At 71.8% G+C, this 229,413-nt stretch carries 205 protein-coding genes, 2 tRNA genes and 2 riboswitches (1 of these 209 only partly in view); of the genes, 114 read left to right on the forward strand and 93 right to left on the reverse strand.

The genetic code is table 11. The features are described from left to right. From AA23TX_RS48040 to AA23TX_RS48050, 3 genes are all read left to right on the forward strand, one after another. On the forward strand, positions 1-1,150 hold the 3' portion of the coding sequence (locus tag AA23TX_RS48040; protein ID WP_155549716.1) for a cellulase family glycosylhydrolase. 371 nt of this gene lie to the left of the window's left edge; 1,150 of the gene's 1,521 nt are visible here — the last part of the coding sequence; the start codon falls outside the window, past its left edge; the stop codon is at positions 1,148-1,150. A 26-nt stretch (positions 1,151-1,176) separates the two neighbouring features. Next, the gene (locus AA23TX_RS48045) at positions 1,177-2,985 is read left to right on the forward strand and encodes a glycoside hydrolase family 6 protein (protein ID WP_155549717.1); all 1,809 of its coding nucleotides are present in this window, start codon (positions 1,177-1,179) and stop codon (positions 2,983-2,985) included. Positions 2,986-3,067: 82 nt separating this feature from the next. Beyond that, entirely contained in the window at positions 3,068-3,829 is a 762-nt protein-coding gene (locus tag AA23TX_RS48050) for a GH12 family glycosyl hydrolase domain-containing protein (protein WP_155549718.1), read from the forward strand. Here AA23TX_RS48050 and AA23TX_RS48055 read toward each other — a convergent pair. Both AA23TX_RS48055 and AA23TX_RS48060 read right to left on the reverse strand, forming a co-directional pair. Then, positions 3,826-4,350: a GNAT family N-acetyltransferase gene (locus tag AA23TX_RS48055; RefSeq protein WP_155549719.1), complete on the reverse strand. Its 525-nt coding sequence runs from the start codon at positions 4,348-4,350 to the stop codon at positions 3,826-3,828. The two genes, AA23TX_RS48050 and AA23TX_RS48055, sit on opposite strands and share 4 nt — an antisense overlap. A 120-nt stretch (positions 4,351-4,470) precedes the next feature. Continuing rightward, entirely contained in the window at positions 4,471-5,742 is a 1,272-nt protein-coding gene (locus AA23TX_RS48060; RefSeq protein WP_155549720.1) for an ABC transporter substrate-binding protein, read from the reverse strand. Between the two features lie 137 nt (positions 5,743-5,879). On the opposite strand from AA23TX_RS48060, the gene AA23TX_RS50665 reads away from it, so the two are divergent. Next, positions 5,880-7,145 (forward strand): LacI family DNA-binding transcriptional regulator, encoded by a 1,266-nt coding sequence (locus tag AA23TX_RS50665; protein ID WP_230863129.1) that lies wholly within the window; start codon positions 5,880-5,882, stop codon positions 7,143-7,145. Between the two features lie 24 nt (positions 7,146-7,169). Here the strand turns inward: AA23TX_RS50665 and AA23TX_RS48070 are convergent, their stop codons facing one another. After that, entirely contained in the window at positions 7,170-8,231 is a 1,062-nt protein-coding gene (locus tag AA23TX_RS48070) for a lytic polysaccharide monooxygenase auxiliary activity family 9 protein (protein WP_155549721.1), read from the reverse strand. A 166-nt stretch (positions 8,232-8,397) separates the two neighbouring features. Between AA23TX_RS48070 and AA23TX_RS48075 the strand changes: the two genes are divergently transcribed. Both AA23TX_RS48075 and mgrA read left to right on the forward strand, forming a co-directional pair. Beyond that, entirely contained in the window at positions 8,398-9,591 is a 1,194-nt protein-coding gene (locus AA23TX_RS48075; protein WP_155549722.1) for an AGE family epimerase/isomerase, read from the forward strand. Positions 9,592-9,626: 35 nt separating this feature from the next. After that, on the forward strand, positions 9,627-10,622 hold the full coding sequence (gene mgrA / locus AA23TX_RS48080) for an L-glyceraldehyde 3-phosphate reductase (protein ID WP_155549723.1): 996 nt from the start codon (positions 9,627-9,629) through the stop codon (positions 10,620-10,622). Here mgrA and AA23TX_RS48085 read toward each other — a convergent pair. Beyond that, positions 10,619-11,770 carry a cellulose-binding domain-containing protein gene (locus tag AA23TX_RS48085; RefSeq protein WP_155549724.1) on the reverse strand — a complete coding sequence of 384 codons (1,152 nt, stop codon included), beginning with the start codon at positions 11,768-11,770 and terminating at the stop codon, positions 10,619-10,621. The genes mgrA and AA23TX_RS48085 overlap by 4 nt on opposite strands. A 423-nt stretch (positions 11,771-12,193) precedes the next feature. On the opposite strand from AA23TX_RS48085, the gene AA23TX_RS48090 reads away from it, so the two are divergent. Further along, positions 12,194-13,684 (forward strand): cellulase family glycosylhydrolase, encoded by a 1,491-nt coding sequence (locus AA23TX_RS48090; RefSeq protein ID WP_155549725.1) that lies wholly within the window; start codon positions 12,194-12,196, stop codon positions 13,682-13,684. A 59-nt stretch (positions 13,685-13,743) separates the two neighbouring features. Here the strand turns inward: AA23TX_RS48090 and AA23TX_RS48095 are convergent, their stop codons facing one another. Next, the gene (locus AA23TX_RS48095; protein WP_196425955.1) at positions 13,744-16,449 is read right to left on the reverse strand and encodes a cellulose binding domain-containing protein; all 2,706 of its coding nucleotides are present in this window, start codon (positions 16,447-16,449) and stop codon (positions 13,744-13,746) included. Positions 16,450-16,736: 287 nt separating this feature from the next. On the opposite strand from AA23TX_RS48095, the gene AA23TX_RS48100 reads away from it, so the two are divergent. Together AA23TX_RS48100 and AA23TX_RS48105 are read left to right on the forward strand one after the other, a co-directional pair. Next, positions 16,737-18,122: a sugar porter family MFS transporter gene (locus AA23TX_RS48100; protein ID WP_196425956.1), complete on the forward strand. Its 1,386-nt coding sequence runs from the start codon at positions 16,737-16,739 to the stop codon at positions 18,120-18,122. A gap of 149 nt (positions 18,123-18,271) precedes the next feature. Continuing rightward, positions 18,272-19,480, forward strand: a complete 1,209-nt coding sequence (locus AA23TX_RS48105) for a GNAT family N-acetyltransferase (RefSeq protein WP_155549727.1) — start codon at positions 18,272-18,274, stop codon at positions 19,478-19,480. Positions 19,481-19,489: 9 nt separating this feature from the next. Here the strand turns inward: AA23TX_RS48105 and AA23TX_RS48110 are convergent, their stop codons facing one another. Then, the gene (locus tag AA23TX_RS48110; protein WP_155549728.1) at positions 19,490-20,350 is read right to left on the reverse strand and encodes a TIGR03619 family F420-dependent LLM class oxidoreductase; all 861 of its coding nucleotides are present in this window, start codon (positions 20,348-20,350) and stop codon (positions 19,490-19,492) included. Positions 20,351-20,646: 296 nt separating this feature from the next. Beyond that, positions 20,647-20,725, forward strand: a riboswitch (S-adenosyl-L-homocysteine riboswitch). 14 nt (positions 20,726-20,739) lie between these two features. Here AA23TX_RS48110 and metH point away from each other — a divergent pair. Next, complete coding sequence (gene metH, locus AA23TX_RS48115) at positions 20,740-24,393, forward strand: methionine synthase (RefSeq protein WP_230863130.1); 3,654 nt, start codon at positions 20,740-20,742, stop codon at positions 24,391-24,393. Here the strand turns inward: metH and AA23TX_RS48120 are convergent. Further along, positions 24,375-25,532, reverse strand: coding sequence for an FAD-dependent monooxygenase (locus AA23TX_RS48120; protein WP_155549729.1), 1,158 nt, complete (start codon positions 25,530-25,532; stop codon positions 24,375-24,377). The genes metH and AA23TX_RS48120 overlap by 19 nt on opposite strands. A 200-nt stretch (positions 25,533-25,732) precedes the next feature. On the opposite strand from AA23TX_RS48120, the gene AA23TX_RS48125 reads away from it, so the two are divergent. Next, positions 25,733-27,616 (forward strand): hypothetical protein, encoded by a 1,884-nt coding sequence (locus AA23TX_RS48125; RefSeq protein WP_155549730.1) that lies wholly within the window; start codon positions 25,733-25,735, stop codon positions 27,614-27,616. A 53-nt stretch (positions 27,617-27,669) separates the two neighbouring features. On the opposite strand, the gene AA23TX_RS48130 is transcribed toward AA23TX_RS48125, so the two are convergent. Further along, complete coding sequence (locus tag AA23TX_RS48130) at positions 27,670-29,076, reverse strand: PI-PLC domain-containing protein (protein WP_155549731.1); 1,407 nt, start codon at positions 29,074-29,076, stop codon at positions 27,670-27,672. Between the two features lie 131 nt (positions 29,077-29,207). On the opposite strand from AA23TX_RS48130, the gene AA23TX_RS48135 reads away from it, so the two are divergent. From AA23TX_RS48135 to AA23TX_RS48205, 15 genes are all read left to right on the forward strand, one after another. After that, positions 29,208-29,651 carry an LppU/SCO3897 family protein gene (locus AA23TX_RS48135; RefSeq protein ID WP_155549732.1) on the forward strand — a complete coding sequence of 148 codons (444 nt, stop codon included), beginning with the start codon at positions 29,208-29,210 and terminating at the stop codon, positions 29,649-29,651. Positions 29,652-29,655: 4 nt separating this feature from the next. After that, on the forward strand, positions 29,656-30,261 hold the full coding sequence (locus tag AA23TX_RS48140) for a hypothetical protein (protein ID WP_155549733.1): 606 nt from the start codon (positions 29,656-29,658) through the stop codon (positions 30,259-30,261). A 205-nt stretch (positions 30,262-30,466) separates the two neighbouring features. Further along, positions 30,467-33,037, forward strand: a complete 2,571-nt coding sequence (locus AA23TX_RS48145; RefSeq protein WP_230863131.1) for a helix-turn-helix transcriptional regulator — start codon at positions 30,467-30,469, stop codon at positions 33,035-33,037. Between the two features lie 130 nt (positions 33,038-33,167). Then, positions 33,168-34,295, forward strand: coding sequence for a putative sodium/potassium/calcium exchanger (locus AA23TX_RS48150; RefSeq protein WP_155549735.1), 1,128 nt, complete (start codon positions 33,168-33,170; stop codon positions 34,293-34,295). Between the two features lie 35 nt (positions 34,296-34,330). Beyond that, positions 34,331-36,184, forward strand: a complete 1,854-nt coding sequence (locus AA23TX_RS48155) for a dynamin family protein (protein WP_155549736.1) — start codon at positions 34,331-34,333, stop codon at positions 36,182-36,184. Further along, on the forward strand, positions 36,181-37,656 hold the full coding sequence (locus AA23TX_RS48160) for a dynamin family protein (protein ID WP_155549737.1): 1,476 nt from the start codon (positions 36,181-36,183) through the stop codon (positions 37,654-37,656). The genes AA23TX_RS48155 and AA23TX_RS48160 overlap by 4 nt, the downstream gene beginning before the upstream one ends. Next, on the forward strand, positions 37,653-38,900 hold the full coding sequence (locus AA23TX_RS48165; RefSeq protein WP_155549738.1) for a hypothetical protein: 1,248 nt from the start codon (positions 37,653-37,655) through the stop codon (positions 38,898-38,900). Before AA23TX_RS48160 ends, AA23TX_RS48165 begins: the two co-directional genes overlap by 4 nt. 1 nt (position 38,901) lies before the next feature. Beyond that, a complete protein-coding gene (locus AA23TX_RS48170; protein ID WP_155549739.1) occupies positions 38,902-40,479 on the forward strand; it encodes an Hsp70 family protein in 1,578 nt (525 codons plus the stop codon). 181 nt (positions 40,480-40,660) lie between these two features. After that, on the forward strand, positions 40,661-40,990 hold the full coding sequence (gene cutA, locus AA23TX_RS48175) for a divalent-cation tolerance protein CutA (protein WP_155549740.1): 330 nt from the start codon (positions 40,661-40,663) through the stop codon (positions 40,988-40,990). Positions 40,991-40,999: 9 nt separating this feature from the next. Further along, complete coding sequence (locus AA23TX_RS48180) at positions 41,000-41,698, forward strand: RraA family protein (protein WP_155549741.1); 699 nt, start codon at positions 41,000-41,002, stop codon at positions 41,696-41,698. A 43-nt stretch (positions 41,699-41,741) separates the two neighbouring features. Continuing rightward, a complete protein-coding gene (locus tag AA23TX_RS48185; protein ID WP_230863132.1) occupies positions 41,742-42,191 on the forward strand; it encodes a DUF6292 family protein in 450 nt (149 codons plus the stop codon). A 55-nt stretch (positions 42,192-42,246) separates the two neighbouring features. Continuing rightward, positions 42,247-42,894, forward strand: a complete 648-nt coding sequence (locus tag AA23TX_RS48190; protein WP_155549742.1) for a response regulator transcription factor — start codon at positions 42,247-42,249, stop codon at positions 42,892-42,894. Positions 42,895-42,965: 71 nt separating this feature from the next. Continuing rightward, positions 42,966-43,364: an ATP-binding protein gene (locus AA23TX_RS48195; RefSeq protein WP_155549743.1), complete on the forward strand. Its 399-nt coding sequence runs from the start codon at positions 42,966-42,968 to the stop codon at positions 43,362-43,364. A gap of 41 nt (positions 43,365-43,405) precedes the next feature. After that, positions 43,406-44,647, forward strand: coding sequence for a PAS domain S-box protein (locus tag AA23TX_RS48200; RefSeq protein ID WP_155549744.1), 1,242 nt, complete (start codon positions 43,406-43,408; stop codon positions 44,645-44,647). Beyond that, on the forward strand, positions 44,644-45,021 hold the full coding sequence (locus AA23TX_RS48205; protein ID WP_155549745.1) for a response regulator: 378 nt from the start codon (positions 44,644-44,646) through the stop codon (positions 45,019-45,021). Before AA23TX_RS48200 ends, AA23TX_RS48205 begins: the two co-directional genes overlap by 4 nt. A gap of 4 nt (positions 45,022-45,025) precedes the next feature. On the opposite strand, the gene AA23TX_RS48210 is transcribed toward AA23TX_RS48205, so the two are convergent. Together AA23TX_RS48210 and AA23TX_RS48215 are read right to left on the reverse strand one after the other, a co-directional pair. Next, positions 45,026-45,415 carry an STAS domain-containing protein gene (locus AA23TX_RS48210; RefSeq protein ID WP_155549746.1) on the reverse strand — a complete coding sequence of 130 codons (390 nt, stop codon included), beginning with the start codon at positions 45,413-45,415 and terminating at the stop codon, positions 45,026-45,028. 166 nt (positions 45,416-45,581) lie between these two features. Further along, positions 45,582-46,538 carry a GlxA family transcriptional regulator gene (locus tag AA23TX_RS48215; RefSeq protein ID WP_155549747.1) on the reverse strand — a complete coding sequence of 319 codons (957 nt, stop codon included), beginning with the start codon at positions 46,536-46,538 and terminating at the stop codon, positions 45,582-45,584. Between the two features lie 96 nt (positions 46,539-46,634). On the opposite strand from AA23TX_RS48215, the gene AA23TX_RS48220 reads away from it, so the two are divergent. The 3 genes from AA23TX_RS48220 (at position 46,635) to AA23TX_RS48230 (ending at position 49,916) form a co-directional block, all read left to right on the forward strand. Next, positions 46,635-46,931, forward strand: coding sequence for a putative quinol monooxygenase (locus AA23TX_RS48220; RefSeq protein WP_155549748.1), 297 nt, complete (start codon positions 46,635-46,637; stop codon positions 46,929-46,931). Positions 46,932-46,993: 62 nt separating this feature from the next. After that, the gene (locus AA23TX_RS48225; RefSeq protein ID WP_155549749.1) at positions 46,994-47,302 is read left to right on the forward strand and encodes a DUF4326 domain-containing protein; all 309 of its coding nucleotides are present in this window, start codon (positions 46,994-46,996) and stop codon (positions 47,300-47,302) included. Between the two features lie 130 nt (positions 47,303-47,432). Continuing rightward, positions 47,433-49,916 (forward strand): tetratricopeptide repeat protein, encoded by a 2,484-nt coding sequence (locus AA23TX_RS48230; RefSeq protein WP_230863133.1) that lies wholly within the window; start codon positions 47,433-47,435, stop codon positions 49,914-49,916. On the opposite strand, the gene AA23TX_RS48235 is transcribed toward AA23TX_RS48230, so the two are convergent. Then, the gene (locus AA23TX_RS48235; protein ID WP_230863134.1) at positions 49,913-51,358 is read right to left on the reverse strand and encodes a phenylacetate--CoA ligase family protein; all 1,446 of its coding nucleotides are present in this window, start codon (positions 51,356-51,358) and stop codon (positions 49,913-49,915) included. The two genes, AA23TX_RS48230 and AA23TX_RS48235, sit on opposite strands and share 4 nt — an antisense overlap. Positions 51,359-51,386: 28 nt before the next feature. Between AA23TX_RS48235 and AA23TX_RS48240 the strand changes: the two genes are divergently transcribed. Together AA23TX_RS48240 and AA23TX_RS48245 are read left to right on the forward strand one after the other, a co-directional pair. After that, the gene (locus tag AA23TX_RS48240) at positions 51,387-51,875 is read left to right on the forward strand and encodes a MarR family winged helix-turn-helix transcriptional regulator (protein ID WP_155549752.1); all 489 of its coding nucleotides are present in this window, start codon (positions 51,387-51,389) and stop codon (positions 51,873-51,875) included. A 1,508-nt stretch (positions 51,876-53,383) separates the two neighbouring features. Then, positions 53,384-53,677: a DUF1883 domain-containing protein gene (locus AA23TX_RS48245; protein ID WP_230863135.1), complete on the forward strand. Its 294-nt coding sequence runs from the start codon at positions 53,384-53,386 to the stop codon at positions 53,675-53,677. Here AA23TX_RS48245 and AA23TX_RS48250 read toward each other — a convergent pair. Continuing rightward, entirely contained in the window at positions 53,646-55,244 is a 1,599-nt protein-coding gene (locus tag AA23TX_RS48250; RefSeq protein WP_155549754.1) for an amidohydrolase, read from the reverse strand. The genes AA23TX_RS48245 and AA23TX_RS48250 overlap by 32 nt on opposite strands. 269 nt (positions 55,245-55,513) lie before the next feature. Here AA23TX_RS48250 and AA23TX_RS48255 point away from each other — a divergent pair, with 269 nt between their 5' ends. The 5 genes from AA23TX_RS48255 (at position 55,514) to AA23TX_RS48275 (ending at position 61,252) form a co-directional block, all read left to right on the forward strand. Further along, on the forward strand, positions 55,514-58,063 hold the full coding sequence (locus tag AA23TX_RS48255; protein WP_155549755.1) for a glutaminase domain-containing protein: 2,550 nt from the start codon (positions 55,514-55,516) through the stop codon (positions 58,061-58,063). 22 nt (positions 58,064-58,085) lie between these two features. Then, entirely contained in the window at positions 58,086-59,228 is a 1,143-nt protein-coding gene (locus AA23TX_RS48260) for a type III PLP-dependent enzyme (RefSeq protein ID WP_155549756.1), read from the forward strand. Then, positions 59,221-59,580 carry an adenosylmethionine decarboxylase gene (speD, locus tag AA23TX_RS48265; protein WP_155549757.1) on the forward strand — a complete coding sequence of 120 codons (360 nt, stop codon included), beginning with the start codon at positions 59,221-59,223 and terminating at the stop codon, positions 59,578-59,580. The genes AA23TX_RS48260 and speD overlap by 8 nt, the downstream gene beginning before the upstream one ends. Then, positions 59,580-60,443 (forward strand): spermidine synthase, encoded by an 864-nt coding sequence (locus AA23TX_RS48270; RefSeq protein WP_155549758.1) that lies wholly within the window; start codon positions 59,580-59,582, stop codon positions 60,441-60,443. The genes speD and AA23TX_RS48270 overlap by 1 nt, the downstream gene beginning before the upstream one ends. A 182-nt stretch (positions 60,444-60,625) precedes the next feature. Continuing rightward, positions 60,626-61,252: a DUF4360 domain-containing protein gene (locus AA23TX_RS48275; RefSeq protein ID WP_155549759.1), complete on the forward strand. Its 627-nt coding sequence runs from the start codon at positions 60,626-60,628 to the stop codon at positions 61,250-61,252. A gap of 61 nt (positions 61,253-61,313) precedes the next feature. Here the strand turns inward: AA23TX_RS48275 and AA23TX_RS48280 are convergent, their stop codons facing one another. The 3 genes from AA23TX_RS48280 to AA23TX_RS48285 form a co-directional block, all read right to left on the reverse strand. Further along, positions 61,314-61,622: a hypothetical protein gene (locus AA23TX_RS48280; protein WP_230863137.1), complete on the reverse strand. Its 309-nt coding sequence runs from the start codon at positions 61,620-61,622 to the stop codon at positions 61,314-61,316. Positions 61,623-61,764: 142 nt separating this feature from the next. Beyond that, on the reverse strand, positions 61,765-61,887 hold the full coding sequence (locus AA23TX_RS50895; protein ID WP_277875501.1) for a hypothetical protein: 123 nt from the start codon (positions 61,885-61,887) through the stop codon (positions 61,765-61,767). A gap of 109 nt (positions 61,888-61,996) precedes the next feature. Further along, on the reverse strand, positions 61,997-62,431 hold the full coding sequence (locus AA23TX_RS48285; protein ID WP_196425958.1) for a MarR family winged helix-turn-helix transcriptional regulator: 435 nt from the start codon (positions 62,429-62,431) through the stop codon (positions 61,997-61,999). Positions 62,432-62,505: 74 nt separating this feature from the next. Between AA23TX_RS48285 and AA23TX_RS48290 the strand changes: the two genes are divergently transcribed. Beyond that, positions 62,506-64,578, forward strand: coding sequence for an MMPL family transporter (locus AA23TX_RS48290; protein WP_155549761.1), 2,073 nt, complete (start codon positions 62,506-62,508; stop codon positions 64,576-64,578). Here the strand turns inward: AA23TX_RS48290 and AA23TX_RS48295 are convergent. After that, the gene (locus tag AA23TX_RS48295) at positions 64,559-64,936 is read right to left on the reverse strand and encodes a MerR family transcriptional regulator (RefSeq protein ID WP_155549762.1); all 378 of its coding nucleotides are present in this window, start codon (positions 64,934-64,936) and stop codon (positions 64,559-64,561) included. The genes AA23TX_RS48290 and AA23TX_RS48295 overlap by 20 nt on opposite strands. Positions 64,937-64,974: 38 nt before the next feature. On the opposite strand from AA23TX_RS48295, the gene AA23TX_RS48300 reads away from it, so the two are divergent. Further along, positions 64,975-65,727: an MBL fold metallo-hydrolase gene (locus AA23TX_RS48300; RefSeq protein WP_230863138.1), complete on the forward strand. Its 753-nt coding sequence runs from the start codon at positions 64,975-64,977 to the stop codon at positions 65,725-65,727. Positions 65,728-65,765: 38 nt separating this feature from the next. Here the strand turns inward: AA23TX_RS48300 and AA23TX_RS48305 are convergent, their stop codons facing one another. From AA23TX_RS48305 to AA23TX_RS48335, 7 genes are all read right to left on the reverse strand, one after another. Then, positions 65,766-66,119 (reverse strand): STAS domain-containing protein, encoded by a 354-nt coding sequence (locus tag AA23TX_RS48305; RefSeq protein WP_155549763.1) that lies wholly within the window; start codon positions 66,117-66,119, stop codon positions 65,766-65,768. After that, positions 66,116-67,186, reverse strand: coding sequence for a cobalamin B12-binding domain-containing protein (locus AA23TX_RS48310; protein ID WP_155549764.1), 1,071 nt, complete (start codon positions 67,184-67,186; stop codon positions 66,116-66,118). The genes AA23TX_RS48305 and AA23TX_RS48310 overlap by 4 nt, the downstream gene beginning before the upstream one ends. Beyond that, positions 67,183-68,811: a PP2C family protein-serine/threonine phosphatase gene (locus AA23TX_RS48315; protein WP_230863139.1), complete on the reverse strand. Its 1,629-nt coding sequence runs from the start codon at positions 68,809-68,811 to the stop codon at positions 67,183-67,185. Before AA23TX_RS48315 ends, AA23TX_RS48310 begins: the two co-directional genes overlap by 4 nt. After that, on the reverse strand, positions 68,804-69,199 hold the full coding sequence (locus AA23TX_RS48320; protein ID WP_155549766.1) for an ATP-binding protein: 396 nt from the start codon (positions 69,197-69,199) through the stop codon (positions 68,804-68,806). Before AA23TX_RS48320 ends, AA23TX_RS48315 begins: the two co-directional genes overlap by 8 nt. 89 nt (positions 69,200-69,288) lie before the next feature. Then, positions 69,289-69,675: an STAS domain-containing protein gene (locus AA23TX_RS48325; protein ID WP_155549767.1), complete on the reverse strand. Its 387-nt coding sequence runs from the start codon at positions 69,673-69,675 to the stop codon at positions 69,289-69,291. Between the two features lie 97 nt (positions 69,676-69,772). Beyond that, complete coding sequence (locus tag AA23TX_RS48330) at positions 69,773-70,945, reverse strand: VanZ family protein (RefSeq protein WP_155549768.1); 1,173 nt, start codon at positions 70,943-70,945, stop codon at positions 69,773-69,775. Positions 70,946-71,020: 75 nt separating this feature from the next. Continuing rightward, complete coding sequence (locus tag AA23TX_RS48335; protein WP_155549769.1) at positions 71,021-71,215, reverse strand: antitoxin; 195 nt, start codon at positions 71,213-71,215, stop codon at positions 71,021-71,023. Positions 71,216-71,597: 382 nt separating this feature from the next. On the opposite strand from AA23TX_RS48335, the gene AA23TX_RS48340 reads away from it, so the two are divergent. Together AA23TX_RS48340 and AA23TX_RS48345 are read left to right on the forward strand one after the other, a co-directional pair. Further along, the gene (locus AA23TX_RS48340; RefSeq protein WP_155549770.1) at positions 71,598-73,307 is read left to right on the forward strand and encodes a sulfatase-like hydrolase/transferase; all 1,710 of its coding nucleotides are present in this window, start codon (positions 71,598-71,600) and stop codon (positions 73,305-73,307) included. A 147-nt stretch (positions 73,308-73,454) separates the two neighbouring features. Beyond that, complete coding sequence (locus tag AA23TX_RS48345; protein WP_230863140.1) at positions 73,455-73,784, forward strand: hypothetical protein; 330 nt, start codon at positions 73,455-73,457, stop codon at positions 73,782-73,784. Positions 73,785-73,847: 63 nt separating this feature from the next. Here AA23TX_RS48345 and AA23TX_RS48350 read toward each other — a convergent pair whose 3' ends face one another. Then, positions 73,848-74,936 carry a mandelate racemase/muconate lactonizing enzyme family protein gene (locus tag AA23TX_RS48350; protein ID WP_155549771.1) on the reverse strand — a complete coding sequence of 363 codons (1,089 nt, stop codon included), beginning with the start codon at positions 74,934-74,936 and terminating at the stop codon, positions 73,848-73,850. A 381-nt stretch (positions 74,937-75,317) separates the two neighbouring features. Between AA23TX_RS48350 and AA23TX_RS48355 the strand changes: the two genes are divergently transcribed. Next, positions 75,318-76,439, forward strand: coding sequence for a S1 family peptidase (locus tag AA23TX_RS48355; RefSeq protein ID WP_155549772.1), 1,122 nt, complete (start codon positions 75,318-75,320; stop codon positions 76,437-76,439). Positions 76,440-76,539: 100 nt separating this feature from the next. After that, positions 76,540-77,082, forward strand: a complete 543-nt coding sequence (locus AA23TX_RS48360) for a dihydrofolate reductase family protein (RefSeq protein ID WP_155549773.1) — start codon at positions 76,540-76,542, stop codon at positions 77,080-77,082. Here the strand turns inward: AA23TX_RS48360 and AA23TX_RS48365 are convergent. The 3 genes from AA23TX_RS48365 to AA23TX_RS48375 all read right to left on the reverse strand — a co-directional run bounded on the left by AA23TX_RS48365 (position 77,079) and on the right by AA23TX_RS48375 (position 79,235). Further along, complete coding sequence (locus tag AA23TX_RS48365) at positions 77,079-77,669, reverse strand: TetR/AcrR family transcriptional regulator (protein WP_155549774.1); 591 nt, start codon at positions 77,667-77,669, stop codon at positions 77,079-77,081. The two genes, AA23TX_RS48360 and AA23TX_RS48365, sit on opposite strands and share 4 nt — an antisense overlap. A 4-nt stretch (positions 77,670-77,673) precedes the next feature. After that, positions 77,674-78,543 (reverse strand): alpha/beta fold hydrolase, encoded by an 870-nt coding sequence (locus AA23TX_RS48370; protein ID WP_155549775.1) that lies wholly within the window; start codon positions 78,541-78,543, stop codon positions 77,674-77,676. Between the two features lie 254 nt (positions 78,544-78,797). Continuing rightward, positions 78,798-79,235 carry a YybH family protein gene (locus AA23TX_RS48375; RefSeq protein ID WP_155549776.1) on the reverse strand — a complete coding sequence of 146 codons (438 nt, stop codon included), beginning with the start codon at positions 79,233-79,235 and terminating at the stop codon, positions 78,798-78,800. Positions 79,236-79,285: 50 nt separating this feature from the next. Between AA23TX_RS48375 and AA23TX_RS48380 the strand changes: the two genes are divergently transcribed. Together AA23TX_RS48380 and AA23TX_RS48385 are read left to right on the forward strand one after the other, a co-directional pair. Continuing rightward, a complete protein-coding gene (locus tag AA23TX_RS48380; protein ID WP_155549777.1) occupies positions 79,286-79,930 on the forward strand; it encodes a TetR/AcrR family transcriptional regulator in 645 nt (214 codons plus the stop codon). 37 nt (positions 79,931-79,967) lie between these two features. After that, positions 79,968-80,474: a VOC family protein gene (locus AA23TX_RS48385; protein ID WP_155549778.1), complete on the forward strand. Its 507-nt coding sequence runs from the start codon at positions 79,968-79,970 to the stop codon at positions 80,472-80,474. On the opposite strand, the gene AA23TX_RS48390 is transcribed toward AA23TX_RS48385, so the two are convergent. Next, the gene (locus AA23TX_RS48390) at positions 80,471-80,896 is read right to left on the reverse strand and encodes a DoxX family protein (RefSeq protein WP_155549779.1); all 426 of its coding nucleotides are present in this window, start codon (positions 80,894-80,896) and stop codon (positions 80,471-80,473) included. The genes AA23TX_RS48385 and AA23TX_RS48390 overlap by 4 nt on opposite strands. 427 nt (positions 80,897-81,323) lie before the next feature. Between AA23TX_RS48390 and AA23TX_RS48395 the strand changes: the two genes are divergently transcribed. The 8 genes from AA23TX_RS48395 to AA23TX_RS48430 all read left to right on the forward strand — a co-directional run bounded on the left by AA23TX_RS48395 (position 81,324) and on the right by AA23TX_RS48430 (position 87,876). Beyond that, positions 81,324-82,013, forward strand: coding sequence for a TetR/AcrR family transcriptional regulator (locus AA23TX_RS48395; RefSeq protein ID WP_155549780.1), 690 nt, complete (start codon positions 81,324-81,326; stop codon positions 82,011-82,013). Then, entirely contained in the window at positions 82,010-83,131 is a 1,122-nt protein-coding gene (locus tag AA23TX_RS48400) for an FAD-dependent oxidoreductase (RefSeq protein WP_155549781.1), read from the forward strand. Before AA23TX_RS48395 ends, AA23TX_RS48400 begins: the two co-directional genes overlap by 4 nt. Then, positions 83,128-83,826, forward strand: a complete 699-nt coding sequence (locus AA23TX_RS48405) for an alpha/beta fold hydrolase (protein ID WP_230863141.1) — start codon at positions 83,128-83,130, stop codon at positions 83,824-83,826. Before AA23TX_RS48400 ends, AA23TX_RS48405 begins: the two co-directional genes overlap by 4 nt. A gap of 24 nt (positions 83,827-83,850) precedes the next feature. Beyond that, a complete protein-coding gene (locus tag AA23TX_RS48410; protein ID WP_155549782.1) occupies positions 83,851-85,101 on the forward strand; it encodes a PucR family transcriptional regulator in 1,251 nt (416 codons plus the stop codon). An 85-nt stretch (positions 85,102-85,186) separates the two neighbouring features. Then, complete coding sequence (locus tag AA23TX_RS48415; protein WP_230863142.1) at positions 85,187-85,438, forward strand: hypothetical protein; 252 nt, start codon at positions 85,187-85,189, stop codon at positions 85,436-85,438. A gap of 31 nt (positions 85,439-85,469) precedes the next feature. After that, positions 85,470-86,102 (forward strand): NAD(P)H-dependent oxidoreductase, encoded by a 633-nt coding sequence (locus AA23TX_RS48420; RefSeq protein ID WP_155549783.1) that lies wholly within the window; start codon positions 85,470-85,472, stop codon positions 86,100-86,102. A gap of 93 nt (positions 86,103-86,195) precedes the next feature. Further along, positions 86,196-86,507 carry an uS12 family ribosomal protein gene (locus tag AA23TX_RS48425; protein ID WP_155549784.1) on the forward strand — a complete coding sequence of 104 codons (312 nt, stop codon included), beginning with the start codon at positions 86,196-86,198 and terminating at the stop codon, positions 86,505-86,507. Position 86,508: 1 nt separating this feature from the next. Further along, the gene (locus AA23TX_RS48430; protein WP_155549785.1) at positions 86,509-87,876 is read left to right on the forward strand and encodes a MiaB/RimO family radical SAM methylthiotransferase; all 1,368 of its coding nucleotides are present in this window, start codon (positions 86,509-86,511) and stop codon (positions 87,874-87,876) included. On the opposite strand, the gene bla is transcribed toward AA23TX_RS48430, so the two are convergent. Next, positions 87,860-88,792 carry a class A beta-lactamase gene (gene bla / locus AA23TX_RS48435; protein ID WP_155549786.1) on the reverse strand — a complete coding sequence of 311 codons (933 nt, stop codon included), beginning with the start codon at positions 88,790-88,792 and terminating at the stop codon, positions 87,860-87,862. The two genes, AA23TX_RS48430 and bla, sit on opposite strands and share 17 nt — an antisense overlap. A 109-nt stretch (positions 88,793-88,901) precedes the next feature. Between bla and AA23TX_RS48440 the strand changes: the two genes are divergently transcribed. Further along, complete coding sequence (locus AA23TX_RS48440; RefSeq protein WP_155549787.1) at positions 88,902-89,768, forward strand: LysR family transcriptional regulator; 867 nt, start codon at positions 88,902-88,904, stop codon at positions 89,766-89,768. Next, a complete protein-coding gene (locus AA23TX_RS48445) occupies positions 89,765-90,667 on the forward strand; it encodes a serine hydrolase (RefSeq protein ID WP_155549788.1) in 903 nt (300 codons plus the stop codon). The genes AA23TX_RS48440 and AA23TX_RS48445 overlap by 4 nt, the downstream gene beginning before the upstream one ends. Positions 90,668-90,864: 197 nt before the next feature. On the opposite strand, the gene AA23TX_RS48450 is transcribed toward AA23TX_RS48445, so the two are convergent. Then, the gene (locus AA23TX_RS48450; RefSeq protein WP_155549789.1) at positions 90,865-91,431 is read right to left on the reverse strand and encodes an isochorismatase family protein; all 567 of its coding nucleotides are present in this window, start codon (positions 91,429-91,431) and stop codon (positions 90,865-90,867) included. A gap of 55 nt (positions 91,432-91,486) precedes the next feature. Here AA23TX_RS48450 and AA23TX_RS48455 point away from each other — a divergent pair, with 55 nt between their 5' ends. Beyond that, complete coding sequence (locus tag AA23TX_RS48455) at positions 91,487-91,768, forward strand: hypothetical protein (RefSeq protein WP_155549790.1); 282 nt, start codon at positions 91,487-91,489, stop codon at positions 91,766-91,768. On the opposite strand, the gene AA23TX_RS48460 is transcribed toward AA23TX_RS48455, so the two are convergent. Beyond that, positions 91,765-91,977, reverse strand: coding sequence for a DUF2795 domain-containing protein (locus AA23TX_RS48460; protein WP_155549791.1), 213 nt, complete (start codon positions 91,975-91,977; stop codon positions 91,765-91,767). The two genes, AA23TX_RS48455 and AA23TX_RS48460, sit on opposite strands and share 4 nt — an antisense overlap. 34 nt (positions 91,978-92,011) lie before the next feature. Next, complete coding sequence (gene selD, locus AA23TX_RS48465) at positions 92,012-93,004, reverse strand: selenide, water dikinase SelD (protein ID WP_155549792.1); 993 nt, start codon at positions 93,002-93,004, stop codon at positions 92,012-92,014. A gap of 54 nt (positions 93,005-93,058) precedes the next feature. Here selD and AA23TX_RS48470 point away from each other — a divergent pair. The 6 genes from AA23TX_RS48470 to nrfD all read left to right on the forward strand — a co-directional run bounded on the left by AA23TX_RS48470 (position 93,059) and on the right by nrfD (position 101,211). Further along, a tRNA-Sec gene (locus AA23TX_RS48470) sits at positions 93,059-93,153 on the forward strand. Next, positions 93,153-94,436: an L-seryl-tRNA(Sec) selenium transferase gene (gene selA / locus AA23TX_RS48475; RefSeq protein WP_155549793.1), complete on the forward strand. Its 1,284-nt coding sequence runs from the start codon at positions 93,153-93,155 to the stop codon at positions 94,434-94,436. The genes AA23TX_RS48470 and selA overlap by 1 nt, the downstream gene beginning before the upstream one ends. Continuing rightward, positions 94,427-96,139, forward strand: coding sequence for a selenocysteine-specific translation elongation factor (selB, locus tag AA23TX_RS48480; RefSeq protein WP_155549794.1), 1,713 nt, complete (start codon positions 94,427-94,429; stop codon positions 96,137-96,139). Before selA ends, selB begins: the two co-directional genes overlap by 10 nt. 101 nt (positions 96,140-96,240) lie before the next feature. Further along, entirely contained in the window at positions 96,241-99,465 is a 3,225-nt protein-coding gene (fdh, locus tag AA23TX_RS48490) for a formate dehydrogenase (protein ID WP_230863143.1), read from the forward strand. Further along, positions 99,458-100,288 carry a 4Fe-4S dicluster domain-containing protein gene (locus AA23TX_RS48495; protein ID WP_155549797.1) on the forward strand — a complete coding sequence of 277 codons (831 nt, stop codon included), beginning with the start codon at positions 99,458-99,460 and terminating at the stop codon, positions 100,286-100,288. The genes fdh and AA23TX_RS48495 overlap by 8 nt, the downstream gene beginning before the upstream one ends. Further along, on the forward strand, positions 100,285-101,211 hold the full coding sequence (gene nrfD, locus AA23TX_RS48500) for an NrfD/PsrC family molybdoenzyme membrane anchor subunit (RefSeq protein WP_155549798.1): 927 nt from the start codon (positions 100,285-100,287) through the stop codon (positions 101,209-101,211). Before AA23TX_RS48495 ends, nrfD begins: the two co-directional genes overlap by 4 nt. Positions 101,212-101,266: 55 nt before the next feature. Here nrfD and AA23TX_RS48505 read toward each other — a convergent pair whose 3' ends face one another. The 9 genes from AA23TX_RS48505 to AA23TX_RS48545 all read right to left on the reverse strand — a co-directional run bounded on the left by AA23TX_RS48505 (position 101,267) and on the right by AA23TX_RS48545 (position 106,975). Next, the gene (locus AA23TX_RS48505; RefSeq protein ID WP_086675473.1) at positions 101,267-101,449 is read right to left on the reverse strand and encodes a CsbD family protein; all 183 of its coding nucleotides are present in this window, start codon (positions 101,447-101,449) and stop codon (positions 101,267-101,269) included. 96 nt (positions 101,450-101,545) lie between these two features. Then, positions 101,546-103,348 (reverse strand): complex I subunit 5 family protein, encoded by a 1,803-nt coding sequence (locus AA23TX_RS48510; protein ID WP_155549799.1) that lies wholly within the window; start codon positions 103,346-103,348, stop codon positions 101,546-101,548. 4 nt (positions 103,349-103,352) lie between these two features. After that, the gene (locus tag AA23TX_RS48515) at positions 103,353-103,706 is read right to left on the reverse strand and encodes a sodium:proton antiporter (RefSeq protein ID WP_155549800.1); all 354 of its coding nucleotides are present in this window, start codon (positions 103,704-103,706) and stop codon (positions 103,353-103,355) included. Continuing rightward, on the reverse strand, positions 103,703-104,437 hold the full coding sequence (locus AA23TX_RS48520) for an MnhB domain-containing protein (protein ID WP_155549801.1): 735 nt from the start codon (positions 104,435-104,437) through the stop codon (positions 103,703-103,705). Before AA23TX_RS48520 ends, AA23TX_RS48515 begins: the two co-directional genes overlap by 4 nt. Next, positions 104,434-104,670 carry a hydrogenase subunit MbhD domain-containing protein gene (locus tag AA23TX_RS48525; RefSeq protein WP_155549802.1) on the reverse strand — a complete coding sequence of 79 codons (237 nt, stop codon included), beginning with the start codon at positions 104,668-104,670 and terminating at the stop codon, positions 104,434-104,436. Before AA23TX_RS48525 ends, AA23TX_RS48520 begins: the two co-directional genes overlap by 4 nt. Then, entirely contained in the window at positions 104,667-104,966 is a 300-nt protein-coding gene (locus tag AA23TX_RS48530) for a monovalent cation/H(+) antiporter subunit G (RefSeq protein WP_155549803.1), read from the reverse strand. Before AA23TX_RS48530 ends, AA23TX_RS48525 begins: the two co-directional genes overlap by 4 nt. Continuing rightward, positions 104,963-105,217, reverse strand: a complete 255-nt coding sequence (locus tag AA23TX_RS48535) for a hypothetical protein (RefSeq protein ID WP_155549804.1) — start codon at positions 105,215-105,217, stop codon at positions 104,963-104,965. The genes AA23TX_RS48530 and AA23TX_RS48535 overlap by 4 nt, the downstream gene beginning before the upstream one ends. Then, the gene (locus AA23TX_RS48540) at positions 105,214-105,675 is read right to left on the reverse strand and encodes a Na+/H+ antiporter subunit E (RefSeq protein ID WP_196425959.1); all 462 of its coding nucleotides are present in this window, start codon (positions 105,673-105,675) and stop codon (positions 105,214-105,216) included. Before AA23TX_RS48540 ends, AA23TX_RS48535 begins: the two co-directional genes overlap by 4 nt. Before the next feature lie 40 nt (positions 105,676-105,715). Continuing rightward, positions 105,716-106,975, reverse strand: coding sequence for a cation:proton antiporter domain-containing protein (locus AA23TX_RS48545; RefSeq protein WP_155549806.1), 1,260 nt, complete (start codon positions 106,973-106,975; stop codon positions 105,716-105,718). Positions 106,976-107,158: 183 nt separating this feature from the next. On the opposite strand from AA23TX_RS48545, the gene AA23TX_RS48550 reads away from it, so the two are divergent. Further along, on the forward strand, positions 107,159-107,503 hold the full coding sequence (locus AA23TX_RS48550; RefSeq protein ID WP_155549807.1) for a hypothetical protein: 345 nt from the start codon (positions 107,159-107,161) through the stop codon (positions 107,501-107,503). 54 nt (positions 107,504-107,557) lie between these two features. Here the strand turns inward: AA23TX_RS48550 and AA23TX_RS48555 are convergent, their stop codons facing one another. Beyond that, complete coding sequence (locus AA23TX_RS48555; protein WP_155549808.1) at positions 107,558-111,205, reverse strand: family 78 glycoside hydrolase catalytic domain; 3,648 nt, start codon at positions 111,203-111,205, stop codon at positions 107,558-107,560. A gap of 334 nt (positions 111,206-111,539) precedes the next feature. Between AA23TX_RS48555 and AA23TX_RS48560 the strand changes: the two genes are divergently transcribed. Continuing rightward, positions 111,540-113,036, forward strand: a complete 1,497-nt coding sequence (locus AA23TX_RS48560) for an alpha-L-arabinofuranosidase B (protein ID WP_230863144.1) — start codon at positions 111,540-111,542, stop codon at positions 113,034-113,036. Here the strand turns inward: AA23TX_RS48560 and AA23TX_RS48565 are convergent. The 4 genes from AA23TX_RS48565 to AA23TX_RS48580 all read right to left on the reverse strand — a co-directional run bounded on the left by AA23TX_RS48565 (position 113,002) and on the right by AA23TX_RS48580 (position 116,519). Next, the gene (locus AA23TX_RS48565; RefSeq protein ID WP_155549809.1) at positions 113,002-114,312 is read right to left on the reverse strand and encodes a DJ-1/PfpI family protein; all 1,311 of its coding nucleotides are present in this window, start codon (positions 114,310-114,312) and stop codon (positions 113,002-113,004) included. The genes AA23TX_RS48560 and AA23TX_RS48565 overlap by 35 nt on opposite strands. Before the next feature lies 1 nt (position 114,313). Beyond that, positions 114,314-114,703 (reverse strand): hypothetical protein, encoded by a 390-nt coding sequence (locus AA23TX_RS48570; RefSeq protein WP_155549810.1) that lies wholly within the window; start codon positions 114,701-114,703, stop codon positions 114,314-114,316. A 92-nt stretch (positions 114,704-114,795) separates the two neighbouring features. Then, positions 114,796-115,440, reverse strand: a complete 645-nt coding sequence (locus AA23TX_RS48575; RefSeq protein WP_155549811.1) for a response regulator — start codon at positions 115,438-115,440, stop codon at positions 114,796-114,798. Next, on the reverse strand, positions 115,437-116,519 hold the full coding sequence (locus tag AA23TX_RS48580; RefSeq protein WP_155549812.1) for a sensor histidine kinase: 1,083 nt from the start codon (positions 116,517-116,519) through the stop codon (positions 115,437-115,439). The genes AA23TX_RS48575 and AA23TX_RS48580 overlap by 4 nt, the downstream gene beginning before the upstream one ends. A 115-nt stretch (positions 116,520-116,634) precedes the next feature. Between AA23TX_RS48580 and AA23TX_RS48585 the strand changes: the two genes are divergently transcribed. The 3 genes from AA23TX_RS48585 to AA23TX_RS48595 all read left to right on the forward strand — a co-directional run bounded on the left by AA23TX_RS48585 (position 116,635) and on the right by AA23TX_RS48595 (position 121,602). Then, positions 116,635-119,214, forward strand: coding sequence for a glycosyltransferase (locus tag AA23TX_RS48585; protein ID WP_155549813.1), 2,580 nt, complete (start codon positions 116,635-116,637; stop codon positions 119,212-119,214). Continuing rightward, complete coding sequence (locus AA23TX_RS48590) at positions 119,214-120,662, forward strand: radical SAM protein (protein ID WP_155549814.1); 1,449 nt, start codon at positions 119,214-119,216, stop codon at positions 120,660-120,662. Before AA23TX_RS48585 ends, AA23TX_RS48590 begins: the two co-directional genes overlap by 1 nt. Positions 120,663-120,753: 91 nt before the next feature. Further along, a complete protein-coding gene (locus AA23TX_RS48595; protein WP_155549815.1) occupies positions 120,754-121,602 on the forward strand; it encodes a GH25 family lysozyme in 849 nt (282 codons plus the stop codon). On the opposite strand, the gene AA23TX_RS48600 is transcribed toward AA23TX_RS48595, so the two are convergent. Beyond that, positions 121,599-121,874, reverse strand: coding sequence for a hypothetical protein (locus tag AA23TX_RS48600; RefSeq protein WP_155549816.1), 276 nt, complete (start codon positions 121,872-121,874; stop codon positions 121,599-121,601). The genes AA23TX_RS48595 and AA23TX_RS48600 overlap by 4 nt on opposite strands. A gap of 89 nt (positions 121,875-121,963) precedes the next feature. Between AA23TX_RS48600 and AA23TX_RS48605 the strand changes: the two genes are divergently transcribed. From AA23TX_RS48605 to AA23TX_RS48615, 3 genes are all read left to right on the forward strand, one after another. After that, positions 121,964-123,208: a GDSL-type esterase/lipase family protein gene (locus AA23TX_RS48605; protein WP_196425960.1), complete on the forward strand. Its 1,245-nt coding sequence runs from the start codon at positions 121,964-121,966 to the stop codon at positions 123,206-123,208. Positions 123,209-123,299: 91 nt separating this feature from the next. Then, a complete protein-coding gene (locus tag AA23TX_RS48610; protein WP_196425978.1) occupies positions 123,300-123,689 on the forward strand; it encodes a hypothetical protein in 390 nt (129 codons plus the stop codon). 26 nt (positions 123,690-123,715) lie between these two features. Beyond that, positions 123,716-124,075 (forward strand): ClpX C4-type zinc finger protein, encoded by a 360-nt coding sequence (locus tag AA23TX_RS48615; protein WP_155549819.1) that lies wholly within the window; start codon positions 123,716-123,718, stop codon positions 124,073-124,075. Here AA23TX_RS48615 and AA23TX_RS48620 read toward each other — a convergent pair. The 4 genes from AA23TX_RS48620 to AA23TX_RS48635 form a co-directional block, all read right to left on the reverse strand. After that, positions 124,065-124,868 carry an SAM-dependent methyltransferase gene (locus AA23TX_RS48620; protein WP_155549820.1) on the reverse strand — a complete coding sequence of 268 codons (804 nt, stop codon included), beginning with the start codon at positions 124,866-124,868 and terminating at the stop codon, positions 124,065-124,067. The genes AA23TX_RS48615 and AA23TX_RS48620 overlap by 11 nt on opposite strands. Positions 124,869-124,919: 51 nt before the next feature. Then, positions 124,920-126,002 carry a toll/interleukin-1 receptor domain-containing protein gene (locus tag AA23TX_RS48625; protein WP_155549821.1) on the reverse strand — a complete coding sequence of 361 codons (1,083 nt, stop codon included), beginning with the start codon at positions 126,000-126,002 and terminating at the stop codon, positions 124,920-124,922. A 111-nt stretch (positions 126,003-126,113) separates the two neighbouring features. Then, positions 126,114-128,108, reverse strand: a complete 1,995-nt coding sequence (locus tag AA23TX_RS48630) for a hypothetical protein (protein ID WP_230863145.1) — start codon at positions 128,106-128,108, stop codon at positions 126,114-126,116. A gap of 25 nt (positions 128,109-128,133) precedes the next feature. Continuing rightward, positions 128,134-129,375, reverse strand: coding sequence for an ATP-grasp domain-containing protein (locus tag AA23TX_RS48635; RefSeq protein ID WP_155549823.1), 1,242 nt, complete (start codon positions 129,373-129,375; stop codon positions 128,134-128,136). Positions 129,376-129,621: 246 nt separating this feature from the next. On the opposite strand from AA23TX_RS48635, the gene AA23TX_RS48640 reads away from it, so the two are divergent. Further along, complete coding sequence (locus tag AA23TX_RS48640) at positions 129,622-131,265, forward strand: hypothetical protein (protein WP_155549824.1); 1,644 nt, start codon at positions 129,622-129,624, stop codon at positions 131,263-131,265. A gap of 541 nt (positions 131,266-131,806) precedes the next feature. On the opposite strand, the gene AA23TX_RS48645 is transcribed toward AA23TX_RS48640, so the two are convergent. The 6 genes from AA23TX_RS48645 to AA23TX_RS48670 form a co-directional block, all read right to left on the reverse strand. After that, positions 131,807-132,934, reverse strand: a complete 1,128-nt coding sequence (locus tag AA23TX_RS48645) for an AbiTii domain-containing protein (RefSeq protein WP_155549825.1) — start codon at positions 132,932-132,934, stop codon at positions 131,807-131,809. 452 nt (positions 132,935-133,386) lie between these two features. Beyond that, a tRNA-Pro gene (locus tag AA23TX_RS48650) sits at positions 133,387-133,460 on the reverse strand. A 114-nt stretch (positions 133,461-133,574) separates the two neighbouring features. Then, entirely contained in the window at positions 133,575-134,747 is a 1,173-nt protein-coding gene (locus AA23TX_RS48655; protein ID WP_155549826.1) for an alginate lyase family protein, read from the reverse strand. Positions 134,748-134,942: 195 nt separating this feature from the next. Beyond that, positions 134,943-137,198 (reverse strand): glycosyl hydrolase family 18 protein, encoded by a 2,256-nt coding sequence (locus AA23TX_RS48660; protein WP_155549827.1) that lies wholly within the window; start codon positions 137,196-137,198, stop codon positions 134,943-134,945. 145 nt (positions 137,199-137,343) lie between these two features. Further along, positions 137,344-138,123, reverse strand: coding sequence for an enoyl-CoA hydratase/isomerase family protein (locus AA23TX_RS48665; protein WP_196425961.1), 780 nt, complete (start codon positions 138,121-138,123; stop codon positions 137,344-137,346). A 2-nt stretch (positions 138,124-138,125) separates the two neighbouring features. Further along, positions 138,126-139,037, reverse strand: coding sequence for a PaaX family transcriptional regulator (locus tag AA23TX_RS48670; protein WP_155549829.1), 912 nt, complete (start codon positions 139,035-139,037; stop codon positions 138,126-138,128). Between the two features lie 143 nt (positions 139,038-139,180). On the opposite strand from AA23TX_RS48670, the gene AA23TX_RS48675 reads away from it, so the two are divergent. Continuing rightward, positions 139,181-140,818, forward strand: a complete 1,638-nt coding sequence (locus AA23TX_RS48675) for an ABC-F family ATP-binding cassette domain-containing protein (RefSeq protein ID WP_155549830.1) — start codon at positions 139,181-139,183, stop codon at positions 140,816-140,818. 142 nt (positions 140,819-140,960) lie between these two features. Here the strand turns inward: AA23TX_RS48675 and AA23TX_RS48680 are convergent, their stop codons facing one another. The 5 genes from AA23TX_RS48680 to AA23TX_RS48700 form a co-directional block, all read right to left on the reverse strand. Beyond that, positions 140,961-141,782, reverse strand: a complete 822-nt coding sequence (locus AA23TX_RS48680; protein WP_155549831.1) for a carbohydrate ABC transporter permease — start codon at positions 141,780-141,782, stop codon at positions 140,961-140,963. Continuing rightward, entirely contained in the window at positions 141,779-142,639 is an 861-nt protein-coding gene (locus AA23TX_RS48685) for a carbohydrate ABC transporter permease (RefSeq protein ID WP_196425979.1), read from the reverse strand. Before AA23TX_RS48685 ends, AA23TX_RS48680 begins: the two co-directional genes overlap by 4 nt. 91 nt (positions 142,640-142,730) lie before the next feature. Continuing rightward, positions 142,731-144,002: an extracellular solute-binding protein gene (locus AA23TX_RS48690; RefSeq protein ID WP_155549832.1), complete on the reverse strand. Its 1,272-nt coding sequence runs from the start codon at positions 144,000-144,002 to the stop codon at positions 142,731-142,733. A gap of 112 nt (positions 144,003-144,114) precedes the next feature. Continuing rightward, positions 144,115-146,202 carry an alpha-galactosidase gene (locus AA23TX_RS48695; RefSeq protein ID WP_155549833.1) on the reverse strand — a complete coding sequence of 696 codons (2,088 nt, stop codon included), beginning with the start codon at positions 146,200-146,202 and terminating at the stop codon, positions 144,115-144,117. Positions 146,203-146,277: 75 nt separating this feature from the next. Then, entirely contained in the window at positions 146,278-147,222 is a 945-nt protein-coding gene (locus AA23TX_RS48700; RefSeq protein WP_155549834.1) for a methionyl-tRNA formyltransferase, read from the reverse strand. Positions 147,223-147,336: 114 nt separating this feature from the next. Here AA23TX_RS48700 and AA23TX_RS48705 point away from each other — a divergent pair, with 114 nt between their 5' ends. Continuing rightward, positions 147,337-148,635 (forward strand): lysine N(6)-hydroxylase/L-ornithine N(5)-oxygenase family protein, encoded by a 1,299-nt coding sequence (locus tag AA23TX_RS48705; RefSeq protein ID WP_155549835.1) that lies wholly within the window; start codon positions 147,337-147,339, stop codon positions 148,633-148,635. On the opposite strand, the gene AA23TX_RS48710 is transcribed toward AA23TX_RS48705, so the two are convergent. The 4 genes from AA23TX_RS48710 to AA23TX_RS48725 all read right to left on the reverse strand — a co-directional run bounded on the left by AA23TX_RS48710 (position 148,622) and on the right by AA23TX_RS48725 (position 152,144). Then, entirely contained in the window at positions 148,622-149,107 is a 486-nt protein-coding gene (locus AA23TX_RS48710) for a DinB family protein (RefSeq protein ID WP_155549944.1), read from the reverse strand. The two genes, AA23TX_RS48705 and AA23TX_RS48710, sit on opposite strands and share 14 nt — an antisense overlap. A 60-nt stretch (positions 149,108-149,167) precedes the next feature. After that, positions 149,168-149,971 (reverse strand): ABC transporter ATP-binding protein, encoded by an 804-nt coding sequence (locus tag AA23TX_RS48715; protein WP_155549836.1) that lies wholly within the window; start codon positions 149,969-149,971, stop codon positions 149,168-149,170. A gap of 4 nt (positions 149,972-149,975) precedes the next feature. Then, entirely contained in the window at positions 149,976-151,028 is a 1,053-nt protein-coding gene (locus tag AA23TX_RS48720) for a FecCD family ABC transporter permease (protein WP_155549837.1), read from the reverse strand. A 78-nt stretch (positions 151,029-151,106) separates the two neighbouring features. After that, the gene (locus AA23TX_RS48725) at positions 151,107-152,144 is read right to left on the reverse strand and encodes a FecCD family ABC transporter permease (protein ID WP_155549838.1); all 1,038 of its coding nucleotides are present in this window, start codon (positions 152,142-152,144) and stop codon (positions 151,107-151,109) included. A gap of 135 nt (positions 152,145-152,279) precedes the next feature. On the opposite strand from AA23TX_RS48725, the gene AA23TX_RS48730 reads away from it, so the two are divergent. From AA23TX_RS48730 to AA23TX_RS48745, 4 genes are all read left to right on the forward strand, one after another. Continuing rightward, positions 152,280-170,327, forward strand: a complete 18,048-nt coding sequence (locus AA23TX_RS48730; RefSeq protein ID WP_155549839.1) for a non-ribosomal peptide synthase/polyketide synthase — start codon at positions 152,280-152,282, stop codon at positions 170,325-170,327. A gap of 80 nt (positions 170,328-170,407) precedes the next feature. Beyond that, entirely contained in the window at positions 170,408-170,818 is a 411-nt protein-coding gene (gene panD / locus AA23TX_RS48735; protein WP_155549840.1) for an aspartate 1-decarboxylase, read from the forward strand. A 97-nt stretch (positions 170,819-170,915) separates the two neighbouring features. Then, complete coding sequence (locus tag AA23TX_RS48740) at positions 170,916-171,941, forward strand: ABC transporter substrate-binding protein (RefSeq protein ID WP_155549841.1); 1,026 nt, start codon at positions 170,916-170,918, stop codon at positions 171,939-171,941. Between the two features lie 11 nt (positions 171,942-171,952). Further along, positions 171,953-172,162 (forward strand): MbtH family protein, encoded by a 210-nt coding sequence (locus AA23TX_RS48745; protein WP_155549842.1) that lies wholly within the window; start codon positions 171,953-171,955, stop codon positions 172,160-172,162. 242 nt (positions 172,163-172,404) lie between these two features. Here AA23TX_RS48745 and AA23TX_RS48750 read toward each other — a convergent pair whose 3' ends face one another. Genes AA23TX_RS48750 through AA23TX_RS48760 form a run of 3 tightly spaced genes read right to left on the reverse strand, consistent with a single transcriptional unit; the run spans position 172,405 to position 176,738 of the window. Next, positions 172,405-174,156, reverse strand: a complete 1,752-nt coding sequence (locus AA23TX_RS48750; RefSeq protein WP_155549843.1) for an ABC transporter ATP-binding protein — start codon at positions 174,154-174,156, stop codon at positions 172,405-172,407. Then, positions 174,153-175,823, reverse strand: a complete 1,671-nt coding sequence (locus AA23TX_RS48755; protein WP_155549844.1) for an ABC transporter ATP-binding protein — start codon at positions 175,821-175,823, stop codon at positions 174,153-174,155. Before AA23TX_RS48755 ends, AA23TX_RS48750 begins: the two co-directional genes overlap by 4 nt. Before the next feature lie 54 nt (positions 175,824-175,877). After that, positions 175,878-176,738, reverse strand: a complete 861-nt coding sequence (locus AA23TX_RS48760; protein WP_196425962.1) for a DMT family protein — start codon at positions 176,736-176,738, stop codon at positions 175,878-175,880. A 44-nt stretch (positions 176,739-176,782) separates the two neighbouring features. Here AA23TX_RS48760 and AA23TX_RS48765 point away from each other — a divergent pair, with 44 nt between their 5' ends. Together AA23TX_RS48765 and srmL are read left to right on the forward strand one after the other, a co-directional pair. Beyond that, the gene (locus AA23TX_RS48765) at positions 176,783-177,295 is read left to right on the forward strand and encodes a DinB family protein (RefSeq protein ID WP_196425963.1); all 513 of its coding nucleotides are present in this window, start codon (positions 176,783-176,785) and stop codon (positions 177,293-177,295) included. Between the two features lie 260 nt (positions 177,296-177,555). Then, complete coding sequence (gene srmL, locus AA23TX_RS48770; RefSeq protein WP_196425964.1) at positions 177,556-178,668, forward strand: PheS-related mystery ligase SrmL; 1,113 nt, start codon at positions 177,556-177,558, stop codon at positions 178,666-178,668. Here srmL and AA23TX_RS48775 read toward each other — a convergent pair. Next, the gene (locus tag AA23TX_RS48775; RefSeq protein WP_155549846.1) at positions 178,624-179,193 is read right to left on the reverse strand and encodes a TetR/AcrR family transcriptional regulator; all 570 of its coding nucleotides are present in this window, start codon (positions 179,191-179,193) and stop codon (positions 178,624-178,626) included. The genes srmL and AA23TX_RS48775 overlap by 45 nt on opposite strands. Positions 179,194-179,241: 48 nt before the next feature. Between AA23TX_RS48775 and AA23TX_RS48780 the strand changes: the two genes are divergently transcribed. The 6 genes from AA23TX_RS48780 (at position 179,242) to AA23TX_RS48805 (ending at position 184,664) form a co-directional block, all read left to right on the forward strand. Next, positions 179,242-180,204 carry a zinc-binding dehydrogenase gene (locus tag AA23TX_RS48780; RefSeq protein WP_155549847.1) on the forward strand — a complete coding sequence of 321 codons (963 nt, stop codon included), beginning with the start codon at positions 179,242-179,244 and terminating at the stop codon, positions 180,202-180,204. A gap of 16 nt (positions 180,205-180,220) precedes the next feature. Continuing rightward, positions 180,221-180,931, forward strand: coding sequence for an MBL fold metallo-hydrolase (locus tag AA23TX_RS48785; protein WP_155549848.1), 711 nt, complete (start codon positions 180,221-180,223; stop codon positions 180,929-180,931). Between the two features lie 125 nt (positions 180,932-181,056). Beyond that, on the forward strand, positions 181,057-181,875 hold the full coding sequence (locus AA23TX_RS48790) for an ABC transporter permease (RefSeq protein WP_155549849.1): 819 nt from the start codon (positions 181,057-181,059) through the stop codon (positions 181,873-181,875). Continuing rightward, the gene (locus AA23TX_RS48795) at positions 181,860-182,561 is read left to right on the forward strand and encodes an ABC transporter ATP-binding protein (protein ID WP_155549850.1); all 702 of its coding nucleotides are present in this window, start codon (positions 181,860-181,862) and stop codon (positions 182,559-182,561) included. Before AA23TX_RS48790 ends, AA23TX_RS48795 begins: the two co-directional genes overlap by 16 nt. Further along, positions 182,548-183,564 (forward strand): ABC transporter substrate-binding protein, encoded by a 1,017-nt coding sequence (locus tag AA23TX_RS48800; protein ID WP_155549851.1) that lies wholly within the window; start codon positions 182,548-182,550, stop codon positions 183,562-183,564. Before AA23TX_RS48795 ends, AA23TX_RS48800 begins: the two co-directional genes overlap by 14 nt. Further along, positions 183,561-184,664, forward strand: a complete 1,104-nt coding sequence (locus tag AA23TX_RS48805) for an LLM class flavin-dependent oxidoreductase (protein ID WP_155549852.1) — start codon at positions 183,561-183,563, stop codon at positions 184,662-184,664. The genes AA23TX_RS48800 and AA23TX_RS48805 overlap by 4 nt, the downstream gene beginning before the upstream one ends. Here the strand turns inward: AA23TX_RS48805 and AA23TX_RS48810 are convergent. The 5 genes from AA23TX_RS48810 to AA23TX_RS48830 all read right to left on the reverse strand — a co-directional run bounded on the left by AA23TX_RS48810 (position 184,661) and on the right by AA23TX_RS48830 (position 189,461). Beyond that, complete coding sequence (locus AA23TX_RS48810; protein WP_155549853.1) at positions 184,661-185,263, reverse strand: class F sortase; 603 nt, start codon at positions 185,261-185,263, stop codon at positions 184,661-184,663. The genes AA23TX_RS48805 and AA23TX_RS48810 overlap by 4 nt on opposite strands. Then, complete coding sequence (locus AA23TX_RS48815) at positions 185,253-186,101, reverse strand: DUF4397 domain-containing protein (protein ID WP_155549854.1); 849 nt, start codon at positions 186,099-186,101, stop codon at positions 185,253-185,255. Before AA23TX_RS48815 ends, AA23TX_RS48810 begins: the two co-directional genes overlap by 11 nt. An 18-nt stretch (positions 186,102-186,119) precedes the next feature. After that, on the reverse strand, positions 186,120-187,937 hold the full coding sequence (locus AA23TX_RS48820) for a glycosyl transferase (protein WP_155549855.1): 1,818 nt from the start codon (positions 187,935-187,937) through the stop codon (positions 186,120-186,122). Positions 187,938-188,032: 95 nt separating this feature from the next. Then, entirely contained in the window at positions 188,033-188,818 is a 786-nt protein-coding gene (locus tag AA23TX_RS48825) for an IclR family transcriptional regulator (RefSeq protein ID WP_155549856.1), read from the reverse strand. A gap of 52 nt (positions 188,819-188,870) precedes the next feature. Next, the gene (locus AA23TX_RS48830; protein ID WP_155549857.1) at positions 188,871-189,461 is read right to left on the reverse strand and encodes a TetR/AcrR family transcriptional regulator; all 591 of its coding nucleotides are present in this window, start codon (positions 189,459-189,461) and stop codon (positions 188,871-188,873) included. Between the two features lie 87 nt (positions 189,462-189,548). On the opposite strand from AA23TX_RS48830, the gene AA23TX_RS48835 reads away from it, so the two are divergent. The 6 genes from AA23TX_RS48835 to AA23TX_RS48860 all read left to right on the forward strand — a co-directional run bounded on the left by AA23TX_RS48835 (position 189,549) and on the right by AA23TX_RS48860 (position 197,338). Next, positions 189,549-190,475, forward strand: a complete 927-nt coding sequence (locus AA23TX_RS48835) for an oxygenase MpaB family protein (protein ID WP_155549858.1) — start codon at positions 189,549-189,551, stop codon at positions 190,473-190,475. 9 nt (positions 190,476-190,484) lie between these two features. Continuing rightward, positions 190,485-191,510 (forward strand): LLM class F420-dependent oxidoreductase, encoded by a 1,026-nt coding sequence (locus AA23TX_RS48840; protein WP_155549859.1) that lies wholly within the window; start codon positions 190,485-190,487, stop codon positions 191,508-191,510. Between the two features lie 119 nt (positions 191,511-191,629). Continuing rightward, the gene (locus tag AA23TX_RS48845) at positions 191,630-193,624 is read left to right on the forward strand and encodes a neutral/alkaline ceramidase (RefSeq protein ID WP_155549860.1); all 1,995 of its coding nucleotides are present in this window, start codon (positions 191,630-191,632) and stop codon (positions 193,622-193,624) included. A 17-nt stretch (positions 193,625-193,641) separates the two neighbouring features. Then, on the forward strand, positions 193,642-194,589 hold the full coding sequence (locus AA23TX_RS48850; RefSeq protein WP_155549861.1) for a sphingomyelin phosphodiesterase: 948 nt from the start codon (positions 193,642-193,644) through the stop codon (positions 194,587-194,589). 33 nt (positions 194,590-194,622) lie between these two features. Beyond that, positions 194,623-195,936: an MFS transporter gene (locus AA23TX_RS48855; protein WP_155549862.1), complete on the forward strand. Its 1,314-nt coding sequence runs from the start codon at positions 194,623-194,625 to the stop codon at positions 195,934-195,936. Further along, a complete protein-coding gene (locus AA23TX_RS48860) occupies positions 195,923-197,338 on the forward strand; it encodes a pyridoxal phosphate-dependent decarboxylase family protein (protein WP_155549863.1) in 1,416 nt (471 codons plus the stop codon). The genes AA23TX_RS48855 and AA23TX_RS48860 overlap by 14 nt, the downstream gene beginning before the upstream one ends. Positions 197,339-197,342: 4 nt before the next feature. Here AA23TX_RS48860 and AA23TX_RS48865 read toward each other — a convergent pair whose 3' ends face one another. The 8 genes from AA23TX_RS48865 to mrf all read right to left on the reverse strand — a co-directional run bounded on the left by AA23TX_RS48865 (position 197,343) and on the right by mrf (position 203,332). After that, positions 197,343-197,615, reverse strand: coding sequence for a DUF6295 family protein (locus AA23TX_RS48865; RefSeq protein ID WP_155549864.1), 273 nt, complete (start codon positions 197,613-197,615; stop codon positions 197,343-197,345). Between the two features lie 12 nt (positions 197,616-197,627). Next, the gene (locus AA23TX_RS48870) at positions 197,628-198,368 is read right to left on the reverse strand and encodes a dienelactone hydrolase family protein (RefSeq protein WP_155549865.1); all 741 of its coding nucleotides are present in this window, start codon (positions 198,366-198,368) and stop codon (positions 197,628-197,630) included. Next, positions 198,365-200,056 carry an MFS transporter gene (locus AA23TX_RS48875; RefSeq protein ID WP_277875502.1) on the reverse strand — a complete coding sequence of 564 codons (1,692 nt, stop codon included), beginning with the start codon at positions 200,054-200,056 and terminating at the stop codon, positions 198,365-198,367. Before AA23TX_RS48875 ends, AA23TX_RS48870 begins: the two co-directional genes overlap by 4 nt. Next, a complete protein-coding gene (locus AA23TX_RS48880; protein ID WP_230863148.1) occupies positions 200,053-200,487 on the reverse strand; it encodes a MarR family winged helix-turn-helix transcriptional regulator in 435 nt (144 codons plus the stop codon). Before AA23TX_RS48880 ends, AA23TX_RS48875 begins: the two co-directional genes overlap by 4 nt. Before the next feature lie 130 nt (positions 200,488-200,617). Next, positions 200,618-201,673, reverse strand: a complete 1,056-nt coding sequence (locus AA23TX_RS48885; RefSeq protein ID WP_155549867.1) for a GTP-binding protein — start codon at positions 201,671-201,673, stop codon at positions 200,618-200,620. Beyond that, a complete protein-coding gene (gene rpmF / locus AA23TX_RS48890; protein WP_155549868.1) occupies positions 201,670-201,819 on the reverse strand; it encodes a 50S ribosomal protein L32 in 150 nt (49 codons plus the stop codon). Before rpmF ends, AA23TX_RS48885 begins: the two co-directional genes overlap by 4 nt. Continuing rightward, positions 201,819-202,073 (reverse strand): type B 50S ribosomal protein L31, encoded by a 255-nt coding sequence (locus AA23TX_RS48895; RefSeq protein ID WP_155549869.1) that lies wholly within the window; start codon positions 202,071-202,073, stop codon positions 201,819-201,821. Before AA23TX_RS48895 ends, rpmF begins: the two co-directional genes overlap by 1 nt. Continuing rightward, on the reverse strand, positions 202,070-203,332 hold the full coding sequence (gene mrf / locus AA23TX_RS48900) for a ribosome hibernation factor-recruiting GTPase MRF (RefSeq protein WP_155549870.1): 1,263 nt from the start codon (positions 203,330-203,332) through the stop codon (positions 202,070-202,072). Before mrf ends, AA23TX_RS48895 begins: the two co-directional genes overlap by 4 nt. Before the next feature lie 78 nt (positions 203,333-203,410). Here mrf and rpmB point away from each other — a divergent pair, with 78 nt between their 5' ends. The 5 genes from rpmB to cobA all read left to right on the forward strand — a co-directional run bounded on the left by rpmB (position 203,411) and on the right by cobA (position 205,808). Beyond that, positions 203,411-203,647 (forward strand): 50S ribosomal protein L28, encoded by a 237-nt coding sequence (gene rpmB, locus AA23TX_RS48905; protein WP_155549871.1) that lies wholly within the window; start codon positions 203,411-203,413, stop codon positions 203,645-203,647. Continuing rightward, positions 203,647-203,814, forward strand: a complete 168-nt coding sequence (rpmG, locus tag AA23TX_RS48910) for a 50S ribosomal protein L33 (protein ID WP_155549872.1) — start codon at positions 203,647-203,649, stop codon at positions 203,812-203,814. The genes rpmB and rpmG overlap by 1 nt, the downstream gene beginning before the upstream one ends. Continuing rightward, entirely contained in the window at positions 203,814-204,119 is a 306-nt protein-coding gene (gene rpsN / locus AA23TX_RS48915; RefSeq protein ID WP_155549873.1) for a 30S ribosomal protein S14, read from the forward strand. Before rpmG ends, rpsN begins: the two co-directional genes overlap by 1 nt. Further along, positions 204,116-204,370 carry a 30S ribosomal protein S18 gene (gene rpsR / locus AA23TX_RS48920; RefSeq protein ID WP_155549874.1) on the forward strand — a complete coding sequence of 85 codons (255 nt, stop codon included), beginning with the start codon at positions 204,116-204,118 and terminating at the stop codon, positions 204,368-204,370. The genes rpsN and rpsR overlap by 4 nt, the downstream gene beginning before the upstream one ends. A 211-nt stretch (positions 204,371-204,581) precedes the next feature. Beyond that, positions 204,582-205,808 carry a uroporphyrinogen-III C-methyltransferase gene (gene cobA, locus AA23TX_RS48925; RefSeq protein WP_155549875.1) on the forward strand — a complete coding sequence of 409 codons (1,227 nt, stop codon included), beginning with the start codon at positions 204,582-204,584 and terminating at the stop codon, positions 205,806-205,808. On the opposite strand, the gene AA23TX_RS48930 is transcribed toward cobA, so the two are convergent. Both AA23TX_RS48930 and AA23TX_RS48935 read right to left on the reverse strand, forming a co-directional pair. Then, entirely contained in the window at positions 205,759-206,337 is a 579-nt protein-coding gene (locus AA23TX_RS48930) for a DEAD/DEAH box helicase family protein (RefSeq protein ID WP_155549876.1), read from the reverse strand. The genes cobA and AA23TX_RS48930 overlap by 50 nt on opposite strands. Before the next feature lie 4 nt (positions 206,338-206,341). Continuing rightward, a complete protein-coding gene (locus AA23TX_RS48935) occupies positions 206,342-207,220 on the reverse strand; it encodes an alpha/beta fold hydrolase (RefSeq protein ID WP_196425965.1) in 879 nt (292 codons plus the stop codon). 135 nt (positions 207,221-207,355) lie between these two features. Here AA23TX_RS48935 and AA23TX_RS48940 point away from each other — a divergent pair, with 135 nt between their 5' ends. Next, positions 207,356-208,198 (forward strand): crotonase/enoyl-CoA hydratase family protein, encoded by an 843-nt coding sequence (locus tag AA23TX_RS48940; RefSeq protein WP_155549877.1) that lies wholly within the window; start codon positions 207,356-207,358, stop codon positions 208,196-208,198. Positions 208,199-208,211: 13 nt separating this feature from the next. After that, the gene (locus AA23TX_RS48945) at positions 208,212-209,915 is read left to right on the forward strand and encodes an AMP-binding protein (RefSeq protein WP_155549878.1); all 1,704 of its coding nucleotides are present in this window, start codon (positions 208,212-208,214) and stop codon (positions 209,913-209,915) included. 71 nt (positions 209,916-209,986) lie between these two features. Here the strand turns inward: AA23TX_RS48945 and AA23TX_RS48950 are convergent, their stop codons facing one another. Further along, entirely contained in the window at positions 209,987-210,388 is a 402-nt protein-coding gene (locus AA23TX_RS48950; RefSeq protein ID WP_155549879.1) for a hypothetical protein, read from the reverse strand. A gap of 34 nt (positions 210,389-210,422) precedes the next feature. Continuing rightward, on the reverse strand, positions 210,423-210,932 hold the full coding sequence (locus AA23TX_RS48955) for a hypothetical protein (protein WP_155549880.1): 510 nt from the start codon (positions 210,930-210,932) through the stop codon (positions 210,423-210,425). A 316-nt stretch (positions 210,933-211,248) separates the two neighbouring features. Between AA23TX_RS48955 and AA23TX_RS48960 the strand changes: the two genes are divergently transcribed. From AA23TX_RS48960 to trxA, 8 genes are all read left to right on the forward strand, one after another. Further along, positions 211,249-211,479, forward strand: a complete 231-nt coding sequence (locus AA23TX_RS48960) for a hypothetical protein (RefSeq protein ID WP_155549881.1) — start codon at positions 211,249-211,251, stop codon at positions 211,477-211,479. A gap of 13 nt (positions 211,480-211,492) precedes the next feature. Then, a complete protein-coding gene (gene clsA / locus AA23TX_RS48965) occupies positions 211,493-212,113 on the forward strand; it encodes a cardiolipin synthase ClsA (protein WP_155549882.1) in 621 nt (206 codons plus the stop codon). 102 nt (positions 212,114-212,215) lie between these two features. Then, on the forward strand, positions 212,216-212,602 hold the full coding sequence (gcvH, locus tag AA23TX_RS48970; RefSeq protein WP_155549883.1) for a glycine cleavage system protein GcvH: 387 nt from the start codon (positions 212,216-212,218) through the stop codon (positions 212,600-212,602). A 126-nt stretch (positions 212,603-212,728) separates the two neighbouring features. Beyond that, positions 212,729-213,199 carry a glycogen accumulation regulator GarA gene (garA, locus tag AA23TX_RS48975; RefSeq protein WP_086864865.1) on the forward strand — a complete coding sequence of 157 codons (471 nt, stop codon included), beginning with the start codon at positions 212,729-212,731 and terminating at the stop codon, positions 213,197-213,199. Continuing rightward, positions 213,196-213,942 carry a transcriptional regulator FtsR gene (ftsR, locus tag AA23TX_RS48980; RefSeq protein WP_196425966.1) on the forward strand — a complete coding sequence of 249 codons (747 nt, stop codon included), beginning with the start codon at positions 213,196-213,198 and terminating at the stop codon, positions 213,940-213,942. Before garA ends, ftsR begins: the two co-directional genes overlap by 4 nt. Before the next feature lie 216 nt (positions 213,943-214,158). Beyond that, on the forward strand, positions 214,159-214,632 hold the full coding sequence (locus AA23TX_RS48985; protein WP_009078856.1) for a bifunctional nuclease family protein: 474 nt from the start codon (positions 214,159-214,161) through the stop codon (positions 214,630-214,632). Positions 214,633-214,672: 40 nt separating this feature from the next. Continuing rightward, positions 214,673-215,068 carry a MerR family transcriptional regulator gene (locus AA23TX_RS48990; protein ID WP_155549884.1) on the forward strand — a complete coding sequence of 132 codons (396 nt, stop codon included), beginning with the start codon at positions 214,673-214,675 and terminating at the stop codon, positions 215,066-215,068. Between the two features lie 11 nt (positions 215,069-215,079). Then, positions 215,080-215,424, forward strand: a complete 345-nt coding sequence (gene trxA / locus AA23TX_RS48995; RefSeq protein ID WP_155549885.1) for a thioredoxin — start codon at positions 215,080-215,082, stop codon at positions 215,422-215,424. On the opposite strand, the gene AA23TX_RS49000 is transcribed toward trxA, so the two are convergent. Next, positions 215,405-216,037, reverse strand: a complete 633-nt coding sequence (locus AA23TX_RS49000) for a TetR/AcrR family transcriptional regulator (protein WP_155549886.1) — start codon at positions 216,035-216,037, stop codon at positions 215,405-215,407. The genes trxA and AA23TX_RS49000 overlap by 20 nt on opposite strands. Before the next feature lie 278 nt (positions 216,038-216,315). On the opposite strand from AA23TX_RS49000, the gene AA23TX_RS49005 reads away from it, so the two are divergent. Both AA23TX_RS49005 and gcvP read left to right on the forward strand, forming a co-directional pair. Continuing rightward, positions 216,316-216,894, forward strand: coding sequence for a MerR family transcriptional regulator (locus AA23TX_RS49005; protein WP_155549887.1), 579 nt, complete (start codon positions 216,316-216,318; stop codon positions 216,892-216,894). A 42-nt stretch (positions 216,895-216,936) separates the two neighbouring features. Beyond that, positions 216,937-217,035: riboswitch (glycine riboswitch) on the forward strand. A 294-nt stretch (positions 217,036-217,329) separates the two neighbouring features. Continuing rightward, the gene (gene gcvP, locus AA23TX_RS49010; RefSeq protein ID WP_196425981.1) at positions 217,330-220,209 is read left to right on the forward strand and encodes an aminomethyl-transferring glycine dehydrogenase; all 2,880 of its coding nucleotides are present in this window, start codon (positions 217,330-217,332) and stop codon (positions 220,207-220,209) included. 5 nt (positions 220,210-220,214) lie between these two features. On the opposite strand, the gene AA23TX_RS49015 is transcribed toward gcvP, so the two are convergent. Both AA23TX_RS49015 and AA23TX_RS49020 read right to left on the reverse strand, forming a co-directional pair. After that, a complete protein-coding gene (locus tag AA23TX_RS49015) occupies positions 220,215-220,952 on the reverse strand; it encodes a helix-turn-helix transcriptional regulator (RefSeq protein WP_155549889.1) in 738 nt (245 codons plus the stop codon). Positions 220,953-221,019: 67 nt separating this feature from the next. Beyond that, a complete protein-coding gene (locus tag AA23TX_RS49020) occupies positions 221,020-221,358 on the reverse strand; it encodes a hypothetical protein (protein ID WP_500676500.1) in 339 nt (112 codons plus the stop codon). On the opposite strand from AA23TX_RS49020, the gene AA23TX_RS49025 reads away from it, so the two are divergent. The 3 genes from AA23TX_RS49025 to AA23TX_RS49035 are packed head-to-tail and all read left to right on the forward strand — an operon-like array spanning position 221,273 to position 224,632. After that, on the forward strand, positions 221,273-221,464 hold the full coding sequence (locus tag AA23TX_RS49025) for a hypothetical protein (RefSeq protein WP_155549891.1): 192 nt from the start codon (positions 221,273-221,275) through the stop codon (positions 221,462-221,464). The genes AA23TX_RS49020 and AA23TX_RS49025 overlap by 86 nt on opposite strands. A gap of 49 nt (positions 221,465-221,513) precedes the next feature. After that, the gene (locus AA23TX_RS49030; protein ID WP_196425967.1) at positions 221,514-222,461 is read left to right on the forward strand and encodes an NAD-dependent epimerase/dehydratase family protein; all 948 of its coding nucleotides are present in this window, start codon (positions 221,514-221,516) and stop codon (positions 222,459-222,461) included. Next, positions 222,458-224,632 carry a glycosyltransferase family 2 protein gene (locus tag AA23TX_RS49035; protein ID WP_155549892.1) on the forward strand — a complete coding sequence of 725 codons (2,175 nt, stop codon included), beginning with the start codon at positions 222,458-222,460 and terminating at the stop codon, positions 224,630-224,632. Before AA23TX_RS49030 ends, AA23TX_RS49035 begins: the two co-directional genes overlap by 4 nt. On the opposite strand, the gene AA23TX_RS49040 is transcribed toward AA23TX_RS49035, so the two are convergent. Further along, on the reverse strand, positions 224,562-225,059 hold the full coding sequence (locus AA23TX_RS49040) for a GtrA family protein (RefSeq protein ID WP_155549893.1): 498 nt from the start codon (positions 225,057-225,059) through the stop codon (positions 224,562-224,564). The genes AA23TX_RS49035 and AA23TX_RS49040 overlap by 71 nt on opposite strands. A 138-nt stretch (positions 225,060-225,197) precedes the next feature. Here AA23TX_RS49040 and AA23TX_RS49045 point away from each other — a divergent pair, with 138 nt between their 5' ends. Then, positions 225,198-226,352 carry an NAD-dependent epimerase/dehydratase family protein gene (locus AA23TX_RS49045; RefSeq protein WP_155549894.1) on the forward strand — a complete coding sequence of 385 codons (1,155 nt, stop codon included), beginning with the start codon at positions 225,198-225,200 and terminating at the stop codon, positions 226,350-226,352. Between the two features lie 43 nt (positions 226,353-226,395). Here AA23TX_RS49045 and AA23TX_RS49050 read toward each other — a convergent pair whose 3' ends face one another. After that, a complete protein-coding gene (locus tag AA23TX_RS49050; protein WP_155549895.1) occupies positions 226,396-226,755 on the reverse strand; it encodes a nuclear transport factor 2 family protein in 360 nt (119 codons plus the stop codon). Positions 226,756-226,895: 140 nt separating this feature from the next. Here AA23TX_RS49050 and AA23TX_RS49055 point away from each other — a divergent pair, with 140 nt between their 5' ends. The 3 genes from AA23TX_RS49055 to AA23TX_RS49065 are packed head-to-tail and all read left to right on the forward strand — an operon-like array spanning position 226,896 to position 228,858. Continuing rightward, entirely contained in the window at positions 226,896-227,201 is a 306-nt protein-coding gene (locus AA23TX_RS49055) for a hypothetical protein (protein WP_155549896.1), read from the forward strand. 36 nt (positions 227,202-227,237) lie between these two features. Next, a complete protein-coding gene (locus tag AA23TX_RS49060; RefSeq protein WP_196425968.1) occupies positions 227,238-228,041 on the forward strand; it encodes a helix-turn-helix domain-containing protein in 804 nt (267 codons plus the stop codon). A 43-nt stretch (positions 228,042-228,084) separates the two neighbouring features. Continuing rightward, complete coding sequence (locus AA23TX_RS49065) at positions 228,085-228,858, forward strand: aldo/keto reductase (protein ID WP_155549897.1); 774 nt, start codon at positions 228,085-228,087, stop codon at positions 228,856-228,858. Here AA23TX_RS49065 and AA23TX_RS50670 read toward each other — a convergent pair. Further along, positions 228,855-229,385 (reverse strand): hypothetical protein, encoded by a 531-nt coding sequence (locus AA23TX_RS50670; protein WP_230863149.1) that lies wholly within the window; start codon positions 229,383-229,385, stop codon positions 228,855-228,857. The genes AA23TX_RS49065 and AA23TX_RS50670 overlap by 4 nt on opposite strands. Between the last annotated feature and the right edge of the window lie 28 nt (positions 229,386-229,413).

The following is a 229,413-nucleotide window of genomic DNA, read 5'->3' on the forward strand; positions in this document are numbered from 1 at the left end:
CCAGGTGCTCGACAAGATCATCGCGTATGCCGGGACCAAGGGGATGCGCGTCATCCTCGACCAGCACCGGCCGGACTCCGGCGCGCAGTCCCCGCTCTGGTACACCAGCGCGTATCCCGAGAGCCGCTGGCTGTCCGACTGGACGATGCTCGCGCAGCACTACAAGGGCAACACCACGGTGATCGGCGCCGACCTGCACAACGAGCCGCACTCGATCCAGGGTGGCGGCGGCGCGTGCTGGGGTTGCGGCGACACCGCGACCGACTGGCGCCTGGCCGCCGAACGCGGGGGCAACGCCGTCCTCGCGGCCAACCCGGACTGGCTGGTCATCGTCGAGGGCGTCGACTGCGTCAGCGGCACCGGCGACCCGCAGTGCGGCTGGTGGGGCGGCAACCTCTCCGGCGCGCGGCAGTTCCCGGTGCGACTGTCCAAACCGGACAAGCTCGTCTACTCGGCCCACGAGTACGCGACGTCGGTGTTCGCCCAGCCGTGGTTCTCCGACCCGTCGTTCCCGGCGAACCTGCCGGCGCTCTGGGACCACTTCTTCGGCTACCTGCAGAAGCAGAACATCGCGCCGGTGCTGCTCGGCGAGTTCGGCACCACCCTCGCCGACCCGCGCGACAAGACCTGGCTGCAGGAGCTGATGAAGTACGCCGGCACCGGCGCGACCGGGATGAGCTTCACGTACTGGTCGTGGAACCCCAACTCCGGTGACACCGGCGGCATCCTCAACGACGACTGGACGACGGTCAACCAGGCCAAGCAGGCGATCCTGCAGCCGTACCTGATCCCACCCGTGGGCTCGGGTGGCGGGACGACGGATCCGCCGCCCGCGGTGAGCTGCGCGGTCACCTACCACGTCGACAACGCCTGGCAGGGCGGGTTCGTCGCCTCCGTGACGCTCAAGAACACCGGCACCTCGCCGCTGAAGACCTGGGCGCTCGGCTGGACCGTGCCGTCGGGGACGCAGATCACCGGTGGCTGGGGCGCCACCGTCACCCAGTCCGGCCAGCAGGCGACGGCCAAGGCGCCCACCTGGGCGCCGGACCTGGCCGGCGGCGCTTCGACGTCGATCGGCTTCCAGGCGACCGGCGCCTCGACCGGTAACCCGAGCGGCTTCGCCATCGGTTCCACCCCCTGCAGCGCCTGACCCGACAACACGAAGGAGCACACTCGATGAAGAGTGAATTCTGGAACCCGAAGAGGAAGGTGCGGCTCGCCGCGGCTTCCTCGGTGACGGCCGCCGCGGTCGTCGCCGGGCTGCTGGTGGCGGGCGGCAGCCCGGCGGTCGCCGCCACCGGCTGCAAGGTCACCTACGCGACCAACCTGTACGAGCCCGGGTTCACCGCGAACATCACGGTGACCAACCTGGGTGACCCGATCACGTCCGGCTGGGACCTCCAGTGGGACTTCGGCGGCAACCAGCAGGTCCAGCAGGGCTGGAGCGCGACGTTCACCCAGACCGGCAAGCACGTCAGCGCGAAGAACCCGTCCTGGGGCGCCACGCTGGGGACGAACGCCACCGCGAGCCTCGGCTTCAACGGCCAGTACTCGGGGTCGAACGCCGCCCCGACGTCGTTCACGCTCAACGGCGTCGTCTGCGACGGCAGCACGGGCGGCCCGTCGACCACGCCCACGACGCCGACGACCCCCACCACCCCGACCACGCCCACCACCCCGACGACCACGACCACGCCGCAGCCCGGCACCCACGTCGACAACCCGTACGCGGGCTCGAAGGGGTACGTGAACCCGGACTGGTCGGCCGAGGTGTCCGCCGCGGCCGCGGCCAAGGGCGGCACGCTCGGCGCCCAGATGGCGAAGGTGGCCAACACCTCCACCGCCGTCTGGCTCGACCGGATCGCGGCGATCGAGGGCACCTCGAGTGCCCGCGGCCTGCGAGGGCACCTCGACGCCGCGCTGAGCCAGGTCAGCGGTGGCACGCCGGTGACGATCCAGATCGTCGTGTACGACCTGCCGAACCGCGACTGCGCGGCGCTGGCGTCCAACGGTGAGCTGCAGGCCGGCTCGAACGGCCTGGCCCGGTACAAGTCCGAGTACATCGACCCGATCGCCTCGATCCTCTCGGACGCGAAGTACGCGCCGCTGCGGGTCGTCGCGGTCGTCGAGCCGGACTCGCTGCCGAACCTGATCACCAACACCGCGACGGCCAAGTGCGCCGAAGCGCAGTCCACCGGCGCGTACACCCAGGGCATCCAGTACGCGCTGAACAAGCTGCACGCGATCTCCAACGTCTACAACTACCTGGACATCGCGCACTCGGCGTGGCTGGGCTGGGACAGCAACTTCCAGCCGTTCGTGAACCTGGTCAAGCAGACGCTGCAGGGCACGACGGCCGGGGTGAACAGCATCGACGGCTTCATCAGCGACACGGCGAACTACACCCCGCTGACCGAGCCGAACCTGCCCGACTCGAGCCTCAACGTCGGCGGCCAGCCGCTGCGGTCGGCGACGTTCTACCAGTGGAACCCGTACTTCGCGGAGGTGCCGTTCGCCACGGCGATGTACAACGCGTTCGTCTCCGCGGGCCTGCCGAGCGGCATCGGCATGCTGGTCGACACCTCCCGCAACGGCTGGGGCGGCTCGGCCCGGCCCAGCGGCGCCTCCGGATCCACTGTGGACGCCTACGTCAACTCGGGCCGGATCGACCGGCGGCTGCACCGCGGCAACTGGTGCAACCAGAGCGGTGCGGGGCTGGGCCTGCGGCCCACGGCCTCTCCCGCGGCGCACTTCGACGCCTACGTCTGGATCAAGCCGCCGGGTGAGTCCGACGGCGCGAGCTCGCAGATCCCGAACGACGAGGGCAAGGGCTTCGACCGGATGTGCGACCCGACCTACCACGGCAGCGACCAGGCCAACGGCGGCAACCTGACCGGCGCCCTGCCGAACTCGCCGCTGTCGGGCAAGTGGTTCCAGGCCCAGTTCGAAGAGCTGGTCCAGAACGCCTACCCGCCGGTTTCGTAAAAGGCTCCCGGGCCGGGCGGTGCCGCGCAGCCGCCGTCCGGCCCGGGTCTCCACCTGTCCCTTCGTAAGCAGAGGAGTTCGCATGAAGAACCGGCTACGAGCCACACTGGCGTCGTTCGGGGCCGCGAGCGTGCTGCTGTCCGGCGGCGTCGTGCTGACCGCCCCACCGGCCGCGGCCGACACGCAGCTGTGCGACAAGTACGGCTCGCTGCGCATCCAGAGCGGCAAGTACATCGTGCAGAACAACAACTGGGGCGACGACACGACCCAGTGCCTGTCGGTGTCCGCGAGCGGCTTCACGGTCACGACGGCGTCCCACAACCGTCCGACGAACGGGGCCCCGGGCAGCTACCCGTCCGTCTACGCCGGCTGCCACTACGGCAACTGCAGTTCCGGCAGCGGCCTGCCCCGCCAGGTCCGGTCGCTCGGCTCGTTGCGGTCCCATGTGGACTACACGACCGTCCAGGCGGGACAGTGGGACGCCGCCTACGACGTCTGGTACGACCCTTCGCCGAACCCGTCCGGGCAGAACACCGGCGCCGAGGTGATGATCTGGGGCAACCACCGGGGTGCCCCGCAGCCGGTCGGCAGCGTGATCGGCACCGCCCAGCTCGCCGGCGCGACGTGGACCGTCTGGTTCGGGAACATCGGCTGGAACGTGATTTCCTACGTCCGGAACTCCGGAACCGACAGCCTCGACGTGAACCTGTCCGACTTCACCAGGGACGGCGTGAACCGCGGCAAGATCAGCGACGCCTGGTACCTGACGAGCGTCCAGTTCGGGTTCGAGCCGTGGCAGGGCCAGACCGGGCTGGGCGTGCGCTCGTTCAGCGTGTCCGGCTAGAGGTCCTTGCGGAAGGACAGCCGGTCCAGGCCCGGCCCGTCGTAGTCGGGCTGGACCGGCAGTCCGCCGACCTCCTTCGGGCCCGCTTCGGTGACGAACCCCAGCCGGGTGTGGAAGGCGTGCGAACCCTTGTTCACCGGCGACGTGATGGCGCGGACGGTGCTGCGCCCGTGCGCGCGGCTGTAGGCGAAGAAGCGCTCGTACAGGGCGGCGCCGAGACCCTTGCCGCGCTCGGCGGGGTCGACGCCGACGAAGTGGATGTAGCTCTCGGCCGGCCGGGACGGCGAGAGGAACCCGATCAGGAACGCGACGATCCGGTCGTCCGCGGTCACCAGGAAGCTGCTGCCGGTGAAGTGCTGGAACATCAGCTTGGGCAGCAGGAGGGCCCGCTGGCGGGAGCCTTCGTCGCCGCCGAGCCCGCCCCACCACGTGTCGAGGACGGCGAGGACGGGCAGGTGGTCGTCCGGGCCGGGGTGCCGGACGCGGTGGCCCGCGAGCGGGGTGAGGTCGGGAGTCGTCATCGGGTCAGGGTGCCGGACCGGGGGAGTGGTGCGCGACCGCGTTTCGAACGGACACCGTGGCCGGTCCACTGTGTCCGGACCACAGACAGGAGACGCCGGGTGTCCACCCCTGGGAAAGTGTCACGGCACCACCTGGTGCACCCCGACGAGCACCTGCTGCCAGACGGCGGCCGGGTCGGCCCCCCGCTCGACCGCCTTGAGCGCGGGCGCGACGACCGTCTCCTGGATCTTGCCGTCGCCCGGGCCCTTGTACTGCGGCTTGCCGACCTTCCGGGCCTGGGCGACGAAGACCTGCCCGCTCAGCGCGCCGCCGAAGTAGCCGTTCATCTCGCTGAGCAGGTCGGGGGAGGTGAAGGCCTCGATCTGGCTGGGGAAGTTCCCGCTCGCCCGGAACGCGTGCAGCTGCTGCTCGGGCGCGGTCAGCCAGGCGGCGAGCGCGGCGGCCTCCTTCGGGTGCTCGCTCGCGGCCGGCACGGTCAGGTAGGAGCCGCCCCAGTTGCCGCCGCCGTCCGGGAACGCGTCGGTGATCGCCCATTTGCCGGCGTTGCCGAGCCCGGCCTGCTGCTCGATGACGCCGAGCATCCACGAAGGACAGACCTTCGTCGCGAAGGCGCCGACGCGCAGGCCGTTGTTGCCGTCGTCGGCGAAGGCGGTGAGCCCGGCCGACTGCCCCTGCTTCACGGCGGTGGTCACCTGGTCCCAGGCCTCCCGGAGCGCGGTGTTCGTCTCGAGCGTCGGGCGGTCTTCGCGGTCGAGGTAGCCGACCGGGAGCTGGTTGACCATGGCGTTGAAGTTCTGCGCCGCCGAGTCGAACCAGGCCTTCCCCTTGGAGCGCTTGACGTACTTCGCGCCGGCCTCGAAGTAGCTGTCCCAGGTCGCGAACATCGTCTTGACCGAACCGGGGTCGGTCGGCAGCCCGGCCGCCTCGAGGAGGTCCTTGCGGTAGCACATCGCGAGCGGGCCGATGTCCGTGCCGTAGCCGATCAGCTTGCCGTCCTTGCTGCGGCCCGCCTCGTACTTCCACTCCAGCCACCGGCCCGGTTTGACGTCGGGCGGGCCGATCTCGGCCAGGTCGGCGAACTTCGCGGCCTGGGCGAGGACGTCGGAGAGGTGGCCTTCCTCGACGGCCTGGACGTCCGCGAGGCCCTGCCCGCTCTGCAGCTTGCCCAGCAGGTCCTGGTGGTACGGGCCGCCCTGGTCGGTCTTGACCTGGCGGACGTCGATCCCGGGGTGGGTGAACCGGTACCCGGGGATCAGGTCGTCGTAGCCGAACTCGCCGAACGTCGCCAGGGTGAGCGTGATGCGCTCGGGCGTCGCCGGGCCGCAGCCGCCGGTGAGGACGAGCAGGACGACGGCGACGGCGAAGGCCAGCCGTCTTCGGATCAGCCTCATGCGTTGCCCCTCCGCAGATCACGCCCTCGTGATTGGGAGCGCTCCCGGACGGAGTGTTGTTTCCGGGGCCACCGGGTGTCAAGGTGCGCGACGGCGGGTGTCCGGGCGGACACGCTTGCGCACCGGGAAGGACGGCGATGAAGCGTCCGACGATCACCGACATCGCGCGCGAGGCGGGCGTGTCCAAGGGCGCGGTGTCCTACGCGCTGAACGGCCGCCCGGGTGTCTCGGAGGCGACCCGGCACCGGATCACGCGGATCGCGCGGGAGCTCGGGTGGTCCCCGAGCAGCACGGCGCGCGCCCTGTCCGGCGGCCGCGCCGGGGCGATCGGGCTGGTGCTCGACGGGCCGTCGGAGCTGGTCGTCCCGGCCCTGCTGGACGGGTTCTCCCAGGAGCTCCTGGTGCAGGTCGTGCCCGGCCGCGAGGCGGCGCTGGCGGTCCACCGCCGCTGGCGTGCCGAGCGCAAGGTGGACGGCGTGCTGCTCACCGGGCCGGGGTGCGCGGCGGAGCTGGTCCGGATCGGGCTGCCGGCGGTGGTGCTCGGCGGGCCGGGCGGCCTGCCTGGCGTGCCGTCGGTCCGCCTGGACGACACGGCGGGCGCGGCGGAGGCCCTGGAGTACCTGGCGGCCCTGGGACACCGGCACGTGGTCCGGATCGCGGGGGCGGCGGCGTTCTCGGAGGAGGGGGAGCGCGGGAGGGCCTTCACGACCGAGGCCCGCCGGCTGGGATTGACCGGCGGGGGGACCGCGGGTGCCGGTTCGGCGGGGACGCGGGGTTTCCCGGGTCCCCGGGGTGCCGGGCGGTCGAACGTGGGTGCGGTCGATCGCGACGGTCCGGTGACCGGCGGTTCGTGGGCCCCAGGCGGGCGTTTCGGTGCGGGTCTTGCTGCCGGTTCGGGGGATCGCGGTGGTCCGGGCCGGGCCGCCGCCGGCCGAGACCTCCCCGGCCCGGATCCGGCCGCCGGCACGGGAATCCGCCCGCCAGCCTCCCGAGACCGCCTGGACTCCTCCGGCGCCCGACCCACCCCGCCCTCGGGAAACCGGTCCCGCCGCCCCACCGTCCACATCGAACCCTCGCCGGACGCGCTCCGGCACATCCTGACCGCTCGTCCCCGGCCCACCGCCGTCCTCTGCGACACCGACTCGCTCGCCGTCGCCGCGCTTGCCGCCGCTCGGGAGCTCGGGCTCGAGGTGCCCCGGGATCTCTCCGTGGTCTCCTGGGACGACTCCGCCCTCTGCAGCCTCGTCCGTCCCGCTCTCTCCGCGATCCGGCGTCCGCTGGTGGAGCTCGGCGGGCTCGCCGCCTCCATGCTGCGGGACCTCATCGCCGGGCAGGACGTCGGTGACGTCTGGGCCTCGCGGCCGCGGCTGGTCACCCGCGGCAGCACCGGTCCCGCCCGCTGACGGGACCGGTGCCGCACCTTCGGATCAGGTGCCCTGGCAGGTCGGCGTCGGCTGAGCGGGGTTCGTCCCCGGCGCTTTCACCACCAGGCCGAACGTCGTCGAACCGTCGGGCGCCACCGCGCCGTTCCAGTCCGCGTTGCGGACCGACACCACCGAACCCGACTGGCTCAACGTCCCGTTCCAGACGCTGCCGATCGTCTGGCCCGCCGGCAGCGTCCAGCCCACCTGCCAGCCGCGGTAGGCGGCCGTGCCGTGGTTCATCACCGTCACCGTGGCCTGATAGCCACCGTTCCAGGCGTTCGTGACCTCGTACATCGCCATGCACGAGCCACCGCCCGACGGGGTGGTCGTCGGCGTCGTCGGCGTGGTCGTCGGGCTGCCCGGCTGGTGCACGCCCGTCACTTCGCCGTGCCCGCCGTCGAACGTCACGTCCGAGCAGCCGTAGAACGTCTCGGCGCTGTCGGAGCGCTTCCACACCGAATAGATGATGTGCCGCCCGGACTTGTTCGAGGGCAGCGCGCCGGTCCACTTGTACTGCCCGTCCACCGTGCCGACCTGGCCGGTCACCGGCGGGTGGTCGACGGTCAGGAACGGCTGGTCCTCAAGCGAGTCCCAGGTCAGCGGCTTCGACGGGTCCCAGCCGTCCTTCGTCACGTACGTGTAGAACCAGCCCGGGTGCGCGGCCCACGCGTTGTACGAGAAGTCGAACGTCGCCCCGGCGGTGAGGTGGGTCAGCGGCCAGTCGCCGACCTGGTCGAACCCGGCGTAGCCCGGGTTCCCGCCGGAGCACAGCTTCCCGTCCTCGATGAAGCCGCGCGTGCGGCCGGCGCCGTCGGATCGCAGCACGGCGAACCAGTTGTACAGCGAGTTGGCGCCGCTCGTGGCCACCGCGGACTGGCAGGCCGGGTTCTGCGGGATGATCTGGCCGGTCGAGCTGAGCCCGTCCTGCCAGCACAGGAACGTCCGGCTGCCCGGTTTCATCATGGCCCCGTGCGCTTCGGCCGTGCCGGTGTTCAGCAGGATGACCGTCAAGCTCGCCAGCAACACGGTGACGGCGGCGAGGATCGTACTTCGTCTCCTGGTCACGTCTGTCCCTTCGTCGGGTAGCGTGCGTCGAAGACTGGGAGCGCTCTCACGATCAGGATACGCGGTGGGGGTCGCTTCCGGAATCCCGCGGTGACGACCGGCGGTGCCGTGGCCTACCTTGGCGGAGGGAGCCGATCACCGGGCCGGCCGTGGAGAAGGGCAGAGAGTGGACAGTCCGTCATCGGTTCCCGCCTGGGTGCGCGCCGAACCCGCGCGGCTCCTCGGCTTCGCCGCCGACGCGGCCCACCCCGCCGGCGGCTTCGCCTGGCTCGACGACGCCGGGCGGCCGGTCCTCGACCGGCCCGTCGAAACCTGGATCACCTGCCGGATGACGCACGTCTTCGCGCTGGCCCAGCTCCAGGGCGCGGCGACCGCGGCGCAGGTCGCGCACGGCGTCGAAGCGCTGACCGGCGTCCTGCGCGACCCGGACCACGACGGCTGGTACGCGACGACAACGTTGTCAGAAAAGCGCGCCTACGAGCACGCCTTCGTCGTCCTGGCCGCGTCGAGCGCGGTCGCCGCCGGCGCCGAGGGCGCGGAACCGCTGCTCGCCGAAGCACTGGAAGTGGTCGAACGCCGCTTCTGGGAGCCGGGCGCGGGCCGCGTCGCCGACGTCTGGGACCGCGGCTGGACGCACCTGGAGGACTACCGCGGGGCCAACGCCAACATGCACACGGTCGAGGCGTTCCTGGCCGCGGCCGACGTCACCGGCGACCGGGTCTGGGCGACCCGCGCGCTGTCCATTGTGGACCACCTGGTGCACGGCGAAGCCCGCGCGCACGGCTGGCTGCTCCCGGAGCACTACGACGCGGGCTGGCACGTCGAGCTGGAGCACAACCGGGCCGAGCCCGCCCATCCCTTCCGGCCGTTCGGCGCCACCATCGGCCACCTCTTCGAGTGGGCGCGGCTGGCCGTGCACCTCAAGCGCGCGCTCGGGGCGGACGCGCCGGAGTGGCTGGTCCCGGACGCCGAGGCGCTGTTCGCGACGGCCGTCCGCCACGGCTGGGCCGTCGACGGCCGCCCGGGATTCGTCTACACCACCGACTTCGCCGGGACGCCGGTCGTGCGCACCCGCCTGCACTGGGTCGTGGCCGAGGCGATCGCCGCCGCGTGGACGCTCCACCAGGAGACCGGCGAAGCGGCCTACCTCGACCGGTTCCGCGAGTGGTGCGACCACGCCGAAGCCTGTTTCGTCGACCGCGAACTCGGTTCCTGGCACCACGAGCTGGACCCGGAGAACCGCCCCGCGGCGGCGGTCTGGGCGGGGAAACCGGACATCTACCACGCCTACCAGGCGACCCTCCTGCCCGCGTTGCCGGCCGCCGCGTCGTTCGCCGGCGCGTTGATCACCCACGGCTAGACTGCGCGCGAAACCCCACGCCGACGAGGAGAACCATGTCGCCTTACGCCGCCGCCGAAGACCGGTACGCGGGCATGCCGTACCGGCGGGCCGGGCGCAGCGGGCTGAAGCTGCCCGCGGTGTCGCTGGGCCTCTGGCACAACTTCGGGGACGACAAGCCCCTCGACGTCCAGCGCGCGGTGCTGCGCCGGGCGTTCGACCTCGGCGTGACGCACTTCGACCTGGCCAACAACTACGGCCCGCCGCCCGGCGCGGCGGAGGCGAACTTCGGCAGGCACTACGCCGCCGACTTCCGCCCGTACCGCGACGAGATCCTGGTGTCGTCCAAGGCCGGCTACCTGATGTGGGACGGCCCGTACGGCGAGTGGGGCTCGCGCAAGAGCGTCCTGGCCAGCCTGGACCAGAGCCTGGCCCGCACCGGCCTGGACCACTTCGACGTCTTCTACTCCCACCGCCCGGACCCGGAGACGCCGATCGAGGAGACCATGGGTGCCCTCGACACCGCGGTCCGGTCCGGGAAGGCGCTGTACGCGGGCATCTCCAACTACTCGCCGGAGCAGACCACGGCCGCGCTGGCCGCGTTGAAGGAGCTCGGCACGCCGCTGCTGATCCACCAGCCGTCCTACTCGATCCTGAACCGCTGGGTGGAGGACGGCCTGCTGGACACCCTGGACGAGCACGGCGTCGGCTCGATCGCGTACTCGCCGCTGAGCCAGGGCCTGCTGACCGACCGCTACCTCGACGGCGTCCCCGCCGACTCGCGGGCGGCCGGCGCCAGCCCGTTCCTCACGACGGACCGCCTCACCGAGGAGACCCTCGCGACGATCCGCGCGCTGAACGACGTCGCGAAGCGGCGCGGGCAGACGCTGGCCCAGCTGGCCATCGCCTGGGTGCTGCGCCGGGGCCGCGTGACCTCCGCGCTGATCGGGGCCAGCAGCGTCGCCCAGCTCGAGAACACCGTCGCGGCGACCGCGAACCTGGAGTTCTCCGACGACGAGCTGGCCGAGATCGACCAGATCGTCTCCGCCTAGCAGCCGATCCTGGTGCTGCCCACGGCCACGTCGTCGAACCAGAGCGTGTCGGCGTCGGAGCCGTAGCTCTCCCAGCCGAGCCGCAGGTCGGTCACCGCCGGGTGCCAGGTCCGGGCGAGCCACTGCTGGTCGACGTCGGGGGTGGGCACGCCGTCGACGACGAGCCCGGGCACCTCGGCCGACCCCAGCCACGTCCGCAGCTGCCCGGCGGCGCCGTCGATCTCGAACTCGAAGCAGGACCAGGTGCCGGTCGGCAGCGAGACGCTCTGGGCGACGCCGGCCGGGCTCTGCGCGGGCAGCGTCGCGTCGTCGGACTCGCGGTTCCACTGCAGGGCCCGGTTCTGCCCGCCCGCGCGCAGGTCCCGGCCGCCGTCCGCGGTGTCGCGCAGCGCCAGGAAGGTGACGTGCCCGGCCGGCAGCGGGGTCGTGTGGCGGACCCAGAACCGGCCGTACAGCACACCGGAGCCGGGCACGCTCGTCCCGAAGAACGCGTGGTTGCAGTAGTTGCCCCCGCCGGCCACCTTCACCGAGCGGGTGCCCGCGTGCGCGACCGCGGTGTCGACGGTGACCGTGCCGGTGCCCTGGCAGTTCGCCGCGCCGACGGTCCACCGGCCGGCCGGGACGCTGCCCGTCTGCTGTTCGAAGTCGTCGCAGAACGTCGCGGCCCCGCACCCGGCGGGCGGTGGCGCGGACGTGGTGGTCGTCGGCGTCGTAGGGGTCGTCGGTGTCGTCGTCGCCGGGGGAGCGGTGTCCCCGCACGCGACGCCGTTGAGCGCGAAGTCCGCGGGCTCGGCGTTGGTTCCGCTGAAGGTGCCCTGCAGGCCGAACGAGACGGTGCCGCCGGCGGGCAGCGCGGCGTTGTAGGGCAGGCTCTCCGCGGTGACCGCGGCACCGGACTGGCGGACGGTCGCGTTCCAGGCCGACGTCACGGACTGGTTCCCGGAGTAGTGCCAGGTGAGCGCCCACGAAGTGAGCGCGGTGGCGCCGTTCGTCACGGTGATCTCGGCGGTGAACCCGGTCTGCCACTGGTTGACGCGGTAGCCGACCTCGCACGCCGGTGTGGCGGCGGCCGGTCCGGCCGCGACGACCGCGGTGGTGCCGGCGGCCGCGAGGCAGAGTCCGGCGAGGGCGGCGGCGAACCTGTGCATCGGGGCCTCCCGGGGACGCGGACAGGGGCGCCGCGGCTCGCGCCACGGCGCCCCTGGGTGGTGGCCGCGTTCTGATGAGGCGACCTGGCATGGGAGCGCTTCCAGCCGCCGGAAAGGTAACCCCGGTGTGTCGTCGTTGTAAAGCGCGACCCGGACGCGAGCCGACCCGGTGGTCCGTTTTCCGGTGCGTCGGTCGTGGTCGAGGGCAACTGAACGCTCCTGAACGGCCGAAGCCGTTGGGAGGCAGGGCATCCCGTGGTCGCGCTGTGCCACCGGCCGGTGGGCCCCGACGCCGCCGTTGGAGTGGATTCCGGGAATTCCTGCCCAAGATCACGGCGGGGTTTACAGCGCCTCGGGCAGCCGGGTGCTGTCCAGCGCTGCTGGGAGCGCTCTCATGACTGTTCAGGATCAAGGGAGTGATCGATGCGTTCCGGACCAGCACTGCTCGGCGCCGTCAGCGCGCTCGCCGTCGTCGGCGCGACGACGGCGTTCACGCTCGGCACACCATCACCCGCTTCGGCGGCGACGGCCTGCGAGGTCGGCTACACGGTGAACGACTGGGGAAGCGGTTTCACCGCCAACCTCAGCCTGAAGAACCTCGGAACGGCGCCGCTGTCCGGATGGCGGATCAGCTACGCCTACACCGGGAACCAGCAGCTCCAGCAGGGCTGGAACGGCACGTGGACGCAGTCCGGCAAGACCGTCACGCTCACCCCGGCGACCTGGAACGGCACGATCGCCCCGAACGCGTCGGTCACCGCCGGCGCCAACTTCGGCTACAGCGGGGCCAACGCGGCACCGACGTCGTTCAGCGTGAACGGCGAACCGCGCGGCGGCACCCAGCCGCCGACCACCACACCGACCACCACCCCGACCACACCGTCCACGCCGCCGCCGAGCGGTGCGCCCCAGCTGCACGTCTCGGGCAACCGGCTGGCCGACGCCGCGGGCACCCCGGTGACCCTGCGCGGGGTGAACCGCTCGGGTGGCGAGTTCGCCTGCGTGCAGGGCAACGGCCTCTTCGACGGCCCGATGGACGCGGCGTCGGTCGCCGCGATCAAGAGCTGGCACGCGAACGTCGTGCGCGTGCCCTTCAACGAGGACTGCTGGCTGGGACTGTCCGACGTGGACCCGCGGTACGCCGGCGCCACCTACCGCGCGGCGATCAAGTCCTATGTGGACCTGCTGCACGAGAACGGCCTGGTCGCGATCCTCGACCTGCACTGGACGCACGGCGTCTACACGGGAAACTCCTCCGCGTGCAGCGACGTCAACGCCACCTGCCAGAAGCCGATGACCGACACCGAGCACTCGGTGGACCTGTGGACCTCGGTCGCGACCACGTTCAAGGGCGACAACGCGACGATCCTCGACCTGTTCAACGAGCCCTACCTCGACCGCGCGGTGTCCGGCTCGGCCCAGGCGTGGACGTGCTGGCGTGACGGCGGCTCCGCGTGCTCCGGCATCGGCTACCCGGTGGCGGGCATGCAGACGCTGGTGAACGCCGTGCGCGCGACCGGCGCCACCAACGTGATCATGCTCGGCGGTCTCGCCTACTCCAACGACCTCACCGGCTGGCTGCAGTACAAGCCGAACGACCCGGCCGGCAACCTGGCCGCGTCCTGGCACTCGTACAACTTCAACACCTGCAGCTCGTCGTCCTGCTGGGACAGCCAGCTCGCGCCGGTCGCCGCCGCGGTGCCGCTGGTGGCCGGGGAGATCGGCGAGAACGACTGCGCGAGCGGCTACGTCACCGGCCTGATGGACTGGCTCGACCGGCACCAGGCGTCCTACCTCGGCTGGACCTGGAACACCTGGAACTGCGGCACCGGCCCGGCCCTGATCTCGGCCTACGACGGCACGCCGACGGCGTTCGGCGCGGGCATCCGCGCCCACTTCCTCGCGGCCGGCTGACGGGACCGGGCGTGGGGGCGGGGCGGCGGATCCTTCCGCCGCCCCGTTCCCGTTCCCCGTCAGGACGTGGTGCAGGCCTTCCCGTTGAGGCTGATCGCGGCCGGCTTCGTATTGGTGCCGCCGGACGTCCCGGTGAAGCCGAACTCCGCGCTGCCGCCCGCGGGGATCGTCTTGTTCCACCCCGCGTCGACCGCCGACACCGCCACGCCGGCCTGCGTCACCTGCGCGTTCCAAGCCTGCGACACGCGCTGGCCGTCGGCGAACGACCAGGTGACCGTCCAGCCGTCCACCGGCGCGGCTCCGGTGTTCCCGACCTTCACCCCCGCCTGGAAACCGCCCTGCCACTGGTTCGTGACGGTGTAGGCCGCCGTGCACGACGAAGACGGCACCGGAGTGGTCGTAGTAGTGGTGGGCGGGGAAGAAGTCGTCGTCGTCGTGGGCGGCGGCTGGTCACCGGAAGACTCCCCGACGATCACACCCCGCCCGTTCGTCCCCACGTACACCCGCCCGAACACCCGCGGATCCCCGCTCAGCGCCGCCCCGATGTTGCCGTACTGGTGCTGATCGTCATTGACCCGCGTCCACGACACCCCCGCGTCATCCGACCGGAAGATCCCACGCACCCCACCGATCTTCGCGATGGTGTATAACGCCGAATACGTCCGGCCTGGAGCGGCCTTGCCGAACCCGATGTTGTCGGCCTCGGCGACCCCGCTCAGCTTCGTGAAAGACGCTCCGGAATCGGTCGAGTGCCAGAGGCCGTACGTCGTGCCGGAGCCGCCGGCCAGCCAGACGTCACCGGTCTTGCCCGGCATCGCCTTGAAGTGCACCGAAGCGCTGGGCAGCCCGGTCGCCGCGGTCGCGGTGAACGTCGCGCCGCCGTCGGTGCTGAGGTAGAACCGGCCGGCCGCGAACCCGTAGAACCGCTTGGGGTCCACGCGGTCGGCCTCGACCACCGCGCCCGCCGGGATGCCGGCCGACGCCGTCCACGACGAGCCGAAGCCCACCGAGTAGCTGACCGCGCTGCCGTCCGGGCTCCACACGAACCGGCTGCCGTCGGCGGCCGCGGCCACCGTCCCGCCGCTCGCGCCGCCGCCCGGTTCGGCGCCCTGGAACCAGTTCTTGCCGCCGTCGGTGGAGAAGGCGATCCGGTTGTCGTTCGGCCGGGCGCTCCGGTCGAGCGTGCCGGTGCGGACGATCGTCGCCGGGTCCAGCTCGGCGTAGTCCAGGCTGGTCGTCGTCGTGAAAACCGGCGAGGTGAACATGGTGGCCGGGACGGCGTCGAGGCTGTCGTGCCGGAACCCGCCGATGTCGCCGAGGCCGGAGATCAGCGGCGCGCCCGCGGGCGGGCTGATCAGGTCCAGGACCGCGGTCTCCTCGAGGCCGCCGACGTCGGGCTTGATCGTGATCTTCCCGCCGCTGTCCCACTTCGTCAGGTCGGAGGTGCCGTAGACGGTCGCGCCGGTGCCGTAGAGCAGGTGGTTCGAGTCGAACGGGTCGATCTCCACGGACTCGGTCATCCAGCCGAGCTTGGGCGAGGGCACCGGGGGAACGGCCTGGACGCCGAAGGTCAGCCACGGCACGGAGGAGATGTCCTGCGTGTAGCGCAGCGACCGGTCGGGGTAGCTCGTGAAGTCCCAGATCCGGGTCCAGGTGGTGCCACCGTCGGTGCTGCGGAAGAAGATGACGTCCGGCCACCACGACACCTGCGTCGCGACCATCAGCGTGTTCGGGTGCTGCCGGTCGATCGTCAGGCCGCTGTAGCCGAAATAGTCGTCGGTGCTGTCGGAGGCGATCGGGCTGATCCGCGTCCAGGCGCCGGTCTTCGTGGCGTACTTCCAGACGTCGCCCTTCGCGCCGTCGTACGGGCCGCCGGTGTCGCTGGTCGCGAGGTAGAGGTAGCCGCCGGTCGCGTCGAGGACGCCCTTGTGGGCCAGGAACCCGGTCGGCTGGCCCGCCAGCCGCGCCCACGTGGTGCCGCCGTCGGTGCTGCGGTAGACGGTGTTCGCCTTGTCCGCCACGCCGACGTAGATGGTCTGCGTGGTGCTGCCGCGGGTGCCGGTCGACGGGTCGAACGTCACCCACGTGACGCCTTCGTTGTCGCTGGAGTAGCCCGACGGGTCGCCCGGGTCGGGCGCGTAGTTGCCCGGGTTGGGGAAGGCGGTCACCTTCGCCCACGTGACGCCGGAGTCCGTGCTGCGCCAGAGCCCGTTGCCGCTCGGGGCGCCGAGGTAGAGGACGCTGTCGCGGTTCGGGTCGATCGCGAGCCGTTCGCCCATGCCGCGGCCGGGCATGTTGCCGCCGAGCTTGAACGGCAGCGCCGCGGCCTGCCAGGTGGCGCCGCGGTCGGCCGAGCGCAGGACCGCGCCGGTGTTCGGGTCCCAGCTGTTGGTGTACATGCCGGCCGCGGCGTAGACCCGGTTCGGGTCGACGGGGTCGGTGGCCAGGCTGACCACGCCGTTGTGGCCCCAGTCGGTCCAGCCGACCGAGTCCAGCAGCGGGATCCAGCGCCCGGTGGCGGCGTTGCGGCGGTACGCGCCGCCGATGTCGGTGCGGGCGTAGGCCAGGCCGGGCTCGGCCTGGTTGAAGACGATGCCGGGGACGAACCCGCCGCCGCCGATCTCCGCGTTGCGCCACGTGTACGGCGCGGGGGCGGCGGGGGACGCCGGCGCCGTGGCGACGGTGACCGCGATGGCGGCCGGCACGACGAAGGCGAGCGTGCCCGCCAGCAGTCGTCTCGGTGATCGGGAACGCGTGCTGCGCACGTCTGCCTCCACAGGTTGTCTCGACAATTCTGGGAGCGCTTCCAGGGCGACCGTAAACCAGGGATCATGCCTGGTCAAACGCTTCGACGATTTCACCGGAGTGGTCTGTCCACAGTGGATTGAATGCCTCAGGGGAAAGGGGGACGTTGTGCGCCAATCGGTGTCACATATGTGAACGTCGATCACGTTTCTGAATCGTTACCAACGACTGTCTTGCCCGGCTTTTTCCGGCGTGTGAGTGTGGTGGCCGCTGGCTGGACTGGACCTACGAAAGAGGCGACCCGGCAATGACGCAGACGGCCCCGGCGCGGCACATCAGCCGAACCACCTTGTACTTCTTCGGCGCGCTCGGCGGCATCTTGTTCGGCTACGACCTCGGCGTGATTTCCGGGGTGCTCCCGTTCATCGGGAAAGCCTGGTCGCTGACCGCCTGGGACAAGGGCGTGATCACCGCCAGCCTGTCGGTCGGTGCCATCGTGGGCGCGCTGTTCTCCAGCCGCATCAACGAAGCGCTCGGCAGGCGGCGCACCATCATGGTCGCCGCGGCGATCGTCATCGTGGGCACGCTGGCGGCGAGCTTCTCGCCGACGTTCGCGCTGCTCGTGATTTCGCGGCTGGTGATCGGCCTCGGCATCGGCCTTTCGTCGTCGACCGTGCCGACGTACTTGTCCGAACTGGCGCCCGCCCGGTTGCGGGGCGCGATGGGCGCGCTGAACCAGATCTTCATCGTGCTCGGCATCCTGATCGCGTTCCTGACCAGCTACTGGCTCGGGCCGATCTCCGCGTGGCGCTGGATGTTCGCCGGCGCGATCGTGCCCGCCGTGATCCTGCTCATCGGGCTGGCGTTCCTGCCGGAGACGCCGCGCTGGCTGCTCAAGAACGGTCAGGAGGAGGAAGCCCGGCGGGTCCTGGCGAGCGCGCACGGCAACACCGTGAACCTCGACGACGAGATCGCGACCATCCGCGAGGTCATCCAGATGGACACCGAGGCCAAGCCCCGGTTCCGTGACCTGTTCTCGGGCTTCGTCCGGCCGATGATGATCGTCGCCATCCTGCTCGCGGTGGGCCAGCAGTTCAGTGGCGTCAACGCGATCAACGCGTACTTCCCGACGATGCTGATCGGCCTCGGGTTCGCCACGCAGGCCGCGCTGCTGTCCGGCGTGCTGCTGGGTGTCACGAAGTTCCTGTTCACCGCGTGGGTCGTGTTCGTGGTGGACCGCTGGGGCCGCAAGCCGCTGCTGCTCATCGGCAACGTGATCATGGTGATCACGCTGGTGGCGGCCGGGCTCGTCGTGCTGAACGTCCACGACACCAGCACCCGCGGCATCCTGATGCTGGTCATGATGGTGCTGTACCTGGTCGGGTACGAGCTCGGCTGGGGCGCGGTCGTCTGGGTGATGATGGCCGAGGTGTTCCCGCTGAAGTACCGCGCGGCCGGCATGGGCGTCAGCAGCGTCGTCCTCTGGGCGGCGACCGGCATCGTGAGCGCGGTGTTCCCGCTCATCTCCGCCGCGGGCTCGCTCGGCATCGGCGGTTCGATGTTCCTGTTCGCCGGCATCAACGTGGTCCTCTTCGTGCTCACGAAGTGGCTCGTGCCGGAGACGAAGGGGCGCTCGCTGGAGCAGATCGAGCTCGACCTCCGGGCGCGGCAGGGGGTCGCGGCCAAGAGCTGACCCCGGGGGGTCGCCGCGGCGGGGCACGACGGTGACGTCGTCCCCGCCGCTTTGTTCCCTAAATCGCTTGCCCCGGCGGCGGGGCACCGCTGCACTGTGTCCGGGCACGACGAGCCCGGGCACGACGACGCCGGGAGGCCGCAGCACCGATGGAGATCCGCCTCACGACCCCGCAGGATCGCGACGTCTTCGTCGACACGCTCTTCGCCGCGTTCGGGCGCTTCCCGGAACCCCCGGGCGAGGGCGGCCGGGTCTGGTCGGCGCTGGAAATGGACCGCGCCCTGTTCGCCGTGACGCCGGACGGCCGGCGGGTCGGCACCGCGGCCGCGTACTCCTTCGAGCTGACCCTGCCCGGCGCGGTCCCCGCGCCGGCCGCCGGCGTGACCGCCGTCGGCGTGTTGCCGTCGCACCGGCGGCAGGGCGTGCTCACCGCGATGATGCGGCGCCACCTCGCCGACGTGCGGGCGCGCGGGGAGTTCCTCTCCGTGCTGCTGTGCAGCGAGGCCGTGATCTACCGCAGGTTCGGCTACGGGCCGGCGACCACCACGCACCGGCTGACGGTGCCGCGTCATCAGGCCGCCTTCGCCGTCCCGCGGGCCGAGGCCGCCCCGGTGCCCGGCTCGATCGAGGTGCTGCGGCGGGCCGAATGCGGCGGGATCCTGGAGGACGTCTACGACCGCTACCGCCGGGTCCGCCCGGGTGCGCTGTCGCGGCCGCACCACTGGTGGGAGCGCGGTGCGGGGCGGCCGCCGGTCGCCCCGGCGCCGCGGTACGTCGCCGTCCACCGCGATGCCGGCGGCGTCCCGGACGGCTACGCCACGTACCTGCTCGAAGGCACCGGCACCTTGACAGTCGACGAGACGATCGCGAGCGACGACGCGGTCGCCACGGCCCTGGCCCGGTTCCTGCTCGGCCACGACCTGGCCACGGAGGTGGTCTTCCGGCAGTGCCCGCCCGAGCACCCGCTGCGGTGGCAGCTCGCCGACGTCCGCGCCGCGCGGGCGAGCGACGAGACGGACTGGCTCTGGGTACGGCTGCTCGACGTCCCGCGGGCGCTGACCACGCGCGGCTGGGCGGCCGACGGCGAGCTCGTCCTGGACGTCGACGACCCGTTCCTCGGCGAGCGGGCGCGTCATCTGCTGACCGTGCGGGGCGGCGAGGCCGAGTGCGTCCCGACGGACCGGGAGCCCGACCTGTCCCTGGACGTGAGCGACCTGGGTTCGGTGTACCTCGGCGGGACGGCTCCGAGCACGCTGGTGCGGGCCGGGCACGTCCGGGCGCACCACCCGGCCGCGGCGGCCGCCGCCGACGCGCTCTTCCGCGCCGAGCGGCCGCCCCACTGCCTGCACTGGTTCTGAGCGGGATCCTCAGACGGCGGGGGAGACCGCCAGGCCGAGCTTGCCGGCCAGCCGGCCGATCCAGGCCTCGACCTCGTCCGGCTCGCGGTCCGGCAACCCGAAGATCGTCTCGGTGACCCCGAGGGAATCCAGGTGCGCCAGGCGATCCCGGTCGGGCCGTTCCCCGAGCGCGCAGATCCGCGGCGCCCCCGAGCGGCCCTCGGCGAGCCAGATCTCCTTCAGCAGAGCCACGTGCCCGTCGAGGTCGGAGTCGGCCGGGGTCGTGATCCAGCCGTCCGCGTGGCGGGCGATCCAGCGGAACGTCTTCTCCGTCGGGCCCGCGCCGAGCAGCACCGGGATGTGCGCCTGGATCGGCTTGGGCCACGCCCAGCTCGGGCCGAACGAGACGAACTCCCCGTCGTAGGAGGCTTCTTCGGAGGTCCACAGCGCGCTCATCGCTTCGAGGTACTCGCGCAGCGCGGTGCGGCGGCGGTTGCCCGGGACGCCGTGGTCGGTCAGCTCGTCGACGTTCCAGCCGAAGCCCGCCCCGAGCGTCACGCGGCCGCCGGAGAGGTGGTCGAGGCTCGCGATGGTCTTGGCGAGCGTGATCGGGTCGCTCTCCACCGGCAGGGCCACCGCTGTGGACAGCCGGATCCGCGTCGTCACCGCGGCCGCCGTCGCCAGCGCCACCCACGGGTCGAGCGTGCGGCTGTAGCGGTCGTCGGGCAGCGACGCGTCGCCCGTGCGCGGGTGCGGTGACTCGCGCTTGACCGGGATGTGGGTGTGCTCGGGCACGTAGAAGGTGGCGAACCCGGCGGCCTCCGCGGCGCGCGCCGCGGAAGCCGGGGTGATGCCTCGGTCGCTGGTGAACAGCACGATTCCGTAGTCCACGCGAGGAGCGTATTAGAACGTGTTTCAGTTTTCAAGGTCGGCCGCGAGTGCGAAAAGTGGCAACGTGGACGCGGAGAGTAACGTCGCGGCGCGATCGAACGATGATCGAGGCGACCCCGGTTGCGCAGGCGGGGAGCAGCGGCCCGGCCCGGGACGCGTCAAGGTGGGCCCGAGGCGACACGAGGCGGAGGCAGGGTGGACCTGGTAATCCATTGTGGACTCACGGTGTCCCAGTCAGTGGACGCACCGGCGGGGCGGGTTGGCGTGCGAATGCCCGTTTCCAGTACCGTGGACCACAGGTCGAGAGGCGCTGCAACGGACCGCCGGGTCCGCCACGCTCGACCGGGATCCACCGAACAAGGGCGCCTCCCGGATGAGGGAGGCTGCCGGTGAACCCGATCACCCCGCGAGAAACCCCCAGCGAGTCCGAGGCCACCGCGCGCCTGCGCGAGCTGCTCGGACAGCGGGTGGCGGTGCTCGACGGCGCGTGGGGAACCATGCTGCAGGGGGCCGGGCTGACCCCGGCCGACTACCGCGGCGACCGCTTCGGCGACCACACGCACGACGTCACCGGCGACCCCGACCTGCTGAACCTGACCCGCCCGGACGTCATCCTCGACGTCCACCGCCAGTACCTCGCGGCCGGCGCGGACATCACCACGACGAACACCTTCACCGCCACCAGCATCGGCCAGGCCGACTACGGGCTGCAGGACCACGTCCACGAGATGAACGTCCGCGGCGCGCAGCTCGCCCGCCAGGCCGCCGACGAGCTGGGCGGCAAGTTCGTCGCCGGGTCGATCGGCCCGCTGAACGTCACCCTCAGCCTCTCGCCCAAGGTCGACGACCCGGCGTACCGCGCCGTGACGTTCGAGCAGGTCAAGTCCGCGTACGCGGAGCAGATCCGCGGGCTCGCCGAAGGCGGCGTCGACCTGCTCATGATCGAGACGATCTTCGACACGCTCAACTGCAAGGCGGCCATCGCCGCGGCCCGCGACGTCGCGCCCCACCTGCCGTTGTGGATCTCGGTCACCATCGTCGACCTGAGCGGGCGGACGCTCTCGGGCCAGACCGTCGAGGCGTTCTGGAGCTCGATCGAGCACGCGAAGCCGCTGGTCGTCGGGGTCAACTGCTCGCTGGGCGCCGAGGAGATGCGCCCGCACGTCGAGGAGCTGTCGCGGATCGCGGGCACCTACGTCGCCTGTCACCCGAACGCCGGACTGCCGAACGCGTTCGGCGGCTACGACCAGACGCCGGACGAGACCGCCGGGCTGATCGGCGGGTTCGCCCGCGAAGGCCTGGTCAACCTGGTCGGCGGCTGCTGCGGCACCAGCCCGGCGCACATCGCGAAGATCGCCGCCGCGGCCAAGGGCGTCAAGCCCCGCGAGGTGCCCGAGCCGCGCACGCACACCCGCTTCAGCGGGCTCGAGCCGTTCGGCATCGGCGCCGACACCGGGTTCGTGATGATCGGCGAGCGCACCAACGTCACCGGCTCCAAGCGTTTCCGCCGGCTCATCGAGTCCGGCGATCACCAAGGCGCCGTCGACGTCGCGCTGGAGCAGGTCCGCGGCGGGGCCAACCTGCTCGACGTCAACATGGACGCCGACCTGCTCGAGTCCGAGGAGGCGATGACGACGTTCCTCAACCTCATCGCCACCGAGCCCGAGGTGGCCCGGATCCCGGTGATGGTCGACAGCTCCAAGTGGACCGTGCTCGAAGCCGGCCTGCGCTGCCTGCAGGGCAAGGGCGTCGTCAACTCGATCAGCCTCAAGGAGGGCGAGGAGCCGTTCCTCGCCCAGGCCCGCATCATCCGCAACTACGGCGCCGGCGTCGTCGTGATGGCCTTCGACGAGCAGGGCCAGGCCGACACCGCCGACCGCAAGGTGGAGATCTGCGGCCGCGCCTACGACCTGCTGACGCAGCAGGCGGGGTTCGCGGGCGAGGACATCATCTTCGACCCGAACGTCCTCGCCGTGGCCACCGGCATCTCCGAGCACAACGGCTACGCGAAGGCGTTCCTCGAAGCGCTGCCGCGGATCAAGGAGCGCTGTCCCGGCGCCCGGACCAGCGGCGGCATCTCGAACCTCTCGTTCTCCTTCCGCGGCAACGACGTCGTGCGCGAGGCCATGCACTCGGCGTTCCTCTTCCACGCCGTGCAGGTCGGCCTCGACATGGGCATCGTCAACGCCGGCCAGCTCGCGGTCTACCAGGACATCCCGGCCGATCTCCTCGAGCTGGTCGAGGACGTGCTCTTCGACCGCCGTGAAGACGCCACCGACCGGCTGGTCAGCTTCGCCGAGAACGTCAAGGGCAGCGGCACCAAGCGCGTCGTCGACCTCTCCTGGCGCGAAGGCACGGTCGGCGAACGGCTGTCGCACGCGCTGGTGCACGGCATCGTCGACTACATCGTCGAGGACACCGAAGAGGCGCGGCAGCAGCTGGCCCGGCCCCTCGAGGTGATCGAGGGCCCGCTGATGGACGGCATGAAGATCGTCGGCGACCTGTTCGGCTCCGGCAAGATGTTCCTGCCGCAGGTGGTCAAGAGCGCCCGCGTGATGAAGCGGTCCGTCGCCTACCTCGAACCCTTCATGGAGGAGGAGAAGGAGAAGGCGCGCCAGGAAGGCCGGCTGGAGTCGTCGGGCGGCCAGGGCAAGATCGTGCTCGCCACGGTGAAGGGCGACGTCCACGACATCGGCAAGAACATCGTCGGGGTCGTGCTCGGCTGCAACAACTACGAGGTGATCGACCTCGGGGTGATGGTGCCGGCCGCCAAGATCCTCGACACGGCGGTCACCGAGGGCGCCGACGCCGTCGGGCTGTCCGGGCTGATCACGCCGTCGCTGGACGAGATGGTGGCGGTCGCGACCGAGATGCAGCGGCGCGGGCTGAAGCTGCCGCTGCTGATCGGCGGCGCCACGACGTCCCGCCAGCACACCGCGGTCAAGATCGCGCCCGCCTACGACAACGCGACAGTGCACGTCCTCGACGCGTCACGGGTCGTCGGCGTGGTGTCCGACCTGCTCGACCCGGACCGCTCGATCGCGCTCGCCGAGAAGAACCGCGCCGACCAGGAAGTGCTGCGCGAGCAGCACGCGAACAAGCAGCGCCGCCCGATGCTGACCCTCGAGCAGGCCAGGGCGAACCCGGAGAAGGTGTCGTTCGACGGCCTGCCGACCCCGGCGTTCACCGGCCGCCGCGTCGTCGAGCCGAGCATCACCGAGCTGCGCGAGATGGTCGACTGGCAGTTCCTGTTCCTCGCCTGGGAGCTCAAGGGCAAGTACCCGGCCATCCTGGACGAGCCCGTCGCCCGTGAGCTGTTCGACGACGCGAACACGCTGCTCGACGAGATCATCGCGAACGGCAGCTTCCGCGCGAAGGGCGCGTACGCGTTCTGGCCGGCGCACAGCGAGGGTGACGACATCCTGCTCGACGGCGACTTCGCGCACGTCGGGTTCCCGATGCTGCGGCAGCAGACGTCGAAGCCGCTGGACCGCGCGAACCGCTGCCTGGCGGACTACATCGCGCCGGTGGGCGACCACCTCGGCGGCTTCGCGGTCGCCATCCACGGCGCCGACGACCTCGCCGCGAAGTACGAGGCCGAGCAGGACGACTACCGCGCGATCATGGTCAAGGCCCTGGCCGACCGGCTGGCCGAGGCGTTCGCGGAGTACATCCACCTCAAGGCGCGCCGCGACTGGTTCGAGCCCGACGCCGAACCGCTGCTGGAGGACCTGCACGCGGAGCGGTTCCGCGGCATCCGCCCGGCGCTCGGCTACCCGGCCAGCCCCGACCACAGCCAGAAGCGGGAGCTGTTCGAGCTGCTGGAGTCGGACGAGCTGGGGATGGCGCTGACCGAGTCGTTCGCGATGACGCCGGCGGCCGCCGTGTCCGGGCTGATCTTCGCGCACCCGGACTCGAAGTACTTCACCGTCGGCCGGCTCGGCCGCGACCAGATCGAGGACTACGCGCGGCGCAAGGGCGTCGAGATCGCCGAAGTCGAGCAGTGGCTGCGGCCGAACCTGGCCTACGAGCCCGAGGCGTAGTCCTTCAGCTCGATGTCCGTGGCGAAGTTGTCGGTCGCCTTGAGCATCAGGCGGAGCAGGAAGCGGGACTTGAACGTCCAGTCCCGCAGCTTGATCCGCAGCCGGGACGGCGGCGCGAGGAACGGGCCCGCGCTGCCGCGCTGCGAGACCTTGGCGTAGCCGCGCATCTGCTCCTCGTAGCGGGCGAAGGCGGCGCGGTGGTCGCCGTCGGCTTCGAGGAGTTCGCCGGCGAGCACGTACGCGCCGACGATCGCCAGGCCGGTGCCGAAACCGCCGAGGGTGTTGCCGTAGGCCGCGTCGCCGAGCAGGACGACGCGGCCGCGGGAGTAGCGGCCGATCGTCACGCGGGCGAGCGAGTCGAGGTAGAACTCCCGGGCCCGCGGGAGCTTCTCGATCAGCTCGGGCACCCGCCAGCCCGCGTCGCGGTAGGCCGCGGCCACCAGTTTCCGCTGGACTTCGGTGTCGGTGCGGTCGTACTCCAGCTCAGGTGAAGCGAAGACGAAGAACGCCGACGCCTTCGGCCCGCCGACCGCGGCCATCCGGCCCGGCTCGTTGTACATCACGGCATCGCCGTCGGCGACCTGCTCGCCCAGCTCGGCCAGGGCGTAGTAGTGGCCGAGGAAGCGGACGTGGTCGCGCTCCGGGCCGAAGGCCAGCCGCCGGACGTTCGAGTGGATGCCGTCGGCGCCGACGACGAGGTCGAACCGGCGCGGGGTGGCGTGGGCGAAGGTGACGTCGACGCCGTCCGCCGTCTCGGTCAGCGCCGTGATGGTGTCGCCGAAGAGGTACTCGCAGTGCGCGGCGGTGCGCTCGTACAGGAGGCCGGCCAGGTCGCCGCGGCGGATCTCGATGTCGCCGCCGGTGAACTCGCCGGGGATCACGGCCTGGGGCCGTCCCTCGGCGTCGATGATCGTCTGGTCGGTGCCGCCGGTCCGGCGGGCCAGGACGTCGTCGAGGATGCCCATGCGCTCCAGGACGGTCCGGTGGGTGGCGCCCTTGAAGTCGACGGCCTGGCCGCCCGGGCGCACCGACGGGGCGCGTTCGACGACGGTGACGGAACAGCCGTGGCGGGTCAGCCAGAGGGCGAGGGCGGGGCCGGCGATGCTGGCGCCGGAAATCAGGACGCTGAGATTTTTCACGTCACGGAGCTTCGCCGCGGGGGCTGACCGGTCCCTGGCGAAGCGCTGACGGCGGCCGTCAGCGACTGTCGCGAATGGACCGCACGCGGACCGTGACGGCGGAAAATTCCCGGCCGTGACCGGGACTTTCCCGCCGGTTTTCGCACGTTGACCCCGGCCGGTCGCGCGGGCACCATTTCCCGGGGGGAGAGGGGGCGGCGATGCTGGACAGCGGAACGCGACCGGCGGCCACCACACTCGGCGAGCTGCTGCGCAACGGGGAGCGCGCCCTCGAGGCCGACGGCGACCTGCGCGCCGGCCGGGAGTGGTTCGACCGGGCGTACCGGGCCGCGGAGGCCGACTGCGACGGGGCCGGGATGGCGCGCGCCGCGTTGGGCATGGGCGGGCTGTGGGTGCACGAACACCGGAGCGCGCCCGCGGCGGCGTTGCTGCAGGCGCGGCTGCGCAGTGCGTGGACCGCGGTCGACCCGGGGTCGTCGCTGGCCCTGCGGCTCAAGGCCCGGCTCGCGGGCGAGGCCGACTACGTGGCCGGGGAGAGCAACGAGATCCTCGCCGTGCTCGAGGAAGCCAAGCGAGCGGGCGACCCGGTCGCCTGGGCCGAGGCCGCGAGCCTGGCCCACCACTGCCTGCTCGGCCCCGACCACGGTGGCCAGCGCCGTGCGCTCGCCCACGAGCTGATCACCGAGGGCTTCCGCACCGGGCGGCGCAGCGACCTGCTGATGGGCCTGCTCTGGCGCACGGTCGACCTCTTCCTCGACGGCGACCCGCACGCGCAGCGCGGGCTCGCCGACCTGCGCGGCCAGCTGGCCGGCCGCGACCACCTCGCGGTCGGGTTCGTGCTCGACGCGATCGACGTCATGCTCAGCATCCGCGCCGGCCGGTTCGACGAGGCCGAAGCGCGCGCGGCCGCCTGTGCGCTGCGAGGCGAGCAGGCCGGCGACGCCGACGCGATCGGCTGGTACACCGCGCAGCTCGGCGCCATCCGGTGGTTCCAGGGCCGCGTGGCCGAGCTGCTGCCGGTGCTGCGGGAGACGGTGCACTCGCCGACGCTCAGCGCGGTGGACAACGCGTTCGTCGCCGGGCTGGCCGTCTCCGCCGCTTCGGCCGGAGACGAGCGCGAGGCGGCCGGGGCGCTGGCCCGGCTGAGCGGGCAGGATCTGGCGCTGCTGCCGCGGTCGAGCAGCTGGCTCGTGTCGATGTACGGGATCGTCGAGTCGGCTTACCTGCTCTCGGACGTCGAATCGGCGCGCGCCGCCTACGCGCTGCTCACGCCCTTCGCGCGGCTGCCGATGATGGGCAGCCTCGCCGTCGCCTGCTTCGGCTCGGTGCAGCACGCGCTGGGCGTGGCGATGCTGACCGCGGGTGAAACCGAACGCGCCGCGGAGCACTTCCGGGCGGCCGTGCGCGACAACCTCGCGCTGGCCCACTGGCCGGCCGTGGTGCTGTCCCGCGCCCGGCTCGCGCAGGCGCTGGGGCCCGGCTCGGCCGAAGCGGGGCGGGAGCTGGCCGCGGCGACGCGTGAAGCCGAGCCGCTCGGGATGGTGCTGCCCGTCTTCGCCGCCCGCGTCGCGGACCGCCGGGTCACGTGCCGGCGCCAGGGCAGCCACTGGCTCTTCGGCCTGGACGGGCGGTCCGTGCTGGTCGAGCACAGCGTCGGCATGGGCTACCTGGCGACGCTGCTGGACAACCCGGGGCACGAGTTGACCGCGGTCGAGCTGGCGCACGGGGTGGTCGCCGAGGTGACGTCCGCGCAGCCGACGCTCGACCGGACGGCGACCGCGCACTACCGGCGCTGGCTCGCGAACCTCGAGGCCGAGCTCGACGAGCACGAGGCCAACCACGACGCGGGCCGGGCGGAGAAGGTGCGCACCGAGCGCGACTGGCTGCTCGGCGAGCTGTCGGCCGCCGCCGGGCTCGCGGGCCGGGTCCGCGAGTTCGCGGGCGCGGAGGAGAAGGCGCGGATCGCGGTGGGCAAGGCGATCCGCCGCGCGCTGACCCGGATCGCGGCAGCGGACGCGGTGATCGGCGACGTCCTGCGCGACGGCGTCCACACCGGCACCCGCTGCTCCTACCACCCCACCTGACCCGTCGTGAGTGAGAAACAGTGTTCTAACCCTGTTTCCCACTCACGACCGGCTTACTCGACCGCGCCGTTCTGGGTCAGCAGGTTTTGGTACCAGGCGTCGTACGGGTGGTTGGACGCCGGGTAGCTCGCCAGTGGCGTCGTCGCGTCGCCCGCCGAGTCGAAGTCCCAGCCGCGGACCAGCTTGCCCGACTGGCGGGCCGAGGTGATGAACGCCGACTCCGTCGCGGTCGCGCCGTAGAACAACGCGCCCTCCTGCAGCTCCGCGCTGTCGCCCTTCTGGAACTCGTCGAACGCGACCTGCCGGTAGCGGATCCGGTCACCGGTGACGCTCGCGGTGTCCGCGCGCAGGGTGTTCGACGGCGTCGGGCCGTCCGCGCCGGTCCACACCTTCACGCGCCGGGTGCCGTTGGTGGCGGTGTCCTTGGCGAACCGCGCGTCGGACGTCTTGGCGTTGCCGGTCCACGCGACCGTCGTGGCCGACAGCGTGCCGGTCCACGTCCAGTTCTGGCTGCTGCTCTGGCTCTGGTGGATCTCCCGCAGGTGCGTCGCGTCGGTGAAGGCGACCGTCGGCTGGACGCCGTTGTCGTACTGGTGGCTGGCCTGCCAGGTGATCTCGCCGTCCGTGCCGAGCTTGCCGACGTGGTACCAGAGCGTGCTCGCGCCCTGCGACTGGTGGACCTCGACGAGGTCGCCGTTGTCGTTGAGCGCGACGGCCGGGGTCTGGCCGCTGTCGTACTTCCCGTGCCGCAGCCAGGTGACGCGGCCGTCGGCGCCGTAGGTCCCGGTCCAGTACCAGAGCGCGCCACCGCCGGAGTCGTGCACCTCGACGACCTGGCCACGGCCGTTGAGCGCGACGGCCGGGTGGTACCCGACGTCCCGCTTGTACTCGCTGCGGCTGCCGCCGTCGCCCGAGAGCAGCGGCAGCACGCGCCCGCGCAGCGCGTCCACGGTCGGCGAGCCGGCCGGGTAGTCCTGGGCGCGCAGCAGCCGGCTGCCGAAGACCGACTCCAGCTCCTGGTTGACCGCGACGAGGTTGCCCTCCGCGAAGTTCGCGTTGTCGGTCAGGTTGTCCTTGAGGTCGAGCATGACGACGATCGGCGCGGCCGTCGGGTGCGCCGCCGACCACGTGTTCACGGTGGCCAGCCAGTCCCGCAGGTTGTTCGACGCCGGGTTGCCGCCGCTGTGGTCGACGGCGTTGCCGGGCGAGTCGTGCCCGACGCCGTAGTCGTGGTTCGTGGCGTAGCCGTTGTCGTGGATGTCGTACTCGATGAACCGGACGCCGTGGTCGAGCTGGTAGGCGATCGAGTTCTTCGCGCCGTCGACGCTGCCCGAATAGCTGTTGTGCGTCGCGCGGAAGACCGACGAGGTGAACGGCGGGCTCGCGGCTTCGGCTGTTCCGCCGGTCAGCAGCGCGGCGGTGGTCAGAGCGGTGACGGCCAGAGCGGGCAGTCGGGTCATCCTCGGGTCCTCACGTCGGGAGCGGGGCGGTCCCCATCCTGGCCCGCGCGGTGGAACCGCGGGTGGAACGTCGTGGAACGCGAGTGGAACGCCTAGAAGGCGACAGAGGGACGTTCGAGGGAGGAAACGCCATGACCCAGACCGGTGGACCCCAATACCCCGACCCGACGCGGCCGGTGCCGCCGCAGGCCGGGATGCCGCAGGCCGGAATGCCCGGGCCGCCCCAGCCGCCCGCCGCGCCGAAGAAGTCGAAGCGGCGGCAGAAGATCGTGCTCACCGTGTTCCTGATCGTCGTCGCCGGGATCCTCGCGCTCGTCTGGGTGGCCACCCGGTCCAACGGCGAGAACGCCCAGGTCGGCAACTGTGTCACCGAAAGCGGCGAGAACTACGTGAAGATCGTCGACTGCGGCACGCCCGAGGCGACGCTCAAGGTCGTCGCGCGCGTCGAGGACAAGACCCAGATCGAAGCGCAGATCAGCGCGTGCACGCCGTACCCGGACGCCGACTCGGTGTTCTGGGAGGGCAAGGAAGGCGAGACCGGCGTCGTGCTCTGCCTGGCGAAGACCGGCAAGTAGCCCGATGGCGGGCGGGAAGTTCTCGTTCACCGGCTCCGGCGAGGTCCGCGTCTCCAGCGGCGGGCGCACGCTCGCCGCGGCGGGCGACGTGATCGTGATCGGTGACCGGGTCTTCCGGCTGGCCGAAGTGGACCGGGTCGCCTACCACGCGGCGGCCCGGCCGCACCAGGCCAGCTACGCGCTGGGCCTCGCCCGCGGCCCGGTGCGGAGCCGGTTCGTGTTCGACGCCTTCCGCCGCGGCAGCGAGCTCGAAGACGCGCGTGAGACGTGGCGGCGGCTGGTCGAGCTGGTCGAATCGGCGGCCTGCCCGCGGATCGCGCGGGCCGCGGTCGACGCGATCGCGGCGGGCGCCACCGCCCGGTTCGGCGGGGGTGGGCACCCGCGGATCGACGCGGACGCCGAGGGACTGCGCCGGCGGCGGTGGTTCGCGCCGAAGGTGCCGTGGGCCGGCGTGCTCGGCACCGACCTGCGCGCGGGTCAGGTGCGCGTGTGGACGGGCGGTCCGGAGCCGGAGCTGGTCGCCGCGATGGCCGGCTGGAACGCGGTGGTCCTGCCGCGCGTCATAGGAATGATGGTGGCCCAGGAAAAAGAATCACCGGAAAGTCGATGATAACGGTATTCCGGCAATGGCCGGTAAATGCTCACGGAAAGGGAGATCGACTGTCCGTTGTGTCGCATTCGCCCGACCGTTCATCGATTTATGCCAAATCGCCGCGCGGATTCGGTACTTGGCCGGGCTCCGCGTGTTCATTATCCGAGGAACGGTTGTGCGCGGGCACCGGAAAAGCCCGTGAGGGGTTGGGGAGGCAGTGGGTGTGGCGAACGACTGGCCGCTGGTCGGCCGCGAACAGGAGCTGGCGTTCGCGCGCCGTGCGCTGGCCGATCCGGAGGTCTGCGGCCTGCTGCTGACCGGGCGCGCCGGGGCCGGGAAGACCCGGCTGGCGAAGACCCTGCTGGCCGAGCTGGCCGGCGACGGGGCACGCACGCACTGGGTGCGCGCGATGTCTTCGGCGTCGACCATCCCGTTCGGCGCGTTCGCCCACCTGCTGCCCGGCAGCGCGGACGGCTCGGGGGACCGCGCGCACCGGCTCAACCAGGTCGCCGGTCACCTCACGCGCGGTGCGGAGGGGCGCCGGCTGATCCTGTGCGTCGACGACGCGCACCTGCTCGACGACCTGTCCGCCACGCTGGTGCACCAGCTGGCCGCGACCGCGTCGGCGTTCGTGCTCGTGATCGCGCCGCACGGCGTGAGCGTGCCGGACCCGGTCTTCGCGATGTGGAAGGACCGCGTCGCCGAGCGTCTGGACGTCGGCGAGCTGACCCGTCCGCAGACCACCGAGCTGATCACCGCGGCACTCGGCGGGCGGCTCGACGACGGCGCCGAGCACCGGCTGTGGGGCCTGACGCTGGGCAACCCGCTGTTCTTGCGGGAGCTCATCCAGGGTGGGCTCGACAGCGGCTCGTTGTCGGCCGAGGACGGCGTGTGGCGGTGGAGCGGCGCCCTGATGGCGACCCCGCGGCTGGTCGAGCTGATCGAAACCCGCACCGACCGGGTCGACGCCGACGAGCGGCGGCTGCTGGAACTGCTCGCCTTCGGGGAGCCGCTGGGCAGCGAGCCGCTGGTGCGCCTGGGTGCCGGGCGCGTCCTCGCCTCGATGGAGCAGGCCGGGCTGGTCGTTTCCGAACGGACCGGGCGGCGGCTGAACGTCCGCCTCGCGCACCCGCTCTACGCCGACGTGATCCGGCGCCGGACGTCGCCGCTGCGCCAGCGCGACACCTACCGGATCCTCGCGCAGACCCTGGATCTCACCGGCGCCCGGCGCGCCGAGGACAAGCCGCGGCTGGTGCGGTGGCGGCTGGCCGCCGGGCTCCAGACGGACCCGCAGCTGGTCCGGGCGGCGGCGGAGACGTTGCTGCGCAAGGACTTCCCGCAGGCCGAGCAGCTGGCCGCCGAAGCCGTCCGGATGGGCGGCGGCTTCGGCGCGAAGTTCCTGCTCGCCCAGGTCCGGGTGGCCGGCGGCCGGCACGCCGACGCCGACTCGCTGCTGGCCGAGCTGGCGGGTGAAACGGTGTCGGACGCGCAGCACGCCCGCGTCGCCGCGACCCGGGCCCGGAACCTGGCGTTCGGCCTCGACCGCTTCGAGGAGGCCGCCGGCGTCCTGGACACGGCCGAGACGGCGGTGTCCGGCGCTTCGGCCGCGGACGAGCTGGCGACGGCCCGGGCGGCCTTGCGGGCGGCGGCGGGTGCGTCACGCGAGGCGCTGGACCTGCTCGGGCCGGTGCTGGACCGCAACCGCCGCGGCGACGCGCTCCGGCTCGCGGCGCTGGTGGTCGCGGCCGGGGCACTGGCGTCGACCGGGCGGACGGAGGCGTGCCTCGGCGTCGTCGACGAGGGCCTGGAGATCGCGTCCCGGATTTCGGACGCTTTCGCGCCGGGGGCGCGGGTCCGGCTGGAGCACGCCCGGATCGTCGCGCTGTGCCGGGCCGGTCGCCTCGAGGAGGCCGAAGACCGGGCCGGGGACGACTACCGGGACGCGGTCCGCGACCGGTGGGGACCGGCGGTCGCGGGCGCGGCGGCGTCGCTCGGGACGGTCGCGCTCGCCTACGGCAACGTCCGCGGCGCGATCCGCTGGCTGCGGGAGGCCCTCGCCGCCGACGCGCACGACCAGCCGCACGAGTTCCGCCCCGCCGTCGCCGCGGCGCTGGTCCGGGCGACGGCGATGAGCGGCCGGGTGGCCGAGCCGCTCGGCGACTGGGACGGCGCGTGGGTGGCCGCGGCGCGGGGCGAACTGTCCCGGGCTCTGCAGCTGGGTGCCTCCGCTGCCTCGGCCGCCTCGGAAGACGGCAGGCTCGCGATCGCCGCCGAGATCCGCCACGACCTGGTCCGGTTCGGGGGCTCGCCCGGCGCGATCCCTTCCGCGGGCGGGATGGCAGAGCTGTACGCGGCGCACGCGTCGGCCGTTTCGGACGGTGCGGCGCTGGACGCGGTGGCGTCGTCGTTCGCCGACGCGGGTGCGCGGCTGCTGGCGGCGGAGGCTTCGGCCGAGGCGGCGCGGGTGTACCGCGTGGAGGGCAAGAACGGCAGCGCGGCGATGTCGGCCCAGCGCGCGCGGGCGTGGCTGGCGTCCTGTGAGGACGCTGCGACGCCGGCTCTTTCGTCGCTGGAGACACCGTTGGACCTGACGGTCCGGGAGCTGGAGATCGCCCGCTTGGTGGCGACGGGCTTGACGAGCCGCGCGGTAGCGGACCGGTTGGTGGTGTCGGTGCGCACGGTCGACAACGTGCTGCACGGGGTTTACGCGAAGCTGGGTATTTCCGGGCGCCGCGAGCTGGCTTCGGTGGTGGGCCCGCTGGTGTCGGGGAGTAGTCCCGGCGACGGCCCTTAGGTAGTCCGAGCGCTCGACGGCGGCAAAGCCGAGTAGGCCGCTACTCATGACCCGGGCGCCGATCGGCCCAAGACTGGATGACAACGGAGGGGCGAGGGCTTCACCGATCCGAATGTCAGGAGTGCACAAGATGACGACTTCATCCGGCAATCAGTTCAACGAGCAGGCTTCGGCCGGTGGCGGCGGGGACATCTTCCAGAACGAGCAGGGTTCGGGTGGTTCCGGGGGGAACCAGTTCAACGAGCAGGCCTCGACGGACGGTCGCGGTGGCGACATCTTCCAGAACCAGCAGGGTTCCGGCGGTCACGGTGGGAACCAGTTCAACGAGCAGGCCTCCTCGGGTGGTCGTGGGGACATCTTCCAGAACGAGCAGGGCTCGGGTGGCCACGGGGGCAATCAGTTCAACGAGCAGGCCTCCTCGGGTGGTCGTGGGGACATCTTCCAGAACGAGCAGGGCTCGGGTGGCCACGGGGGCAATCAGTTCAACGAGCAGGCCTCCTCGGGTGGTCGCGGCGACATCTTCCAGAACGAGCAAGGCTCCGGCCGCGGCGGCAACCAGTTCAACGAGCAGGCGTCCGCCGGCCACCACGGTGACGTGTTCCAGAACGAGCAGGGCTCGGGCGGGCACGGCGGCAACCAGTTCAACGAACAAGCCTCGACCGGCGGTCGCGGCGTGGGAGACATCTTCCAGAACGAGCAGGGCTCGGGCGGTCACGGTGGGAACCAGTTCAACGAGCAGGCTTCCACGGGCGGTCACGGGAGCATCTTCCAGAACGAGCAGGGCTCGGGCGGTCACGGTGGGAACCAGTTCAACGAGCAGGCTTCCACGGGCGGTCACGGGAGCATCTTCCAGAACGAGCAGGGCTCGGGCGGTCACGGTGGGAACCAGTTCAACGAGCAGGCTTCGACCGGTGGGCGTGGGGACATCTTCCAGAACGAGCAGGGCTCGGGCGGTCACGGTGGGAACCAGTTCAACGAGCAGGCTTCCACGGGCGGTCACGGGAGCATCTTCCAGAACGAGCAGGGTTCCGGCGGTCACGGTGGGAACCAGTTCAACGAGCAGGCTTCCACGGGCGGTCACGGCAACATCTTCCAGAACGAGCAGGGCTCGGCCGGTCACGGCGGAAACCAGTTCAACGAGCAGGCGTCCACCGAGCACCACGGCCACGAGAGCCACGAGCACGAGCACCACCACGCCGGCGGTCACCACCAGGACCACCACGACGAGCACCACCACCACGACGCCGACCACTACTGAGCCGGCGAAGAACAGTAAGGAATGAAGGAGCGGTCATGCAGGAGCCGAGTGGCGGGGGGCGCATCGCCCTCGACACCCTCGACCTCGCGGTCAAGGGGGCGACGGCCTACGGACGGGACGATCTCGTCCAGCGCCTCACCGACGCCCGGCGCCTGCTGTCCGAACCGGACGTCACCGTCTACGTCGTCGGGGAGTTCAAGCAGGGCAAGAGCTCGCTCGTCAACGCCCTGCTGACCGCGAAGATCTGCCCGGTCGACGACGACATCGCGACCGCGGTGCCGACCGTCGTCCGGTACGCGCCGGAGTCCGGGGCTCTGGCGACCTACGAACCGGCCGACCCGTCGTCGCCGCCGTGGACCGAGCGGATCTCCCTCGACGACCTTCCGACCCACGTGAGCGAAGCCGGGAACCCCGGCAACGTCCGCAAGCTCAAATCCGTCACGGCGTCGATCAGCCGCCAGCTGCTCTCCGGTGGGCTGGTGCTGGTCGACACCCCCGGCGTCGGCGGCCTCGGCTCGCTGCACAACGCCGTCACGGTCAGCTCGCTGCCGCGAGCGCACGCCGTTCTCTTCCTCTCCGACGCGTCCCAGGAACTCACCGGTGCCGAGCTGCGGTTCCTCCGCACCGTCAAGGAACTCTGCCCGAGCGTCTTCTTCGTCCTCACCAAGATCGACCTCTACCCGCAGTGGCGCCGGATCCTCGAGCTCAACGCCGGCCACCTCGAAGCGTGCGGGATCGCCATCGACACCGTCGCCGTCTCCTCGGAGCTGCGCACCGTCGCGGCGCGCTCGGCCGACCAGGAGCTGAACGTCGAATCCGGCTTCCCGCAGCTGGTCAAGCGGCTGCAGGGCGTGGTCGGCGACGCCGAACGGTCCGCGCTCAACGCCGTGGGCCTGCACGTCGGGTCCGCGGTCGGCCAGCTGCACGCCGCCCTGCGCGCCCGCCGCACCTCCCTCGCGCACCCGGAGCAGTCCGCCGCGCTCGTCGCGGAGCTGACCCGGGTCAACGACCGCGTCGACGCGCTGCGCAGCCAGTCCGCGAAGTGGCAGCAGCTGCTCTTCGACGGCTTCGCCGACATTTCGTCCGATGTGGACTACGACCTGCGCGCCCGCTCCCGCGGTGTGCTGCACGAGGCCGAAGAGGCCATCGAAGAAGGCGACCCCGCCAAGAACTGGGCCGAGTTCGAGAAATGGCTGCGCCAGCGGCTCGCGAACGAGACCCTCGAGAACTACGCGACCTTCATCAAGCAGGCCCGCGGCCTCGCCGCCCGCGTCGCCGAGCACTTCGAGCTCGCCGAGTCCCAGGCCGTGCTGCCGCGCGAAGTGCAGGCGCCGGTCCAGGTCGTCGAGGAGATCGACATCGACTCGTCGTTCACCGGCGTCAAGACCCGCGGCACCACCGGGATGGCCGCGTTCCAGAAGGCCTACAGCGGCTTCCTGATGTTCTCGATGCTCACGAAGATGGCCGCGCTGGCCATCCCCACCCCGTTCGGCGTCGCGGCCGGCCTGCTGATGGGCCGCTCCGGCTTCATGGACGAACGCAAGCGGCAGCTGGAAAAGCGCCGCGGCCTGGCCAAGACGGCCGTGCGCCGGTTCGTCGACGAGTTCAACCTCCAGGTCGGCAAGGACTCCCGTGACGCGATGCGGACCGTCCAAAGAGAACTCCGCGACGCCTACAGCGCCCGCGTCGAAGAGCTCCAGCGGTCCCTCACCGAAGCGCTGGCGAACGCGAAGAAGGCGGTCGTCGAGGACGACGCCGAGACGGGCGAGCTCAAGCGGCTGGAGGCCGACATCGAAGCCCTCGAAGTGCTCGGCCGGCGCGCCGACGAGCTCACCCTGCGCAGTGCACCCAAAGCCGTGCCCGCAGCCGTCCCGGCGGTGACGCGATGACCCCGCTCTACGTCCAGGTCCGCGGGTTCGTCGCCCGCGCGTGCGCCGGGTACGCCGGCACGCCGGCCGAGCCGCAGCTGCGGCAGATCGCCGGCCGGCTGGCCGAACCGCTGCGCGTCGCCATCGCCGGCCGCGTCAAGGCCGGCAAGTCCACCCTGCTCAACGCGCTCGTCGGCCAGGAGCTGGCGGCGACCGACGCGGGGGAGTGCACCCGCGTCGTCACCTGGTACCGCAACGGCCCGACCTACCGGATCATGCTGCACCCGGTCCGCGGGATGCCGCGCCAGCTGCCGTTCGGGCGGCTGTCCGGCACGCTCGGCCTCGAGCTCGGCATGGCGCCCGGCGACGTCGACCGGCTCGTCGTCGACTGGCCGTCGCCGGCCCTGCGGGCGATGACGCTGATCGACACGCCCGGGCTGGGTTCGGCGCGCTCGGAGGTCTCCGGACGCACCGAGGTCGCGCTGGTCCCCGAGGGTGACGGCGTCGGCACCGCGGACGCCGTGGTGTACCTGATGCGCCACGTCCACGGCGACGACGTCCGGTTCCTCGACGCCTTCCACGACGACCCGGCGCAGCGGCGCCCGGTGAACACGATCGGCGTGCTGTCCCGGGCCGACGAGGTCGGGCACGCCCGCGGCGACGCGCTCGACTCGGCGGCCAGGATCGCCGACCGCTACGCCCGCGACTCCCGCGTCCGGGGCCTGTGCCAGACCGTGGTCCCGGTGGCCGGCCTGCTGGCCAGCTCCGCCGCCTCGCTCAAGGAGTCCGAATACCGCGCGTTCCGCGTGCTGGCCGCCGCGCCGGAGGCGGAGGTCGCGAGGCTGCTGACGTCGGCCGACCGGCTCGCCCGCGCGGAGTCCGAAGTGGACGTCCCGGCGGCCGAGCGCGCGGAGCTGCTGGCCCGCTACGGACTGTTCGGCGTCCGGGTGGCGGTCGAGCTGACCCGCGGTGGCCTGGTGACCGGCGCGCGGGCGCTGTCCGGCGAGCTGCTGGCCCGCAGCGGCCTGCACCGGCTGCGGTCCCTGCTGACCACCCAGTTCGCCGCGCGGGCCGACGTGCTCAAGGCGCGCTCCGCGCTGCAGGCGGCCGAACTGGTGCTGCGCGCCTACCCGGACCGCACCGGCGGGCTGCTGCACGAGTGGGAGCGGATCGTCGCGGGGGCGCACGAGTTCGCCGAGATCCAGCTGATCGACTCGATCCGGCTCGGCGTCGTGCTCTTCACCACCGACGAGGCCCGCGACGCGGAACGGCTGCTCGGCGCGGCCGGGGTGGACGTGCCGAGCCGGCTGAACCTGCCGGGGGACGCGGGCCGCGCCGCGGTCCGGCAGGCGCTCGGCGCGCAGCTGCTGAGGTGGCAGCGGCGCGCCGAGCACCCCGCGTCCCCGCGCGACGTCCGCGACGCGGCCCGCGTGCTGGTGCGCACCTGCGAAGGAATCCTGCTCAGCGAAGCCCGGGCGGAGGTCTTGTCGTGACCGACTTGCCGAAGAAGATCAAGAAGGCGGCCGCGGCCGTCGCCGGCGCCGTCGCGTCCGAAGTGGCGGGCAACGCGCTCACGCCGGGGTCGCCCGCCGCGTCGGCGCCACCGCCCCAGCCGGAGCCGGCCGCCGCCGAGACCCCGCACGACGTCCCCGCCCACGAGTACGTGCCCGAGGTCGAGACCAGCACCGTCACCCGCGGCGAAGACGGTCACGTGGAAGCGCAGACCGGCACGGTCTGGCACCCGGAGACCACCGACGGCCTGCCGCTGAAGGAGCTGCCGACCGTCGAGGAGTTCGAGCAGATCGAAGTCCACGAGGACGAGTTCGGCAACTTCGTCATCGACGCGACCGAGCGGTTCGTGGTGCACAACAACGGCCGCGACGAGGTGTACACCGACCACCAGCACATCGTCGTGCCCGGGGACGGGACGCCGGGCGACACGGACATCGACATCGTCCAGGACGCCGACATCGTCGTCCACGAGAACCCGGACGGCACGATCACCGTGGAGCACCAGGGTTCGCTGACCTACGAGCTCACCCCGGACGCGCCGGGGCACGGCGACATCGAGGTGTTCCAGGAGGAGACGGTCGTCCTCGACGAGGCCGAGACCGGGCCGCCCGGGATCGACGTCGGGGTCACCGTGGACCAGCAGGCCAGTGCCGACGACCCGTTCGGCGAGCCGGCCGGGCCGACCATCCACCAGACCGAGGTGATCGCCGACAAGGGCCGCGGTGCCACGGTGACCGCGCAGGTCACCGCGCCGTCGCCGTCGCTGCCCGGGACGCCGTCGGCGCCGGTCGTGACGTTCAGCCGTCAGCCGTCCACAGTGGACACACCGGCGCCGCCGCCGGTCGCGGTCGAGACGACGACGACGTTCGCGGCGGCGTCGTCGCAGCTGGCCGAGCACCCGGTGGCGAAGCACAGTTTCGCCACCGACCCCGAGCCGAAGCACCACGACGCCGGTGAGGTCACGGGCACCCGGCCGCACCCCGCGGAGAAGGAGCACCCGTTCGAGCCGCCGCGCCACCACGAGCCGGAGCCCGACCACCGGCCGGAGCCGGACCACGCACCGGACGCGGATCACCCGCCGGACGATCCACCGCCGGAGCCGCACGACCTGCCCCCGGTGGAGCCACCCGGCCCGCCGTCGCACGAAGACCACCTCGAGGAACCCGGGCGGGTTCCGGACGAGCACCCGACTTTCGATCACGCGCACACCGCCGGCGGAGGCTGACATGGGCTACGGACTGGGCATCGACCTCGGCACGACCTTCACGGCCGCCGCCGTCGACAGCGCCGGCCACGTCGAGATGGTGTCGCTCGGCGACCGGACGGCGGCCATCCCGTCGGTGGTGCTGCTGCGGGCCGACGGCAGCGTGCTGGTCGGCGACGCCGCGAGCCGGCGCGCGGCCGTCGAGCCCGACCGCGTGGCGCGGGAGTTCAAGCGGCGCCTCGGCGACCCGACGCCGGTGCTGCTCGGCGGCGCGCCGCATTCGGTGGCGTCGCTGATGGCGCACCTGCTCGGGTACGTGGTGCGGACGGTAGCCGGGCAGCAGGGCGGCCGGCCGGACCGGATCACGCTCACGCACCCGGCGAACTGGGGGCCGTACAAGCGGGAGCTGTTCGAGCAGGTGCCGCGGCTGACCGGGATCGACCGCGTCGGCCTGATCACCGAGCCTGAAGCGGCGGCCGCGCACTACGCGTCCCAGGAACGGCTGGAGGACGGCGCCGTCGTCGCGGTGTACGACCTCGGCGGCGGCACGTTCGACGCGACCGTGCTCCGCAAGCGCGGCAACGGCTTCGAGATCCTCGGCAGCCCGGAGGGCATCGAGGGCCTCGGCGGCGTCGACTTCGACGAAGCGGTGTTCGGGCACGTCGACCGGGCGCTCGACGGGAAGCTGTCGCAGATCGACCCGGACGACGCCGGCGCGGTGGCGGCGGTCGTGCGGCTGCGCCAGGAGTGCGTGCTGGCGAAGGAAGCCCTGTCGGCCGACACCGAGACGGCCGTTCCGGTGCTGCTGCCGTCGGTGCAGACGGAGGTGCGCCTGACCCGCGGCGAGTTCGAGGAGATGATCCGGCCGTCGATCACCGCGACGATCGGTTCGCTGCACCGGGCGCTGCGCTCGGCGAACCTCCGGCCGGCCGACCTCGGGGCGGTGCTGCTGGTCGGCGGCTCGTCGCGGATCCCGCTGGTGTCCCAGCTGGTGTCGGCCGAGCTGGGCCGCCCGACGGCGGTCGACATCCACCCGAAGTACGGGGTCGCGCTCGGCGCCGCGGCGCTGGCGTCCGGCCGGTCCGGCCTGGTCCAGGCGACGCGCTCGCAGCCGTCGATCCGGCCGGTGCCCCCGCCGCCGGTCCCGGCCGTTCCCCGCGTGCCGCCCCCGCGCGAGGAGACGAAGACGATGGCGACGCCCGGGTTCGGCGCGGGTGCACCGCCGCCGTCGCTGGGCCGCGCGAAGGCCGAGGCGAGCCCGGGACGGCGGGCCTCGCGCCGCGGGGTCGTGGTGGGGCTGTGCGCGGTGGCGGTGGTGGCGATCGGCGGCGTGGCGGTGGCGGTGGCGAGCTCGGGCGGAAGCCCCTCGGGCGGCACCCCACCGGCGACGACCGCGGCGACCGACACGCCGACGCTGGTGACGGTGCCCTCCCCGGAGGCCCCGGAGACGACGCACGCGACGGTGGCGGCCCCGCACACGAACCCACCCGCGACGACCCGGCGCAAGACCCCGCCGAGAACGACCACGCCGACGAAGACGACCACCCCGACGACGACCACCACGCCGACGACCACGACGAGCACGAAGCCGACGCCGTGAGCTGACGGGGGAGAAGTTCCCGGCGGAAGGGGTACCGCCCGCCGGGTGAGGGGCCGGGCCGGCGCGTGCGGTTCGGGGGCCGGCCCGGTCGCCGGATCCAGGGCCGGCTCCCACCGAGGGGGTGGGAGCCGGCCCGCTCGGCCGCGGCTCGCCGCGACCGCGCCGCCGGTAGCCTCGCGGCATGGCGGCAGAGCACGTGATCGTGACGTCCACGACCGACTCCGAGACGGCGGCCGGGGAGCTGGCCGTGAAGCTCGTCGAAGAGCGGCTCGGGGCCTGCGCGCAGATCGTCGGGCCGGTGACCAGCGTCTACCGCTGGGAGGGCGCGGTGCGGACCGACCGGGAGTGGCGCGTCGAGATCAAGACCACCGCCGCCCGGGTGCCCGCGCTCACCGAGCGCATCAAGCAGCTGCACGGCTACGACCTGCCCGAGGTGATCGCGACGCCGATCGAAGGCGGCAGCGCGGACTACCTGACCTGGGTGACCACCGAAACCGGGAACGGTGGTTAGCTTCGAGGCATGGACCTCAGCACCCGCTTCGCCTCCCTCACCACCGCCCACCTCGCCGACGCGTGCATCCGCGCCGGTCTCCCGGTGCGCTGCGCCCCCGCGGCGACGCGCGCCGTCGTCTCCGGCACCCGGCTGCTGGGGCCGGCGGTCCCGGCCCGGCACGTCGGCAGCGTCGACGTCTTCCTGGAAGCCTTCGAGCACGCCCCGGCGGGCGGGGTGCTGGTGGTCGACAACGGCGGCCGGCTCGACGAAAGCTGCGTCGGCGACCTCGTCGTCCTCGAAGCGCGCGCGGCCGGGCTCGCCGGGGTCGTGATCTGGGGCCTGCACCGCGACACCGCCGACATCCGCGCGATCGGGCTGCCGGTGTTCAGCCTCGGCTCGATCCCCACCGGCCCGCTCGCCCTGGGCCCGCGCATCGACGGCGGGCTCGCCGAAGCGATCGTCGGTCCCTGGCGGATCGGCCCGGCGGACCTCGTCGCCGGCGACGACGACGGCGTCGTCTTCCTCCCGCAGGACCGCGCGGACGAGCTGTTCACCCTGGCCGAGGGCATCCGCGACACCGAACGCCGCCAAGCGGAGCGGATCCGGGCCGGCGAGCCGTTGCGCGACCAGGTCCGTTTCGCCGAGTTCCTCGCCGCGCGCGAAACGGATCCGGGCCTGACGTTCCGCGCGCACCTGCGGGCCGTCGGCGGGGCGATCGAGGAGTGACCCGAAAGTGTGATGTTCCGCCGGACGGGGTACCCGCGGCGGTGTGGAAGGCGAGATCGAGGACATCCTCATCGGGTTCGGCCGGGACACCGAATACCACTTCGCGCGTGGCCTGCGGGCCTACGTGGGGCGGGTCGCCCGGGCCGTCGGTGTCGGGTTCGAATCGTGTTCGCTCGACCCCCACGTCCCCGCGTCCGGCTATGTGGCGCTCGAAGGGCCGGGGCGGGACCTCGCGCTGATCTGGCACGAGGTGCACGGCTGGTCGGCGGTGGCCGAGCCCGCGGACGGCGTGCCGCAGGTGCTCGCCTACCTCGGCGGGACCGATGTCGTGCCGCCACCGCACGCGGTCGCGCGGTTCGCCGCCCGGCTGCCGGCCGTCGGCTCGTCCCGCCCGCCCGTCTTCCGGGCGCCCGGCCGGCACGAGGACCTCGTCGGCCTGCTGCCGGTCACCGGGCCCGAAGGACTGCTGAGGGCGAGCTCGCCGCCGTGGTGAAGCGCCGCGGGGCGCCTAGGATGGGCGGGCAGCGACCGTCCAGCGAGGGAACCCCGTGAGCAGCGCCGAGGAACCGAAACCCGTCCGTGTCCTCCTCGTGGAGGACCACGACATGGTGGCCGAGGCGCTGCAGCAGGCCCTCGACCGCGCCGACGGGATCACCGTGGTCGGCCGCGCCCGCTCCCGCAGCGGAGCCGTCGCCGACGCGCGCGAGCACGGCCCGGACGTCGTGGTGCTGGACCGGCGGCTCGCCGACGGCGACGCCCTCGGCGTCATCGCGGAGCTCGGCGAGAGCGGCGCGCGCGTGCTGGTGCTGACCGGGGACGCGACCCCGTCGGTCGCCGTGCAGGTCGCGAAGGCCGGTGGGTCCGGGCTGCTGCTCAAGTCGTCGCAGCTCGGCGTGCTGGAGTCCGCGGTGCGGGACGTCGCCGCGGGTGGCGTGGTCTTCGACCAGGAGCTGCTGCCCGAGATCTTCGACCGGCTCACCGGCCGGCTGGCGGCCCGCGGCTCGGAACTCACCGCGCGGGAGCGCGAGACCCTCGACCTGCTCGCGGAGGGCGCCACCACCGAGGAGATCGGGGCTCGGCTCGGCGTCTCCCGCAACACCACGCGCAACCACGTCCAGCGGGTGCTGGAGAAGCTCGGCGCGCGGTCGAAGCTCGAAGCGGTCGCCGTGGCCCGCCGGGAGGGCCTCCTCGGCTGATGCACCTGCATCAGCCGAGGGTCCCGGTTTGCATCTCGTGCGCCGGGGCGCCGCCCGGCAGGCTGGACGCCGTGGACATCCCGGCGCCGCTCGTCGCGGAGTGCGGCCTGACCGATCCGGCGGGCGGCTTGGCCGTCGCGCGCCGGTTCGCCCGGGTCACCCTCACCGCCTGGGCCTGCGCCACCGTTGTCGACGACGCGCTGCTGATCGTCACCGAGCTCGCGACCAACGCCCTGCGGCACGGCACCGGCCGGCCGGTCCTCCGGTTGAGCGTCGGGGCCGGGCACGTCCGCATCGAGGTCTTCGACGACGACCCGGCGCCGCCCGTGCGGCGGCCGCCCGGCGCCGACGGCGGCTGGGGTCTCGTCCTGGTCGAGCGGCTGTCCCTGGACTGGGGGACCGCGCGGCACGGCCTGGGAAAGGTGGTCTGGTGCGCGCTGTCCGCACCGTCGGCCGAGCTGGCCGGCTGACGCGAAGTGCCGGCCGCGCGGCCATCCGGCACAGTGACGGCATGGACGACGAGCTTCGGCCGGGTGCGGACCACGTGAGCGTGGGGCTGGACGCACAGGGACGCGTCGCGAGCTGGAGCGCGGAGGCCGAGCGGGTCACCGGACGGCCGGCGCGGGAGGTCCTCGGGCGGCGGCTTTCCGTGCCCGACCCCGTGGAAGCGGAGCCGTCGTCCGGCGAGCGCCGCGCCGCCGAGGAGGCGCTGCGCGAGAGCGAGCAGGGGTTCCGGCTCTTGGTGCAGAGCGTGCAGGACTACGGGATCTTCATGCTGGACCGCATCGGGAACATCTCGAGCTGGAACGCCGGCGCGCAGCGCATCAAGGGCTGGTCGGCGCGGGAGGCCATCGGACGGCACTTCTCGATGTTCTACCCGGCGGAGGACGTGGCGGCGGGCAAGCCGGCGCGGGAGCTGGAGGTCGCGGTCGCCGAGGGCAGGCTGGAAGACGAAGGCTGGCGGATCCGTAAGGACGGCACCCGGTTCTGGGCGAACGTCGTGATCACGGCGCTGTACGACGAAGCGCACCGGCTCCACGGCTTCGGGAAGGTCACCCGCGACATGACCGAACGCCGCAACGCCGAGCAGGCGCTGCGCGAACGCCGCCGGCTGGTCGGCCACCTCGTCGAGGCGCAGGAGGTCGAACGGCGCCGGATCGCCTGGGACGTCCACGACGAGTCCATCCAGTCCATGGTCGCCGTCGGCATGCGCCTGCAGCTGCTCGCTTCCCGGCTGCCCGAGCCGCACGCGAGCGCCGTGGCGGGGCTCGACGACGCGGTGCAGGCCGCCATCGGCAGGCTGCGGGGCCTGGTGTCCCGGCTGCGGCCGCCGGAGCTCGACCAGCACGGCCTGGTGGAGGCCGTCTCCGCCTACGTCGAAGAGGTGGCGGGCCGCTGGGGGCTGGCGCACGCGGTGCGGGACGAGCTCACCGCCGAGCCGTCGGCCGCCGCCGCGATCACCGCGTACCGGATCTGCCAGGAAGCGCTCAGCAACATCCACAAGCACGCCCGTGCCACCCGGGTCGACCTCCACTTGTCCACCACGGACAACGGAACGCTCGTGCGGATCTCCGACGACGGCGCCGGCACGGCGGGGGAGGACGCCGGCTCGGGCCACTTCGGCCTGGTCGAGATGCACGAACGAGCCGAAGCGGCGAACGGCTGGCTGTCGGTGACGAGCGTGCCCGGCCGCGGCACGTCCGTCGAGTTCTGGCTGCCGATGCTGCCCGATGTGATGGGGCTCGAACCGTGACCGAGGTGCGGGTGCTGATCTCCGACGACGACGAGATGATCCGCGCCGTCCTCAAGGAGGTCCTCGACGAGGAGCCCGACATCGCCGTCGTCGCGGTCGCCGGCGACGCCGACGAAGCGATCCGGCTCGCCGGGCACCACCGGCCCGCGGTCGCGGTCCTCGACGTCCGGATGCCGGGCGGCGGGGGCGCCCGGGCGGCGCGCGAGATCGCCCGGTGCAGCCCGGACACCGCGATCCTGGCCTTCTCGGCCTACGCCGACCGGGCGTCGATGGCCGCGCTCGCCGCGGCCGGCGTCACCGAATACCTGGTGAAGGGCGTGGCGAACGTGGAGATCGTCGAGGCCGTCCGGCGGCTGGGGCGGCCGCCGTCGTGAGCGGTCAGCCGACCGCGCGGGGGCTCATCACGCCGTAGAAGTCCATCGGCAGCAACGTGAACAGCCGCGCCACGGCCCGCGACCCGCCGGGGTCCACCGTCAGGTGCGCTCCGGCGGCGTCGGCGAGGAGCTGGGCGCGCAGCAGCGAGTTCAGCCCGGCGACGGAAAAGAACGTGACGCCGTCGAGGTCGATCACGACCGTGCCGACCGGGCCGCGGATCCGCGAGCGCAGGACCTCGTCGAGCTTGCGCGCGGTGCTCAGGTCGACCTCTCCGGACACCTGGATCAGCACGGTGCGCGGGGTGGGGTGCGACACGCGCAGGGACAGGTGGCCGCCGACGTCGATGCGGGCGGTGGAGTTGTCGTGGTCGGCCGAGCGAGGTTCGGGAACCATCGCGGCACACCCTTTCGTCGAGCAGCGGAGGCGGGCCGGACGAAGGGCGGAACGCAGCTCACCGCCCGGGCGCGGAACGTCCGGCAGCGGCTGACGGCTCAACCGTGAACCACCAGCATAGTGCATGTGCACTAGGTCGACCACCGACGCACTCCGCCGGACCCCCTCATCCGCGCAGTGAGGCCACCGGCTTGCCCGTCCGGTCGCGCAAGAGCTCCCGCAGCGTGCCGGGGTGCTCGTAGCCGACCTTGCGGGCGATCGACTCCAGCGACAGGCCCGTCGTGCGCAGCAGGTGCGCCGCCTGCTCGACGCGCAGGTCCTGCACGAACCGCACTGGCGACGTCCCGAGCGTGCGCCGGACCGCGCGTTGCAGCGTGCGTTCGCTGACGCCGAGGTCGTGCGCCGCCGCCGGGAGGCTGATCGGCTCCGCCAGGCGCGCCCGGACCCAGCTCTCGAACGCCGCGACCGTCGGGTCGTGCCCGGCCAGCGCGCTCGCGATCGTGTAAGCCGACTGCGACGGGCGCTCGTCCACCACCAGGTACCGCGCGACGAGCTCGGCGAGCGCGGGGCTGCGGTGCCGGACGATCGAAAGCGCCAGGTCGACGTGCCCGAACGCCGCTCCGGCGGTGGTCACCCCGGCCGAGCCGACCACCATCCGCGTCTGGTCGAGCTCGACGTCCGGGTAGCGCGCCCGGAAGACCGGGGCCAGCCACCAGCTGGTGGTCGCGCGGTGCCCGTCGAGCACACCGGCCTCGGCGAGCAGGAACGTGCCGGTGCACGCGGACGCGATCGGCGTCCCGGCCGCGCACGCCCGGGCGACCGTCCGTCGTCCCGGCTCCGAACCCGGCCCCGACACGTACGCGATCAGCTCGTCGGGCCGCCGCTCGGCGAGCGCGGGCACGACCAGCAGCTCGGCGTCCGCCACGTGCCGCAGGGGTTCGGTGGCGACGACGTGCCCGGCTCCGGTCCGCACCCGCCGCTTCGCGCCGATCGTGGTGACGTCCCAGGCGGGCGGCGGCCGGTCCAGCATGCCGCGCATGGCGTTCGCCGTGTCGAGGACGTCGTGCACCGCCGCCAGTCCCGAGTCGAACACCCCGTCGTACGCCAGCACCGCGACCTTCATGTCGGAAACGGTAGCAAAAATGTCGTTTCTGCCACTGACGCGGGCCCCGTCGGCGGCCCTAGTTTCGGTGGGGTCCGAACGAGACGAGGAGCGAAGATGAAGATCGGTTTGCTGGCCCGGATCGAGGCCAAGCCCGAGTACGCCGACAAGGTCGAGGCGATGCTGCGCGACGCGGTCGAGCTCGCGAAGGCCGAACAGCACACCCTGGCGTGGTTCGCGTTCCGGCTGGACGCCACGACGTTCGGGGTGTTCGACACCTTCGCCGACGAGCAGGGCCGCCGCGCCCACCTCGAAGGCCGCATCGCGGCCGCGTTGACCGAAGCGGCGGCGACGATGCTCAGCGCGCCGCCGGAGATCCGCGAAACCGACCTGCTGGCGGTCAAGCTGCCGTGACGCCTCCCGCCTGGCGGCCCCGCGCCGGGGCCGCCAGGCCGGGCGGCGAGGAAGGAGCGCCGATGCCCACCACCGTCGTCAACCTCAAAGGTCACCGCGACGACCCGGACTACGCCGACGTCGTCTACGTCGGGCGGGCCATGCACCGGGGCGGCTGGCACCTCGCCGGGTCGAAGCTCGCCAGCCCGTTCAAGCCGGGGAAGGACGGCTCCCGCGAGGACGTCGTCACGAAGTACCGCGAGCACCTGCTTTCCCGGCCGGACCTGCTCGCGCTCTTGCCGGAGCTGCGGGGGAAGCGGCTCGGGTGCTGGTGCGTCCCCGAACTGTGCCACGCCCAGGTGATCGCCGAGCTCGCGGATCACGGGCGGTAACGAAACACACCCCCTCCGCGAGTAACCTGGCGACACGAGGGGGTGATCGACGGTGCCCGCGCGACGTCACGGCGGCTTCGATCAGGCTGAACTTCCGGCGGCTCACCGGATCAGATGGTGGCTCGCGGCGGTGACGGCCGGGCTCGTCGCGGCCGGCTTCGCCGTCGTGCCCTACCTGCCGTTCTTCCAGAGCTGGACCTTCGTCCGAGACCCGAAGGTCGCGAGCGTCATCACCTGGACCGTGCTGCAGACGTCCGTCGTGATCATCTCCGCGGTGCTGACGCTGTACTTCGTCGGCCGGGCCCGCCTGGAGGGCGCCGCCTACCGCGCCAACCAGATCGACATCCGTCTCTTCGCCGACGAGCGCCCGGACGGCAGCCACGACCGCGAGATCGACTCCGCCGTCGAGCTGACCGCCGCGTTCAAGCGGATCCTCAACGACTCCCGGCTCTACACGCCGACCCCGGTACCGGGCGCGGGGAGCTCCTACGACTTCATCCAGATCGTCGAGCACGCCGGCGACTCCGCGGACGGCTGGTGGAAGGCCGCGACCAAGCTGGTCCGGCTCGCCCAGCCGCCGGCGGCGTTCACCGTCACCGGCACGGTCCGGCTCGGCAACACGTCCGGCCGTTACCAGCTCATCCTGGAGCTGGTGCGCGTCCCGCGGTTCGCCGCCAGCCCGCTGGTGATCGAGGACGAGAGCTGGCCGCGCGTGCTGCACCGCGCGGCCAACGCCGTCGCCGCGCTCGTGATCCCGCGCAGCGCCTACGTCCGCACGAACATCCACTGGGCGGCCTGGCGGGGCGCGAAGATCCCGTACGAGCTGTTCGACGCCTACCAGCGCGCCAACCACTTCATCGTGCACCGCCGCTACGACGAAGCCCTCGCCGAGTACTACCGCGCGGTGAGCCTCGACCCGTCGAACGTCTACATCAGACTCGAGATCGCCGCCTTGCAGGAGCAGCTCGACCTGCACCTCGACGCGCTCGCCACGTACGACGACGTGATCACCGTCTGCAGCCGGGGCAACCCGAAGCTGGCGCGGTGGTGGATCGGCCCGGACTTCGCGCGCCAGCCCCGGCACGCGGGCCGCGGCCGTGCCGTCGCGCTGCTGATCGCCCGCTACCGGCACGCGCTCGTTCTCGGCCACGGCGACTCCGTGGCCGGCTCGTGGTGGGTGCGGCGGACGACGGCGGGCGTGCCCGGCGACGCCAGGGCGCTGCGCCGCGCCGAGCTGAGAGTGGCGCTGGAGCTGCGTTTCCGCCGTTACGTCGAGCTCGACGTGCGCGTGCGGCCCCACACGATCCCGCGCGAGGAGCGGCTCGAACTGCACCGCCGCGTGCTCAAGGTCCCGGCCGACGAACTGGTCGTACAAGACGCGACTCCGGCGCAGCTGGCCGAGTACAACCAGCGCGCCGCCGAGATGCGGTCGTACTTCTGCGCCCTGTCGCAGTACGAGATCGAACGGCTCGTCGCGGACTACCGCCGGTTCTGGCGGCGCTGGCGCGGCAGCTGGCAGCAGCTGACGAACCGCGCGCTCGACCTGTCCCTGGTCTGGACGGTGGTGCGGCGCGCGATGGCCGACGTCGAGCCGGAGACCGGCGCGGTCCCCGCGCCCGCGGTCGCGTACCCGGGCAGCCGCGTGCGGCTCGCCGACGTCTGCCCGGACCGCCACTGGCCGCCGGACCCGCGGGCGATCGACGAGACCGTCGAAGCCGCGGGCACCCGCAGGTCGTGGGAGGAGTGCTACAACGCGGCGAGCGTGTACGCCATCGCGATGCTCGAAGTCGGCCCGCGCGGGGAGCGTGACCTTCGCGATCGCGCGCGCAACCCGCGTCTCGTGGGCGAAGCACGCGACGAAGTGGCCCGCCGCGCGGTCCGCGAGCTGTACCACGCCGCGACGATCAGCCACAGCGGCCGGCTGCCGGAACGGCGGTCGTGGCTGATGGGGGAGGACCCCGACCTCGTCGCGCTGCGCGGCCACGAGCTGTTCCGCGTCTTCGAGATGGTCACGTTCTCCCCGGACCGCGCCGCGCCGCTGCGCCCGCAGCGCGCCAACGTCTGGGAGCAGGTCAGCTACGTCCGGCAGCTCGTCGGGGAGATCGCCGCGTGCCGCGCGCACTTCTGGCGCGCCCGGGCCCTCGACCCGCCCCCGGACGCCCGGACGCTGGACCGCTGGCGCGCGGCCGACCGCGACGCCTGGCGCAAGCTGTCCGAGCTGGCGACCGGCAAGCAGGACTGGTACACGCGCTACCAGGCGATCTGCGCGTTCCGCGCGTGGTCGGCGGACTCGGGCTACCCGGGGTCGATCACGGGATTCCCGCTGTACTGCGAGGAACGGCTGCACGCCCAGCTGCGTGGTGCCGCCGGCCGGCGCGTGAAGACGGGCCTGGACGCGAACATCGTGGTCCGCGAGTACGTCCGCCAGTGCGACCAGCGGCTCGACCAGCTGGCCGCCGACATCACCGACCTGGCGGAGCACGCCAGGGTCGACGACTTCGCGGGCTGCGCCGAGCTGTGGACGGCGCTGTCCTCGTGGTTCGACGACGACATCGCGGACGGCTCGTCCGCCGTCGAGCGGCGCGACCGGTTCCGGAAGCTCGCCCGGCCTTAGGACGGCCGCGTGTAGCGGTGCTTCACCCCGACGGGGAAGTACTCGGGATCGCCGGCCGGGCGCAGGACGACGTCCGGCAGCTGCCGCTCGGCCGGGACGTAGTGCGCGAACTCGCTGTTGAGCCTGCGGAGGTGGTCGCGGACCGACTCGGCGATCCGGTGGGCGTCGGCGGTCGCGCCCGGCGCGGTCTCGACCGTGATCCGCAGCCGCCGGTCGCGGTCGGCGTCCTCGACCGACTCGATGACGAACTTGCCGGTTACGGTGTCGCTGATGCCGGGCTGCTCCAGGCCGACGGTGACGTTTTCCGGGTAGACGTTCGCGCCGAAGAACGACACCGTGAACAACGAACGGCCGAACACGTACACGAACGGCAGCTCCGGCCCGGGCGGCGGCGTGAAACCGTGCCGGGCGCAGAAGTCCAGCAGCTGGGCGTGCGGCAGGAGCCCGCCGTCGTCGGCGATGTGGTAGCGGATCAGCGGGATGCCGCCGTCGCCGCTGAAGACGAGCGTGCCCTCGTGTTCTTCGAAGAAGCGGCTGGCCGGGTCGTACTGCACGAGCGTCGGGAGGCGCGCGTCGCCGAAGACCTCGCGGGCGAGGTCCGGGTGGTCGGCGAAGAACCGCCGGATGCCCGCCGACCGCGGGGTTTCGGTGCCGAGGACACCCGCGTCGGCCGTGCCGTACAGCGACGCGATGTGCCGGATCGGGTCGGTGACCCCGGCGCGCCGCGCCACCAGCTCGCGCCACTGCTCGCTGAAGACTTCGCCCGCCAGCACGAGCTTGATCGCGTACGCGGCCCAGTCGACGCCTTCGGCCAGACCGGTGTCGACGACGTCCTTGACGAACGGCGGGTAGCCCAGCAGCACCACCTGTTCGAAGTGCGGCGCGAGCTCGGGGAGCACCCGCAGGATCTCCGCCTTGTTGTTGCCCGGGGCCACGACGGTGATCGGGCAGCCCTTGGCCGCGAGGTGACGCACGCAAGCCGTGGTGAACAGGCCGCCGACCCAGGTGCCGAGCGGGAAGCAGACGACGGCGAGCGTGCTGCGCCGGTCGGCCTCGAAGGCGTCCACCAGCACGGTTTCGAACCGGCGCGCGACGTGCAGCTCGTCCTCGAGCGCGCGCGGCCAGATCGTCGGCCGGCCACTGGAGCCGGACGAGACGGCGATCATGTCGTTGCCGGCGAACGTCCCGCCGCGGCACAGCTCGGGCAGCGGGTATTTCCGGTGGTAGCCGGCCTTGTCGAGCAGCGGGAGCGTCCGGAAGTCCGCCGGGGTCCGGATGTCCTCGGGCGCGATGCCGTGGTCGTGGAGGAATTTCCGGTACGCGGGCACGGTCTCGGCGGTGCGGCGGAAGAGGTCGAGGACGTGGTCCGCTTCCGGTGGCTCGGGCGGGCCGAAGAAGGTGTCGAACGCCTGCCGCACGCGGGTCTGCCGACCGAGGTCCATGATCGGAGCATAGCCGCGGGCGCGTGTCATGATTGAGCCCGTGAGCACCTCCGCGGAGCAGCAGCCCGCCGGCCCGCCGTTGACCCTCTACCTGGTCAAACGGCTGGAGCTGGTGATCAGGGCGCTGCTCGACGACGCGCTGCGGCCGCTCGGTCTCACGACGCTGCAGTACACCGCGCTGACGGTGCTCGAAGCCAGTGGCGCGCTGTCGTCGGCCCAGCTGGCGCGGCGCTCGTTCCTGCGTCCGCAGACGATGCACGAGATGGTGCTGGCGCTGGAGAAGCGCGGGCTGATCGCGCGGACCCCCAAGCCGGACAACCGGCGCGTCCTGCTGGCCGGCCTGACCGAAACCGGGCACCGCCTGCTGGCCGACTGCACACCGGCGGTGGCGGAGGTGGAGGACGCGCTGCTCGCGGACCTGAGCCCGGGTCAGCGCGCGACGTTCCGCGAGGGGCTCCAGCACGGGGTGTCGGCGTTGGGTGCGTTGTCGTCCCAGCGACGTTCCCAGGAGCCCTGATTCAGCGACCGGGCCAGGGGGTTCCGCCACCTGGCGGCGTACTCAGGAGTGGTGACACAAAAGAACTAGGCCGGTCGAGTGGTAGCGACAGCCGGCGCGTAGCGCGGGTGTGGGGACGGGCGTTGGAGGGTAGGTCATAGACCTGCTTCTCGCACTCTGGAGGTTCGCCGACCGTGGCCAGGCCAAGCGACAAGGGCGTCGTGACAACCGCCGCCCGGCGCTTGCTGCTGCTGGCCGGAGCGGTGGCGGGTCTTTGGCTGCTGTCGTGGTGGGCATCGGGGGACGCCCAGGCCGCGACGCGCGAGGTGAACCCGATCGACCAGGTGGTGGCGGGGGTCCTCGGAGGGCCGTCGCCGGGCGTCGCGGCCGGTGCGGGGCCGGAGGGGGCTCCTGCGGTGGCGCGGGTTGTGGGTGCTCCGGTGGTTGAGCCGGTGTCGCAGGTTGTGCGGGCGGCTGCCCCGGCACTCGAGCCGGTATCGCAAGTCGCGGGTGCTTCTGGGCCTGTTGTTGGGTCCGTGGTGCGGGCGGCTGCCCCGGTAGTTGAGCCGGTCTCGCGGGTAGTGCGTGGTGTCGGACCTGTTGTTGGGCCCGTGGTGCGGGCCGCTGCTCCGGTGCTCGAGCCGGTCTCGCAGGTAGTGCGCGCTGTCGGGCCGGTCGTTGAACCCGTCATGCAGGCCGCCGCTCCGGTGCTCGAACCAGTCTCGCGAGCCGTGCGGGCAACTGCTCCGATACTCGAGCCGGTATCGCAAGTAGTCCGCGCCGCCGCACCCGTCGTCAAGCCGGTCTCGCAGCTCCTTCAGCCCATCGCTCCGGTTGCCGAGCCGGTCGTGCGTTCCGTCGAACCTGTTCTCGCACCGATCTTCCACGCCACCACATCCGTGGTCGACCCCGTCGTCGGCCCCGTGACGGAGCCCGTCGGCGATGCCCTGGCCCCCGGGGTCCAGCCGACCGTCCCGCCGGCGTCCGGCACGGCCGACCCTTCCACTCCGAACCCCGCCGAACCGGCGGTCCGGCCGGCCCGCCAAGCGAAAACCCTGCCCCCGCAACAGGAAACCTCCGCCGACGTACCTGAAGCCGCCCGGCTGACCGTGACGGCCCGGACCGGCACCCGGCCCGTCCCGGCCGCCGAGACCGCCGGGCCCGCCGCGGCAAAGCTCCGGCACCACAAACACCCCACACTCCACGCCACCCCCTCACCACCGCCGGCCCACGCCCCGGGGAACGTTCCGGCACCCCGGTCGCCGGCCCCCGAAGATGCTGCTTGCGGGACCGCCCCCACCGTCCCGCCGGCCTTCCTGACCCCCGGCCACGGCCCTCGCGCCACTCACGCGTTCACGCCGTCGCACGGGGTCTTCGTCCCGCTCTGGCGGGCCTGCGAACCGGGTACCGGCCCCGGCTGAGCCCGCCCCGCACCTTCTCCCGTCGCGTTCGCGGCGCGATCAGCGCTGCCCGCGACCACCGGAAGCAAGCACCATCCACACGTGAATAGGGGCGAAATGGAAGCGACTGTGTTCGATCTCGGAAAGCTGCGAAGAGACGCGGTGGTCACCATCCGGCTGGAGGCGATGGCGAACGTCAGGCTCCTGACGGAAGTCAACCTCCAGGCCTACCGGCGCCGGCAGTACTACCGGATGCACGGCGGGGTGGCCACCGCACCGATGTTCAAGATCCACATCCCGGCCAACGCGCACTGGTTCCTGGTGCTGGACGTCGAGGGGCTGGAGAACCTGCCCCTGCGCCCGCGGGTGAGCGTCGAGCCGGAGCCGGCTGTCATGGCTCGTGGACGCACCGGCCCCCGGTGAACGTCATCGCGACCTTCGCGGCCCCGGCTTCCGAGCCGGGGCCCGCGAAGGGGTCGCGGTCGAGCACCACGAGGTCGGCGCGGTGGCCGGGCCGGATCGCGCCCGTGTCGTCGAGGTGGTTGACGTAGGCCGAGCCCGCCGTGTACGCGGTGATCGCCGCAGCGAGGTCGATCCGCTGCCCGGGTAGGAACGCGGGCACGTCTTCGCCGTACGGGATCCGGTTCACCGCCACGTGGATGCCCTGCAGCGGGTCGGGGCTGCTCACCGGCCAGTCGCTCCCGGCGGCCAGCGTGGCCCCGGACCGCAGCAGGGCACCGAACGGGTACTGCCACGACGCCCGTTCGGCACCGAGGAAGGGGATGGTCAGCTCGTCCATTTGCGGTTCGTGCACGGCCCACAGCGGCTGGATCGTCGCGGTCGCGCCGAGCCGGCCGAACCGCGGGACGTCGTCGGGGTGCACCACCTGCAGGTGCGCGAGGTGGTGCCGGTGATCCGTCGCGCCGTTGGCGGCGCGCGCGGCCTCGACGGCGTCGAGCGCGTCCCGCACCGCGCGGTCGCCGAGGGCGTGGAAGTGCACCTGGAAGCCGTGCGCGTCGAGGAGCGTGACGTACTCGCGCAGCGCCACGGGGTCGACGAAGCTCAGTCCACTGTGGCCGGTGCGCAGATACGGGCCGAGCAGGGACGCGGTGTGGTTCTCGGCGACGCCGTCCAGCATGATCTTGACGGTGCTCGCGCGGAAACCGCTGGCGCGCAACGACTCCCGTCGCTCCAGGAGGTCCGGGAGCTGGTCGGCGCCGCGGGTGCGGTCCCACCAGAGCGCGCCCGTGACCCGCGCGGTCAGCAGGCCGCGTTCCGACGCGGTGGCGTACGCGCGCGACGGGTCGGGCATGCCGCCGTACTCGCCGAGCAGCGCGTCCTGCCAGGCGGTGACGCCGAGCGAGTGCAGCAGCCGCTGCGCCCGCAGCAGCCCGGCGAGCTGCTCCGTCTCGGTGACCGGCGGCAGCAGCCGCGTGACGAGGTCCATCGCGCCTTCCTGCAGGACGCCGGTGGCACCGTCGGCATCGCGCTCGATGCGGCCGTCGGGCGGGTCGGGCGTGTCCGCGGTGATTCCGGCGCGGGCGAGCGCGGCGCTGTTCAGCCAGGCGCCGTGGTGGTCGCGGTTGACCAGGACGACCGGTCTTTCCGGCACGACGGCGTCGAGCAGCCGGCGGTGGGGGAGACCGCCCGCGAAGATGTCGAGCGACCAGCCGCTGCCGGTGAGCCAGGCGAGCCGCGGGTTCGCCCTGGCGTACGCGGCGACGGCGTCGAGGCAGCTCACGATGGTGCTTGCGCCGGTGAGGTCGCAGCGGCCGAGTTCGACACCGCCGCCGACGGCGTGCACGTGCGCGTCCTGGAAGCCGGGCAGCAGCAGGCGGCCGCGCAGGTCGACGACGTCGGTGCGCGGGCCGATCAGCGGCCCCGGATCATCGCCGACGGCGACGATCCGATCGCCGCGGACGGCCGCGAACCCGGCCCGTCCGCCGGGGGTGAGCACGGGGCCGCGGGTGAAGACGAGGTCGGCGTGCATGACACCGATCTTCCCGCATCGGCGGGCCCGAGTCGGCTGGTGCGCGGACGTTTCGGGCTGTCGTGAATGAGTCTCGGCATCGGTAACGACGCATTCAGGACATCGCGGGCCGGCGACCCGGCCGGTGCGGCGCCGGAATCCGCACCGGACCTGCGTCTCCGGTGGTCCGCAAAAGATTCACACACCGACCAACGGCGGATTTACAACGTTGTACCAACGATGTAAAAGTTATCCCCGCACCGGCTCGTACGCCGTGGAAGGGGCCACCGATGTCCTCCCGAGAACGCGCTCACCTGACCCGCCGGGACCTGCTCCGGCTCGCCGGGGGCTCGGCCGCCGCCGTCGCCGCGGCGCTCTGGCTGCCCGGCGCGGTCGCCGCCGCGGGTACCTTCAGCCCGATCCGGCCGCCCGCCACCCCGCTGATCGTCCGTTCGCCGTACCTGTCCACCTGGCAGGCCGCCGACAACCTCCCCGGCACCTGGTCGAGCTTCTGGACCGGGCACGTCACCGCGCTGTGCGGCCTCGCCCGCGTCGACGGAACCGCCTACGTCTTCGCCGGCTCGCCCGGGCTGCCGTCCGGGCCCGCTCTCACCCCGATGACGCAGGTCAGCCTGCAGGTCACCGGCACCCGCTCGACCTACGTCCTCACCGGCGGCGGCGTGAACCTGACCGTCACGTTCTTCTCGCCCGTCGACCCGGCCAACCTGCAGCGCCAGTGCGTGCCCTTCGGCTACGTGACCATCCAGGCCGCCAGCGCCGACGGCCGCGCGCACGCCGTCGACCTGCACTTCGACACCTCCGCCGAGTGGGTGCACGGCAACACCGCGACCCCGGTCACCTGGACCCAGCAGCAGTCGGGCGGCTACACGCTCCTCAGCTGCACCCCGGCGAGCCCCGGTGTGCTGCAGGAGAACGGCGACCAGGCGAGCTGGGGCTCGCTCGTGGTCGCGGCCCCGACGTCCGGCGTCAGCTGGCAGATCGGGCAGGACACCGTCGTGCGCGCCGCGTCGGCCGGTCAGGGTGCCCTGCCGAACACCAGCGACACCGCGCAGCCGCGCGCGATCAACGACCGCTGGCCGGTGCTGGCCTTCAACAAGAACCTCGGCACGATCCCGGCCGGTGGCTCGTCGGCGCCGTTCACGCTCTCGATCGGCCACGTCCGCACGCCCGCCGTCCGCTACCTCGGCACCGAGCTGCGCCCCTGGTGGACGCACTACTGGGGCAGCTGGCAGGACATGGCGGTCTGGTTCGGCAACGATTACGCGAGCGCGCTGTCCGCCGCGACCGCGATCGACCAGCGGCTGCGCGACGACGCCGTCGCCGCGGCCGGCGGCGGGACCACCGGCGAGCACTACGCCGGGATCTGCGCGCTGGCCCTGCGCCAGGCTTTCGGCGCCACCGAGCTCGTCGACCGCGGCGGCGCGCCCTGGGGCTTCCTCAAGGAGATCTCCTCCAACGGCAATATGTCCACAGTGGACGTCACCTACCCGGCGTTCCCCGCCTACCTCTACCTTTCCCCGGCCTACCTGCGGCTGATCCTGGAGCCGCTGCTCGACTACGCCGAGCGCGGCGGCTGGCCGATGCAGTTCGCCGAGCACGACCTCGGCACCCACTACCCGGACGCGACCGGCCACAACGACGGCAACGAGGAGAGCATGCCGGTCGAGGAGTCGGCCAACATGCTGATCATGGCCGCCGCCCTCGTGCAGCGGCTCCCGTCGGCGGAGGCGAACGCCTTCGCGACCACCCACTACCGGATCCTGCGGCAGTGGGCCGAGTACCTGGTCGGGAACACCCTCGACCCCGGCTTCCAGAACCAGACCGACGACTTCACCGGGTTCATCGCGCACAGCGCCAACCTCGCGCTCAAGGGCATCATCGGCGTCGGCGCGATGGGCGCCATCGCGGCGGCCGTCGGCAACACCGCCGACGCCCAGCGCTACCGGTCGACCTCCCGCGGCTACGTCAGCCAGTGGGTGACCCTCGCCCAGGACTCGTCGAACCAGCACCTCAAGCTCGCCTACGACCAGCCGGGCACGTGGAGCCTGAAGTACAACGGCTTCGCCGACCGCGTGCTCGGCCTCGACCTGGTCCCGCTGGGCGTCGCCGCGCAGGAGGCCGCCTGGTATCAGGGCCGCGCCGGCGCCCACGGCGTCCTGCTCGACCCGCGCAACAACTACACGAAGGCCGACTGGGAGCTGTGGACCGCGGCCTGGCTCACCGACCAGCCGAACATCCGGAACACCCTGGTCGAAGGCGTGTACAGCTACGCGACCACGACACCGCAGCGGGTGCCGTTCAGCGACTGGTACGTCGTCGCCGACGCCACCCAGCGCGGCTTCCAGGCCCGCCCGGTCGCCGGGGGCTACCTGGCCCTGCTGACGCGCCCGGCGGCGTCGGCAACGGTGTGGCGCAAGCTCCAGAACCAGCGCTCGGGCAAGGTACTGGCCGTGTCGAACATGTCGCTGGCCGACACCGCCGAGGTCACGCAGTGGGCGGACAACGGCACCGCCGACCACCTCTGGGCCGTGGTCGACAACGGCGACGGCACCGTCCGGATCGTCAACCGCAACAGCGGCAAGATCCTGGCGGTCCACGACCAGAGCCTCGACGACGGCGCCCACGTGCAGCAGTTCCAGGACAACGGCACGCCCGACCACAACTGGCGGATCGTCGACGCCGGCGGTGGCTGGTCGAAGCTCGTCAACGTCCGCAGCGGCAAGGTCATGGCGGTCGACCAGCAGTCCACCGCCGACGGCGCGCAGGTGACCCAGTGGGTCGACAACGGGTCACCGGACCACCTGTGGCGGTTCGTCTGACTCCGTTTGCGACACTGGCGACGTGCGTGCCGACTCGCTTCGCCGGTTCCTCGACGAGCGGAACCCCCCGACCCCGTGCCTGGTCGTCGACACCGATGTCGTCGCCGACCGGGCGCGTGAGGTCCGTTCGGCGTTCCCCGGTGCGCTGATCCGGTACGCGGTCAAGGCCAACCCGGCGCCGCCGGTGCTCGACGCGCTGGTGGCGGCCGGGATCGGCTTCGACGTCGCCGGGCCCGCCGAGCTCGCCCTGTGCCTCGAGCGCGGCGCGGCCCCGGCCGACCTCGCCTACGGCAACCCGATCAAGAAGCCCCGGGACATCGCCTTCGCCTTCGAACGCGGCGTCCGGGAGTTCACGTCCGACGCGCCTGCCGACGTCGACCACCTGGGCCGGTACGCGCCGGGCTCGGCGGTGTCGATCCGCGTCGTGCTCGACGCGCCGGACTCGGTGACGCCCTTCGGCCGGAAGTTCGGCTGCGAGCCCGCCGAGGCCCTGGACCTGGTGCTGCGCGCGGCGGCGCTCGGGCTGCGGCCCGGCATCGCCTTCCACGTCGGGTCGCAGCAGCCGGACGTCGCCGCGTGGGAGATCGGGATCGCCACGGCGGCGAAGCTCTTCGCCGAGGCCGAGGCGCAGGGGGTCGCGATGACGCGGCTCAACCTGGGCGGCGGCTTCGCGACCACGCACCGCGCGGCGGTTCCTTCGCTGGCCGCGTACGCGACGACGATCGCCTCGGCCCTCGACACGTACTTCCCCGAGGACCGGCCCGAGCTGATGCTGGAGCCCGGCCGGGTGCTCGTCGCGGACGCGGGCCTGCTGCGGACCGAGGTGGTGCTGGTCGCGCGGCGCGGCGAGCGCCGGTGGGTCTACCTCGACATCGGCCGCTACAACGGCCTCGCCGAAGCCGAGAACGAGGCGATCGCCTACCGGTTCGAGCCGGTCGGCCCGCTCGGCGGCCCCACCGGGCCGGTGGTGCTGGCCGGGCCGACCTGCGACGGCGACGACGTCCTCTACCAGCGGACGCCGTACGAGCTGCCCCTTGCCCTGCGCAGCGGCGACCGCCTTGACGTCCCGGGTACCGGGGCCTACACCGCGAGCTACGCGTCGGTCGGGTTCAACGGCATCGAGCCGCTGCGCACCCGGTGCGTCGGGCGGTGGGGTGATGTCTGAGGTCGGCCGGTTCGCCGGGCGCCACGTGCTGGCCGAGCTGCACGGCATCGACCCGGGCCTGCTCGACGACGCCCCGCGGCTCGGGGAGCTGCTGCGGGCAGCCGTGACGGAGGCGGGCGCGACGGTCGTCGACGTCGTGGCGAAGCGGTTCGCGCCGCAGGGCGCCACGGTGATCGCGCTGCTCGCCGAGTCGCACGCGTCCGTCCACACGTATCCCGAGCACGGGTCGCTGTTCGCCGACGTGTTCACCTGCGGCGAGCGCGCCGACCCCGAGTACGCGGTGCGGTTGCTGGCGAAGTCGCTGGACGCCGCTTCGGTCCACCTGTCCGTCCTGCACCGGGGAGAACGCTGATGCCCACGATCCACGAACCGGTCGGCGCCGGCCTCACCCGCGTCTGGCAGGTCGACGACGTCGTGTTCAGCGCGCGCACGCCGTTCCAGGAAGTGCTGATCGGGAAGACCGCACAGGGGACTTCGCTGTTCTGCGACGGCGAACGCCAGAGCACCGAAGCGAGCCAGCTCGTCTACCACGAGGCGTTGATGGTGCCCGCGCTGCTGCTGGCCGAGCAGGTCCGGCGGGTCCTGATCATCGGGTCGAGCGAGGGAGTCGCCTCCGAACTGGCGGTGGCCGCGGGCGCCACCCACGTCGACCACGTCGACATCGACGAGCAGGCGGTGCGGGCCTGCGCGGAGCACCTGCCCTACGGCTACACGACCGCGGACCTCGCGCGCGAGGGCGGGCCGATCCGCGTGTCCTTCGAGGACGGCTGGGCGTTCCTGGCCGCGGCCGAAGCGCGGGGCGACACCTACGACGTCGTCGTGATCGACCTGCCGGACGAGAACACCGACCCGGACGCGCAGCACAACCGCTTGTACGGCACGGACTTCCTCGGCCGGTGCGCCCGGCTCCTGGCCCCCGGCGGCGTGGTGACCTGTCAGGCGGGCTGTCCGACGCTGTGGCGCAACGAGACGCTGCTCGCGTCGTGGCGGCGGTTCCGCGAGGTGTTCCCGACGGTGCTGTACTTCGGCTCCGACGAGCACGAGTGGGCCTTCCTCTCCGGACGTGCGGACCGCGTCGACGAGCCGGGTGCGCTGGTGGCCCGGCGGTTCGCGGAGCGGGGGAGTCAGGCTTCGACCCTCGACGCCGACGCCCTGCTCGCCGGCGCGACCCCGCCGTACTCGCTCCGCCGCGATACTGGTCTGGACCAGCACTGACCGTCGATTCTTCGATATGCACAACCGCGGCCGGGTGAAATAGCGGGAAATGGATTTCCCGTACTCCGGGTTGTCGTGTTACTCCGTTCAGTGGCCGTCGAAAAGGTTGCGATCGCGCTACGATCCGTTCCGCGCGCGATCATCGTGATCAAAAGGCACCGTGGCCCATTTGGAGGAGCGTCATGCTCAGTATGTCGGTCGTAGCCGGAATGATTCTGTCCGCCCTCGCCGCACCCGTCGATTCGGGGGCGGCATCGGCTCCGACCGAAAAGATCACGCTCGACATCAAGACCATCAACGGGTCCGGCTGCCCGGCCGGCACCGCCACGGCGTCGGCCGACGTCGCGTCCGACAACACGTCGTTCACGGTGCACTACACGAACTTCACCGCCAAGGCCGGCGGTGGCGCGTCCGCGCTCGACGCCCGGAAGAACTGCCAGATCAACGTGCTCGTCCATGTGCCCCAAGGGTTCACGTACGCGATCGCCGAAGCCGAGTACCGCGGCTACGCGCACATCGAGAGCGGAGCGAGCGCGCTCGAACAGGCCAACTACTACTTCGCCGGGACGTCACCCACCGCGCGGGTCCGGCACACGTTCCCGGGCCCGTTCCACGGCGTGTGGCGGGCGAGCGACGTCACCGACGTCGCGGCGCTGGTGTTCGCCCCGTGCGGCGAGGACCGCAACCTGAACATCAATGCGGAACTGCGAGCGGACGCGGGCACCTCCTCCGGAACGAGTTACATCGAAATGGATTCCGAGCACGCGAGTGTCGACACGATTTACCACTTCGCGTGGAAGAACTGCTGAATTCGGCGGAATTTCCCGGATGGCCCGCTCACCGGAACCCCGGTGAGCGGGCCCATTCGGGTCAGACGTGCGTGACCAGAAGTGTCACACCGGCTTCGCCGCCGCAGTCGACGAAGACCGGGCCGACGCCGTTGCCGATGTGCTGCGACACGGTCGCCTCGGCGACGAAGTGGTCCGGTCCGGCGTCGATGATCCGGATGTTCTCCAGTGCCGGGTGCTCCGGGAAGCCGCCGAGCACGGACTTCAGCCCGGTGCCGCCCCCGCAGCTGCCCGTGATGGTCACTTCCTGGCCGCGCCGGGTCGTCGGGTTCGGGCTCACCTGCACGGTGGCCCTGGCCCCCTTCGGCGGCGGCTGATCGTTCGCGGTCATGGTGGTCTCCTCCCCGGATCCGGGATTTGCCGGATCTGCTTCGTCAGTCGCCGCGGGGCGGGCCCGAGGTTCTCGACGAGCAGAAGTGAGACGTGGATCACACGCGAGGCGAGCCCGGTGCTTGACCCAGGGTGGGGAAGCGTCAGCCAACGGCTTCCGGGCGATCCGGCTCCGCGGCGGGCACCAGGGTGCATCGTCGCTCGAACCGCTCCATCAGGACGGTGGCGATCAGGAGGGCGACTGGGGTGCTCACCGCGATCCACATGACAGAACACCTACCCAGGCGCGCGAGAACTCAACCACGCGATGCGGCAACCGGGTGATCACGACGCGGATTCCGTTGGCGGGCGGGCGAAGTCGCGCGATTCCCGCCGTCACTCTTCCGTGGACAGCCGGGTGATCACGTCCAGCAGTCCCGCTCGGAACGCATCGTCTTCGCCCAGTACGCCGAGCAACGCCGGCTCGGCCCGCACCGCCCGTTCGTGCGCCGACCGCCCTTTCGTGGTCAACCGGGTCAGGTGACGTCGCGCGTCGGCCGGGTCCGGCGTCCGGGTGACGAACCCCGCCTTGGCCAGCCGGTCGAGCGTGCGGCTCATCGTCTGGTCGGTCACCTGGCACCGCTGGGCCAGCGTCCGCTGGGGGAGTGGCCCGTCGCGCAACGTGTGCAGCGCGATCAGTCCCGCGTGGGTGAGCCCCATGCCGTCGAGCACGGCCGCCCAGCGGTGTTCCACCAGGCGCGCGGCCACCGCCAGCAGCCGGCCGGTCGGCCAGGTGCTCAGGTCGGGTTCGGGGGTTGTGCTCACCGTCACTCCGGGTCGTCGTGCAGAATGTTCAGCTTGCTGAACAATTGGGCGTGTTCGCCCTCGAAAGGACCTTAGCGACCATGAACGAGAAGCCGCGCCGGCTCCGCTGGCTGATCCCCGCCCTCCTGGTGATCGCCTGGCTGGGGCTGGGCGGGTTCGGCGGGCCGTTCGCCGGGAAGCTCAGCGAAGTCGCGAAGAACGACAACGCCGCCTTCCTGCCGCGCTCGGCCGAAGCCACCGCAGTCTCCGACGAGCAGAAGGCCTTCACGCCGCGCCAGGTGCTGCCCGCGACCGTCGTCGCCGAGCGCACCACCGGCCTGACCGCCGAGGACCGCCGGTTCCTCGACGCCAAGGCCCACGAGCTGGGCGGCATCCCCGGCGTCGTCGGTCCGCTCGGCAAACCCGAGAACGCGCCGCGCGACGACCAGGCGGTACAGCTGGCCGTCCCGATCCTCGCCGACGGCAACCCCGCCGACGTCGTCAAGGAGGTCCGCGCGCACCTCGAAGGCGCCCCGGCCGGGCTCACCGTGCTGGTCACCGGGCCGGCCGGGCAGATCGCCGACCTGGTGAAGGCGTTCGGCGGCATCGACGGCATCCTGCTGCTCGTCGCCGGCGGGGTCGTCGCGCTCATCCTCATCGTGGTCTACCGCAGCCCGCTGCTGCCGTTCCTGGTGCTGCTCTCGGCGGTGTTCGCGCTCGGGCTCGCCAGCCTCGTCGTCTACCTGCTGGCGAAGAACGACGTCCTCGCGCTCAACGGCCAGAGCCAGGGCATCCTCTCGATCCTCGTCTTCGGCGCGGCGACCGACTACGCGTTGCTGACCGTCGCGCGGTTCCGGGAACAGCTGCGGGACACGCCGAGCCGGTTCGACGCGCTGAAACTCGCCTGGCGCGCGACGCTCGAACCGATCGCCGCCTCGGCCGGTACCGTCATCCTCGGCGTGCTGTGCCTGCTGTTCAGCGACCTGAACTCCAACAAGGGCCTGGGTCCCGTCGCCGCGATCGGCATCGGCGCCGCGCTGCTGGCGTCCACCACGTTCCTGCCCGCCGTACTGGCCCTCTGCGGCCGCGGTGCGTTCTGGCCGTTCAAGCCGGCGCTCGGCTCGCCGCACCCGGAGACCTCGGGGATCTGGGGTCGCGTGGCCGGTCTGGTCGGCCGGCGCCCGCGCGCGGTCTGGGTGGTGACGGCGCTCGTCCTCGGCGTCGGCGTCGCGTTCCTGCCGCAGCTCAAGGCGTCCGGCACCGCGCAGTCCGACGTCTTCCTCACCCAGGTCGAGTCCGGGACCGGGCAGGACGTCCTCGGCCGGCACTTCCCGGGCGGGCTCGGCGCACCCGCGATCACGGTCGCCGACGCCGGTGCGCTGCCCGCCGTGCTCAAAGCGTCCACAATGGACGGAATCGCGCAGTCGTTCCCGCTGCCGGGACCGGACGGCAAGCCGAAGGTCGTGCACGGCCGCGTGCAGATCCTGTCCGTGCTGAACGATCCGGCGGACTCCGAAACGGCGGTCGCGACCGTCGGCAAGCTGCGCGACGCCGTGCACGCGATCCCGGGCGCGGACGCGAAGGTCGGTGGCCCGACGGCGATCCAGCTCGACACGCAGAAGACCTCGGAGCACGACCGCGCGCTGATCATCCCGATCGTGCTGCTGGTCATCTTCCTCGTGCTGGCCCTGCTGCTGCGCGCGCTGCTCGCACCGCTGCTGCTGATCGCGACGGTGGTGCTCTCGTTCGCGGCGACGATGGGCGTGTCGGCCGTGGTGTTCAACCACATCCTGGACTTCCCGGGCGCGGACCCGGTCGTGCCGCTGTTCGGGTTCGTCTTCCTGGTGGCGCTGGGGATCGACTACAACATCTTCCTGATGACGCGGGTCCGCGAGGAGGCGCTGACCCGCGGCACCCGCGACGGCACGCTGCGCGGGCTGTCGCTGACCGGCGGCGTGATCACCTCGGCCGGCGTGGTGCTCGCCGCGACGTTCTCCGCGCTCGCGGTGATCCCGATCCTGTTCCTCGCCCAGATCGCGTTCATCGTCGCGTTCGGCGTCCTGCTGGACACGTTCCTGGTGCGGTCGCTGCTGGTGCCCGCGCTGACCGTCGACGTCGGGCGCCGGATCTGGTGGCCGTCGAAGCTGGCGAAAGCTACGAAATCGCCTGCTTGAAGTCCGGGCACTCGACCAGCGGCACGTGGTCGCAGGTCGCCGCGTGGCGGAGGCTGTCGCGCATGCGGGTGAGGCGGTCGATGGCGTCGTCGAGCTCGGCCGCCTTGACCGCCATCCGCTCGCGCAGCGCGTCGTCGCTCGGCGTGGCCACGAGGAACCGGGCGATCTCCGCGATCGTGAACCCGGCGCCACGCGCGCAGGCCACGAGATCGAGGCGGCTCAGGACGTCCGGGTGGTACGTGCGGCGCAGGCCGTTGCGCCCGGCCGGTTCGACGAGCCCGCGCTTCTCGTAGAACCGAAGCGCCGATGGCGCCAGGCCGGACTTCTCGGCGACTTCGGCGATGTCGAGCAGGGTCATGGCGCCTCCTTGACTTGAAGCGTAGTTCAAGTCGGACGATGACGGCCATGATGATCCACCACCTCAACTGCGGGTCCGTGCGGCAGATCGAAGCCCCCGGACTGCCGGCCGCGCACGCGGTCAACCACTGCCTGCTCGCCGAGACCGAGCACGACGGCCTCGTGCTCGTCGAGACCGGCCTCGGCCTCGACGACGTCCGCGACCCCGAAGCCACCTTGGGTGGCGACTGGGTCACCATGGCGCAGCCGCTGCTCGCCGAAGCCGAGACGGCCGTCCGGCAGGTCGCGCGGCTCGGGTTCGCGCCCGAAGACGTCCGGCACGTCGTCGTCACCCACCTCGACGTCGACCACTGCGGCGGCCTGCCCGACTTCCCGGCCGCGCGGGTCCACGTCCTCGCGGCGGAGCTGGACGCGGCGCTGGCCGAGGCCCCGAGCTTCCGGTACCGGCCGGCGCACTGGGCGCACGGGCCGAAGTGGGAGACCTACGAGCCGCCCGCCGGCGACGACTGGTTCGGCTTCGCTTCGGTGCCGCTGACGGGCGTCGCGGCGGACATCCGGCTCGTCCCGCTCGGCGGGCACACGGCGGGCCACGCGGGGGTCGCGGTGCACGACGGCACGCGCTGGCTGCTGCACTGCGGGGACGCGTACTACTACCACCGCGAGCTGACGGCCGACCCGGAGCCGCACCCGGTGCTGGACGTCGTCCAGACCCGTTCGGAGGCCACCACGACCTGCGCCTGGGCACGCAGGCGCGGCTGCGCGAGCTGGCGAGGCGGCACGGCGGCGAGGTGACGCTCTTCAGCGCCCACGACCCGTGGGAGCTGGACCGGCTAGGAGTCGCGGCGGGCGCGTGAGTCGGCGGCCTCGCCGGTCAGGTACTCCGTCGTGCCGGTGAGGGACAGCAGTCGCTCGAGCGACGGCGGCCGGTTGTCCAGGTGCAGCCGGGAACCCGCGCCGGTGACCGCTCGGTGGATCAGCAGCAGGGTCGACAGGCCGGAGGAGTCGCAGAAGGCGATCTCACCGCAGTCGAGCCGCACGTCACGGACGGCCGGGTGATCGGCCAGCCGGTCGGTCACCAGCTGCAGCAGCGCCCCGGCCGTGGCGAACTCGAGCTCGCCGACGATCGCGACGCGGGCCGTCGCTTCGTCCGGTGCGGTCCACGTGCACGTCAAGCCACTGATCAAGCCGTCCGCTCCGATCCGGCGCCCGGCTCCGCCAAGTGCGTGCGCGCGGTGCCGAGCAGTTCGGTGGCACGCGGGAAGTCGCGCAGCTCCGCCTCGAGCAGGTCGAGGGCCGGCACCAGCGACGCCGCCGGGACGCCTCGCGCGGTGAGGATCCCGGCGGTCCAGGTCAGGAACCCGGTGAACAGCTCGCCATCGCCGACGTACAGCGCGGTCGCCAGGAACTCGACGATGTGCGCGAGGTCCTCCGCCGTGTGCTGGCGCTGCAGGTCGGTGTAGGACCGCATGGCCGGGATGCGCTCTTCGAGCCCGGTCAGCACCGACTTGACGAGCCGGCCGGAGCTGCGCGTGACCAGCGTGTACTCCTGGTCGGCAAGGTGCGGGAGGTCGTCGAGCGGCTGGTGTCCGGTGTACGGCCGGGGCAGCGGCTCGGCCAGCCGGTCGGCCGCCGACCGCGCGTCCGGGGCCCAGGCTTCGGCGCCGAGCAGCCGGGCGTACCGGCCGTCGGGACCGAAAGCGGCGCCGCCGGCGATCACCGGTGTCGCCGCTGCCTGGCACGCGGTGATCGTGGCGTGCGCCGTCGGTAGCCGGGTGGCGATCGACCCGGACAGCGCGACCGCGTCCGGACCGGTGCGGTGCAGGTGGGCGACCAGGTGCGGGGCGGGCACCTGCGCGCCCAGGTAGTCGACCCGGAAGCCGCGCAGCCGCAGCACCTCGGCCAGCAGCCGGGCGGGCATCGCGTGCCACTCGCCGTCGACGCAGGCGACGGTGACGCGGCCGAGGTGCGGCTCCGGCCGCTTGAGCACGTAACCGAAGGTCGCGATGACGCGGTCGTTGATCGCGGTCGCCGCGTGCTCCTGCGCGACCGTGAGGCGGTTGGCCGCCCACTCCTGCCCGACCCGGCGCTGGACCGCGCCGATCACGTCGAGCAGCAGCGTCTCCGGGTCGGCGCCGTCGTCGAGCGCCTTGACCACGACGTCGCCCGCGGCGTACTCGTCGCCGGTCGTGACGGCGTCCCAGAGCCGCTCGGCGCGCTCGGCCACCCCGGGGGCGCGGGTGGGGGTGCTCATGCGGTGTACCTCCCGCGGCCGTGGCCGCCGACCGCGGCCAGGTGCTGCCCCCGCGGGGCGGTGATCGCCAGCACGGCCGTGTCGTCGTGCGCACCGCGGCCGATCCACTGCGACGCGAGCATGTGGATCCGCTCGACCACGGCGTCGGCCGGCATGTTCGCGCATTCGGTGAGCGACCGCCGGAGCCGCTCTTCGCCGAACATCTCGTCGCCGAGCGGGCCGCCCCGGGCCTCGATGATCCCGTCGGTGTAGAGCAGGCACGTCTCGCCCGGGTCGAGCGTGACGTCCGCGCTGGTCGACCGGATCTCCGGCAGCACGCCGATCAGGCTGCCGCGGGTGTCGGCTTCCTCGACGCGGCCGTCGGCCCGGACGATCAGCGGCGGCGGATGGCCGGCGGAGGTGACCCGCAGCCGGACGGTCGCGCCCTCGCGGCGCGCCGAGGCCAGCACGAGCGTGACGAAGCGGGCGTCACGCCGGTCGGCGAGCGTGCGGTTCAGCAGGCTCAGCAGGCCGTGGTGGTCGCCGGCCATCGGGAGCAGCGCGCGCAGCGTGGTGCGGATCTTGCCGGTCAGCACGGCCGCCTCGAGGCCCTTGCCGCAGACGTCGCCGAGCACGGCCAGCGACTCGTCACCCTCGCCGGGGGACGCCGGGTGCACGTCGTAGAAGTCGCCGCCGATCCGCTCGCCGTCGCGGGCCGGACGGTAGCGGCCGGCGAACTCGACGCCGCCGAGCTGCTCGAGGGTCGGGGGGAGCAGCTCGCGCATCAGCGTGTCGGTGATCGACGCCTGCAGCGCGAACACGCGCGCCGCCGACATCGCCGCGCCGGCCCGCGCCGCGAACAGCCGCGCGAAGAGCTCTTCCTGGTCGGTGAAAGAGGCGCGATCGCCGCGGCGGAGCAGCACCAGGGCGCCGGCGGGGACGCCGTGACCGGGCAGGGGAGTGACGACGATCGAACCGACCGGGCCGAACCCCGCCGGCAGCACCCAGCCGGGTGCCGCGTCCGGGTCGAGCCAGCGCGAAGGCACCGGCGGGAAGCCCTGCAGCGCCTCGCCGAGCCCGGGCAGCTCGTCCGGGTTGATCTCCAGCCGGGACCGCGCCGGCTCCTCGCCGCGCACGCAGGAGACGGCGGGGTAGTTCCCGCTCGTGGTGGGCGCCAGGACCAGGGCGGCGTCGGCGAGGTGCTGCGCGGCGAGCCGGGCGGCGACCTCCATGCAGCGCTCCAGGTTGAGCGAGCCCAGCAGCGCGGCCGAGGCGTCGCTGAGGAACGCGGTCCGCTCCTGCTCCCGGGCCAGGGCGTCCTGGGCGGCGCGGGCGTCGGTTTCGTCGACCAGCCACCACGTCACGGCCTCGCCGTGCGGGATCGGGTGGGCCGCGAAGGCCCGCTCGCCGACCTCGCCGCGGACGACTTCGCCGTCGCGGGCGTCGTGCGCGCGGACCAGCCAGTCCGCCACCGTGCCGGTGAGGGCGCGGCCGGGCGCGGCCGCGGGGAAGAGCGTGCGGGCGGCTTCGTTGAGCGCGAGGACGACGCCACCGGAGTCGGCGCAGATCGCGGCCGTGGGCGCGGCGGACCAGCCCCGGTCGCCGGTGCCGGCGGTCCTGCGCGCGGTGCGCACCGGGTCAGCCACGGGCGCCCGCGGGGTCGTCGGTGGCCAGCTCGGCCCACAGCGTCTTGCCGCTGGGCCGGCGCAGCTGGCCCCAGGCCGCCGCGCAGCGTTCCACCAGCAGGAGCCCGCGCCCGCCCTGGTCGGACGGCGCGCGGCGGCGGGCCGGATCGCCCCCGCCGTCGTCGACCTCGATCCGCAGCTTCGCGGCGCCGGTCAGCAGGCGCACGTGGTAGGGCGCGCGGCCGTGGCGCAGCGCGTTGGACGTCAGCTCGTCCACCACCATGACGGCGGTGCCGACGACACTCGCGGGGAGTCCCCGCAGGACCGTGCGGACCCAGTGGCGGACTTTCGCCAGCTCGGTGAGCTCGGCGGTGATGCCGAGCTCGTGCCGGATCGCTCGCAGGTTCACGTCCGCTTCCTCCGTACCGGGCTCCGGGGAGAAGCCCTCCCCGTCCTGATGCCCGGATCCGGGCCCGCCCACACGGGTATCCGAGGCCGTCATGCTTCTCCGTCCCAGGACGCGAGCGTCTCGGCGAGGCTCGGGCGCACCGGCATGACGTCGCCGAGGCACAGGAGCTCGATCGGCCGCAGGACGGCGGGCACGGTCGTCACGACGGCCAGCTTGCCGCCCGCCTCGCGCAGCCTGCCGGCCAGCCGCAGCAGGACCTGCAGGCAGCTGGAGTCGCAGTATTCGGCCTCGTCCATGTCCAGCACGACGCGACGGGCGCCGGGATCGGCCGGGAACACCTCGTCGAGCTTCGGTGAGACCGCGAAGTCGAACTCGCCGCGCAGGGTGTAGATGTCCAGGTCGCCGTCTTCGCGGACGTCCACGGACCAGCCGTCACCGCGGAACCGATGCCGGGGCCGCAGTGCGTCGGTGGTCATGCAAGCTCCAGAAATGGGGATCGGGGACGCGGGCTGGCGGCTCAACCTGCTCCGGTCGCAATCTACCAGCGCTCCCGATCGTGGGCAGCGTGTCCCGTCACAGTCCTTTGAGGACCTTCTCGGGGCGGGCCGGTTCGGCCGCCGGTTCCGGTGCCGGGGCGCCCGGGGGCACGATGGCGACGTTGACCGTCCGGGTCAGCCGTTCGTAGGGCGCGCGGTGCTCGCCGTCGAGCAGCACCGCCAGGGGCGTCCAGACGCCCACGACGAAGACCGACGCGGCCAGCGCGAGGGGCAGGAGCAGCTGCTCGGGGTGGTCGCCGAGGTCCCAGTGGTCCAGGTCCAGCAGCATCCACGTGAGCCACAGCGGCGAAAGCAGGACGCCGTTGCGCACCAGCAGCGCGATCGGCCCGGCGCGGCGGCGGCCCCGGCGCGCCACGCGCAGCAGCATCGCCCGCTTCCCCGGCGTCGAGCCGGTCACCGCGGGCAGCACCACGAACCAGACGAGGGCGAGGATCACGACCGGCGTGTCGCGGTGCTCGAGGTCCTCGCCGAACAGCGTCAGCAGGCCGAACAGGAAACCGAGCAGCGCGGCGAACCCGAGCAGGTCGGTGGCCAGCGCGAACAGCCGCCGGGTGAACGTGACCTTCTCGGCGTAGCGGCGCCGGTCGTGCTCGGGCTCCGGCGAGGGCAGCAGCCGGCCGAGCGGGCCGGCCAGCAGCCAGCCGACGACGACACCGGCGGTGTTGAGGATCAGGTCGTCGACGCTGAACAGCCGGTACGGGCACGGGTAGACGAACCACAGGCCGGTCAGCTGCGTCAGCTCGAAGAACAGCGACACGCCGAAGCCGACCATCGCCGCGGGCACGAGCCGCATGCGCTGCGCATAGCGGACGTAGAACCCGAGCGGCGCCAGCATCACGACGTTGAGCGCGGTGGTCCAGACCGCCGGGTTGTGCAGCAGCGCGCCGGGGCTCCAGTGCCCGCGGGCGCGCTGCGAAACCACCTCGACGAAGTAGAAAGGCCGCAACTGCGGAGAACTCGCGTACGTGTGACCCGCGCAGTACGCGGGGTCGGCGGGCAGCGGCAGCACCGTCTGCGTGGCGATCGCCAGCAGGTAGAAGAGGAACGCGTAGAAGACGAACGTCGGCCATCCGCCGGCGCGGCCCCGCCGGCGGTAGCTGACGAAGGCGGCCGGGAGCATCACGGCCAGCACGAGGAACGGGAAGAGGATGAGGGCTGTCCGGACGGGGACGAGGTAGGTGGCGACCACGGAGCCGGTGGTACCCAGCCGAGCGGGTGGCGAAGCGTGCTTCCCCCGGACGGCTGGGCGCGCACCGGCGCGGGCCTACTGCGGCGGCGCGTCCTGCCCGCCGCCGTTCTGCTTGTGCAGGTAGTCCTTCACCTTCTCCGAGCCCTGGTCGATCTTGTCGGCGTGGTCGCCGAAGCGCTGCTTGGCGGCATCGGCGGCCTTGTCGACACCCTGGTCGGCCTTGTCGGGGTTGTTCCCGAGCGCTTCTTTCGCCTTGTCGAACAGGTTCATCGCTTCCGGCCTTCCGTTCGGAATCCGATCTTCGGACCTTCCGAGGAGAACACCGGCGCAGCCGGCCCGCAACCGAATGGCCGTATGCACTCACCTGTCGTGGGTATTACCGCCCCTTTCCCGGGTGAAAGCGGGTGCCGCGGGTTTGAGGGTGGCGAGTTCGGGTAGCGGTGGATCTTTCTCTCGCGCGACGATGGCCGGACCGCCGGGAACCGGTCGCGCGGCGGCCGATCGTCCGGATCGTCCCGGAAAGCCCCGCAGCCGGCCGCACCCGGGCGCGGCGGCGTGAACCACGCGCCGCCGTGGCCCGTATATCGGGGTGAGGAGCGCCGGCCCGCCGCAGGGCAGGCGCTCGTTACCGCGAACACGACGTGAGGCTGTCATGGTTGGAACCACCGGTCTGCCGCTGCCGCGGCGCGCCAGACGCCGCATCCCGGACCCGGGTGCCGCCCTGCCCGACTTCGGGCTGCCCCGGACCGCGCGGAGGCACGCCGTCGCCGGCGTCGTCCTGACGGTGCTCGCCGCGCTGCTCGTGCTGTTCGCGCTCCTCGCGCCCGCCGACCTCAACTCGTTCTCACCGGAATTGCTGGTCCGCGTTCCGGTGGAAGGCCTGATCGTGGCCGCCTTGGTGCTGGTCCTGCCGCCGCGGGCGCGCGGTGTCGTCGCGGTGCTGGTCGGGCTGGTGCTGGGCCTGCTCACCGTGCTGAAGGCGCTCGACACCGGCTTCTACGCGACGCTCGAGAAGCCGTTCGACCCGATCTACGACTGGAGCTTCTTCAAGGCCGGGATCGAGTTCCTCGCGGGGGAAATCGGGGACGTGGGTGCTTACGCGGCCCTGGCGGGCGCCGTGGTGCTCGCGATCGCGATCGTCGCCTTCATGGTGCTCGCGATGCTGCGGCTGAGCCGGATCGCCGCCGGCCGGCGCACCGGCGCGACGCGCGTGGTGGCCGTGCTCGGCGTGATCTGGATCGTCTGCTCGGTGTTCGGCGTCGAGATCGCCCCGGGACAGCCGGTCGCGGCCCGGAGCGCCGCCGCACTGGCCTACGACGACCTGCGCCAGGTGAGCACGGACCTGCGGGAACAGCAGCCGTTCGGCGAGCTGGCCGCCGCGGACGCGTTCCGGGACACCCCGGGCGACCAGCTGCTGAACGGGCTGCGCGGCAAGAACGTGGTGCTGACGTTCGTGGAGAGCTACGGCCGCGTCGCGCTCGACGACCCGGCGTTCGCGCCGAAGATCGGCGCGACCCTCGACGCGGGCACCGCGGAGCTGAAGGCGGCCGGCATCGGTGCGAAGAGCGCGTTCCTCTCGTCGTCGACCTTCGGCGGCGGCAGCTGGCTCGCGCACTCCACCGTCGAGTCCGGCATGTGGATCGACAACCAGCAGCGCTACAACAACCTCCTCGACAGCGACCGGCTGACCCTCGGCGGCGCGTTCCAGAAGGCGGGCTGGAAGACGGTCTGGGACGTCCCCGCGCACACGAAGGACTGGCCCGAAGGCCAGCGGTTCTACCACCCGGACGCCTACTACGACTTCCGGAACATCGGGTACAAGGGTCCCGGGTTCGCCTACGCGACGATGCCGGACCAGTACACCTTTTCCATGCTGCAGCGCAACGAACTCGCGAAGAGCGCGCAGAAGCCGGTGATGGCCGAGGTGGACCTCGTCTCCAGCCACGCGCCGTGGTCGCCGCGGCCCTGGCTGGTCGACTGGAACCAGGTCGGCGACGGCTCGATCTTCGCGCCGCAGCCGGGTGCGGGGGAGGCGCCGGAGTCGGTCTGGAAGGACCCCGCGAAGATCCGCGACGCCTACCGGGACGCCACCGACTACTCCCTGAAGACGCTCATCTCGTTCATGCAGCACTACGGCGACGAGAACACGGTGCTCGTCTTCCTCGGCGACCACCAGCCGCCGGTCGTCACGCCGCAGGGCGCGGTGCACGACGTGCCGATCACGATCGTGGCGAAGGACCCGAAGGTGCTGGACCGGATCTCCGGCTGGGGCTGGACCGACGGCCTGCACCCCGCCGCGCAGGCGCCGGTGTGGAAGATGGACTCCTTCCGCGACCGGTTCCTGACCGCGTTCGCCCGTTGACCGTCTCGTTCGGACCCGCGCTAGCCCGGATGGAGCAGCGTGGTGACTTTGCGCTGCGCTCGCATTCACTGGCCCGATGAATTGCCGGTAATTCTTCCGTTCTCCTAGGCTCCATAACGTCGGGGTTCTCCGCGCTGAGGAGTGGTCATGCGAAGGAAATTGACGGTATTCGCGGTCGCTGTGTTTTCGCTGTTCGGATTGTCGGTCGTGCCCGCGGCCGCGGCCGGCGGCGACTTCGCGCCACCCGGTTGCTTCGGCGAGCGCTACGGAACGCTCTTCGGACAGGGCGTGTCGGTCAGCTGCTTCCCCGGCGAGGGCTACGGGTACCGCGTGATCGCCCACTGTGCCAACGGCAGCGCGTTCTGGTTCGTGGCCGGTGATTTCGTGCCGTACGGATTCGGTCCGGCGGTCGCGGAATGCTCCGGGGCGCTGCTGGTGCCGGCGCGGGTGGTCACCTACCGGGTCGACGAAATCTGATTTCCGGCAGAACTGTCCGGCCACCCATTTCCGGGTGGCCGGACAGTGTCGTGTCCGGAGTTTTCACGAGGTGCGGCGGTCGTCCATGGCGTCGCGGTCCCAGTCGATTCCGAGCCCGGGGTTTTCCGGGGGCACCGCATGGCCGTTTTCGACGGTGAGTTCGGTGCGGGTGATCGCCCGCAGCTGCGGGATGTGTTCGACGTACCGGCCGTTCGGCACGGCCGCCGTCAGGCTCACGTGCAGTTCCATGAGGAAGTGCGGGCAGACCTCGACGTTGAAGGCTTCGGCGAGGTGGGCGACCTTGAGCCACGGCGTGATGCCGCCGACCCGGGCCACGTCGGGCTGCACGATCGACGCGGCACCGCGGTGCAGGTAGTCGCGGAACTGGGCCACCGAGTAGAGCGACTCGCCGACGGCGATCGGGACGGCGGTCGCGGCGGCGAGCCGGGCGTGCCCGGAGACGTCGTCGGCCGGCAGCGGTTCCTCCAGCCAGAACAGGTCGAGCGGGCCGAACGCCGCCGCCCGCCGGACGGCCTCGGCGGCCGTCATCGACTGGTTCGCGTCCACCATCACGTCGAACCGCGGCCCGACGGCCTCGCGGACCGCGGTGAGCCGTTCGAGGTCTTCGCCGGCGTCCGGCTTGCCGATCTTCACCTTGACGCCGCCCCACCCGGCGGCCGCGGCGGCTTTCGCTCCCGCCGCGAGTTCCTCGGTGCTCAGGTGCAGCCAGCCGCCCTCGGTGTCGTAGAGCGGGACGCGCGACCGGAACCCGCCCGCGACGCGCCACAGGGGTTCGCCGGCGCGCAGGCACTTGAGGTCCCACAGCGCGGTGTCGACGGCGGCGAGCGCGAGTGCGGTGATGGCGCCGACGGTCGTCGCCCGGGTCGCGGCGAAGAGGTCCCGCCACAGTGCCTCGACCAGCCGCGAGTCCCGTCCGACGAGCCGGGGGAGCAGGTGGTCGCGCAGCAGCGCGACGACGGAGCTGCCCCCGGTGCCGATCGTGTAGGAGTAGCCGAGCCCGCGGCCGCCGTCGTCGGTGGCCAGCTCGACGAAGACGGTCTCCTGGGAGGTGAACGCCTGCACGGCGTCGGTCCGGGCCCGCTCGACCTCGACGTCGACGAGAAAGGCCTCGGCGCGCGTGACGACAGTCAATGATCCCCCTGACGCAGAATCCTATAGGAAATATGATTCTGGCCGCGCGGGGGAGCGCTGTCAACGGCCGGGGTGCCGCTGAGGGGGACGGTCATGCACGTCTGCTGCCCCGCAGACTCTGGTTCCGGCCGCCGCCCTTGCCCCCGTGCTGTACTTGGTCCAGACCTTCGTCGACGCGGACAGGTGAGACCTGTTCGCGGTTCTTCGCGTTCCGGAAACACCCTGCCGCGCAACGCATCTCGTTGTTGAGTCCACATCGGACAGACGTTCGCCTCCGCGAATTCCGGACAGAAGACCGGACAAATCTGGACCACCCGCACGATCCGCCCGCACACTCGGCGCACGGTGAGTTTCTTTCCCCCCTGCCTCGAAGGAGATCTCATGCGTCGAAGAATCGCCCTCGCCCTCGGCGGTGCCGCCGTCCTGACCGCTTCCCTCGCTTCCGCGTCGCTCACCCCGGCCGTGGCCTCGCCCGGGTTGATCGCCGCCATGCAGCGGGACTTCGGCCTGACCGCCGCCCAGGCCGAAACCCGCCTCGGCCAGGAAATCACCGCCGCGCGGGTGATGCCGGCCGCCGAAAAGGCCGCCGGAGCCGCCTTCGGTGGCGCCTGGTTCGACCCCGCGCTCGGCAAGCTCGTCGTCGGCGTGACCGACCCGGCCGCGGCCGACGCCGTCCGGCGGGCCGGTGCCGAAACCACGCCGGCGAAGGTCAGCGCCGCGAAGCTCGACGCGACCAAGGCCGCGATCGACGCCGTGGCCAAGGCGGATCCCGCTCCGGCGGCGGTCAGCGGCTGGCGCACCGACCCGCGCACCGGCAGTGTCGTCGTCACCCTGCGGCCGGGCGCGCACAGCGCCGACGCCGACTCCTTCCTCGCGAAAGCGCGGAAAGCGGGCCCGGTGACGGTCGCGACCGCGCCGGCCGCCGAGCCCTTCTCGGCCGGGACCGTCGGTGGCGATCCGTACTACATCAACGGCAACACCCGGTGCTCGATCGGCTTCTCGGTGCAGGGCGGCTTCGTCAGCGCCGGTCACTGCGGTGGTGCCGGCAGCTCGGTGGTCGGCTGGGACGGCTCGGCGATGGGCAGCTTCGCCGGCTCTTCCTTCCCCGGCAACGACTATTCGTTCATCCGCATCGGCAACGGCTGGTGGACCGCACCGGTCGTGCTCGGCTGGGGTACGGTGAGCGACGCGCTCGTCCGCGGCTCGTGGGTCGCGCCGGTCGGCACCTCGGTGTGCCGCTCGGGCTCGACCACGCACTGGCACTGCGGCACGGTGCTGGGGCTCAACGAGACCGTCAACTACTCCCAGGGCGCGGTCTACCAGATGACGCGCACCAACGTCTGCGCCGAACCCGGTGACTCCGGCGGCTCCTTCATCACCGGCGACCAGGCCCAGGGTGTGACCTCCGGTGGCTGGGGCAACTGCAGCTCCGGCGGCGAGACGTGGTTCCAGCCGGTGAACGAGATCCTGCAGACCTACGGCCTGTCGCTCGTCACGGCGTAGCCAATATTTTCCGGCGGCGGCCGATGAATCCGGCGGCCGCCGCCGGTAGGTACCGGTGAGGCCGTGCCACCAGAGCGCGGCGAACCCACCGGGAGCAGTCATGAGCGTGATCGTCGTCGAGTTCCTCACCCTGGACGGTGTCGTCGAGGACCCGGACGGTTCCGGGAGCACGGCCATCGGCGGCTGGGCGTTCCGGCACGGCCCGGAGGCCGTCGCGGGGGACAAGTTCCGGCTCGGCGAGCGGCTCGACACCGGAACCCTGCTGCTCGGCCGGACGACCTGGGAGCTGTTCGCGAAGCTGTGGCCCGGCCGCACGGGCGAGTTCCCCGACCGGCTCAACGCGGCACGGAAGCTGGTGGCCTCGCGAACGCTCGCCGACGTGTCCGGATGGCGGAACTCCGCGCTGCTGCGAGGAGATCTCGCCGAGGAAGTTCGGCGTCACGAGCACGACGTGATCGTCATCGGGTCCATCGGGATCGCGCAGGAGCTCGGCCGCGCCGGCCTGGTCGACGAGTACCGCCTGCTCGTGTTCCCGAGCGTCGCCGGCGCGGGCCGGCGGCTCTTCGAAGCCCCTGCGGACCTCTCGCTGGTGTCCACCACGCGGGTCGGGCCCGCGGTGCTCAGCACCTACCGGACGCGCTAGGTCCGCAGGAGGCTCGCGAGCCAGCCGCCGAGGACCTGCTGGACCTCGACGCGCGTTCGCGCCGGGTCGTCGGCCGCGGCGATCATCCGCGCCGCCTCCATCACCGCGCTGAGCACCAGCTGGGCCAGGGCGCGCACGGGTGTCTCCACGATCAGCCCGTCCGCCCTGGCCCGCTCCAGCACGGCGACGATCAGGCCGAGGCCGTACTCCGCCTCGATCTCGCGCCAGACGTCCCAGCCCAGCACGGCGGGCGCGTCGGTGAGCGAGATGCGGCGGACCTCCTCGCGCAGGCAGGCGTCGAGAAAGACGCCGAGGCCGTGCATCATCCCGGTCAGCGGGTCCGAGCCGCCGGCGAACGCGGCCTGGACCTCCTCGGTCAGCTCGCGTTCCAGCTCTTCGACGACGGCGCGGAACAAGCCCTGCTTGTCGGCGTAGTGGTGGTACAGCGCGCCGCGGGTGACGCCGGCGGCGCGGGTGATCTCGTCCGCCGGGACGGCCTGGTAGCCGCGGGCGGCGAACAGTTCGCGCGCGGCGGCGACCAGGGCGGCCTTCGTGCCGGCGGAACGGTCCTGCTGGGTACGTCGCACCCGCCTAATCTGCCATGACGCCCGCGAACTCGACGATGTGCCCGGCCAGTGCGGCGGGCTGGTCTTCGGAGACGAACGTGAAGGAGTCGGGCACCTCCACGACCTTCGCGTCCGGCAGGAGCGCGGCAAGCCGGTGGGCCAGTGCGAGGGGGAACAGCTTGTCCTCCGGCGCCCAGGCGAGGAGCACCGGCCGGTCGAAGGTCCGCAGCGCCTCGGCGGCGGCGAGCGTGTGCCGCGGGTGCACGTCTCGCAGCAGCTTGCGCAGGTCGCGGCGCACCCCGGCGGACTTCCGCAGCGGCGAGAGGTAGGCCTGCGCGACGGCGTCCGGCAGCGGCCGCTTGACCACCCAGCCGAAGAGCAGCGGCAACGGGTACAGCGCGCGGATCCGCAGCAGCTGCCCGAGCACCGCCATCGAACCGGGGATCCGCGCGAAGGGCGGCAGCGCTTTGAAGATCGGCGGGAAGAAGTACTCGAAGCAGTCGGACGGCGTGAGCACGACCCGCGCGACCCGCTCCGGGCGGCGGCTGAGCAGGATCTGCGTGAGCGCGCCGCCGGTGTCGTTCGCGACGAGCGTGACGTCCCGCAGGTCGAGCGCGTCGAGGAAGTCCGCGATCAGGTCGGCGTTGCCGGTGGGGGACAGGTCGGCGTCCGCGCGCATCGGGAGGTCGTGCGAGCCCAGTGGCAGATCCGGGGCCAGGCACCGGAACCCGGCGGCGGCGACTTCGGGGGTGACTTTCCGCCACAGCTCGGCGTTCGTCAGCACGCCGTGGACGAACACCACCGGTGCGCCCACGCCCCGCTCGAAGTACCGCACCTCGCCGGCCGGCAGCCGGACCCGGTGCTCCCGGCCCAGGGATTCGCTTCGCTTCGTCATGAAGACGAGAGTACATACGTGGTGTATGTATGTAAATGAACCCCGCACGGGTTGATGGCCGGCTGTCGAGCAGGGGAGAGGGACGCGGTGGTGCCCCGGACTTGGCTTCGGGGAAAGGTCGGATCCGGGGTCACCACCGCCCGCGGGACAGCTGACACGATGTCCTGCGGTGCAACCACCTTACGAACCGCCGGGGTGCCTGACCAGGGCCTCGATGCGGTGTCGAAGGTTTGTCGCCCGGTCGGTCACCGGACCTACCGAGAGTGGAGCGAATCCTCCGGCGCGGGTTCGTCCGGTGGCCGGTCGCCGTGCCGGTGGACGATCCGCCACTCGCCGTCTTCGCGGCGGTACACGTGCGTGACGCGCAGGGTGTAGGTCGTCGGCCGGCCGTTGACCGACACGGTGTTGTGCTCGAAGCCGACGGTGTAGGCGAGGTCGCCGCTCGCGCCCGCGGCGATGACTTCGAAGCGGTATTCGCGGGAGTCGGAGAACTGGGCGGCGACCCGGCGGAACGCGTCGCCCACGTCCGCCCAGCCGGTGCGGATCGGCAGCCAGGCCCCGAAAAGCGTCACCGGGTCGGCCTTCGACCACAGTGCGGTGCGCGGGCCCGCGTCCCCGTGGTGCACAGCCCGTTCGGCGGCGGTCTGCCGCGGCAGCATGTCGGCCAGGAACTCTTCGGCGGGTGCTGGCATGATGACTCCAATACAGTCGGACTGTTTTCAATACAGTGAGGATGTATCGGATGAGTGGGCCCGTCAAGCGTCGCTACGACTCGAGCCGGCGGCAGGAGCAGGCGAAGGAGAACCGGCGGCGCATCCTGAGCGCGGCACACGACCTGTTCGTCACGAAGGGTTACGGCCGGACGACCATCGCCGACGTCGCCGCCGAGGCCGGGGTCGCGCCCGAGACGGTCTACTCGGCGTTCAAGAACAAGCCGGCGCTGCTGCATCGGACCTGGGACGTGACCGTCGGCGGGGACGACGAAGACGTGCCGATGCTGGAGCGACCGCCGTTGCGGGCCCTGTTCGCCGAGCCCGACCTGCGGACCCGGTTCGCGGCGTTCGCGATCGTCAACACCGCGGCGATGCGGCGGACCGCGCGGCTGCACCTCGCCGTGCGCGGTGCCGCGGCCAGTGATCCCGCGGCGGCGGCGATGCTCGCCGAGATCGACCGGCAGCGGCTGGAGAGCATGGGCGGTCACGCGCGCGAGGCGGCGGCCACCGGCCGGCTGGCCGTCTCCGAAGACGAGTGCCGCGACGTGCTGTGGTCCACGACGGACGGGACGCTGTGGCACCGGCTCGTCGAGTGTCAGGGGTGGTCCGACGAGCGGTACGCGGCCTGGCTGGGCCGGCTGTGGGTGTCGTCGTTCGTGGTAACCTTCGGTTGAAACTTCAACCGATTCGCGTGCCGCGCGGGGAGCCCCGATGTCGATCTTTCGCCTGAACCACGCCGTGCTCTACGTCCGGGATCTGGCCGAAAGCGTCGCGTTCTACCGGGACGTCCTGGGCTTCGACTACATCGAAGGCGGCGACGTGCACCGCGGCGCGGCGTTCCTGCGCGCGCCCGGGTCGACCAACGACCACGACCTCGGCCTGTTCGAACTCGGCTCGCACGCCGCGGCCTCGGGTGCGGGACAGACTTCGGTGGGGCTGTACCACCTCGCGTGGGAGGTCGACACGCTCGGCGACCTCGACCAGCTCGCCGGCCGCCTCGCCGAGGCCGGCGCACTGGTGGGCTCGTCCGACCACGGCACCACGAAGTCCTTGTACGCCAAGGATCCCAGCGGGCTCGAGCTCGAGGTCGTCTGGATCATCCCGCGCGAGCTGCTGACCGACGACGACCGGGCCAAGACCGGGCGGCTCGACCTCGCGGCGGAGCTGGCGAAGTACGGTCCCGACGCACGCAGCGGCGTCGGGATCTCGCGCCCCTAGGCCGGCACGCGGTCCCGCGCCGGCTCGGAAGTCCGTTGCAGGGCGGGGAGGTTGCCGAGCGCGAAGCGGCCGGGGCCGACGAACGCGACCACGAGCAGGCTCCAGCAGAACAGGGTCGCGGCCTCGCCGCCGTTCTGGATCGGGAACAACCCGTTCGGCAGGTGCGCGGTGAAGTAGGCGAAGGCCATCGAGCCGGAGCCGAGCACGGCCGCCGTCCGGGTGCCGAGGCCCAGGCAGACCAGCGTGCCGCAGACGAGCTGGATCACCGCGGCCCACCACCCGGGCCACGCCCCGACGACGGCGGGAGCCTTCGCGCCGAAGAGGCCGAACAGCGTTTTGAGGCCGTGGCAGGCGAACAAGAAGCCGATGACGATGCGGTAGAGACCGATGACGTGGTCGCGGGCCGGGTCCAGGCGGTGCATGGTGCCTCCGGTGTGCGGGAGCGGGCGGCATCGAACCGGCCGGCGGGGCGGCCGGCCACGGGGGATTCGGTGGTCCCAGATATACCGCTCGTGAGAAGGTGACACACCCCCCGAAAGTTGCTTAACCGGTTTTCTCCGGCAAAGTGCCAGAGTGGTCTATACCTCTGCGTTTACCTTGTGGTAGCAACGGAATCCGCCAGATGGGTGATCTTCCTATTCTGGTCCAGACCAGTTTCGCGGCTGGTCCGTGTTTCGCTTTTGTTTCCGAATTTTGTCGCCCGGAAATATTCGTCGGGCAGCTGTGCTCGTGGTGCCTGGTGGACCGGATCGGGCCGCTCGGGGTGTGTCCGGGAGGTTGTGACGAACCCGGCACGAACATGTTCGTCCCGAACGTGCTCGTAACGAACATGTTCGCTACAGTGGAGCCATGGCTCCGGAAAGCACCTACAACCGCCGGGAGCGTCCGGCGAAACCGGCGTTGACCCGCGAAGGCATCGTCGCGACCGCCGTCGCCCTCCTGCGCGCCGAGGGCGTCGAGCGCGTCACCATGCGCCGGCTCGCCCAGGAGCTGGACACCGGCGCGGCTTCGCTCTACGTGTACGTCAAGGACACCGAAGAGCTGCGCGCCGCGATGCTCGACGAACTGCTCGCCGAGGTCGGCTTCGACGGGGTGGGGGACTGGCGTGAGCGCCTGTGGGCGGTGCTGGACTCCTATCGGTCGGTGCTGTTCGCGCAGCCGAGCCTCGCCCGCGTCGCGCTGGTGACCCGGCTGAGCGGACCGCACTACCTGGCCGTCGTCGAGGCGGTGCTCGCGCTGCTCGACGAGGGTGGCATGGCGCCCGGGCAGGCCGCCTGGGCGGTCGACGTGCTGTTGTTGACCGCCACTGCGACCGCCGTCGAACACGGCACCCGCCGCGAGAAGCCGGGCGCCGCCCGTGAACACGAGGTCATGGTCGAGTCCGTGGGCACCGCTTCGGCCGACACCCACCCGCACATCGCCGCGCTGGCCGCCGACTTGGTGTCCGGCCCCGGCCCCGCTCGCACCCGGTGGGCGTTCGACGCACTGCTCAACGGCGCGCTCGCCACCCCGCGACCCGAACCCGAGGAGACCCGATGACCGGGATCGCCGTCGTCGGCGGCGGCCTGGGTGGCCTGACGCTGGCCCGCGTCCTGCACACCCGCGGCATCGACGCCACCGTCTACGAGCTCGACGCCTCGCCGGCCGCCCGCGACCAGGGCGGCACCCTGGACCTGCACGAAGAGTCCGGGCTGCGCGCCCTCGCCGAAGCCGGGCTCCTCGACCGGTTCCGCGCGGTCGCCCGGGAAGAAGGCGAGGCGCTGCGGATCCTGGACCGGCACGGCGTCGTCCGGTTCGAGGAGACCGCCGAAGAGAGTGGTGGTACCCGGCCCGAGGTGGATCGCGGTGCCCTCAAACGGATCCTGGTCGAATCGCTGCCGTCAGGCGTCATCCGCTGGGGCACCAAGGTGACGGCGGTGTCCGCCGGCCGGCTTGTCCTGCGCACCGGCGAGGTCGTCGAAGCGGATCTGGTCGTCGGCGCGGACGGCGCGTGGTCGAAGGTCCGGCCGCTGTTGTCGGCCGCCGTACCGGTCTACTCCGGACTGTCGTTCGTGGAGGCCCACCTGTCCGATGTGGACGAACGAAACCCGGCGGCGGCCGCGCTCGTCGGCCAGGGATCGATGTTCGCGCTGGCCGGCGGGAAGGGCCTGATCGCCCAGCGCACCGGCGGCGGCCGGATCCGCGTGTACGCCGCCGTCCGGACCGAAGACCCCGCCGAGGCCGCGGACCTGGCCGACCGCGAGCGCCTGCTCGACGTCTTCGCCGGCTTCGACGCCGGGCTGCGCGCCCTGCTCGAAGAGAGCGACGACCCCTTGATCCCGCGCCCGATCCACGCTCTCCCCGTCGGCCACCGCTGGGACCGGCTGCCGGGGGTGACCCTGCTCGGCGACGCCGCGCACGTGATGTCGCCGTTCGCGGGCGAAGGCGCCAACCTCGCCATGCTCGACGCGACCGAACTGGCCCTCGCCCTCGCCGCCCACGACGACGTCGAGAGCGCTCTCTCGGCCTACGAAACCGCGCTGTTCCCCCGGGCGGAAGAGGCCGCCCGCGACTCGGCGGACAACCTTGAAGCCTGCTTCCGGCCGGACGCGCCCGCCGCGATGGTCGAGCAGATGCTGGCCCACACCGCTCACCGACCGGAAGGAAACCCCTCATGAGCCGCACACTGCGTCCGCACCCCGGACTGGACATCCCGCTCGTCGACACCGGCCGCGGCAACCGCACCGTGCTGGTCCTGCACGGCGGCGCCGGCCCGCGGGGCGTCGAGCCGATCGTCGAGCACTTCGCCCCCACCGCGCGCGTGCTCGCGCCGACCCACCCCGGCTGGTCCGGCACGCCCCGCCCGGACTGGTTCTCCGGCGTCGACGACCTGGCCATCACCTACCTCGACCTGCTGGACGACGAAGACGTCGACGACGTCCTCGTGGTCGCCAGCTCCTTCGGCGGCTGGGTCGCGTCCGAAATGGCCGTGCGCGACCGCGGGCACCGTCTCGGCCGGCTGGTCGTGCTCGACGGCATCGGCCCGGAGGTCGAGGGCCACGCCATCAGCCTGCCGCAGCCTCCGCCCGGCGCGCCCGGGCCGGACCCCGCCGACATGGCCGCGCTGCGGGCCTACGGGGGCCCGGGCATCGCCGACCCGAAGCTGCTGCGCCGGCTCGCGCGCGTCCGGATCCCGGCGCTGCTGGTGTGGGGCGCGGACGACGTCGTCGTGCCGCCGGAGTTCGGCAAGGTCTACGCGGCCGCGTTCGCGGACGCGCGGTTCGAGGTCGTCGCGGGTGCGGGACACGTGCCGCACGTTCAGGCACCGGCCGAAACGTTCGCGGTGATCGACGAGTTCGCCGGACGAGCTTGATCGTTCACCCCGTAGAGTGGCTCCATGGTGGACGAAGAAGCCGTCTCGGACCGCATCCGGCAGATCGCCGCCACTCTCGCGGACCGGGCGGGCGAGCTGACCGGGGACCTGGTCCAGCTGTACGCGGCCGATCTGCCGCAGCTGGTCAACGACGACGAGCGCATGGTGAGCCTGCTGTCGGCGAGCGTCTACCAGAACATCGAGACCGCCCTGCAGATCCTCCAGCACGGTATCGACCCCGCGACGGTCGAGCCGCCGGCCGCGGCGATGGAGTACGCGCGCCGGCTGGCGCAGCGCGGCACGCCGGTGTTCGACCTGATCCGCGCGTACGACCTCGGGCAGGCCGCGATGCTCGACTTCGGGTTCCAGGAGTGCATCCGGCTCGTCGACGACGCGGCCCTGCTCGGGGCCATGATGCGCCGGCTGCTCAAGGTCGCCTACGAGTTCATCACGCGGGTGGTGCGCCAGCTCGTGGGCGTCTACCAGGACGAACGCGACAAGTGGCTGCTCAACCGGAGCGCCGCACGGGCGGCGAAAGTGCTGGACCTGCTGAGCGAGAACGGCGGCCCGCCGGACGTCGACGCGGCCGAGGCGGTCATCGGCTACCGCCTGCGCGGCACGCACGTGGGGATGATCGTCTGGCACGCGTCCGAGACCCATGACGTGCTGTCGCTGCTGGAGTCGGTCGCGGGTGCGGTGCTCGAGCGCGCCGGCGGCGAGGGGCGTCCGCTGTTCGTGCCCCGGGACGAGGCCGGCGCGTGGGCCTGGCTCCCGGTGGCGTCGGTCCGCCGCGAGCACCTCGACGCCGCGCTCGCGGAGGCCGACCCGGGCGTGCGCGTCACGGTCGGCGACCCCGGCACCGGCGTCGCCGGCTTCCGCGACACCCACCAGCAGGCCCGCCGGGTGCACGCACTGGCGCTGGCCGCCGGCGAGCACTGCGACCGCGTGCTGACCTTCCGCGAGGTCGGCACGGTCGCGCTGATGACGACCGACCTCAACGCGGCCCGGCTGTGGGTCGCGAGCACGCTCGGGCCGTTGAGCGCCGACGACGAGAACTGCGCGCGGCTGCGCGACACCCTGCGCGTGTTCCTCGCGGCCGGCGGCAGCTACACGACGGCCGCGGGCGAGCTGACGATGCACAAGAACTCGGTGCAGTACCGCGTCCGCAAGGCCCAGGAGCTGCTGCCGCGCGGGCTCGCCGAAAGCCGCCTGGACGTCGAGCTCGCGCTCAACCTGAGCCAGCGCCTGGGCGCGGCCGTGCTGTCGCCGGCGTGACTTTGGTACCCCGGACCAGCACCGGCGAAGATCGTTGGTTCGCGGGCACGAAGCCGGAATGGGCCGTTCGGCCTACGTTCCCGGTATGGGTGAAAACGGTGGGATGCTCGCACTGGTGCGGCTACGCCGAGGCGTCGTCGGCGAAAGCAGACGCGTCTGCCACCTGATCCCCGTTCCGGCCGCGGGCGCCGTGCCGGCGCAGCTGACGGCGCTGTGCGGCGAGGGGATCTTCCCCGGCGAGGCCGAGGTGCTCGACGGCCTGCGCGGGATGCCTTGCCACGCCTGCCTGATGGCGAACGCGCCGTCGGGACCAGGCCTGCTGGCGAACGCGGGCTGAACCGCGCCGGAGGCCGTGGCAAGCTGGCGCGGTGATCGACGAGTCGTCCCGGCCGGTGGTCGTCCTGCTGGCCCACCCCCGGCCCGGGAGCTTCAACCACGCGCTCGCCGCGCGCGTCCGGGACACGCTGACCGGCGCCGGACGGCCGGTGCTCTTCCACGACCTGTACGCCGAGGGCTTCGACCCGGTGCTCACCGCGGAAGAGGCCTACACGAGCGGGACCCAGGCGGAGGAGTTCCTCGCCGCCGAACCGGATCCGCTGGTGCGGCGCCACCGCGAGGAGCTGCGGGAAGCGGGCGGGCTCGTCGCGATCCACCCGAACTGGTGGGGCAAGCCGCCCGCCATCCTCGCCGGCTGGCTCGACCGGATCCTCGTCCCGGGTGTCGCGTACCGCCTCGACGACGCCGGCGGCGCGCCCGAGTCGTTGCTCTCGCTGCGGCGGCTGCTGGTCGTGAACACGTCCGACACCACCGAGGAGCGCGAACGGACGCTCTTCGGCGACCCGCTCGACGCGATCTGGAAGCGCTGTCTCGCGCCCTACCTCGGCGAGCCGGAGGTGCGCCGGCTGGTGCTGCGGGTACTCGCCGACGCGGACGAGCGGCGCCGGGCCGGGTGGCTCGACGACGCCGAATCCGAGGTCCGGCACCTGTTCGGTGGTCACTGACCGGTTCCGGCCACTTCCGGTGAAGACCTTGAGACGGTTTCGGGCGGCGTGCGATTCTCGGCTCGACCCGGCACCGGACTTCGAGGGGGACCCGTGAGCATGCTCGAGCGGATGGCCGAAGAACGCCGGCTGCGGCGGGAGAACGCCCAGGAGGCGCCGGCCGGGCAGCAATGGGGCACGTGCGTGGGCGTCCACGAAGTCGGCGACCGGCGCCGGAAGATCGCCCGGGTGCTGCTGGCCAGCGGCATGGTCATCACCGCCTACCTGCCCCTGAACGCCACCGCGCCGGCGGTCGACGCGCCGGCACTGGTGCAGACCAAGGCGATCGGCGACTGCTGCGGCGAGCACGTGGTGGTCCTCGGGAGCGGCGACCAGCCGGGCCACGGCGACGTCGTCACGTACTGACGTGCGCACCGTCTCCCTGGTCACCCTGGGCTGCGCGCGCAACGAGGTCGATTCCGACGAGCTCGCCGCCCGGCTGGGCGGTTCGGGCTGGCGCCTGGCCGAAGCCGGGGACGAGGCCGATGTCGTCGTCGTGAACACCTGTGGCTTCATCGAAGCGGCCAAGAAGGAGTCGATCGACACCGTCCTCGCCGCGTCCGGCAAGGGCGCGAAGGTCGTCGCGGTCGGCTGCATGGCCGAGCGCTACGGCCGTGAGCTCGCCGACGCGCTGCCGGAGGCCGACGCCGTCCTGTCGTTCGACGACTACCCGGAGATCGGCGACCGCATCGAGGACGTCCTCCACGGCCGGGTCCGCCCGGCCCACACCCCGCGCGACCGGCGGACGCTGTTGCCGATCACGCCGGTCCAGCGGGCCGCCACGAAGGCCGCGCACGTGCCCGGCCACGGCCCGGCGAGCGGTCCGCGCGTGCTGCGGCACCGGCTCGGCGGCGGCCCGATCGCGCCGCTGAAGCTGGCGTCCGGCTGCGACCGGCGGTGCACGTTCTGCGCGATCCCGAGCTTCCGCGGCGCGTTCGTCTCGCGGCCGCCCGCCGAGATCCTCGCCGAAGCCGAGTGGCTGGCCGGGCACGGCGTGCGGGAGCTGGTGCTGGTCAGCGAGAACTCGACGTCGTACGGCAAGGACCTCGGCGATCTCCAGGCGCTGGAGAAACTGCTGCCGGAGCTCGCCGCCGTCGCCGACCGCGTCCGCGTGAGCTACCTGCAGCCGGCGGAGCTGCGGCCCGGCCTCCTCGAGGCGATCGCCGGGACGCCGGGCGTCGCGCCCTACTTCGACCTGTCGTTCCAGCACGCGAGCGGGCCGGTGCTGCGCCGGATGCGCCGCTTCGGCGACCGCGAACGGTTCCTGCAGCTGCTCGACCGGATCCGGGTGATCGCCCCGGACGCCGGGGTGCGGTCCAACTTCATCGCGGGCTTCCCCGGCGAGACCGACGCCGACTTCGCCGAGCTGAAGCTCTTCCTGGAGCAGGCCCGGCTGGACTCCGTCGGTGTCTTCGGCTACTCGGACGAGGACGGCACCGAGGCCGTCGGCCTGCCGGGCAAGATTCCGGCCCCGGTGCTCGCCCGGCGCGTCGAAGAGCTGTCGGTCCTCGCCGACGACCTGGTCTCCCGCCGCGCGGAGGAGCGGCTCGGCACGTGCGTCGACGTGGTCGTCGGGACCGGCGGCCGCGGCTGGGCGGCGCACCAGGGACCCGACGTCGACGGGCACGTGACGTTCCCCGGTGCGGTGCCGGACCCGGGTTCGCTGGTCCGGGCCGAGGTGATCGGCACGCACGGCGTCGACCTCGAAGCCCGCGTCCTCACCCGAGACCGCTGAAGACAAGCTTCGCCGCCTGCGCGATCAGCCGGTCGTCCGCCGTCGCGTCCTTCGCCTTCTTGTCGGACATGACCACCAGCACGATCGGCGCGCGCCCGGGTGGCCAGACGACGGCGATGTCGTCGCGGGTCGCGTAGTCGCCGGTGCCGGTCTTGTCGGCGACGGTCCAGCCCGCGGGCGTGCCCGCCCGGATCACGGCCGCGCCGGTCGTGTTGGCGCGCATCATGTCCGTGAGCACGGCGCGCTTCTCCGGCGGCAGCGCGGCGCCGAGGGTGAAGACGCGCAGGCTCGTGGCCATCGCCCGCGGCGTGCTGGTGTCGCGGAGGTCGCCGGGCGCGAGGTCGTTGAGGCCGGGCTCGGTCCGGTCGACGTGGGTGGTCGTGTCCCCGATCGCGCGCAGCGCGGCACCGAGCCCCTGCGGTCCGCCGAGTTCCCCGAACAGCAGGTTGGCGGCGGTGTTGTCGCTGTAGCGCAGGGCCGCGTCCATCGCGTCGCGCAGGGAAATGCCGGTGGCGACGTGCTTTTCGGTGACCGGGGAGTTCGGCTGGAGATCGGCGCGGGTGTACTTCAGCACCTTCGCCAGTCCGTCGAGGCTGGTGCGCTGGAGGACGGCGGCGGACGAGAAGGCCTTGTGCGTCGAGGCGTAGCCGAAGCGTTCGTCGGCGCGGTGGGCGAGTTCGCGGCCCGAGCCGGTGTCCACGGCGTACACGCCGAGGCGGGCGTCGAACTCGCGCTCCAGGGGCGCGAAGTCCGGTAGCGGCGCGGTCGTTGCGGTCGTTGCGGTCGTTGCGGTCGTGGCCGCCGGGGTCGTCGGGGTCGTCGGCGGCGGCGCGGCCGGCGCTTCGGCGGCGCAGGCGGTCAGCGACACGAGGGCCAGCGCGGTGAGCGCGGCCCGCCGGACGTGGGGGAACGGCACGGGAGGATCCTTTCCGATCTTGATCGACCTCCGCAGTCTTACCGGGTTCGTCCATGCTGTCCAAGACGGAAACGAACGGTTCGATGCCGGAATCGCATAGAGTGGGGTCGTGGACCTGGTCGGCGGCTGCAGGGCGTTCGTGAGCGTGAGCGAGGCGGGGAGCTTCACGGCGGGCGCGGCGGTCGCGCGGATCCCGCAGCCGGTCGCGAGCCGGCGCATCGCCGCGCTCGAACGGCACTTCGGTGAGCGGCTCTTCGACCGGACGACCCGCCGCGCGCGGCTCACGCCGTTCGGGCGGGAGGTGCTGCCCTCGGCCCGGCGGCTCGTGCAGCTGGCCGACGCGCTGGACCACGACGCGCAGCGGGCGCGGCTGCGGCCTCTGCGCTTGGCCGTCCCGGACACCTGCGACGTGCGCTCGCTGGCCGAGCTGGCCGCCGAGGCCCGGGCGCGGGAGGTCCACCTGGAGTTCCGCGTCGCGCCACCGGGGGAGCGGGCCGAACTCGTCCGCACGCAGGAGGTGCGGGCGGCGCTCGTCGCGGTCCCGGCCGACGAGAGCGTGTGGTCCGTGCCGCTGGGGCTGGCCGGGGTCGCGCGGCCGGAGGCGCGGGTGGTGCACCTGGAGACTTTGCGAGCCGGGCGGTCCGGCGGACCCCGGCGGCACGTCCGGATCCAGCCCGAGGACGACGTCCCGCACGTCCGCGACCGGTTGCTGCGGGTGCGCGACGCCGTGGGCCTCCCGCCCGCCCAGGTCGCCGTGGCCGCGTCGCTGACCGCGGCCGCCGCGGCGGTGTTCGGCTCGGCGGACCTGCTGCTGTGCTCGGCCGCGCAGGCCGAGCAGCTGGGACTGCACTGGCGGCCGGTCGGGGAGGTCGCGTTGGCGCGCGGCTACGGCGTCGCCGCCGCGCTGGGCGAAGACGCCGAGCGGGTGCGCGGACTGTCCGCCGCGGTGGCGCGGTGCTTGGGAGCCGAGGCGTGAGCGCGGAAGGACTGGTCCGGCGGCTGCGGTCCGAACTGGACGAAGGCGGGCTGCGCGGGTCGTTCCTGGTCCGCGACCTGCGGTCCGGCCACGAGCTGGGGATCGACCCGGACCGCGTGTACCCGATCGCGTCGCTGGTGAAGGTTCCCCTGGCGGCGGCGACCCTGGAGCGGATCCGCCGCGGCGAGCTGGACGGCGCGACGCAGCTGGAGGTCGCGCCCGGCGGCGTCACCACGCCGGGGCCGATCGGGCTGACGCGGTTCCGCCACCCGGCCCGCATCGCGGTCGACGACCTGGTGTACCTGAGCACGGCACTGAGCGACGGCGCGGCGGCCGACGTCCTGTTCGGCCTCACCCCGCCGGATGCGGTCATGCTTTCGCTGGAGGGCTGGGGTCTTCGGGGAATCGCCGTGCGCCACTTGATGGCGGACCTCGTCGACACGCCGGCCGAGCGATTCGACGCGGACGAGGCCGATTTGGCGCATTCCCTGGCGATCGGCGCGGGCACGGCGGGCCAGGGGCACCGGCTGGCCCAGCTGGACGTCACACGCGCCAACGCGGCGTCGGCGCGGGCGGTCCTGGAGTTGCTGCAGGCGCTGTGGACACCGTCGCGGATCGACCCGACGGTGGCCGCGGGAGTGCGGGAACTGATGGCGCACAACGTGATCCGCCATCGGCTGACCCCGGACTTCGCCTCGGACGCCGCCCGCTGGTCGTCGAAGACGGGGACGCTGCTGAACCTCCGGCACGAGGCCGGGGTGGTCGAGCACGCGGACGGGCGGGTCTTCGGGGTGGTGGCGCTGACGGAGTCCCGGGTCCCGGCGGTGCTGCAGCCCGAGGCGGACGTGCTGATGGCCCGGGTGGCCCGGGAGTTGCGCGACCACCTGCGCGGAGCCTGAATATCGGTTGTGGCTCCGGCTGCCGCTGACCTGGCGCGCCCTGCCAACCCCCAAACCGTGCCTCCGCCAGCCGCCTGCGGCGGCGAACCGGCGTGCAGCCTCAGCCCGGGCGCGCCCACCAAACGGCGCCCTCATCAACCCTCGCCCCCACCAAACCCCGCCCCCGGCCCCACCGACCGGCAGCCCCGCCCAGCGCCTCAAGCCGATGCGGTCACCCCGAAGTCCACCTCCGCGGTCTGCACCGTCCCGGCCGTCCGGCCCGGCGCCGTCTGGAACTTCCAGTAGAGGTTCGTGTGCGCGATGACCCCACCCGGCGACGGGGCCCCATAAGCCGTCAAATCCTCCGTCGTGTGCGCGTCGGCCACCAACGTCGCGTCGTAGCCGCGGGTGAACGCGCCGTGGAGGGTGGACCTGATGCACGCGTCCGTCTGGGCTCCCGCCACCACCAGCCTGCCGATGCCGCGGGCCGCCAGCACCGCCTCCAGGTCGGTGTCCTCGAACGCGTCGCCGTAAGCCTTGTGCACCAACGGTTCCGACTCGCGCCGCACCAGTTCCGGCACGTACTCCCACTCCTCGCTCCCGCGGGGCAGCCCGTCGTCGGCGTGCTGCACCCACACCACGTCGACCCCGCCGGAACGCGCCTTCTCGACCAAGGCGACGACGTTCGCGAGGACGGCCTCGCGGTCGTGGGCGCCGTTCATCACGCCGTTCTGCACGTCGACTACCACCAATGCGGTGTTCGGCCGGTCGGTCAATGTCGTCATGGGGCCCACCCTAAACGCGGGCACCGACAGTTTCCGCGAAGTAGCATGACCCGCCATGGACTACGGGATGGTGCTGCTCGGGGTCGTTCTGCTCATCACGGTCGTCGGCCTGAGCTCGTCGGCCACCGAACGCAGGCTCACCCGCCGGCTCGAGCGGATGGAACGGAAGCTGGACGCCATCGTCGCGCAGCTCGGCGTGACCGTCGAAGAGCCCGGGCTCGCCGAGGTCACCGCGTTGGTGCGCGAAGGCAAGAAGATCCAGGCGATCAAGATCTACCGCGAGCACACGGGCGCGGACCTGAAAGAAGCGCGCGACGCTGTGGAGCGTCTCGCTTAGGGCGCCCCGCCGACGTGCTTCGCCGACACGGCCTCCCACACGGAGTCGAAGTCGGCGTAGCGGTCGCCGCCGGGCAGGCCGCCGAGCGAGCCGAGCACGGAGTCGCCGCCGCCGGCCGCGGCCGCGCGCCGCAGGAGCTCCTCGCGGCCGCACGGGTATTCGGTCTCGGCCAGGTGCTGTTCGAGGCTGGATCGGTCCGGTGCAGACATGATCCTCGCGTACCCGCCGTGAAAGCCCCGAAACTCACCCCACGACGATCGTGTGCTCCCCGCGCGGCACCAGCTCCCCGATCACCGGGTACCCCGGCACCTCCCCGGCGACCAGCAGCCCGCCGGACGTCTGCGCGTCGGCCAGCAACAACGCCTCTTCCTCGGAGATCCGGGAGACGTCGACGTGCGGACGGACCCAGTCGAGGTTGCGACGAGTGCCCCCACTGACATAGCCGTCGCGCAAGGCCTCACGCGCGCCGTCCAGGTACGGCACGGCCGCCGGGTCGATGCGCGCCGTGACCCCGCTCGCCCTGGCCAGCTTGTGCAGGTGGCCGAGCAGGCCGAACCCGGTGACGTCGGTGGCGCAGACGGCCCCGGCCGCGAGCGCCGTGCGGGAGGCGGTGTCGTTCAACGTCGTCATGAGGTCGATCGCCTGCGCGAACCGTTCGCCGGTGGCCTTGTGCCGCGAGTTCAGCACGCCGACACCGAGCGGCTTGGTCAGCGTCAGCGGCACGTCCGCGCGCCCCGCGTCGTTGCGCAGCAGCCGCGAAGGATCGGCGATGCCGGTGACGGCCAGCCCGTACTTCGGCTCGGGGTCGTCGATGCTGTGCCCGCCGGCCAGGTGGCAGCCCACCTTGCCGCAGACGTCGAGCCCGCCGCGCAGCACCTCGCCGGCCAGCTCGAACGGCAGCGTCTCCCGCGGCCAGCCGAGCAGGTTGACCGCCACCACCGGCGTGCCGCCCATGGCGTAGACGTCGGAAAGCGCGTTGGCCGCGGCGATCCGGCCCCAGTCGTAGGCGTCGTCGACGACCGGGGTGAAGAAATCCGTGGTCGCGATGAGCGCGGTGGTCCCGGAGATCCGGACCGCGGCCGCGTCGTCGCCGGTGTCGAGGCCGACGAGCAGCTCGCCGACGGGATCGGTGGGGGAGCTGCCGGCCAGGCCGCGGACGGCCTCCTCCAGCTCACCGGGCGGGATCTTGCACGCACAGCCACCGCCGTGCGCGTACTGCGTCAGTCGGATCGCCACCGGTTCATCGTGCCCGCCGGCCCCGGACTTGGCAGGATGGCACCCATGGTGCAGGGAGGCGTATCCGGCCTGGTGACCGGCACGGTCTTCAAAACCGGTGAACGGCAGGTCCTGTCGTTGGCGGGTTCGATTCCCGTCCGCCTCCGCCATGCCTGACCCGCGCCGCGCGATCCCGCGGACCGACGCGGTCCTGGTCGAGCCCCGCGTCGCGAAAGCCGCCGGGACGCTCGGGCGTGACCTGGTCAAATCCGTCGTCACCGAGGTCCAGCAGGCCGCGCGGGACGGGGAGATCGCGCCCGGCGACGTCGTGGACGTAGTGCTCACACGGCTCCCGGCGAGCGCGGCGTCGCTACGGCCGGTGGTCAACGCGACGGGGGTCGTCGTGCACACCAACCTCGGCCGGGCGCCGCTGTCCGCGGCCGCCCTCGACGCCTTGCTGGCGGCCGGCGGCACCACCGACGTCGAGTTCGACCTCGCGACCGGCGAGCGGGCGCGCCGGGGCCGGGGTGCCCTCGCGGCGCTGGCCGCCGCCGTCCCGGACGCCGGCGCCGTGCACGTCGTCAACAACAACGCGGCCGCCCTGCTGCTCTGCGCGCTCGCGCTGGCGCCGGGTCGCGAGATCGTCGTCAGCCGGGGCGAGCTGGTCGAGATCGGGGACGGCTTCCGCATTCCCGACCTCCTGGCCTCGACCGGTGCCCGGCTGCGCGAGGTCGGCACGACGAACCGGACGTCCCATGGCGACTACGCCGGCGCCGTCGGCCCGGACACCGGGTTCGTCCTCAAGGTGCACCCGTCGAACTACCGGGTCACCGGCTTCACCTCGGAAGTGGCGCTCGGCGAGCTGGCCGGCCTCGGCGTGCCCGTGGTCGCCGACATCGGCTCCGGCCTGCTGACCCCGCACCCGCTCCTGCCGGACGAGCCGGACGCCGCGAGCGCGCTGCGGGCGGGTGCCACCGTCGTCACCGCCAGCGGCGACAAGCTGCTCGGCGGTCCGCAGGCCGGCCTCCTGTTCGGTGCCGCCGACGTCGTCGAACGGCTGCGGCGGCACCCCGCCGCGCGGGCGCTGCGCGTCGACAAGCTCACGCTGGCCGCGCTCGAAGCGACCCTCCGCGGGCCCGAACCGCCGGTGCGCGCGGCCCTCGGCGCGTCCGTCGAGACCCTCCGGCAGCGGGCCGAAAGCCTGGTCAGGGCCCTGGACGGCGGTGACGCCCGGGTGGTCTCGACGCGCTCGGCGGTCGGTGGCGGGGGAGCACCCGGCGTCGAACTGCCCAGCGTCGCGGTGAGCCTGCCCGCCCGGTACGCGGCCGCGCTGCGGACGGGTGAGCCCGCGGTCGTCGGCCGGGTCGAGCGGGACCGGTGCCTGCTCGACCTGCGGACCGTGCGGCCGGAAGAGGACGCGAAGCTCCTGGAAGCCGTCCGCCGATGCGGGTGATCGTCACCGCCGGGCACGTCGACCACGGGAAGTCGACGCTGGTGCGGCGGCTGACCGGGATGGAGCCGGACCGGTGGGCCGAGGAACGCCGCCGCGGGCTGACCATCGACCTCGGGTTCGCCTGGACACGGATCGGCGCCGAGGACGTCGCGTTCGTCGACGTGCCGGGCCACGAACGGTTCGTGCCGAACATGCTGGCGGGCGCCGGGCCCGCGCCGGCGGTGCTGTTCGTCGTCGCGGCCGACGAAGGCTGGATGCCGCAGTCGGCCGAGCACCTCGCCGCGCTGGACGCGTTCGGCGTCCGGCGTGGGCTGCTGGTCGTCACGAAGGCCGACCGGGCCGACCCGGCGGTCGCGACCGAAGCCGCGCTCAGCGAGATCGCCGCGACGTCGCTGGGCGCGGTGCCGAGCGTGGCCGTCAGCGGGAAGACCGGTGCGGGTTTCGACGAGCTGCGCACGGCGATCGCCGCGCTGGCTGGAGGGCTGCCGTTGCCCGATCCGGACGCCGATGTCCGGCTGTGGATCGACCGGGCGTTCACCGTTTCGGGTGCGGGCACGGTCGTCACCGGAACGCTCGCCGCGGGGACCATCGCCGTCGGCGACGAGCTGCTGCTCGGGGACGCGCGGGTGAAGGTCCGCGGCCTGCAGGCGCTCGGCGAAGCACACGACCAGGTGACGGCCGTGGCGCGGGTGGCGGTGAACCTGCGCGGCACGGCGCGCGCTGACGTCGGCCGCGGCGACGTCCTGCTCACGCCGGGCCGGTGGCACGAGACGGCGGAGTTCGACGTCCGGCTGAACGCGACCGACCTCCACCGGAACCTGGTGCTGCACTTCGGCACGGCGGCGGTGCCGGTGCGCGTCCGTCCACTGGGGACGGACACCGCCCGGCTCACGACGACGTCCGCGCTGCCGCTGCGCGTCGGCGATCGCGGGCTGCTGCGCGACCCCGGCGAGCACCGGATCGCCGCCGGGTTCGACGTCCTCGACGTCCGGCCGCCTTCCCTGGCGCGCCGGGGCGCGGCTCGCGCGCGCGGCGAGGAGCTGGCTTCGTCCGATCTCGCCGCGAGCTACCTGCGCCGGAACGGTTTCGTCCGCACCGCGGACTTCGCGGCGATGGGGTTGCCCGAAACGGGTGACCACGTCGGTGACTGGCGCGTGGACCCGGTGCGGTTCGCCGGGCTGCGGGCCGAGGCCACGGCGATCGTGCGTGCCTGGGACGCCCTCGCCGCGGGCATGCCGGTGGAGGCCCTGCGGCAGCGTCTCGGCCTGCCCGCGCCGGAGCTGGTCGGCCCGCTGCTGGCCGGAACCGGCCTGGACGTGGCGGGCGGGCTCGTGCGCCGGCCGGGTGGCCTCGCACCGGCGGTCGAGAAGGCCATGGAAACGGTGGTGAAGCGGCTCGCCGAGCACCCGTTCCGCGCGCCGGAGGCGGACGAGCTGCGGGAGCTGGGCCTGGGCCGCCGCGAGCTGGCGGCGGCGGTGCGCCTCGGCCGGCTGACGGCGGTGGCGGAGGGGGTCGTGCTCGGGCCGGACGCCGAGGAGCGCGCGGCCACGGAATTGCGCTCGCTGCCGCAGCCGTTCACGGTTTCGGAGGCCCGGCGGGCCTTGGACAGCACCCGCCGGGTGATGATCCCGCTGCTGGAGCGGCTCGACGCGGCAGGCCGGACGGAGTCCCTCGGCGACGGCACCCGCCGCACGGTGGGCTGAGCCACCGCATTTCGTGGCGGGTGAAAAATCGGGCGCGGGAAAACCCGCCGGACGGATGATTGGACCTGCGTTCCGCGGGTATCGCTATTACCGTGACCGGTATGAGCGTGCGTCGGTGGATCGAAGGCTGGCCGGTTTACCGGCAGCTGACCGGTTCCGATCCGACAGCGCGCGCGGCGGCGGCCAAATCGGACGGTTCGGAGAAATGGCACGCCCGCACCGAAGACGCCGACAAAGTGGTCAAATCCGTCTGCCCGTTCTGCGCCGTCGGCTGTGGCCAGAAGGTCTACGTCAAGGACGGCCGCGTCACGCAGATCGAGGGTGACCCGGACTCGCCCATCTCCCGCGGCCGGCTGTGCCCGAAGGGGTCGGCCAGCAAGCAGCTCGTGACCAGCCCGAGCCGCGTCACCGAGGTCCTCTACCGGCGCCCGCACGGCACCGACTGGGAGCGCCTGCCCCTGGACACGGCGATGGACATGATCGCCGACCGGGTCCTCAAGACCCGCGCCGAGACGTGGCAGGACGCCGACGAGCGGGGCCGTCCGCTGAACCGCACCCTGGGCTTCGCCAGCCTGGGCGGCGCGACGCTGGACAACGAAGAGAACTACCTGATGAAGAAGCTGTACACCGCGCTCGGCGCGATCCAGATCGAAAACCAGGCGCGTATTTGACACTCCGCCACGGTTCCCGGTCTGGGGACCTCCTTCGGTCGTGGAGGCGCCACGACGTTCCAGCAAGACCTCGCCAACGCCGACTGCATCGTCATCCAGGGCTCGAACATGGCCGAGTGCCACCCGGTCGGGTTCCAGTGGGTGATGGAGGCGAAGGCCCGCGGCGCGAAGATCATCCACGTCGACCCGCGGTTCACCCGCACCAGCGCGGTTTCGCACGTCCACGCGGCGTTGCGCGCCGGGACGGACATCGCGTTCCTCGGCGGCCTGATCAACCACGTCCTGGGCAACGACAAGGACTTCCGGGAGTACGTGCTCGCCTACACGAACGCGGCCGCCATCCTGCGTGAGGACTTCGCCGACACCGAAGACCTCGACGGCGTCTTCTCGGGCTACGACCCCGAGAAGCGCAAGTACGACATGTCGTCGTGGGAGTACGAGGGCTCGCCGACGCTGCCCGCGACCGGGTCCGCCGACCCCGAGCAGGCGGGGGAGCCGGGTTCCGAGCAGCACGGCGGTGAGGCGCACCAGCAGTCGGCCCGCGCCGACACCTACGGCAGCGGTGGGGCCGCGATCGGCGGCAAGCCGAAGACCGACGAGACGCTGCAGCACCCGCGGTGCGTGTTCCAGGTGCTCAAGCGCCACTTCGCCCGCTACACGCCCGAGATGGTCGCCGACGTCTGCGGCCTGCCGGTCGAGCAGTTCCTCGAGATCGCCGAGGCCGTCACCGCGAACTCCGGTCGTGACCGCACGACGGCCTGGGTGTACTCGGTCGGCTGGACGCACCACACGGTCGGCGCGCAGTACATCCGCACGGCGTCGATCCTGCAGACGCTGCTCGGCAACATCGGCCGTCCCGGCGGTGGCATCCTCGCGTTGCGCGGCCACGCCAGCATCCAGGGCTCGACCGACATCCCGACGCTGTTCAACCTGCTGCCCGGCTACATCCCGATGCCGCACGCGCACCAGCACCAGAGTCTCGACGAGTTCGTCGCGGCCGACGCGGGCAAGACCGGCTTCTGGGGCAACATGCGCTCCTACACCGTGAGCCTGCTCAAGTCCTACTGGGGCGATTCGGCGCAGCTGCACAACGACTTCCGCTTCGACTACCTGCCGCGCCTGACCGGCGACCACGGGACGTACGCGACCGTGCAGAAGCAGATCGAGGGGGAGTGCAAGGGGTACTTCCTGGTCGGGGAGAACCCGGCGGTCGGCTCGGCCAACGGCAAGTTCCAGCGGCTCGGCCTGGCCAACCTCGACTGGCTCGTCGTCCGCGATCTGCAGATGATCGAGAGTGCGACCTTCTGGAAGGACGGCCCGGAGATCGAGACGGGCGAGCTGAAGCCGGAGGAGATCGGCACCGAGGTCTTCTTCCTGCCCGCCGCCGCGCACACCGAGAAGGACGGCAGCTTCACCAACACCCAGCGCCTGCTGCAGTGGCACCACAAGGCCGTCGAGCCACCCGGGGACGCCCGCAGCGACCTGTGGTTCTACTACCACCTCGGCCGGATCATCCGGGAACGCATCGGCGACGACCCGCGCGACGCGCCGATCCGCGACCTGACCTGGAGCTACCCGGTCGAGGGTGAGACCGACGACCCGGTCGCGGAGTCCGTGCTCGCGGAGATCAACGGCCACGGCCCGGAGGGCCCGCTCTCGGCGTACACCGAACTGAAGGACGACGGCTCGACGGCGTGCGGCTGCTGGATCTACTGCGGCGTCCGGGCCGGGGGGAAGAACCAGGCCGCGAACCGGCAGCCGGGCCAGGAGCAGGACTGGGTCGCGAAGGGCTGGGCGTGGGCGTGGCCGGCGAACCGGCGGATCCTCTACAACCGCGCGTCGGCCGACCCGGACGGGAAGCCGTGGAGCGAGCGGAAGAAGCTGCTCAGCTGGGACGCCGAGCAGGGCAAGTGGGTCGGCCCGGACGTCCCGGACTTCGAGCCGACGAAGGCGCCGGACCACGTGCCGCCCGAGGGCGCCAAGGCCCAGGACGCGCTCGGCGGGCGTGACCCGTTCATCATGCAGACCGACGGCAAGGCCTGGCTCTACGTCCCGGCCGGCCTGGCCGACGGCCCGCTGCCCGCGCACTACGAGCCGTTCGAGAGCCCGGTGGAAAACGCCCTCTACGGCCAGCAGGAGTCACCGACGCGCCAGACCTTGGACAGTCCGTCGAACCCGTACAACCCTGCGCGCAGCGCGGTCTACCCGTACGTGTTCACCACCTACCGGCTCACCGAGCACCACACGGCCGGCGGCATGAGCCGGACGCTGCCCTACCTTTCCGAACTGCAGCCGGAGTTCTTCTGCGAGGTGTCGCCCGCCCTCGCGGCCGAACGCGGCCTCGAGCACGGCGGCTGGGCGACGATCATCTCGGCGCGGACGGCGATCGAGGCCCGCGTGCTCGTTACCGACCGCGTGAAGCCGCTCAAGGTCCGCGGCCGGACGATCCACCAGATCGGCCTGCCGTACCACTGGGGCCCGAACGGGCTCTCGCGCGGGGACGCGGCCAACGACCTGCTCTCCATCGTGATGGACCCGAACGTGCACATCCAGGAATCCAAGGCGGCCACCTGCGACATCCGGCCGGGACGGCGCCCGCGCGGCGCCGCGCTGCCGGAGTTCGTGGCCGAGTACCGGAAGCGAGCGGATGGCTGACTACGGCACCCAGCCCCGGATGGGGTTCTTCACCGACACGTCGGTGTGCATCGGCTGCAAGGCCTGCGAAGTCGCGTGCAAGGAGTGGAACGGCGTGCCCGAATCGGGCGGGCTCGACCTCCTGGGCATGTCCTACGACAACACCGGTGCCCTGGGCTCGAACACGTGGCGGCACGTGGCTTTCGTCGAGCAGCCGAAGAAACCCGCCGTGGACCTCGGGATGCCGGACGTCGGCGCGCCGGCGCAGGACGACCCGGGCGTGCGGTGGCTGATGTCGAGCGACGTCTGCAAGCACTGCACGCACGCCGCCTGCCTCGACGTCTGCCCGACCGGGTCGCTGTTCCGCACCGAGTTCGGCACCGTCGTCGTGCAGCAGGACATCTGCAACGGCTGCGGCTACTGCGTCCCGGCGTGCCCGTACGGCGTCATCGAAAAGCGCGAGAGCGACGGCCGCGCGTTCAAGTGCACCCTCTGCTACGACCGGCTCGGCGCGGGCATGGAACCGGCGTGCGCCAAGGCGTGCCCGACCGACTCCATCCAGTTCGGCGAGCTGGAGGAACTGCGCGAACGCGCCGACGAACGCGTGCGGACGCTGCACGACTCGGGCGTGCCGGAGGCTCGGCTCTACGGCCGGGACCCCGAGGACGGCGTCGGCGGCGACGGCGCGTTCTTCCTGCTGCTGGACGAACCCGAGGTCTACGGCCTGCCGCCGGACCCGGTCGTCACGACGCGGGACCTGCCGGCGATGTGGAAGCGGGCCGCGGTGACGGCGGCCGGTGTCGCCGTGGCCGTCGCGGCGTCGTTCCTGGGACGCCGGCGATGAGCCCGCGCCGCGAACCGACGATGGTCGAGCCCGCCGAGTTCGAGTCCTACTACGGCCGGCCGATCCTCAAGGAACCGGCCTGGAAGCAGCCGGACGTGCCGCTGTACCTGTTCCTCGGCGGTGCGGCGGGCGCGTCGGCGACGATGGCCGTCCTCGCCGAGGTCACCGGCCGCCCGGCCTTGGCCCGCGTCGGCAAGCTGGTCGCGTCCGGCGGGTCGCTGGCCAGCGTCGTCGCGCTGATCCACGACCTGGGGAAGCCGACGCGGTTCCTGCACATGCTGCGGGTGCTGAAGCCGACGTCGCCGCTTTCGGTGGGGTCGTGGATCCTGTCGCCGTTCTCCGGGCTGGCCGCGGTGTCGGCGGCGTCCGAGGTCACCGGGCGGCTGCCGCGGATCGGCAGGCTGGCGGGCCTCGGTGCCGGGGTGCTCGGCCCGGCGATGTGCACGTACACGGCGGTGCTGCTGGCGGACACCGCGACTCCGTCGTGGCACGAGGCCCACGGCACGCTCCCGGTGCTGTTCGCGGGCAGCGCGTTGACGAGCGGCGCCGGCGCGGCCCTGGTGGCCGCTCCGCCGGGCGAGACCGGCCCGGCGATCCGGGCCGGTCTGGTGGGCGCGGTCGCGGAACTGGTGGCGGAGCACCACCTGGAGACCGGGCTGGGCCTGCTGTCGGAGCCGTACCGGACGGGCCGCGCGGGCAAGCTCCTGAAGGCGGCGAAGGCGCTGACGGCGGCGGGCGCGGGACTTTCCCTGCTGGCGAAGCGGAACCGGGCGGCGGGCGTGCTGGCCGGAGCGGCCTACCTGGCTTCGGGACTGTGCACGCGGTTCGGCGTCTACGCCGCGGGCGTCGAATCCACAAAGGACCCGAAGTACGTCGTGATCCCGCAGCGCGAGCGGCTCGAGCGCCGGTCCGCGGAAGGCTGAACGCAGAACTGCCGCACCCCGGAAGCCGGGGTGCGGCAGCGGAAAGAACTACGGATCAGTCCTTGTCCTTGACGCCCTTGACGGCGTCCTTGATCTTCTCGCCGGCCTGCTTGAGGGAGCCCTTGGCCTGGTCGGCCTTGCCTTCGGCCTGCCACTGCTCGTTGCCCGTGGCGTCGCCGACCGCTTCCTTGGCCCGGCCCTTGAGCTCTTCGCCCTTGTTCTCGAACTTGTCGTTCATGGGATGCACCTTCCGTCGCGGCGACATTTCCGGATCGGCCAGTCGCCAAAAGGGCCTTGTCCATCGATTACCCACTCGCCCGGCGCCTACACATCCTCATGCCCAGACGAGCGCCGTGAGGACCGTCACGCCCACGAGGAGCCAGGCGACGTAGTCCCCGACGTGACCCGAATGGCCGCGGTGCAGCACTTCCAGGGCCGTCCGGACCGGCCGCGGCCACGGCGGGAGCCGGTGGGGCCACAGCGCCACCGCGGTGACGCCGAGCGCCAGCAGCACCGTGATCCCGGCGGACAGCAGGCCGGCCGACGTCCACTCGGCCGACACCGGCGGCAGGGACCCGGGTGACCCGACGGCGGGCAGGACGTCGTGCAGGTAGCCGTCGCGGTCGGCGTCCTGCCGCCCGGCCGTCACGGCGGCGTCGCGCAGCCACGGGACCGTGCCCACGGCGAGGGCGGCGGCCGCCAGCACCGCGACGATCGCCCCGGTCATCGTCGCCGGGGTGCGCTCGATGCGGCCGCCCGTCTCGGGCTCCTCGTCCGTCCCGGCGGTCCGGTCGCCGTCGTCGCGCCGCGGCGGCCGGCCCAGTCCGAAGTAGACACCCAGGCCGGCGCGCAGCACCGCGGCCGCCGTCACCGCGGTGACGGCCACGGACACCGCCACCAGCCAGCCGTACCCGGTGTGCTCCAGCGCGTGGTCCGCGACGTCGTTGCCGAACGCGACGCCGAACGGCGGCAGCCCGGCCAGCACCAGCGCCGCGAGCACGAACAGCCCGCCCTCGAGCCGGGAATGCCCGCACCTGCCGAACAGCTCGTCCTCGTCGACGCTGCCGTAGCGGTCCTTGAGCACCCCGACGAGCAGGAACAGCGCGGCCTTGGCACCGGCGTGCCCGGCCACCGCCAGCACGAACCCCGTGCTCGCCCCGCCGCCGGCCGCGGACAGTCCACAGAGGAACAACCCGGTGTGCGCGATGGTCGAGTAGGCCAGCAGCCGTTTCAGGTGGCGCTGGGTGAAGCACAGGACGGCGCCGAGCAGCGCACTGGCGATCCCGAGCACCAGCAGCACCCGGGCGAACGCGCCGTCGTCGAGCACGCCGCCGAAGACCGTGCGCCGGACCCGCAGCACGCCGTAGACGCCCAGCTCGACCATGACGCCGGAGAAGAGCACGCACACCGGCGTCGGCGCGACCGCGTGCGCGTCGGCGAGCCAGAAGTGGAACGGCGCCGCGGCCGCCTTGACCAGCAGGCCGGTGCAGACGAGGACGAACGCGGCCAGCACGAGCGCGTCCGCGGGTTTCCCGTCGAGGGCGACGCCGAGCTGCGCGAGCCCGAGCTGCCCGCCGCGCGCGTAGAGCAGGCCGATGCCCATCAACGTGAAGTACGCGCCGAGGGAGTTCACCACGCCGAAGTTGAGCGCGCCCTGGACGGAGTCGGCTTCCTCGACGCGGTACCCGGTCAGCGCGTAGGCGACGCCGCTCATCAGCTCGAAGAAGACGAACAGGGTGAACAGGTCTCCGGTGAGCAGGAAGCCGAGCATGCCGGTCAGGAACAGCAGCATCATCGCGTGGTAGCGGGCTTCGACCGCCTCGAAGTACCGCCAGCTGTAGACGAGCGCGCACGTCGTCAGGAAGGACGCCAGCAGGGCCAGGGTGGTGTTGAGGCCGTCGGCGGCCAGCACGATGCCGAGCGAGCGCGCACCGTCCGGTCGGTGCCCGCCGAGCCAGCTCACGACGCGGCCGTGCTGCACGCCCACGAGCAGCACCGCCGTCAGGACGGTGACGGTCAGGGCCGCGGCGGTCGCGAGGCCGTCGGCCACCACGCGCGGCAGCTTCACACCCAGGCCGAGCAGCACGCACGCGGCCAGCAGCGGCAGGGCGACGACGAGGATCGGGAGCGCGGTCATCGGCTCAGCCGCGCAGCGCGCGCAGTTCGTCGGGATCCACTGTCCCGTGGCGCTTCGAGATCTGGATGGTCAGGCCCAGCAGCAGCGCGGTGATCGTCGCCGAGACGACGATGTCGGTCAGCGTCATCGCCTGTACCATCGGGTCGACGACGGGCTGGCGCTGGTCCTGGACGACGATCGGCGCGCCGGCCTGATCCTGGTAACCGATGCCGAGCAGCAGCACGTACGTCCCGGCCTGCGACACCGAGAGCGAGACGACGGTGTGCACGAGGTGCCGGCTGCGCACGATGCCGATCGCGCCGATCAGCAGCAGCCACCCGGCCACGCCGTAGCAGGCCATGCCCACGACGCCGTTCATGACTTCTCCTCGCGGATCAGGCCCTGGCCGAGGAACTGGGCCAGCAGCACCACGAGCCCGGCGGCGACCTCGATCCCGACCAGGATGCTCAGCACCGGCACGGTGCCCGCCGACAGCAGCGAGCCGAACTCGCCCTTCGGCAGCACGTTGGCCAGGAACGCGCCGCCGGCGACCAGCCCGGTCAGCCCGGCGACGACGTACAGGCCCGTCGCCGCCGCCTCGGCGTACTCGCACCAGTCGATCGGGCGCAGCCGCGCGAGCGCCGGGTAGCTGCCGGAGATGTAGAGCAGGTGCCAGCCGGTGGCCAGCACGACCCCGCCCTGGAAGCCGCCGCCCGGGGTGAGGTGGCCGTGCACGACGACGTCGATGCCGAGCAGGAGCGTCACCGGGAGCATGAGGTACCCGGCGAGCTTGACCACCGGCAGGACGTACCCGCGCTGGGGTTCGATCCGCTGTCGTTCCTCCGGGGACGGTTGCAGCAGCGACAGCGTGCCCACGACCGCGGCGGCGACGATCGTCTCCTCGCCGAGGGTGTCCAGCGCGCGCAGGTCGAAGTTGACCGACGACACGAGGTTCGGCGTCGCGCGGGCGATCGCGGCGGGCAGGGCGAGGTCGCGGTAGGCGTGCAGGGTGCCGCCGAACTCGGGCATCCGCAGGAAGGCCGTCACGAGCAGGACGGCCACGCCGAGCGCGCCGGCCGCGCACAGCCACGTCCGGGCCCGCGGCGTCATCGCCCGCCGACCTTCCGGATGGTGAGCAGCACGAGCAGCGGCACCACGGCCGCGCCGACGGTCAGTTCCGAGAACGCGACGTCGGGTGCTTGGAGCGCGACGAACAGCAGGGCCAGGGAGAGGCTGAACAGCGAGAGCGTGATCGCCTGCCGCCGCGGGTCCGGCGTGGCCACCACGGCGAACCCCGCGACGGCGACGAACGCGAGGGCGACGAGCAGCACGACCGTCGTCACGACGGCAGGTCCTCGTCGATCGCGCCCTGCCGCTGCGCTTCGACGCGCCCGGCGGCGGACTGCAGCACCGGACCGGTCACGGCGAGCAGCACGACGGTGAGCAGGATGGCGCCCGAGCCGAGGGTCCAACCGTTGGCCAGCGCCAGCCCGAGCCCGACCAGCGGCCCGCCCAGCGTGGTCACCGGGGCGAGCAGGTGCAGCCGGGTGAGCAGGGTCCGGGCCCGCAGCATCGCCAGCGCCGAGAGCACGACGACGGCGACCCCGGCGAACACGAGGACCTGCGCGGCGACCGTCATTCCGTCGTCCCCAGCAGCCGGATGAACAGCAGCGTGCCGGCGAAGGCCAGCACGGTCAGCGTGAGCGGCAGGATCACCGCGCTCGACGGGCCGTAGGCCTGCACGAGCAGCAGCAGCGTCAGGACGGTGACCGGGCCGGCGAGCTGGAGCCCGGCGAGGCGCCCGATGGCGTCCCCGCGCGCGGCGAGCCACAGAGCCGGGCCGAGGCCGCCCACCATGAGCAGCACGGCGGCCACCAGCCAGCCGGTCACCGGCGCACCTCGTCGAGCACGCGCGAGCCGCCGTCGAGCAGCCGGTGGACGACCAGTTCGCGGCCGGCTGAGGGGTTTTCGGGAGTGGCGACGACCATCGTCCCCGGCGTGCTGCCGACGACGAGGGCCGCGCAGGCCGCCCGGGCCTCGTGGACCGCGTCGGGTTCACGCGGTAAGCCCACGGTGTCGAACCGGCCCGCCCGTGGGTGCCGGACCACCTCGACCAGGACTTGGAAGGACTCGCGCACCGCCGCGCCGGGGACCGCGAGCAGCCAGCGGAACCAGCGCGCCCGGGGCCGCCACCCACCGCCGACGGCCCGGCGCGCCGCGCGGGCGGCGAACGCGCACGGCACCGCCGCGACCGCCGCGGCCACGATCTCCGGCAGCGACGGCGTCGGCAGCGTCAGGACCCACAGGGCGGTCAGACCGAGCCACCAGGGCAGCACCTCGCTCTTCACGCCGGCCGGGTACCCCGCGGCCGGGCCCGCCAACCGGGGCTCAGCGGGCAGGCAGGTGGCCGCCCATCTTCTCGATCCGCTGGATCGCCGGCTCCGCGAGGATGCCGTGGACCAGCACCGACACGGCGACGGCGAGCGCGCCGACCCGCCACAGCACGTCCTGGTGCGCCACCGGCAGCCGGTCGATCGCGTAGGCGAGGTAGAAGAGCGTGCCGATGCCGCGGACGCCGAAGAACGCGATCGCCAGTGTGGCGGGCCGACCGGCGGAGGACCCGAGCAGCGACACCCAGCCGACCACGGGCCGCACCACCAGCACCGCGACGACCGCGATCACCACCTCCAGCGGGCGGAGGCCGAGCAGGAGGCCGTCCCCGATGGCGAGGCCCAGCCCGAGCAGGGCGAGCGGGACGAAGAGCCGTTCCAGCTGGTGGCCGAAGGCGTGCAGGACACCGTGGTAGTCGTGCTCCCGTTCCTGCTTCCGCACGCAGACGGCCGCGGTGAACACCGCGACGAACCCGTTGCCGTGGGCGAACTCCGCCAGCGCGTACGGCAGGAAGGCCAGCGCGAGCAGGACCAGGCCGTCGCCGTACTCCGCGAGCCGCAGCCGGTCCGACGAGGTGCGGAAGATCGCCCAGCCGAGCCCGCGGCCGGCGACCAGGCCGACCACCACGCCGGTCGCGACGGGCAGCAGCAGGTCGACGAGCACCCAGGAGACGTCCAGGTTCGGCCTGCTGCCCGCCATCGCCAGCCCGAGCAGGACGAACGGCATGGCCAGCCCGTCGTTGAGCCCGGCCTCGGTGGTCAGGGTGAAGCGGATTTCGTTGTCCCGGGCCAGTTCCGGCTCGACGTCGGGGTGCGGCACGCCGATGTCGCCCGCCAGCACCGGGTCGGTCGGCGCGAGCGCCGCGGCCAGCAGCAGCGCCACGCCCGGCGCCAGCGCGAGCCACCAGTACCCGAGCGCGGCGATCACCAGGATCGACAGCGGCATGGTCAGCGCGAGCAGCCGCCACGTCGAGCCCCAGCGCTTCAGCCCGAACGGCCGGTCGACGGACAGGCCGGCCCCGGCGAGCGCGACGAGAATACCCAGCTGGGTGAAGGACTCGACGCCGTGCAGGTGCTGGGCGGGGTCGCTCCAGCCGTTGCCGTAGGGCGCGGGCAGCGGCAGCAGGCCCAGAGCGATCCCGGCGATCAGCATCACGAGCGGCACCGAGAACGGCCGGTCGGCCACGAGTTTCGGCACGATCGCCGCGGCCAGGGCGAGCAGGCCGGCCACGCCGAACAGCACCGTCAACGACGACAAAGGGTCCTCCTGCCCGCTCGAGCCGTGCCACCCGGGCGGGAGGTCCGTGCGCGGGGTCCCGGCCGAGCGTGAGCCGGTTCCGCCGACGCCGCCGCCCGGTGCGGATGCGGGTAGCGTGACCGGGAGGTGGCGTCGCGCCCGGGGTTCCCGGTGTGCGCGCGGCGAAACCGGTGAGGAGGCGCCGTGACGGCGGCGAACGGGGCCGGGCGGCCCTGCCGGTTCTGCGGCACGGTGCGCGGCCCCCGGGTCCCGGGCAAGGCCGGGCCGATCTGCGTGGACTGCGTACGAGCCGGCCTGCGGGTGGTCCACGACGGCGCCGACCGCGAAACCCCGGGCGGCGACGTGCTGGCGGCGGTGACCTCACCGCTGGCCGCGGTCTGCGAGTTCTGCGGCCGCCGCGAGCGCCGGACATTCCTCGGGCTGCGGCGCCCGCTGCTGCGGGTGACCTGCGCCCAGCGCGACGCGGTGATCTGCGTCGACTGTCTCGATCACGCCGGGGACGTGCTGAACCTCGCCCTGCGTCATTGATGGCGTGGCCGAGCCGGTACCGCCGCGGTCGAGCGGCGATACCGGCTCGTCAGGTCACGCGGTCGCGGTGAAGACGTACGAGCCCGCGGGCACGAAGTACGACCCCGACGACGACGGCACCGCTTCCGGCGGCGCCACCACCGACCCCGGCTGCGACGTCGGCACCTGCACCGTCGCCGACGACCCCGCCGGGACCGTCACCCGCAGCGTCAGCTTCCCGGCCGAGACCGACCAGTCGCTGACCGCGCCGCCGTACGGGGTCTCGTACGCCGACTTCGCCGACGTCACCCCGCCGCCCGGGCGCGGCGCCACCAGCAGCGACGCGTAGCCCGGGGACGCCGGCGACAGGCCGCCGACCGAGCGGTACAGGAAGTCGCCCACCGAGCCGAGGCCGTAGTGGTTGAACGAGTTCATCCCGGGGTCGTTGAACGACCCGTCCGGCTTGATCCCGTCCCAGCGCTCCCAGATCGTCGTCGCGCCGTGGCCGATCATGTAGCCCCAGCCGGGGAAGTCCGGCTGCAGCAGCACCTGGTACGCGACGTCCGCGTGGCCGTGCGAGGCCAGCACCGGCAGCAGGTTCTCGACGCCGAGGAACCCGACGCTGAGGTGACCACCCGCCGCCGCGACGCGCGCCGCCAGCTTGTCCGCCGCCGGCTGCACCCGGGAGGCCGGCAGCAGCCCGAACGCCAGGGCCAGGACGTACCCGGTCTGCGTGTTCGCGCCCACCGTGCCGTCCGCCTGCGTGAACCGGTTCGTGAACGCCGTCCCGATCTGGTCGGCCAGCGTCCCGTACTTCGTCGCCTCCGCGGTGTGCCCGGTGGCCGCGGCCATCCGGGACACCAGCCGCGACGACCACGCGAAGAACGCCGTCGAGATCAGGTCCTGCGCGGTGTTGTCGTTGACGTTGAGCCAGTCGCCGAACGTCTGGTGGTCGCGGATCAGGTCGGCACCCGAGGTCGATCGCAGGTACTCCACCCACTTGACCATGGCGGCGAAGTGCTCGTCGATCACGCCGGTGTCGCCGTAGCGCTGCCACAGGGTGTAGGGCACGATGACGCCCGCGTCACCCCAGCCCGCCGTGCCCGAACCGCTCAGCACGCCCGGCGCGACGTCGGTGAACGACCCATCGTCGTGCTGCGCGTCGACCAGGTCGTCGCTGAACTTGCCGAGGAAGTTCGCGACGTCGAGGTTGAACGTCGAGGTGCCGGCGAAGATCCCGATGTCGCCGGTCCAGCCGAGCCGCTCGTCACGCTGCGGGCAGTCGCTCGGCACGGACAGCATGTTCGAGCGCTCACCCCACAGGATGTTGTGCTGCAGCTGGTTCACCAGCGTGTTCGACGACGTGAACGTGCCGGTCTGCGCGCCGGAGGTCCACATCGCCCGGCCGGTCAGCGTCGACGCCGTCGGCGCGGACGGGAGCCCGGTCAGCTCGACGTACCGGTAGCCGTGCACGGTGAAGCGCGGCTCGTACGTCTCCGTGCCGCCGGTGCCCGCCAGGGTGAACCGGTCGGTCGCCTGGGCCGCGCGCAGGTTCGTCGTGTAGATCGTCCCGTCCGGGTTGAGCACCTCGGCGTGTCGCATGGTGACCGTGGTGCCGGCCGGGCCGGTCACCGAAAGCCGGTTCCAGCCGCTGAAGTTCTGACCGAGGTCGGCCACCCAGACCCCCGGCTTCGGCTGGGTCCACGCGACGGGCTTGAACTCCTGCTGCACCGTGACGCCGTTGTCCGCCTGCGGCACCAGGTTCGGCTTCGCGCCGGTCTTCACGCGGGGCGCGGCCCACGTCCGGTCGTCGAAGCCGGGCCGGTCCCAGCCGGTCGCCAGCCGCGCGTCGTAGGTCTCGCCCTGGTAGAGGTCGTCGGCGCGGATCGCGCCGTCGCCGGACTTCCAGGTGCCGTCGGTCGCGACCGTGGTGGACGTGCCGTCGGTGAACGTCAGCTTCAGCTGCGCCGAGTACCACGGCTCGGTGCCGTACTTCTGGCTGCCGGCGATGCCGATGCTGCCGGAGTACCAGCCGTTGCCGACCATCGCGCCGAGCACGTTCTCGCCCGGCTTGATCTGCCTGGTGACGTCGGAAACGCGGTACTGCAGGCGTTTCGCGTAGTCCGTCCACCCGGGAGCGAGGACCTCGCCGCCGACCTTGACGCCGTTGAGGTGGGTCTCCTGCAGGCCGAGCGCGGTGGTGAGCAGCCGCGCGCTCGCGACCGGCTTCGAGACCGTGAAGCTCTTGCGCAGCAGGGGGGCGGGGGCGCTGACGGCGACGTTCGCACCCCACGGCCCGGTGCCGTACGCGGTCAGTGCCCTCGCCGCGGTCCAGGAGCTGTCGTCGAACCCGGGCTGCTGCCAGCCGTCCGGACCGGTCTGGTTCGCCTTCCACGTGCCGTCGGTGCCGACCGTGGGTCCACCTTGGACGGTCAGCTTGGCGATCATCCCGGCCGGGCTCTGCGTGGTGTTCTCCGCGCTGATCGCGATGGTGTTCGTCCCGGCGGTCAGCAGGCTGCCGACGTCGACGACGGCCGCGGTCTTCCACGAGTCGGCGACGCGCGGGGAGTCGCTGACCCGGGTGCCGTTGACCCACACCGTCGCGGTGTCGTCGCCGGTCACGACCAGGGTGGCCTTCGACGGCGCCGCGGTCAGGTCGAAGGACTTGCGGAAGAACCGGGTGGCCGGCGGGACTCCGCCGATCGGGTCGCCTTCGGGGTACCAGACCCAGCTCGCGCCGGCGAGGTCCGGGCCGGCCGTGGCGCGGCCGAGGAAGGCGCCGGTCCACTCGGTGCCCGCGTCGCGCAACGCCGTTTCGAAGCGCTGCACCGCACTCCAGTCGCTCATCCGGCCTTGGCCGTCCCAGACGCGGACCTTCCAGGTGTAGGCGGTCAGCGACGTCAGCGCGGGACCGCCGTAGGCGACGTCGGCCTGCTGCGCGGACGTGACGCGGCCGCTGTCCCAGACGTCCTTGCCCCCGGCGGACACCACGAGCTGGTACGCCGATTGCCGTTGCTGCGCGGCCGAAGACGCCAGCTTCCAGCCGAACCGCGGCTGGTCGACGCCGATCGGGTTCGGGCGCTGCCCGACCGTCGCGCTCGCGACGGACAGCGGCGTCTTGGCCGACGCGCCCGGCGTGCCGACGCGCGTGCCCCACGGGCCGCTGCCGTAGGTGCCGAGATCCCGGGCGGCGGCCCAGGTCCCGTCGGCGAAGCCGGGCTGTTCCCAGCCGTCGGGCGCGGTCGTCGCGCTCTTCCAGCCGGCTCCGGTGGTGAGGTCGGTGGTGCCGGACGCGGTCGTCACGCGCACCCGTCCGAGCAGGCCGGCCGCGCCGCCGGAGTTGCGGACGGCGACGGCGAGCGTGTTGCCGCCGGGGGTCAGCGCGGGCCGCAGGTCCACCGACAACGCGGACTTCCAGGAGTCGGTGGTGCGGGCCGACGAAGCCAGGGGTTTGCCGTTGAGCCAGACGTCGACGGTGTCGTCGCCGGTGACGACGAACCGGGCGTCGCTGACCGCGGCGGCGGGGACGGTGAAGGCGGTGCGGAAGTAGCGGGTCGCGGCGGGCGCGGTCACCCGGGCGTCGCCTTCCGGGTACCAGATCCAGTGGGCACCGGCCAAGTCGACCGGGGGAGCGGCGCCGGCCGGGGGAACCGACGCGGCGGAGAGGACCAGGATCGCGGCGAGCGTGGTGGTGGTCGCGCGCCAGAGCTTCGAGGGCAGCATGCGGGGCTCCCTTACGGCGGGGATGGAGCGGCCAGGTTTAAAACGTTTCAATAGAGCCTGATACGTGACTGTAATCACGAACTCACACGTTGGCAATACTCCACCGGGACGTAGGGGCAGTGAATCGCTTCGACGATAGCGGGGATTCCTAAATCGTTTTAGGTCGCTCAGGCGTCCGTTTCGCGGCGAATCGGAGCGTTGACGAAAGCGGGCCGCGAGCTGCATAGTGCTCGCTGGTAACGCTCACATCATTCGGTCCCCTCTGGAGGCTTTTGTGTCTCAACGTCGAGACGACAAGAATGTTAGCGCTAACAATAAGACGCGGATCTGGCGCGTGCTGGTGGGCATCGTCGCGCTGGTGGCCGCGAGCCTGACGACCGCGTCGACGGCGTCGGCCGCCGCGTCCCTGCCGTGCGACATCTACGGCGCCGCGGGCACGGCCTGCGTCGCCGCGCACAGCACCACGCGAGCCCTCTACGGCACCTACAACGGGCCGCTGTACCAGGTCCAGCGCGCGAGGGACGGCGCGAAGACCGACATCGGCCTTCTGGCGGTCGGCGGCTACGCCAACGCGGCGGCCCAGGACTCCTTCTGCGCCGGGACGACGTGTCTCATCACCGAGATCTACGACCAGTCCCCGCGCCACAACGACCTCACGATCGAGGGCCCCGGCGGCGCGGGCGGCCAGGACACCGGCGTCCCCGCGGACGCCCTGCCGGTGACCGCCGGCGGCCACCAGGTCTACGGCGCTTCGTTCTCCGGCCGGATGGGCTACCGCGACAACACGACGACCGGCGTCGCCAAGAACGGCCAGCCCGAGGGCATGTACATGATCACCTCCGGCACGCACGTCAACGGCGCCTGCTGCTTCGACTACGGCAACGCCGAGACGAACAACCAGGACACCGGCAACGGCCACATGGACGCGCTCAACTTCGGCACCGAGTGCTGGTTCCAGCCCTGCCACGGCGCGGGTCCCTGGGTGCAGGCCGACCTGGAGAACGGGCTGTTCCAGTCCAGCGCCGGCGGGAGCCAGAACACCGCGAACACCGGCATCACGGCGCCGTTCGTCACCGCGCTGCTGAAGAACAACGGCCAGAACTTCTTCGCGCTCAAGGACGGTAACGCCCAGTCCGGCGGCCTCCGGACGACCTACTCCGGCCCCGAGCCGACCGCGGCCGGGTACTCGCCGATGCACCAGGAAGGCGCGATCGTCCTGGGCACCGGCGGCGACAACAGCAACGGCTCGATCGGCTCGTTCTTCGAAGGAGTGATGACCGCCGGGCTGCCGACCGACGCGGCGGACAACGCGGTCCAGGCGAACGTCGTCTCCGTCGGCTACGGCGGCCCGACCGGGTCCACCGGCACCCTGAACCCCGGCTCGGAGATCTCCGTGCGCGCGACCACCGCGTGCTGCACGAGCGACTACCTCCGCCACCGGAACAACAACACGGTGATCACGCCGGTCAGCTCCACTTTGGACAAGAGTGACGCCACGTGGATCGTCCGGAAGGGACTCGCCGACGCGTCCTGCGTGTCGTTCGAGTCCCGGAACTACCCCGGGGACTTCCTGCGCCACTTCGACTTCCAGGTGTACCGGCAGCCGATGGACGGCAGCGCGGCGTTCCGCGCCGACGCGACGTTCTGCCCGGTGGCCGGGAAGAACGGGCAGGGCTCGTCGTTCCGCTCGTACAACTACTCCGGGAAGTACCTGCGGCACTACAACAACACCGTCTACATCGCCGACACCAGCGGCGCCCACGCCTGGGACGCCGCCGGTTCGTACAACGACGACGTCAGCTGGGTGATCGCGCAGCCCTGGGCGCCCTGATCCGGCGGACGACGACCACGGCCGCCGCGCCCAGCAGCACCAGGGCGATCGGCAGTGCCGTGGGCAGCCACGGCCAGGCCCGGCCTTCGAAGCCGACGCCGTCGGTGGGCAGCTCCAGGACCTTCGCGGTCCAGCGCGCGGTCGCGACGTCCGTGCGGCGCGAGAGCGCGCTCACCGCGGTGTCGTAGGCGAAGCCGGGCCGGTCGTGGACGTACTCCGGAGCCGGGCCGCCGGGCGGGGGCGTGACCCCGCGCGTCGCGCCCGGCACGACCAGCCGGTCGAGGTCCGCCGCGGCGAGGGACGCTCGCGGCACGAAGGTCAGGCCGTGGCGGGACCGGATCGGGGCGCCGTCGGCACTCACGGCGAGCGTCCGCGAAGACAGCGACTGGCCTTCGGTGTCGAACACCGACGCCAGCTCGATCTCGCCGACGCCGTCGGCGAGCAGCACCCCGATCTCGTCCGGGTCCCACCGGAAGGCGGCGTTGACGATCGCGGCCGCGTCCGGCATCGACGCCGGCTCGTGCACCGGAACGGTGGTGCCGTAACGCGTCCAGCCGACCGCCTTCGCGGCGTCGGCCGCCACGTCGCGACCGGCGAGCCGCTCGACCCAGTGCAGTGTCCCGTCGATGCCCGACAGGATCCCGGCGGTGGTGACGACGTCGCCGTCGTCGACGAACCGCTGCCCGCGCACCCAGCGCACGGCCGGGTAGTCGCCGGCGAACGCTTCGAGCTTCAGCCAGTGGGCGGTGGCCGGACGGCCGTCGAGCAGCCCGGTCGAGGCGAGGACGCCACCACCGTTGCAGACGCTCAGCAGCTTCGCGCCGTGGGCGGCCTGGGCGCGCAGCCAGTTCTTGACCGGCTCGGTGCTCGGCTCGCCGACGTCCGGGAGCGCGGGCACGACGACGAGGTCCGGCGCCTTCGGGCCGAGCCGGGCGGCGAGGTCGTCGAAGCTCAGGTCGGGGACGAGGTCGAGGCCGCCGGTCAGCGGCTTCGGCTCGCGCTTCGGCGCGGCGGTGTAGACGTTGAACCGGCCGGTCGCGGCGAGGATCTCGTACGGCGCCAGGGTGTCGGAGACGACGGCCCCGCGGTCGCCGACGACGACCACCGCGGTCGGCTTGGCCGGGTCGTGCACCGGTGGCGCGGCGGCGGGCAGGGGCCGGTCCGGGCCGGGGGAGTACAGCGCGTCGAACGCGGACAGAGCGGAGACGGCGGCGCCGATGCCGGGGACCGCCAGCACGGCGACGACCAGGGCGAACCACTTCAGGACGGTCTTCATGTCAGTGCCAGTACTCGGCGCGGCGCCACACCATGACGGCCAGCATGAGCGGGACCATGAGCACGTGCCCGGCGACCATCAGGGTCCCGCCGCCGATCGCCTCGAACCAGAACGGCACCAGCAGCACGACGAACGGCAGGTACATCGCGGCGGCCATCTCGGCGATCCGCGGCCACGAGTGCCGGCGCAGCAGCATGGCCGCGGTCATGGCGACCGTCATGTTCGTGGCCTTGACGAGCGCGGCGGCGTCCGGGCGTTCGAGCCAGGCGACGGGCCAGAGCGGGTGCAGCACGACCATGCCGATGAGCATGGCGGCGACCATCTCGACGTAGTGCGCGGCGAACCGGGCGAGCTTGCGGGTGGTGGTCCGGGGTGGTGCGGCGGTGATCATCTCGGTTCCCTCCAGGTTTCTCCTGGACGAGAATCCCGGGTGCCGGCCCCGCTGCCAGGTGCCGGAAGTCATGACCCGGGTCATGTGACCGCTCAGAGCAGGCCGAGGTCCCTGGCCCGCAGGGCGGCTTGGGTGCGGTCGCGGGCGCCGAGCTTCCCCAGCAGGTTCGTCACGTGGTTCTTCACCGTGCCCTCGGCGAGGAACAGCGACGCCGCGATCTCGCGGTTGCTGCGGCCGTCCGCGAGCAGGCGCACTACTTCCCGCTCCCGCTCGGACAACGGCACCACCAGCGGCTGGGGCCGCGGCTCGGGCAGCTGCGCGAACCGCGCGACCACCTTCGCCGCCACCGACGGCTGCAGCACCGACTCGCCCCGCGCGGCCGCCAGCACCGCTTCGACCAGCCGCGCCGACGAGACGTCCTTGAGCAGGTAGCCGACGGCGCCCGCGCGCAGAGCCGCGAAGACGTCTTCGTCGTCGTCGAACGTCGTCAACGCGATGACCTGGACCGACGGGTGCTCCTGGCGCAGCCGCCGGGTCGCGCCGACGCCGTCGAGGACCGGCATGCGCAGGTCCATCAGGACGACGTCCGGTCGGAGCTCCGACGCCCGCTTCAGTGCCTCCTCGCCGTTGCCCGCCTCGCCGACGACGTCGATGTCGTCGTGGGTCGCGAGCAGGGTGGCGAGGGCTTCGCGGAACAGCGCCTGGTCGTCGACGAGCAGGACGCGGACCGGTGTCATCCCGGGACCTCCATGCTCAGTGCGCTGCCCTCGCCGGGCGCCGAGGTGAAGTCGAGCTTGCCACCCAGCTGCCCGGCGCGTTCCCGCAGCCCCAGCAGGCCGAAGCCGGTCGACGCGCCGCCGTTCGTGCCGGCGCCGTCGTCGCGGACCACGACCCGGACCGAGGCGTCGGCGTAGTCCAGGACCAGCTCGACGCGGCCCGCGCCGGCGTGCTTGCGGACGTTCGTCAGACCTTCCTGCGCCGTGCGGAAAAGGGCCTCCCGGTGTTCCGCCGGCAGCGGCCGCTCGGCACCGGAGACGGTCAGCTCGGCCGGGACACCGGCTTCCGAGACGAGCGCCCGCAACGCGTCCGGCAACGGCGTCGACCGCGGTTCGCGCAGCGCTTTCACCGATCGGCGGACCTCGGCGAGAGCGTTTTCGGCCTGTTCCTGCGCCTTCGCGAGGACCTCGTCGGCTTTGCCCGGGTCGGTCGGCAGCACCGCCCGCGCGGCCTTGACCTGCATCTGGACCACGGTCAGCGAGTGCCCGAGCCCGTCGTGGATGTCGCGCGCGACGCGGTTGCGCTCCTGCGCCGTCGCCAGCCGCTCGGCCTGGGTGGCGTAGTCGCGGAGTTTCGCGTGCGCCTCGGCGAGTTCGCCGCGTGAGCGCTGTTCCCGCACCAGCAGCTCGGTGATGACCGCGGCGAACAGCACCGAGACGAGCGTGCTGAGGCCTTCGCGCAGGCCCGCGCCCAGCGCCATCCCGAGGTGCACGAGCGGCACCACGGCGATGACGAGCGCGATGACCGGCAGGGGCAGCCGCAGCAGCACGCACTGGCTGACCAGCACGACGAGGAACAGCGTCGCCCCGACGCCGGCGCTGATCGTGAAGGTCACGAAGGCCAGTGGCAGCTGGACACCGACGTACGCGGCCTTCCCCACCCAGCCGTCGCGGGTGCGCACCCAGCCGAAGCCCGCCGTGGCGACGAGAGCGAACACCGCGCCGAAAACCAGAGCGGGCACGGGCTCCCCGGACCCGAGGACTCCGAGCACGATCGAGAGGAAGGCGCCGCAGGTCAGCACCCCGAGAGCCCGGTTCATGCGGTCACTGTGGGGCGTCCGGCCCGCGCGGTCAACCACTCGCTCACGCGGCCGTCCGGGTCCGCGCCGCTTACGCTGGGAACGACGGCGAAGCCGAGACGGGAGTCCGACATCGATGTCAGTCCTCTGGGGCGTGTCCTTCGACGCCACTCCGCTCTCCGGGGTCGTGGTCGAGTTCCTCAAGACGGCGCGCCGGTTCGCCGGCCACCGGGTCCACCTCGACCTCGGCTACGACATCAAGGCCGACAAGGGCGCGTTCTTCCGGCCCTACCGCGACGAAGCCGGGCTGCTGCCCGGGTGGGTCACGCTCGACCGCGTCGAAGGCGTCGACGGGATTCGCGGCTACGACCGCGAATTCGTCGATCGGGTCCTGCGCGAAGTGGTCCAGCACGGCGACGAGACGCTGCGTCCGGAGATCGACCGGATCGCCGGTGAGCTGGCCGGGAAGATCGTGGCGACCTGGGAGCGCCTCGGCGTCACGATGGTGATGGTGGAAAACGGCACCCTGCCCGAGAACCTCACCTACACCGAAGCGCTCTACCGCGCGATCGACCGCTACGGTGCCCGCCACCGCCTCGGCCGGTTCGTGTTCTGGCGCGACCACGACCTCATGTGGCAGAGCGAACCCGGCATCGCGAAGTACGGCCGGTTCCCGTACCCCGGTGTCCCCACACCGCGGAACTCCCCGCACATCCACTACTTCGCGCTGCACGAGCAGGCTCGGGCGAAGACCCTGGAGTGGGTTCCCGGTCTGCGGAACATCGACGTCCTGCCCAACGCGTTCGCCATCGCCCCCGCGCGGGTCGACGACCGCAACGCGGGTTTCCGCCGTGACCACGGGATTCCCGGCGACGTCCCGCTGCTCGCCCGGATCACGCGGATCATCCCGCAGAAGCGCATCGACCGGGACCTGCACCTCTTGGCCCTCCTGCCGGACGCGTGGCTGTTCGTCGCCGGCGACGTCGCCGAGGCGCCTTCGGAACACGACCGGCTCGCCGGGCTGGCGACGCGGCTCGGCGTCCGCGACCGCGTCGTGTTCGGCGGCTGGCTGACGCCGTACGACACGGCCGTGCCCGGCCGGTACTCGGTGCGCGACCTCCTCGCGCACGCGACCGTCGTGTCCTTCCTGACCTCCTACGACTACGAGAGCTACGGCAACCCGGTCAGCGAGGCGATCGCTTCCGGGACGCCGTACGTCACCAGCGGCTACGAGCTGTACGACGTCGTCTACGGCCGCAAGGGGTTCCGGGCCCCGGTGCTGGACATCCGGGCCCGCGACCTGCCGGACGCGGCGTTCGCGCGAGAGGTTTCCGAGCTGATCACCGACGAAGGGAAACGGGCGGACGTGGTGCGGGCGAACTCCGAACTCGGGCAGGCGCACTTCGGGACGCGGGTCGTCGACGACCTCGTCGACCGGCTCTACCCGCCACCGATGGGCGCCGGCACGCGGCTCTCCGTCGTGCTGCCGGTGTACAACGAGGCCGCGAACCTGCCGGAGGTCCTGCGCACGCTGCACGACCAGCGCGACGGCGACGCGCCCCTGGACAAGGGCCGGTACGAGGTCGTGCTCGTCGACAACAACTCGACCGACGACACCGTGGCCGTCGCGCGCGCCTTCGCGGCGTCCCACCCCGACCTGGCGCTGCACGTGATCGGCGAAGCCGAGCAGGGCGTCTCGTGCGCGCGGCGGGCGGGCATGGACTTCGCCGCGGCGCGCAGCCGGAACCGGCCGGACACCGATCCGGGGGAGCGGTTCTACCTCGTGTCGGCCGACGCCGACTGCCGCGTCGATCCGCACTGGCTGAGCGAACTGTGCACCGCGATGGAGGAGAGCAAAGCCGCGATCGGCGTCTGCGACTACTACTACGACGCTTCGCACTTCACCGGACGGCCGCGGTTGTGGGACGCGATCCAGCGGACACTGCGCTGCCGCGCCGTCACGTTCTCGCTGTTCGGCGGTTTCCCCGACGGCAAGGGGTTCGCCGTCGAGCGTGACGCCTACGAGCGCGCCGGCGGCATCGAGATCTTCTACCAGCTGCAGGACGGGAAGTTCGTCAGCCACCTGTCCGACGACTGGGACTTCGGGATCAAGGTCGCCAGCGGCGGCGACGCCATCACGTACGCGCCCCGCTCGCGCGTCGAGATCAACCCGCGCCGCGTCGACCACGCCATCGACGAGGTCATCGCCGGCCGGGCCTACGGATCCGACGGCATCATCGTCATGCGCGACATCCGGCCTTCGGTGCCCGCCGCCGCCTCGGATCTGACCGAAGCCGAAGCGCGGCAGGCGTGGGAGTTCTCGATCAAGGACTTCACGCCGAAGAACACGATCCTGCCGGTGCTGCTCACGCCCACGCTCCTCGAAGACGACGCCGTCACAGCGTTCTTCGGTGCCGATCTGGCGTCCCGGCTCGCGCGGCGGATCGCCGAGATCCGCGACGAGATGCGCGTCGTCGACTTCACGCCGATCCACGCGTACAAGACGCCGTCGTACCGGCTGTACTTCGAGTTCGCCGACGAGCTGTTCGCCTGCCTGCGGCGGCACGTCGGCGACGACATCGGTTTCCCGCCGCCACTGCCGCCGTGCCTGGCGGAGATCCCGGCGGAGCGCTTCGCGGAGTTCGTCCGCTACTACTGCGAAGACCGGGAATCCGGAGAGGCCCACAACTACTTCGGCAACGGAGGGGTGTTCTGATGACCCTCGCCTACGAAGAGGCGATCGGCTCGCTGCACACGCTCGACCCGGCGTGGCCGCGGCCCGCGGTGCTCGACGTCCTCGAGGCGCCGGAAAACCGGCACCTGCTCGACTTCGTGCAGGAGGACCCGTTCGGGGCGCACGTGTTCCCGGGCAACGTCCCCGGCTCGCCGTCGGACTTCCTGCGTGATCTCGACGCGCAGCTGGCCGCTTCGCGCCCCATCCACCTCTGGTCCTACATCCCGACCTGCGCGTACCGCTGCCGCTTCTGCCAGTACCCGGTGGTGCTGGTCAAGGGGAAACCCGAAGTGGCGTACGAGAAAGCGAAGCACTGGGTCGACCTCAACATCGCCGAAGCCCGGCTGTGGCTGGACGCCGTGCCGCACCTGGCCGGGGTCGAGGTGGGGGAGTTCAACGTCTTCGGCGGCACGCCGTCGCTGCTGCCGGAGCCGGAGATCCGGCGCCTGCTGGAGTTCTACCGCTCGGAGTTCGGGTTCACCGCGGACACGACGATCCGGTTCGAGGGCGACCCCAGCACGTTCACCCCGGCCAAGCTCGAGCTGCTGCGGGAGCTGGGCTGCACCAAGCTGTCCAGCGGCGTCCAGTCGTTCGACGACCACGTGCTGGAGCTGTGCGGCCGCGAGCACAGTGCGGAAATGTGCGTCGACTTCGTCCGCAACGCGGCGTCGATGGGGTTCGAGTGGGTCAGCATCGACCTGATGTACGGGCTGCTCGACCAGACCCTGGACAGCGTCCGCCGCGACCTCGACGTCGTGCTGGAGAACGAAGTCACGGCGGTGGTCTGCACGAAGCTGCACCTGGCGTCCTACAGCGACACCCGCACCGGCGTCACCGGCGAAAAGCCGGCGGCCTGGCAGCTTCCCGCGTACCGGGACAAGCTCGTGCGCGACGGCCACCGCTGGCCCACCCTCGGCGAGCAGTACCAGATGCGGGAGCTGCTCACCGACGGCCTGCGCGCCGAGGGCTACACCGAGCACCCGACGATGTACTTCGCGCGCGCCGGCCTCGGGCCCGAGAAGTGGAAGGCCATCATGGTCGACCAGGACAAGCAGGAAGCCGAGGTCGCGATCGGACTGGGCGGTTCGTCGAGCTGCCGCGCGTCCGAGGCGATCACCGACGTGAATTCGAAGCGGTACATCGAAACCGTGTCGGACGGCCGGATCCCGCTGGGCTCGGCCACGCGCTTCACGCCCGAGGCGCAGGAGGCGCGGGCGGTGAAGATGGCGCTGACGACGTTGCAGCCACTGCGGGATTCCCTGCACGCGTCGCGGTTCCCGGGGCGTTCGCTCTTCGCGGAACCGTGGCTGGGGAAGTTCCGGTCGCTGGCCGGGCGCGGGCTCGTCGAGCTGCGGCCGGTCGACGGCGTCGTCGAGCTCACCCGGGCGGGGGAGGTACTGGTCGAGGCGATCATCACCACCGAGCTATAGATCACCACATCGAGTGACCTATCGCTCGCGGGGAGCGACAAGGCCAGGCAGCATGGGCTTCGGACGTGCCCGTACCGAGATCGGAGCCCTGATGAGCCGAACCGTTGCCGGACACGACGAACAGCGGTGGCGGCCTCGGCTCGCCGCAGCGGGTGCCTTGGCCGCGCTCGCTTCGGTGGTCGTCGCCGTCCCCGCTGGAGCCACCGAAGCCGCGCCGGACTACTCCCTCGCCGGCACGAACTTCGCGGGCACGCAGATCGCGGCGCACGAAGGCGTCGTGCCGGGCTCGGCCCGAGCCGACACGACCGACCAGACGCTCGGCCACGACGTGAGCGGTCACCAGGGCCCGGTCGATTGGGGTGCCGCGGCGGCCGGCGGCGCGAAGTTCACCTACGTCAAGGCGACCGAAGGCACCGGGTTCGTCAACCCCCAGTACGGCCAGCAGTACGACGGCGCGCACGCGGCGGGCCTGATCCGCGGCGCGTACCACTTCGGCCGCCCCGACGTCTCGGGCGGCGCGGAGCAGGCGGAGTACTTCATCGCCCACGGCGGCGGCTGGCGGTCCGACGGCAAGACGCTCCCGGGCGCGCTGGACATCGAATACAACCCCTACGGCGACGTCTGCTACGGCAAGAACCCGGCCGACATGACGGCGTGGATCACCGACTTCACCCGCACCTACCTGGCGAAGGTCAAGCGCAGCGCGCTGATCTACACCAGCACGGCGTGGTGGAAGCAGTGCACCGGCAACGCGTCCGGGTTCGGGAACACGAACCCGCTGTGGCTCGCGCGGTACGGCCCGGAGGTCGGCGAGCTCCCGGCGGGCTGGGACAAGCAGAGCATCTGGCAGTTCGCGCGCGGCGGCGGCCTCCCGGGCGACCAGAACTACTACAACGGCCCGTTCGGCCGGGTGGTGGCGCTGGCCGGCGGCGCGGCTTAGCGCTCCCAGCGGCCCGTCAGGTCCGGCCACGGCGGCCGCCTCAGCACGGCGAGCGTACCGAGGGTCGCGGCGACCAGCCCGGTGCCCACGGCCAGCAGGGCCACGCGCGTCGCGTCGACCGCCGGTTCGAACTTGGCCTGGCCTTCGCGGATGGCGAACACCCCCGGCGGGTTGGTCACGGTGATGACCGTCGTGCCGTCGGGCGTCTCGTACGGTTCACCGAACAGCCGTGGGGTGCTCTCGGCTCGTCGGGGCAGGCCTCGCAGCGTCATGACACCTCATCGAACCCGCAAACCCGGCGGCTGACAAGATCGGACAAGCTGCTTGCCGCTTCGATGATCGGCTCCCTACCATCGATCGGATGCGAGCAGTCCATCGGATCGCTGTACTGGCCACGATTTCCGCGGTGGTCGTCGCCTCGGCGCCGGGTGCGGACGGCGCGGGACACGCCTGGTTCACGTCGTGGGCGCAGTCGCAGGACGGGCACGCGGACGCACCCGTCGCCGGCCGTTCGCTGCGGATGATCACGCACCTGAGCCAAGGCGGCGACGCCGTGCGCGTCCGGCTCCAGAACACGTTCGGCACCGGCCCGCTGACCATCGACCACGCCACCGTCGCGCCGAGCACGAGCGGCGCCGAGGTTGCCGGGGTGCGCGACCTGACCTTCGTCGGCTCGTCCGCCGTCACGATCCCGGTCGGCGCGGACGTCTGGAGCGACGAAACCCGGCTCGTGACGCGCCCGGACACGAACCTCGCGGTCAGCATGTTCGTCGCGGGCACGGTCACGCCCGGCCGCCACGGCGCGGCCCTGCGGGACAACTACCTCACCGCACCGGGCTCGGGCGACCACACGGCCGACGCTTCCGGCAGCGCTTTCACCTCCACGGTCGGCTCGACGTACGTCGTGAGCGCGGTCGACGTGCACAATCCCGCCTTGCACGGAACAGTCGTCCCGTTCGGCAGCTCGGTCGTCGACGGAATCGGCAGCACCAACTGCGGCCCGGGCTGCACGCAGCTCGGCGCGGACCGGCGCTGGACGGACGACCTGGCCCGCCGGATCGTCGCGGAGGCGCCCGCTTCGGCCCAGCTGGCGGTGGCGAACGCCGGCGTCTCGGGCACGACGAGCGCGCCGACGTGCCCGGGGATGCCGCCGTCGGTGGCGGGCCTGGACGCCGGGAGCCGCCTCGACCGCGACGTCCTGGCGCTGCACGGCGTCACGTCGGTCATCTACTACTACGGCACCAACGACCTCGCCTACGGCTGCGACGGCGCGACGATCCTGGCCAGCTACCGCGCCGTGTTCCAGCGGCTGCGCGCGGCCGGGATCGCCGTCTACGTCACGCCGAGCACGCCGCGGCCCGGCTACGACGACGCCGCGAACCTCGCCCGGCACGACATCGGCCTGTTCGTCTCCCGCTGGTCCTCGTGCGGCGGCACGTGTTCCGGCGTGGTGAACTTCGACGAGGTGCTGAAGGATCCCTTGAAGCCGAACAGCATCCTCCCGGCTTACGACAACGGCGACGGCATCCACGCGAACGCGGCGGGCCAGCGGGCGCTGGCGGACTTCATCTCCCTGCCGATGCTGGCCGGGTCCGCGCGCCGATGACCCGATCCGGGACGGTTCTTCACACGATGGCGTGACCGCGCGAGTCGGAACGGCCGGACTGTGCGCACGGTTCACCACAGTACGTCCGGTGATGAACAACTCGATGGACGACGCCGGGTGCTGCCTGCTGTCCGTGGCCTGGAACGTCGCCCCGCTGACCGAAGGGCGGCCGGACTCCCGGCGCGGCGACCTCCGGCGCAGGGTCGTGGCGGTGTGCCGCACCGCCGGGCACGGCGCCCGCGACTGGGCCACGCGGAACGGGACCGGCACCGAGGCCGAGTACCGGCCGTTCCTGCAGCTCGCCGACGTCGCCTACGAGATCGCCACGTTGCTGCAGCTGGTCGAGGACTTCCTGGTGCCGGACCTGGAGCGCGAGCACCGCCGCTGGGCCGAGATCGAGGAACTGGCTTCGCGGATGACGGAGCTCGCCGACTGGACGTCGGGATTCTTGAGCTTGTCAGGTTCCGCCTTACGCGCGTAAGGTCCACCCTGACAAGGGAGGTTTCGATGGCGGCTGCTGTCATCGCACGGTGTTCGTTCTGCGCGAAGCCGAACACGGAGGTGGACACGCTCGTCGGCGGTCCGGGGGTGTTCATCTGCGACGGCTGTGTCCAGCTGTGCGTTTCGGTGATCGACGGCAAGCCGTCGGACGCGCCGCTGATCGCGCCCTGGGAGCACGACCTGCCGCTCGAGCAGGTGCTGCAGAACCTCGGCCCGGTCGCGGCGGCGACCACGCAGGTGCAGCAGAACCTGGCCGCGTGGGTCGGCAAGGCGCGCGAGCTGGGCGGCACGTGGGCGCAGATCGGCGACGCGCTGGGGATGACCCGTCAGTCGGCCTGGGAGCGCTTCGGTCCGGCTACGGCTTGACGCCTACGCCGGCGTAGAGGCCGTCCTCTTCGGGATCGACGACGGCGGCGAGCCGGTCCGGCCGCCAGTTCGCGGAGGTGGTCAGCCCGGGTTCGACGAGTTCGAAGCCGTCGAAGAGGGCGAGCACCTCGTCACGCGAACGCGGGTAGATGCTGTCCTGCGTCGACCGCATGGTCTCGGCGATCTTGGGGTCGCGCAGGACGGCGAAGTCGTTGGTGAGGTGGGTGAGCGCGAAGTGGCTGCCGGGCGCGAGCGCGTCGCGGTAGGTCCCGAAGACACCCCGGACCTCCGGCAGGTAGTGCCCGAGGGTGATGGCCAGCAACCCGACGGGTTCGCTGAGGTCGAGCAGCTTCTGCACGGACTCGGAGCCGAGCACGGCTTCGGTGTCGGTGGCATCGGCCTCGAAGGCCTCGGCGTGCGGATTGTCCTTGAGCAGCATGAGACTGTGCGCGACGGCGACGGGTTCGTAGTCGACGTAGACGACCTTGGCCGCGGGATCGACGGCCTGGGCGACTTCGTGCACGTTGCCGACGGTCGGGATCCCGGAGCCGAGGTCCAGGAACTGCCGGACACCCTGCTCGAGCATGAACCGCACGACGCGCCGCAGAAAGGCCCGGTTCCGCCGGGCGACGGCGGCCACCTGGGGCTGAATGGCCTCGAGCCGCTGGGCAACGGCCCGATCGGCGGCGAGGTTGTGGGCCCCGCCGAGGAGGTAGTCGTAGATCCGGGCGGCACTGGGCCGCGAAAGGTCGGCATCGGGCGGAATCCAGTCCGCACCCTCCTGATCAGACACCCCACGACTCCCTTCGGCGCACCCACTCTAGCGGTCGCGGGTGGGTCCTCGTCAGGAGTTGCCGAGTCGCTGGGCACCGTAGGCTTCGAGAGCGTTGTGATAGATATCCTGCGCTTCCGGGTCCATGTCGATCTTCACAGTGAATGTGAGGTGCACGTCTTCGCCGGCGAGGAGGCGTGCGGTGAGTCCGTCCATCTGCTGCGAGTAGCGTTCGACGAACTCGCGGAGCTGCTGGATCGGCAAGTCCGCGAGCCTCGCTTCGGCGTTGGCGACGTGCTGGACCGCGTCGTCGTCGAAGCCGGTTGCCCGGATCCCGGCGGCCCAGTCGAGTAGCTCGCCGTAGATGCCGGTCAGCCGATTCGCCAGGTGGATGATCCGCTCGGGATCGCCGGGTTCACCAGGTCGCCCGAACGCGGCGACCTGTGCATCGTCCGACAACACGCGGTCGAGGTTGTCGACGATCCTGCTGACCGAGATCAGTTTGCTCGCCAGCCACGACAACCCGTCGTCCTCGAGAACCACTTCGCCGTTGTGGGGCGAGAATTCGATGACATGGTCCCGATACTTGTCCTCCAGGTCGGTGATTCCCTGGTGGAGGACGCCGCCGTAGAGAAGAAACTCCCAGCCGGGAGGTCGTTCGCTGAGTACGAGGGCGACGGCTTCCGGCGTCCGCGGCGCTCGACCGTCGAACTTCGGGGCCTGCGCCGGTGCATGGCTGCCGAGCTTGCTGAGAACGGCATCGACGATGCCTCGCGCACCGGCGAACTCGGCGTCGACGTAGCCGACGGTCGAGAGAAGCCCGGGAAGCTCCGAATCGTCGATGCGCACCGGAAGGATGTAGGGCGCGGCCTGCTGGAAAGCGCGATCCTGTGCTGCTTTCCGTTCGTAGGTCGTCCACTTCTTGGCGACGTAGTGGCTCGAGATGAAGAGAACGGCATAGCGAGCACGACGGCTGTAGATCGACTGGAGGAAGTCGACGAGGTTCTCTCCCCACATCTCAGCAGTGCTGTCTTCGTCGAAGAAGACCTTGACGTCATGCTCCTTGAGTTCGGTCACGACGCTTCTGACGAGCTCCCGGTCTTCGCCTGCGAACGACACGGCGATGTCGTAGTCATAAGTCTGTACGTCCGTCATGCGTGGTCACCTTCCCGTGCAGGAGCACACCCTAATTGCACAGGGCCGGATGACGGCGCACTCACGGTAGCGATCGTCGGTGGCGCGGTGGGCCCGCGTCAAACTTCCGAATCATCCACCGGGGTGCAGGCTCTCGTCCGTGAGCCGGTCGGCTCCCCAGCTGCGTTCGAGGTAGCCGACGATCCGCGTCACGTCCTCGGCCGGCACCTTTTCCGGCAGCCCGCGCTCGAGCGGGTCCACGTGGAAGAGGTAGAGCCGCGAGGCGAACTGGTCGAACGGCAGCGACGCTTCGCCGAACCGCTCGCCGTTGCCCGCGGTGGACACCACGACACCGTCGCCCCAGTCCTGGCCGCTGTCGTTGTTGGGGTTGAAGAAGTACACCCGCATGACGTCGTGGGGGTCCGGGGCGGCTCGCAGGATCGTGATCGCGTGCCAGCCGACGTAGCGGGCCGCGCTGTCGGTGACGGCGACCCCGGCCGGCTGCGGGTGGATCAGCGGCTGCCCGCCGTTGTAGGACGGGTGGTAGCTCGCGTGGAAGTGCCGGTAGAAGTCGTCGAGGTCGATCAGCTTCCCGGTGGCGACGTCGACGTTGATCCGGAAGCCGCGCGCCGTCCACCAGCCGTGGAACTCGGGGTTGACCCACCGGTGCGGGTCGCCGGCCCGATCGGCGCAGCGCCGTCCCATCTCGGCGTAGATCCGGTCCAGGTGCGGGACCACGAGCAGCGACACGGGATCCAGGTCCGCCGGCGCGGTGGCCGCCAGCCCGGGCACGGCGTCCTTCGACGAGATCGGCTGCCCCTCGAAGTGCATGATGACCTCGTCGTCGCGGGCGGCCCAGGCGACGATCTGCAGCAGGTAGTCGGGGTCGTTGTAGGCCCACATCGACAGCGCGCGGGCCGACTGGCACGTCGGGTTGTCGCCCTGGCCGACGCCGAGCGGCAAGCCCAGCATCGACAGCACGCCGGCGACCAGCCGCGCCTCCGGTCCAGGCCGGCCGCCGAACACCGTCGTCAGCCGTTCCCGCGCGGCCGGCGCGAGTTCCAGCGCCAGCTGGCGCCACAGCGCGGGCACCACCGGCGGCTCGTGGAGGATGCCGCGGTCGAGCAGCAGCGCGAGGCCGTAGATGCACTGCGCGGTCTGCGGGTGCACGGCGACCTCGATCAGCCGGTGCACGAGGTCGCGGTAGCGCAGCAGGCAGTTCCGGCCGGTGTCGGACAGGCCGAGCGCCTCGCCGAGGAGGTAGTCGCTCTCGTACCGCAGGAACCGCAGCAGCTCGGCGTGGTACGGCGACACCAGGCCGGTGTCGTGCATCGCCCGGGCGAACCCGGTGGCCTCGTACTGCAGGCCGACGGTGTCCATCGTCTCCAGCCGCGACCGGAAGACGTCGACGCCCGGGTCCTCCCGGCACGCCTCGGTGGTGCCGAAGAGGCTGGTGATGAGCCGGTCGAGCCCCTGCCCGGACGACGCGCCCAGTGCGACGTCCGGGTCATCGCGGTAGATCGCGATCCGGGTGATCAGCGACTGCACCTGCTCGACCTGGATCGGGCGCTGGCGCAGGATCCGCCAGATCTCGTCGACCAGCTCGTCCAGGACGCTGTCGTAGCCGACCTCGTCGGCGACGTGCCGGAACAGGTCCCGGATCAGCTGCGCGGTCCGGCCCTGCCGGACCCGCTCCGCCTCGGTGGGCGGGGTGAACAGCAGTTCCAGGTTCATCGCGAGGACCTGGGACAGGAACTGGCGGGCGTCGTCGGCCGACAGCGTCGGGTGCGCGAAGTCGCCGCGGGCGACCGCGAGCATCCGCAGCTCGCTGGTCGCCTCGATCACGACGGTGTCCGCGTTGTCGCTGCGCAAGCCGGGTCCGACCAGCGACGGGACGAGGATCTCCGGCGTGGCCCAGTCGGTGCCCAGGAACAGGCCGGCTTCCTCGATCGCCTGCGCCCGGGCTTGGATGGCCGCGGGACCGCCCGGCTGCAGCAGGACCCGCCGCAGGGCTTCGAGGACGCGCCGCAGCTTCGTGTGCTTGCCGAAGTCGCGGGTCTCGGCCAGCACCCGGACGGCGTCGTCGAGCGCGGCCACTCGCTTGTCCAGCGCGGCGGTGGGGTTCACGGGCGTCCCAAGGTGTCGGTCCACGTCAGACGTAGAAATCGTGTTCTTCCTGCTCCTTCAACAGATCCCGCATGCGGTAGGCATCGTCGCCGAAGAAGTACAGCAAACCCCAATGGGTGCCGAACGCGGTCCGCTTGGTGACGGTCTCTTCCAGCGGAGCCGAGAGATCGTGCGACTCGTAGTAGTCGTCGTCCTGCGTCTGTTCGGGGATCCGCAGTTCGCTGACGACCCGCCGGCGCGGGTAGACGCCGAAGCAGCCCGCGACGCCGGTGGCGTCGACGACCTCGCGCGGGAAGAAGGCGTCGATCTCTTCTTCGGTCGTCTTGGGGTCGAAGGCGAGCGCCAGGCCCTGGTAGGCGTTGAAGCCGTAAGCCCGCTCGAGGAGTTCGAAGACCTTGAAGCCCGGCGGCCGGTAAGCGACCTCGCCGAAATACATCTCACCGTCGCTGGTGACGAAGTACTCGGGGTGCACGAACCCGAACTCGATGTCGAAGGCCTTGATGAGCTTCTCGATCTGCGCGGTGATCTGCGGCCGGTACTTCTCCAGCTCCGAGGTGGCCGGCACGAAGACGGAGTACCCGAGCGTGACGTACTCGGAGATGTTGAGGAACTTGATCTTCCCGTTGTGGATCCACGCTTCGACGGCGAACTCCCAGCCGTCCAGGTGGGACTCCATGAGCACGGGGAACTCGTCGTCCGGGATGGTGTCGATCTCGTCGGGGGTGCGGATGACGCGGTGCCCGAGGCAGCCGGCCTTGTCGAACGCCTTGAGGTGGATCGGGTCGTTGGGGTCGCCGTCCAGCTTGAGCAGCGTCTGGTTGACGCGCTTGAGGAAGCGGACGACGTCGTCGCGGTCGTGGGCCTCCTCGAAGATCCCGACCCGGATCCCGCCGAGCTGCGCGCGCCGCTTCATCAAAGCCTTGTCCCGCAACAACATGGCCTGCCCGAAGAGGCGCGGGTTGTCGAGCAGCACGGAGTTGATCGCCCCGGCCCACTCGACGGTCTCTTCGAACAGCGGGATCGCGACGTCGACGCCTCTGTCCTTGAGGATCTCGGCGATCTCCAGCGAGCGGTCGTTGAGCCGTTCGAAGTTCCAAGGAACATAGGGGATGTCGTGCTCGACGCAGTAGGCCTCGGCCCAATCCGGTGCCACGACGAGGTAACGCCGATCGAAGCGGTCGAGGGCCTCCACCGCGTTGAGGCTCCAGCCGAGCAGAGCCAGATGTCCCTTGTCGGGATTCTTCGCAGCCGGTTCGGGCAGCGGCATGGACCATTCCTCCGGTTCGGCGGCCGTTATGTCTCGTGGGCCAACCGTACCGGGGGGTTCCGGGGGTCTGCCGATCGGAAGATCCGGGTGGGGTGGGGTTGTGTTGTGTGGGCTCGGGAAAGGGGCCGGGTGTGACGCGTCACAGGAGCGGCGCGGTGTCACCGTCGGCAACGCTCACGGGCAGTTAACGTTTCGGCGGGCTCGTGCGACTCCCCTTGGCGCAGCTGTGCAGGGAGAGGGAGGCCCGTGTTCACCAGGTTGTACTTCCCGTGTGTGCCATGGCTCGTCGGGATCTACCGCGCGGAGCTGCGCACCGGTCGGATCGCCCTGCACGGGGCCCTGTTCGCGAGCAAGCACCTCGCGCGCGTGCGGGGGCGGTACCACCAGGAGTTCCAGCGGGACTTGTTCAGCTGGATCCACATCGGGCCACGGGACAAGGTCATCGAGGAGCTGCGCGTCGCGTCGCTGGTCACCATCCTGTTCCTGACGTTCTTCATGACCCCGGTGGTCGTGGTGGGGGAGCTGGCGAACGCCTCGGTGCTCCGGCTGGGACTGGCGATCGCACTGGTGATCGGCTGCTGGCTGGTGACGGCGTTGGTGCTGGTGCCGATCATGAGCTTCAGTGTGCTGTGGGCGCAGGTCACCGCATTCGTACTGGCTGTTGTGTTCGCGGCGGTGGTCATCGGTATCTTCGAGGGCGGGCCGCGCGATGTGGGCGTGGTGCGGCCGCTGACGCTCGGGATCAGCTGGTACGTGGTCGCCTGGCTGTTCGGCTCGGACGAAGATCCGGCGGACCCGGCGGCCGGACGGCTACGAGCTTTTTCGTTCTCGGTCCCGTTGTTCCCGTTCGCGCCGTTCCTGACCGCGCGACTGCTCATCGGGCCTGGCTACGAGGGGTCGGAGGTGCTGCTCGCCGGACTGCTTTCGCTGGCACTGACCGGCGCTTTGGCCGCGGTGGTGATATTCGGTGTCTTCCGGGTCGTCAACCCGGCCAACGTCCTCAGCTCCTACGGGTCGCTGCTGCTGACCGTGACCGCGTTGCTGGTGCCCATCACACTGGTGCCGCGCGGCCCGCAGTGGGCGGTTTGCGCGGTGCGTGGCGCCGTACTGGCTTCCGGCATCGGCATGCTGGCCGTGGTGGCGACGAGCCTGGTCTTCTTCGCGCTGACGGCCTTCAGCGGACGCATGGGTGTCGCCAAGGACCCGGAGGTCCAGATCGTGTGGGGGTTGGCGTTCCAGGTACTCGACCTGGAGTTCGGTGAACCCCACTGGTGGACGCTGGCCGTCCCGGAGCGAGCGGACGAGCGCGCCGGCAAGCGCTGGGTGCGCCGGACGCTCGCGGCGCGCGGCCGTCCCGGTCCGATCGGCCGGGAGCGGGAGCGGCGGCTGGTCGAGCGCCAGGATGGGCTCATCGTGCTCTTCGACCGCTACTTCGCACCGCGTTTCCGGGTGTACAACGAGGAGACCAACGAGTTCGTGCGGCAGCAGAGCCGGGGCATGGCCGCGACCATGGCCTTGTGGCAGCGACAGTTCCTGTTGCGCGGCAGCAAGACCGCCGACCTCCTGCTGCCCAAGCTCGTCCGGGCACTGGACGCGGCCGTGAGCCGCGAGTGGGACCGGTTCGAACGCACCGAGATGGCGGTACTGCCGCGTCGCCGTCGCCGTCGCTTCCTGGCACTCGCCAGGCAGACCGTGGTCGCGGTGCTGCCACTCGCCGCGGTGGCCGCGCTGGTGCTGTCCCCGCTCCGGCTCCCCGACGCACTGATCGGCTCGCTCGTCACCTTCGCACTGACCTGGCTGGCGGCCAACCTCCTGCGCGCGGTCGACCCGAGCACCTCCGAGTCACTGGACATAGCCGACAAACTGACCCGCGCCACCCGAGGCAACTAAGCCCAAAAAGGACGGCCGAGGGGCCGGCCGGGCCACGTCGAACCCGCGCCGCGGCACCGGCGTCAGCCGAACGCCCGCGCTTGGCGGTTCGACAAGATCAGCGGGGCCCGCAGGGGCCCGCTCTGAACACCGATCCTGAAGGACGCGATGGGCGAGGCTATAGAGCAGTGGTCGGGCGACGGTAGTCAGTCAGGCACGTGCTCGGACGCTCCCATTGGGTGATCATGGGACGGAGCGACTCTGAGCGGCACAAAAGGCCTGTGAGCTGCGGTTTCGCTGCTCACGGCCTTGCAAGTGCGTCCGTCGAGCTGGCAGGATTTTGAACTTGCGGCCCCTTGCACTTACTTGCTGGATCGAGGACGTGCGCGTCTGCCTGGCTGCCGCCGTTGTGCAGGCATGTTCCGGGTCCGTGGTCATCGTCATCCATCGTCGTTTGCGGGTGCCATGTGGGCAGAATGTGGGCTGCTCCCCTTGGGGGCGCAAGATGTGATCTTGGCGACGAGCGGAGCCTGTTGCTAACCCACTTACGCGGTGCGTCGCACTACGAGCTCGTCTGGCCAGGTCTGAACACGGGTGAGTTCGGAGGGGAGTCGGGCCCGGCTGCGACGTCCCTGTAGGCAGGGTCAGGTTGGACTACTTCTGCAGTAGCGGTAATGGTTGTTTTAGTTTGGACATCGGCCGAGGCGGATTTGACTTCAGCCCAAAGCCGAAGGATATCACCAATCAAAAGGTAGGCACCGGTTATGAACCGTGAAGCCTCGTACTTAGAAACCTCCGCGTGAGCGCCTTTGTGGCCGGCGTCATCAAATGCATCGATACGCTTTCCGAAGTCTTGCAGGTCGGCTGTCACGACGTCTCTCAAGGTGTTGCCGACCGCATTCTGGTTAGCTATCCAATCTATCAGGCGATTGATGTACCTATCGTCAGTCATTGGTCGGCCGTCTATCGGCTCCCCTGGTTGGCGGAGCTCATCTGCTATCGCCTTTAAAAGTCGGCGGCATGCCGAAGCGGCATTCGCCCAATGTTCGGGATTGCCCGAAGAGGCATTCTCGAAGGCGGCAGACAGCTTAGTTGCTGCACTAGGGGTTAGTTGAGCGATCCGACTATCAACCTCGTTTCGCACCGTGGTAAAGGCGTCTTCTACAGCGGCCCCGAAGCGAAGTTCTATCTCCTTTGAGCTGACGTAAAGGTAGACGGCTCCAACAATTCGTCCCAGGATTTCTTCGCCATGTCGTATCGATTCGGTTATTTCCATCCTTTCTCTAGCGTTTCCGGGGGGAGGCTCAACAACCTGCTGTGGATTGGCTGAAGAGATACTCAAATCGCGATCGCGAGCAGCTTCAAGGTGAATCTTGCCTGAATCAATACTGGCCTGTAGTTCATTCAGGCTTGATGACCAATAAGTCTGCCTCCCTTCTTCTTTATCAAAGGTCGCTTCGCGTCGTGAAAGCTTCGCAGCTCGAATGCCGGATGGCGTGAGTCGGTCGTCCTTAATCTCGAATCCAGAAACCTCTTGTGATAGCCAGTCAATCGCGTCGACGTCGTCTGAGAGGCGTGCTAATCTGCTTGCTTTTCGAACAATCTGAGGCGGAGGAAGTCGCGAAAGCTCGATGTCGGACAGGATCTCTTCTGCTAGGGCCAGTGCGGCATCGCGCCGAGTCAACGTCATTGTCCAGTCCTCGTTGTTATTGCCAGTGCTTCTATGTCGTTCGACTGCTACGCGGTGTTACTGATCACAAGCAAGTGGGCGGCCTTTCGGTATCTCGACGACTTGGCGCAGCCCGATCACGCTGTGTCAAGGGGGCGCTTCTCGCCTGACCGCCGTTGACTTGCTCGGTCGCCCCTTTACGCGGCGTGATAGCCCTCTGGGAGGTCGTCGAGATACCGTTTGGCCGCACACGGACGCAACCGCCGCGCACGTCCCGGCCGTCTCGATGATCTGCCCGTCCGGCGAGGACATCTCTTCTTCTTGAGCCCGGCCCCCGGTGGCGAGCATGGCGGCGTGATGATCAGCCCCGGGGCATGTGGGCAGAATGTGGGCAGCCCCGGGGCTGAGTCGCGTCCGGAGCTGCCTCGGGAATGAAAAAGCCACGTCCACCTGAGTGAACGTGGCCGATCCGGTCGGGCTGACAGGATTTGAACCTGCGACCCCTTGACCCCCAGTCAAGTGCGCTACCAAACTGCGCCACAGCCCGGACCCGCACTCGCTGAGTGCGTGAGAAGTACTTTAGCGTGCCCGCCGAACCACCCTGCGCGCGGGGTCCTGATCCGCCTGACCTGCGCAAACAGGTCAGGCGGGCTCGGGGGGCTCACGCAGCGTTGCCGGCGTGGGTCAGCGTCTGCCACGCCACGAACAGGTTGTTCGAACCCGCCGGGCGCTGGCGCTCCGTCAGCGTCTGCGTGTTCGCCATCGCGATGCCCAAGCGCGTGTGCAGCGCGTTGAAGCCCACCTCCGTCACCGGGCCCAGGCCCAGCTTCAACGAACCGCCGCAGAGCCAGGACGGCACCGCCGTGCCCAGCTGGTACTTCGACTGGAACCCCAGCGCTTGGCGCAGGCGCTCGCCCACGTCCGTTCCGTACACGTCCTGGCCCTGGATGCGCAGCGTCTCCGCCACGTCCGCGATCGCCGCTATTCCGTAGCCCGTGTGGGTGAAGTCGCGGCAGGTCTCCTGCGTGAGGCCGTCCACGAACGTTCCCTGGCCCTGCCAATAGCCGACGATCTGATCCCTGGTCGACAACCCGCTGCCCGGGACCGTCTTGGGCAACGATCCGTCGGAGGACAGGTACACGTAGGCCGCGACGCGGTTGCGGTAGCGGGTCACCGCCTTGTCGAAGTTCGTCTTGTCCTCCAGGAACACCGAGATGCCGACCGCGGCCTCCATCATGGACAGTTCCCAGTTGCCGTTGCTGTTGCTGCCGTTGATGATTTTGTTCAGGTAGACATTGCGCAGCATCGTGCCGAAACGGCCTGAGTTCGGCCAGCTCGTGTACGTGTACTTGATGATCTCCGCCGCGCGCGGCCAGGACGAGCCCGCCCAGCCCGTCTGCAGGGGCGCGTTGCTGTTGGTGTGACTCGTGATCGTCGCCGACCACGCGTCCATCAGCGCGATCGCTTTCTGCGCGTAGCGGGCGTCGCCGGAGATGTACCAGATCAGGGCGTCCGTGTACGCCGCGATCGCGTCTTCGCGCTCGTCCGTGCAGCCGTAGTTCGGGTTCGAGTACGAGCCGCATTCGACGACCGCGCGTGGCTTCGGTGTCCGCGAAAGCGATGCGTACGCACTCGCTTTGGCTTGGTCGTAAGCGGCTTTCCACGGCTGGGCACCGGCGTTCACCTGCGCCTTCACGAAGTCCAGCTGCGGGCGGCTGACCAGCACGCCCGGGTGCGTGAACGTCGCCGGCGCCGCGGGGGCCGGGGTGGCGACGAGGCCCAGGGCCAGCGGGACCGAGAGGGCGAGGGTCAGGACTTTTCTCAAGCGGGACATGGCTCTCCTCGAGACGGCGTTGTCCTTGAAGGGAGGTGGTTCACCAGCGCGCTGTCCCGACAGTCTCATGGTCCAGACCATCGTCAGTCAAGAAGCGGGATGCCCTTTCTTCGTCTCCTGAAGAAAAGAGCCGGAAAATGTTCAGCCCGCTGAACGGAAAACGCCTTCCGTTCAGCGGGCTGAATTACCGTGCCATTAGCCGAGACCCGCGCTGACGGCGTTCATCAACGTCCCGGTGTCACCCGACATCTCCCACGCCATCACGCCGAGCAGGCCGCGCTGCTTCAGCCACGTCGTCTTCAGCCCGATCGACCAAGCGTCGTCGAACGTCCACCACTGGCCGCCGTTGCCCGTGTAGCACGACGTCGCCACCGCCGCCGTGTCGTGGTGGACCGTGCACCCCGGCACGCTCGCCAGCAGGTTCGCGTACCCGCGGGTCCCCGCTTCCTCGGCGAACTGCCCCGGCGCGGCCCCGGTCGCCGACTGCCATTCGCCGCTCTTGCCGCCGTCCGCCACGCCCTGCCAGCCTCGTCCGTAGAACGCCAACCCCAAGGTCAGCCGCCGTGGGTCGACGCCCGCGTTCGTGTACGCGTTGATCGCCGCTTCCGCGCTGAAGTGGAAGTTGTACGGGTCGTCCGCGTCCGCGTACAGGTTGCCCTGGTGCCCGGTGCGGTTCGGCTCCCACGAGTTGTCGCTGCCCGAACCGTGGAAGTCGTACCCCTGCACGTTCGCCACGTCCAGGTAGCTGAACACCTTCGACAGGTCCCAGCCGGAGGCCACCTTGGCCGGGTCCGCCGGCGTGAACGCGTGCAGCTGGTACCGCTTGCCGGTCGTCGCACCGTACGCGTCGAGCTGCGCGCGGAACTCGGCCAGCAACGCCGTCAGGTTGTTCTTGTCGTTCGGGCTCCAGTGGTTGCCCGGGTGGCCGTCGGCGCTCGCCGGCCACTCCCAGTCGAGGTCGATGCCGTCGAAGAGGTCGGCCGCCGTGCCCGGGCCGCCCGCGCCGCCGTAGGTCGCGAGGTTGCCCTTGATCCACGTGTCGAGGCACGACGCGACGAACTTCTTGCGCGACGCGTCCGTGGCCGCGACGTCCGAGAAGTACTTCGAATACGTCCAGCCGCCCAGCGAGACCAGCACCTTCAGGTTCGGGTGCTTCGCCTTGAGCTTCTTGAGCTGGTTGAAGTTGCCGCGCAACGACTCCCAGCCCGTGTCGGCCACGCCGTCCACCGACTGCGCCGCCGCGAACGGCCGCGAGTAGTCGGCTTCGGCGTCACCCGCGCCGTCACCCTGGTTGGGATCCTGCGGGTTCGCGGTCGTGCCCTTCGTGACGCCGGAGAGGCACGTCAGGTTCACCGGGTCGATGTTCTCGAAGGCGTACAGCAGGTGCGTCAGCTTCGCCGCCGCGCCCGACGTCTCGAGGTTTTTGACGAAGTACTGGCGCCCGTAGATGCCCCACTGCACGAAGTACCCGACCTTCGCGTAGCCCGCGACGATGTCGCCGGTCCGCGCGGTCACCGCGGCACTCGGCGCGGACACGTTGTCGTAGCCGTCCCGGGCGCGCACCGTGAAGGTGTACGAAGTGGACGGTGCCAGCCCCGTCACGACGGCGGACGTCGTGGTCACCGTGGTCGCCAGGGTGGAACCGCGGTAGACGTCGTAGCTGACCACGCCGGTGTTGTCCGTCGACGCCGTCCAGGTGAGGGAGACGCTGCCCGAGTCGGCGGCTGTCGAGCGCAGGCCGCTCGGCGCGGACGGCGGGGAAGTGTCGTCGGCCGGGTTGTTGGTCGTCACGGCCAGGGCCGCGCTCGCCGCGGACGTCGTGCCCTTGGAGTCCTTGGCCTTCACCGTGAACGAGTACGCGGTACCCGGCGTGAGCCCGCTGATCGTGGCGCTCGTCCCGGTCACCGACGCGGCCAAGGCCGTGCCCTGGTAGACGTCGTAGCCGGTCACCGGGAGCGATCCGGCCGTCGAGGCGTTCCAGGCCAGCGCGACCGTCTTGGTCGTCTTCGCGACCAGCCGCAGGTTGGCCGGCGCGCCCGGGGGAGTGTCGGGTGAACCGTCGCAGTTCGCGTTGTCGACGCGGCACTGCGCCGGCGTCGCCGCCGCGCTGAGCCGGAAGGTCGGGCTGTACGGGTAGGTGGTGCGGCCCGGCGCCAGTGTCGCGATGTAGTACGCCGGGGTGACCGTGACCTGGGTGCCGTTCTGCGTCACCGTGCCGTTTTCGCCGGTCGAGGCGGTGACGCCGGCGGGCAGCGTGAAGGTGATCGCCCAGTTGCTCACCGAGGCGGTCCCGGTGTTGGCGACGGTGTAGGTGCCGGTGGTGCCGCTCATCGCCAGGGTGGCGGTCAGCGAACCGGCCGCGGCAGCGGGTGGCGCGAGCGCCGCGACGCCGCCGGTGGCGATCAGTACGGCGGCGAGCGCGGAGCGTAGTCGTGCGGGAGTGCGTCTCATGGCGGTTCTCCAAGCGACACGAGGGACAAGGTGGTCTAGACCACGTCCGAATGTAACCCGCACCGGATAACCGGTCTAGACCACATCGATCAAGACGAAACGGGCCCGCGCCCGAACGGTCGAAGCCGTTGTCCGAACGGAGGTTTCACCGCCCCGTGAAGGTCGCTTTCCCCGGTCCGTCGGCGAGGAACGACTTCACGGCGTTGCGGAGGTCTTCAGTCTCGAACAGCTCGGCGGCGATCGACGTGATGTTCGCGTTCGCCTCCGGGACACCGCCGGCGGAGAAGTGGTCGAGGACGCGCTTGGTCGCAGCGTGAGCGCGCGTCGGCCCCTCGGCGAGCCGGGCGGCGAAGGCACGGGCCGCGTCGTCGAAGCCGTCGTCGGCCAGGACGCGGTTGACGACGTTCCAGCGTTCGAGCGTCGCGGCGTCGTAGGTGTCCCCGGTCATCACGAACTCCTTGGCGCGGCCGACGCCGGCGCGCGCGGCGAGCCGCTGGGTGCCGCCCATGGTCGGCGTCAGCCCGACGACCTTCTCGACCAGCCCGAACTTCGCGCGCGACGCGGCGAGGAGGAGATCGCACGCCACGGCCACCTCGAACGCCCAGGTCAGGCAGAGGCCGTGCGCGGCGAACACCGTCGGGAACGGCAGGGCGGCGATCCGGTCCGGCACCGCGAGCATCTCGTCGAAGAGCACCTTCGCCTCGGCGGGCGAGCCCTGCGCGTCGAACAGCGAGACGTCTACGCCGCCGCTGACCACCTTGCCCTCGGCGCGGATCAGCAGCGCTCGCGCGGGCGACGTTTCCAGGGCGCCGATGGCGTCGGACAGGTCCGTTTGCAGCGAAGCCGTGTAGAGGTTCAACGGCGGAGCGTCGATCGTGAGGACGGCGAGCCCGCCGTCACGGTCGAGGCGGACCTGGTCGGTCATGTTCACCCTGCTTCTTCGGCGGCGACGATGTCGTCCCAATACTGCTGGGCCTCCGGGCGCCAGTCGACGTGTTTGTGATGGAACAGCTCCGCCGCTTTCGTCCCGCTCCACTTCGCCGGCAGGAGCTCGGCGGGCAGCTGCGGGTCGAGGAACGGGAACCGCCGCCACTCGTGGACCAGCTCGGTCTGCGCGCGCAGCACCGCCCGGCCGCCGGTCGGGTGCAGGCCGGTGAACCGGTCGATGAAGTCCTCGTAGCGGTCCTTCAGCTCGGTGAGGTCCCAGGACCGCGCGACCATGGTCTCCTGCTCGCCGACCTCGCCGTAGCCGGCGGTGAAGGACATCGCCTGGGCGTCCAGGCCGAGCTCGCTGACGATCTGCTGGGCCTCCCGCTGGCGGCTGAGGTCCGGGCTGACCCACACGCCGGCGACGGGCGAGCCGAAGCCCGCCCAGGTCAGCCGCGTGCGCAGGCGGTGCCGCAGGTCGCGCTTGGCTTCCGGCACGGAGACGATGAGCATCAGCCACTGGCCGTTCCAGGGGCGCTCTTCGCGGCCGAACGCGTAGATCCGCTCGGCGCCCTCGGTCAGGAGACGGCGGCCCGGCGGCGTCAGCGACCAGCGCACCCGGCGCCCGACGCGCTCGGAGACCATCCAGCCCTCGGCGGCGGAGCGGGCCAGCGCCTGCCGCGCCGACTTCTCCTCGATGTCGAGGATGCCGAGCACCTCGACCAGCATCGACGTCCAGACCGGCGTGTCACGGGGCAGCGTGTACTCGCCGAGCACGGTCATCAGCAGCGACCGTGCGCTGGCGTGGCTGACCTCGCGGCGCCGGCTCACCGTGGGGCGGGGCGCGGAGGGGCGGCCTTCCCTCGGTTTCGGCCTGCGGCCGAGGGTGACCGGGGGAGCGGATTCGCCCATGCTGTTTCACCTCACTGCGCGGGGACATCGACAACCGAACAGGGTACCCACACTGAGTGATCAAAGCGCCACCGGACACACACAGCCGGTGGCTTTGACCATGATCTGACAGTTCAGCACGTGGCCGTAGACTTGGCCACCTCATGAGCGCAACTCTCGTCGCGAAGGACCTGGCCGCGGGCCACGGTGACCGCATCCTCTTCTCCGGCCTCGATCTCGTCGTAGCTCCCGGCGACGTCGTCGGCCTGGTCGGCGTCAACGGCGCCGGCAAGTCGACGCTCCTGCGGACGCTGGCCGGGCTCGCCAAACCCGATGACGGCGAGATCCGGCTGAACCCGCCCACCGCGACCGTCGGGCACCTGCCGCAGGAACCCGAGCGGCGGGAAGGTGAGTCGGTGCGGGCGTTCCTGGCGCGCCGCACCGGCGTGTCGGCGGCGCAGGCGGACCTCGACTCGGCAACCTCGGCGCTGACCGCCGGCGAGGCCGGGGCGGACGACCGCTACGCCGTGGCGCTGGACCGCTGGCTCGACCTGGGTGGCGCCGACCTCGACGAGCGCGCCGCCGAAGTGGCCGCCGACCTGGGGCTCGCCGTCGACCTGGACCAGCCGATGACGTCGCTCTCGGGCGGGCAGGCCGCCCGCGCCGGGCTCGCGTCGCTGCTGCTGAGCCGCTACGACGTCTTCCTCCTCGATGAGCCCACCAACGACCTCGACCTGGACGGGCTGGCGCGGCTGGAGCGGTTCGTGTCCGGCCTGCGGTCGGCGACCGTCCTGGTCAGCCACGACCGCGAGTTCCTGGCCCGGACCGTCGATCGCGTCGTCGAGCTGGACCTGGCCCAGCAGCAGGTCAACGTCTACGGCGGCGGCTACGAGGCGTACCTCGAAGAGCGCGAGGTCGCGCGCCGGCACGCGCGTGAGGAGTACGACGAGTACGCCGACACGAAGGCGTCCCTCGAGGCACGCGGACGGATGCAGCGGGCGTGGATGGAGAAGGGCGTCAAGAACGCCCGCCGGAAGCAGCCCGACAACGACAAGAACGCCCGGAAGTTCCGTGCGGAGGCCACCGAGAAACAGGCGTCGAAGGCCCGGCAGACCGACCGGATGATCGAGCGGCTGGACGTCGTCGAGGAGCCGCGCAAGGAGTGGGAGCTGCGGATGGAGATCGCCGCGGCCCCGCGGGCGGGCGCGGTGGTCGCGACCCTGCGCGGCGCGGTCGTCCGGCGTGGCGGGTTCACGCTCGGGCCGGTCGACCTGCAGATCGACTGGGCGGACAAGGTCGCCATCACCGGTGCGAACGGCTCCGGCAAGTCGACGTTGCTGGCCGCGCTCCTCGGCCGGGTCCCCGTCGACGAGGGCGACGCGACCCTCGGGCCCGGCGTGGTGGTCGGCGAGGTCGACCAGGCCCGGCAGCTGTTCCTGGGCGACGTGCCGTTGGCCGAGGCTTTCGCGCGCGAGGTGCCTGAGCTGCCCGACGCCGAAGTTCGGACGTTGCTGGCCAAGTTCGGTCTCAAGGCCGCGCATGTGCTGCGTTCCGCGGCGACGCTCTCGCCGGGGGAACGGACGCGGGCCGCTTTGGCTCTGTTGCAGGCGCGTGGGGTGAATCTGCTGGTGCTGGACGAGCCGACCAACCACTTGGACCTGCCGGCGATCGAGCAGCTCGAGGCGGCGCTGGACAAGTACCCGGGCACGCTGCTGCTGGTGACGCATGACCGGCGGATGCTCGACGCCGTGCACGTCGGCCGACGGCTTGAGGTTGATGGTGGGAAGGTCCGCGAGCTGTGACGTTGCTGCTTCCGGCTGGGCGGCGTTGCTGAGCAGTGCTCTCGAACCGGGGCACTGGTCGCGGCCGCGAGTGAGCGGTGCTCTCGAGTCTGGGCGGCGCTCGCCAGCGCCGGTGAGCAGTGCTCTCGCGGGGAAGCGCTGCTCACCCCTTCGTCGCGCCGCCCGTAAGGCCCTTGACGAACTGCTTCTGCAGCGCCAAATAGAAGATCAACACCGGCAGCGTGGCCAGGAACATCAGCGCGAACACGCTGCCCAGGTCGGCCTGGTACTGGCCGATCGAACGATAGATACCCGTGGTGATCGTCGTCCCCTGGCTGGGGCCCAGGATGATCAGCGGGTCGATGAAGTCGTTCCAGATCCACACGCCGAGGAAGATCAAGACCGACGCCGTCGCCGGCCGCAGCAGAGGGAACACCACGCGCCAGAACACCTGCATGCGGCTCGCGCCGTCGAGGAGGGCCGCCTCCTCCAGTTCCACCGGGACCCCGCGGATGAACCCGCTGAACACGAACACCCCGAACGGCACGTAGTACCCGACGTTGAACAGGACCAGGCCCTGCAGCGTCGCCATCAGGTGCGTGACGCGCAGGACGTCCGTGATCGGGATGAGGATGACCTGCGGCGGAATCATCAACCCGGCCAGCAGCACGAGCGTCAGGACCTTCGTCCACCGCTTGCCCGAGCGTGCCAGGTAGTGGCCGAGCATCGCCGACAGCACCGTCAGCACCAGGATCGACAGCACCGTGACCACGATGCTGTTGGTCAAGCTGACCCAGAACAGCCCGTCCGGCCGGGTCAGCACCGCGTGGATGTTGGCCAGCGTCGGCGGCAGCGGGAGCGACGCCGGCGACGCGGCGATCCGGTCGCCCTGCTTGACCACGTTGACCAGCACCAAGTACAGCGGCACGAAAAACACCGCGCTGACGACGAGCGCGACCGAAGGCCGCAGCCAGGACCGCGTCAAAGGTCCACCTCCCGGCGGCGGAGGAAGTTCAGCACGACCGTGGTCACCACCGCGACGATCACCAGCATCAGCACGGCCATCGCCGACGCGTAGCCGACGTGGTTCGAGTCGAACCCCGTCTGCAGCACGTCGAACGCGATCGTCGCCGTGGCTCCGGAACCCGGGCCGCCGTTGGTGATCACCTTGACGTAGTCGTAGGTCTTGAACGCCGAAATGAGCAGCACGACCGTGTTGATCGTCAGCGACGGCGCGAGCAGCGGCCACGTGACGGCGCGGAACCGCCGCAGCGGCCCGGCGCCGTCGATTTCGGCGGCCTCCAGCAGCTCGGTCGGCACGCCCTGCAACCCGGCGAGGTAGACGACGACGCAGAACCCGAGCATCTGCCAGCACACGATCGACGCGACCGAGTACAGCGCGACGTCCGGATCGGACAGCCAGCCCGGCGGGTGCTCGACCCCGATCGCCCGCAGCAGCGTGTTCAGCGGGCCCTGGTCGTCGAGCAGCCGCGACCAGACGATCGAGACGACGACCGAGCTGAGGATCACCGGCGTGAAGAAAACGCTGCGCAAAGCGTTGTACAGCCAGCCTTTCCGGTCCAGCAGCAGTGCGACGCCCAGGCCGAGGACGTTCGGCACGACCACCACGATCACCGTCAGGATCGTGGTGACCCTCAGCGCGGTCAAGAACTGCTCGTCGGTGAAGAGCAGCTTGTAGTTCTCGAAGCCGACGAACTTCACCGGCGGGTTGAACGGGTTGTAGTTCGTGAGGCTGTACCCGAAGCTGATCAGGATCGGCGCCATCACGAAGCACAGGTAGACGAGCACCCCCGGAGCGCCGAACGACGCGAAGTGCCACACCCGCGGCAGGATCGGCTTGCGCCGCCGCGTGCGGTGGGCGGGCGTCCGCCGGGACGCGGGGGGAGCGGGAGGACTGACGACGGCGGCCAAGTCAGCCCGCCTTCGCCCACTCGGTGTCCAGGAACGCGCACGCGTCGGCCACGGACTTGCGGCCGGTGATGACGTCCTGGGCGGCCTGGTCGACCTTGTCCTTCATGCCGGGCAGCAGGCCGTCGTCGGCGGTCTCCCAGCGGAAGGCGTGCACCACGGCGTTCTGCTGCACGGCCTGGGTGTAGAGGTCGTAGCCGGCCTTGAAGGTCGGGCCGACGTCCGCGGGCGGGGTGTAGCCCTTGATCGCCGGGAACAGGCCGTCGGCCTTGACCGACGCGTCGAGCTGGTCCTTGTCGAGCTGGAAGCCCAGGGCGAACTTCTTGGCGGCGTCGAGGTTGGCCGCCTTGGCGTTCACGATCATGCCGCCACCGGTGTAGGCCGGGACGACCAGCTTGCCGTCCTCGGTGGGGAAGTTGAAGACGCCGACTTCGAAGTCGTGCTTCTTGGTGTCGGCGTTGGCGGCGAACCAGTTGCCCATCGGGTACATCGCGCTCTTGCCGTCCAGGAAGGCCTGCTCGGTCGCCGCGTAGTCGCGGGACACGCTCGTCTTGTCCACGTAGCCCTTCGAGGCGAGCTCGGCGAGCTTCGAAAACGCTTTCTGGAACGCCGGGTCGGTGAACTTGACCTTGTCCGCGCGGCGCTGGGTCAGCCAGTCGGGGACGGTGTCGTACACCTCGGTGCTGACCAGTCCGGAGAGGATCATCGAGGAGGGGAAGCCGTCCTTGCCGCCGCCGATGGTGAAGGGCGCGATGCCCTTGTCCTTCAGCTTTCCGGCGTCGGCTTCCAGCTCGGCCCACGTCTTCGGTGTCGAGGTGATGCCCGCGTCGACGAACATCTTCTTGTTGTAGTAGATCGGCGGGATGGTCTGGGTGTTCGCCGGCAGCTGGAAGTACTTGCCCTGCACCGGGTTCGCCTCGGGGAACTGGAAGTCCTTGAGCTCGCTGGGCGTCCACGCGTAGAGGTTGCCCGCTTCGGCGAAGCCCGCCGAATCGACGGCGATCATCACGTCGGGGAACTGACCCGACTGCAGGAGCTGCTTCGCGTACGACGTCCGCCCGTCGGCGGTCGGGGCGACGAGCTTCTTGACCTTGATCCCCGGGTTCTTGTCGGTGACGCGCTTGATGGCGGCGTCCCAGTAGGCCGGGGTGAGGTTCGGTGTCTCGAACGTCAGGAAGGTGATTTCCTCGCTGCCGCCGCTGCCGGTGTTCGAGCCGACCGAACATCCGCTCACGGCCAGGAGCACTGCCGCTCCGAGCGCCAGGGACCGCCTCATCGTTCCTCCCACGTGCCACCCACCATATGTGATGTATGACGCATTTGATCGGACCTCTGATGCGGTGTCAAGCGTCGAATCACGTCGAATCCGGGGTCGATCCGCCGAGAGATCAGATCTTTCGCCGCAATCGGAGGACTTTGCTCGCGAAGTCGCCGGTCGGCAGGCCGAGGGGCAGCCCGCGGGCGAGCAACACCGCGCCGCTGTGCGTGGTGCCGTCGTCGGAATCGACGTACCGGTGAGCGGGATCGAGGCCCTCGAGCCGCAGCGGACGCTCCGGCGCGTTGAAGTGCGAAGCCTGCCGGTAGGCGAAGACGACCGTCCGGTCTTCGTGGACGTACTGGAGTGCGGTGACCCCGTCGTCGACCGGCGGCCGGAGCCGGTGGAGCGCGCCGTGCTGCACGACGGGCCGGATGTCCTTGTAGAGCGCGACGAGTTCACGGGCGAGCGCGAGGTCGTCGCCGGGCCAGCGCACGATGTCGCCACCGATGCCGAGTACGCCGGCCATGGCGACGTGGAACCGGAACCGCAGCGGCACCGAGCGGCCCGTGACGAAGTTCGGGTTGTCGGTGACCCAGGCCGACATCGCGCCGGCCGGGTAGAGCTGGCTGTAGCCGTGCTGGATCCGCAGCCGGTCGAGGGCGTCGGTGTTGTCGGACGTCCAGACCTGGTCGGCGCGGGCGAGCACGCCGAGGTCGATCCGGCCGCCCCCGCCGCTGCACGCCTCGATGCGCAGGCCGGGGTGGTCTTCCCGGAGGCGGTCCATGAGCGCGTGGACGGCTCGGGTGTGCTCGACCCACAGGCGATCCGGGTCTGCTTCGCCCGGCCAGCCCGCTTCGCTGAACGGGCGGTTCATGTCCCACTTGAGGAAGTCGACGCCGTGGTCGCCGACGAGCCGGTCGAGCCAGTCGTGCGCCCACTCCCGGACGTCCGGCCGGGCGAAGTTGAGGACGAGCTGGTTGCGCAGCTCCGACCGGCGCCGGTGCGGGTGGTGCAGGACCCAGTCCGGGTGCGCGCGGTAGAGGTCGCTGTCCGGGTTGACCATTTCGGGCTCGACCCAGATGCCGAACTTCATGCCGAGGCCGTGCACGACGTCGACGAGCGGCCCGAGCCCGTCGGGGAACCGGGCGCGGTCGACGTGCCAGTCGCCGAGTCCGGCGTGGTCGCTGGTGCGTCCGCGGAACCAGCCGTCATCCAGCACGAACAGTTCGACGCCCAGCGCCGCGGCGCGCTCGGCCAGGGTGCGCTGGCCCTGCTCGGAGACGTCGAAACCCGTTGCCTCCCAGGAGTTGTAGAGCACTGGACGCAGCTCTCGCGGGTGGGGGAGGACGTGCTCGCGGACGTAGGCGTGCCAGGCGCGGCCGGCGGCGCCGAACCCACCGGCGGTGTACAGCCCGGCCGCCACCGGGGTGACCAGCGGCTTGCCGGGGCCGACGCGGTGGGTGACGCCGTCCTGGCCGAACCCGCCGCTGACGGTCAGCCGCCCGGTCGACGACCGGGTGGTGGTGAGGCGCCAGGAACCGCTCCAGGCGAGGGCGACGCCGTAGACCTCGCCGTGGCGTTCGGTCGCGGTGGCGTCGTCGACCATGACCCACGGGTTGGCGTGGTGCCCGGTGATCCCGCGGCGGCTGGCGAAGGTCGTTTCGCCGTGGGGCGCGGAGGTGCGGTGGAGCTGGGTTTCCGCGGCCCAGCGGCCGGTGACGTGGCTGAGCCGGTAGTCCTCGAGGAGGGGCAGCACCCAGGTCGCGGAGTCGGCCCGGACCACTTCGACGTCGGTTTCGGCGGCCAGTTCGGTCCACCGTTCGAGCACGTCGCCGCGATGCCGGTAGTGCAGGGTGATCCGCAGCGGGTAGTGGCGGTCGGCGAAGTGGATCTTCAGGTGATCCTGAGTGGTGTCGTGAGCCTGATAGCGCCATTCCAGAGCCCGCGTGCCGTCGGCGAAACGGAGCTGGAGGGCGGGGGTCCAGTACTTGGTCCCGCCGTCCGCGGCCAGTTCGTCCCGGCCTTCGTCGGGGTCGTTGAAGCCGTCCCACCAGGGGAGCGTTTTGCCGATGAGGTCCGGGATGTCTTCGGCGGGCAGCCTCGGGCCCCAGTAGACGTGGGTGGGCACGTCGTCCTCGTCGAGCCGCAGCGCGTAGGTGCTCGACGCGGCGGTGAGCACCCACGCGCGATGGTCTTCGAGGAAGCGGATCCCGGCCATGCGGGCCATCCTGGCGCCGGGACCGCCGTCGGCCAAGGGATGTCCCGCTGACCGGATGTATCAGCCGAGGAGGGGTCAGGGCCGGTCGGTGAGGTAGCCGCCCATGGTCTTGAAGTACTCGGTCGCGGGCAGGTCCGTGCCGTCGGCGGTGCGGACCCGCTCCACCAGCAGACCCGGTGCCCGGCCGCGGCGCGCGTCCGGCCCCGCCACGATCACCACGCCCTCGCCCTCCCGGATGAAGATGCGGCCCGGCGTGCCCCCGTAGTGCCCGCGGGACACCGAGGCGCGGAGGACGCGCAGCTGCTCACCGCGGTGGAAGGTGAACGCGTTCGGGTACGGGTCGGACAGCGCGCGCACGAAACGCTCGATGTCCGACGGCGGTGACGTCCAGTCGATGAGGCTGTCGCGCGCCGCCCGCTTGTGGAAGAAGCTGGCCTTCGTGCGGTCCTGGGGCACCGGGGTGTAGCCGGTCTCGATCATCGAGATCGCCTCGGCCGTGATCGGGGCGATCAGGTCGACCGTGCGGTGGAACAGGTCCGTGGTCGTGTCCGCCGGGCCGACCGGGATCGCGCGCTGCAGGACGATGTCGCCCGCGTCGAGCTCGCCGTCCATCATGTGGGCGGTGACGCCGACCTCCGGCTCGCCGTTGATCATCGCCCAGATCAGCGGGGAGAAGCCGGCGTAGGACGGCAGCAGCGAGTCGTGGATGTTGAGGGTGCCGTGGCGCGGGAGCTCGAAGATCTCCGGCGGCAGCCACGTGCGCCAGTTGTTCGCCACGATCAGGTCGAGGTCCGCCGCCTTCAGCTCGGCCAGGAGCTCGGCGTCGTCCGGGCGGTTGCGCAGCAGGACGCGGATGCCGTTCGCCTCGGCGAGGTCGGCGACCGAGTCGGCCCAGATCCGCTCGTAGGCGTGGTCGCTCTTCGGGTGCGTGACCACGAGGGCGACCTCGTGGCCGGCGTCGATGAGCGCCTGGAGGGTCCGGTGCCCCCAGGTCTGGTAGCCGAACATCGCCACGCGCATTCGAGAGTGCCCTTTCGTGATCGGGGACGAACATCACCACGAACGTACTAGGCGAGGCTCGCCTAAGTTAGGTTAGGGTTCCCTGAACCGTACCGGAGCGCGCGAGGGAGCAACATGGCTGCAGAGGTCCCGATCTACGACATCGTCGGCGTGGGCTTCGGACCGTCGAACCTGGCCCTCGCGATCGCTCTGGCCGAGCACAACGCGGGCCCGGGCGAGCCGGTGACCGCGCACTTCCTCGAACGGCAGCCGCGCTTCGGCTGGCACCGCGGGATGCTGATCGACACCGCGACCATGCAGGTGTCGTTTCTCAAGGACCTGGTCACCATGCGGAACCCGACCAGCGAGTTCAGCTTCCTCAACTACCTGCACGCGGCCGGCAGGCTGGTCGACTTCATCAACCACAAGAACCTGTTCCCGCTGCGCGTCGAGTTCCACGACTACTTCGAGTGGGCGGCCGCGAAGGTCGACGACGTCGTCTCCTACGGCACCGAGGTCGTCGCCGTGAAGCCGGTGTACGACGGCGCGGAGGTCGCCTACTTCGACGTCGAAGCCTCGGACGGGTCGTCGCTGCGCGCCCGGAACCTGGTGGTGGGCACGGGCTTGCGGCCCCAGCTGCCCGAGGGCGTCACCGCCGGCGACCGGATCTGGCACAACAGCGAGCTGCTGTTCCGCGTGGACGCCTTGCGCGACCGCGATCCGAAGCGGTTCGTCGTGGTCGGCGCCGGGCAGAGCGCCGCGGAGGTCGCCGCGCTGCTGCACGACGAGTTCCCGCGCGCCGAGGTGTGCGCGGTGTTCGCGCGCTACGGCTACAGCCCGGCCGACGACAGCTCGTTCGCCAACCGGATCTTCGACCCGGACGCCGTCGACCAGTTCTACCGCGCGGGCGAGCCGGTCAAGGACCGCTTGATGCGCTACCACGGCGCGACGAACTACTCGGCCGTCGACGTCGACCTGATCGACGAGCTGTACCGCCGGACGTACCGCGAGAAGGTCGTGGGCGTGGAACGGTTGCGGCTGTTCAACGTCTCGCGCCCGGTCGAGGTGACCGCCGCGGGAACCGTGACCGTCGAGTCACTGACGACCGGCGAGCGAACGACGCTGGAGGCCGACGCGGTCGTCTACGCGACCGGCTACCGGCCCGCCGACCCGACCCCGCTGCTCGGCGAGCTCGGCCCCCGCTGCCTGCGCGACGACGAAGGACGCCTGCGCGTCGAGCGCGACTACCGGCTCACGACGGAGCCGCCCCTGCGCGGCGGGATCTACCTGCAGGGCGGCACCGAGCACACGCACGGCATCACGTCGTCGCTGCTGTCGAACACCGCGGTGCGGGTGGGGGAGATCCTGCAGTCCGTTGTGGACCGACGGCTCGTCGAGGCGCCTGAAGGGGAGTACGCCGTCAGCGCGCGGTGATCTGCTCCCGGAGGATGTCGCCGTGGCCGGTGTGGCGGGCGTACTCCTCGATCAGGAACAGGTAGATGAACCGCAGGCTGACCTCGCCGACGACCGGGTGCGTCCACCGGTCGTCGAGCGAGCGGCCCGCGGCGATCTCGCGGGAGCGCGCGCTCGTCCGCTCGTACTCGGCGATCACGTCGGCCACGGTTTCGTCTTCGGCGACGGCGAAACTGGCGTCCCCGGGAGTCGAAGGGCCGTCGCACTCGGACTCGTCCAGGCCGGCCACCAGCCACTGGAACCAGCGGCGCTCGGCGACGGCGGCGTGCTTGACCAGGCTGATCGGCGTGGTCAGGGACGGCACCAGCCGCTGCCGGGCGTCGCTTTCCGACAGGCCTCGCGCGTTCTCGACGAGGGCGAGCCGGTTGCGGTCGAGCATGGCTTCGAGCAGGTCACGCTCGGGGCCGAGGGTCTTTTCGGGCAGCACGTACACGGGCATCAGCTTCCTGGAACGGGGAGAGTGCCGGAATCGGCGAGAGAGCCCAGGATAGCGCTAGTCGACCGGTGCCGGGTGGTGCCGGCTGATCGGGATCACCATCGGCGTTCCGCTCACGGGATCGGGCGTCACCTGGCAGCGGACGTCGAAGACCTCGTCCACCAGTTCCTCGGTGATGACCTCGACCGGCTTGCCCGAGGCCACGATCCGCCCGGACTTCATCGCGATCACGTGGTCGGCGTAGCGGCAGGCCTGCGGCAGGTCGTGCAGCACCATCACGACCGTCCGGCCCTCGCCGCGGTTGAGGTCGACGACGAGGTCGAGCACGTCGATCTGGTGGGCCAGGTCGAGGTAGGTCGTGGGCTCGTCCAGCAGCAGCACCGGCGTGCCTTGCGCGACCGCCATCGCGATCCACGCGCGTTGCCGCTGGCCGCCGGAAAGCTCGTCCACCGGACGGTCGGCCAGGTCGGTCATCGACGTCGCTTCCAGCGCGTCCCGCACCGCGCCTTCGTCCGATGTGGACCATTGCCGCCACCAGCTCTGGTGCGGGGCACGGCCGCGGCCGACGAGGTCGGCCACCGTCATGCCTTCCGGGGCCACCGGGGACTGCGGCAGGATCCCGAGCCGCTGGGCGACCTGGCGCGTCGGCAGGTCGTGGATCGAGCGGCCGTCGAGGTACACCCCGCCCGACTTCGGCGTGAGCAGCCGGGCGAGCGTGCGCAGCAGCGTCGACTTCCCGCACGCGTTCGGCCCGACGATCGCCGTGACCTGGCCGTCCGGGATGTCGAGGTCGAGGCCGTCGATGACGACGCGGTCGTCGTAGGCGACGCGCAGGTCCCGCACCCGAAGCGACGGTGTCATCTTCTCAGCCTCCGGAGCCGGATCGGTTGGCCCTGGCCAGCAGCCAGAGCAGCAGCGGGGCGCCGAGCACGCCGGTCACGATGCCGACCGGGAGCGCCGACGCCGTCAGCGAGCGGGCGATGATGTCGCTGCCCAGCACCACGACCGCGCCGGTGAGCGCGGACGCCGTGATCGGCGGCGAGGACAGCTTGGCGAGCCGTTGCGCGATCTGCGGCGAGGTCAGCGCGACGAACGAGATCGGGCCCGCCGACGCCGTCGCGAACGCGACCAGGCCGGCACCGGCCAGCAGCAGGCCCAGCCGGACCGGCTGCACCGGCGTGCCGAGCCCGGCGGCCACGTCGTCGCCGAGCAGCAGCGTCTGCATCCACCGGGACAGCGCCAGCACCAGCGGGAACAGCACGAGGAGCGCGAAGAACAGCGGGACGACGTGCTCCCAGCCGCGGTTGGCGAGGTTGCCGACCAGCCAGCCGATCGACGCCTGCGCGTCGGTGATCTGCGCTTTGCTCAGCAGGTAGTCGGTCAGGCTGGTGCACATCGCGAAGATCCCGATGCCCACCAGCAGGATCCGGTAGCCGGTGGTGCCGCGCCGCCACGCCAGCGCGTAGACCAGCAGCGCCGTGCACAGGCCGCCGAGGAGGCCGAGCGTGGTGGTGCCGAGCCCGCCGCCGAAGCCGAACGCGATCCCGGCGACCACGGCCGTCGCCGCGCCCGCGTTGATGCCGATCATGTCCGGGCTGGCCAGCGGGTTGCGGGTGATGGTCTGGAACACCGCACCGGACGCGCCGAACGCGAGCCCGGCCAGCAGCCCGGTGAGCGCCCGGGGCAGCCGCAGTTCCTGCACGATGTAGCCGTTTCCGCTGTCGCCGCCGCCGAAGAGGCCGGACAGGACGTCGGACACGGTCATCGGGACGTCGCCGATCGTCATGCCCACGCAGAAGAGCACGAACGCGAGCACGGCGAGGATCACGGAGACGAGCAGCAGCCGGGGCCGGACCCGGCCGGACACCGAACCGGCGCGAAAGGTGACGCGGTCGCTCCGGATCTGCCGCAGGCTCATGCGCACGCCTCGCTGACGCTCGGCGCGGCCTGAGCCGAAGGCGCAGTGTTGGTCGATTCGCTCGCACGCTCGCTCATGTCAGGACTCCACGAGCTTGCGGCGGCGGACCAGGTAGATGAAGAACGGCGCGCCGAGGAACGCGACGATCACGCCCGCGCGGATCTCGCCCGGCCGCGCCACGATCCGGCCCAGGATGTCCGCGGCTAGCAGCAGGCACGGTGCGAGGATCGCGGTGTAGGGCAGCAGCCACCGGTGGTCGGGCCCGACCACGAACCGCACCGCGTGCGGGACGATCAGGCCGAGGAACACGATCGGCCCGGCGACGGCGACGGCGGCGCCGGTCAGCAGGGTGATCGCCAGCGCGCCCCGCAGCCGCAGCGGGCCGAGCTTCCGGCCGAGCGCGATCGCGACGTCGTCACCGAGCGCGAGGCTGTTCAACGCGGGGCCGCTCGCGATCGCCAGCACCACGCCGATGACGAGGAACGGCAGTACCTGCAGCAACGCGGTCGCGTCGACGCCGGAAAGCGAGCCGGCCGACCAGAAGCGGTAGCGGTTGAGCGCTACCGGGTCCGACAGCACCATCGCGCTGGTGAACGAGGAGAGCAGCGCCGTGACGGCGGCCCCGGCGAGCGCGAGCTTGACCGGGCTCGACCCGGCCCGCCCGCGCGTGCCGAGGTAGTAGACGACGGCCGTGGCGAGGAGCGCGCCGGCGAAGGCGAACCAGATGTAGCCGTAGAGCGAGCTGATCCCCAGCACGGTGATCGAGAACACGATGGCGAACGCGGCCCCGGCGCTGACGCCCAGCAGGCCCGGGTCGGCTAGGGGGTTGCGGGTGAGCGCCTGCATCACCGTGCCGGCCAGCCCGAGACCCGCGCCGACGAGGACCGCGAGGAGCGTCCGCGGCATCCGGACACTGTGGATGATCACCGCGTCCGCGGAGCCGTCGTCGTGCCACAGCACCTGCCAGACGGCACCGAACGAGATCTCCTTGGAGCCCAGCCAGACGCTCAGCAGGCACAGGAGAACGAGGACACCGAGGGCGGCCAGGAGGCCGAGCGCGCGGCCCGTGTGTGGCGGGCGTCGCGTGAGAGCGATCCCTCCGGGGTCTGTTCGCACCGCACCTCCGACTGGTACCCATTTAGGTAAGGCTAACCGATGGTACAGCAGTGCATTCTCACCCTCGGTTTGTTAGGTTGCCCTAAGTCCAAGCCCGGATCCGGGCATCTTGAGCAGCGGGAGGCTGGTCTACCGGTGAGCAACGGTGACGCTGTGCAGCAGGTGGCGGAGCTCGGATTCTGGCGTGACAGCCTCGCCTCGGCGCCGAAGGAGCTCCCGCTGCCGATCGACCGGCCGTACCCGGCTCGGGCGGTCCCGGCGCGGCTGACCCGGCCGCGGCCGGGTACCGATGAGCTGACGCTCCTCGCGGGTTTCGTCGTGCTGCTTTCCCGGTACGCGGGAACCGCCGACGTCGTCCTGGGCATCGGCTCGCTGGTGCCGCTGCGGGTCGATCTCGGTGGCTCGCCCGGGTTCGCGGACGTCGTCAAGCGGGTGCGTGACGCGCGTGAAGAGGCATTGGCCCACCGAGTGCCGTTCGACGACCTGGTCGCCGAAGTCGAGCCCGAGCCGGGGCGCGGGGGATCGGTGGTCGTCAACGTCGGCTTCGGCGCCGAGACCGACCTGCCCCTGGACGTGAACCTGGGTATCGACGGCGAAGAGCTGGTCGTCGACTACCGCGCCGACGTCCTCGACGAGTCCACAGTGGACCGCATGCTCGGGCACCTGGGCCACCTCCTGGCCGATGCCCGGAAGCGTCCACAGTGGCCGGTCGAACGCCTGGACCTGATGCCGGAGCCGGAACTGCGGCAGATCCTGCGCGAGTGGAACGACACCGATTTCGACGCGCCGCCGTCGACGCTGCCCGAGCTGTTCGCCGCCCGCGTCGCGGAAGCCCCGGACGCCGTGGCGCTCGTCTTCGAGGACGAGGAACTGACCTACGCCGAGCTGGACGCGCGCGCGAACCGGCTCGCCCACGTCCTGATCGGGCGCGGCGCCGGGCCGGAACGGGTGGTCGCGCTGGCCGTGCCGCGCTCCCTGGACATGGTCGTGGCCGAGCTGGCCGTGCTCAAGGCCGGCGCCGCCTACCTGCCGCTGGACCCGGACTACCCGGCCGAGCGGATCGCGTTCATGGTCGGTGACGCCCGCCCGGTGTGCGTGCTGACCACCGGCGAACTGGCGGAGCACTTCGAGAGTGCGGTCGTTCTCGAAGAGCTCGACCTCGACGCGGCGCCGGACACGGACCCCGCCGCGGCGATCGTCCCGGCGAACGCGGCCTACGTCATCTACACCTCCGGCTCCACCGGCCGGCCCAAGGGCGTCGTCGTGTCCCACGCCGGGGTCGCGAAGCTCGTCGCGACGCAGTCCGAACGGTTCGGGGTGGGCCCGCACAGCCGGGTGCTGCAGTTCGCGTCGCCGAGCTTCGACGTCGCGTTCTGGGACCTGTGCCTCGGCCTGCTTTCCGGCGGGCGCCTGGTGATCGTCCCCGCCGAGCGGCGCGTGCCCGGCCCCGAGCTGGCGGACTACGCGCACGCCAAGGGCGTCGACTTCATGATCCTGCCGCCCGCGCTCCTGGCCGAGTTCCCCGACGACTGCGACCTGCCGCGCGACAGCGTCCTGCTGGCCGGGACCGAGCGGGTGTCGCCGGAGCTGGTGCGCCGGTGGGCGCCGGGACGGCGGATGTTCAACGCCTACGGCCCGACCGAAGCCACCACCAACTCGACGCTCGGGCTGTGCGACCCGGAGATCGCGCCCGGCTCGGCCGTGCCGATCGGCGTCCCGGACCCGGGCACCAGCGCGTACGTCCTCGACGCGTCGCTCGCGCCGGTCCCGGTCGGCGTCGTCGGCGAGCTGTACCTCGCCGGATCCGGCCTGGCCCGGGGATATCTGGGACGGCCGGGGCTGACGGCGGAACGGTTCGTGGCCGACCCCTCCGGCTCCGGCGGTCGCCTTTACCGCACCGGTGACCTGGTGAAGTGGCTGCCGGACGGCCGGCTCGTCTTCCTGGGCCGGGCCGACGACCAGGTGAAGATCCGCGGCTACCGCATCGAACTCGGCGAGATCGAATCGGTGCTCGCCGAGCACCCGCGCGTCGGCCAGTCGGTCGTCGTCGCGCAGGACGGTCAGCTCGTCGCCTACGCCGTGCCGGTCCCCGACCGGTCGGCCGAGCAGGGTCACGTCGCCGAGTGGCACGCCGTCCACGAGGAAATGCTCGCCGGGTCCACCGGCATCGAGGAGAACTTCGCCGGCTGGAACTCCAGCTACGACGGCTCCGACATCCCTCTCGCCGAGATGCGCGAGTGGCACGCGGCGACGATCGACCGGATCCGTTCGCTCAAGCCGAAGCGGGTCCTCGAAATCGGGGTCGGCAGCGGTTTGATCCTCTCCCGGATCGCGCCGGACGCCGAGACGTACTGGGGCGTCGACCTGTCCGAGAGCGCGATCGAGAACGTCCGGCGCGAGGTCGCCGCGACGCCGTTCGCCGACCGCGTGCACCTCGCCGCCCGCCCCGCCCACGACCTCGGCGAGCTGCCGGCCGAGCCGTTCGACACGGTGATCATCAACTCCGTCGCGCAGTACTTCCCGAGCGCGGACTACCTCGCCGAGGTCGTCCGGACCGCGGCGGGTCTCGTGCGACCCGGCGGCACGATCTTCCTCGGCGACATCCGCAACCTCCGCTCGCTGCGGGCGTTCCGCACCGCCGTCGAGCTGCGGCACGGCCGGGCCGACGTCGCGGCGGTCGACCAGGCCATCGCCCGCGAGGGCGAGCTGGTCCTGGACCCGGACTTCTTCCCGGCCCTGGCCCGGGGCCTGGACGGCTTCGACGACGTCGACCTGTGGGTGAAGCGCGGCGAGGCGCACAACGAGCTGACCCGGCACCGCTACGACGTCGTCCTCCGCAAGGCGCCGACGCCGGCCGCGGCCGCCGAACAGGTCGTGGCGTACGGCGATCTCGCCGCGGTGGAACGGTTCCTGGCCGCCGAGACGCCGGAACGGCTGCGCGTCACCGGGGTGCCGGACGCGCGCCTGTCCGGCGAGCTGGCGGCCGTGCGTGCGCTGGACGATGGGGACGCCGAGGCGGCACTGGCCGCCCTGGGCCGCCGCGACGGCGTCGACCCGGAAGCCCTGCACCGGCTCGGTGCGCGGGCCGGCTACCGGGTGGCGGTGACGTGGGCTCCCGAGGGCGGTGAGCTGGAAGCCGTCTTCTCGACGGGGGATGACGGTCCCGCTTACCGCCCCGGACGGCAGACCGGCACGCCGGCGTCGTACGCGAACAACCCGGCGGCCCGGCGGGAGACCGGCGCGCTGGTGGCTTCGCTGCGCGCGCACGTGCGAGACCGGCTGCCGTTGTACATGGTGCCGTCGGCGTTCGTCGTGCTGGACAAGCTGCCCGTGCTCGCTTCGGGCAAGCTCGACCGCAAGGCCCTGCCCAGCCCGGAACGGTTCGCCGCCGGGCCGGGCCGCGCGCCGCGCAACCCCGTCGAGCAGCTGCTGTGCGAGATGTTCGCCGACGTCCTCGGCGTGTCGCAGGCCGGCCCGGACGACGACTTCTTCGCCCTCGGCGGGCATTCGCTGCTGGCGACGCGGCTGATCCAGCGCATCCGCGCGGCGGTCGGCGCCGAGGTGCCGGTGCGGGCGGTGTTCGACGCGCCGACCCCGGCCGCGCTGGCTGACCTGCTGGCCGGGGCGGTGACCGGCACCGAGCGGCGTCCGCTCACCCGCGTCACCGAGCGGCCGGAGCGGCTGCCGCTGTCGTTCGCGCAGCAGCGGCTCTGGTTCCTGCACGGCCTCGAAGGCGGGTCGGCGACCTACAACGTCCCGCTCGTCATGCGGCTCGCGGGCGAGCTGGACGTCGAGGCGCTGCGGGCGGCCCTGCCCGACGTCCTCGACCGGCACGAGGCGCTGCGGACCGTGTTCCCGACCGCCGAGGGCGTGCCGTACCAGCAGGTTCTGGCCGACGCCGAGGTCGAGCTGACCGTTCGCACGGTGTCCGATGTGGAATCCGAAGTGGACACGCTCGTCCGCGAGGTCTTCGACCTCGGCGCCGGCGTGCCGGTGCGGGCCACGCTGCTGACCGTCGACGCGCGCCGCCACGTGCTGGTCCTCGTCGTGCACCACATCGCCGCCGACGGCTGGTCGCTGGCCCCGCTCTGGCGCGACATCGCCACGGCCTACCGCGCCCGGCTGCGCGGGGAAGCTCCCGAGTGGACGCCGTTGCCGGTGCAGTACGCGGACTACACGCTCTGGCAGCGCGATCTCCTGGAGACGGAAGAGGCCGTCCAGCTCGGCTACTGGCGTACCGCGCTCGACGGCCTGCCCGAGCGCATCCCGCTCCCGCTCGACCGGCCGCACCCCGCGGTGTCGGCCTACCGCGGCGAGTTCTTCACCTTCACCTGGGACGCGGGTCTGCACGCCGGGCTGGCCGACCTGGCGCGCGCCTGCGGCGCCAGCCCGTTCATGGTCGTGCACGCGGGCCTGACCGCGCTGCTGTCCCGGCTCGGCGGCGGCACGGACATCCCGATCGGCACCCCGATCGCCGGCCGGACCGACCCGGCGCTCGACGACCTCGTCGGCTTCTTCGTCAACACCCTGGTCCTGCGCGTGGACGCCGGCGGCGATCCGTCGTTCCGCGACCTCGTGGCGCGGGTGCGCGAACGCAGCCTCGACGCGTACGCCCACCAGGACGTCCCGTTCGAGCGGCTCGTCGAAGCGCTGAACCCGGCGCGCTCGCTCGCGCACCACCCGCTGTTCCAGACCATGCTCGCCTGGCAGAACACGCCCGGCGCCGGCGTCGAACTGCCCGGGCTGACCGTCACCGAGCGGCCCGTCGGCACCGGCACGGCCAAGTTCGACCTCTGGTTTTCCTTCACCGAGCGTGCCGACGGCCTCCACGGCCAGGCCGAGTTCAACGCCGAGGTCTTCGACCACGCCACCGTGACCGGCCTGCTCGGCCGTCTCGAAAGTCTGCTGCGCCAGGTCGTCTCCGCACCGGATCGCCGGCTCGGCGGCCTCGACGTCCTCACCCCGGCGGAACGCGAGGCCCTGCCCGCGGTCTGGTCGGGCGCCGTCGAGGACGTCCCCGCGGTCACCGTGCCCGAGCTGTTCGCCGCCCAGGTCGCGCGGACGCCGGACGCGACGGCGCTCGTGTTCGAGGACGAAGAGCTGACCTACGCCGAGCTGGACGCCGTCTCGAACCGCCTCGCGCGCGTCCTCGCGGAGCGGGGTGCCGGCCCCGAGCGCGTCGTCGCCCTGGCCCTGCCGCGGTCGACGCACCTGGTCACAGCCATCCTCGCGGTACTGAAGACGGGCGCGGCCTACCTGCCGCTCGACCCGGGCTACCCGGCGGAGCGCATCGCGTTCATGCTCGAAGACGCGGCTCCGGCGCTGGTCCTGGCGACCGGCGACGACCTGCCGCACGCGGTCCGCCCGGACGACCCGGAACTTCTCGACGGAGTCTCGGACGCCCCCCTTGACGTCGTGCTCCGGCCGGAGAACCCGGCGTACGTCATCTACACGTCCGGCTCGACCGGCCGCCCCAAGGGCGTCGTCGTGCCGCACGCGGGCATCGTCAACCGGCTGCTCTGGATGCAGGACGAGTACGGCCTGACCGGCGACGACCGCGTGCTGCAGAAGACGCCGTCCAGCTTCGACGTCTCCGTCTGGGAGTTCCTCTGGCCGCTGATCACCGGCGCCACCGAGGTCGTCGCCCGGCCGGACGGCCACAAGGACCCGGCCTACCTCGCCCGGCTGATCCGCGACCACGGGGTCACGACCGTCCACTTCGTCCCGTCGATGCTCCAGGTGTTCCTGCAGGAGCCGGCCGCGGGGGAGTGCACGAGCCTGCGCCGGGTCCTGTGCAGCGGCGAAGCCCTGCCGGCCGACGCGGTGGTCCAGTTCGGCCAGGTCCTCGACGCCGAGCTGCACAACCTCTACGGCCCGACGGAAGCTTCGGTCGACGTCACCTCGTGGCGGACGTCCGCCGAAGACCCGGCTGTCCCGATCGGACGTCCGGTGTGGAACACCCGGACCTACATCCTCGACGCCGCCCTGCGGCCGGTGCCGCCGGGTACCGCCGGTGAGCTGTACCTCGCCGGTGTTCAGCTGGCCCGCGGCTACCTCGGCCGTCCCGGGCTGAGCGCGGAGCGGTTCGTCGCTTCGCCGTTCGAGCCGGGAACGCGGATGTACCGCACCGGCGACCTCGCCCGCTTCCGCCCCGACGGCGTCCTCGAATTCCTGGGCCGCGGCGACGAGCAGATCAAGATCCGCGGCTTCCGCGTCGAGCCCGGCGAGATCGCCGCGACCCTCGCCACGCACGACGACGTCGCGCACGCCGTGGTCGTGGCGCGCGAGGACCGCCCGGGTGACGTCCGGCTGGTCGGGTACGTCATGCCCGCCGGCACGGCGAGCACGCCGGACGAAGAGACCGAGCAGGTCGGCGAGTGGCGCGAGCTGTACGACTCGATGTACTCGGCGGCCGAGGACGAGTTCGCCGGGTGGAACTCCAGCTACACCGGCGAGCCGATCCCGCGGGCGGAGATGCGGGAGTGGCGGGACGCGATCGTCACGCGGATCCGCGACCTGAACCCGCGGCGCGTCCTGGAACTCGGCGTCGGGACCGGCCTGCTGCTGACCGAGCTGGCCCCGGACTGCGAGTCCTACTGGGGCACGGACTTCTCCGCCGAGGTCATCGCTTCGCTGGGCCGCCGGGTCGAGGCCGACCCCGTGCTCGCCGATCGCGTCGAACTGCGCACCGGCGACGCCGCGGACCTGTCCGGCCTGCCGTCCGGATTCTTCGACACCATCGTGCTGAACTCCGTTGTCCAGTACTTCCCGAGCGGGACGTACTTGCTGGAGGTGCTGCGCGGGGCCCTCGAGCTACTCGCTCCGGGCGGGTCGCTGTTCGTCGGCGACGTCCGCGACCTCCGCCAGGTCCGCGCCTTTCACACGGCGGTGGCCGAAGCGCGTGGGGGCGACGTCGAGCAGAACCTCCTGCGGGAGAAGGAACTCCTCGTCGCGCCCGAGTTCTTCGCCGGGCTCGACGAGGTCACCGCGGACATCCGGGTCAAGCGCGGCCGGGCGGTCAACGAGCTGACCCAGTACCGCTACGACGTGGTCCTGCGCCCCGGTTCGGCCGCGGTGCCCGACGTCCCGACGCTCGCGTGGGGTACCGATCTCTCCACTGTGGACGAGGTTGCCGGTCCCAGCCGGATCGAACGCGTTCCGAACGGCCGCACCGCGCCGGGCGGGGTGAACCCCGAAGACTGGTACGCATTCGGTGACGCGCACGGCTACCGCACGGTCGTCACCTGGTCCGCCGAGGGCGACGGCTCGGTCGACGTCCTCTTCACGACGGGCGACCCCGCCGGCGCGTTCCGGCCCGGCGCCGGCCCGCTGCTGTCCTACACCGGCAATCCCGGCCGCTTCCGCCGGATCAGCAGCCTGACCGCGGACCTGCGCACCCTCGCCGCCGACCGGCTGCCGGAGCACATGGTCCCGTCGGCGATCGTCGTCCTCGACAAGCTCCCGGTGACGGCGAACGGCAAGCTCGACCGCCGCGCCCTGCCGTCGCCCGACCCCATCGCGCCGACGTCGGACCGCGAGCCGCGCACGCCCGCCGAACGGCAGCTGTGCGAGCTGTTCGCCGACGTCCTCGGCCTCCCGCGGGTCGGCCCGGACGACAGTTTCTTCGCCCTCGGCGGCCATTCGCTGCTGGCGACCCGGCTGATCGCCCGCATCCGCACGACGCTGAACGCCGAGCTGGAAGTCCGGTCGGTCTTCGAGACACCCACCGCGGCGGGCCTCGCCGCGCTGGTCGGCGCCAGCACCGGGACCGCGCGGCCCGCGCTGGTCCCGAGGGACCGGCCCGCGCTCGTGCCGCTGTCCGGCGCGCAGCAGCGGCTGTGGTTCCTGCACCACCTCGAAGGCCCGTCGGCCACCTACAACGTCCCGCTGATCATGCGCCTCGAAGGCGAGGTCGACGTCCCGGCGTTGCGCACCGCACTGTCCGATGTGGTCGCCCGGCACGAGGCGCTGCGGACCCGCTTCCCGCAGCACGACGGCGTTCCGTACCAGGACGTCCTCCCGGCCGGAGAGATCGACCTGCCCGTGCGGGACGTCACCGGCCTCGACACCGCGCTGACCGGGCTGGTCCGCGGCTCGTTCGACCTGGAACGTCACGCGCCGATGCGCGTCGAGCTGCTGCGCCTGGGCGAGCGTGAACACGTCCTGGCCCTGGTGTTCCACCACATCGCCTCCGACGGCTGGTCGATGGCCCCGCTCTGGCGTGACATCGCCACGGCCTACGCGGCCCGGCGCGCCGACGAGACTCCACAGTGGACGTCGCTGCCGGTGCAGTACGCGGACTACACGCTGTGGCAACAGGATCTGCTCGGCGCGGAGGACGACCCGGACAGCGTGCTGAGCACCCAGCTGGACTACTGGCGCGACACCCTGGACGGCCTTCCCGACCGCATCGAGCTGCCCCTGGACCGCCCGCACCCGGCGACCGCGACCTTCCGCGGCGAACTGCACACCTTCACCTGGGACGCCGAGCTGCACGCCCGCCTGACCGAGCTGGCCCGGGAGTCCGGCGCGAGCGTGTTCATGGTCGTCCACGCGGCCCTCGCCGCCCTGCTCACCCGGCTGGGCGCGGGCACCGACGTCCCGATCGGCTCGCCCATCGCCGGGCGAACCGACCAGGCCGTCGACGACCTCGTCGGCTTCTTCGTCAACACCCTGGTGCTGCGCGTCGACACCGGCGGCGAGCCGTCGTTCCGCGACCTGGTGGCGCGCGTCCGCGACCGCAACCTCGACGCGTACGCCCACCAGGACGTCCCGTTCGAGCGCCTGGTCGAAGTGCTCAACCCGGTGCGGTCGCTGTCCTACCACCCGCTGTTCCAGGTGATGATCGCCGGCCAGAACACCACCCGCGCCGACGTCACCCTGCCCGGCCTGACCGTCACCGAGATCCCGGTGACCACCGGGACGTCGAAGTTCGACCTGGCGATCTCCCTGACCGAGCGCGACGCCGGGATCGCCGGTGTCCTGGAGTTCAACGCCGACGTCTTCGACCACCCGGGCGCCGACGCGATCCTGCGCCGCCTGGAAGTGCTGCTGCGCGCGGCGCTGTCCGAGCCGGACCGCCCGGTCGGCGCCCTGGACCTCCTCGACGGGGATGAGCGCGACCGCGTCCTCAACGAGTGGGCCGGCTCGCTCGACCCCGCGGGGACCGAAACGTTCCCCGGGTTGTTCGCCCGCCGCGTCGCCGAGGCGCCGGACGCGATCGCGCTGGTCTTCGAGGACGTCGAGCTGACGTATGCCGAGGTGAACGCCCGCGCCAACCGGCTCGCACACCGGCTCCTCGAACGCGGCGCCGGGCCGGAGCGGGTCGTCGCGCTGGCCGTGCCACGGTCGATCGAGATGATCGTGGCGGAGCTGGCCGTCCTCAAGGCCGGTGCCGCGTACCTGCCGATCGACGTCGACTACCCCGGCGACCGGATCACCTACATGGTCGAGGACGCCCGCCCGGTCTGCGTCGTGACGACCCGCGAGATCGACGCGAAACTGCCCGCGGGTGTCCCTCGCGTGCTCCTCGACGACGCGGCCCTCGACAGGATGTCCACAGAGGATCCGGCCGTCGGGGTGCGGCCGGAGAACGCGGCCTACGTGATCTACACATCCGGTTCGTCCGGACGGCCGAAGGGTGTCGTCCTCCAGCACTCGGGTGTCGCGAAGCTCGTCGCCACCCAGGTCGAGCGGTTCGGTATCGGCCCGCACAGCCGGGTGCTGCAGTTCGCGTCACCGAGCTTCGACGTCGCGTTCTGGGACCTGTGCCTCGGCCTGCTGTCCGGCGGACGGCTCGTCGTGGTCCCGGCCGAGCGCCGGGTCGCCGGGCCCGCGCTGACCGAGTACGCGCACCAGCACGCGGTGGACTTCATGATCCTCCCGCCCGCTTTGCTCGACGCCATGCCGGCGGACTGCGATCTCCCGCGCGACAGCGTCCTGCTTGCCGGCACGGAGCGCGTCTCGCCCGAACTCGTCAAAAGGTGGGCGCCGGGCCGCCGGATGTTCAACGCCTACGGCCCGACCGAGGCGACCACCAACTCGACACTCGGCGAGAGCGACCCCGTCGAGCTGGCGGACGCGACCGTCGTCCCGATCGGCATCCCCGACCCGGGCACCCGCGCGTACGTGCTCGACGCCGGGCTGCGGCCCGTCCCGCCGGGCGTGGTGGGGGAGCTCTACCTCGCCGGGTCCGGTCTGGCGCGTGGCTACCTCGGGCGCGCCGCGCTGACGTCGGAGCGGTTCGTGGCCGACCCGTTCGGTTCGGGCGGACGGCTCTACCGCACCGGTGACCTGGTGAAATGGCGGCCGGACGGGCGGCTCGTGTTCCTGGGCCGCGCGGACGACCAGGTCAAGATCCGCGGCTACCGCATCGAACCGGGCGAGATCGAAGCCGTGCTCACCGAGCACCCGGCCGTCGGGCAGTCCGTCGTCCTCGCGCGGGACGGCCGGCTCATCGCCTACGCCGTCCCGGCGGCCGGCCGCGACGAAGAGGCCGAGCTGGACCACGTCGGTGAGTGGCGCGAGCTGCACGAGAACGTCTTCACCGAAGCGGCGACCGGCGGGTTGGAGGAGAACTTCACCGGCTGGAACTCCAGCTACGACGGCACCGAGATCCCCCTCGGCGAGATGCGCGAGTGGCACGCGGCGACGATCGACCGGATCCGCTCGCTCAAGCCGAAGCGGGTCCTCGAAATCGGCGTCGGCAGCGGTTTGATCCTCTCCAGGATCGCGCCGGACGCCGAAGAGTACTGGGGCGTCGACCTGTCCGAGAAGGCGATCGCCAACCTCCGCCGGGAACTCGCGGCGACGTCGTTCGCGGACAAGGTCCACGTGGCGGCCCGCCCCGCGCACGATCTCGGCGACCTCCCGGACGAGCCGTTCGACACGGTGATCATCAACTCCGTCGCCCAGTACTTCCCGAGCGTGGACTACCTCGCCGAGGTCATCCGGACGGTGACTGCCCATGTCCGGCCGGGCGGGGTGATCTTCCTCGGCGACATCCGGAACCTGCGCTCGCTGCGGGCGTTCCGGACGGCGACCGAGCTGCGGCACGGTCGCCGGAGCGCGGCCGCGGTCGACCAGGCCATCGCGCGCGAAGGCGAACTCGTGCTGGACCCGGACTTCTTCGGCGCGCTGGCCCGGGAGCTGGACGGCTTCGACGACGTCGACCTCCGGATGAAGCGGGGGCACGCGCACAACGAGCTGACCCGGCACCGCTACGACGTCGTCCTGCGGAAGGCTCCGAAGCCGGAGCCGGTCGAGGAAACCGTCGTTGCGTTCACCACACTCGACGAGCTGGAGCGGCTGCTGGCCGAACGCCCGGCGCGGCTGCGGGTCACGGGGGTGCCGGACGCACGGCTGTCCGGTGAGCTGGCCGCGGTCGCCGCGCTCGCCGAAGGCGACGCCGATGCGGCACTGTCCGCTTTGGACGCCGAGCCGTCCGGAGTGGACATCGAGAAGCTGCGGGATCTCGGTTACCGCGTCTACGCGGCACCGGCGCGGCAAGGCATGCTCGAAGTCGTCTTCACCACCGGCGAGCCGACGCGCATCCATCGCGCCCGTCCGGTGCGCGCCGCCCTGGCCACGCTGGGCAACCACCCGGCCGGGCAGCGGGACACCAGCGCCCTGGTTTCGGCGCTGCGGGCGCACGTCCGCGACCGGCTGCCGCAGTACATGGTGCCGTCGGCGTTCGTCGTCTTGGATCGGCTGCCGCTGCTCGCCTCGGGCAAGCTCGACCGCCGTGCGCTGCCGAGCCCGGACCAGCAGACGGTCGCGGCCGGCCGGGCGCCGCGGACGCCGGTCGAGGAAGTCCTCTGCGGACTGTTCGCCGAGGTCCTGGACACCGCCTCGATCGGTGTCGACGATGACTTCTTCGCCCTGGGCGGGCATTCGCTGATGGCGACGCGGCTGGTCGCGCGGCTGCGCGCGGTGTTCGGCGTCGAGCTGCAGGTGCGGTCGGTGTTCGAAACCCCGACGGTCGCGGGCCTGGCCACCCTGCTGTCCACTTCGGACTCCTCAGCCGCTCGGCCCGCACTGGAGCGCGCCGAGCCGCGGCCGGAGGTGCTGCCGCTGTCGTTCGCCCAGCAGCGGCTGTGGTTCCTCCACCGTCTGGAGGGCCCGTCGGCGACCTACAACATGCCGACCGCGGTCCGGCTGACCGGCGACCTCGACGTCGACGCGCTGAAGGCCGCACTGTCCGATGTGGTCGAACGACACGAAGCCCTGCGCACGGTCTTCCCTGAGATCGACGGCGAACCCCGCCAGCGGATCCTCGACGACGTCACGATCCCGCTGCCGACCCGCTCGGTCACCGGCACCACGCTGGCGGACGCCGTGTCCGAAGCAGCTCGCACGGTGTTCGAGCTGGAGTCCGAGATCCCGCTGCGAGCCGAGCTGCTGCGGCTCGGTACCCGCGAGCACGTTCTCGTCCTGGTGTTCCACCACATCGCCTCGGACGGCTGGTCGACCGCGCCGCTGTGGCGCGACCTCGCGACGGCCTACACCGCCCGGCAAGCCGGAGACACTCCTCACTGGTCTCCGCTGCCCGTGCAGTACGCGGACTACACGCTCTGGCAGCGCGACGTCCTCGGCGAGCCGGTGATCGAACCGCAGCTGGCCTACTGGCGTGACGCGCTGGCGGACCTGCCGGAACGGATCGAGCTGCCGACCGACCGGCCCCACCCGGCCGAGGCCTCCTACCAGGGCGAGCAGTTCGCGTTCGGCTGGGACGCCGAACTCCACAGTGGACTCGTCGAGCTGGCCCGCGCGTGCGGCGCCAGCGTGTTCATGGTCGTCCACGCCGGGCTCACCGCCGTGCTCACCCGGCTCGGCGCGGGCACCGACATCCCGCTCGGCACGTCCATCGCCGGCCGGACCGACCAGGCCCTCGACGACCTCGTCGGGTTCTTCGTCAATACTTTGGTGCTGCGGGTGGACACCGGCGGCGACCCGTCGTTCCGCGACCTCGTCGCCCGCGTGCGGGACCGCAGCCTCGACGCCTACGCCCACCAGGACGTCCCGTTCGAGCGGCTGGTCGAGACGCTGAACCCGGTGCGCTCGCTCGCGTACCACCCGCTGTTCCAGACGATGCTGGCCTGGCAGAACAACGCCGTCGCCGACCTCGCGCTGCCCGGCCTGACCGTCGCGGAGGAACCGGTCCGCACCGGCACCGCCCGCGCCGACCTGACGTTCTTCGTCGGCGAGCGGCCCGGCCACCAGGCCGGGATCCGCGGCACGGCGGAGTACAACAGCGACGTCTTCGACCGCGCGAGCGTCGAAGCGATCCTCGATCGGCTCCGTACGCTGCTGCGGGCCGTCGTCACCGATCCGGACACCCGGATCGGCGCGGTCGACCTGCTCACCGACGCCGAACGCGACCAGCTCGCCGCCGACCCCGCGACGCCCCTTCCCGCGGAAACGACGGCGGACCTGTTCGCGGCCCAGGTGGCCCGTACCCCGGATGCCACGGCGCTGGTGTTCGGTTCCGAGAGCCTCACGTACGCGGAACTGGACACGCGGGCCACGACTCTCGCCCGGGCCCTGCTCGCGCGGGGAGCGGGGCCGGAACGCGTGGTGGCCGTGGCGCTGCCGCGGTCGGCCGACCTGGTCGTCGCGCTCCTGGCCGTGCTCAAGACGGGCGCCGCTTACCTGCCGCTGGACCTGAACCACCCGGCCGAGCGGGTCGAGCTGATGCTCACCGACGCCGGCCCGCACCTGGTGATCGCCGAGGACGGCTTCGGCGATCGGCTGGTCCGGCCCGGCGACACCGGTCCCGAGCCGGCCTGGCCGGTGATCAGCCCGGACAACCCGGCCTACGTGATCTTCACGTCCGGCTCCACCGGACGCCCGAAGGCCGTCGCCGGCACGCAGCGCGCGCTGGCCAACCGGCTGCACTGGGGCCGGGACGTCGCCGAAGGCGTGCGCGTGGCCAAGAGCGCGCTGACCTTCATCGACGGCTCGACCGAGCTGCTCGGCGGGCTCGTTGCGGGCGACCCGGTGGTCCTCGCCGACGACGCGACGGCCACCGACCCGCACGCGCTCGCCGAACTCGTGCGCACCTCCGGCGCCCAGGTCCTGACCGTCGTCCCGAGCCTCCTCGACAGCTTCGCCGAGGACGGCCCGGCCGGCGCGTTCGACGCCGTGACCACGTGGATCACCAGCGGCGAGCCGCTTACCGGTGCACTGGCCGAGAAGGTCGCGCGCCGGTGGCCGTCGGCGAAGCTGGTCAACCTCTACGGCTGTTCCGAAGTCGCGGGCGACAGCCTGGCCCAGGTCTGCGGGCCGGTGGCCATCGGCCGGCCGGTCGCGAACACCCGCGCGTACGTCCTCGACGCGGCGCTGCGGCCCGTCCCGCCAGGCGTCCGCGGCGAGCTGTACCTGGCGGGCGCCGGGCTGGCCCGGGGTTACCTCGGACGTCCGGCGCTGACGGCAGAGCGGTTCGTGGCGTCGCCGTTCGAACCGGGGGAGCGGATGTACCGCACCGGCGACCTGGTCCGCCGCCGACGCGACGGCGCACTCGAGTTCCTGGGGCGCGCGGACCAGCAGATCAAGATCCGCGGGTTCCGCGTCGAGCCGGGCGAGGTCGAAGCCGTGCTGACGGCCGAGGCGTCCGTGGCGCGCGCGGCCGTGATCGCCCGAGCCGACCGGCTGATCGCTTACGTCGCGCCGTCCGGCGACCCGGTGGAGTTGAGGAGGAAGCTCGCCGCGCTGCTGCCGGAGTACCTGGTGCCGTCGGCGATCGTGGTCCTGCCGGAGCTCCCGGTGAACGCCAACGGCAAGCTCGACCGCGCCGCGCTGCCCGATCCGGAGATCCGGACGTCCGGTCGCGTGGCGCGCACGCCGGCCGAGCAGGCGCTGTGCGACCTCTTCGCCGACGTCCTCGGCGTTGCGCTGGTCGGCCCGGACGACGGGTTCTTCACCCTCGGCGGCCACTCGCTGCTGGCGACGCGGCTGGTCAGCCGGATCCGCGCGCTGCTGGGCGTCGAGGTCCCGATCCGGGCCGTCTTCGACGCACCCACGCCGGCCCGCCTGGCCCGGCTGCTCGACCCGGCCCGCGAGAGCCGTCCCGCGCTGCGGCCGGCCGAGCGGCCCGAGGTGCTGCCGCTCTCGTTCGCGCAGCAGCGGCTGTGGTTCCTCGACCGCCTCGACGGGCCGAGCGCGACCTACAACATCCCGTGGGCGTGGGAGCTGACCGGACCGGTCGACGCCGGCGCGCTGCGGGCGGCGCTGGGTGACGTCGTCGCCCGGCACGAAGTCCTGCGGACGATCCTGGTCGAGGAGCAGGGCACGCCGTCGCAGGTGGTCTTGGCGGCGGGTGACGACCGCGCGCGTCCGGTCCTGGTCATCGAGACGGCGGCGGACGTCGACGAGAGCGTCATTGCCGCGGCGTCGTACTGCTTCACGCTCGACGCCGAGATCCCGGTCCGCGCCACGCTCGTCTCGGCCGGACCCGAGCGGCACGTGTTCGTGCTGCTGGTGCACCACATCGCCGGTGACGGCTGGTCGCTGCCGCCGCTGAAGCGGGACCTCGACGCCGCGTACGCCGCACGCCTGCGCGGTGAGCGTCCACAATGGACACCGTTGGCGGTGCAGTACGCGGACTACACGCTCTGGCAGCGCGAGATGTTCGGCCGGGCCGACGACCCCGGCAGCCTCCTCGGCCGGCAGGCGGCGTTCTGGCGGGAGACCCTCGCCGGGATCCCGGACGAGCTGGCGCTCCCGGTGGACCGGCCCCGCCCGGCCCGGTCGACCAACCGCGGCGCGGCCGTGCCGTTCACTGTGCCCGCCGACGTCCACCGCGGCCTGCGGGACCTGGCTCACGGCAGCGACACCAGCACGTTCATGGTGCTGCAGGCGGCCCTCGCGGCGCTGCTCACGCGGCTCGGCGCGGGCACCGACATCCCGCTCGGCACCCCGGTCGCCGGCCGGACGGACCACGCGCTGGAGGACCTCGCCGGGTTCTTCGTCAACACCCTGGTCCTGCGCACCGACACCGCCGGCGACCCGACGTTCCGGGACCTCCTGGACCGCGTGCGGGAAGCCGACCTCGCCGCGTACGCCCACCAGGACCTGCCGTTCGAGCACCTCGTCGAGCTGCTCAACCCGGCCCGGTCCCTGGCCCGGCACCCGCTGTTCCAGGTCATGCTCGCGGTCTACCACTCGGGCTCGGAACCGGAGCGGCTGCTCGGGCTCGACGCGTCCTATCGGGACACCGGGCTGCGGCAGGCGAAGTTCGACCTGTCGTTCGACCTGGTCGAAACCCCCGGCGGCCTCGAAGGCGACCTCGAGTTCAGCCTCGACCTGTTCGACGAGCGGACCGCCCGCACGCTCACCGAGCGGCTCGTGCGGCTGATGACGGCCGTCGTCGCGGACCCGGACCGGCCGCTGAGCCGGATCGACGTCCTGGACGCGGGCGAGCGGCACCGGATCGTCGCGGAGTGGGGCCGCGGTGAGCCGCTGACGACCTCCGCGCCGACGGTCGTCGACCGGCTGGCCGCCCAGGTGGCGGCGACGCCGGGCGCGACGGCGCTCAGCGATGCTTCCGGCAGCGTGACTTTCGCCGAGTTCGCGGCGCGGACGGATCGCCTCGCCCGGTGGCTGGCTTCCCAGGGCGCCGGTCCCGAGAAGGTCGTGGCGCTCGTGCTGCCGCGGTCGGCGGCGGTCGTCGAGGCGATCTTCGGTGTGTTCAAGACGGGCGCGGCGTACCTGCCGGTGGATCCGGACCAGCCGGCCGACCGGATCTCGGCGATCTTCGCCGACGCCGGTGCCGCGCTGGTGCTGACCAGCCGCGCGCTGGCTTCGCCGGTTCCCGGGGCGCTCTTCGTCGAGGACCTGCTTGAGGACACAGTGGACAGTTCCGTTGTCCTTACCCCGCCATCGCCGGCGAACCCGGCGTACGTGCTCTACACGTCCGGGTCCACGGGCAAGCCGAAGGGTGTCGTCATCCCGCATTCCGGGCTGGTGAACCTGTTCCACAGTCACCGCGAGACGCTCTACCGCCCGGCGGTCGCGGCGGCGGGCGGGCGGCGGCTGCGGGTCGGGCACGCGTGGGCGTTCTTCTTCGACGCCTCCTGGCAGCCGCAGCTGTGGCTGCTCGACGGGCACGAGGTGCACGTCGTCGACGACGACACGCGCCGCGACCCCGAGCGGCTGGCCGCGGTGGTGCGCGAGCGCGGGCTCGACTTCCTGGAGCTGACGCCGTCGCACTTCGCTCAGCTCGCCGCGGCCGGCGTCGTCGAGGAAGGGAAATGCGCCCTGGGCGTCGTCGGTGTCGGTGGTGAAGCGGTGTCCCAGACGCTGTGGGAACAGCTGCGGTCGATGCCGGGGACGGCGGCGTACAACCTCTACGGCCCCACCGAGGCCACAGTGGACGCGCTCGTCGGCCGGTTCGCCGACGCGGACCGGCCGGTGGTCGGGCGCCCGGTGCACAACGCCCGCGCGTACGTCCTCGACGGCGGCCTGAGCCCGGTCCCGGCCGGTGTGCCGGGCGAGCTGTACCTGGCCGGCGCGGGGCTGGCGCGCGGTTACCACGGGCGTCCCGCGCTCACGGCGGACCGGTTCGTCGCCGACCCGTTCGGGCCGCCGGGGGAGCGGATGTACCGCACCGGCGACCTGGTGCGGTGGCGGACCGACGGGCAGCTCGAGTACCTCGGCCGCATCGACGACCAGGTCAAGATCCGCGGTTTCCGGATCGAGCCGGGCGAGATCGAGACGGCCCTGGCGCGGCACGACGACGTCGAGCAGGCCCTCGTCGTCGTCCGCGAGGACCGGGACAAGCGGCTGGTCGCCTACACCACCCCGGCGACCGCGGATCCCGCGCGGCTGCGGGAGTTCGTGGCCCGGTCGCTGCCGGAGTACATGGTGCCCGCGGCGGTCGTCCCCCTCGAAGCGTTCCCCGTGACGCCCAACGGGAAACTCGACAAGGCCGCCCTGCCGGTGCCCGAGTTCGAAACCCGCGGACGGGCACCCGGGACGCCGCTGGAGAAGACCCTCTGCGAGATCTTCGCGGAGGTCCTGGACGTCGCCGCCGTCGGCGCCGACGACGACCTGTTCGCCCTCGGCGGCCATTCCCTGCTGCTCGTGGTCCTGCGCAACCGGATCACCGAGCGGCTCGGGACCGAGCTCCCGATCGCCGAGTTCTTCCGTACCCCCACCGTGGCAGGACTCGCCGCGCTGCTGTGACATCCGGGGCTTCGCCCCGGGTCGGGGGCGCTGCCACCCGGAGCCCCCGAAAGCCCATTGACCCGAGACACGAGGTAAAAGTGCACCGCACCCTGATGAACGCCAAGATCCACCGGGCGACCGTCACCCAGGCCGACCTGCACTACGTCGGCTCGTTGACGATCGACGCCGAGCTGATGGCCGCCGCGGACATCGTGGAAGGCGAACGGGTCCAGGTCGTCGACATCACCAACGGCGCCCGCCTGGAGACCTACGCGATCACCGGCGAGCCGGGCTCCGGAGTCATCGGCGTCAACGGCGCCGCCGCGCACCTGGTGCACCCCGGCGACCTCGTCATCATCATCACCTACGCCCAGGTCGACGAGGCCGAGCGCGCGGGGCACCGGCCGCGCGTGGTGCACGTGGACGCGGACAACCGCCAGGTCCACCTGGGACACGATCCCGCCGAGCCGGTGCCCGGCGCGGAGGCTCAGCTGTCCGGCCGCGGCTGACCCGGGTGGGCGTGGACACAGGACGGTTGCGGCGGTTGCTTTTGACAGGCTGCCCTAAATAAGGTGTGCCTATCCTAAAGTTCGGCGAGAGGTTCTCATGTCCGTGTTTCAAGGCGGTGCCGGGTTCAGCCGGCGTGGATTCCTGATCGGCACCGGCGGGCTGGCCGCCACCGTGGCCCTCGTCGCGTGTGGCAGCAGTGACGACAAGGCCGCCCCGGCGTCCTCCGGTCCGTGGGAGTTCACCGACGACCGCGGGCAGAAGGCCGCGCGCGACCAGCGTCCGACGCGGGTCGTGGCTTACGTCAGCTCCGCGGCCGCGCTGTGGGACTACGGCGTCCGCCCGGTCGGCGTGTTCGGCCCGCAGAAGACGGCCGACGGCGGCAAGGAGATCCAGGCCGGCAACATCGACCTCGGCGCCGTGACGTCGATCGGCAACGCGTGGGACGACTTCAGCATGGAGAAGTTCGCCGCGACCAAGCCGGACCTGGTGATCACCGGGCTCACCGGCGCCAAGCCGACCGACCTGTGGGTGCTCAAGGACGACCTCGGCCCCAAGGTGCAGCAGGTCGCGCCGATCGTCGCGATGTCGGAGTACAAGGTCACGCTGCCGAAGGTGATCGAGCGCTACGAGCAGCTCGCGGTCGCGCTGGGCGGCGACGCGAACTCCGACGTCATCAAGAAGGGCAAGGAAGACTTCCAGAAGGCGTCCGACGACCTGAAGGCCGCCATCAAGGCCAAGCCGGGCCTCAAGGTGCTGGTGGTGTCCAGCGACAAGGACAACCTGTACGTCTGCAAGCCGGAGTTCTTCGCGGACCTGGCGTACTACCGCGACCTGGGCCTGGACATCGTCAACGGCGCCGGCACGGACGACTACTTCGAGACGCTCAGCTGGGAGCAGGCCGGCAAGTACCCGGCCGACCTGATCCTGACCGACAGCCGCACGTACGCGCTGTCGCGCCCGCAGCTGGCGGCGATCCCGACGTGGGCGCAGCTGCCCGCCGTCAAGGCGAGCCAGCTCGCCGACTGGTCGACCGAACCCCGGTTCAACCCGGTGCTCGCGGCCCCGGTCATCCGGAAGCTGACCGAGGTCGTCAAGGGTGCCCGCACGGACATCACCGCCTGAGGAGGCCTGGCATGACCAACCCGTTCGAAGATCCGTCCGGTACGTACCTGGTGCTGGTCAACGCGGAGAACCAGCACAGCCTGTGGCCGGAGTTCGTCGAGGTCCCGGCCGGCTGGACGGTCGCGTTCGGCCCGTCGGGCCGCCAGGAGTGCCTGGACCACGTGGAAGCGAACTGGACGGACATGCGGCCCAAGTCCCTGGCCGACGCGATGGACGACTGACCCTTCTCCGAGGAAAGCGCCGGGAGCTGGTCCGCTCCCGGCGCTTTTCGCGTGTGTCGACCCCTCAATCACGAGTGATGCCCCTCCAATCACACGTGATGCCTCTTCAATCACGCGAGATGCCCCGCCGGACACGCGTCATGCCGCGGGATCCGGTCCGGAGCACGCGAATCCCGTGTGCACGAAGGGTCGACTCGCGTGATCAGGAGGTCGACACGCGTGATCGGGGGGACGACACGGGGTCAGGCGCGCTGGCCCGACCAGGCTGCCCACAGCTTCGCGTACTGGCCGCCGGCCGCGACGAGGTCGTCGTGCGTGCCGGTCTCCACCACCGCGCCCGCGTCCAGGACCACGATCCGGTCGGACGCCGCCGCCTGGGTCAACCTGTGGGCCACCACCAGCGCCGTCCGGCCTTCCAGGGCCGCCGCGGCCGCCGACTCCAGAACCCGGGAACCCGCGCTGCCCGCCTCCGCCGTGGCCTCGTCGAGGATCGCGATCGGGGGGTCGGCCAGCACCAGCCGGACCAGCGCCAGCTGCTGCGCCTGGGTCACCGTCAGCTGGTGGCCGCCTTCGCCGACGACCGTGGCCAATCCGGACGGCAGACTGTCCACCCAGGACAGTGCGCCCACCTTCGCCAGTGCCGCCCGCAGGTCCGCGTCGGACGCCGACGGGCACGCCAGGCGGAGGTCTTCGGCCAGCGGTCCCGCGAACACGTGGACCTCCTGGCTGATCAGCGCGACCGTGCGCCGGGTCGCCTCGGGCCCCAGTTCGTCCAGGGGCACCCCGCCGAGCGTCACCGAACCCGAAGACGGCCGGTGGATCCCGGCGATCAGCTTGGCCAGCGTCGTCTTCCCGGCCCCGCTCGCCCCGACCAGCGCCACCCGCTCGCCGGGTGCCACGCCGAGGTCGACGTCGCGCAGCACCGGGTGACCGTCCACATAGGAATAGCCGGCCGCCGCCGTCTTCACCGACGCGTCCACCGGCCGGGAAGGCTGCGAAGGCGATTCCTCGGCGGGCAAGTCGGCCACGCCGATCAGGCGCGCGAGGCTGGCCGCGGCCGCCTGCGCGTCGTCGACCAGGGCCAGCGCCGTCGTGATCGGCCCGAACAGGCTGTGGAAGTACAGCGCCGCCGCCGTCGCCACACCGACCGTCACCGCGTTCGCCCCGACCAGCAGGAACCCGGCGGCCAGCACGGCGGACAGCCCGACGAACTCCGCCAGGTTGAGCCGCGCGTAGAACCGCGTCACCAGCCGGATCCCGCGCAACGCCAGGTCGACGGCCGTGTCGGACCGCTGCCGCACCCGGTCCAGGTGCGCGTCCGCCAGCCGGAACGCGCGGACGGTCTTCGCGCCGCCGATGGTGTCCAGCAGCTGCTGCTGTTGCGCGCCGACGGCCTCGCGCTGGCTCGCGTACAGCGGTTTCGCGCGCGGCACGTACCAGCGCACGGTCCACACCTGGATCGGCACGGCGACCAGCGCGGCCAGCAGGAACCGCCAGTCCAGCACGGCCAGCGCGCCGAGGGTCAGGACGACCGTGAGCACCGAGCGGCCCAGCTCGGGCAACGCCTGCCGCACGCCTTCCGCGACGACCGAGACGTCGTTCGTCACGCGGGCGGTGAGGTCGCCGGAGCCGGCGCGCTCGAGCTGTTCGAGCGGCAGTCCCAGCGCCCGCTCCACGAAGCGTTCGCGCAGCTCGGCCAGGATCGTCTCGCCCAGCCGAGCCACCATCGACACGCCGATGGCGGTCGCGATGGCCTGCGCGATCGCGACGAGCACCAGCCCGGAGATCGGCGTGACCAGGTCGGCCGCCGGCCGGCGCGTCGCGACGAGGTCGACGACTTCGCCGAGCAGGGGAGCGGTCAGCAGTCCGATCGCGGTGGCGGCGACCAGCATCGTGGCCGCGGCCGCGGCGCGGCCCTTCGACCGGCCGACGAGCTCGCCGACGACGGCGCGGATCCGGCGGCCGTCGGCCACGGGGAGGAGTTCGCGGGTCATGACAGCACCGCCGCCCGGTAGTCGGCGCGACCGGCCAGCTCGGCGTGGCTGCCGACGCCGGCGATCCGCCCGTCGTCGAGGAGGACGACGCGGTCGGTCGCGGCGAGCAGCGCCGGGCTGGTGGTCACGAGGATGGTCGTGCGGCCGCGCCGCAGCTCGGCCAGGCCCGCGGCGATGCGGGCCTCGGTGACGGTGTCGACGGCGGTCGTCGGATCGTGCAGGACGAGCACCGGCGCGTCGACGGCGAGCGCCCGGGCGAGCGCGACCCGCTGGCGCTGCCCACCCGAGAGCGACCGGCCGCGTTCGGTGACCTCGGTGGCGACGCCGTCGGGCAGCGCGCCGGCCACCTCGTCGACGGCGGCCGCGGACATCGCTTCCTCGCTGAGCGGCCCGGTCGCGAAGTTCTCGGCGACGGTGCCGGCGAACAGGTCCGCGTCGTGCGCGGCCACCAGAACGACCTCACGAACCCGGCTCGGGTCCACAGTGGACAGATCGACCGCGTCGACCGACACCGTGCCGGTCGCGGGGTCGGCGGCGCGGCCGAGGCAGTCCAGGAGGTCGGTCGCCGCGGCCGGGTCGGTGGCGACGACGCCGAGCAGCTCACCCGGGCGGGCTTCGAAGTCGACGTCGCGCAGCGCCCCCCGGCCGAGCGCGGAAAGCCGGACGTGCCCGGCGGCGGGGGCGGGCAGCGTGGCTTCCCCGGCGTCGACGGCGTGCGGTGCGTTCAGGACGTCGGCGATGCGCCCGGCCGACGCGCGGCCTTGCGCGAGCTCGCCGTTCACCCACGAGAAGATCGAGAACGGCGTGATCAGGTACTGCGCCAGGCCGACCGCGGCGACGAGGTCGCCGACGCTGATTTCGCCCGCCGCGGCGAGGTTCCCGCCGACGAGCGCGACGACGGCGATGAAGATCCCGGTCAGCGCGAGCAGCGCGCCGTTGTGCCAAGCCTGGGCGCGCGCGGCGCGGAGCGTCGCTTTGAGCGAATCCTGGCTGGTGCGGCGGTAGCGGTCGACGGCGGCGCGTTCGGCGCCGACGCCCTTGAGCACGCGCAGCCCCGCGACCAGGTCGGTGGCGATGCCGGAGGCGAAGGCGGAGCGCTCCTGCTCGGCCTCGCTGCGGCGTTCGAGCGGTTTGCCGATCAGGTGCGCCAGGTACAGCATCGGCGGCGTGCCGAGCAGCACGAGCAGGCCGAGCGGGACGCTCATGGTAAGCAGCACGACGGCGCTGACCAGCAGCCCGGCCAGCCCGGCGACGCCGAACGGGAGGACGCCGTTGAGCTGGCCGACCCGCTTCGCGTCCGACGTGCCGATGCTGACGAGTTCGCCCGCGAGGTTGCCGGCTTCGGCGCCGCCGCCGGGGTGCAGCACGCGGCGTCCGATGTCGAGGCGCAGGTCGTGGGCGGCGCGTTCGGCGGCGCGCTCGCCGAAGCGGGCACCGAGGCGGTAGCTGGTCGACAGCGCGGCGAACAGCACGGCCAGCACCGCCAGCCAGAGGAGCAGCGTGCCCACCGAGCCACCCGCGACGGCCTGGTCGATCACCACGCCGATCACCACCGGCACCAGCGCTTCGCCGCCCTGGTGGCCCGCCGTCAGCACCGCCGCGAGGGTCACCGATCGTCGTTGCCCGGTGATCGAACGGCGGAGGACTTCCCGTCCCGTCGTGCTCACCCGCGCCTCCCTGTCCTGGTCGTGGGATAGGTAAGGCTAGTCTAAGTAAACGGGTTACGGGAACACGGTCGGCTTCGTCTCATTTCCCTCGGTGGCCGGTTCTCCGAAGCGGGCCAAGGCGAGCGCGGCGGCCACGGCGAGGACGAACCCGGCGATCGCGACGACCGCGAACCCGGGCCGGGTCCGGTCGCCGAGGACGAACACGCCGATGAGCGACGGGAAGATCGTCTCGCCGAGCACCATCATCGCGGTGGACGTGGTGACGCTGCCGCGTTGCAAGGCCGTCGCGTAGAACAGCATCGCCATCCCGCCCGCGACGGCGACGGTGTAGGTGGCCGGGTCGGTGAGCAGGTCCAGCGGGGCGAGGCTGGGGATGATCCGCCCGGAGATGGCGACGACGCCGAAGCAGAGCCCGGCCACGAGCCCGAGCGCGGGCGTCCGGATGTGCCGGCTCGCCTTCCCCGCGGCGATCCCGGCGCCGGCCAGCACGACGACCGCGCCGATGAGCCCGAGCCGGAAGCCGAGGCCGACCGGGTCGGAGCCTTCGCTTTCGGCGGCGGCGCCGAGCAGCCCGAGCCCGGCGCACACGACGGCGACGGCCGCCCATTCCCGTTTGCCGAGGCGGACCCCGAGGAACCGGGCGGCGACGGCGGTCACGGCGAGGCTCGCGGCGAGCGCGGCCTGCACGACGAACAGCGGCAGGACGTGCAGAGCGGCGATCTGCGCGACGAAGCCGAGGACGTCCAGCGACAGGCCGAGCACGAACTTCCACTGGCCGAGGACGCGCACGAGCAGCTTCGGATCGACCCCGCCGGCACCGGAGTCTTCGGTCGCCTGGGCGGCGACCGACTGCATCACCGAAGCGACGCCGTACGCGATTGCGGCGCCGAGGGCGCAGAGGAGTCCCCACCACATGCCGATCACTCTATTTTGTCGGACCGGTGCGGTACGTTCCGGTCATGTCGAACACGAGTTCGAAGACGCACCGGGCCTGGCCGGCCCGGCTGGCCTGGGACGAGTTGCGCCTGCAGCTGGACTTCCTGCAGTTCCTCCGCGCGACGGCGGTGAACAAGCTGGCGGGGCTGCCGGTTTCGCAGGCGGCGGCGACGCCGTTCTCGACGTCGCCGCGGTTGAGTGCGCTGGGGGTGGTGAAGCACCTGACGGCGGTGGAGCGGTGGTGGCTGTCGATCGAGGCGGGCGGAGCGGACCTGCCGTCGCTGTGGGCGGGGTCGCCGGACCCCAGCTGGGACTTGTCACCGGACGACACACCGGCCTCGGTGGTGGCGGCGTACAAGGCCGAGTGGGCCCGGTCGGAGAAGTCGTTGCGCCGACTGGGTCCCGACGACCGGACGCGGCGGCGGTCGGAGTTCACGGTCAGGTGGGTGGTGGCCCACGTGGTCCAGGAGACGGCGCGGCACGTGGGGCATCTGGATCTGCTGCGGGAGCTGGCCGATGGGGAGGTGGGTGAGTGAAGAATCCGCGTGACACGCCTCGCTAACCTGGGTTCGTGGCCGTCGTTGCGGAGTACCGCCGATTTACCGGCCCCCTGGCCCTTTGCGGGTGCCAGCGGGGTTCCGGTGCCATGTCCGCAGTCGGCGTTGCCTGACGTTGCCCGCGCGGTTCGGTCCGCACCATCACAGCCGAGCCATGACCAAGCCGCAACGAACCTCGCCGGGTGTCCGGGCCCAGGGGGAGCAGTCGCCCTCACCCCGCTCACCCAGGAGGCCTTGTCATGCCCGAAACACCCAGCCGGCTCGTCCGTGACCTCGCGATTCGCGATCTCACCGATCCCGCGGCCGGCCCGCACGCGATGCAGCTCGTCGTCGAGCGGGCCGTCGCCGCCGTCCGAGGGCCGCGGACCGAAGTGCGGTGGTGGCGGGGGGATCGGATCGTCAGCGTCGCCGACAACTACGACAACCTGGGCTACGACCCCGCCGACGTCACCCGCGACGCGCGCTACACCCGCTACGTCGACGCGGACCACGTGCTGCGCAGCCACTCCAGCGCCCTGGTCCCCGGCGCGCTGCGGGCGCTCGGAGCGCGGCCGGCCGACGACGTCCTGCTCGTCTGCCCCGGCATCGTCTACCGCCGGGACAGCATCGATCGGCTGCACACCGGTACTCCGCACCAGCTCGACCTGTGGCGGATCACGCGCACGAAGAACGACCTGGGCCACCTGGTCGAATCCCTCGCCACCGAACTCCTGCCGGGCCGGCGGTGGCGCCTCGAACCCCGCCGTCATCCGTACACAGTGGACGGTGCTCAGCTCGACGTCCGCCACCACGGCGAGTGGATCGAGGTCGCCGAATGCGGACTCGTCCACCCCGATGTCCTCGCCCGCGCCGGCCTCGACGACCGCTGGTCCGGGCTGGCTCTCGGCATGGGCCTCGACCGGATGCTGATGCTGCTGAAGGACATCCCGGACATCCGCCTCCTGCGGTCACCCGATCCGGCCGTCGCGGCGCAGCTCACCGACCTCGCGCCGTACCGCCCGGTCTCGACCCTGCCGCCCGTGCGCCGCGACCTCTCCGTCGCGGTCGCGCACGACGATCGCGCCGAGGACCTCGGCGATCGCGTCCGCGCCGCCCTCGGCGACGATGCCGACGTCGTCGAATCGGTCGAGATCCTGCAGGAGACGCCGTGCGCGCACTTGCCCCCTCAGGCGCTGGCCCGGCTCGGCGCCACCGAAGACCAGAAGAACCTCCTGGTCCGGCTGGTCCTGCGCCCGCTGAGCGCGACCCTGTCGGACCGCGAGGCGAACGTCCTGCGCGACCGGGCCTACGCCGCCCTGCACCAGGGGTCAGGTTCGCAGTCCGCGGAGGGCGAGCGCGGCGAAGCGTCGTGAAGCAGCGAGACGGGCCGCCGGGGTCGGCGCCTGGATGCCGCCGTTGGCCATGAGCACCAGGACCAGGTCGTCCAGGACGACGTCCGGGCGCACGTGCCCGGCCTCCTGCGCGCGGCGGATCAGCTCGGCGATCGACCGCAAGGCCCGTTCGCGTTCGGCGGCGAAGTCGATCGCGTGCGGGAACGCCGAGACGAAGGCCGTGGTGAAGCCCCGGTCGCGCGCGTGCAGCTCGCACAGCCGCTCGACGACCAGGGCGAAACCGCGCCACGGATCGGGATCGGCGAGCCCTTCGTCGACGATGGCGTAGCACGCCCGCATCTGGTCCGCGAACGCCGCGGTGACCAGCAGTTCCTTGGTGGGGAACCGGCGGTACAGGGTGGCCGGCCCGACCCCGGCGCGCCGGGCGATCTCGCGCATCGGCGCGTCCAGGCCCTCGGCGGCGAACACCAGGCGGGCCGCGTCGAGGATGCGCTCACGGTTGTCGCGGGCGTCGGAGCGCAGCAGGTGAGGCAAATGATCGGCCACGCTCTCACTTTAGCCAAGCGGACGCCGGCGTCCACTACCGTCGGTCCCATGAAAGCAGTTGCGGTGCAAGCGTTCGGCGATCCCGAGGGGCTCGCGGTCATCGACGTCCCGGTCCCGGAACCGGCCGCGGGACAGGTGCTGGTCGCCACCGAGGCGATCGGCGTGGGCGGGGTCGACGCCGTGATCCGCAGCGGCGCCCTCGCCGCGTACGGGTTCCGGGACGGGCACATCCTCGGCGGCGAGATCGCGGGCACGGTGACCGCGGTCGGCGACGGCGTCGACCGCGAGTGGACCGGACGGCGCGTGTGGGCCTTCACCGGCGTGGGCGGCGGGTACGCCGAGCAGGCGGTCGCCCCGGCCGAGACGCTCGTCCCGCTCCCGGCGGCGACGTCGGCCGTGGACGCGGTGACGCTCGGCAGCTCCGGCGCCGTGGCGCACTTCGGCCTCCGCCACGCCCACTTCGCGCCGGGCGAGTCGGTGCTGGTCCGCGGCGCGGCGGGCGGTCTCGGGATCATGACGGTCCAGCTCGCCGCCCGCGCCGGAGCCGGCGCGATCGCGGTGACGACGTCGTCGCCCGAGCGTGGCGAACGCCTGCGTGGACTCGGCGCGACCCGCGTGCTGGACCGCGCCGGCGAGGGGACGGCCGACACCTACGACGTCGTCATCGACATCGTCGCCGGGCCGGACCTGCCGTCGTTCTTCGCCAAGCTCAGCCCGAACGGCCGCCTGGTGGCGATCGGCGCGGTCGCCGGCGACCCTCCGGCGGACTTCGGCAAGCAGCTGTTCGCGGCGTTCCAGAGGTCGCTGTCGTTCTCGACCTTCAGCGCGAACACCGTGCCCCAGGCCGACCGGCGAGCGGTGACGGCGGAGCTGTTCGCCGCCGCGAACAGGGGAGAGCTGACCTCGGTCGTGCACGAGGTCCTGCCGCTGGACCAGGCGGTACTGGCCCACCGGAAGATGCAGGCCGGCGAGGTGTTCGGGAGGATCGTGCTGACTCCGCCGGAAAGCTGACCCGTAGGGTGTGGCCATGGCAGATCGGCTCTACTTCCGGCAGCTGCTCGCCGGGCGGGACTTCGCCGTCGGCGACCCGGTCGCGACGCAGATGGTGAACTTCGCCTACCTCATCGGCGACCGGGACACCCAGGACGCGGTGCTCGTCGACCCGGCCTACGCCGTGCAGGACCTGCTCGATGTCCTCGACGCCGATGGCATGCGGCTCACCGGGGTCCTCGCCACCCACCACCACCCCGATCACGTCGGCGGCGAGATGATGGGCTTCGAGCTGCCCGGCATCGCCGAGCTGCTCGCGCTCCGGCCGGTGCCGATCCACGTCAACGGCGCCGAGACCGAGTGGGTCCGCCGCGTGACCGGGGTCGAGGACACCGATCTGCGCGCGCACGACCACGACGACGTCCTCGAGGTCGGCTCGATCCCCGTCCGGATGCTGCACACACCCGGCCACACGCCCGGCAGCCAGTGCTTCCTCGTCGAAGACAAGCTCGTCTCCGGCGACACGCTCTTCCTCGAAGGGTGCGGGCGCACCGACTTCCCCGGCGGCGACGCCGAGGAGATCTACCGCAGCCTGCAGGCCCTCGCCGGCCTGCCCGGCGACCCCGTCGTCTACCCCGGGCACCAGTACTCCGCCGAACCGTCGGCCGCGCTCTCCGACGTCAAGCGCACCAACTTCGTCTACCGGCCGCGGTCGCTCGACGAATGGAAGGTCATGTTCGGCGGCTGATCAAGGTGTTCCACGGGGTGAAACACCGCTGTTTCACGGACTGGGCGGCGATTGACTTCGCCTGACCGGGGCCCGAATGTCGGGAGCACGCAAGCCCCGAACATCCCCGTCCCCGGGAGAAATCCGTGTCGATTTCCACCACGGGCGTGCTTCCGCGCGCCCGGAAACGCGCCGAAGGGCCGCCACGCCGGATCGCGTGGCGGCCCGACCTGCGGCGCTGGATCAGCCCGGTGGTGCTCGTCGCCGCCTGGCAGATCGCCAGTGCCACCGGCGTATTGCCGCCCGACAAGCTCAGTTCACCGTGGACGGTCGTGCGGGCCGGCGTCGAAGTCGCGCGCAGCGGCGAACTCGGCAACGCCTTCCTGGTGTCGCTCGGTCGCGTCGGCGCCGGGTTCGCGATCGGGGCCGTCATCGGCGTGGTGCTGGGCATCGTCTCCGGGCTGTCCCGCTGGGGTGAGGTGCTGGTCGACCCGCCGGTGCAGATGCTGCGGACGCTGCCGTTCCTCGGCCTGATCCCGCTGTTCATCCTGTGGTTCGGCATCGGCGAGGAGACCAAGATCGTGCTGGTCGCCCTGGGGGTGGCCTTCCCGCTCTACCTGAACGTCCACTCGGGAATCCGCGGTGCCGACCCGAACCTCGTCGAGGCGTCCCGGGCGCTCGGGTTCAGCCGGGCGGAACGGCTCTGGCACGTGGTGATCCCCGGTGCGTTGCCGCAGGCGCTCGTCGGGTTGCGGCAGTCGCTCGGCATCGCCTGGCTGGCGTTGATCGTGGGCGAGACGGTCAACGCCGACGCCGGCGTCGGCTACCTCATCAACAACGCGCGCGAGTTCCTGCGCACCGATGTCGTGGTCGTCGGTCTCGTTCTGTACGCCCTGCTCGGCCTGGTCACCGACGCGCTGGTCCGGCTGCTGGAACGGAAGGTGCTGCGGTGGCGAACCCGGTAGCCGAGGTCCGGGACCTCACGAAGAAGTTCGGCGAGCGGACCATTCTCAGCGGACTCGATCTGACCGTCGACCGCGGTGAGTTCGTCGCGCTGCTGGGCCGCAGTGGTTCCGGCAAGTCGACGCTCCTGCGGGTGCTGGCCGGTCTGGATGACGACGTCGAAGGGCGCGCGGAAGTGACCGGGACGGTTTCGGTCGCCTTCCAGCAGCCGAGACTGCTGCCGTGGCGGAAGGTCTGGCGCAACGTCGTCCTCGGCCTGCGCCAGGACGGCGTCTCGAAGGCCCGCAACCGCGCGCTCGCGGAGAAAGCGCTCGCCGAGGTCCACCTGACCGACCACGCCGACGACTGGCCGCTCACCCTCTCCGGCGGCGAAGCCCAGCGGGTGTCGCTGGCCCGCGCGCTGGTGCGCGAACCCGGCCTGCTGCTGCTCGACGAGCCGTTCGGCGCCCTCGACGCGCTCACGCGGATCGCGATGCACGGGCTGGTCCAGGACCTCTGGCGGCGCCACCGGCCGGGGGTGCTGCTGGTGACCCACGACGTCGACGAGGCCCTGCGGCTCGCCGACCGGGTGCTGGTGCTCGACGGCGGCCGGATCGTGGCCGAGCACCGGCCGCGCGAAGCCGGCCACGACGACCTCCGCCGGCGCGTGCTGGCCGACCTGGGAGTGACCGAAGATGCGGTGGCGTAACGGAATCGCGCTCGTGGCGGCGGCCTTCGTGCTGGCCGGGTGCGGCTCGGCGGCGAGCCCCGGCTCGGGACCTGCCGCCGTTCCGGGTCCGGTGAGCGCGGCCGACCTGGCGAAGGTGACGCTCAGGGTCGGCGACCAGAAGGGCGGCGTGAAGTCGCTGCTCACCGCGGCGGGCCAGCTCGACGGCACGCCGTACAAGATCGAATGGTCCACCTTCACCTCCGGACCGCCGCTGCTCGAGGCGGCCTCGGCGGGCGCGATCGACATCGGCCGCGTCGGCAACACGCCGCCGATCTTCGCGGCCGCGGCGAAGGCCAAGATCGCGGTCGTCAGCGTCGCGCGCAGCAACGTCGAGCGGGAGGCCATCCTCGTCCCGCCCGATTCGCCGCTGGCGGACGTCGCTTCGCTGAAGGGCAAGACGGTCGGGGTCGCGAAGGGCAGTTCCGCGCACGGCCAGCTGCTGAACACGCTGCACCGGAACGGACTGTCCACCAAGGACATCAAGGTGAGCTTCCTGCAGCCGGCCGAGGCCTACGCGGCGTTCACCCAGCACACGATCGACGCGTGGGCGATCTGGGATCCCTACACCGCGCAGGCCCAGATCGAGGCCAAGGCCCGGGTGCTGGCCGACGGGCGCGGCGCGTCCAACGGGCTGGCCTTCGAGACCGCGAGCACGACGGCGCTGGCCGATCCCGGCCGGAACTCGGCGATCCGCGACTTCGTGATCCGGGTGGTCAAGGCCCAGAAGTGGGCCGACACGCACCGCCAGGAGTGGGCGGCGGCGTGGGCCAAGGAGACCGGGCTCAAGCTCGAAGTGGCCCAGAAGGCCGTCGACGCGGGCCGGGACCAGCCGATCCCGCTCGACGACTCGGTCATCCAGTCCGAGCAACAGCTCGCGGACGCGTTCACCGACGAGAAGACTCTGCCGGGCAAGGTGGACTTCGCCGCGTTCGCCGACCGGCGGTTCGCCTCCGACCTGGATCAGGCGAGGAGCAACGGATGACCATCAGGCTGCACTGGTTCCTGCCCACCAGCGGCGACGGCCGCACGATCGTGGAACGCTTCCACGCCAACCGGTCCGCCGGGCCGTCGGCGCAGCGCGAACCCGACCTGGACTACCTCGCGCAGGTGGCCCGCGCCGCCGAGCGGCAGGGCTTCGAAGGCGTCCTGACCCCGACCGGCACGTGGTGCGAGGACGCGTGGCTGACCACGGCCGCGCTGATCCGCGAGACGACCCGGCTGAAGTTCCTGGTCGCCTTCCGCCCCGGCGTCATCTCCCCGACGCTCGCCGCGCAGATGGCCGGCACGTTCCAGCGCCTGTCGGAGGGCCGGGTGCTGCTCAACATCGTCACCGGCGGCGACGCCGTCGAGCAGCGGCGCTTCGGCGACTGGCACGACCACGACGCCCGGTACGCGCGCACCGACGAGTTCCTCACCATCGTCCGCGGCGTCTGGTCCGGGCAGCCGTTCACCTTCGAGGGCGAGCACCTGCGCGTCGAAGGCGCGACGACGCTGGCCGCGCCGGACCCGGTGCCGCCGATCTACTTCGGCGGGTCGTCGCCGGCCGCGCTGCCGGTCGCGGCCCGGCACGCCGACGTCTACCTGACGTGGGGCGAGCCGCCCGCGCAGGTGGCCGAGAAGATCGGCAAGGTCCGCGCGCTGGCCGGCGACCGGCCGATCCGGTTCGGCGTCCGGCTGCACACGATCTCGCGCGACACGTCGGCCGAGGCGTGGGCGGAGGCGCAGAAGCTGCTGGACGCGCTGAGCCCGGAGCAGGTCGCGAAGGCCCAGGCGCAGCTCGCGGCGAGCGAGTCGGTCGGGCAGCAGCGGATGGTCGCGCTGCATGGCGGCCGGACCGACGGCGGCGTCCGCGGGCTGGAGATCCACCCCAACCTGTGGGCGGGCGTCGGCCTGGTCCGCGGCGGCGCGGGCACCGCGCTGGTCGGCAGCCACGACGAGGTCGCCGACCTGATCGAGGAGTTCCACAGCGTCGGCGTCAGCGAGTTCGTGCTGTCCGGCTATCCGCACCTGGAGGAGGCGTACTGGTTCGGCGACGGCGTCCGGCCCGAGCTGGCGCGGCGCGGCCTGATCAAGGAGTCCTAACCCCAGCGGGTCGAAGCGTAGACGACGATGTTGTCGCGGTAGGACCGTTTCGCCGCGTCGAAGCTGCCACCGCAGGTGATCAGCCGCAGCGCGCTGCCCGGCGCGGGCCCGTACACCGCGTCGGTCGGGAAGTCGTTCTTCGGGTAGCGCTGGACGGTGTCCACGACGAACCGGGTCTCCTGGCCGTCGGAGCGCGTGACGAACACGGGATCGCCGTCGCGTAGGTCGCGCAGCCGGAAGAACGGCGCCGGCCCGGACCGGGAGTCGACGTGCGCGGCGATCACCGCGGGCCCGGGGTCGCCCGGCACCGGGCCGGCGGCGTACCAGCCGACGTCTTCGAACTTCGCGGGCGCTTCGAGCTGGTGATCCGCGCCCAGTCCGAGCGGGACGAGCGCGGGCGCGTCCACGCCGATGGCCGGGATCCGCAGCCGCACCGGGTGGACGTCGGCGGCCGGGGGCAGCGGCAGGGGACCGCTCGCCACCGGCGCAGACGGAACCGGAGACGGGGCCGGGGATGGCGGCGCGGGCTGGGCCGGGGCCACCGAGCAGCCCGCGGCCAGCAGCACCGCGACGAGCAGCGCGCCGAGGTCAGCGCGCACGAGCCGCCCGGCGTCCCACGAGGAGCGCGGCCAGCAGCCCGGCCGCCGCGAACGCCGGCCAGAGCGGCAGCTCGGACGACGGCGCCGTGCCGCCGCCCCCGGTCTCGACGCCGAGCTTCGGCGGCTGGGGCAGCGACGCGCCGTCGGAGATCGGGTTCGCCTTGAGCGCGCCGGCGTTCTCGGTGATCAGGAGCGTGGTCGACGTCCCGGCCTTGACGTCGACGTCGGCGGTCGACTTGACCGAGCCACCGGACAGCTGCAGCGGCCAGCGCCCTTCCGGCACGTCCATGTAGGACGACGTCTGGCCGTAGGCCGCGTCCTTGGCGAACGCGACGCCCGTCGGACCCTGGACGCTGACCGGGGCGATCGCCGCCGACCCTTCGACCACCCGGAGCCGGCCCTTGCCGGCGGCGGGCGCGGTGAGGTCGTCGGTGATCAGGTCACCTTTGAGCGTGCCGTCCGGGCCGTTCGCGAACACCAGCAGCGAGTACGCGCTGCGCTCGGCGACGTCGATGGTCGCCGACAGCGCGGGCGGGGTGCTGGACGCCGCGTCGGCGGGCCGCATCGAGAGCGTGTACTTGCCCGGGTCGAGCGACGAGTACGGCGTGACCGCGCCGTAGCCCGCCTTGCGGATGACGACCTTCTCGGCCTGGCCGAAGGGCGCGAAGTAGATGTCCACCGGCGGCACCTTGGGGGAGAGGTGCCCGACCCGGATCCAGCCGACACCCGGGCCGGGCGCGGTCGCGGCCTCGGCCGTCACCGGCGTCAGCGCGACGAGCAGGAGCGCGGCGGCGGCCAGCCCGCCGGGTCTGAGCAGGAGCTGGGGAAGAGTGCGCATCGGAGGGCCTTTCACCGGTCAGGGGGAGGAGAACGGGACGAGCAGTCCCGGGGGTGCGAACAGCGGGTAGGTGACGAGCACGCCACCGCCGGTCCGGGCGACCGACGAGGGGCGGAACAGGTCGCGCTGGCCGGTGTAGAACGCGGCCGCGCCGTCTTCGCCGCCGGTCAGCAGGACCCGGCGGCGGGGTTGCCCGGCGGGGTCTTCGCCGGGGACCTCGGGGAACGCCGCGACCCGGACCGGTTCCAGGGCCGCGAGCGCGGCGATCGTCGCGATCAGCCGCGGGTCGACGCGGCCCGCGCGGAGCACGGCGGCGGCGTCCGGGGCGAAAGTGATGCGGGCCGACGCCTGGAGGGCCTCGCCGGCGTGGGCGCGCGCCGACGCTTCCGACGGCGCGGCCGGGTCGGCCGGCGGCAGGCCGAGGCGGGAGACGGTGATCTTGACCGCGGGGTCGGTGCCGAACACGGCGGTCGCGCCGGAGTTGGCGAAGGCGGCTTCGATCGCGGGATAGGCGCGGCGCAGGTCGGTCGCGTCGTCGGCGAAGACGGCCCACTCGGCGGGCGGGCAGGCGGCCGCGCACGCCGCGGGCGGGACGAGCATGCCGGTCGGCCAGCCTGCCTTGGCGAGCTCGGCCCAGGCGGCGTCGTCGACGAGCACGCGAGAGCCGGAAGCGTTGGCCCGCAACCACTCCTGCGCGTCCGCCAGCGGGCCGCCCCGGTCGGTCGTGGGCCGGAGGGCCGGGTAGCCGTACACCCAGCCGGCGGCCACGATCGCGACGAGGACGACCGCGGCGAGCACGACACCCTTCCCGGGCCGCCGGGCCGCTTCCCCGCGGTGGGCCGGGGCGCGCTGCCGGAGCACGGCCTGCACGACGCCGGCCAGCAGCAGCGGCGTAACCGGCAGGAGCAGGGCGAGCACGGCGGTGTGCGGCACACCCGGCACAGCCAGGGTCGCGGCGAGCAGCAGGCCGGACACCGCGAACGGCCGCAGGGACGTCACGGCGAGCGCGGCGACCAGCGCGAAGGTCGACAGCACGGCCCACGCCGGGTCGAGCGCGACCCAGTCGGCGACCGACGGACGGCCCGCGGCCGCGAGGTGCGGCCGGAGGATCCCGGCCGCCGGGCCGAACGCGATGCCGAGCCCGAGGTTGAGCAGCACCGCCACCAGCGCGGCCCGCACGGGCGCGCGCCGCACCAGCAGCCAGCCGGCCGCGGGCAGGAAGAACAGCGCGAGCGGCGAGGTGAGCACCGCGGCCAGCAGGCAGACCGCGGCGTAGATGTCGTGCCGGATCCGCGCGTCGGGCCGGGTGACGAGCACCAGCGCGCCCAGCGCCCACACGACCGCCAGGTGCTCGACGACGACGAGCCGCTGCAGGCCCAGGGCCAGCGGGGACGCCGCGAGCAGCACCACCGCGGCCGCCGACGCCCACCGCGTCAGGCCGAGCCGGCGCGCCAGCACCCACAGCAGCACGGCACCGGCCACCGCGGCGACGAGCATCGTCTCCCGGACCGCGGCCAGTGCCGTCGCCGAGCGGCCGAACGCGTCCGAAACCATCGTGTACGCCGAGAGCTGCCACCAGCCGAACGGGCTGACGCCGGCGCCGCCCGCGTCGGTGAACGGCGTGAAGTGGCCGAGCGCGTAGGCGTGGGCGACGTTCGCGGCTTCGGCGGGCAAGGCCGGGCTCGGCGCGGCGAGGTAGAGCACCCGCAGGCCGCCGGCGAGGGCCAGCAGGGCGAGCACGATGTCGAGCGACAGCAACCGGTGACCGGCCGCCGGCTCGGAAGGGGTCGCGGGGGAGCGGCCCGAGAACGTCGTCCCCCAGCTGTGCTGGGCCATTCGACGGATCGTAGCCGCTCCCGATCACCCGTCCAGCTCGGGACGGTTACGTCAGCCGGACGGCCTAGAGATCCGAAAAGCCTTGTCCCGCAAGATTATTTCCGACTGTCCCGAGTGGATCCGGAGAGTGTCCGGGTCAACGCGAGTGCGACCGTGCGGACGGCGGGCGCGACCCGTTCGGTCCGCATCCGGTTGGCCCAGCCGGAGATCGAGACCGCGGCGACCGCGACGCCGCGGGAGTCGAGCAGCGGGCTGGCCGCGCACACGACGCCGACGCCGGATTCCTCGCGTTCCAAGGCGATCCCGTCCTCCCGGACCCGGCTGAGCTGCCGGCGCAGCAGGCCGGGTGCGGTGATCGTCTTCGGGCTCATCCTGGGTAATCCGGCGTCGATCACCTCGTTCACCACGGATTCCGGAGAAAACGCGAGGATCGCCTTCCCGACTCCCGTGGCGTGCGCGGGGAACCGGCCGCCGATGCGCGACGGCAGCGTCGGCGCGTCCGGGCCGCGCAGCACGTCGAGGTAGACGACTTCGGTGCCTTCGAGGATGGCGAGGTGGACGGTGTTGCGCGTCGCTTCGCGGAGGTCGGCGAGGTACGGGCGAGCCGCTTCGACCAGCCCGCGCCGCGGTGAGGCCAGTTGGCCGATTTCGAACAACCGCAGCCCGAGCCGCACCGCGCCGTCCTCGCGGGTGAGCAGGCCGGTGTCGGCGAGGTGGCCCACCAGCCGGTGCACCGTCGTCTTCGCCAGCCCGGTCCGGCGGGCCAGCTCGGAGACGCCGAGGGCCTCGTCGCCCGGCCGGAAGGCTTCCAGGAGCGCGGCGAGCCGGGTCGCGACGAGACCGTCGCCGCTCGCGCCGTCGTTCCGCCCAGCGGTACGCATGGGTTGAGTGTGCCCGATCTTCCCCGCCAGTGTCACGAGGTCGGAGGTGAGGTCAGTGGTCGTCGGCGCCGAGCACGAGCCGCACGCAGTGGGCGACGAGCCGTTCGCGGGAAACCTTCAGCGAGCCGTCGAGGTAGGCGATGAAGACGTTGCTCAGCGCGCCGACCAGCCCGACGGCGACCATCTGCCGCTCTGTCTCGTCGCCGCGGGTCAGCTGCTCGCCGACGAGCGCGGCGAACACCGGCAGCAGGTGCAGGCCGCGGCGGGTCAGCGCGGGGTCGGTCAGCGGGGCGAGGAGCAGGATCCGGCCCCGCCGGGGATCGTCGACGATCAGCTCGACGAACGCGCGCACGGCGTGCTCGGCCCGCAGCACCGGGGTCGGCGCGTCGCGGACCGCGTCCACCAGCGCTTGGCGCGCCTGCTCGCCGACGTGCTCGTAGACGGCGGCGACGAGCTCCTCGCGGTCGGCGAAGCTCTCGTAGAAGTACCGCTCGGTGAGCTTCGCGTGCCGGCACACCGCGCGCACGCTCGTCCCGGCCGAGCCTTCGGTGCCCAGCAGTTCGAGGCCCGCGGACACGAGCTGCTCGCGCCGCAGCGCCTTCCGGTCGTCCAGGGTCGTGCCCGCCCACGTGCGGCCCGGCATGATCACTCCTCGGTTGACTACGGCTGTTGTCAGATCCTAGCCTGACAACAGCCGTAGTCAGTTCCGACTCGACGAGGAGAGCCGCCGATGAGCAGGGAATCGCCCGAACCCCTGGGTCCCGACTCGTTGACCTGGAAGTACTTCGGTGACTGGCGGGGCCTGCTCATCGCCCTGTGGGCCGGGTCGATGCAGAACATGCACCCCGGCCTCGGCGCCGGCGTCGAGCAGCACTCGCGGTTCTTCGAGGAGCGCTGGCAGCGGCTGTTCCGCTCGCTCTACCCGATCGGCGGCGTCGTCTACGACGGCCCGCGCGCCCACGCGACCGCGTTGCAGGTGCGCGGCTACCACGACCGCATCAAGGGCGTCGACGCTCGAGGCCGTCGCTACCACGCGCTCGATCCCGACACCTACTACTGGGCGCACTCCACGTTCTTCGTCAGCACGATCCTCATCGCCGACCACTTCATGGGCGGCATCGGCGAGGCAGAGAAGCGGCGGCTGTTCGACGAGCACGTCACGTGGTGGCGGATGTACGACCTGACGATGCGGCCGGTGCCGGAGAGCTGGGAGGACTTCCAGCGCTACTGGAAGCACATGTGCGCCGACGTCCTGGAGGACAACAAGGCCACCCGAGATGTCCTCGACCTCGGCGGGATCGCGAAGCCGCCGTTCCTGCCGTGGCTGCCGGACGCGCTCTGGCGCCCGGTGAGCGCGCTGATCGCGAAGAACTTCGTCTGGCTGACGACCGGGCTCTACGACCGCGAGATCCGCGACCTGCTCGGCCTGCGCTGGACCGGCCGCGACGCGCGTCGGCACCGGCGGGTCGGCCAGCTGATCAACGCCGTGTTCAAGCTCGTCCCGCACGACCGCCGCTACCACCCGCGGGCCCGGGCCGGCTGGCGGCGCGAGCGCGGCGAGGTGGCTCCGGACGCCGCCTTGGTCGAGACTCCACCCAGGAACCTGCCGCCGCTGTCGGAGCGGGGCAAGCCCGAGCACTACGCGCCGAACGTCTAGGAGGCATTCGTGAAGCTGGGATTCCACGTCGGGTACTGGGGCAGTGGCCCGACGCCGGGCGCACTGGAAGCGGTGCTCAAGGCCGAGGAGCTCGGCTTCGACTCGGTGTGGACGGCGGAGGCGTACGGCTCGGACGCGTTCACGACGCTGGCCTGGTACGGCGCGTCGACCAGCCGGATCCGGCTCGGGACCAACATCGTCCAGATGGCGGCGCGCACGCCGACCGCGACCGCGATGAGCGCGATGACGCTCGACCACCTCTCCGGCGGCCGGATGGTGCTCGGGCTCGGCGCGTCCGGCCCGCAGGTCGTCGAGGGCTGGTACGGCCAGCCGTACCCGAAGCCCCTCGCCCGGACGCGGGAGTACGTCGACATCGTCCGGCAGGTGATCGCCCGCGAAGCCCCGGTGACCCTGGACGGCCAGCACTTCCAGCTGCCGCTGAAGGGCGGCACCGGGCTCGGCAAGGCGCTGAAGCCGACGGTCCACCCGCTGCGCAAGGAGATCCCGATCCACCTGGCCGCGGAGGGCCCGAAGAACGTCGCGCTGTCGGCGGAGATCGGCGACGGCTGGCTGCCGTTGTTCTTCTCGCCCAAGAGCAATGACTTCTACAAGGCGGCGCTGGCGGAAGGCTTCGCCCGTGAAGGCGCCCGGCACACCCTGGAGACGTTCGAGGTGCCGTGCTCGATCCCGGTGATCGTGCACGACGACGTCGAAGAGGCGGCTTCGTGGATCAAGCCGTCGCTCGCGCTCTACATCGGCGGGATGGGCGCGAAGAGCGTCAACTTCCACCACGACGTCTTCGCCCGGCTGGGTTACGAGGACGTGGCGGACAAGGTCCAGGAGCTGTACCTCGCGGGCCGCAAGGACGAGGCGACCGCGGCGATCCCGACGTCACTCGTGGAGGACACGTCGCTGATCGGGCCGGCCGCGAAGATCCGCGACGAGCTGCAGGCCTGGGAGGAAACGGTGGTCACCCAGCTGCTGCTCCGCGGGGACGCGGCGACGCTGACGAAGATCGCCGAAGCCCTCGGCTGACCGGCGAATCGACGGCGCCCGGGCGGCTTGACGGCACTTTTGTCGGGTTGCCCGGGTGGCGGCGCTCACGTACGGTCCCCGACTAACGCGAAAGTCGTTCACGTTAGTCGGGAGACCGTATGCGGGTGAGTCGTCGTACCGTCCTGGCCGGAGCCACCGCGCTCCCGTTCGCCGCCGTGGCCAGACCCGCCGCGGCCGCTTCCTCGCTCAAGGTGGGCGTCGGGATCGGCGACGTCACCGGGCCCGCCGCCGAGAACGGCATGATGGGCTACTCCATGCCCCAGCAGCAGACCGCCGGCATCCACCTGCGCACCCGGGCCCGCGCCTACATCGTCGACGACGGCGCGAAGCGGATCGTCTTCGTCACCGCCGAGCTGGGCGCGCTGTTCCAGTCGGTCCACCAGGGCGTGCTGCGCGAGCTGGCCCGGAAGTACGGCGACCGCTACACCGAGCAGAACGTCCTGCTCAACGCCACCCACACGCATTCGGCGTGCGGCGGCGACTCGCACTACGCCGCCTACGACCTGGCGATCCTCGGCTTCCAGCAGCAGACGTACGACGCCGTCGTCGCCGGGATCGTCGACGCGATCGGCCGGGCGCACGAGAACCTGAAGCCCGGCGAGCTGACCCTCGGCCGCACCGAGCTGACCGAGGCCAGCGCCAACCGGTCCCGCGTCGCCTTCGAACTGAACCCCGACAAGGACCACTTCCCGCTCTCGATCGACCCCGCGGTCACCGTGCTGCGGTTCCGCCAAGGCGGCCAGGACGTCGGCGCGATCACCTGGTTCGCCACGCACGGCACGTCGATGAGCAACGGCAACCACCTGATCAGCAGCGACAACAAGGGTTACGCCGCCTACACGTGGGAGCACGACCACGCCGGCGTCCGCTACCTCGACGGCCCGCCCGGGTTCGTCGCCGCGTTCGCCCAGACCAACTCCGGCGACATGACGCCGAACCTCGACCTGAAGCCCGGCACGCCCGAGACGGAGTTCGAGAACACCCGGCGCATCGGCGAACTCCAGTTCCAGGCGGCGAAACGCGCGTTCGACGCGGCGAGCGAGACCGTAACCGGCGGCGTCGACCATCGGCTGACCTATGTGGACATGTCCGCCGTGGACGTCGACCCCCGGTTCACCCCGGACGGACGTCCGCACCGCACCTGCACCGCCGCGATCGGCGTCTCGATGCTCGCCGGCAGCACCGAAGACGGGCCCGGCCTGCCGCTGCCCGAAGGCGTCAAGAACCCCTTCATCGACTGGCTCGGCGGCATCGACGCGCCGATCCCGCGGGCCCTCGCCGACGCGCAGGCGCCGAAGGTCGTCGCGGTGCCGTTCGGCGCGATGAAGCCCTACCCGTGGGCGCCGGAGGTGCTGCCGCTGCAGATTGTCCGGATCGGACAGCTGCACCTCGTCGCCGGGCCGGCGGAGTACACCATCGTCGCCGGGCTGCGGATCCGGAAGACCGTCGCCGAGGCGCTGGGCGTGCCGCTGGAGAACGTCCTGATGCAGGGCTACTCCAACGCCTACAGCCAGTACGTCACGACGCCCGAGGAGTACGACTCCCAGCAGTACGAAGGCGCGTCGACGCTCTTCGGCCGCTACACGCTGCCCGCGTACCAGCAGGAGTTCGGGAAGCTGGCCGCCGCGATGAAGGCGGGGACGCCGGTGCCGCACGGGCCGGTCCCGCGCGACCTGCGCGGCAGGCTCGTGAACTTCCAGCCCGGCGTCGTCTTCGACAGCGCGCCGCTGCTGAAGAACTTCGGCGACGTGGTCACCGACGCCAACCGCAGCTACCGGCGCGGCGAACAGGTCTCGGTCGCGTTCGTGACCGGCCACCCGAAGAACGACCTCCGCCGCGACGGCACGTTCCTCGAGGTCCAGCGGTACGTGGACGGCCGCTGGGTCCGCCACGCCGACGACGGCGACTGGGCGACGAAGTTCCGGTGGACGCGGACGTTCGTGAGCGAGTCACGCGCCGAGGTCACCTGGGACATCCCCGCGAACACCCCGGCCGGCAAGTACCGCGTCGTCCACTCCGGAGCGTGGAAGCACGGGCTCACCGGAGCCATCGCCCAGCTCGGCGGGACCTCCCGCGCCTTCGTCGTCTCGTGATCCGGAAAGGACCCCGCGTGCGCAGGACCGCCCTTCTCGCCGCCGTCGTCACCGCCTTCGCCCTCGTCGCCACGCCCGCCCGGGCCGCGGACGCGGCCGTGAGCGTGCTCAGCTTCAACCTCTGGCAGCTGCCGTGGATCGCCAACCCGAACACCTCGGACAAGGAGGCCCGGGCCCAGGCCGCCGAGCGCGTCATCCGCGCGCAGGACACCGACGTCGTCGTCCTCGAAGAGGCCTTCAGCGCCCAGGCCGAGGGCCTGCGCGACCGGCTCGTGGACGCGTATCCCTTCCGGACGCCGCTGGTCGGCCAGTCCTGCTCGACGTCGCCGGGCTGGACGTCGGTGAGCGGCACCTGCTCGAACTCGCCGATCGTCGTCAACGGCGGCGTGACCGTACTGAGCAAGTACCCGATCACCGAGAAGCACCAGCTCGTCTACCGCACCTCCTACTCCGGCACCGCCGACTACCTGTCCAACAAGGGTGCCGCGCTGGTCCGGATCTTCGCCCACGGCAAGGCGCTCTGGCTCGCGGGCACGCACCTGCAGGCCGACGAAGCGCCCGACACGCTGCCGAAAGCGCACCAGGTGCGGATGGCGCAGCTCGGCGAGCTGCGCGACCTCGTCGCCGCGCGCGTCCCGGCGGGCGACGCCGTGGCCGTCGCCGGGGACCTCAACATCGAGTACTGGGCCGGGCAGGACCGTCGCGACGCCGCCGGCCGCACCCAGGCCGAGCAGGGCGCGGCCGCGCTCGGCGGGCCCCTGCGGACGGCGGGCGCGGGGGAGTACACCTTCGACGCCGTCACCAACCCGGACGCGGCGAAGTCCGTCCCGGCGACCTACCGCGACTCGCTGGACTACGTGGGCTCGGTGCGACGCGCCGAGGTCGGCCCGGTACGGCTGGTGCATTACGACGGTGGCACGATTCCCTCCGACCACTACCCGGTGCGGGCCGAGATCCACTACTGATCGCCTCATCGGATTCGTTCTGCGAGGAGAACCATGACGACGCTGTCCGGCCGGACGCGGTTCAGGTATTCGCTCGGCTCGTTCGTCACCGGGTCCTTCGGCACAGTCCCCGGCCTCGTGCTGGTCAAGTACCTCACCGACACGATGGCCGTGCCCGCCGGGTGGGCCGCCGCGATCGTGTTCGTGCCCAAGGCCTGGGACGTCCTGTTCAACCCGATCGCCGGCCGGATGTCGGACGCGGACCTGCTCAAGACCGGCAGCCGCCGCCGCTTCCTGCTCATCGGCGGCATCGGCGTCGCGATCCTGTTCGCGGCGATGTTCGCCCACCCCGGGTTCGGCACCCCGCTGCCGGACGCGCTGTACGTCGCGATCACGTTCGCCCTCTGCGCCACGGCGTACGCGCTGTTCCAGGTGCCGTTCAACGCCCTGCCCGCCGAGCTCACCTCGTCGGGGGCGGAGCGCACCAAGCTCACCAGCGTCCGCATCGGCGTGCTGGCCGTGACGATCCTGATCTGCGGCGGCGGCGCGCCCGCGATCAGCACCGGCATCGGCGGGGTCGCCGGCTACCGGGTGATGGCCGTCGTGATCGGGCTGATCGTGCTGGCCGCGACGCTGCTGGTGTACTTCGGCCTCAAGGACGCGCCGGTCGGCTCGCTGCGGCCGAACACCGTGAACCTGAAAGAACTGGTCCGCACGCTCGCCGCCTGGCGCCCGTTCCGCTGGCTGCTGGGCTCGTACTTCATCCAGGCACTGGGCATCGGCACGGTGCTCGCCGCGATCCCGTTCTTCGCCCAGCGCATCCTCGGCGACGAGGGCTACGGGACGATCATCTTCGTGATCTTCGTCGGCCCGGCGCTGGTCACCATGCCGCTGTGGCCGCGCCTCGGCGACCGCGTCGGCAAGCTCAACGGCTTCCGGATCGCCACGGCGGCGTTCGCGCTGGGCCTGCTCGGCCTGGTCTTCGCCCAGTCGCTGCCGCTGGCCGTGACGCTGGTCTTCGTCGCGCTGTGCGGCGTCGGGTACGCCGGGATCTCGGTGTTCCCGCTCGCCATCCTGCCCGACCTGATCACCGCCGAGGAGGAGCGCACCGGCGAGACCCGGGCGGGGATCGCGGCCGGGGTCTGGACCGCGGGGGAGACGCTCGGGCTGGCCTTCGGCGGCGGCCTGTGGGCGATCATCCTCGCGTTCGGCGGGTACGTTTCGAGCACCGACGCGACCGCGGCCCAGCCGCACAGCGCGATCGTCGCGATCCTGTTCGGCGCGTCGATCATCCCCGGCGTGCTCATCGCGCTGGCCCTGCCGCTGCTGCGGCGCAAGGTGCTGGAGCCGCGTCATGAACCCGCCTGAGGACGTCCTCGCGGCACTACGGGAGCTGCGCGCGGGTGACCTGCCGACGCACGGCGGCCGCACGCTCGCCTACGTCTACGACAGCGGGTTGTCCGAAGTGGACACCCTTGGGGCGGCCGCGCACGCGCTGGCGTCGTCGGCGAACGGCCTCGACCCGACGGCGTTCCCGAGCTTGCTGCGGATGGAGAACGACCTCGTCTCGGCCGCTTCCGCGTTGCTCGGCGACGTTCCGGGCGTGGTCGGCTCGGTGACGTCCGGCGGTACGGAGTCGTGCCTGCTGGCGGTGCTCGCCGCGCGGGACGCGCACCCTTCGGTCGCGTCGCCGTCGATCGTGCTGCCGACCACCGCGCACGCCGCGTTCCACAAGGCGGCGCACCTGTTCGGGCTGCGGCGGATCGACGTCCCGGTCGACCCGGTGACGTTCCGCGCCGACCCGGCGGCGATGGCCGCGGCGATCGACGACTCGACGGTGCTGGTGGTGGCGAGCGCGCCGTCGTACGCGCACGGCGTCCTCGATCCGGTGGCCGAGATCGCGGCCGTGGCCCTCGAACGCGGCGTCCGGATGCACGTGGACGCGTGCATCGGCGGCTGGGTGCTGCCGTACTTCGCGCGCCTCGGCGCCGACGTCCCGCCGTTCGACTTCCGCGTCCCCGGCGTCACGAGCATCTCGGTGGACCTGCACAAGTACGCGTACTGCCCGAAGGGCACGTCGGTGCTGCTGCACGCGTCGGCGGAACTGCGGCGCTCGCACTACTTCGCGAGCGCGGCCTGGCCGGGTTACACGATGCTGAACACGACGATCCAGAGCACGCGCTCGGGCGGCCCGCTCGCGGCGGCGTGGGCGGTGGTCCGGCACCTCGGCGAGGACGGCTACCTGCAGCTGGCTTCGTCCACGCGGGAAGCGGTTTCCCGGATCCGGGCCGGCATCGGGGAACTGCCGGGTCTGCGGGTGCTCGGCGACCCGGTGTCGACGCTGATCGCGTTCACCGGCGACGACGGCTTCGACCTGTTCACGGTGGCGGACGAGATGAAGACGCGCGGCTGGTACGTCCAGCCGCAGTTCGCTTTCGAAGCGTCCCCGGTGAACTTGCACCTGACGGTGACGGCGGCCAACCGCGGCAGCGAGAAGGAGTTCCTGACGGACCTGGCGGCTTCTCTGGATGCCGCACGCGCGGCGGGACCGGTGGTGATCGACCCCGCCGTGGCCGACTTCGTCGCGGCGCTGGATCCGGCGACGCTGACGTCGGAACAGTTCGCGGGGCTGCTGGCGGCGGCGGGCCTGGGCGGCGCGGCCGGTCTCCCGGACCGGATGGCCCCGATCAACGCGCTCCTCGCAACGGCACCGGCGCCGTTGCGGGAGCGGTTGCTGCTGGAGTTCCTGGGCGCGCTCTACACGCCCTGAAAGCTCACTGGTCGCGGGAAGCCAGCCCTTCGGGAGCTGATTTGACGGCCGCGTGGATCGCGTCCGCCAGCGCCAGCGCGTCCTCCTCGGTCAACTCCAACGCGACCCGTGCCGAAGCGCCCAGGCCCGGGTTGCGGAAGTCGATGTTCACCGTGTGGCCGTACGGCGCGTGGACCGGGTGGTCGACGTACACGGTTCCCTCGTTGAGGCGGAACCAGCCGCGGGCGCCCTTGCCGCTGCCTTCGAGCGCGAACTTCTCGGTCAGGTAAGTGCACATGGCGAAGTCCTCTCAGACCGTCAGGGTGCGGGAGTAGAAGTCGAAGATGCGTTCCCAGCCGTCCTTCGCGGCTTCCGGCCGGTAGCTCGGGCGGTCGACGGCGAAGAACGAGTGGCCGGCACCCGCGTACGTGTGGAACTCGTGCGGCTTGCCCAGCTTCTCCAGCTCGGCCGCCAGGACGGCGACCTCGTCCGGGCCGGGGAACTGGTCGTCGGCGCCGAAGAGGCCCAGCAGCGGGCACGACAGCCGGGACGCCAGGCCGAGCAGCGGCTTCATCTGCTTCATCGCCTCGGGCGGGTCGTTGACGACGAACGCGCCGTAGCAGTCGACCGCCGCGTCGATGTCCAGGGAACAACCCGAAAGGAACGCCTGGCGGCCGCCCGAGCAGTGCCCGATGACCCCGATGCGGCCGTTCGCGTTCTCGAGCGCGCGCAGGTGGTCCGCCGCGCCCGAGACGTCACCGACGAGCCGGTCGTCCGGGACGCCACCGGCCGCGCGGACCGTGGCGGCCGCGTCGTCCGGGTCCGCGCCCGGTGCTTCGCGCGTGTACAGGTTGGGGCACAGCGCGTTGTAGCCCTCGACGGCGAAGCGGCGGACCATCTCCTTCGTCGCCGCGTCGTAGCCGGGCATGTGGTGGATCACCACGACGCCGCCGCGGGGCGTCGTGTCGGTGGGTTTGGCCAGGTAGGCCTCGAGCTCGTCACCGCCGTGGCCGGTGATGGTGACGGTCCCGGCGACGATCTCGTCGGTCATCGGTTCTCCTTCGATCCCTCGGGGGTGTGGAAGTAACGCGCGCCGCGGGAAGCGGAGGCCACCGCGGCGACGACGGCCATCACCGCGGCCGCCGTGAACACGACCACCAGGCCGTGGTGGAACGGACCGGAGACCAGCTGCGGGAAGAACTCCCCGCCGGTCAGGGTCGAGCGGTCGGCCGGGGACAGCCCGGCCAGGACGTCCGGGCCGAGCAGGTGCCCGACCGGGTTGCTGCCGAGGAACGCGGCGAACAGCGTGCTCACCGGCGGCAGCTGGGCGACGCCGTCCGCGACGGACGCCGGGACGCCGTGGGCCTGCAACCCGCTGGTCAACGTCTGCGGCAACGAAGACGCCAGCCCGGCGATCATCAGCGAGAAGAACACGCCGATCGACAACGACGTCCCGGAGTTCTGGAACGTCGCCCGCATCCCGGAGGCGACCCCGCGCTGCTCGGTCGGCACACTGCTCATGATCGCCGAGGTGTTGGGCGCGGAGAACATGCCCTGGCCGATCCCGCTGAGGACGAGCAGCGCGGCGAACGCCGGATAGGGGAAGTCCACCGGCAACGCCAGCAACCCGAGGAACGCGGCCGCGACCAGCAAGAGCCCGCCGGTGGAGAACAGCCGGGCCCCGAACCGGTCGGACAGGTAGCCCGACACCGGACCCGCGACGAGGAACCCGACGGTCAGCGGCAGCAGGTAGATGCCCGCCCACAGCGGGGTGCGCTCGTAGTCGTAGCCGTGCAGGGGCAGCCAGATCCCCTGCAGCCAGATGATGAGCATGAACTGCATGCCACCCCGGGCGACCGAGGTCAGCAGCGCGGCGACGTTGCCGGCGGCGAACGCGCGGATCTTGAACAGCGAAAGCTGGAACATCGGCGCCGCGACGCGGGTCTCGATGAGGCCGAACAGCAGGAGCAGCAGCACGCCGGCGCCGATCCCGCCGAGCACCCACGGACTGCCCCAGCCGGTCGCGGCGCCGCCGTAGGGCTGGATGCCGTAGGTGATCGCGGCCAGCAGCAACGCGGTCCCGGCGGCGAAGGTGACGTTGCCGCCCCAGTCGACCTTCGCGCGCTTGGGCGTCCCGACTTCGCGGAGGCTGCGGATCGACCAGATCGTGCCGAGCAACCCGAACGGGACGCTCACCCAGAACACGGCACGCCAATCGATCTCCGCGAGCAACCCGCCGACGACCAGGCCGAGGAACTGGCCGGCCAGCGCGGTGATCTGGTTGACGCCGAGCGCCATGCCGCGTTGTTCCGCGGGGAAGGCGTCGGTGAGGATCGCGGCCGAGTTCGCCGTCAGCATCGAGCCGCCGACGGCTTGGACGATCCGCCAGCCGATCAGCCACAGCGCGCCGCCGCCCGCGTGGAACGGGTCGAACGACAGCGCGACCGACGCGGCGCTGAAGACGACGAAGCCGAGGTTGTACATCTTGACGCGGCCGAACATGTCGCCGAGCCGCCCGAGCGTCACCACCAGCACGGCCTGGACCAGCAGGTAGCCGAGGATCATCCAGAGCAGGTAGCCGATGTTGCCCGGGGCGAGGGGGTCGAGCCCGATGCCGCGGAAGATCGCGGGCAGCGAGATGATGACGATCGAGCCGTCGAGCGCGGACATCAGCACGCCGAGCGTGGTGTTGGAGAGGGCGACCCACTTGTAGCGGCCGCTCGTGAGCTGCGTCGTCACAGCTCGTCCGCCAGCCGCTCGATCAGCGGGATGGCCGCGATCAGCTCGCGCTGCTCGGCCGCGGTGAACTTCTCGGCCAGCGCGGTCGCCATCTTCTCCGTCGTCCGCGAACGGCGGTCGGTGAGCAGCTTGACGCCGGTTTCGGTGACCGACATCAGTACCTTGCGGCCGTCGGAGTCGTCCTTGCGCCGCTCGACGAGCCCGCGGTCGACCAGCCCGGCCAGGGTCACACCCATGGCCTGCGGCTTGACGCGTTCGAGGTCGGCCAGACAGCCCGGCGTGGCCGGGCCCTCCCGGTCGAGCCGGGAGAGCACCGACCGTTCGGGCAGCGTCAGCTCCCCGACGACGTACCCCTGCCGCAGCCGCCGGATCACCCGGCCCAGCGCGACGCGCAGGTCGGCGCTGGCCTGGAGGAGGTCCTCGTCCGTCACGATCGTCAACCTAGACTGATAAACCTGGGTTGATCAACTCGGACGGACCGGCCGTTATCGGGTGAGCCGGGAGCTTTCGGGTCGTGAGTGAGAAACAGTGTTCTAACCCGGTTTCTCACTCACGACCCGCCTACGCGAGAGGAGCGTGGACCGGGTCCCACTCGGGAAACGGGTCCGGCCCGGTCGGCTCACCCAGGCAGCCGTCCAGGGCCTTCAGGAGTGCTTCCCCCGCCAGATCGACGCCGATGAACACCAGCTCCTGCCGCGGTTCCGCGGCCATCCCGTGCGGCTCGAACCGGGCCACCGCGCCGGCCTGCGACCACAGCCGGGTCACCCCGGGCCGGGACGCCAGCGCGAAGAACCCCTTGGACCGCACCACGGTCCCGAACTCGCCCGAGTCCAGCCGCCGCGTCACGAAGTCCCACAAAGCCGCCGGGTCGAACGCCCGCGACGCGCGGAAGACCACGCTGGAGATCCCGTACTCCTCGGTCTCCGGCACGTGGTCCCCGTTCAGCTCGGCCACCCACCCCGGCGCCTCCTGGGCCCGTTCGGCGTCGTAGCGGCCGGTGCCGAAGACCCGGTCGAGGGGCACCTTCCCGAAGCTTCCGGTGACGACGTCCGCGGCGGGGTTCAGCCGTCGCAGCGTCGCCACCAGACGGTCGACGTCCGGGACGAGGTCCGTCTTGTTGAGCAGCAGTACGTCGGCGAACTCGACCTGGTCGACCAGCAGGTCGCTGACCGTCCGCTCGTCGCCGTCGTACTGGTCGAGCCGCCGCTCCACCAGCGAGTCGCCCGCCGCCAGCTCACGCGCGAAGTTCGCCGCGTCCACCACCGTCACCATCGTGTCGAGGTGGGCGACGGCGCCCAGGAAGGTGAACGTCGCCGCCACCGGCATCGGCTCGGAGATCCCGCTCGACTCGATCAGCACGTGGTCGAAACGGCCGTCCGAACACAGCGCGGCCACCTCCTCCAGGAGATCCTCGCGCAGGGTGCAGCAGATGCACCCGTTGGTCAGCTCGACGAGGCGCTCCTGCGAGCGCACGAGCGCCGCGTCGACGTTGACCTCGCTCATGTCGTTGACGATCACCGCCACCCGCAGCCCCGCGCGATTCGCGAGGATGTGGTTGAGCAGCGTCGTCTTGCCGGCGCCGAGGAAGCCGGACAGCACCGTGACCGGGACCGTCACGAGTGGAAGTGCCGCATCAGCCGGCGCGGGACCAGCTGAACCTCGCCGTCGACCTTGATCGGCACCAGGTCCGGCACCGCGGCCTTCCACTGCGAACGCCGGGAGCGGGTGTTGCTCCGCGACTTCTTGCGCTTCGGGACGGCCATCAGCGCGTCCCCCGCTTCCCGTAGCGGCGGTGGAACTTCTCGACCTGGCCGGCGCTGTCCATGATGCGCTGGGTGCCGGTCCAGAACGGGTGCGACCACGAGCTGATGTCGACCAGGACCAGCGGGTAGGTCCGGCCGTCGGACCACTCGACGGTCTTGTCGGAGGTGATGGTGGAGCGGGTCAGGAACGCGTCGCCGGTGGACGAGTCCTTGAACACCACGGCGTGGTAGTCGGGGTGGATGCTTGTCTTCACTGGTCTTCCTTTCGGTTCACCGCGGTCGCGTCGTGCCGCGCCGGGTCGGTTTCGGTGTCCTCGCACGGCTCTTCGTGCCAGTCTCCGAACGGGTCGGGGTAGCTCTGCCACTCCGCGGGTCCGGCGGCCAGTTCGTCTTCGGTCAGTAGAGCGCCGCGCAGGGCCGCGTCGATCTCATCGGGCGTTGTCTGGTCCGTCACCACGACGAGCTCCTGCGCGCGGTCGCCGTGCACCGGGTCCCAGCGCAGGGACGCCAGGGTGCGGCGCTCGGGGGAGACGTCCGTCCACGCCGGACCGTCCGGCGCCGCGAGCCACGGCCCGGCGTGGCCGATGCCCAGCCCGCCGCCCGCCGACTCGATCCAGAACGCGACGTCCGGCTGGCTCGCGACCCACGCGCGCCCGCGGGTCCGGACGACGCCGTCGAGCAGGACGTCCAGCGCGTCGTGGAGCCGTTCGGGGTGGAACGGGCGCTGCGCGGTGAACGTGACCAGGCCGATGCCGCAGTCGACGTGCACGGGCGGCTCGCCGCGCAGCAACGCGCCGTGCATGTCGGTGACCTCGCCGCGGCGGGCATCGGACGGGACGGCGTCGAGCACGCTGTGCCCGTCGATCCGGGACAGCTCGAGGCGGGGGACCGACGGCGCGACCCGGTCGAGCACCGCGGACGCCTTCGCCGCGGTCCACGCGTCGCCGGCCGCGCCGGCCAGCACGAGGACGTCGGCGAACTCGACCTGCGAGAGCGCCACCTGGGCGACCGTGCGCTCGTCCTCCGGGCCGGCCCGCAGGTTCCGCTCGGCGAGGACGTCGTCGCCGGTCGCGTCGGCGAGGAAGGTCGCGCAGTCCACGACGGTGAGCACGGCGCGCAGGTCGACGTCGTCGCTCACCGGGTGGTCGCCGACCAGGACGTTCCGGATCGCCCAGCTGACCGGCTCCGGCTCCATGGCCTCGTCGAGCCGGACGACGATCCGGCGGACCTGCGGCAGCCGGGCGAGGTGCCGCAGCAGCGGGAGCAGGTCCTCGCGCAGGGTGCACGACACGCAGCCGTGGGCCAGCTCGAGGACGGACAGCTGGTCGCGCTGCTCCAGCCGCAGCCGGCGGCGGACGACGCCGGAGTGGATCTCGCGCAGGTCGTGGTGGACGACGGCGGTGCCGGGCTCGGCCACGCGCAGCAGCTCGGCGAGCGTGGCGTTCGGTCCCGGGGCGAGGCCGCTCACGAGGACGAGCGGGACACCGGGACGGGGGGTCTGCTTGAGGGTCACTGCGGCTCCAGGAATACGGGCGGGGTACGGTGCGTAGAGTAAATGAAAACGACAACCACTATCAACTCGGGAGGGTCCGTGTCCGCCGTGTGCCAGGTCACCGGCCGCAAGCCGGGCTACGGCAAGCAGGTCTCGCACTCGCACCGCCGCACGTCGCGGCGGTGGGAGCCGAACCTGCAGAGCCGTCGCTACTTCGTGCCCAGTGCCGGCCGCTGGGTGCGCCTGCGCGTCTCCGCCAAGGGCATGAAGACGATCGACAAGCGCGGTATCGAGGCCGTCGTGGCCGAATTGAAGGCAAGGGGAGTGAAGCTGTAATGGCGAAGAGCACCGACATCCGCCCGATCATCAAGCTGCGGTCCACCGCGGGTACGGGCTACACCTACGTCACGAAGAAGAACCGGCGGAACGACCCCGACCGGATGGTCCTGCGCAAGTACGACCCGGTTGCGCGCGAGCACGTCGAGTTCAAGGAAGAGCGCTGATGGCGAAGAAGTCCAAGATCGCGAAGAACGAGCAGCGGAAGGTGGTCGCGGCGCGCCACGTCGAACGCCGCCGCGCGCTCAAGGCCGTGATCGCTTCGCCGTCGTCCTCGCCGGACGAGAAGGGCGAAGCCGTTGTCGCGCTGCAGAAGCTGCCGCGCGACGCGAGCCCGACGCGCATCCGCAACCGGGACGCCGCCGACGGACGGCCGCGGGGGTACCTGCGCAAGTTCGGGTTGTCGCGGGTGAAGATGCGTCAGGCCGCGCACAACGGCGAGCTGCCCGGCGTCACGAAGTCGAGCTGGTGAGCCGGATGCCGAAGCCGAACCGCGACCGGCCCGGCAAGCGCAAGGTGAACCTGCTGCACGCCCAGCGGATCACCCACGTCGACTGGAAGGACGTCGAGCTGCTGCGGAAGTTCATCTCCGACCGGGGCAAGATCCGGGCCCGCCGCGTGACGGGATTGACGCCGCAGCAACAGAAGCAGGTCGCCACGGCGATCAAGAACGCGCGCGAGATGGCCCTGCTGCCGTACCCGGCGTCGGGCCGGGCCGGCTGAAGCCCGGACGCGCGGGCCGGGCGGGCGCGACCACACCCGCCCGGCTGCCCGTCGGGCCGGTGAACCGTGACCTGTTCGTGGCCGCGGACCGGTCTCGCACGTGGCGTGACCCACGCTGGGCCGGCGCGCCGGTGAACCGCCGACAAACCTCCGCCTTCCTCCCCGCCACCACCCTCAACGGAGGCGCTTCGCGCCGCTGTATCTTCCCAGCATGGACGACCCGCACTACCTCTCCGGCCTCCGGCTCACGGGCCGCCGCGTCGTGCTGTTCGGCGGCGGCAGCGTGGCCCAGCGACGGCTGCCCCGGCTGATCGGCGCGGGTGCCCGCGTCGAACTGGTGTCGCCGCACACGACGCCGTCGGTGCAGGGGATGGTGGACGCCGGGGAGCTGGTCTGGCACGAGCGCCGCTACACCGAGGGCGACCTCAAGGACGCCTGGTACGCGCTGGCCTGCACGAACGACCCGTCGGTGAACGCGGAGATCTGCGCCGAGGCCGAGCGCGAGCGGGTGTTCTGCGTCCGCGCCGACGAGGGCGAGTCCGGGTCCGCGGTGACCCCGGCGTCGGGCCGGCACGGCGGCCTCCTGTTCGGGGTCCTCTCCGGTGGTGAGCCGCTGCGCTCGGCCGCGGTCCGCGACTCGATGCTGGACGGCCTGCACAACGGCACGATCGAGGACGGCCGTCAGCCGCACCCGGAGGGCAGCCTGCCCGGGGTCGCGCTGGTCGGCGGCGGTCCCGGCGACCCGGAGCTGATCACGGTCCGCGGCCGCCGGCTGCTCTCGCGCGCGGACGTCGTGGTCGTCGACCGGCTGGCACCCCGCGAGCTGCTCGACGAGCTGGCGCCCGAGGTCGAGATCGTCGACGCGGCGAAGATCCCGTACGGCCGCGCGGCCAGCCAGGACGTCATCAACAGCACGCTGATCGAGCGGGCCAAGGAAGGCAAGTTCGTCGTCCGGCTCAAGGGCGGCGACCCGTACCTGTTCGGCCGCGGCTTCGAAGAGGTGCTGGCCTGCGCCGAGGCGGGCGTCCCGGTGACGATGGTCCCGGGCATCACGAGCGCGTTCGCGGTCCCGGCGGTGGCGGACGTCCCGGTGACCCACCGCGGCGTCGCGCACGAGGTGGTGGTCGTCTCCGGCCACGTCGCCCCGGGCGACGACCGGTCGCTGGTCGACTGGGAGCTGCTGGCGCGGATGCGCGGGACCATCGTCCTGATGATGGGCGTCGAGCGCCTCCCTCAGTTCGCGAAGGCCCTCCTCGACGGCGGCCGCCCGTCGGACACCCCGGTGGCGATCATCGAAGACGGCACGATGCGCACCCAGCGGGCCTTGAGGTCCACTTTGGACACGGTGGTCACCGACGCGGCGGCGTCGGGAGTCCGCCCGCCGGCGATCATCGTGATCGGCCCGGTGGCCGGTCTCGCGCCGGTTCAGTCCTCGTAGGAGCCGGCCGGCCGGCCGCGGCGAGGATCGCGTCGGCGACCTCGGGCAGCGGCCGGCAGCCGTCGACGACAATCGTCGCTCCGAGCCGTCGATCGGCGGCCTCGGCACCTTCGTTGGCGTCGAGTGCCGCCGCCAGCTCCTCCGGGTGCTTGCCGAAGCTGTTCGAAGTGCGGTTCAGGAGCCGGTGCCGGAGCGTGTCGTCATCGACCACCAGGCAGACCACGAAGTCGAAGAGGTCCCGCACCTCGTCGTCGTTTTCGGTGGAGCCGCAGAAGAACGCGATGCCGCCGCTCGCCTTCGCCGCGAGGGCCTCGACCTCCGTGCGGCTCGTCTGCCACCCGAAGCGGTCGAGCCAGCCCGCGGGCACCGGATCCGGGGGATCGACGACGACCTGCCCGCTCGTCCGGTCCACCCAGTGGTTGTAGCCCTCCCGGTCCGCGTCGACCGCGTGCTCGCCCCGGCTCTTCAGGAGCGCGCAGACCGCCGACTTGCCGGCTCCCGAGTTGCCCGTCACCCACACCAGGGGCACCGGTTCAGTCCTCGTAGCAGCTCGCGGCGAAGTCCCGGATCGCGTCCGACAGCCGGGTCGGGTCGAGCCTGAGCTCCACCGGGCTCCGGGCCTGGACGAACTCCGCGTCCGGCATGTCGACCGCCAGGGTGTCCGCGTCACCGAACGGGTGGATCGGGTCGCCCTGGTGGCCGATCACCAGCGCGCGCGTCGCGATCTTGCGGCGCAGGGACTTCGGCGGCGCGATGCGGCCGAACAGGACGCCGTGCAGCAACGCCGCCATCGGGGCCGGGCGCTGGGACAGCGTGTCCGTCACGACGTCGACCCACTGGTTGCCGTGCGGGACCACGGACGCCAGCAGCGCGACCGCCTGCACGGTGATCGGCAGGAACCGGGCCGCCATCAGCAGCGGTGCGAACGTGAACAGCCCCGCGACGATCGCGTTGTCCAGCACCGGCATCTCGACGATCAGCCCGCGGACCCGCTCCGGCGCCCGCACCGCGACCTCCAGCGAGACGTTCGCCCCGAGCGACGTCCCGCCGATCACCGCGGAGGGGACCTCGAGGTGGTCGAGCAACGCCAGGGTCTGCTCGGCGAACGACGGCATCGAGTAGAGCCACGACTCGGTCGGCCGGTCGGAGTCGCCGTGGCCGAGCAGGTCGAGCGTGACCACCCGGAACCCGGCGCGGGCCAGCCGGCGCGCGAGCGGGGCGTGCATCCGGCGGGTCAGCATGATGCCGTGGGTGAGGACGACGACCTTGTCGCCGCTGCCGAACTCGGTGTACCAGAGCCGGTGGCCCTCGTGGTCGAACGAGCCGGTCAGCTCGATCGGGCGGGACTCACGCCGGGCGGACGGGGCCGGGGGTTCCGGCTCGATCAGGGGCGCGCTGCTGGCCGGGCTCATGTCCCACCGTCCTCCCCGCGTCGTGGTCACCTACGTCCAGGAAAACATCCCGTGACCTCGTCGGCACAGTGACCCTTGCGTCAATTGACAACGTGCCAATGGCGGCCCGTCGCGGCCATGGGTCAAGATGACCCCATGACCGCTTCTCCTGACAGTCTGCCCGACCTCGTCTCCTTGAAGGTCGACATCGCCGGCCCCGTGGCCGAAGTGACGCTCCTCGGCCCGTCGAAGGGCAACGCGATGGGGCCGGACTTCTGGCGCGAGCTGCCGCTGGTCTTCCGCGCGCTGGACGCCGACCCGCAGGTCAGGGCCGTGGTGCTGACCGGCAGTGGCAAGCACTTCTCCTACGGCCTCGACCTGCCGGCCATGATGGGCGACTGGGCGCCGATGCTCGGTGGGGACAACCTGGCCGGCCCGCGCACGGCCTTCCTCGACCAGGTCCGGTCGCTGCAGGCGGCGGTCAGCTCGATCGCGGAATGCCGCAAACCGGTCATCGCGGCCGTTTCGGGCTGGTGCATCGGCGGCGGGGTCGACGTCGTCGCCGCCGCGGACATCCGCCTGGCCAGCGCGGACGCCAAGTTCAGCGTCCGCGAGGTGCGCGTCGCCATCGTGGCCGACCTCGGCAGCCTCCAGCGGCTCGCCTCGATCATCGGTGAAGGCCACCTGCGCGAGCTCGCCCTGACCGGCAAGGACATCGACGCCGCGCGCGCCGAGAAGATCGGGCTCGTCAACGACGTCCACCCGGACCAGGAGGCGCTGCTCAAGGCCGCGCGCGAACTCGCCGGGGAGATCGCTGCGAACCCGCCGCTCGTGGTGCAGGGTACGAAGCAGGTACTGGCGACGAACACCGAGCGCCAGGTCGCCGACGGCCTCCGGTACGTCGCGGCGTGGAACTCGGCGTTCCTGCCCAGCAAGGACCTCGGCGAGGCGGTCCAGGCGTTCATGGAGCGTCGTGCGCCGGAGTTCAAGGGCGAATGACGGAGGAGGCAGTGTGAGCGCTTCGGAGGTCCACCACGCGTTCCGGGTGGCGCGGGACTACCTGCAGACCCACCGCGAGGACTACGACACGGCGTACCGCGACTTCGCCTGGCCGGAGCTCGACGAGTTCAACTGGGCGATCGACTGGTTCGACGTCGTCGCGCACGACCCGGACAACGCCGAGCGGTACGCGCTGTGGATCGTCGAGGAGGACGGCACCGAGAACCGCTGGACCTACCCGGAGCTGTCCGGCCGGTCCAACCAGGTCGCGAACTGGCTGCGGAGCCTCGGCGTCCGCCGCGGCGACCGGCTGATCCTCATGCTCGGCAACCAGGGCGAGCTGTGGGAGACGATCCTCGCCGCGATCAAGCTCGGCGCCGTGATCATCCCGGCGTCCACCCTGCTCGGGCCGGCCGACCTGGCCGACCGCGTGGAGCGCGGCGCGGCCAAGCACGTCGTGGTCCGGTCCGTCGACGCGCCGAAGTTCGCCGGCGTCGAAGGCGACTACACGCGGATCGCGGTGGGGGAGCCGGTCGAGGGCTGGCAGCCGTACTCGGCCGCGTTCGCGCAGTCGCCGGAGTACGCGCCGGACGGCCCGACGAAGGCCGCCGACCCGCTGCTGCTCTACTTCACCTCCGGCACGACAGCGAAGCCGAAGCTGGTGCAGCACACGCACGTCTCGTACCCGGTGGGCCACCTGTCCACGATGTACTGGATCGGGCTGGAGCCGGGCGACGTCCACCTGAACATCTCCTCGCCCGGCTGGGCGAAGCACGCGTGGAGCAACTTCTTCGCCCCGTTCAACGCCGAGGCGACGGTGTTCCTCTACAACTACAACCGCTTCGACGCGAACGCGCTGATGGCCCAGATGGACCGCTGCGGCGTCACGAGCTTCTGCGCGCCGCCGACGGTCTGGCGGATGCTCATCCAGGCCGACCTCACGGCACTGAAGACCCCGCCGAAGAAGGTCGTCGGCGCGGGGGAGCCGCTCAACCCCGAGGTGATCGAGCAGGTCCGGAAGTCGTGGGGCGTCACCATCCGCGACGGCTTCGGCCAGACCGAAAGCAGCGTCCAGATCGCGAACACCCCCGGCCAGGACGTCGTGCCCGGCTCGATGGGCCGCCCGCTGCCCGGGTTCGTGGTGGCGCTGGTCGACCCGGTCAGCGGCGAGCGGGCGTCGGAGGGCGAGATCTGCCTCGACCTCGCCCACCGCCCGGTGGGCCTCATGACCGGGTACGCGGACGACGACGAGCGCACGGCGGCGGCGTTCGCCGGCGGCTACTACCACACCGGGGACGTCGGTTCGATCGACGAACGCGGCTACATCACCTACGTCGGGCGCACGGACGACGTCTTCAAGGCGTCGGACTACCGGATCTCGCCCTTCGAGCTGGAGAGCGTCCTGATCGAGCACGAGGCCGTGGCGGAGGCGGCGGTCGTCCCGGCCCCCGACCCGATCCGGCTCGCGGTGCCCAAGGCGTACGTCGTGCTGGCCCCGGGGCACGAGCCGACCGCGGAGACGGCGAAGGCGATCCTGGCGTACTGCCGCGAGCACCTGGCGCCGTACAAGCGGATCCGGCGGCTCGAGTTCGCGGAGCTGCCGAAGACGATCTCGGGCAAGATCCGCCGCGTCGAGCTGCGCGGCCGTGAGAGCGACCCGAAGCGCGCGGAGGGGACCGAGTACCGCGAAGAGGACTTCCCCGACCTCAAGTCCTGACGCCGGGGGTCGTGAGTGGGAAACAGTGTTCTAGCCCTGTTTCCCACTCACGACCAGCCGCGGCGGACCGCTCAGGCGCGGGTGCCCTCGACCTGGCGGCCGTCCTCGGTCGAGCACGCCGTCACCGGGTCGTTCGGGCCGCTGCCGCATGTCCACTCGTCGAGGACGACCGGCCCCGGGCCGTCGGCCGACGCCGCCTCGGCCGGGGTCAGCTTCGCGAAGTAGTCCGTCAGCAGCTTCGTCGCGGCGGCGCAGTCGACCTGGCCGTGCGCCACGACGGCCGTCTTCGCGCCGCCCGTGCCGGTGACGTCGCCGCACGGCACGCCCGGTGCCGTCGACCCGGCCGCCGCGGCCGCGGCGGGGACGGGAGCGGGCTCGGCGGAGGACGGCGCCGCGGGCGCCGGGTCGCCGCCGCAGCCGGCCAGCACGGCGGACGCGGCGACGAGCAGCAGGGGGTACGCGAATGTCTTCATGGGCCCTTCAGGAGCGGAAACGGATCGGGAGGGGTCACTCGGACGGCACGACGGCGGCGAAGACCGTCTGCTCGCCCTTCGTGCAGGTGGTGCCGCCTTGCGCGGCCGGCGGTCCGGACGTGCACAGCCAGCCGTCGACGGTCTCGTTCACCGCGTCGTTCGAGCCGGCACCCTGGCGCCCGGCGATCTTGCGGTGGAAGTCGCCGACGAGCTTCGTCGCCGCGACGCAGCTGACGCCGGCGGAGCCGCTGTCGAACACGTAGAGCGTCAGCCCGCTGGCCGCGGTCACGGTGCCGCACGCCCCGGGCACCGTCGGCGGCGCCCCGGACGGCTTCGAAGCCGGCGGGGGCGCGGACGGGCTGCCCTCGGCGGGCGGCGGGGGAGGCGTGCCGGTGGACGACGGCGCGGACGAGGTGGTCGCCGGGGACGAAGCCGGCGGCGGTGCCTGAGCGGCCGGCTCGCCGGAGCAGGCCGCGAGCGCGGGCACGGCGAGGCAGGCGGCGAGCAACGGCCGCCACGTCCTCGTGGTGGTCGGGTGGGACACCGCGATCTTTCCTCCCCCGGTCGGGCCGGCCCGGTCATCCTGGCCCATCCGGGCCGGGGACCCGTGGACCGACTCGCCCACAGGTGTGCCGCAGATTACTCCAGCCGGGTGGCGGCCCGGCGCGGTGGCCACCGAAAGACCGTCCACAATGGACGGTTAACATTCCGTTCACGCTCCGAAACCTCACGCTGTCATCAAGAATCGATCGGTCTAATTCGGGCCGAGGCGGTTAACATCCCGGCCCCGCGAGCCGAAGATCTTGGTGGAGGCCGAAGAGCTTCCCGTCCCCGATACCCGTACCGAGCCCGTGAGAGCGATGAACGCCGACGCTGCGACCAGCCCCGAAACCAGCACCGACGAGACCGCCGGCCCGTCCGGCCCCCCGACCGTCCCCAGCACCGTCGTCTGGTGCGGCGGACGGCCCTACGTCCTCGAGGCGCGGCCCGGCCGCGCCCGCTGGATGGGCACCGACTACCGGGGCCGCCCCGAGGCGCTGAGCAGCGCCGAACTGCAGCGACGCGGCTGGAGCCGCCGCCGCGCGTGCTGACTACGCTGGCCGGGTGAGCACAGCCGCACCCGAACCGGCCGCGCAGGCGAGCGCCGCCGAGCCGTCCCTGCTGAGGCAGGCCTTCAACGTCCCCAACATGCTGTCGCTGCTCCGGCTCGCCGGCGTGCCGGTGTTCCTGTGGCTGCTGCTGGGCCCGGAGGAGGACGGCTGGGCGCTCGCGCTGCTGGTCTTCAGCGCGCTGACCGACTGGCTCGACGGCAAGCTGGCCCGCTGGCTCAACCAGATGTCCCGGCTGGGCCAGCTGCTCGACCCGGCGGCCGACCGGCTCTACATCCTCGCCACGCTCATCGCGTTCCTGGTCCGCGAGATCATCCCGTGGTGGGTCGTGGTCCCGCTCCTGGTGCGCGAAGCCGTGCTCGGCGTCTGCGTCCTGACGCTGCGCCGCCGCGGCTTCGCACCACCGGAGGTCACCTACATCGGCAAGGGCGCGACCTTCGTGCTGATGTACGCGTTCCCGTTCCTGCTGCTCGCGCAGGGTGGCTCCGACGTCGCCGCGGTCGCCCGTCCGATCGGCTACGCGTTCACGATCTGGGGCGGCGTCCTCTACGTCTGGTCCGGCGTCTTGTACGTCGTCCAGGCGCGTAACGCCCTGCGTGGCGCGCGCGACGACTGAGCGCGACGGGTTTTCCCCGGGCCGTGCCCGGCGCTGCGCCGTGTGGGTGTAAGACTTCGCCCAGCACGTTTTCGCCAGTGAGGGCATGAAAGGGGACCGGCGGTGTCCGCTCCTGAAGAGCTTCGCTACACCGAGGAACACGAGTGGGTCGCCACCCGCGGCGAGGACACCCTCGTCCGCATCGGCATCACCGAGTACGCGCAGGACCAGCTCGGCGACGTCGTGTTCGTCGACCTGCCGGAGGTCGGCCGCCAGGTGAGCGCGGGCGACGTCTTCGGCGAGGTCGAGTCGACGAAGAGCGTGTCCGAGCTGTTCGCGCCGGTCGACGGCGAGATCGTCTCGATCAACGACGCCGTCGCCGACTCGCCCGAGCTGATCAACAGCGACCCCTACGGCGAGGGCTGGCTGATCGAGATCCGGCTCGACGACCCCGCGGGGCTCGAAGCCCTGCTCGAAGCCGAGGCCTACGACGCCCTGACCAAGGGCTGAACCCGGCCGGACCGGCACTGCGCCGGTTCGGGGAGCCGGGGCTCGGAGAATCGATCAGGCACGGTACGTTGGCAGCTACACGTTCTTGAGTACTAGGCAACACAGCATGTGTGGAGGAGAGCTCAGGTGAGCACGAACGACGGGCCCGGCGGCGTTCCCCCGGAGCAGTCTCCGGAGCGGACCTCTGTCTTCCGGGCCGACTTCCTGGCCGAAGTCGAAGGCCACGAGCCCGCCCCCGCCGCGGAGGCGCCGGTCCAGGGTGTCGACGCGCTGCCGGCGGGGTCGGCGCTGCTGGTCGTGAAGCGCGGGCCCAACGCGGGTTCGCGGTTCCTGCTCGACCGCGACACCACCAGCGCCGGTCGGCACCCGGACAGCGACATCTTCCTGGACGACGTCACGGTCTCCCGCCGGCACGCCGAGTTCCGGCGTGAGGGCGGCGAGTTCGTCGTCATCGACGTCGGCAGCCTCAACGGCACCTACGTCAACCGCGAGCCGGTCGACCAGGCCGTCCTCGCGGGGGGCGACGAGGTGCAGATCGGGAAGTTCCGCCTGGTCTTCCTGACCGGCCCGGGTCACGGGGGCCAGGGGGCGCAGTGACGGCGGCCGGGCGGCCACAGAACCACGGACTGAGCATCGGGGCCGTCCTGGCGCAGCTGCGCCAGGACTTCCCCGATGTCACCATCTCCAAGATCCGGTTCCTCGAAGCGGAAGGCCTGGTCCAGCCGGGCCGGACGGCTTCGGGGTACCGGCAGTTCGCCGTGGCGGACGTGGAGCGCCTGCGGTTCGTCCTGGCCGCCCAGCGGGACCACTACCTCCCGTTGAAGGTCATCAAGGAGCAGCTGGACGCGATGGACTCGGGGGCCGGGCCCGTCGCGGCCCTGCCCCGCCCGCCGCGCCGGCTGGTGCCGATCGACGCTCCGGCGGAGAACGTCGGCCTGCCGGAGGCGGCGGACTTCGCCACCGGCAAGGAGCTGCGCCTGACCCAGGAGGAGCTCCTGGAGCAGGCCGGCATCGACGCGGCCGCGCTGACCGAGCTGCAGCAGTACGGCCTGGTCCGGCCCGGTCCCGCCGGGTTCTTCGACCCGGACGCGGTGCTCGTCGCGCGGACGGTGAAGGCGATGACCGAATTCGGTATCGAGCCGAGACATCTGCGTGCCTTCCGCGCCGCGGCCGACCGCGAGGTCGGGTTGCTGGAGCAGATCGTGACCCCGGTGTATCGGCACCGTGACCCGGAAGCCAAGTCGAGGGCCGACGAGGTCGTGCGAGAGCTCGCGGCACTGTCCGTGACCCTCCACACGCTCCTCGTCAAGGCGGGAATCCGCGGCGTCGCGGGGTGTTGATCCCCGACGGGCCGCTGAGATCCTCTTTGCGGCCCCATGTCAATGACTGAATGTTCGGCACCGCATGCCGTACCGTGAAGGCAAGGGTTTGCGGCAGGCGAACCGAGATAGTCTCGACAGCGAGCACAGCGCAGGGATGACGGGTAGCGTCGGCAGTGTTGGCGCCGGGCCGTTCCAGCGTCTGGGCCCGTGTGCACGAGAGGGAGGCGAAGCCCGATGAGCGAGATGCGCGTCGTCGGTGTGCGGGTCGAGCTGCCCGCGAATCAGCCGATCTTGCTGCTGCGGGAGACCGAGGGTGAACGGTACCTGCCGATCTGGATCGGCTCGGTCGAAGCGACCGCCATCGCCTTGGAGCAACAGGGAGTCCGGCCGGCCCGTCCGCTCACGCATGACCTGCTGAAAGAGGTCATCGGGGCGCTCGGCCGGGAGCTCGAGCAGGTCGTCATCACCGACCTCAAGGAAGGCACGTTCTTCGCGGAGCTCGTCTTCGACGGCGACATCCGGGTCTCCGCCCGGCCGAGCGACTCGGTCGCGCTGGCCCTGCGGATCGGTGTCCCCATCCACGCCGTGGACGCGGTGCTGGAAGAGGCGGGCCTGATCATCCCGGACGAGCAGGAGGACGAGGTCGAGAAGTTCCGCGAGTTCCTCGACTCCGTGTCGCCCGAGGACTTCCGGGGAGCCGACACATAAGACTTGCCTTGACGCGGACGTCAACGTCTAGCGTCGGGGTATGCGGATCGGAGAGCTTGCGCGGCGCACGGGTGTCACCACCCGTGCGCTTCGTTTTTACGAGGCCCAGGGCCTGCTGGCGGCCCGTCGCTCGGCGAACGGCTACCGCGAGTACGACGAGGACGACCTGCAGCTGGTCCGGGAGATCCAGACGCTGCAGACGGTCGGCCTGACCCTGGACGAAACCCGCCCGTTCGTCGACTGCCTGCGCAGCGGCCACGAGACCGGCGACTCCTGCCTGACGTCGATCGAGGTCTACCGCCGCAAGCTCGAAGAAGCCGACGCCTTGCTGGCCCGCCTCGGCGGCATCCGGGCCGAGCTGGCCGGGAAGCTCGCCACCGCCCTGGCCCGGCAGGCGCCCGATCCGTGTGTCGTGCCCGATTCCCCGCGCCCGTGAAGGAGCCCGCCATGCCCGAAAACGCCACGGTCACCGAAGTCACCGACACCACGTTCCCCGAAGTGCTCGGCAGCGACGTCCCGGTGCTGGTCGAGTTCTGGGCCACCTGGTGCGGGCCGTGCCGGATGGTCGGCCCGGTGCTCGCGCAGCTGGCCGGCGAGCGGGCCGGGAAGCTCGCCGTCCGCAAGATCAACGCGGACGAGAACCCGGAGACCATGCGCTCCTACCAGGTCATGTCCCTGCCCACGATGATCCTGTTCTCGGGCGGCGAGCCGGTCGAGACGATCGTCGGCGCGTTCCCGAAGGCCCGCATCGAAGAGCGGCTCGACCGGGCTCTCAAGGCGCCGTCGCTTTGACGAACGCGTCCGCCACCTCGCGGGCGTACTTCTCCAGATCGAGCGACGGGTCCGCCGCGTGGGCCGCGGCCACCCCGTCGATCGCCTGCGCGATGGACATCGCCATCACCTCCGGCGTGAAGTCGCCGAACACCCCCTCCGCCTGACCCTGCTTGAGCTGGCGGGCCAGCCCGTGTACCCGCATGTCGTCGACCAGGACCTTCGTCATCACCCAGCCGTCGGCGTCGTCGGCGTTGGCCGCCAGCTCGGTCAGGACCCGGACGCACTGGGGGTACGCGCGCAGGAACGCGATCGACGTCTCGATGTGGGCCCGCAGGTAACCGGGCCGGTCCGCCGGGTCCAGCGCGCCGCCGGTGCGCTCCTTCAGGAACTCGTTCTTCGTCTCCACCACCGTGCTCAGCACGGATTGCATCAGGCCGGCCTTGTTCGTGAAGTGGTACGAGATCATCCGGGTGCTGCTGAGCCCGGCGCGTTCCTTGATCTTGGCGAACGTGGCTTTCCGGTAGCCGAGGTCGGCGATCACGCCGATGGTCGCGCCGATGATCTGGGCGCGGCGCGCCGCCTCCGTCACGCTGAGGCCCAGTTCGGCCATGAGGTCGGTTTTTACTTGCATGAGTAAAAATGTACTCGGCTGAGTAAAACGCCGCAAGAGGTTTGAACCATCGGCTCCGGGGTACGGCGAACGGTGCAAAGGCTCATCCGACCGTTGAGGCTTGCCGCGCGTCGCGTTGACCGGTGTTCTCCTGGCGCTTACCGTCGAAGGAGGTAAATCGCCACGGTGTGATTCACGGTCTGGGGCCGGACCGTGGCGATTGATCTCCGGCGGGTCCCACTCCTGGGACCGTCCGGCTGTCATTCGCCGGCCGTCAGGTCGGGCGAGGGGAGGCTTGCGTGGTCGAGGCTGGTTCCGAGAAGCAGCCTGTTGGTGTCGCGGCTGGCGAGCAGGGTGAGCTGTTCCCCGACAACTCGCTGCCGGACGAGCTGGTGGGATACCGCGGCCCGGCTGCGTGCCAGATCGCCGGGATCACCTACCGCCAGCTGGACTACTGGGCCCGGACGAAGCTGGTCGCACCCAGCATCCGCACGGCGCACGGTTCCGGCTCGCAGCGGCTGTACTCGTTCAAGGACATCCTGGTCCTCAAGGTCGTCAAGCGGCTCCTGGACACTGGCGTCTCCCTGCACAACATCCGGGTCGCCGTCGACCACCTGCGCGTCCGCGGAGTCCGCGACCTCGCACGCGTCACCCTGTTCTCCGACGGCACCACCGTCTACGAATGCACCTCGCCCGAGGAGATCGTCGATCTGCTCCAAGGCGGCCAAGGCGTCTTCGGCATCGCGGTCAGCGGCGCCATGCAGGAGATCAGCGGCACCATCCACGAGTTCCCGGCCGAACGCGCCGACGGCGGCGTCGTCGAAACCCACGAGCCGGACGAGCTGACCCAGCGCCGCAACGCCCGCAAGACCGGGTGATCATCGCCGCGGGGAGGCGAGTAAGATCCTCCCTGCGGTCGACGAATCCGCGCGGGAGAGTCCGAGTCACACCACGAGCTCGGCGCCGAAGGAGCAAGTCCTCCCCGGAACCTCTCAGGCACCCCGGACCGCGCGGACTAGACGCCTCTGGAAAGCGGGTCGTCAGGACACAACCTGGTGGCCCCGCCGACGGTGCAAGCCCGGCTCAACCTCGGGTGAAACTCTCAGGCGCCCCTCGGGGTACGGACAGAGTGGGGAGGGTTCCGCGCTCGCGGGTGAGCTGCGCTCGCGCTGCGCGCTCACCCGGCTCGCTCCGGAGTGTCTTGTGGGGGTGCAACCCCCACACCCCGCCCGGCGGGCTCCGCCCCCGGACCCCCGCCGTGGTCACCTTCCGCTCTAGAGTCGGCTTGGTAAGACACCGCCGTTCGGGAGGCCATCGTGGATCTGTCGCTTGCCTCGCTTGAGCAAGGTGTTCCCTTTGCCGAGCGGCACATCGGGCCAGGGCCCGGCGAGCTTCGGCGGATTCTCGATGTTGTCGGGGTCGCTTCTCTTGACGAGCTCTCCGAGCGTGCTGTTCCCGAGTCGCTTCGCTCCTCCGCTCAGCCGCTCGAGCTGCCGCCCGCTGCCAGTGAGGCCCAGGCGCTCGCCGAGCTGCGGGAGCTCGCCTCGCGGAATCGGCCGATGGTCCAGATGATCGGGCTCGGGTACCACGACACCGTCACTCCGCCCGTCATCCGGCGGAACGTGCTCGAGAACCCCGCCTGGTACACCGCGTACACGCCTTACCAGCCCGAGATTTCGCAGGGTCGGCTCGAGGCGCTGCTCAACTTCCAGACCATGGTCGCCGACCTCACCGGGCTGCCCGTCGCCAACGCCTCCATGCTCGACGAGGCCACCGCTGCCGCCGAGGCCATGACGCTGGTGCGGCGGGCCGGGAAGTCCGCGTCACCCCGGTTCGTCGTCGACCGGGACACCCTGCCGCAGACCCTCGCCGTCCTCCGGACCCGCGCCGAACCCCTCGGCATCGAACTCGTCGTCGAAGACCTCTCCCAGGGCCTGACCGGGCTCGGCCTCGGCGGCGACTTCTTCGGGGTCCTGCTGTCCTACCCGGGTGCGTCCGGCGCGGTGCACGAGTTCGACTTCGCGATCGCCGACGCCAAGAAAGCCGGCGCCGCGGTGATCATCGCCGCCGACCCCCTCGCCTTGACGCTGCTGCGGTCGCCGGGGGAACTGGGTGCCGACGTCGCCGTCGGATCCACCCAGCGGTTCGGCGTCCCGCTCGGCTTCGGCGGTCCGCACGCCGCCTACCTCGCCGTCCGGAAAGGCCTGGAGCGGCAGCTGCCCGGCCGGCTCGTCGGCGTCGCGAAGGACGCCGACGGCGCGCCCGCGTACCGGCTCGCCCTCCAGACTCGCGAGCAGCACATCCGCCGCGAGAAGGCGACGTCGAACATCTGCACCGCGCAGGTCCTGCTGGCGGTGATGGCGTCGATGTACGCGGTGCACCACGGACCCGAGGGGCTGCGCGGGATCGCGCTGCGCGCCCACCGGATGGCCACCGTGCTCGCCGCCGGTCTCTGCGAAGGCGGCGTCGAGGTCGTGCACGGCGAATTCTTCGACACGGTCGTCGCGGCGGTGCCCGGGCGCGCGCACACGGTCGTCGCGGCGGCTCGCGACCTCGGCGTGAACCTGCGGCTCGTCGACGACGACCACGTCGGCGTCGCCTGCGACGAAACGACCACCCGTGAACGGCTTTCGTGCGTGTGGAAGGCGTTCGGCGTCTCGGTGTCCGATGTGGATGGTCTCGATGCCGACACGGCGGACGCCCTCCCGGCGCCGCTGCGGCGCACGACGGAGTTCCTCACGCACCCGGTCTTCCACACCCACCGCTCGGAAACCGCGCTGCTGCGCTACCTGCGGCAGCTGGCGGACAAGGACGTCGCGCTGGACCGCAGCATGATCCCGCTCGGCTCGTGCACCATGAAGCTCAACGCCACCGCCGAGATGGAGCCGATCAGCTGGCCGGAGTTCGCCGGGCTGCACCCGTTCGCGCCCGCCGAAGACGCCGCCGGGCTCCTGGAAGTGATCGCCGACCTCGGCGCGTGGCTCGCCCGGATCACCGGCTACGACACGGTTTCCCTGCAACCGAACGCGGGCAGCCAGGGCGAGTTCGCCGGGCTGCTGGCCATCCGCGCCTACCACCGTGCGCGCGGCGAGGGCGAGCGCGACGTCTGCCTGATCCCGGCGAGCGCCCACGGCACGAACGCGGCGAGCGCCGTCATGGCCGGCCTGCGGGTGGTCGTCGTCCGGTGCGACGACGCGGGGAACATCGACCTCGCGCACCTGCGGTCCACTGTGGATGACCATCGTGACGACCTCGCCGCGATCATGATCACCTACCCGTCGACGCACGGGGTCTACGAGGACACCGTCGGCGAGGTGTGCGCGCTGGTGCACGACGCGGGCGGGCAGGTGTACGTCGACGGCGCCAACCTCAACGCCCTGATCGGCGTGGCGCAGTACGGCCGGTTCGGCGCCGACGTCTCGCACCTGAACCTGCACAAGACGTTCTGCATCCCGCACGGCGGTGGCGGACCCGGCGTCGGGCCGATCGGGGTCCGCGCGCACCTGGCGCCGTTCCTGCCGAACCACCCGCTGCAGCCGGCGGCCGGCCCGGTGACCGGGGTCGGGCCGGTGAGCGCGGCGCCGTGGGGGAGCGCGTCGATCCTGCCGATCTCGTGGGCGTACGTCCGGATGATGGGCGCGGCCGGCCTGCGCCGGGCGACGCTCGTCGCGGTGGCCAACGCCAACTACGTCGCGAAGAGGCTCGGGGAGCACTACCCGGTGCTGTACGCGGGACACGAGGGGCTGGTCGCCCACGAGTGCGTCCTCGACCTGCGGCCGCTGACCAAGGCGACCGGCGTGACGGTCGACGACGTCGCGAAACGGCTGGCGGACTACGGCCTCCACGCGCCGACGATGTCGTTCCCGGTCGCGGGCACGCTGATGGTGGAGCCGACCGAGAGCGAGGACCTGGCCGAGCTGGACCGCTTCTGCGCGGCGATGATCGCGATCCGCGCGGAGATCGACCGCGTCGCCGCGGGGGAGTGGGCCCTGGACGAGTCGCCGCTGCGGCAGGCCCCGCACACGGCGCGCTGTGTCGCGGGAGAGTGGGACCGGCCGTACAGCCGGGAGGTCGCGGTGTTCCCGGCGGGTCCGGGCGCGGCGAAGGTCTGGCCGCCCGTCCGGCGCATCGACGGCGCGGCCGGCGACCGCAACCTGGTCTGCTCGTGCCCACCGCCGGAGGCGTTCGCCTAGCGCGCTCACGAGCCGGCGCCGGACAGCCGGACCAGCAGCTCGGTGCGGCTGGTGAGGTCGAGTTTGCGGTAGATCCGCTGCAGGTGCTTCTGGACCGTCCGCGAGCTGATGCCGAGGCGGCGGGCGATCTCACGGTCGCAGGCGGCGCGGGTCACGGCTTCCGCCACCTGCCGCTCGCGGGCGGTCAGCAGTTCCGTGGCGGCCGCGTCGACCGGGTGGACCGGCGGTCGTTCCTCGCGGGCCAGCGCCTGGGCCAGGTGCGGCGCGAGCAGGTCGACCAGCGCCCGGTCGAGGGAAGAGAACCCGGGCCGTGACCGGCTGAGCGTCAGGATGCGCCCGGCGCGGTCGTCGACCTCGACCACGCACAGCAGCTGGTCGATCGTGCCGCGCGGGCGGTAGAAGTCCGTGTACAGCGGCAGTGCCCGCAGCGTGCGCAGGTCCGCCAGGTCGGTCAGCGCGGCCGACGTCCCCAGCGGCAGCCGCCCGCTCCGGTGCGCCGCGAACGCCGGGTGCCTGCTCACCTGCGCCCGGAACTCCGGGTGGCGCATCAGGTTGTCCTCCGGCCGCTCGGTGACCGCACCGGTCAGCCGCCGCGTCGTGTGCTCCGCGCTCGTGCACGACACGAAGTCGCAGCCGACCAGCCGGCCGAGCCCGGCGAGCCCGGCCGCCGGCCCCGCCGACCGGAACTCGCGCACGACTTCGAGGGCGCGGTCCAGGTGCCGCGCCGTCAGTTCACTGCCCACCGGTGATCCCCCTCGGCTCGTCCGGTGAAGAAAGACCCGGCGAGCCGAGAGAGATACGAACCGGTGGTTACCGGGCGATCCGGACGTTCAGCGTGGTGTTCGAGCCGGCGCTGACCATCGACTGCGCGATGCTGCTGATCCCGGCCGCCGCGCTGTAGGAGTTGTTGTTGCTGTCGTCCTCGTTGTCGAACCGGCGCGAGAACTCCTGCGAGCCGTTCGGGCAGTTCGCGCCCAGCTTCAGCACCGCGTACGGCCGGAACGAGCCGGACTGCGTGATCCCGCGGAACGCGGCGCCGTTCACCCGGCAGAAGAACATCTCCGTGTTGCTCGTGCTGCTGACCGCCCCGATGAACCCGCCGCGCGAGTTCGCGTTGCCCGGGTCCTCGTCGTCCGTCCGGATGACGATCGCCTCGGTCCCGGCCGGGCACGACCGGCTCGCCGGGATGACGCCGACGTCGGTCGTCGCCGCTCAAGGACACCGATCCGGCCGGGGCGACGGCCGTACGCAGTAGTGCGTACGCCGGGCCGGGCCCGCACAGGAACGGGAGGTAGGTTGGCGCCATGTCGAGTGCGCACGATCCTGATCGGACGTCCGTGGTCGTGACCGGCGGCAGTGGCTTCATCGGCCGGGCCGTCGTGCGCGCCCTCCGCGACCGGGGCGTCCCGGTCACCGTCGTGGACCGCGTCCCGTTCCCGGACGACTCGGGTGACGTCCGCGTGGTCACCGGTGACCTCCGCGACGCCGCCGTTCGTGAGGAGGCGGTGACCCGCGAGTCCGCCGGGATCGTGCACCTCGCCGCGCTGACGTCGGTGCTGAAGTCGGTCGAGCTGCCCGAGGACACCTTCGCCGACAACGTCCTGGTGACCCAGGAACTGCTCGAGCTGGCGCGCCGTCTCGAGGTGCCGAAGTTCCTGCTCGCCTCGACCAACGCGGTGATCGGCGACGTCGGCACCGCGACGATCACCCCGGACCTGCCGCTGCGGCCGCTGACGCCCTACGGCGCCACGAAAGCCGCGTGCGAGATGCTGCTCTCGGGCTACGCCGGCGCGTACGGCATGACGACGTGTGCGTTGCGGTTCACCAACGTCTACGGCCCGGGAATGTCCCACAAGGACAGTTTCGTGCCGCGCATGATGCGCGCCGCGCTCACCGGCGGCGGGATCAAGATCTACGGCGACGGCCGGCAGCGCCGCGACCTCGTGCACGTCGACGACGTCGTCGGCGCGATCCTCTCGGCCTTCGAAAGCGGCCACACCGGCCGCGCGATCGTCGGCGCCGGGCGCTCGGTGTCCGTGCTGGAGATGGTCGAGGCCGTGCGTGAGGTGACCGGCGCCGAGCTGCCCGTCGAGCACGTCGAGGCGCCGGCGGGGGAGATGCCCGCGGTCGTCGTCGACGTCTCGGCCAGCGCGAAGACCATCGGGTACCGCCCGGAAATCTCGCTCACCGACGGCCTGGCGACGGCGTGGAAGTACTTCTCCGGCCTCGACCGTCCACACGCGACACCGTGACGGCGTTCCTCCGGCGGCACTGGCTGCTGCTCCTGCTCCTCGTCCCGGCGATCGCCCTCCGGGTGCTGACCTGGCTCGCGTACCGGCCCGCGCTGCTGTACATCGATTCGTTCCGCTACATCGACAACCTGCACGCGCTGCGCGCCGACCAGCTCGACCCGATCGGCTACGACCTCGTGTTGCGGCCGTTGCTGGCGGTCGGCGGGCTCGCTTGGGTCACGGCCGCGCAGCACGTCGGCGGCCTGCTCGTCGCGGTCGGGATCTACGGGCTGGTCCTGCGGCTCGGTGGGCGCCCGTGGGTCGCCGCGCTTGCCGCGGTGCCGGTGCTGCTCGACGCCTACCAGTTGCAGATCGAGCAGAACATCATGTCCGAGGTCGTCTTCGAAGCCGTCCTGCTCGGCCTGCTCTGGCTGCTGCTCGGCTGGGGCACGCCGGGCTGGAAGCGCGCTGGCGCCGCTGGGCTGCTGCTCGGCTTCGGCGTGCTGACCCGGCTGGTCGGGATCTCCGTCGGCCTGCCACTGCTGCTGTTCCTGGTCGTCGCCGGGGGAGCGTGGCGGCACTGGGCCGGCTGGCGCCGCGCGGGGGCCGGCGTGCTGGGACTGCTCGTCGTGCTCGTGCCCTACTCGGCGCGGGTCCACTCGGAGACCGGCAAGTGGGGGCTGACCGGGCCGTCCGGGAACATGCTCTACGGCCGGACCGCCGCCGTCGCCGACTGCGCGAACCTGCACCTGGCGCCCGAGCTGCAGGTGTTCTGCCCGACGGAACCGCGCGAGACCCGGCTGGTGGACAACTACACCCACGCCGACCTCGACCCGAACTGGCCGGGACCGCTGCCGCCGGGCGCGGACAAGGCCGCGCTCGCGCACGAGTTCGCGAGCGACGTCCTGAAGGAGCAGCCCGGCGACGTCGCCGAAGCGATCCTGAAGGACTTCTCCAAGAGCTTCGCCTGGACGCGTGAGCAGGATCCGACCGACGTCCCCCTGGACCGGTGGCAGTTCCAGCTCACCTACCCGCAGTGGGCCGACCAGTCGCTGATCGACCTCGTCACCCAGCAGAACGACGGCGTCGTCGCGAGCGTCGACCAACCTCTGGCCAAGTTCCTCCGCGACTACCAGCTCGGCGGCGGTTACGTCCCGGGCGCGGTGCTCGGCATCGGCGCGCTGCTGGGGCTGCTGACGGTCTTCCGCCGCAAGAAGCCGCTGGACCGGGCGCGGGCGGGTGCGCTGCTGGCGGCGTCGAGCGGGCTGATCCTGCTCTTCGCCTCGGCCGTGTTCCAGTTCTCCTGGCGCTACCAGATCCCGGCCCTCGTGCTGCTGCCGGTGGCCGGCGCGCTCGGCTTCACGACGCTGACGTCGGCCAGCCGCAAGCGCCTCGCCGCGTTCCCCGACGACGTCGACTCCGGTGCCCTCGACGACTTCCGCGGCCGCCACCCCGAGCTGGAGCTGGCCCCGCTGACCGTCGTGATCGCGGCCTACAACGAAGCCGACGGTATCGGCGAAGTCCTGGAAAAGATGCCGGACGAGTGCCTCGGCATGCGCGTCGACGTGCTCGTCGTGGTCGACGGCGGCACCGACGACACGGCGGCGATCGCCGAGGAGCACGGCGCGTACGTCTGCGTCGCGCCCCGCAACCGCGGTCAGGGCGCCGCACTGCGCCTGGGTTACCACCTCGCGGCCGACGCCGGCGCCGACTACATCGTGACCACCGACGCCGACGGCCAATACGACAACAGTGAACTGGAAGCCCTGGTCAGGCCGGTCGTGGACGGTACCGCGGACTTCGTCACCGGGTCCCGGCGGCTCGGCCACGAAGAGGCCGACAGCCGGGTCCGGTGGCTGGGCGTGCGCGTGTTCGCGGTCCTGGCGTCGGTGCTGACCGGGCGGCGGATCACCGACACGTCGTTCGGCTTCCGGGCGATGCGGGCGGACCTGGCGTGCTCGGTTCCGCTCAACGAACCGCAGTACCAGTCGTCGGAGCTGATGCTCGGCGTGACCGCGCGCGGGGCCCGGGTCGTCGAGCTGCCGATGAGCATGCGGCTGCGCAAGGCGGGCAAGAGCAAGAAGGGTGGCAGCGTCGTCTACGGCGCCAACTACGCCCGGGTCATGACGGGAACGTGGTGGCGGGGGTACGTGCTGCGCCGCGGCCGAACACGAGCCGGTCGAGCAGGGTGAACTTGACGACGAACACCAGCGCGTAACTGGCCACGTACGCGCCGTCGACGAGCACGACCCACCAGACGTGCGGCAGGTTCAGCGGCGTCAGCAGCGAGCCGGCCAGGGTCGTCAGGCCGATCGACGCGAGGCCGCCGAGGCCGATGACGACCAGGTAGGGCAGCAGTTCGCGGCGCACGCGGGGGCGCCCGGTGCGGCCCCACACCCAGCGGCGCGTGACCACGAAGTTCAGCACCGCGCCGGCCGCCCAGGCCAGCGTGCTCGCCAGGGCCGCCGCACCACCGGTGGCGAGCACCGCGAGCAGCACGACCTGGCTGACGACCGTGGCCGCGACGGACGTCGCCGCGGCGCGCGCCAGCCGGGCCCAGCCTCGGCGGCGGGTCTTCTCCGTTGTGCGGGGCCGCACGCCGTTGGTTACGGTCGTCATGCCCCCATCCTCCCCGCGGGCCCGTCGCGCCGCCGTCCGGGTCCCCTACGCATAGGAGATTCACAGCTCATTGCCAGGTCTTCATCAGCACGTGATCGATAACGTCGGGGGGCGTAAACGAGCAGGAAAGGCGGCACAATGCGAGTGCTGGTTCTCGGCGGTGACGGATATCTGGGCTGGCCGACCGCGTTGCACTTATCGGACAAAGGCCACGAGGTGGCCGTTCTCGACAATTTCGCCCGCCGCGGTTATGACGCCGAACTCGGCGTCGAAAGCCTCGTTCCGATCGAATCCCTGGCCGACCGCATCGCCGCGTGGCATGAAGTCTCCGGGCGCGTGATCAGCAGCTACGAAGGCGACCTGCTCGACGCGGAGTTCCTGTTCGAGGCGGTGCGCGACTTCGCGCCGGACACGATCGTGCACTACGCCGAGCAGCGGTCCGCGCCGTACTCGATGATCGATCGCGAGCACGCGGTGTACACCCAGCACAACAACGTGATCGGGAACCTGAACCTGCTCTACGCGATCGCGGAGATCGATCCGTCGATCCACCTGGTCAAGCTGGGCACGATGGGCGAATACGGCACGCCGAACGTCGACATCGAAGAAGGCTGGCTCGACCTCGAACACAACGGGCGCCGTGATCGTGTGTTGTTCCCGAAGCGGCCCGGGTCGTTCTACCACCTGACGAAGGTCCACGATTCGCACAACATCGAATTCACGTGCCGCGCGTGGGGGCTGCGCGCGACGGACCTCAACCAGGGCGTGGTCTACGGCCAGCGGACGCCGCAGACGGCGCTCGACCCGCGGCTGTCGACCCGCTTCGACTACGACGCGGTGTTCGGCACGGTGCTGAACCGGTTCGTCATCCAGGCGGTGCTGGGCCAGCCGCTGACCGTGTACGGCAAGGGCGCCCAGACGCGCGGCCTGATCGACATCCGCGACACCGTCGAATGCATCCGGCTGGCCGTGGAGAACCCGGCCGAGGCGGGCGAGTTCCGCGTCTTCAACCAGATGACCGAGAGCATGTCGGTGGCCGCCATCGCCGACCTCGTCGCCGACCGGTTCCCCGGGCCGGTGCAGATCGAGCAGCTGGAGAACCCGCGCAGCGAGGCGCCGGAGCACTACTACAACGTGAAGCACACCGGGCTGGTCGGGCTGGGGCTGGAACCGCACCTGCTGTCGGACACGCTGATCGAGTCGATGTTCGACATCGTGGGCGCCAACAAGCACCGGGTGAACCCGGACAAGCTGCGCCCGACCGTGCGCTGGCGGGGCGCGCTGAAGAGCTGACGGCGCGGGCTCCCCTGGCCGGGGGAGCCCGCACGCTTTTCGTTCAGCCCGGCATCTTGTCCAGGAACCCGTGCACCTTCGCGATCTTGCCGTCCTCGAGCTCGACGACGTCGAACCCGATCGCGAGGGGCTCGGCGCCGGGCGTGCCGAGGTACCACTGGAACCGCGCGAGGTCGTGGTGCGCGTCGGGGTCGGCGGGCAGACTGAAGGTCAGGCCGGCGAACTGCTGCTGCGCCCCGCCGACGAACTGGTCGATCCCGTCGTGCCCGGTGACGGCCCCGAGCGGGTCGGTGTAGCCGGCGGAGTCGGTGAAGACGTCGGCGATGAGGGCGCGGCGCTTGTCCCCGTCGGTCTCGTTCCAGACGGCGATGTACTGCTCGACGACGGTGCGGACGTCGGTCATGGGAAGCTCCTTCGGTTGGGGGACAACGGCTTTCGTCGTCCTGCGCTGAGACCCACTCTGACGGCGCGGCGGCGGCCCGTCGATTACGCGGCAGGTAATGCGGTGGCGTTTCCCCGTCCGGGTTCGCGACACTCGGTCTCGTGGAAGAAGATCCGAACAGCGTGACGAGCGCGGAGCAGGCCGACCCGGAACTGGTGCGCGCAGTGGTCGCGGCCGCGCGGGCCGAAGTACCGGCGGTGGTGCTGGAAGAGCTCGCCACCACCGGGTTTGACCGGGGCGTGACGCCCGCCGAGCTGATGCGGGCGTGCTACGGCGCCCGTGACGTTATCGACGCCGGAGCGCCGGAGGGAACCGAAGATCCGGCCGAAGACGAGGTCCTCGACCTGATGGACCGGCTCACCGGCTGGTGCCACCCGTCGTCCCGCCTGCCATTACCCCGGAAGTAATGGCAGCCACCCGGTGATCGCCGTAGCGTCGCTCGCGTGACGACTACGGTGCAGACGGCGCGGCGGCCCGTCGGGGAGCTTCTCCGGGAATGGCGTGACCGGCGCCGGATCAGCCAGCTCGATCTGGCCATCTCGGCGGACATTTCCACCCGCCACCTCAGCTTCGTGGAGACCGGGCGCTCCAAGCCGAGCCGGGACATGGTGCTGCGCCTCGGCGAGCACCTCGACGTGCCGCTGCGCGAGCGCAACCGGCTGCTGCTCGCCGCCGGGTTCGCGCCCGCCTACACCGAGAACGCGCTGGGGGACCCGGAGATGAGCGCCGTGCGCCAGGCCGTCCGGCAGCTGCTCGCGAGCCACGATCCCTACCCGGCCGCCGTCGTCGACCGGAACTGGGACCTCGTCGACGCCAACGCCGCCATCGGCCTGTTCGTCACCGGGATCCCGCCCGCGCTGACCACCAACGTCCTGCGCGCGACGCTGCACCCCGACGGCATGGCCCCGCACGTCCTCAACCTGGGGGAGTGGCGCGCCCACCTGCTCGGCCGGCTCCGGCGCCAGGTGGACCAGACCGCCGACCCCGGCCTGACCGGCCTGCTCGACGAGCTGCGCGGCTACCCGTGCGACCAGCCGGTGCCCGAGGTGGAGGTCCCTGGACCGGGTGACATCTTCGTGCCGCTGAAGTTCCGCCACGACGGCACCGACCTGACGTTCTTCAGCACGGTGGCCACGTTCGGCACGCCACTGGACGTCACGGTCGCGGAGCTGGTCATCGAGTCGTTCTTCCCGGCCGACCCGGCGACGGCCGCATATCTGCGCGAGCGGGCCGCGTCGGTGGAATGATGGAGGACATCCGCGCAGCATCCGACGTGAGGATCACCGGTAGATGGCCGTCCCGCCTTCGCTCGCCCTGTCCGACGGAGTCCGCATCCCCCAGCTGCTGTTCGGTGTCGCGGGACTGACCGCGTCCGAAGTCGGCCGCGCCGTCCGCATCGCCCTCGACACCGGCTACCGCGGCTTCGACACCGCGCCGGGGACCGAGGCGGCGGTGGGCGACGCGCTCGCCGGCGTACCCCGCGACGAGCTGTTCGTCAGTTTCAAGGTGCCCGCCCAGGGCTACGACGCCGCTCGCCGGGCCGCCGACCAGGCGCTGGCCGCGCTCCAGCTCGACCGGGCCGACCTGTGCCTCCTGGACGGGACGAAAGGCGCCTTCACCGACACCTGGCGCGCCGCGAGCCGGCTTCGCGCCGATGGCCGCGTCCGCGCGGTCGGCGTCGCCGGGTTCGGCGTCGCGGAGCTGCGCCGGCTGATCGACGCGACCGGCGCGGTCCCGGCGCTGAACCAAATCGAGCTGCACCCGTGGCTGCAGCAGCTCCCGCTGCGCGAGTTCCACACCGAGCGCGGCATCGTGACCGCCGCCTCGAGCCCCGCCGCCAACGCCGGCCTGCTGGCCGACGAGACGGTCACCGCGCTCGCGGCGAAGTACGGCAAGACACCCGCCCAGATCGTGCTGCGGTGGCACCTGCAGGCGGACACGGTCGCCGTGGCGGCTTCGGCCACGACGACCCGGACTCGCGAGAACTTCGGGATCTTCGACTTCGAGCTGGCCGACGACGACCTCGCCGTGGTGGCCGAGCTCGACAACGGGACGCGCGTCTAGGCCTTGATCCCGGCGGCGGCGAAGTCGGCCTGCTGGGCGGGCTGCTCGAGGTACTCGCGGAAGGTCTGGGCCGCGCGGAGCGCCGTGTCGTCGATGCCGTTCCCGGTCAGCCCGACGAACGGGTAGTCCGCCGACCGCGCGTTCGCGACCGACTGGGCGGGGGAGCCGATCATCTCGGGTTTCTTCGTGGTCAGCTCGCTGATCCAGTAGGTCGATTCGGGCAGCCACGCGGCCGGCAGACCGCCGATGGAGTCCAGGTTCGTGCGGCCGACCAGCGCGTCGAGCACCTGCGAGGAAGGCTTGGCCTCGATCATCACGTGCACGCACTGGCCGTGGACGACGGTCGCGGCCTGGTTCCAGCGGTCGGCCGCGGCGGTGAGGGGCTTCTGCGCGCTCGGGGTGACGATGATCCGCATGTGGGAGGTGCCACCGGAACAGCTGGCGGCCTGCGCCTCGGCGCGGCTGTTGAGCTCACTGTCGGCCCAGTTCCAGCCGATGACACCGAGCCCGATCAGGGCGGCGAGCACGGCGCAGGCGATCGGCCACCCGGCGATC

Source organism: Amycolatopsis camponoti, from assembly GCF_902497555.1.
In the GTDB taxonomy this organism is placed as follows: Bacteria; Actinomycetota; Actinomycetes; order Mycobacteriales; family Pseudonocardiaceae; genus Amycolatopsis; species Amycolatopsis camponoti.

Coding starts and splice junctions, on each gene's coding strand:
- AA23TX_RS48600 (WP_155549816.1), bottom strand. CDS start 121,874: ATGACGCTGCGAGGCCTGCCCCGACGAGCCGAGAGCACCCCACGGCTG.
- AA23TX_RS48240 (WP_155549752.1), top strand. CDS start 51,387: ATGATTGAGCCCGTGAGCACCTCCGCGGAGCAGCAGCCCGCCGGCCCG.
- rpsN (WP_155549873.1), top strand. CDS start 203,814: ATGGCGAAGAAGTCCAAGATCGCGAAGAACGAGCAGCGGAAGGTGGTC.
- AA23TX_RS48990 (WP_155549884.1), top strand. CDS start 214,673: ATGCGGATCGGAGAGCTTGCGCGGCGCACGGGTGTCACCACCCGTGCG.
- AA23TX_RS48355 (WP_155549772.1), top strand. CDS start 75,318: ATGCGTCGAAGAATCGCCCTCGCCCTCGGCGGTGCCGCCGTCCTGACC.
- AA23TX_RS48595 (WP_155549815.1), top strand. CDS start 120,754: ATGAGCCGAACCGTTGCCGGACACGACGAACAGCGGTGGCGGCCTCGG.
- AA23TX_RS48310 (WP_155549764.1), bottom strand. CDS start 67,186: ATGAGCACCCCCACCCGCGCCCCCGGGGTGGCCGAGCGCGCCGAGCGG.
- AA23TX_RS49045 (WP_155549894.1), top strand. CDS start 225,198: ATGCGAGTGCTGGTTCTCGGCGGTGACGGATATCTGGGCTGGCCGACC.
- AA23TX_RS48450 (WP_155549789.1), bottom strand. CDS start 91,431: ATGACGACATTGACCGACCGGCCGAACACCGCATTGGTGGTAGTCGAC.
- AA23TX_RS48235 (WP_230863134.1), bottom strand. CDS start 51,358: ATGGACCTCGGTCGGCAGACCCGCGTGCGGCAGGCGTTCGACACCTTC.
- AA23TX_RS48870 (WP_155549865.1), bottom strand. CDS start 198,368: ATGACCGACGAGATCGTCGCCGGGACCGTCACCATCACCGGCCACGGC.
- AA23TX_RS48390 (WP_155549779.1), bottom strand. CDS start 80,896: ATGCACCGCCTGGACCCGGCCCGCGACCACGTCATCGGTCTCTACCGC.
- AA23TX_RS48155 (WP_155549736.1), top strand. CDS start 34,331: ATGCAGGAGCCGAGTGGCGGGGGGCGCATCGCCCTCGACACCCTCGAC.
- AA23TX_RS48255 (WP_155549755.1), top strand. CDS start 55,514: ATGTCCTCCCGAGAACGCGCTCACCTGACCCGCCGGGACCTGCTCCGG.
- AA23TX_RS48220 (WP_155549748.1), top strand. CDS start 46,635: ATGAAGATCGGTTTGCTGGCCCGGATCGAGGCCAAGCCCGAGTACGCC.
- AA23TX_RS49065 (WP_155549897.1), top strand. CDS start 228,085: ATGGCCGTCCCGCCTTCGCTCGCCCTGTCCGACGGAGTCCGCATCCCC.
- AA23TX_RS48415 (WP_230863142.1), top strand. CDS start 85,187: ATGGGTGAAAACGGTGGGATGCTCGCACTGGTGCGGCTACGCCGAGGC.
- AA23TX_RS48690 (WP_155549832.1), bottom strand. CDS start 144,002: ATGAGGCGGTCCCTGGCGCTCGGAGCGGCAGTGCTCCTGGCCGTGAGC.
- AA23TX_RS48765 (WP_196425963.1), top strand. CDS start 176,783: ATGTCGAACACGAGTTCGAAGACGCACCGGGCCTGGCCGGCCCGGCTG.
- AA23TX_RS48105 (WP_155549727.1), top strand. CDS start 18,272: ATGGAGATCCGCCTCACGACCCCGCAGGATCGCGACGTCTTCGTCGAC.
- AA23TX_RS48495 (WP_155549797.1), top strand. CDS start 99,458: ATGGCTGACTACGGCACCCAGCCCCGGATGGGGTTCTTCACCGACACG.
- nrfD (WP_155549798.1), top strand. CDS start 100,285: ATGAGCCCGCGCCGCGAACCGACGATGGTCGAGCCCGCCGAGTTCGAG.
- AA23TX_RS48835 (WP_155549858.1), top strand. CDS start 189,549: ATGAGCAGGGAATCGCCCGAACCCCTGGGTCCCGACTCGTTGACCTGG.
- AA23TX_RS48575 (WP_155549811.1), bottom strand. CDS start 115,440: ATGACACCGGTCCGCGTCCTGCTCGTCGACGACCAGGCGCTGTTCCGC.
- AA23TX_RS50665 (WP_230863129.1), top strand. CDS start 5,880: ATGAAGCGTCCGACGATCACCGACATCGCGCGCGAGGCGGGCGTGTCC.
- AA23TX_RS48385 (WP_155549778.1), top strand. CDS start 79,968: ATGTCGATCTTTCGCCTGAACCACGCCGTGCTCTACGTCCGGGATCTG.
- AA23TX_RS48400 (WP_155549781.1), top strand. CDS start 82,010: ATGACCGGGATCGCCGTCGTCGGCGGCGGCCTGGGTGGCCTGACGCTG.
- cutA (WP_155549740.1), top strand. CDS start 40,661: ATGGCGGCAGAGCACGTGATCGTGACGTCCACGACCGACTCCGAGACG.
- srmL (WP_196425964.1), top strand. CDS start 177,556: ATGCCCGAAACACCCAGCCGGCTCGTCCGTGACCTCGCGATTCGCGAT.
- AA23TX_RS48565 (WP_155549809.1), bottom strand. CDS start 114,312: ATGAAGACCGTCCTGAAGTGGTTCGCCCTGGTCGTCGCCGTGCTGGCG.
- AA23TX_RS48345 (WP_230863140.1), top strand. CDS start 73,455: ATGCGAAGGAAATTGACGGTATTCGCGGTCGCTGTGTTTTCGCTGTTC.
- AA23TX_RS48085 (WP_155549724.1), bottom strand. CDS start 11,770: ATGCACAGGTTCGCCGCCGCCCTCGCCGGACTCTGCCTCGCGGCCGCC.
- speD (WP_155549757.1), top strand. CDS start 59,221: ATGTCTGAGGTCGGCCGGTTCGCCGGGCGCCACGTGCTGGCCGAGCTG.
- AA23TX_RS48100 (WP_196425956.1), top strand. CDS start 16,737: ATGACGCAGACGGCCCCGGCGCGGCACATCAGCCGAACCACCTTGTAC.
- AA23TX_RS48510 (WP_155549799.1), bottom strand. CDS start 103,348: ATGACCGCGCTCCCGATCCTCGTCGTCGCCCTGCCGCTGCTGGCCGCG.
- AA23TX_RS48585 (WP_155549813.1), top strand. CDS start 116,635: ATGTCAGTCCTCTGGGGCGTGTCCTTCGACGCCACTCCGCTCTCCGGG.
- AA23TX_RS48950 (WP_155549879.1), bottom strand. CDS start 210,388: ATGAAGACATTCGCGTACCCCCTGCTGCTCGTCGCCGCGTCCGCCGTG.
- AA23TX_RS48130 (WP_155549731.1), bottom strand. CDS start 29,076: ATGACCCGACTGCCCGCTCTGGCCGTCACCGCTCTGACCACCGCCGCG.
- AA23TX_RS48745 (WP_155549842.1), top strand. CDS start 171,953: ATGACCAACCCGTTCGAAGATCCGTCCGGTACGTACCTGGTGCTGGTC.
- AA23TX_RS48050 (WP_155549718.1), top strand. CDS start 3,068: ATGAAGAACCGGCTACGAGCCACACTGGCGTCGTTCGGGGCCGCGAGC.
- cobA (WP_155549875.1), top strand. CDS start 204,582: ATGGACGACCCGCACTACCTCTCCGGCCTCCGGCTCACGGGCCGCCGC.
- AA23TX_RS48380 (WP_155549777.1), top strand. CDS start 79,286: ATGAGTGGGCCCGTCAAGCGTCGCTACGACTCGAGCCGGCGGCAGGAG.
- AA23TX_RS48555 (WP_155549808.1), bottom strand. CDS start 111,205: ATGCTGCCCTCGAAGCTCTGGCGCGCGACCACCACCACGCTCGCCGCG.
- AA23TX_RS48855 (WP_155549862.1), top strand. CDS start 194,623: ATGACGACGCTGTCCGGCCGGACGCGGTTCAGGTATTCGCTCGGCTCG.
- AA23TX_RS48670 (WP_155549829.1), bottom strand. CDS start 139,037: ATGGGCGAATCCGCTCCCCCGGTCACCCTCGGCCGCAGGCCGAAACCG.
- AA23TX_RS50895 (WP_277875501.1), bottom strand. CDS start 61,887: ATGTGGATCGCGGTGAGCACCCCAGTCGCCCTCCTGATCGCCACCGTC.
- AA23TX_RS49050 (WP_155549895.1), bottom strand. CDS start 226,755: ATGACCGACGTCCGCACCGTCGTCGAGCAGTACATCGCCGTCTGGAAC.
- AA23TX_RS48815 (WP_155549854.1), bottom strand. CDS start 186,101: ATGCGCACTCTTCCCCAGCTCCTGCTCAGACCCGGCGGGCTGGCCGCC.
- AA23TX_RS48615 (WP_155549819.1), top strand. CDS start 123,716: ATGGCGGCTGCTGTCATCGCACGGTGTTCGTTCTGCGCGAAGCCGAAC.
- AA23TX_RS48090 (WP_155549725.1), top strand. CDS start 12,194: ATGCGTTCCGGACCAGCACTGCTCGGCGCCGTCAGCGCGCTCGCCGTC.
- AA23TX_RS48140 (WP_155549733.1), top strand. CDS start 29,656: ATGGCGGGCGGGAAGTTCTCGTTCACCGGCTCCGGCGAGGTCCGCGTC.
- AA23TX_RS48720 (WP_155549837.1), bottom strand. CDS start 151,028: ATGAGCCTGCGGCAGATCCGGAGCGACCGCGTCACCTTTCGCGCCGGT.
- AA23TX_RS48760 (WP_196425962.1), bottom strand. CDS start 176,738: ATGTGGTGGGGACTCCTCTGCGCCCTCGGCGCCGCAATCGCGTACGGC.
- AA23TX_RS48750 (WP_155549843.1), bottom strand. CDS start 174,156: ATGACCCGCGAACTCCTCCCCGTGGCCGACGGCCGCCGGATCCGCGCC.
- AA23TX_RS48360 (WP_155549773.1), top strand. CDS start 76,540: ATGAGCGTGATCGTCGTCGAGTTCCTCACCCTGGACGGTGTCGTCGAG.
- AA23TX_RS48505 (WP_086675473.1), bottom strand. CDS start 101,449: ATGAACGACAAGTTCGAGAACAAGGGCGAAGAGCTCAAGGGCCGGGCC.
- AA23TX_RS48055 (WP_155549719.1), bottom strand. CDS start 4,350: ATGACGACTCCCGACCTCACCCCGCTCGCGGGCCACCGCGTCCGGCAC.
- AA23TX_RS48695 (WP_155549833.1), bottom strand. CDS start 146,202: ATGGCCGGGATCCGCTTCCTCGAAGACCATCGCGCGTGGGTGCTCACC.
- AA23TX_RS48280 (WP_230863137.1), bottom strand. CDS start 61,622: ATGACCGCGAACGATCAGCCGCCGCCGAAGGGGGCCAGGGCCACCGTG.
- AA23TX_RS48935 (WP_196425965.1), bottom strand. CDS start 207,220: ATGAGCCCGGCCAGCAGCGCGCCCCTGATCGAGCCGGAACCCCCGGCC.
- AA23TX_RS48515 (WP_155549800.1), bottom strand. CDS start 103,706: ATGAACGGCGTCGTGGGCATGGCCTGCTACGGCGTGGCCGGGTGGCTG.
- AA23TX_RS48290 (WP_155549761.1), top strand. CDS start 62,506: ATGAACGAGAAGCCGCGCCGGCTCCGCTGGCTGATCCCCGCCCTCCTG.
- AA23TX_RS48225 (WP_155549749.1), top strand. CDS start 46,994: ATGCCCACCACCGTCGTCAACCTCAAAGGTCACCGCGACGACCCGGAC.
- AA23TX_RS48200 (WP_155549744.1), top strand. CDS start 43,406: ATGGACGACGAGCTTCGGCCGGGTGCGGACCACGTGAGCGTGGGGCTG.
- AA23TX_RS48825 (WP_155549856.1), bottom strand. CDS start 188,818: ATGCGTACCGCTGGGCGGAACGACGGCGCGAGCGGCGACGGTCTCGTC.
- AA23TX_RS48705 (WP_155549835.1), top strand. CDS start 147,337: ATGGCTGCAGAGGTCCCGATCTACGACATCGTCGGCGTGGGCTTCGGA.
- AA23TX_RS48045 (WP_155549717.1), top strand. CDS start 1,177: ATGAAGAGTGAATTCTGGAACCCGAAGAGGAAGGTGCGGCTCGCCGCG.
- AA23TX_RS49030 (WP_196425967.1), top strand. CDS start 221,514: ATGTCGAGTGCGCACGATCCTGATCGGACGTCCGTGGTCGTGACCGGC.
- AA23TX_RS48715 (WP_155549836.1), bottom strand. CDS start 149,971: ATGACACCGTCGCTTCGGGTGCGGGACCTGCGCGTCGCCTACGACGAC.
- AA23TX_RS48060 (WP_155549720.1), bottom strand. CDS start 5,742: ATGAGGCTGATCCGAAGACGGCTGGCCTTCGCCGTCGCCGTCGTCCTG.
- AA23TX_RS48580 (WP_155549812.1), bottom strand. CDS start 116,519: ATGAACCGGGCTCTCGGGGTGCTGACCTGCGGCGCCTTCCTCTCGATC.
- AA23TX_RS48660 (WP_155549827.1), bottom strand. CDS start 137,198: ATGAGACGCACTCCCGCACGACTACGCTCCGCGCTCGCCGCCGTACTG.
- AA23TX_RS48210 (WP_155549746.1), bottom strand. CDS start 45,415: ATGGTTCCCGAACCTCGCTCGGCCGACCACGACAACTCCACCGCCCGC.
- AA23TX_RS49040 (WP_155549893.1), bottom strand. CDS start 225,059: ATGACGACCGTAACCAACGGCGTGCGGCCCCGCACAACGGAGAAGACC.
- AA23TX_RS48410 (WP_155549782.1), top strand. CDS start 83,851: ATGGTGGACGAAGAAGCCGTCTCGGACCGCATCCGGCAGATCGCCGCC.
- AA23TX_RS48340 (WP_155549770.1), top strand. CDS start 71,598: ATGGTTGGAACCACCGGTCTGCCGCTGCCGCGGCGCGCCAGACGCCGC.
- AA23TX_RS48610 (WP_196425978.1), top strand. CDS start 123,300: ATGAACAACTCGATGGACGACGCCGGGTGCTGCCTGCTGTCCGTGGCC.
- AA23TX_RS48985 (WP_009078856.1), top strand. CDS start 214,159: ATGAGCGAGATGCGCGTCGTCGGTGTGCGGGTCGAGCTGCCCGCGAAT.
- AA23TX_RS48170 (WP_155549739.1), top strand. CDS start 38,902: ATGGGCTACGGACTGGGCATCGACCTCGGCACGACCTTCACGGCCGCC.
- AA23TX_RS48375 (WP_155549776.1), bottom strand. CDS start 79,235: ATGCCAGCACCCGCCGAAGAGTTCCTGGCCGACATGCTGCCGCGGCAG.
- trxA (WP_155549885.1), top strand. CDS start 215,080: ATGCCCGAAAACGCCACGGTCACCGAAGTCACCGACACCACGTTCCCC.
- AA23TX_RS48395 (WP_155549780.1), top strand. CDS start 81,324: ATGGCTCCGGAAAGCACCTACAACCGCCGGGAGCGTCCGGCGAAACCG.
- AA23TX_RS48655 (WP_155549826.1), bottom strand. CDS start 134,747: ATGTCCCGCTTGAGAAAAGTCCTGACCCTCGCCCTCTCGGTCCCGCTG.
- AA23TX_RS48460 (WP_155549791.1), bottom strand. CDS start 91,977: ATGTCTGCACCGGACCGATCCAGCCTCGAACAGCACCTGGCCGAGACC.
- AA23TX_RS48700 (WP_155549834.1), bottom strand. CDS start 147,222: ATGCGCGTGGCGATGTTCGGCTACCAGACCTGGGGGCACCGGACCCTC.
- AA23TX_RS48275 (WP_155549759.1), top strand. CDS start 60,626: ATGCTCAGTATGTCGGTCGTAGCCGGAATGATTCTGTCCGCCCTCGCC.
- AA23TX_RS48865 (WP_155549864.1), bottom strand. CDS start 197,615: ATGTGCACTTACCTGACCGAGAAGTTCGCGCTCGAAGGCAGCGGCAAG.
- mgrA (WP_155549723.1), top strand. CDS start 9,627: ATGTCGCCTTACGCCGCCGCCGAAGACCGGTACGCGGGCATGCCGTAC.
- AA23TX_RS48300 (WP_230863138.1), top strand. CDS start 64,975: ATGACGGCCATGATGATCCACCACCTCAACTGCGGGTCCGTGCGGCAG.
- AA23TX_RS48125 (WP_155549730.1), top strand. CDS start 25,733: ATGCTGGACAGCGGAACGCGACCGGCGGCCACCACACTCGGCGAGCTG.
- AA23TX_RS48335 (WP_155549769.1), bottom strand. CDS start 71,215: ATGAACCTGTTCGACAAGGCGAAAGAAGCGCTCGGGAACAACCCCGAC.
- AA23TX_RS48960 (WP_155549881.1), top strand. CDS start 211,249: ATGAACGCCGACGCTGCGACCAGCCCCGAAACCAGCACCGACGAGACC.
- AA23TX_RS48325 (WP_155549767.1), bottom strand. CDS start 69,675: ATGACCACCGACGCACTGCGGCCCCGGCATCGGTTCCGCGGTGACGGC.
- AA23TX_RS48455 (WP_155549790.1), top strand. CDS start 91,487: ATGGACTACGGGATGGTGCTGCTCGGGGTCGTTCTGCTCATCACGGTC.
- AA23TX_RS48590 (WP_155549814.1), top strand. CDS start 119,214: ATGACCCTCGCCTACGAAGAGGCGATCGGCTCGCTGCACACGCTCGAC.
- AA23TX_RS48150 (WP_155549735.1), top strand. CDS start 33,168: ATGACGACTTCATCCGGCAATCAGTTCAACGAGCAGGCTTCGGCCGGT.
- AA23TX_RS48860 (WP_155549863.1), top strand. CDS start 195,923: ATGAACCCGCCTGAGGACGTCCTCGCGGCACTACGGGAGCTGCGCGCG.
- AA23TX_RS48800 (WP_155549851.1), top strand. CDS start 182,548: ATGCGGTGGCGTAACGGAATCGCGCTCGTGGCGGCGGCCTTCGTGCTG.
- AA23TX_RS48530 (WP_155549803.1), bottom strand. CDS start 104,966: ATGACGGTCGCCGCGCAGGTCCTCGTGTTCGCCGGGGTCGCCGTCGTC.
- rpmG (WP_155549872.1), top strand. CDS start 203,647: ATGGCGAAGAGCACCGACATCCGCCCGATCATCAAGCTGCGGTCCACC.
- AA23TX_RS49000 (WP_155549886.1), bottom strand. CDS start 216,037: ATGCAAGTAAAAACCGACCTCATGGCCGAACTGGGCCTCAGCGTGACG.
- AA23TX_RS48645 (WP_155549825.1), bottom strand. CDS start 132,934: ATGACGTTGACTCGGCGCGATGCCGCACTGGCCCTAGCAGAAGAGATC.
- AA23TX_RS48520 (WP_155549801.1), bottom strand. CDS start 104,437: ATGACGCCGCGGGCCCGGACGTGGCTGTGCGCGGCCGGCGCGCTCGGC.
- AA23TX_RS48675 (WP_155549830.1), top strand. CDS start 139,181: ATGAGCGCAACTCTCGTCGCGAAGGACCTGGCCGCGGGCCACGGTGAC.
- AA23TX_RS48785 (WP_155549848.1), top strand. CDS start 180,221: ATGGCAGATCGGCTCTACTTCCGGCAGCTGCTCGCCGGGCGGGACTTC.
- AA23TX_RS48135 (WP_155549732.1), top strand. CDS start 29,208: ATGACCCAGACCGGTGGACCCCAATACCCCGACCCGACGCGGCCGGTG.
- AA23TX_RS48180 (WP_155549741.1), top strand. CDS start 41,000: ATGGACCTCAGCACCCGCTTCGCCTCCCTCACCACCGCCCACCTCGCC.
- AA23TX_RS48250 (WP_155549754.1), bottom strand. CDS start 55,244: ATGCACGCCGACCTCGTCTTCACCCGCGGCCCCGTGCTCACCCCCGGC.
- AA23TX_RS48740 (WP_155549841.1), top strand. CDS start 170,916: ATGTCCGTGTTTCAAGGCGGTGCCGGGTTCAGCCGGCGTGGATTCCTG.
- AA23TX_RS48780 (WP_155549847.1), top strand. CDS start 179,242: ATGAAAGCAGTTGCGGTGCAAGCGTTCGGCGATCCCGAGGGGCTCGCG.
- AA23TX_RS48370 (WP_155549775.1), bottom strand. CDS start 78,543: ATGACGAAGCGAAGCGAATCCCTGGGCCGGGAGCACCGGGTCCGGCTG.
- selB (WP_155549794.1), top strand. CDS start 94,427: ATGCGGGTGATCGTCACCGCCGGGCACGTCGACCACGGGAAGTCGACG.
- AA23TX_RS48570 (WP_155549810.1), bottom strand. CDS start 114,703: ATGATCACCGCCGCACCACCCCGGACCACCACCCGCAAGCTCGCCCGG.
- AA23TX_RS48270 (WP_155549758.1), top strand. CDS start 59,580: ATGCCCACGATCCACGAACCGGTCGGCGCCGGCCTCACCCGCGTCTGG.
- AA23TX_RS48820 (WP_155549855.1), bottom strand. CDS start 187,937: ATGGCCCAGCACAGCTGGGGGACGACGTTCTCGGGCCGCTCCCCCGCG.
- AA23TX_RS48830 (WP_155549857.1), bottom strand. CDS start 189,461: ATGCCGGGCCGCACGTGGGCGGGCACGACCCTGGACGACCGGAAGGCG.
- AA23TX_RS48605 (WP_196425960.1), top strand. CDS start 121,964: ATGCGAGCAGTCCATCGGATCGCTGTACTGGCCACGATTTCCGCGGTG.
- AA23TX_RS48160 (WP_155549737.1), top strand. CDS start 36,181: ATGACCCCGCTCTACGTCCAGGTCCGCGGGTTCGTCGCCCGCGCGTGC.
- AA23TX_RS48635 (WP_155549823.1), bottom strand. CDS start 129,375: ATGCCGCTGCCCGAACCGGCTGCGAAGAATCCCGACAAGGGACATCTG.
- AA23TX_RS48665 (WP_196425961.1), bottom strand. CDS start 138,123: ATGACCGACCAGGTCCGCCTCGACCGTGACGGCGGGCTCGCCGTCCTC.
- rpmF (WP_155549868.1), bottom strand. CDS start 201,819: ATGGCCGTCCCGAAGCGCAAGAAGTCGCGGAGCAACACCCGCTCCCGG.
- AA23TX_RS48405 (WP_230863141.1), top strand. CDS start 83,128: ATGAGCCGCACACTGCGTCCGCACCCCGGACTGGACATCCCGCTCGTC.
- AA23TX_RS48805 (WP_155549852.1), top strand. CDS start 183,561: ATGACCATCAGGCTGCACTGGTTCCTGCCCACCAGCGGCGACGGCCGC.
- AA23TX_RS48940 (WP_155549877.1), top strand. CDS start 207,356: ATGACCGCTTCTCCTGACAGTCTGCCCGACCTCGTCTCCTTGAAGGTC.
- AA23TX_RS48295 (WP_155549762.1), bottom strand. CDS start 64,936: ATGACCCTGCTCGACATCGCCGAAGTCGCCGAGAAGTCCGGCCTGGCG.
- AA23TX_RS48625 (WP_155549821.1), bottom strand. CDS start 126,002: ATGACGGACGTACAGACTTATGACTACGACATCGCCGTGTCGTTCGCA.
- selA (WP_155549793.1), top strand. CDS start 93,153: ATGCCTGACCCGCGCCGCGCGATCCCGCGGACCGACGCGGTCCTGGTC.
- AA23TX_RS48845 (WP_155549860.1), top strand. CDS start 191,630: ATGCGGGTGAGTCGTCGTACCGTCCTGGCCGGAGCCACCGCGCTCCCG.
- AA23TX_RS48215 (WP_155549747.1), bottom strand. CDS start 46,538: ATGAAGGTCGCGGTGCTGGCGTACGACGGGGTGTTCGACTCGGGACTG.